The sequence below is a fragment of the Streptomyces shinuiensis genome (genome assembly GCF_043660855.1).
Lineage (GTDB): Bacteria > Actinomycetota > Actinomycetes > Streptomycetales > Streptomycetaceae > Streptomyces.
The window spans coordinates 1076537-1307222 of record NZ_JBIHML010000001.1; the positions used below are offsets into that span (position 1 = coordinate 1076537).

Annotated in this window: 190 protein-coding genes, 7 pseudogenes and 1 riboswitch (2 of these 198 cut by a window edge); of the genes and pseudogenes, 93 read left to right on the forward strand and 104 right to left on the reverse strand. The window is 72.8% G+C overall.

Annotated elements, in window-relative coordinates:
- Both adhE and ACGRHY_RS04795 read right to left on the reverse strand, forming a co-directional pair.
- On the reverse strand, positions 1–1906 hold the 5' portion of the coding sequence (gene adhE / locus ACGRHY_RS04790) for a bifunctional acetaldehyde-CoA/alcohol dehydrogenase (RefSeq protein ID WP_394634140.1). 806 nt of this gene lie to the left of the window's left edge; only the first 1906 of its 2712 coding nucleotides appear in the window; its start codon is at positions 1904–1906; its stop codon lies beyond the left edge, outside the window.
- Between the two features lie 152 nt (positions 1907–2058).
- Complete coding sequence (locus ACGRHY_RS04795; protein WP_394637926.1) at positions 2059–3072, reverse strand: carbohydrate kinase family protein; 1014 nt, start codon at positions 3070–3072, stop codon at positions 2059–2061.
- 59 nt (positions 3073–3131) lie between these two features.
- Between ACGRHY_RS04795 and ACGRHY_RS04800 the strand changes: the two genes are divergently transcribed.
- The 11 genes from ACGRHY_RS04800 to ACGRHY_RS04850 all read left to right on the forward strand — a co-directional run bounded on the left by ACGRHY_RS04800 (position 3132) and on the right by ACGRHY_RS04850 (position 12459).
- Entirely contained in the window at positions 3132–3710 is a 579-nt protein-coding gene (locus ACGRHY_RS04800) for a GNAT family N-acetyltransferase (RefSeq protein WP_394634141.1), read from the forward strand.
- A gap of 121 nt (positions 3711–3831) precedes the next feature.
- Positions 3832–3915, forward strand: coding sequence for a putative leader peptide (locus ACGRHY_RS04805; protein WP_369126574.1), 84 nt, complete (start codon positions 3832–3834; stop codon positions 3913–3915).
- 156 nt (positions 3916–4071) lie between these two features.
- Positions 4072–5769: a nitrite/sulfite reductase gene (locus ACGRHY_RS04810; RefSeq protein ID WP_394634142.1), complete on the forward strand. Its 1698-nt coding sequence runs from the start codon at positions 4072–4074 to the stop codon at positions 5767–5769.
- Between the two features lie 139 nt (positions 5770–5908).
- Positions 5909–6094 (forward strand): hypothetical protein, encoded by a 186-nt coding sequence (locus ACGRHY_RS04815; RefSeq protein ID WP_394634143.1) that lies wholly within the window; start codon positions 5909–5911, stop codon positions 6092–6094.
- Positions 6091–6813: a phosphoadenylyl-sulfate reductase gene (locus tag ACGRHY_RS04820; RefSeq protein ID WP_394634144.1), complete on the forward strand. Its 723-nt coding sequence runs from the start codon at positions 6091–6093 to the stop codon at positions 6811–6813. The genes ACGRHY_RS04815 and ACGRHY_RS04820 overlap by 4 nt, the downstream gene beginning before the upstream one ends.
- A 47-nt stretch (positions 6814–6860) precedes the next feature.
- Positions 6861–7448 (forward strand): adenylyl-sulfate kinase, encoded by a 588-nt coding sequence (cysC, locus tag ACGRHY_RS04825; protein WP_394634145.1) that lies wholly within the window; start codon positions 6861–6863, stop codon positions 7446–7448.
- Positions 7445–8413 (forward strand): sulfate adenylyltransferase subunit CysD, encoded by a 969-nt coding sequence (gene cysD, locus ACGRHY_RS04830; protein ID WP_394634146.1) that lies wholly within the window; start codon positions 7445–7447, stop codon positions 8411–8413. The genes cysC (ACGRHY_RS04825) and cysD (ACGRHY_RS04830) overlap by 4 nt, the downstream gene beginning before the upstream one ends.
- A gap of 3 nt (positions 8414–8416) precedes the next feature.
- Positions 8417–9814 (forward strand): sulfate adenylyltransferase subunit 1, encoded by a 1398-nt coding sequence (locus tag ACGRHY_RS04835; protein WP_394634147.1) that lies wholly within the window; start codon positions 8417–8419, stop codon positions 9812–9814.
- Positions 9802–10650, forward strand: coding sequence for an ABC transporter ATP-binding protein (locus ACGRHY_RS04840; protein WP_394634148.1), 849 nt, complete (start codon positions 9802–9804; stop codon positions 10648–10650). Before ACGRHY_RS04835 ends, ACGRHY_RS04840 begins: the two co-directional genes overlap by 13 nt.
- Complete coding sequence (locus ACGRHY_RS04845; protein ID WP_394634149.1) at positions 10637–11629, forward strand: ABC transporter permease; 993 nt, start codon at positions 10637–10639, stop codon at positions 11627–11629. The genes ACGRHY_RS04840 and ACGRHY_RS04845 overlap by 14 nt, the downstream gene beginning before the upstream one ends.
- On the forward strand, positions 11626–12459 hold the full coding sequence (locus tag ACGRHY_RS04850; protein WP_394634150.1) for a sirohydrochlorin chelatase: 834 nt from the start codon (positions 11626–11628) through the stop codon (positions 12457–12459). The genes ACGRHY_RS04845 and ACGRHY_RS04850 overlap by 4 nt, the downstream gene beginning before the upstream one ends.
- A gap of 22 nt (positions 12460–12481) precedes the next feature.
- On the opposite strand, the gene ACGRHY_RS04855 is transcribed toward ACGRHY_RS04850, so the two are convergent.
- Both ACGRHY_RS04855 and ACGRHY_RS04860 read right to left on the reverse strand, forming a co-directional pair.
- A complete protein-coding gene (locus ACGRHY_RS04855; protein ID WP_394634151.1) occupies positions 12482–12709 on the reverse strand; it encodes a hypothetical protein in 228 nt (75 codons plus the stop codon).
- Between the two features lie 44 nt (positions 12710–12753).
- Positions 12754–14034: a DUF5919 domain-containing protein gene (locus ACGRHY_RS04860; RefSeq protein ID WP_394634152.1), complete on the reverse strand. Its 1281-nt coding sequence runs from the start codon at positions 14032–14034 to the stop codon at positions 12754–12756.
- Between the two features lie 217 nt (positions 14035–14251).
- Between ACGRHY_RS04860 and glgX the strand changes: the two genes are divergently transcribed.
- The 3 genes from glgX to ACGRHY_RS04875 all read left to right on the forward strand — a co-directional run bounded on the left by glgX (position 14252) and on the right by ACGRHY_RS04875 (position 20297).
- Entirely contained in the window at positions 14252–16366 is a 2115-nt protein-coding gene (glgX, locus tag ACGRHY_RS04865) for a glycogen debranching protein GlgX (protein ID WP_394634153.1), read from the forward strand.
- A 117-nt stretch (positions 16367–16483) separates the two neighbouring features.
- Positions 16484–18994, forward strand: a complete 2511-nt coding sequence (treY, locus tag ACGRHY_RS04870; protein WP_394634154.1) for a malto-oligosyltrehalose synthase — start codon at positions 16484–16486, stop codon at positions 18992–18994.
- Between the two features lie 199 nt (positions 18995–19193).
- Complete coding sequence (locus ACGRHY_RS04875) at positions 19194–20297, forward strand: lytic polysaccharide monooxygenase (protein ID WP_394634155.1); 1104 nt, start codon at positions 19194–19196, stop codon at positions 20295–20297.
- Between the two features lie 40 nt (positions 20298–20337).
- Here ACGRHY_RS04875 and ACGRHY_RS04880 read toward each other — a convergent pair whose 3' ends face one another.
- Positions 20338–20880, reverse strand: a complete 543-nt coding sequence (locus ACGRHY_RS04880) for an FHA domain-containing protein (protein ID WP_394634156.1) — start codon at positions 20878–20880, stop codon at positions 20338–20340.
- A gap of 240 nt (positions 20881–21120) precedes the next feature.
- On the opposite strand from ACGRHY_RS04880, the gene treZ reads away from it, so the two are divergent.
- Positions 21121–22860 (forward strand): malto-oligosyltrehalose trehalohydrolase, encoded by a 1740-nt coding sequence (gene treZ / locus ACGRHY_RS04885; RefSeq protein ID WP_394634157.1) that lies wholly within the window; start codon positions 21121–21123, stop codon positions 22858–22860.
- Positions 22861–22882: 22 nt separating this feature from the next.
- Here the strand turns inward: treZ and msrB are convergent, their stop codons facing one another.
- The 4 genes from msrB to ACGRHY_RS04905 all read right to left on the reverse strand — a co-directional run bounded on the left by msrB (position 22883) and on the right by ACGRHY_RS04905 (position 26390).
- Positions 22883–23290 (reverse strand): peptide-methionine (R)-S-oxide reductase MsrB, encoded by a 408-nt coding sequence (gene msrB / locus ACGRHY_RS04890; protein WP_394634158.1) that lies wholly within the window; start codon positions 23288–23290, stop codon positions 22883–22885.
- Positions 23291–23300: 10 nt separating this feature from the next.
- Positions 23301–24731, reverse strand: a complete 1431-nt coding sequence (murC, locus tag ACGRHY_RS04895; RefSeq protein WP_394634159.1) for a UDP-N-acetylmuramate--L-alanine ligase — start codon at positions 24729–24731, stop codon at positions 23301–23303.
- 202 nt (positions 24732–24933) lie between these two features.
- Positions 24934–25413: an indole-3-glycerol phosphate synthase gene (locus ACGRHY_RS04900; RefSeq protein ID WP_394634160.1), complete on the reverse strand. Its 480-nt coding sequence runs from the start codon at positions 25411–25413 to the stop codon at positions 24934–24936.
- 140 nt (positions 25414–25553) lie between these two features.
- Positions 25554–26390 (reverse strand): pyrimidine reductase family protein, encoded by an 837-nt coding sequence (locus ACGRHY_RS04905; protein WP_394634161.1) that lies wholly within the window; start codon positions 26388–26390, stop codon positions 25554–25556.
- A gap of 57 nt (positions 26391–26447) precedes the next feature.
- On the opposite strand from ACGRHY_RS04905, the gene zapE reads away from it, so the two are divergent.
- The 3 genes from zapE to ACGRHY_RS04920 all read left to right on the forward strand — a co-directional run bounded on the left by zapE (position 26448) and on the right by ACGRHY_RS04920 (position 30483).
- Positions 26448–27551 (forward strand): cell division protein ZapE, encoded by a 1104-nt coding sequence (zapE, locus tag ACGRHY_RS04910; RefSeq protein WP_394634162.1) that lies wholly within the window; start codon positions 26448–26450, stop codon positions 27549–27551.
- Positions 27552–27738: 187 nt separating this feature from the next.
- Positions 27739–29130, forward strand: coding sequence for an alkaline phosphatase PhoX (locus ACGRHY_RS04915; protein ID WP_394634163.1), 1392 nt, complete (start codon positions 27739–27741; stop codon positions 29128–29130).
- 258 nt (positions 29131–29388) lie between these two features.
- On the forward strand, positions 29389–30483 hold the full coding sequence (locus tag ACGRHY_RS04920) for a polysaccharide deacetylase family protein (protein ID WP_394634164.1): 1095 nt from the start codon (positions 29389–29391) through the stop codon (positions 30481–30483).
- A gap of 33 nt (positions 30484–30516) precedes the next feature.
- Here ACGRHY_RS04920 and ACGRHY_RS04925 read toward each other — a convergent pair whose 3' ends face one another.
- On the reverse strand, positions 30517–30723 hold the full coding sequence (locus ACGRHY_RS04925) for a hypothetical protein (RefSeq protein WP_394634165.1): 207 nt from the start codon (positions 30721–30723) through the stop codon (positions 30517–30519).
- Between the two features lie 91 nt (positions 30724–30814).
- Here ACGRHY_RS04925 and ACGRHY_RS04930 point away from each other — a divergent pair, with 91 nt between their 5' ends.
- On the forward strand, positions 30815–31573 hold the full coding sequence (locus ACGRHY_RS04930) for a peptidyl-tRNA hydrolase (RefSeq protein WP_394634166.1): 759 nt from the start codon (positions 30815–30817) through the stop codon (positions 31571–31573).
- 4 nt (positions 31574–31577) lie between these two features.
- Here ACGRHY_RS04930 and ACGRHY_RS04935 read toward each other — a convergent pair whose 3' ends face one another.
- On the reverse strand, positions 31578–33257 hold the full coding sequence (locus tag ACGRHY_RS04935) for a BCCT family transporter (RefSeq protein WP_394634167.1): 1680 nt from the start codon (positions 33255–33257) through the stop codon (positions 31578–31580).
- A gap of 163 nt (positions 33258–33420) precedes the next feature.
- Between ACGRHY_RS04935 and ACGRHY_RS04940 the strand changes: the two are divergent.
- From ACGRHY_RS04940 to ACGRHY_RS04965, 6 genes and pseudogenes are all read left to right on the forward strand, one after another.
- A pseudogene (locus tag ACGRHY_RS04940) lies at positions 33421–34813 on the forward strand (MbnB/TglH/ChrH family RiPP precursor modification enzyme).
- 59 nt (positions 34814–34872) lie between these two features.
- Entirely contained in the window at positions 34873–35859 is a 987-nt protein-coding gene (locus ACGRHY_RS04945) for a serine/threonine-protein kinase (RefSeq protein WP_394634168.1), read from the forward strand.
- A 137-nt stretch (positions 35860–35996) separates the two neighbouring features.
- Positions 35997–37316 carry a serine/threonine-protein kinase gene (locus ACGRHY_RS04950; protein ID WP_394634169.1) on the forward strand — a complete coding sequence of 440 codons (1320 nt, stop codon included), beginning with the start codon at positions 35997–35999 and terminating at the stop codon, positions 37314–37316.
- Positions 37317–37452: 136 nt separating this feature from the next.
- Positions 37453–40725, forward strand: coding sequence for a DISARM system SNF2-like helicase DrmD (gene drmD / locus ACGRHY_RS04955; protein ID WP_394634170.1), 3273 nt, complete (start codon positions 37453–37455; stop codon positions 40723–40725).
- On the forward strand, positions 40722–45074 hold the full coding sequence (locus ACGRHY_RS04960) for an Eco57I restriction-modification methylase domain-containing protein (protein WP_394634171.1): 4353 nt from the start codon (positions 40722–40724) through the stop codon (positions 45072–45074). The genes drmD and ACGRHY_RS04960 overlap by 4 nt, the downstream gene beginning before the upstream one ends.
- A gap of 392 nt (positions 45075–45466) precedes the next feature.
- Positions 45467–46480, forward strand: coding sequence for an EcsC family protein (locus ACGRHY_RS04965; protein ID WP_394634172.1), 1014 nt, complete (start codon positions 45467–45469; stop codon positions 46478–46480).
- A gap of 394 nt (positions 46481–46874) precedes the next feature.
- Here the strand turns inward: ACGRHY_RS04965 and ACGRHY_RS04970 are convergent, their stop codons facing one another.
- From ACGRHY_RS04970 to ACGRHY_RS04985, 4 genes are all read right to left on the reverse strand, one after another.
- Complete coding sequence (locus ACGRHY_RS04970) at positions 46875–47054, reverse strand: DUF397 domain-containing protein (protein ID WP_394634173.1); 180 nt, start codon at positions 47052–47054, stop codon at positions 46875–46877.
- 11 nt (positions 47055–47065) lie between these two features.
- Positions 47066–47269 carry a DUF397 domain-containing protein gene (locus ACGRHY_RS04975; protein WP_394634174.1) on the reverse strand — a complete coding sequence of 68 codons (204 nt, stop codon included), beginning with the start codon at positions 47267–47269 and terminating at the stop codon, positions 47066–47068.
- Positions 47266–48117, reverse strand: a complete 852-nt coding sequence (locus tag ACGRHY_RS04980) for a helix-turn-helix domain-containing protein (protein WP_394634175.1) — start codon at positions 48115–48117, stop codon at positions 47266–47268. The genes ACGRHY_RS04975 and ACGRHY_RS04980 overlap by 4 nt, the downstream gene beginning before the upstream one ends.
- A 248-nt stretch (positions 48118–48365) precedes the next feature.
- Positions 48366–48848, reverse strand: coding sequence for a GNAT family N-acetyltransferase (locus ACGRHY_RS04985; protein ID WP_394634176.1), 483 nt, complete (start codon positions 48846–48848; stop codon positions 48366–48368).
- A 264-nt stretch (positions 48849–49112) separates the two neighbouring features.
- On the opposite strand from ACGRHY_RS04985, the gene ACGRHY_RS04990 reads away from it, so the two are divergent.
- On the forward strand, positions 49113–50285 hold the full coding sequence (locus tag ACGRHY_RS04990; RefSeq protein WP_394634177.1) for a hypothetical protein: 1173 nt from the start codon (positions 49113–49115) through the stop codon (positions 50283–50285).
- A 63-nt stretch (positions 50286–50348) separates the two neighbouring features.
- Here ACGRHY_RS04990 and ACGRHY_RS04995 read toward each other — a convergent pair whose 3' ends face one another.
- Positions 50349–50546: a DUF397 domain-containing protein gene (locus tag ACGRHY_RS04995; protein ID WP_394634178.1), complete on the reverse strand. Its 198-nt coding sequence runs from the start codon at positions 50544–50546 to the stop codon at positions 50349–50351.
- Positions 50547–50826: 280 nt separating this feature from the next.
- Here ACGRHY_RS04995 and ACGRHY_RS05000 point away from each other — a divergent pair, with 280 nt between their 5' ends.
- Positions 50827–54396 (forward strand): nSTAND1 domain-containing NTPase, encoded by a 3570-nt coding sequence (locus ACGRHY_RS05000; protein WP_394634179.1) that lies wholly within the window; start codon positions 50827–50829, stop codon positions 54394–54396.
- On the opposite strand, the gene ACGRHY_RS05005 is transcribed toward ACGRHY_RS05000, so the two are convergent.
- From ACGRHY_RS05005 to ACGRHY_RS05015, 3 genes are read right to left on the reverse strand one after another with little or no spacing between them, the layout of a single operon-like run.
- Positions 54397–54696 carry an NIPSNAP family protein gene (locus ACGRHY_RS05005; RefSeq protein WP_394634180.1) on the reverse strand — a complete coding sequence of 100 codons (300 nt, stop codon included), beginning with the start codon at positions 54694–54696 and terminating at the stop codon, positions 54397–54399.
- A 45-nt stretch (positions 54697–54741) separates the two neighbouring features.
- On the reverse strand, positions 54742–54951 hold the full coding sequence (locus tag ACGRHY_RS05010) for a DUF397 domain-containing protein (RefSeq protein ID WP_394634181.1): 210 nt from the start codon (positions 54949–54951) through the stop codon (positions 54742–54744).
- Complete coding sequence (locus ACGRHY_RS05015; protein WP_394634182.1) at positions 54948–55796, reverse strand: helix-turn-helix domain-containing protein; 849 nt, start codon at positions 55794–55796, stop codon at positions 54948–54950. The genes ACGRHY_RS05010 and ACGRHY_RS05015 overlap by 4 nt, the downstream gene beginning before the upstream one ends.
- A gap of 165 nt (positions 55797–55961) precedes the next feature.
- On the opposite strand from ACGRHY_RS05015, the gene ACGRHY_RS05020 reads away from it, so the two are divergent.
- From ACGRHY_RS05020 to ACGRHY_RS05035, 4 genes are all read left to right on the forward strand, one after another.
- On the forward strand, positions 55962–56579 hold the full coding sequence (locus ACGRHY_RS05020; RefSeq protein ID WP_394634183.1) for an ATP-binding protein: 618 nt from the start codon (positions 55962–55964) through the stop codon (positions 56577–56579).
- A gap of 100 nt (positions 56580–56679) precedes the next feature.
- Positions 56680–57423: an AlbA family DNA-binding domain-containing protein gene (locus tag ACGRHY_RS05025; protein WP_394634184.1), complete on the forward strand. Its 744-nt coding sequence runs from the start codon at positions 56680–56682 to the stop codon at positions 57421–57423.
- Positions 57371–59140: an ATP-binding protein gene (locus ACGRHY_RS05030; RefSeq protein ID WP_394634185.1), complete on the forward strand. Its 1770-nt coding sequence runs from the start codon at positions 57371–57373 to the stop codon at positions 59138–59140. The genes ACGRHY_RS05025 and ACGRHY_RS05030 overlap by 53 nt, the downstream gene beginning before the upstream one ends.
- A 4-nt stretch (positions 59141–59144) precedes the next feature.
- The gene (locus ACGRHY_RS05035) at positions 59145–59417 is read left to right on the forward strand and encodes a DUF6444 domain-containing protein (RefSeq protein WP_394634186.1); all 273 of its coding nucleotides are present in this window, start codon (positions 59145–59147) and stop codon (positions 59415–59417) included.
- A gap of 28 nt (positions 59418–59445) precedes the next feature.
- Here ACGRHY_RS05035 and ACGRHY_RS05040 read toward each other — a convergent pair whose 3' ends face one another.
- From ACGRHY_RS05040 to ACGRHY_RS05050, 3 genes are all read right to left on the reverse strand, one after another.
- A complete protein-coding gene (locus ACGRHY_RS05040) occupies positions 59446–61992 on the reverse strand; it encodes a GmrSD restriction endonuclease domain-containing protein (protein WP_394634187.1) in 2547 nt (848 codons plus the stop codon).
- Positions 61993–62116: 124 nt separating this feature from the next.
- Positions 62117–62956: a ParB N-terminal domain-containing protein gene (locus tag ACGRHY_RS05045; protein ID WP_394634188.1), complete on the reverse strand. Its 840-nt coding sequence runs from the start codon at positions 62954–62956 to the stop codon at positions 62117–62119.
- Between the two features lie 163 nt (positions 62957–63119).
- Positions 63120–65291, reverse strand: coding sequence for a UvrD-helicase domain-containing protein (locus tag ACGRHY_RS05050; protein ID WP_394634189.1), 2172 nt, complete (start codon positions 65289–65291; stop codon positions 63120–63122).
- Positions 65292–65479: 188 nt separating this feature from the next.
- On the opposite strand from ACGRHY_RS05050, the gene drmA reads away from it, so the two are divergent.
- The 3 genes from drmA to drmC are packed head-to-tail and all read left to right on the forward strand — an operon-like array spanning position 65480 to position 71978.
- Positions 65480–69325 (forward strand): DISARM system helicase DrmA, encoded by a 3846-nt coding sequence (drmA, locus tag ACGRHY_RS05055; protein WP_394634190.1) that lies wholly within the window; start codon positions 65480–65482, stop codon positions 69323–69325.
- A complete protein-coding gene (drmB, locus tag ACGRHY_RS05060) occupies positions 69322–71217 on the forward strand; it encodes a DrmB family protein (RefSeq protein WP_394634191.1) in 1896 nt (631 codons plus the stop codon). Before drmA ends, drmB begins: the two co-directional genes overlap by 4 nt.
- Positions 71214–71978 carry a DISARM system phospholipase D-like protein DrmC gene (gene drmC / locus ACGRHY_RS05065; protein WP_394634192.1) on the forward strand — a complete coding sequence of 255 codons (765 nt, stop codon included), beginning with the start codon at positions 71214–71216 and terminating at the stop codon, positions 71976–71978. The genes drmB and drmC overlap by 4 nt, the downstream gene beginning before the upstream one ends.
- Positions 71979–72035: 57 nt before the next feature.
- Here the strand turns inward: drmC and hemQ are convergent, their stop codons facing one another.
- Together hemQ and hemG are read right to left on the reverse strand one after the other, a co-directional pair.
- Positions 72036–72752 carry a hydrogen peroxide-dependent heme synthase gene (hemQ, locus tag ACGRHY_RS05070; protein ID WP_394634193.1) on the reverse strand — a complete coding sequence of 239 codons (717 nt, stop codon included), beginning with the start codon at positions 72750–72752 and terminating at the stop codon, positions 72036–72038.
- A 4-nt stretch (positions 72753–72756) separates the two neighbouring features.
- Complete coding sequence (gene hemG / locus ACGRHY_RS05075) at positions 72757–74169, reverse strand: protoporphyrinogen oxidase (RefSeq protein ID WP_394634194.1); 1413 nt, start codon at positions 74167–74169, stop codon at positions 72757–72759.
- Between the two features lie 200 nt (positions 74170–74369).
- Here hemG and ACGRHY_RS05080 point away from each other — a divergent pair, with 200 nt between their 5' ends.
- The gene (locus tag ACGRHY_RS05080) at positions 74370–75548 is read left to right on the forward strand and encodes a DUF4349 domain-containing protein (protein WP_394634195.1); all 1179 of its coding nucleotides are present in this window, start codon (positions 74370–74372) and stop codon (positions 75546–75548) included.
- A gap of 103 nt (positions 75549–75651) precedes the next feature.
- Here the strand turns inward: ACGRHY_RS05080 and hemE are convergent, their stop codons facing one another.
- Complete coding sequence (gene hemE, locus ACGRHY_RS05085) at positions 75652–76740, reverse strand: uroporphyrinogen decarboxylase (RefSeq protein WP_394634196.1); 1089 nt, start codon at positions 76738–76740, stop codon at positions 75652–75654.
- Between the two features lie 63 nt (positions 76741–76803).
- Here hemE and ACGRHY_RS05090 point away from each other — a divergent pair, with 63 nt between their 5' ends.
- From ACGRHY_RS05090 to ACGRHY_RS05120, 7 genes are all read left to right on the forward strand, one after another.
- On the forward strand, positions 76804–77439 hold the full coding sequence (locus ACGRHY_RS05090; RefSeq protein ID WP_394634197.1) for a DUF3000 domain-containing protein: 636 nt from the start codon (positions 76804–76806) through the stop codon (positions 77437–77439).
- A gap of 181 nt (positions 77440–77620) precedes the next feature.
- Complete coding sequence (locus ACGRHY_RS05095; RefSeq protein WP_394634198.1) at positions 77621–78283, forward strand: helix-turn-helix transcriptional regulator; 663 nt, start codon at positions 77621–77623, stop codon at positions 78281–78283.
- 167 nt (positions 78284–78450) lie between these two features.
- Complete coding sequence (locus ACGRHY_RS05100; RefSeq protein ID WP_394634199.1) at positions 78451–79722, forward strand: HRDC domain-containing protein; 1272 nt, start codon at positions 78451–78453, stop codon at positions 79720–79722.
- Positions 79723–79824: 102 nt separating this feature from the next.
- Positions 79825–80097, forward strand: a complete 273-nt coding sequence (locus ACGRHY_RS05105) for a hypothetical protein (RefSeq protein WP_394634200.1) — start codon at positions 79825–79827, stop codon at positions 80095–80097.
- A gap of 227 nt (positions 80098–80324) precedes the next feature.
- Entirely contained in the window at positions 80325–81539 is a 1215-nt protein-coding gene (locus tag ACGRHY_RS05110) for a thiolase family protein (protein WP_394634201.1), read from the forward strand.
- The gene (locus ACGRHY_RS05115; protein ID WP_394634202.1) at positions 81536–83665 is read left to right on the forward strand and encodes a 3-hydroxyacyl-CoA dehydrogenase NAD-binding domain-containing protein; all 2130 of its coding nucleotides are present in this window, start codon (positions 81536–81538) and stop codon (positions 83663–83665) included. The genes ACGRHY_RS05110 and ACGRHY_RS05115 overlap by 4 nt, the downstream gene beginning before the upstream one ends.
- Before the next feature lie 148 nt (positions 83666–83813).
- Positions 83814–84203: a PIN domain-containing protein gene (locus ACGRHY_RS05120; RefSeq protein WP_394634203.1), complete on the forward strand. Its 390-nt coding sequence runs from the start codon at positions 83814–83816 to the stop codon at positions 84201–84203.
- Between the two features lie 14 nt (positions 84204–84217).
- Here ACGRHY_RS05120 and ACGRHY_RS05125 read toward each other — a convergent pair whose 3' ends face one another.
- The 10 genes from ACGRHY_RS05125 to ACGRHY_RS05170 all read right to left on the reverse strand — a co-directional run bounded on the left by ACGRHY_RS05125 (position 84218) and on the right by ACGRHY_RS05170 (position 100001).
- Positions 84218–85834 (reverse strand): ArnT family glycosyltransferase, encoded by a 1617-nt coding sequence (locus tag ACGRHY_RS05125; protein ID WP_394634204.1) that lies wholly within the window; start codon positions 85832–85834, stop codon positions 84218–84220.
- 153 nt (positions 85835–85987) lie between these two features.
- The gene (gene dxs / locus ACGRHY_RS05130; RefSeq protein WP_394634205.1) at positions 85988–87937 is read right to left on the reverse strand and encodes a 1-deoxy-D-xylulose-5-phosphate synthase; all 1950 of its coding nucleotides are present in this window, start codon (positions 87935–87937) and stop codon (positions 85988–85990) included.
- 221 nt (positions 87938–88158) lie between these two features.
- On the reverse strand, positions 88159–89457 hold the full coding sequence (locus tag ACGRHY_RS05135; RefSeq protein ID WP_394634206.1) for a sugar ABC transporter permease: 1299 nt from the start codon (positions 89455–89457) through the stop codon (positions 88159–88161).
- The gene (locus ACGRHY_RS05140; protein ID WP_394634207.1) at positions 89454–90242 is read right to left on the reverse strand and encodes an ATP-binding cassette domain-containing protein; all 789 of its coding nucleotides are present in this window, start codon (positions 90240–90242) and stop codon (positions 89454–89456) included. Before ACGRHY_RS05140 ends, ACGRHY_RS05135 begins: the two co-directional genes overlap by 4 nt.
- A 101-nt stretch (positions 90243–90343) precedes the next feature.
- Positions 90344–91450, reverse strand: a complete 1107-nt coding sequence (locus ACGRHY_RS05145) for an ABC transporter substrate-binding protein (RefSeq protein WP_394634208.1) — start codon at positions 91448–91450, stop codon at positions 90344–90346.
- 280 nt (positions 91451–91730) lie between these two features.
- A complete protein-coding gene (locus tag ACGRHY_RS05150) occupies positions 91731–92951 on the reverse strand; it encodes an ROK family transcriptional regulator (protein ID WP_394634209.1) in 1221 nt (406 codons plus the stop codon).
- 276 nt (positions 92952–93227) lie between these two features.
- Entirely contained in the window at positions 93228–94196 is a 969-nt protein-coding gene (locus ACGRHY_RS05155) for a carbohydrate ABC transporter permease (RefSeq protein WP_394634210.1), read from the reverse strand.
- Between the two features lie 22 nt (positions 94197–94218).
- Positions 94219–95244 carry a carbohydrate ABC transporter permease gene (locus ACGRHY_RS05160; RefSeq protein ID WP_394634211.1) on the reverse strand — a complete coding sequence of 342 codons (1026 nt, stop codon included), beginning with the start codon at positions 95242–95244 and terminating at the stop codon, positions 94219–94221.
- Between the two features lie 105 nt (positions 95245–95349).
- On the reverse strand, positions 95350–96768 hold the full coding sequence (ngcE, locus tag ACGRHY_RS05165; RefSeq protein ID WP_394634212.1) for an N-acetylglucosamine/diacetylchitobiose ABC transporter substrate-binding protein: 1419 nt from the start codon (positions 96766–96768) through the stop codon (positions 95350–95352).
- Positions 96769–97166: 398 nt separating this feature from the next.
- On the reverse strand, positions 97167–100001 hold the full coding sequence (locus tag ACGRHY_RS05170) for an aconitate hydratase (protein ID WP_394634213.1): 2835 nt from the start codon (positions 99999–100001) through the stop codon (positions 97167–97169).
- Positions 100002–100355: 354 nt separating this feature from the next.
- Here ACGRHY_RS05170 and ACGRHY_RS05175 point away from each other — a divergent pair, with 354 nt between their 5' ends.
- Positions 100356–101885, forward strand: coding sequence for a helix-turn-helix domain-containing protein (locus ACGRHY_RS05175; protein WP_394634214.1), 1530 nt, complete (start codon positions 100356–100358; stop codon positions 101883–101885).
- Between the two features lie 741 nt (positions 101886–102626).
- Positions 102627–103448 (forward strand): hypothetical protein, encoded by an 822-nt coding sequence (locus ACGRHY_RS05180; protein ID WP_394634215.1) that lies wholly within the window; start codon positions 102627–102629, stop codon positions 103446–103448.
- A 91-nt stretch (positions 103449–103539) separates the two neighbouring features.
- Here ACGRHY_RS05180 and ACGRHY_RS05185 read toward each other — a convergent pair whose 3' ends face one another.
- Positions 103540–104082, reverse strand: a complete 543-nt coding sequence (locus ACGRHY_RS05185; RefSeq protein WP_394634216.1) for an RNA polymerase sigma factor — start codon at positions 104080–104082, stop codon at positions 103540–103542.
- Between the two features lie 1000 nt (positions 104083–105082).
- Positions 105083–106057 (reverse strand): lytic polysaccharide monooxygenase auxiliary activity family 9 protein, encoded by a 975-nt coding sequence (locus ACGRHY_RS05190; protein WP_394634217.1) that lies wholly within the window; start codon positions 106055–106057, stop codon positions 105083–105085.
- A 669-nt stretch (positions 106058–106726) separates the two neighbouring features.
- Between ACGRHY_RS05190 and ACGRHY_RS05195 the strand changes: the two genes are divergently transcribed.
- The 4 genes from ACGRHY_RS05195 (at position 106727) to ACGRHY_RS05210 (ending at position 113261) form a co-directional block, all read left to right on the forward strand.
- Complete coding sequence (locus ACGRHY_RS05195) at positions 106727–108898, forward strand: glycoside hydrolase family 6 protein (protein ID WP_394634218.1); 2172 nt, start codon at positions 106727–106729, stop codon at positions 108896–108898.
- 113 nt (positions 108899–109011) lie between these two features.
- Complete coding sequence (locus ACGRHY_RS05200) at positions 109012–111126, forward strand: cellulase family glycosylhydrolase (protein ID WP_394634219.1); 2115 nt, start codon at positions 109012–109014, stop codon at positions 111124–111126.
- 156 nt (positions 111127–111282) lie between these two features.
- Positions 111283–111960, forward strand: a complete 678-nt coding sequence (locus tag ACGRHY_RS05205; RefSeq protein ID WP_394634220.1) for a response regulator transcription factor — start codon at positions 111283–111285, stop codon at positions 111958–111960.
- A complete protein-coding gene (locus tag ACGRHY_RS05210) occupies positions 111957–113261 on the forward strand; it encodes a sensor histidine kinase (RefSeq protein ID WP_394634221.1) in 1305 nt (434 codons plus the stop codon). The genes ACGRHY_RS05205 and ACGRHY_RS05210 overlap by 4 nt, the downstream gene beginning before the upstream one ends.
- 21 nt (positions 113262–113282) lie before the next feature.
- Here the strand turns inward: ACGRHY_RS05210 and ACGRHY_RS05215 are convergent, their stop codons facing one another.
- From ACGRHY_RS05215 to ACGRHY_RS05235, 5 genes and pseudogenes are all read right to left on the reverse strand, one after another.
- Positions 113283–113492: a peptidoglycan-binding domain-containing protein gene (locus tag ACGRHY_RS05215; RefSeq protein WP_394634222.1), complete on the reverse strand. Its 210-nt coding sequence runs from the start codon at positions 113490–113492 to the stop codon at positions 113283–113285.
- Positions 113493–114289: 797 nt separating this feature from the next.
- Positions 114290–115294: an AraC family transcriptional regulator gene (locus tag ACGRHY_RS05220; protein ID WP_394634223.1), complete on the reverse strand. Its 1005-nt coding sequence runs from the start codon at positions 115292–115294 to the stop codon at positions 114290–114292.
- A gap of 23 nt (positions 115295–115317) precedes the next feature.
- Positions 115318–116145 carry an NmrA family NAD(P)-binding protein gene (locus ACGRHY_RS05225; RefSeq protein WP_394634224.1) on the reverse strand — a complete coding sequence of 276 codons (828 nt, stop codon included), beginning with the start codon at positions 116143–116145 and terminating at the stop codon, positions 115318–115320.
- Between the two features lie 216 nt (positions 116146–116361).
- On the reverse strand, positions 116362–116553 hold the full coding sequence (locus ACGRHY_RS05230) for a DUF397 domain-containing protein (RefSeq protein ID WP_394634225.1): 192 nt from the start codon (positions 116551–116553) through the stop codon (positions 116362–116364).
- Between the two features lie 17 nt (positions 116554–116570).
- Positions 116571–116693 (reverse strand): annotated as a pseudogene (locus ACGRHY_RS05235) (transcriptional regulator); the annotation flags it as partial.
- Between ACGRHY_RS05235 and ACGRHY_RS05240 the strand changes: the two are divergent.
- Both ACGRHY_RS05240 and ACGRHY_RS05245 read left to right on the forward strand, forming a co-directional pair.
- Positions 116670–116951: pseudogene (locus ACGRHY_RS05240) on the forward strand (ATP-binding cassette domain-containing protein); the annotation flags it as partial. The pseudogenes ACGRHY_RS05235 and ACGRHY_RS05240 overlap by 24 nt on opposite strands.
- A 60-nt stretch (positions 116952–117011) precedes the next feature.
- A pseudogene (locus ACGRHY_RS05245) lies at positions 117012–117374 on the forward strand (TetR/AcrR family transcriptional regulator); the annotation flags it as partial.
- A gap of 13 nt (positions 117375–117387) precedes the next feature.
- Here ACGRHY_RS05245 and ACGRHY_RS05250 read toward each other — a convergent pair.
- The 5 genes from ACGRHY_RS05250 to ACGRHY_RS05270 all read right to left on the reverse strand — a co-directional run bounded on the left by ACGRHY_RS05250 (position 117388) and on the right by ACGRHY_RS05270 (position 122227).
- The gene (locus ACGRHY_RS05250) at positions 117388–118989 is read right to left on the reverse strand and encodes a peptide chain release factor 3 (protein WP_394634226.1); all 1602 of its coding nucleotides are present in this window, start codon (positions 118987–118989) and stop codon (positions 117388–117390) included.
- On the reverse strand, positions 118986–119165 hold the full coding sequence (locus tag ACGRHY_RS05255; RefSeq protein ID WP_394634227.1) for a hypothetical protein: 180 nt from the start codon (positions 119163–119165) through the stop codon (positions 118986–118988). The genes ACGRHY_RS05250 and ACGRHY_RS05255 overlap by 4 nt, the downstream gene beginning before the upstream one ends.
- Positions 119166–119269: 104 nt before the next feature.
- A complete protein-coding gene (locus ACGRHY_RS05260) occupies positions 119270–120004 on the reverse strand; it encodes a spermidine synthase family protein (protein WP_394634228.1) in 735 nt (244 codons plus the stop codon).
- A gap of 20 nt (positions 120005–120024) precedes the next feature.
- Positions 120025–121710: a ribonuclease J gene (locus tag ACGRHY_RS05265; protein ID WP_394634229.1), complete on the reverse strand. Its 1686-nt coding sequence runs from the start codon at positions 121708–121710 to the stop codon at positions 120025–120027.
- A 133-nt stretch (positions 121711–121843) separates the two neighbouring features.
- Positions 121844–122227 carry a MerR family transcriptional regulator gene (locus ACGRHY_RS05270; RefSeq protein ID WP_394637927.1) on the reverse strand — a complete coding sequence of 128 codons (384 nt, stop codon included), beginning with the start codon at positions 122225–122227 and terminating at the stop codon, positions 121844–121846.
- Positions 122228–122589: 362 nt separating this feature from the next.
- On the opposite strand from ACGRHY_RS05270, the gene ACGRHY_RS05275 reads away from it, so the two are divergent.
- Complete coding sequence (locus ACGRHY_RS05275) at positions 122590–124092, forward strand: SulP family inorganic anion transporter (RefSeq protein ID WP_394634230.1); 1503 nt, start codon at positions 122590–122592, stop codon at positions 124090–124092.
- Between the two features lie 70 nt (positions 124093–124162).
- On the opposite strand, the gene ACGRHY_RS05280 is transcribed toward ACGRHY_RS05275, so the two are convergent.
- From ACGRHY_RS05280 to ACGRHY_RS05295, 4 genes are all read right to left on the reverse strand, one after another.
- Positions 124163–124726: a hypothetical protein gene (locus tag ACGRHY_RS05280; protein WP_394634231.1), complete on the reverse strand. Its 564-nt coding sequence runs from the start codon at positions 124724–124726 to the stop codon at positions 124163–124165.
- Positions 124727–124935: 209 nt separating this feature from the next.
- Positions 124936–125757 (reverse strand): hypothetical protein, encoded by an 822-nt coding sequence (locus ACGRHY_RS05285; protein ID WP_394634232.1) that lies wholly within the window; start codon positions 125755–125757, stop codon positions 124936–124938.
- 93 nt (positions 125758–125850) lie between these two features.
- Positions 125851–127395, reverse strand: coding sequence for a sensor histidine kinase (locus tag ACGRHY_RS05290; RefSeq protein WP_394634233.1), 1545 nt, complete (start codon positions 127393–127395; stop codon positions 125851–125853).
- A complete protein-coding gene (locus ACGRHY_RS05295) occupies positions 127392–128099 on the reverse strand; it encodes a response regulator transcription factor (RefSeq protein ID WP_394634234.1) in 708 nt (235 codons plus the stop codon). Before ACGRHY_RS05295 ends, ACGRHY_RS05290 begins: the two co-directional genes overlap by 4 nt.
- A 109-nt stretch (positions 128100–128208) precedes the next feature.
- Between ACGRHY_RS05295 and ACGRHY_RS05300 the strand changes: the two genes are divergently transcribed.
- The 6 genes and pseudogenes from ACGRHY_RS05300 to ACGRHY_RS05325 all read left to right on the forward strand — a co-directional run.
- Positions 128209–128781, forward strand: a complete 573-nt coding sequence (locus ACGRHY_RS05300; RefSeq protein WP_394634235.1) for a hypothetical protein — start codon at positions 128209–128211, stop codon at positions 128779–128781.
- A gap of 88 nt (positions 128782–128869) precedes the next feature.
- The gene (locus tag ACGRHY_RS05305; RefSeq protein WP_394634236.1) at positions 128870–129667 is read left to right on the forward strand and encodes an ArsR/SmtB family transcription factor; all 798 of its coding nucleotides are present in this window, start codon (positions 128870–128872) and stop codon (positions 129665–129667) included.
- Positions 129668–129710: 43 nt separating this feature from the next.
- On the forward strand, positions 129711–130520 hold the full coding sequence (locus ACGRHY_RS05310) for an isocitrate lyase/PEP mutase family protein (protein ID WP_394634237.1): 810 nt from the start codon (positions 129711–129713) through the stop codon (positions 130518–130520).
- 178 nt (positions 130521–130698) lie between these two features.
- On the forward strand, positions 130699–131151 hold the full coding sequence (locus ACGRHY_RS05315) for a SigE family RNA polymerase sigma factor (protein ID WP_394637928.1): 453 nt from the start codon (positions 130699–130701) through the stop codon (positions 131149–131151).
- A gap of 142 nt (positions 131152–131293) precedes the next feature.
- Positions 131294–131575 carry a hypothetical protein gene (locus ACGRHY_RS05320; RefSeq protein ID WP_394634238.1) on the forward strand — a complete coding sequence of 94 codons (282 nt, stop codon included), beginning with the start codon at positions 131294–131296 and terminating at the stop codon, positions 131573–131575.
- A 76-nt stretch (positions 131576–131651) separates the two neighbouring features.
- Positions 131652–132050: pseudogene (locus ACGRHY_RS05325) on the forward strand (RNA-guided endonuclease TnpB family protein); the annotation flags it as partial.
- Positions 132051–132140: 90 nt separating this feature from the next.
- Here the strand turns inward: ACGRHY_RS05325 and ACGRHY_RS05330 are convergent.
- The 10 genes from ACGRHY_RS05330 to ACGRHY_RS05375 form a co-directional block, all read right to left on the reverse strand.
- Complete coding sequence (locus tag ACGRHY_RS05330) at positions 132141–132995, reverse strand: ABC transporter permease (RefSeq protein WP_394634239.1); 855 nt, start codon at positions 132993–132995, stop codon at positions 132141–132143.
- Positions 132992–134008, reverse strand: a complete 1017-nt coding sequence (locus tag ACGRHY_RS05335) for an ATP-binding cassette domain-containing protein (RefSeq protein WP_394634240.1) — start codon at positions 134006–134008, stop codon at positions 132992–132994. The genes ACGRHY_RS05330 and ACGRHY_RS05335 overlap by 4 nt, the downstream gene beginning before the upstream one ends.
- A gap of 160 nt (positions 134009–134168) precedes the next feature.
- Complete coding sequence (locus ACGRHY_RS05340) at positions 134169–134864, reverse strand: pentapeptide repeat-containing protein (protein ID WP_394634241.1); 696 nt, start codon at positions 134862–134864, stop codon at positions 134169–134171.
- A 116-nt stretch (positions 134865–134980) separates the two neighbouring features.
- Complete coding sequence (gene argF / locus ACGRHY_RS05345; protein WP_394634242.1) at positions 134981–135985, reverse strand: ornithine carbamoyltransferase; 1005 nt, start codon at positions 135983–135985, stop codon at positions 134981–134983.
- Between the two features lie 113 nt (positions 135986–136098).
- The gene (locus tag ACGRHY_RS05350; protein ID WP_394634243.1) at positions 136099–137358 is read right to left on the reverse strand and encodes an arginine deiminase; all 1260 of its coding nucleotides are present in this window, start codon (positions 137356–137358) and stop codon (positions 136099–136101) included.
- 28 nt (positions 137359–137386) lie between these two features.
- The gene (gene mmuM / locus ACGRHY_RS05355; RefSeq protein WP_394634244.1) at positions 137387–138361 is read right to left on the reverse strand and encodes a homocysteine S-methyltransferase; all 975 of its coding nucleotides are present in this window, start codon (positions 138359–138361) and stop codon (positions 137387–137389) included.
- Positions 138362–138368: 7 nt separating this feature from the next.
- Positions 138369–139292, reverse strand: coding sequence for an LLM class F420-dependent oxidoreductase (locus tag ACGRHY_RS05360; protein ID WP_394634245.1), 924 nt, complete (start codon positions 139290–139292; stop codon positions 138369–138371).
- Positions 139293–139313: 21 nt separating this feature from the next.
- Positions 139314–139838, reverse strand: coding sequence for a DUF6099 family protein (locus ACGRHY_RS05365; protein ID WP_394634246.1), 525 nt, complete (start codon positions 139836–139838; stop codon positions 139314–139316).
- A 109-nt stretch (positions 139839–139947) separates the two neighbouring features.
- Positions 139948–140448 (reverse strand): nucleotide pyrophosphohydrolase, encoded by a 501-nt coding sequence (locus ACGRHY_RS05370; protein ID WP_394634247.1) that lies wholly within the window; start codon positions 140446–140448, stop codon positions 139948–139950.
- 117 nt (positions 140449–140565) lie between these two features.
- Complete coding sequence (locus ACGRHY_RS05375; RefSeq protein ID WP_394634248.1) at positions 140566–141078, reverse strand: hypothetical protein; 513 nt, start codon at positions 141076–141078, stop codon at positions 140566–140568.
- A gap of 66 nt (positions 141079–141144) precedes the next feature.
- On the opposite strand from ACGRHY_RS05375, the gene ACGRHY_RS05380 reads away from it, so the two are divergent.
- Together ACGRHY_RS05380 and ACGRHY_RS05385 are read left to right on the forward strand one after the other, a co-directional pair.
- On the forward strand, positions 141145–141951 hold the full coding sequence (locus tag ACGRHY_RS05380; protein WP_394634249.1) for an inositol monophosphatase family protein: 807 nt from the start codon (positions 141145–141147) through the stop codon (positions 141949–141951).
- An 82-nt stretch (positions 141952–142033) separates the two neighbouring features.
- Positions 142034–142423 (forward strand): hypothetical protein, encoded by a 390-nt coding sequence (locus ACGRHY_RS05385; protein ID WP_394634250.1) that lies wholly within the window; start codon positions 142034–142036, stop codon positions 142421–142423.
- Positions 142424–142499: 76 nt separating this feature from the next.
- Here ACGRHY_RS05385 and ACGRHY_RS05390 read toward each other — a convergent pair whose 3' ends face one another.
- Positions 142500–143522, reverse strand: coding sequence for a hemolysin family protein (locus tag ACGRHY_RS05390; RefSeq protein ID WP_394634251.1), 1023 nt, complete (start codon positions 143520–143522; stop codon positions 142500–142502).
- Positions 143519–144871 (reverse strand): hemolysin family protein, encoded by a 1353-nt coding sequence (locus ACGRHY_RS05395; protein WP_394634252.1) that lies wholly within the window; start codon positions 144869–144871, stop codon positions 143519–143521. The genes ACGRHY_RS05390 and ACGRHY_RS05395 overlap by 4 nt, the downstream gene beginning before the upstream one ends.
- A gap of 348 nt (positions 144872–145219) precedes the next feature.
- Between ACGRHY_RS05395 and ACGRHY_RS05400 the strand changes: the two genes are divergently transcribed.
- Complete coding sequence (locus tag ACGRHY_RS05400; protein WP_394634253.1) at positions 145220–145675, forward strand: tellurite resistance TerB family protein; 456 nt, start codon at positions 145220–145222, stop codon at positions 145673–145675.
- A 46-nt stretch (positions 145676–145721) separates the two neighbouring features.
- On the opposite strand, the gene ACGRHY_RS05405 is transcribed toward ACGRHY_RS05400, so the two are convergent.
- The 3 genes from ACGRHY_RS05405 to ACGRHY_RS05415 form a co-directional block, all read right to left on the reverse strand.
- Positions 145722–146369, reverse strand: a complete 648-nt coding sequence (locus ACGRHY_RS05405) for a hypothetical protein (protein ID WP_394634254.1) — start codon at positions 146367–146369, stop codon at positions 145722–145724.
- 173 nt (positions 146370–146542) lie between these two features.
- Positions 146543–146935 carry a DUF2267 domain-containing protein gene (locus ACGRHY_RS05410; RefSeq protein ID WP_394634255.1) on the reverse strand — a complete coding sequence of 131 codons (393 nt, stop codon included), beginning with the start codon at positions 146933–146935 and terminating at the stop codon, positions 146543–146545.
- Between the two features lie 30 nt (positions 146936–146965).
- On the reverse strand, positions 146966–148366 hold the full coding sequence (locus tag ACGRHY_RS05415) for a wax ester/triacylglycerol synthase domain-containing protein (RefSeq protein ID WP_394634256.1): 1401 nt from the start codon (positions 148364–148366) through the stop codon (positions 146966–146968).
- Between the two features lie 355 nt (positions 148367–148721).
- On the opposite strand from ACGRHY_RS05415, the gene ACGRHY_RS05420 reads away from it, so the two are divergent.
- From ACGRHY_RS05420 to ACGRHY_RS05430, 3 genes are read left to right on the forward strand one after another with little or no spacing between them, the layout of a single operon-like run.
- Entirely contained in the window at positions 148722–149963 is a 1242-nt protein-coding gene (locus ACGRHY_RS05420) for an aminotransferase class I/II-fold pyridoxal phosphate-dependent enzyme (protein WP_394634257.1), read from the forward strand.
- Positions 149960–151198: a GNAT family N-acetyltransferase gene (locus ACGRHY_RS05425; protein WP_394634258.1), complete on the forward strand. Its 1239-nt coding sequence runs from the start codon at positions 149960–149962 to the stop codon at positions 151196–151198. The genes ACGRHY_RS05420 and ACGRHY_RS05425 overlap by 4 nt, the downstream gene beginning before the upstream one ends.
- Entirely contained in the window at positions 151195–152241 is a 1047-nt protein-coding gene (locus ACGRHY_RS05430) for an NAD-dependent epimerase/dehydratase family protein (RefSeq protein WP_394634259.1), read from the forward strand. Before ACGRHY_RS05425 ends, ACGRHY_RS05430 begins: the two co-directional genes overlap by 4 nt.
- Before the next feature lie 601 nt (positions 152242–152842).
- Here ACGRHY_RS05430 and ACGRHY_RS05435 read toward each other — a convergent pair.
- The 3 genes and pseudogenes from ACGRHY_RS05435 to ACGRHY_RS05445 all read right to left on the reverse strand — a co-directional run.
- Positions 152843–154066 carry a beta-ketoacyl-[acyl-carrier-protein] synthase family protein gene (locus tag ACGRHY_RS05435; protein ID WP_394634260.1) on the reverse strand — a complete coding sequence of 408 codons (1224 nt, stop codon included), beginning with the start codon at positions 154064–154066 and terminating at the stop codon, positions 152843–152845.
- On the reverse strand, positions 154063–154320 hold the full coding sequence (locus ACGRHY_RS05440) for an acyl carrier protein (RefSeq protein ID WP_394634261.1): 258 nt from the start codon (positions 154318–154320) through the stop codon (positions 154063–154065). The genes ACGRHY_RS05435 and ACGRHY_RS05440 overlap by 4 nt, the downstream gene beginning before the upstream one ends.
- Before the next feature lie 277 nt (positions 154321–154597).
- Positions 154598–154959, reverse strand: a pseudogene (locus tag ACGRHY_RS05445) (alpha/beta fold hydrolase); the annotation flags it as partial.
- Between the two features lie 552 nt (positions 154960–155511).
- Here ACGRHY_RS05445 and ACGRHY_RS05450 point away from each other — a divergent pair.
- Complete coding sequence (locus ACGRHY_RS05450; RefSeq protein WP_394634262.1) at positions 155512–155883, forward strand: cupin domain-containing protein; 372 nt, start codon at positions 155512–155514, stop codon at positions 155881–155883.
- Here ACGRHY_RS05450 and ACGRHY_RS05455 read toward each other — a convergent pair.
- The 6 genes and pseudogenes from ACGRHY_RS05455 to ACGRHY_RS05480 all read right to left on the reverse strand — a co-directional run bounded on the left by ACGRHY_RS05455 (position 155769) and on the right by ACGRHY_RS05480 (position 162577).
- Positions 155769–158135 carry a SpoIIE family protein phosphatase gene (locus tag ACGRHY_RS05455; RefSeq protein ID WP_394634263.1) on the reverse strand — a complete coding sequence of 789 codons (2367 nt, stop codon included), beginning with the start codon at positions 158133–158135 and terminating at the stop codon, positions 155769–155771. The genes ACGRHY_RS05450 and ACGRHY_RS05455 overlap by 115 nt on opposite strands.
- 259 nt (positions 158136–158394) lie before the next feature.
- Positions 158395–160293 (reverse strand): molecular chaperone DnaK, encoded by a 1899-nt coding sequence (dnaK, locus tag ACGRHY_RS05460; protein ID WP_394634264.1) that lies wholly within the window; start codon positions 160291–160293, stop codon positions 158395–158397.
- A 169-nt stretch (positions 160294–160462) separates the two neighbouring features.
- A pseudogene (locus tag ACGRHY_RS05465) lies at positions 160463–160651 on the reverse strand (DUF397 domain-containing protein); the annotation flags it as partial.
- Entirely contained in the window at positions 160648–160902 is a 255-nt protein-coding gene (locus tag ACGRHY_RS05470; RefSeq protein ID WP_394634265.1) for a Scr1 family TA system antitoxin-like transcriptional regulator, read from the reverse strand. The pseudogene ACGRHY_RS05465 and the gene ACGRHY_RS05470, both read right to left, overlap by 4 nt.
- Before the next feature lie 54 nt (positions 160903–160956).
- Positions 160957–161484: a hypothetical protein gene (locus tag ACGRHY_RS05475; protein ID WP_394634266.1), complete on the reverse strand. Its 528-nt coding sequence runs from the start codon at positions 161482–161484 to the stop codon at positions 160957–160959.
- A gap of 25 nt (positions 161485–161509) precedes the next feature.
- A complete protein-coding gene (locus ACGRHY_RS05480) occupies positions 161510–162577 on the reverse strand; it encodes a DNA polymerase III subunit beta family protein (RefSeq protein WP_394634267.1) in 1068 nt (355 codons plus the stop codon).
- Between the two features lie 413 nt (positions 162578–162990).
- On the opposite strand from ACGRHY_RS05480, the gene rox reads away from it, so the two are divergent.
- The 6 genes from rox to ACGRHY_RS05510 all read left to right on the forward strand — a co-directional run bounded on the left by rox (position 162991) and on the right by ACGRHY_RS05510 (position 169138).
- Positions 162991–164436 carry a rifampin monooxygenase gene (rox, locus tag ACGRHY_RS05485; protein ID WP_394634268.1) on the forward strand — a complete coding sequence of 482 codons (1446 nt, stop codon included), beginning with the start codon at positions 162991–162993 and terminating at the stop codon, positions 164434–164436.
- Positions 164437–165205: 769 nt separating this feature from the next.
- A riboswitch (cobalamin riboswitch) is annotated at positions 165206–165390 on the forward strand.
- A gap of 30 nt (positions 165391–165420) precedes the next feature.
- Positions 165421–166131, forward strand: a complete 711-nt coding sequence (locus tag ACGRHY_RS05490) for an energy-coupling factor ABC transporter permease (protein WP_394637929.1) — start codon at positions 165421–165423, stop codon at positions 166129–166131.
- The gene (locus ACGRHY_RS05495; RefSeq protein WP_394634269.1) at positions 166131–166502 is read left to right on the forward strand and encodes an energy-coupling factor ABC transporter substrate-binding protein; all 372 of its coding nucleotides are present in this window, start codon (positions 166131–166133) and stop codon (positions 166500–166502) included. The genes ACGRHY_RS05490 and ACGRHY_RS05495 overlap by 1 nt, the downstream gene beginning before the upstream one ends.
- Before the next feature lie 5 nt (positions 166503–166507).
- The gene (gene cbiQ / locus ACGRHY_RS05500; protein WP_394634270.1) at positions 166508–167257 is read left to right on the forward strand and encodes a cobalt ECF transporter T component CbiQ; all 750 of its coding nucleotides are present in this window, start codon (positions 166508–166510) and stop codon (positions 167255–167257) included.
- The gene (locus ACGRHY_RS05505) at positions 167254–168138 is read left to right on the forward strand and encodes an energy-coupling factor ABC transporter ATP-binding protein (RefSeq protein ID WP_394634271.1); all 885 of its coding nucleotides are present in this window, start codon (positions 167254–167256) and stop codon (positions 168136–168138) included. Before cbiQ ends, ACGRHY_RS05505 begins: the two co-directional genes overlap by 4 nt.
- 394 nt (positions 168139–168532) lie before the next feature.
- On the forward strand, positions 168533–169138 hold the full coding sequence (locus ACGRHY_RS05510) for a response regulator transcription factor (RefSeq protein ID WP_394634272.1): 606 nt from the start codon (positions 168533–168535) through the stop codon (positions 169136–169138).
- Here the strand turns inward: ACGRHY_RS05510 and ACGRHY_RS05515 are convergent.
- The 8 genes from ACGRHY_RS05515 to ACGRHY_RS05550 form a co-directional block, all read right to left on the reverse strand.
- Entirely contained in the window at positions 169080–170606 is a 1527-nt protein-coding gene (locus ACGRHY_RS05515) for a SagB family peptide dehydrogenase (RefSeq protein WP_394634273.1), read from the reverse strand. The genes ACGRHY_RS05510 and ACGRHY_RS05515 overlap by 59 nt on opposite strands.
- Before the next feature lie 223 nt (positions 170607–170829).
- Positions 170830–172173, reverse strand: coding sequence for a sulfate adenylyltransferase subunit 1 (locus tag ACGRHY_RS05520; RefSeq protein WP_394634274.1), 1344 nt, complete (start codon positions 172171–172173; stop codon positions 170830–170832).
- 2 nt (positions 172174–172175) lie between these two features.
- Positions 172176–173117, reverse strand: a complete 942-nt coding sequence (gene cysD, locus ACGRHY_RS05525) for a sulfate adenylyltransferase subunit CysD (RefSeq protein ID WP_394634275.1) — start codon at positions 173115–173117, stop codon at positions 172176–172178.
- Complete coding sequence (gene cysC, locus ACGRHY_RS05530; RefSeq protein WP_394634276.1) at positions 173114–173722, reverse strand: adenylyl-sulfate kinase; 609 nt, start codon at positions 173720–173722, stop codon at positions 173114–173116. Before cysC (ACGRHY_RS05530) ends, cysD (ACGRHY_RS05525) begins: the two co-directional genes overlap by 4 nt.
- Positions 173707–175563 carry a M20/M25/M40 family metallo-hydrolase gene (locus ACGRHY_RS05535; protein ID WP_394634277.1) on the reverse strand — a complete coding sequence of 619 codons (1857 nt, stop codon included), beginning with the start codon at positions 175561–175563 and terminating at the stop codon, positions 173707–173709. The genes cysC (ACGRHY_RS05530) and ACGRHY_RS05535 overlap by 16 nt, the downstream gene beginning before the upstream one ends.
- 53 nt (positions 175564–175616) lie before the next feature.
- A complete protein-coding gene (locus ACGRHY_RS05540) occupies positions 175617–176387 on the reverse strand; it encodes an SDR family NAD(P)-dependent oxidoreductase (RefSeq protein WP_394634278.1) in 771 nt (256 codons plus the stop codon).
- Entirely contained in the window at positions 176384–177376 is a 993-nt protein-coding gene (locus ACGRHY_RS05545; RefSeq protein ID WP_394634279.1) for a sulfotransferase, read from the reverse strand. Before ACGRHY_RS05545 ends, ACGRHY_RS05540 begins: the two co-directional genes overlap by 4 nt.
- 35 nt (positions 177377–177411) lie before the next feature.
- Positions 177412–178302 (reverse strand): family 3 encapsulin nanocompartment shell protein, encoded by an 891-nt coding sequence (locus ACGRHY_RS05550; protein WP_394634280.1) that lies wholly within the window; start codon positions 178300–178302, stop codon positions 177412–177414.
- A gap of 260 nt (positions 178303–178562) precedes the next feature.
- Here ACGRHY_RS05550 and ACGRHY_RS05555 point away from each other — a divergent pair, with 260 nt between their 5' ends.
- The 8 genes from ACGRHY_RS05555 to ACGRHY_RS05590 all read left to right on the forward strand — a co-directional run bounded on the left by ACGRHY_RS05555 (position 178563) and on the right by ACGRHY_RS05590 (position 186491).
- Complete coding sequence (locus tag ACGRHY_RS05555) at positions 178563–179486, forward strand: LysR family transcriptional regulator (protein WP_394634281.1); 924 nt, start codon at positions 178563–178565, stop codon at positions 179484–179486.
- A gap of 144 nt (positions 179487–179630) precedes the next feature.
- Entirely contained in the window at positions 179631–179813 is a 183-nt protein-coding gene (locus ACGRHY_RS05560) for a lysine biosynthesis protein LysW (protein ID WP_394634282.1), read from the forward strand.
- A 33-nt stretch (positions 179814–179846) separates the two neighbouring features.
- Complete coding sequence (locus ACGRHY_RS05565; RefSeq protein WP_394634283.1) at positions 179847–180710, forward strand: RimK family alpha-L-glutamate ligase; 864 nt, start codon at positions 179847–179849, stop codon at positions 180708–180710.
- Entirely contained in the window at positions 180707–181732 is a 1026-nt protein-coding gene (gene argC / locus ACGRHY_RS05570) for an N-acetyl-gamma-glutamyl-phosphate reductase (RefSeq protein WP_394634284.1), read from the forward strand. Before ACGRHY_RS05565 ends, argC begins: the two co-directional genes overlap by 4 nt.
- Positions 181733–181776: 44 nt before the next feature.
- Positions 181777–182679 carry a transketolase gene (locus ACGRHY_RS05575; RefSeq protein ID WP_394634285.1) on the forward strand — a complete coding sequence of 301 codons (903 nt, stop codon included), beginning with the start codon at positions 181777–181779 and terminating at the stop codon, positions 182677–182679.
- Positions 182676–183662: a transketolase family protein gene (locus ACGRHY_RS05580; RefSeq protein ID WP_394634286.1), complete on the forward strand. Its 987-nt coding sequence runs from the start codon at positions 182676–182678 to the stop codon at positions 183660–183662. Before ACGRHY_RS05575 ends, ACGRHY_RS05580 begins: the two co-directional genes overlap by 4 nt.
- Positions 183659–185299 (forward strand): AMP-binding protein, encoded by a 1641-nt coding sequence (locus ACGRHY_RS05585; RefSeq protein WP_394634287.1) that lies wholly within the window; start codon positions 183659–183661, stop codon positions 185297–185299. Before ACGRHY_RS05580 ends, ACGRHY_RS05585 begins: the two co-directional genes overlap by 4 nt.
- Positions 185300–185345: 46 nt before the next feature.
- Positions 185346–186491: an acyl-CoA dehydrogenase family protein gene (locus ACGRHY_RS05590; protein ID WP_394634288.1), complete on the forward strand. Its 1146-nt coding sequence runs from the start codon at positions 185346–185348 to the stop codon at positions 186489–186491.
- A gap of 41 nt (positions 186492–186532) precedes the next feature.
- Here ACGRHY_RS05590 and ACGRHY_RS05595 read toward each other — a convergent pair whose 3' ends face one another.
- A complete protein-coding gene (locus ACGRHY_RS05595; protein ID WP_394634289.1) occupies positions 186533–187120 on the reverse strand; it encodes a CGNR zinc finger domain-containing protein in 588 nt (195 codons plus the stop codon).
- Between the two features lie 80 nt (positions 187121–187200).
- Here ACGRHY_RS05595 and ACGRHY_RS05600 point away from each other — a divergent pair, with 80 nt between their 5' ends.
- Complete coding sequence (locus ACGRHY_RS05600) at positions 187201–188658, forward strand: MFS transporter (RefSeq protein ID WP_394634290.1); 1458 nt, start codon at positions 187201–187203, stop codon at positions 188656–188658.
- A gap of 105 nt (positions 188659–188763) precedes the next feature.
- A complete protein-coding gene (locus tag ACGRHY_RS05605; protein ID WP_394634291.1) occupies positions 188764–189942 on the forward strand; it encodes an FAD-dependent monooxygenase in 1179 nt (392 codons plus the stop codon).
- A 124-nt stretch (positions 189943–190066) separates the two neighbouring features.
- Here ACGRHY_RS05605 and ACGRHY_RS05610 read toward each other — a convergent pair whose 3' ends face one another.
- The 15 genes from ACGRHY_RS05610 to ACGRHY_RS05680 all read right to left on the reverse strand — a co-directional run bounded on the left by ACGRHY_RS05610 (position 190067) and on the right by ACGRHY_RS05680 (position 209384).
- Positions 190067–190657 (reverse strand): YdeI/OmpD-associated family protein, encoded by a 591-nt coding sequence (locus ACGRHY_RS05610; protein ID WP_394634292.1) that lies wholly within the window; start codon positions 190655–190657, stop codon positions 190067–190069.
- 116 nt (positions 190658–190773) lie between these two features.
- Complete coding sequence (locus ACGRHY_RS05615; protein WP_394634293.1) at positions 190774–192672, reverse strand: NAD(P)-binding domain-containing protein; 1899 nt, start codon at positions 192670–192672, stop codon at positions 190774–190776.
- 65 nt (positions 192673–192737) lie between these two features.
- Complete coding sequence (locus ACGRHY_RS05620; RefSeq protein ID WP_394634294.1) at positions 192738–193208, reverse strand: type II toxin-antitoxin system RatA family toxin; 471 nt, start codon at positions 193206–193208, stop codon at positions 192738–192740.
- Positions 193205–194794 carry an aldehyde dehydrogenase family protein gene (locus tag ACGRHY_RS05625; RefSeq protein ID WP_394634295.1) on the reverse strand — a complete coding sequence of 530 codons (1590 nt, stop codon included), beginning with the start codon at positions 194792–194794 and terminating at the stop codon, positions 193205–193207. The genes ACGRHY_RS05620 and ACGRHY_RS05625 overlap by 4 nt, the downstream gene beginning before the upstream one ends.
- A gap of 286 nt (positions 194795–195080) precedes the next feature.
- Entirely contained in the window at positions 195081–197432 is a 2352-nt protein-coding gene (locus ACGRHY_RS05630; protein WP_394634296.1) for a non-ribosomal peptide synthetase, read from the reverse strand.
- 95 nt (positions 197433–197527) lie between these two features.
- A complete protein-coding gene (locus ACGRHY_RS05635) occupies positions 197528–198631 on the reverse strand; it encodes a 3-deoxy-7-phosphoheptulonate synthase (RefSeq protein ID WP_394634297.1) in 1104 nt (367 codons plus the stop codon).
- A 108-nt stretch (positions 198632–198739) separates the two neighbouring features.
- Positions 198740–199762: a ketoacyl-ACP synthase III family protein gene (locus ACGRHY_RS05640; RefSeq protein WP_394634298.1), complete on the reverse strand. Its 1023-nt coding sequence runs from the start codon at positions 199760–199762 to the stop codon at positions 198740–198742.
- An 86-nt stretch (positions 199763–199848) separates the two neighbouring features.
- Positions 199849–201807, reverse strand: a complete 1959-nt coding sequence (locus tag ACGRHY_RS05645; RefSeq protein WP_394634299.1) for a chorismate-binding protein — start codon at positions 201805–201807, stop codon at positions 199849–199851.
- Entirely contained in the window at positions 201804–202469 is a 666-nt protein-coding gene (locus ACGRHY_RS05650) for an isochorismatase family protein (protein ID WP_394634300.1), read from the reverse strand. The genes ACGRHY_RS05645 and ACGRHY_RS05650 overlap by 4 nt, the downstream gene beginning before the upstream one ends.
- Positions 202470–202590: 121 nt before the next feature.
- The gene (locus ACGRHY_RS05655; protein WP_394637930.1) at positions 202591–203361 is read right to left on the reverse strand and encodes a 2,3-dihydro-2,3-dihydroxybenzoate dehydrogenase; all 771 of its coding nucleotides are present in this window, start codon (positions 203359–203361) and stop codon (positions 202591–202593) included.
- Between the two features lie 65 nt (positions 203362–203426).
- Positions 203427–204962 carry an amidohydrolase family protein gene (locus ACGRHY_RS05660; protein ID WP_394634301.1) on the reverse strand — a complete coding sequence of 512 codons (1536 nt, stop codon included), beginning with the start codon at positions 204960–204962 and terminating at the stop codon, positions 203427–203429.
- Positions 204962–205276, reverse strand: coding sequence for a phosphopantetheine-binding protein (locus ACGRHY_RS05665; protein ID WP_394634302.1), 315 nt, complete (start codon positions 205274–205276; stop codon positions 204962–204964). The genes ACGRHY_RS05660 and ACGRHY_RS05665 overlap by 1 nt, the downstream gene beginning before the upstream one ends.
- Before the next feature lie 6 nt (positions 205277–205282).
- Positions 205283–206971 carry a (2,3-dihydroxybenzoyl)adenylate synthase gene (locus tag ACGRHY_RS05670; RefSeq protein WP_394637931.1) on the reverse strand — a complete coding sequence of 563 codons (1689 nt, stop codon included), beginning with the start codon at positions 206969–206971 and terminating at the stop codon, positions 205283–205285.
- Positions 206971–208041, reverse strand: a complete 1071-nt coding sequence (locus ACGRHY_RS05675) for a ketoacyl-ACP synthase III family protein (protein WP_394634303.1) — start codon at positions 208039–208041, stop codon at positions 206971–206973. The genes ACGRHY_RS05670 and ACGRHY_RS05675 overlap by 1 nt, the downstream gene beginning before the upstream one ends.
- Complete coding sequence (locus tag ACGRHY_RS05680) at positions 208038–209384, reverse strand: salicylate synthase (RefSeq protein ID WP_394634304.1); 1347 nt, start codon at positions 209382–209384, stop codon at positions 208038–208040. The genes ACGRHY_RS05675 and ACGRHY_RS05680 overlap by 4 nt, the downstream gene beginning before the upstream one ends.
- A gap of 213 nt (positions 209385–209597) precedes the next feature.
- On the opposite strand from ACGRHY_RS05680, the gene ACGRHY_RS05685 reads away from it, so the two are divergent.
- On the forward strand, positions 209598–210014 hold the full coding sequence (locus ACGRHY_RS05685) for a VOC family protein (protein WP_394634305.1): 417 nt from the start codon (positions 209598–209600) through the stop codon (positions 210012–210014).
- A gap of 317 nt (positions 210015–210331) precedes the next feature.
- Here the strand turns inward: ACGRHY_RS05685 and ACGRHY_RS05690 are convergent, their stop codons facing one another.
- Complete coding sequence (locus tag ACGRHY_RS05690; RefSeq protein ID WP_394634306.1) at positions 210332–211876, reverse strand: fused MFS/spermidine synthase; 1545 nt, start codon at positions 211874–211876, stop codon at positions 210332–210334.
- 681 nt (positions 211877–212557) lie between these two features.
- On the opposite strand from ACGRHY_RS05690, the gene ACGRHY_RS05695 reads away from it, so the two are divergent.
- The 10 genes from ACGRHY_RS05695 to ACGRHY_RS05740 all read left to right on the forward strand — a co-directional run bounded on the left by ACGRHY_RS05695 (position 212558) and on the right by ACGRHY_RS05740 (position 223843).
- A complete protein-coding gene (locus ACGRHY_RS05695) occupies positions 212558–213727 on the forward strand; it encodes an LLM class flavin-dependent oxidoreductase (protein ID WP_394634307.1) in 1170 nt (389 codons plus the stop codon).
- A gap of 156 nt (positions 213728–213883) precedes the next feature.
- On the forward strand, positions 213884–215170 hold the full coding sequence (locus ACGRHY_RS05700; RefSeq protein WP_394634308.1) for a PQQ-dependent sugar dehydrogenase: 1287 nt from the start codon (positions 213884–213886) through the stop codon (positions 215168–215170).
- 58 nt (positions 215171–215228) lie between these two features.
- The gene (locus tag ACGRHY_RS05705) at positions 215229–216392 is read left to right on the forward strand and encodes an inositol-3-phosphate synthase (protein WP_394634309.1); all 1164 of its coding nucleotides are present in this window, start codon (positions 215229–215231) and stop codon (positions 216390–216392) included.
- Positions 216389–217285 carry an SCO3242 family prenyltransferase gene (locus ACGRHY_RS05710; RefSeq protein WP_394634310.1) on the forward strand — a complete coding sequence of 299 codons (897 nt, stop codon included), beginning with the start codon at positions 216389–216391 and terminating at the stop codon, positions 217283–217285. The genes ACGRHY_RS05705 and ACGRHY_RS05710 overlap by 4 nt, the downstream gene beginning before the upstream one ends.
- Entirely contained in the window at positions 217282–218175 is an 894-nt protein-coding gene (locus ACGRHY_RS05715) for a sugar phosphate isomerase/epimerase family protein (RefSeq protein ID WP_394634311.1), read from the forward strand. Before ACGRHY_RS05710 ends, ACGRHY_RS05715 begins: the two co-directional genes overlap by 4 nt.
- 2 nt (positions 218176–218177) lie before the next feature.
- Positions 218178–218816: an EboA domain-containing protein gene (locus tag ACGRHY_RS05720; RefSeq protein WP_394634312.1), complete on the forward strand. Its 639-nt coding sequence runs from the start codon at positions 218178–218180 to the stop codon at positions 218814–218816.
- A complete protein-coding gene (locus tag ACGRHY_RS05725) occupies positions 218813–219673 on the forward strand; it encodes a TatD family hydrolase (protein WP_394634313.1) in 861 nt (286 codons plus the stop codon). Before ACGRHY_RS05720 ends, ACGRHY_RS05725 begins: the two co-directional genes overlap by 4 nt.
- Positions 219670–220773, forward strand: a complete 1104-nt coding sequence (gene eboE, locus ACGRHY_RS05730; RefSeq protein WP_394634314.1) for a metabolite traffic protein EboE — start codon at positions 219670–219672, stop codon at positions 220771–220773. Before ACGRHY_RS05725 ends, eboE begins: the two co-directional genes overlap by 4 nt.
- The gene (locus ACGRHY_RS05735; RefSeq protein ID WP_394634315.1) at positions 220770–222158 is read left to right on the forward strand and encodes an alkaline phosphatase family protein; all 1389 of its coding nucleotides are present in this window, start codon (positions 220770–220772) and stop codon (positions 222156–222158) included. Before eboE ends, ACGRHY_RS05735 begins: the two co-directional genes overlap by 4 nt.
- 110 nt (positions 222159–222268) lie before the next feature.
- Positions 222269–223843, forward strand: coding sequence for an MFS transporter (locus ACGRHY_RS05740; RefSeq protein WP_394634316.1), 1575 nt, complete (start codon positions 222269–222271; stop codon positions 223841–223843).
- 99 nt (positions 223844–223942) lie between these two features.
- Here ACGRHY_RS05740 and ACGRHY_RS05745 read toward each other — a convergent pair whose 3' ends face one another.
- From ACGRHY_RS05745 to ACGRHY_RS05760, 4 genes are all read right to left on the reverse strand, one after another.
- A complete protein-coding gene (locus ACGRHY_RS05745) occupies positions 223943–225556 on the reverse strand; it encodes an outer membrane protein assembly factor BamB family protein (protein ID WP_394634317.1) in 1614 nt (537 codons plus the stop codon).
- An 83-nt stretch (positions 225557–225639) separates the two neighbouring features.
- Positions 225640–226797 carry an epoxide hydrolase family protein gene (locus ACGRHY_RS05750; protein ID WP_394634318.1) on the reverse strand — a complete coding sequence of 386 codons (1158 nt, stop codon included), beginning with the start codon at positions 226795–226797 and terminating at the stop codon, positions 225640–225642.
- Positions 226798–226809: 12 nt separating this feature from the next.
- The gene (locus ACGRHY_RS05755; RefSeq protein WP_394634319.1) at positions 226810–228201 is read right to left on the reverse strand and encodes an FAD-dependent oxidoreductase; all 1392 of its coding nucleotides are present in this window, start codon (positions 228199–228201) and stop codon (positions 226810–226812) included.
- A gap of 43 nt (positions 228202–228244) precedes the next feature.
- Positions 228245–228658 carry an SgcJ/EcaC family oxidoreductase gene (locus ACGRHY_RS05760; protein ID WP_394634320.1) on the reverse strand — a complete coding sequence of 138 codons (414 nt, stop codon included), beginning with the start codon at positions 228656–228658 and terminating at the stop codon, positions 228245–228247.
- Between the two features lie 195 nt (positions 228659–228853).
- On the opposite strand from ACGRHY_RS05760, the gene ACGRHY_RS05765 reads away from it, so the two are divergent.
- Positions 228854–230029 carry an acyl-CoA dehydrogenase family protein gene (locus ACGRHY_RS05765; protein WP_394634321.1) on the forward strand — a complete coding sequence of 392 codons (1176 nt, stop codon included), beginning with the start codon at positions 228854–228856 and terminating at the stop codon, positions 230027–230029.
- Positions 230030–230066: 37 nt separating this feature from the next.
- Positions 230067–230686, forward strand: partial view of a cytochrome P450 family protein gene (locus ACGRHY_RS05770; protein ID WP_394634322.1) — the 5' portion only. Its footprint extends 619 nt past the window's final position; 620 of the gene's 1239 nt are visible here — the first part of the coding sequence; its start codon is at positions 230067–230069; its stop codon lies off the right edge, out of view.

A 230686-nucleotide genomic window follows, 5' to 3' on the forward strand; every position in this document is an offset into this window, starting at 1 on the left:
AGGTGGTCGGCACCGCGATCAGCTTCGCCCTCTCCCCCAGCGGGGGGAAGGTGAAGGCGCGCTTGCGGATGTCGGAGAACTTCTCCTTGGTGTCGGCGAAGGCGATCTCGGGGTGCTCGTACATCAGCCACATGACCTTGGCGGCGTCGATGGGCGAGCCGCCGCCGAGGGCGACGATGGTGTCGGGCTCGAACTCGCGCATCTTCGCGGCGCCGCGTTCGACGGTGGCCAGCTCCGGGTTGGGCTCGATGTCGTCGATGATCTGGAGGTTCACCGGCTCGCGGCGGGAGCGCAGGATGTCCTTGACGCGGGTGAGGTAGCCGAGGCGGTCCATGGTGCGGTCGGTGACGACGGTGACGCGCCGCATGCCGCGCATGTCGCCGAGGTAGCGCAGGGAGTGGCGCTCGAAGTAGATCTTCGGCGGGACCTTGAACCACTGCATGTTGGTGTTGCGCCGCCCGATGCGCTTGATGTTGAGCAGGTCGACGGCGGTGACGTTGCCGGAGACGGAGTTGTGGCCGTAGGAGCCGCAGCCCAGGGTCATCGAGGGCAGGAAGGAGTTGTAGACGTCGCCGATGCCGCCGAGGCTGGAGGGCGCGTTGGCGATGATGCGCACGGCCTTGACGCGGCGGCCGAACTCCTCGGTCAGCGCCTCGTCGTCGGCGTGGATCACCGCGCTGTGGCCCAGGCCGTCGAACTCGACCATCCGCGCGGCCAGTTCGATGCCCTGCTCGGTGGTCTGGGCGCGCAGCAGGGCCAGCACCGGGGAGAGCTTCTCGCGGCTGAGCGGCTCGGCGGGGCCGACACCTGTGATCTCGGCGAGGATGACGGAGGTGTCCTCGGGGACGGTGAAGCCCGCCTGCTCGGCGATCCAGTGCGGCGGCCGGCCGACGGCGTCGGCGTTGAGTCTGGCCTCGGCGCAGTTCGCGCCGCGGGCGGTGGTCCCGAAGAGGAACTTCTCCAGCTTCTCCTTCTCCTCGGGGGTGGCCAGGTGCGCGTGGAGCTTGCGGAACTCCGCGACGGCCCGCTCGTAGACCTCGGCGTCCAGGACGGCGGCCTGCTCGGAGGCGCAGATCATGCCGTTGTCGAAGGCCTTGGACAGGACGATGTCGTGCACCGCGCGGGGGACGTCGGCGGTGCGGTGGACGTAGGCGGGGACGTTGCCCGCGCCGACGCCGAGGGCCGGCTTGCCGCACGAGTAGGCGGCCCGGACCATGGCGTTGCCGCCGGTGGCCAGGATGGTGGAGACGTCCGGGTGGTTCATCAGCAGTCGGGTGGCCTCCATCGACGGCTCCTCGATCCACTGCACGCAGTGTTCGGGGGCGCCCGCGGCCACGGCCGCCTCCCGTACGATCCGGGCCGCCTCGGCGCTGCACCGCTGGGCCGAGGGGTGGAAGGCGAAGACGATCGGGTTGCGTGTCTTGAGCGCGATCAGCGCCTTGAAGATCGTGGTGGAGGTGGGGTTGGTCACCGGGGTCATGGCGCACACCACGCCGACGGGCTCGGCGATCTCGGTGATCCCGTTCAGTTCGTCGCGGCGGACGACGCCGACCGTCTTCAGCCCCTGCATCGAGTGGGTGACGTGCTCGCAGGCGAAGAGGTTCTTCATCGCCTTGTCCTCGAACACGCCCCGGCCGGTCTCGGCGACGGCCCGATCGGCCAGTTCGCAGTGGTTCGCCAGGGCCGCCAGGGAGGCCTTCCGCACGATGTGGTCGACCTGCTCCTGGGTGAAGGAGGCGTACTCCTCAAGGGACTTGACGGCGTGCGCGACCAGGGTGTCGACGGCGTGCCGGACGGTCTCGGCGTGCTCGCCGCTCCCGGTGCGCCCGGCGTCCGCCGGCGCGGCGGGGCGGCCGGCAGGACGGCCGGCGGGGCGGGCTGCGGGGCGTGCGGTGGCTTCTGCCATGGGGATCACCTCTGGGTGGGGGCCTCGGTGACTCCATTGCACGCCGCCCCGGGCCCCCGGCGCAGTCGCCGAAGGGGCCCCGCCCCGCCGCCGAAGGTCCCGCCCCGGCGGGGGGCGCGGGCCGAAGGTCCCGGTACCGGCCGGTAGGGCGCTCACCTGCGCGTACGAGGGTCCATCCGGTGTGCCCGGGGCGGGTCGGCGCCCCGGACCGCACAGGTGGCGGCGGCGACGGCCGCGCCGGTGGTGAGGGCCTGCTCCAGGACGTCCGCGGTCAGCCCGTCCAGGCGCCCGCCGAGGGCCCCGGCGGTGTGGAGGTGGTGGAGGAAGCCGCCCGTGAAGGCGTCGCCCGCGCCGACGGTGTCCACCACGTCGGTGGGAGGGGCGGGCACCCTCAGCCGTACGCGCTCCGCGCCGCCCGCGCCATCCAGCGAGGCGTACGCACCCGCCGCTCCGAGCGTGACGACCACCAGGGTCGCGCCGTGGCCGTGGAGTACGCCGGCCGCCTCCTCCACACCGGCGCCGGGCAGAAGGTGGCCGAGGTCGTCGTCGGACAGCCGCAGGATGTCGGCCGCGGCGCACCAGCGCGGCAGCCGCTCGCGGTAGACGACCGGTTCCACCAGCGGCGGCCGGACGTTGGGATCGACCGAGACGGTGGCCCGCCCGCGCGTCCTCTCCAGCAGCCGCTCCACCGCCTCCCCGCCCGGCGACCGCACCAGTGCCAGCGATCCGGTGTGCAGGCAGGCCACGGGGCCGGACGCGGCCCGTTCCAGCTCGCCGTCCGTCCACTGCCAGTCGGCGGTGCCCTCGGCGTGGAAGGAGTACTCGGCGCGGCCGGCGGCGTCGATGTCGGCGACGGCCAGGGTGCCGGGCTCGGCCGCCTCGACCGCGGCGCCGAGGTCCACGCCGGAGGCGGCCAGGTGCTCGCGGAAGAGTCGGCCGAAGACGTCCCGGGACAGCCTGCCCAGGAAGCGGGTGGGGGTGCCGAGCCGGGCGAGGGTCACGGCGGTGTTGGCGGGTCCGCCCCCGGGCAGGACCTCCAGCCCGATCGAGGGGGCGGACGGCCGCGTCCCGCCGCCCGGCGGCGGGACGGTGAAGGCGTCGGCGACGCACTCGCCGAGCACGGTGACGGGGGCGGCGGGGCCGGTTCGGCTTCCGGTCACGGGCATGGGTGTGGGCATGTGGGCATTCTGGTATGCGCCGCCGGCGGCGTGCTTCACTGCCCGGCATGAGCGCCACCACCGCCGTCACCACCTGGTCGCTGGAGCAGACCTCCCCGTCCGACCTCTCCCCCGCCCACATCCCGGATGGCGAGTCCGGCATCCGGATCGTCCGATCGGAGGTCCGCAGCCCGGAGTTCAGCCGCTTCCTCTACACCGCCGTCGGCGGGGACGTCGCCTGGACGGACCGGCTGGGGTGGACGTACGCGCGGTGGCGGGAGTTCCTGGAGCGGCCCGGCGTGGAGACGTGGGTGGCGTACGACCGCGGGACCCCGGCCGGGTACGTCGAACTGGAACCGCAGCCCGGGGGGACGGTGGAGATCACCTATTTCGGCCTGATCGCCGCCTTCCGCGGCCGGCGCATCGGCGGGCACCTGCTGTCGTACGGCACCGCGCGCGCCTGGGACCTGGCGGAGCGCTGGCCGGAGCGGGGGCCCACCCGGCGGGTGTGGCTGCACACCTGCAGCAAGGACGGCCCGCACGCGCTCGCGAACTACCGGCGGCGAGGCTTCCGCCTCTTCGACACCAGGACTGAGGACGAACCGGCCGTTCCCGCCCCGGGGCCCTGGCCGGGAGCGGGAACGTGAGCCCCGCCCGGGACCCCGCGGTCCCGTGACCGACACCACACTGTCTCGCGGATCGGGACACCTTTGTCCGAACTGTGGATATCGGTGGACTGCCGCGAGATGCTCATGCCACGCTTCTGCCATGTCTCGAGCTGGAATTGCCTTGGTGAGTCGGCGACACGTCGACCTCGGCCGCATGTCCAGCGCCATCTGTCCGACGGGCTGACAGTCCCAGCACCGCCGCACATCCGCCGCCCCCGTCGTCGCGGGCAGGCGCCCCCGATTCCCGCTTCCCGTCCGGGTTCGCGCACGTCAGCGCGCCCAGGCGGATCCGGTCCGCTTCCCGCGCAGCCGAGTCCAGCAGAAGGACGAACACACCGCCATGGCCGACACCCCCAAGCCAGCCAGCGCTGCCCCGACCCGCCGCAAGGCCGGCCGCCACCGCGGCGAAGGCCAGTGGGCCACCGGGCACTTCACCCCGCTGAACGCCAACGAGCAGTTCAAGAAGGACGACGACGGTCTCAATGTGCGGACACGCATTGAGACGATCTACGCCCACCGCGGGTTCGACTCCATCGACCCCGGCGACCTGCGCGGCCGGATGCGCTGGTGGGGCCTCTACACCCAGCGCAGACCCGGGATCGACGGGGGCAAGACCGCCGTCCTGGCTCCGGAGGAGCTGGACGACGAGTACTTCATGATGCGCGTGCGCATCGACGGCGGGCGGCTGACCACCGAGCAGCTGCGCGTCATCGGCGAGATCTCCCAGGAGTTCGCCCGCGGCACCGCCGATGTCACCGACCGGCAGAACATCCAGCTCCACTGGGTCCGCATCGAGGACGTCCCCGAGATCTGGCGCCGCCTGGAGGCCGTGGGCCTGTCCACCACCGAGGCCTGCGGCGACACGCCGCGCGCCTTCCTGGGCTCGCCGGTCGCCGGGATCGCCGATGACGAGATCGTCGACGGCACGCCCGCGCTGGAGGAGGCCAAGCGCCGCGTCGTCGGCAACCCGGCGTTCTCCAACCTCCCCCGCAAGTTCAAGGCGGCCATCTCCGGTTCCCCCCTGCTGGACGTGGCGCACGAGATCAACGACGTGTCGTTCGTCGGCGTACGCCACCCCGGGCTCGGCCCCGGCTTCGACCTGTGGGTGGGCGGCGGTCTGTCCACCAACCCCAAACTCGGCGTCAGGCTGGGCGCCTGGGTGCCGCTGGAGGACGTGGCGGACGTCCTGGAGGGCGTCGTCTCGATCTTCCGCGACTACGGCTACCGCCGGCTGCGCAACCGCGCCCGCCTGAAGTTCCTCGTCGCCGACTGGGGGGCGGAGAGGTTCCGCCAGGTGCTGGAGGACGAGTACCTGGAGCGGAAGCTGGCCGACGGCCCCGCCCCCGAGGCCCCCGCCCAGCGCTGGCGCGACCACATCGGCGTGCACCGCCAGAAGGACGGCCGCTTCTACGTCGGCTTCGCCCCCCGCGTCGGCCGCGTCGACGGCGCCACCCTCACCAAGATCGCCGAGCTGGCCGAGGGCCACGGCTCGGGCCGGGTCCGCACCACCGTCGAGCAGAAGATGATCATTCTCGACGTGGCCGAGGACCGGGTGGACTCCCTGGTGGAGAGCCTGGAGTCGCTGGACCTGACGGCGCGCCCGTCGGTCTTCCGGCGCGGCACCATGGCCTGCACCGGCATCGAGTTCTGCAAACTGGCCATCGTCGAGACCAAGGGCCGCGGCTCCACCCTCATCGACGAACTGGAGCGCCGCCTGCCGGACTTCGACGAGCCGGTCACCATCAACATCAACGGCTGCCCCAACGCCTGCGCCCGCATCCAGGTCGCCGACATCGGCCTCAAGGGCCAGCTCGTCACCGACGCGGACGGCAAGCAGGTGGAGGGCTATCAGGTCCACCTCGGCGGCGCGCTGGGGTTGGACCCCGGCTTCGGCCGCAAGGTGCGCGGCCTGAAGGTCACCGCCGCCGAACTGCCCGACTACGTCGAGCGCCTGCTGACCCGTTACCGCGAGGAGCGGCAGGACGGCGAGCGCTTCGCCCAGTGGGCGGCGCGGGCCGACGAGGGGGCCCTGAAGTGATCCCGCGGGCGCCTGTGCCGCGTGGGCGGAGAAGCGAACGAGGAGGCACCGTGAGCGACGCACACGCGGCCACCGGGCCGCACCTCGTCACGAACCCGCGCTGTCGCCGCGTGGGCGGAGAAGCGAACGAGGAGGCACCGTGAGCGAACGCGCTGCCCCGTTCTACTGCCCGTACTGCGGCGACGAGGACCTGCGGCCGTCCGAGGACGGCCACGGCGCGTGGGAGTGCGCCTCCTGCAACCGCGCCTTCAAACTCTCGTTCCTCGGGCTGCTGGCCGACGGCCTGCGGCGGTCCGGTTCCACCGAGGGAGACATGACACGATGAGCACCGCCGAGGACCGGTCCGGCCTGCGGGCGGACGCCGGCGAGCTGCGGCGACTCGCCGAGAAGGCGGGCCGCGAACTGGAGGACGCCCCGGCGCTGGAGGTCCTGCGCTGGGCGGCCGACGCCTTCGGCGCGCGCTTCTGCGTGACCTCCTCGATGGAGGACGCCGTCGTCGCGCACCTGGCCTCGCGTGTGGCGCCCGGTGTGGACGTGGTGTTCCTCGACACGGGCTATCACTTCCCGGAGACCATCGGCACCCGGGACGCGGTGGCGGCGGTGATGGACGTCAACGTCGTCACGCTCACCCCCCGGCAGACCGTGGCCGAGCAGGACGCCGAGTACGGGCCGCGCCTCCACGACCGCGACCCCGACCTGTGCTGCGCTCTGCGCAAGGTCGGGCCGCTGGAGGAGGGTCTGCGCGGGTACGACGCCTGGGCCACAGGGCTGCGCCGCGACGAGTCCCCGACCAGGGCGGGGACTCCGGTGGTGGGCTGGGACGAGAAGCGGGGCAAGATCAAGGTCTCGCCCATCGCACGCTGGACGCAGGACGACGTGGACGCCTACGTTGCCGATCACGGTGTCCTCACCAACCCTCTGCTGATGGACGGTTACCCCTCCATCGGGTGCGCGCCCTGCACCCGGCGGGTGCTGAAGGGCGAGAACGCCCGTTCCGGCCGCTGGGCCGGACGCGGCAAGACCGAGTGCGGACTGCATGGCTGATGGCGAACTTGAAGGCCGTAGGAGCCCAGACAGTTGAGGAGCGTCAGATGAGCGGGGCGACCGCCCCCGGCACGGACAGAACCGGCAGCACCGACGGCACCGGCATCGGGGCCACGGTCTGGCTGACCGGGTTGCCGAGCGCCGGCAAGACCACGATCGCCCGCGCCCTGGCGGGGCGGCTGCGCGACGGGGGGCACCGGGTGGAGGTGCTGGACGGTGACGAGATCAGGGAGTTCCTCTCCGCCGGCCTGGGCTTCTCCCGGGAGGACCGGCACACCAACGTGACCCGGATCGGATTCGTGGCGCAGAAGCTGGCCGCCAACGGCGTCGTCGTGCTGGTCCCGGTGATCGCGCCGTACGCCGACAGCCGCGAGGCGGTGCGCAAGCGCCACCAGGCGGAGGGCACGGCGTTTTTGGAGGTGCATGTGGCCACCCCGGTGGAGGTGTGCTCCGAGCGTGATGTGAAGGGGCTGTACGCCAGACAGGCCGCGGGGCAGCTCTCCGGGCTGACCGGGGTGGACGACCCCTACGAGGCGCCGGCCGCTCCCGATCTGCGGATCGAGGCGCACACCGAGCCGGTGGCCGACTCCGCCGCCCGGCTGCACGCCCTGCTCGCCGAGAGGGGACTGGCGTGACGACCTCGGCCGAACCGACCACCGGGCCCGCGGCCGCGCCGGACCGGACCGCCGACGCGGCCGGCACGTCCTTCGCGCTGAGTCATCTGGACGTTTTGGAGTCGGAGGCGGTGCATGTCTTCCGGGAGGTGGCGGGTGAGTTCGAGCGGCCGGTGATCTTGTTCTCCGGTGGCAAGGACTCCATCGTGATGCTGCATCTGGCGCTGAAGGCGTTCGCTCCGGCGCCGGTGCCGTTCGCGTTGCTGCACGTGGACACCGGCCACAACTTTCCCGAGGTGATCGACTACCGCGACCGGGTGGTGGCCGGGCACCGGCTGCGCCTGCACGTGGCCTCGGTGCAGGAGTTCATCGACCGCGGGGAGCTGCGCGAGCGGGCGGACGGCACCCGCAATCCGCTGCAGACCGTGCCGCTGCTGCACGCCATCGCGGCCAACCGCTTCGACGCGGTGTTCGGCGGCGGGCGGCGCGACGAGGAGAAGGCCCGGGCCAAGGAGCGGGTGTTCTCCCTGCGTGACGAGTTCGGCGGCTGGGATCCGCGCCGTCAGCGCCCGGAGCTGTGGCAGCTGTACAACGGCCGTCACGCCCCGGGTGAGCATGTGCGGGTCTTCCCGCTGTCGAACTGGACGGAGCTGGATGTGTGGCAGTACATCGGGCGGGAGGGGATCGAGCTGCCGGCCATCTACTACGCCCACACCCGTGCGGTCTTCCGCCGGGACGGGATGTGGCTGGCGCCGGGCGGGTGGGGCGGCCCGCGGGAGGGTGAGACGGTGCGGGAGCGCCGGGTGCGGTACCGCACCGTCGGTGACATGTCCTGTACCGGGGCGGTGGACTCCGACGCCGCCACCATCGAGGAGGTCATCGCGGAGATCGCGGCCTCCCGGCTGACCGAGCGGGGCGCGACCCGGGCCGACGACAAGCTGTCGGAGGCCGCCATGGAGGACCGCAAGCGCGAAGGGTACTTCTGAGCGATGACCACCACTTCCACCACCACCCCCGCAACCACCCCCGCAACCACCGCCGGGGCCGGGGCGGCCGGGCTGCTGCGGGAGACCTCGCTGCTGCGTTTCGCCACCGCCGGTTCGGTCGACGACGGCAAGTCCACCCTGGTCGGGCGGCTGCTGCACGACTCCAAATCGGTCCTGGCCGACCAGCTGGAGGCCGTCGAGCACGCCTCCCGCAACCGCGGCGCCGCCGGCCCGGACCTGGCGCTGCTGACCGACGGACTGCGCGCCGAACGCGAGCAGGGCATCACCATCGACGTGGCCTACCGCTACTTCGCCACCCCGCGCCGCCGGTTCATCCTGGCCGACACCCCCGGCCACGTGCAGTACACCCGCAACATGGTCACCGGCGCCTCCACCGCCGACCTGGCCCTGGTCCTGGTCGACGCCCGCAACGGCATCGTGGAACAGACCCGCCGCCACGCCGCGGTCGCCGCCCTGCTGCGGGTGCCGCACGTGACGCTGGTCGTCAACAAGATGGACCTGACCGGCTACGCCGAGCCCGTCTTCGCGGCCATCGCCGAGCAGTTCACCGCCTACGCCGCCTCGCTGGGCGTGCCGGAGGTCACCGCGATCCCGATCTCGGCGCTGGCCGGCGACAACGTGGTCACCCCCTCCGGGCACATGGACTGGTACAGCGGCCCCACCGTGCTCGAACACCTGGAGACCGTCGAGGTCGACCACGCCCCGGCCGCGGACGTGGCCCGCCTGCCCGTGCAGTACGTCATCCGCCCGCAGACCGCCGAGCACCCCGACTACCGCGGCTACGCCGGCCAGCTCGCCTCCGGCGTGCTGCGCGTGGGCCAGCCGGTGACGGTGCTGCCCTCCGGCCGCACCTCGGTGATCGAGGCCATCGACACGCTCGGCCGGCCGGCCCGGGCCGCCTGGGCACCGCAGTCGGTCACCGTCCGCCTGACCGACGACCTCGACGTCTCCCGCGGCGACCTGATCGCCCCGGCCGACGACGCCCCCACCCCCACCCGGGACATCACCGCCACCGTCTGCCACCTGCACGACACCCCGCTGCGGGCCGGCCGGCGGGTACTGCTCAAACACACCACCCGCACCGTCAAGGCGATCGTCCAGGAGATCGGCTCCCGGCTGACCCTGGACGACCTCTCCCCCCACCCCGAACCGGGCGAGCTGGCCGCCAACGACATCGGCCGGATCGTGGTCCGCACCGCCGAACCACTGCCACTGGACCCCTACACCCGCTCCCGCCGCACCGGCTCCTTCCTGCTCATCGACCCCGCCGACGGCGCCACCCTCACCGCCGGCATGTCCGGCGACGCCTTCACCGGAGCCGACGGGGCGGCGCACGCAGCCGGGAACGACACCCCACAGGAGGACGGATGGGACTTCTGAGCACTGCGGGCACCACCGTGCAGGACGCCTTCACCACCCCTGTCCCGGTGCCGTCCGCCGCCGGGGCCGGGGCCGGGCAGGCCTCCCCGTACGCGGTGCGGCTCGACCGTGTCTCGAAGTCCTTCGGCACCTCCCCCCACACCCGCCAGCAGGTACTGGACACCATCGACCTGACGGCGGCCCCCGGCGAGTTCGTCTGCCTGCTGGGCGCCTCCGGCTGCGGCAAGTCCACCCTCCTGAACCTGGTGGCCGGCCTGGACCACCCCACCTCCGGCCAGGTACGGGTACCGCACGGCCGGCCCGCCCTGATGTTCCAGGACCACGCCCTCTTCCCCTGGCTGAGCGCCGGCCGCAACATCGAACTCGCCCTGAAACTGGCCGGAACCCCCCGGACCGAACGACGCACCCGGGCCGAGGAACTGCTGCGGCTGGTCCGGCTGCCGGACGCGTACGGCAAACGGGTCCACCAGCTCTCCGGCGGAATGCGCCAGCGCGTGGCCCTGGCCCGCTCCCTGGCCCAGGGCAGCCGGGTACTGCTGATGGACGAACCCTTCGCCGCACTGGACGCCATCACCCGCGACCTGCTCCACGAGGAACTGACCCGCGTGTGGCGCGAACGGGAACTGACCGTGCTGTTCGTCACCCACAACGTACGCGAGGCGGTACGGCTCGGCCGGCGCGTCGTACTGCTGTCCTCCCGCCCCGGACGCGTGGCACACCAGTGGGACGTGGCCATCCCCCACCCCCGCCGCATCGAGGACACCGCCGTCACCTCCCTCGCCCGGGAGATCACCGGCCACCTGCACGAGGAGATCGTCCGCCATGCCCGCCACTGACACCGAGGACCCCCGGCGGCACCCCGGACACGAGCCCCCGGGGCACAGCACCGGCCGGGCCCCGGAACGGACCGCGGACGGCCCCGGCAACACCGGCGGCCCCAGCGGCACCGGCGACTCCGGCGACTCCGGCGACTCCGGCGAGATGGCGTCCGGCCTGGACGCCCTGGAGTCCCCCGCCTCCGCCACCGCCGCCACCTCACGCCGGATACTGGCCAAGGCCGCGCCGCCGCTGGCCGCCGCCGCCCTGGTCCTGGCCCTGTGGCAGACGGCCCACACCCTGACCTGGTCGGCGACCCTGCCCGCCCCCGCCGCCGTATGGGGCGAACTGGCCGGCACCTGGGCGGACGGCACCCTGCCCCCCGCCCTCGGCCACAGCCTGCTGCGCTGCCTGACCGGCTTCGCCGCCTCCGCCGCCCTCGGCGTCCCCCTGGGGCTGCTGCTCACCCGGGTCGCGCCGCTGCGCACGGTCGTGGGCCCCATCCTGTCCGCCGTGCAATCCCTGCCGGCCGCCGCCCTGGTACCGGTCGCGGTGATCGCCCTGGGCAACTCCGAGGGCGCGGTGTACACCGTGGTCCTCCTCGGCGCGGTCCCCTCCATCACCGCCGGCGTCACCGCCGCCGTCGACCGGATCCCCCCACTACTGCTGCGCGCCGGCCGCTCCATGGGCGCCGGCGGCCTGCCCGGCACCGTCCACATCCTCCTCCCCGCCGCACTGCCCGGCCTCGTCACCGCCCTGCGACAGGGCTGGACCTTCGGCTGGCGCGCCCTGATGACGGCCGAACTCATCACCGCCACCCCCCTGCCCGGCATCGGCCGGATCCTGGACGCGGGCCGGCAGGACGGTGAGCTGAGCCTGGTACTGGCCTCGGTGATGCTCATCCTGGCGGTCGGCGTGGCCGTGGAAACAACACTGTTCTCCCCCGTGGAACGCCGCGTCCTGCACAACCGCGGCCTGGCACCGACAACCGGACAATGAGCAACCCCGTGCGCATCCTCCGCGTCCCCGCCCGCAACGCCCCGGACGCCCGCGGCACCCGCGGCGCCCGTCCCGCCCTGCTGGTCACCGCGCACGGCAGCCGCGACCCGCGCCACGCGGCGACCGTGGCCGCGCTGTGCGCCCGGCTGCGCGGGCTGCGCCCCGGGCTGCGGGTCGAGGTGGGCCATCTGGACTTCAACGCCCCCTCGGTACCGCAGGTGCTCGCCCGTCTCCACGCCGACGGCGTACGGCGGGTGGTGGCGCTGCCCCTGCTGCTCACCCGCGCCTTCCACGCCAAGGCCGACATCCCCGCGGTGCTGGGCGAGGCGGCGGCGCGGCTGCCGCGGCTGGCGGTGCACCAGGCCGACGTCCTGGGTCCGGACCGGCTGCTGACGGCCGGCCTGGAGCGGCGGCTGCGCGAGGCCGGGCTGCGGCCCGGCGACGAACGCTCGACCGGTGTCGTCCTGGCCTCGGCGGGCTCCTCCGACCCGGAGGCGATCGCGGTGATCGCAGACATCGCGCGGGAGTGGCGGCACATCTCCGGTTGGTGTGCCGTGCGGCCCGCGTTCGCCTCCGCATCCCTTCCCCGCACCGCCGACGCGGTGCGGGAGCTGCGCGCCCGGGGGGCGCGGCGGGTGGCCGTCGCCCCGTACGTCGTCGCACCCGGCTTCCTCCCGGACCGTATCGCCGCCGGCGCCCGCGAGGCGGGCGCCGATCTGCTGGCGCCGGTGCTGGGCGACGCCCCGGAGCTGGCCCGCCTGATGGCACGGCGCTACGACGAGGCGCTGGTCCGGTGGGCCGGGCGCGTGAGCCTGCCCACCGGCGCGTGACGCGCCCCGAGCGCCCGCGGCCTCACAGCCGGGGGCGCATCCCCGGCTGTGAGGCCGCGGGCGGCTTTCCGCGCGGCACCGGCAGCACGGCGCGTCCCGGGGCGTTCTCCAGCAGGAAGGCGAGCGCGGCGTAGCGGGCCGGCGCGGCCGGGACGAGGCCGGTGACCCCGGCCGCGCTCTCCCGGACGGGGGACGCGTTGAGCTCGGCGATCCCGGTGACGGCGGATCGGACGGCCGGGAGCGTGACCACCGCCGCCGCCGTCGCCGGGCGAGCCGGGCGGGGTGAGGGCCGGATCAGGACACCGGCCGGGAGTCGGCCCACACCGACTCCATCTCCTCGCGGTAGAGGTGGAACAGCCCGCCCTCGGCGCCCTCCCCGTGCGGGCCGCCGCCGTGGACGCCCCCCGGGGCTCCGCCCTGGACGATGTCCCGGCCGCCGCCGCGCAGCACGAAGACCGGGGCCTCCATGCCCCGGGTACGGCGCAGGTAGGACTGGACCACCGCTACGCCGTCCGGCCCGTCGCCGTCGACGAGGTAGGCGGTGAAGCGCGGGGTCTCGTCGAAGACGTGGATCTGGAAGGCGTCGGCGTCCCGCAGCCGGGAGCGCACCCGCCGCATGTGGAGGATGTTCGTCTCCACCGAACGGCTCAGCTCGCCCTTCTTCAGTCCCAGCTCCCGCTCCCGGCGGCGCACCGCGCTGCTGGCCGGGTTGAGGAAGAGCAGCCGCACCCGGCAGCCGGACCCGGCCAGCCGCACCAGACGGCGCCCGGAGTAGTTCTGGACCAGCAGGTTCAGTCCTATGCCGATGGCGTCCAGCCGGCGCGCCCGGCCGAACAGGTCCTCGGCCGGGAGCTGGCGCTGCAGGCGCACCCGGTCCGGGTGGACGCCGACGACGTCGGCGAAGCGGTCGCCGACCAGCTCCTCCACCGCGTCCACCGGCAGCCGGTGGGCGGAGGGGATGTCGCGGCCGGCGCCCAGCAGGTCCAGCAGCCGGGCCGAGATCCGCTCGGCCTGGGCGAGGACGGCCGGGGACAGCGCGCGGTTGCGCGCCACCGCGCTGCGGGCGACCTCCAGCTCGTCCAGGGCCAGCTCCAGCTCACGCCGCCCGTCGAAGTAGGGCTCGAAGCAGGGCCAGTGCTGCACCACCAGCTCGCGAAGCTGCGGCAGGGTGAGGAAGGACAGCAGGGTGTCGTCGGCCGGGTCGAGCAGATACCCCTTGCGGCGGCTGACCTCGCGTACGGCCGCGGCGCGCTGGACCCACTCCTGCCCGGTCGGGCCGGCCGCCGCCACGACCCAGTCCTCGCCGTGCACCGGCTCGTAGATCGGCCGCAGCACCGCCGCGACCACGGCGCGCAGCCGCTGCTCGACGAGGTTGAGCCAGATGTAGGCCCGTCCCGCCCGCTGGGCGCGCAGCCGTACCTCGGCCCACTCCTCGGCGCCCCAGGCCAGATCGGCGCCGATCTCCATCGGCCGGGCCAGGGAGACCGTGCCGGGCGGCACCGCTCCGGGCGTTCCGGCGGCACCACTCTCGCCGCCCCCGCTCCCCGAGGGGAGCTCAAGCCCTCCCGAGCCCACCTGTGCACCGCCTTCCGGACCTGCTGTTCGATCAAGGAGCCTACTGCCCTCCCGGGAGGGGACGCAGCAGTATCCCGCCACCAAGTTCCTTTCTCCGTACGCTCATCCGGGGGAAGATGGATGCTGTGCCCATCCGGTGGCCGCCTCCCGCACCAGTACTGCGCAAGGATGCAGCGAAAACGGGTAACGGGTAGAGACCGCGACAGGAAGAGTCGACATGCAGGTCTGGCCTGGACGGGCTTATCCCCTCGGCGCCACGTACGACGGGGCCGGGACGAACTTCGCCGTGTTCTCGGAGGCGGCGGAGCGCATCGAACTGTGCCTGCTGCACGACGACGGGTCGGAGACGGCGATCGAGCTGCGCGAGTCCGACGCGTTCGTGCGGCACGCCTACCTGCCGGGCGTCATGCCCGGCCAGCGCTACGGCTTCCGCGCGCACGGGCCGTACGAGCCGGAGAAGGGAAGGCGCTGCAACAGCGCCAAGCTGCTGCTGGACCCCTACGCCAAGGCGATGAGCGGCGCCATCGACTGGGACGAGGCGGTATACGGCTACCACTTCGACGAACCCGAACGGCGCAACGACCTGGACTCCGCCCCGCACACCATGGCGTCGGTGGTGGTCAACCCCTACTTCGACTGGGGCGACGACCGGCCCCCGCGCACCGACTACCACCAGACGGTCATCTACGAGGCCCACGTCAAGGGCCTGACGATGCTCCATCCGGAGCTGCCCGAGGATCTGCGCGGCACCTACGCGGCGCTGGGCCACCCGGCGGTCATCGAGCACCTGACGAAGCTGGGGGTGACCGCGCTGGAACTGATGCCGGTCCACCAGTTCGTCACCGACCACCGGCTGGCCGACGCCGGGCTGGCGAACTACTGGGGCTACAACACCATCGGCTTCTTCGCCCCGCACAACGCCTACGCCTCCTGGGGCGACCGGGGCCAGCAGGTGCTGGAGTTCAAGCAGGCGGTCAAGGCGCTGCACCAGGCGGGCATCGAGGTGATCCTCGACGTGGTCTACAACCACACCGCCGAGGGCAACCACCTGGGGCCGACCCTGTCCTTCCGGGGCCTGGACAACGCCTCGTACTACCGGCTCACCGACGATCCCCGGTACTACATGGACACCACCGGCACCGGGAACTCGCTGCTGATGCGCTCCCCGCACGTCCTGCAGCTGATCATGGACTCGCTGCGCTACTGGGTCACCGAGATGCACGTGGACGGCTTCCGCTTCGATCTGGCGGCCACCCTGGCCCGCCAGTTCCACGAGGTGGACCGGCTGTCGTCGTTCTTCGACCTGGTGCAGCAGGACCCGGTGGTCAGCCAGGTGAAGCTGATCGCCGAGCCCTGGGACGTGGGCGAGGGCGGCTACCAGGTGGGGAACTTCCCGCCGCTGTGGACGGAGTGGAACGGCCGCTACCGCGACACCGTGCGGGACCTGTGGCGGGGCGAGCCGCGCACCCTGGCGGAGTTCGCCTCCCGGCTGACCGGCTCCTCCGACCTGTACCAGGACGACGGGCGCCGCCCGCTGGCCTCGATCAACTTCGTCACCTGCCACGACGGCTTCACCCTGCACGACCTGGTGTCGTACAACGACAAGCACAACGAGGCCAACGGCGAGGGCAACCGGGACGGCGAGAGCCACAACCGCTCGTGGAACTGCGGGGTGGAGGGGGCCGCGGACGACGAGGACGTCCAGGCCCTGCGGGGCCGGCAGATGCGCAACTTCATCGCCACCCTGCTGCTCTCCCAGGGCGTGCCGATGCTCGCCCACGGCGACGAGTTCGCCCGCACCCAGAAGGGCAACAACAACGCCTACTGCCAGGACAGCGAGCTGTCGTGGGTGCACTGGCCGAAGGCGGGCGGGAAGCACCAGCTGTGCGAGTTCGTGCAGGCCATGGTGGGGATGCGCCGCGACCACCCGGCCTTCCGGCGGAGGCGCTTCTTCCACGGGCGGCCGGTGGAGGGCACCCACGACGAGCTCTCCGACATCGCCTGGTTCACCCCCGAGGGCGAGGAGATGGCCCAGCGGGACTGGCAGGAGGCCCAGGCCAGGGCGCTGACGGTGTTCCTCAACGGCAACGCGATCTCCGAGCCCGGCGAGCGCGGCGAGCGGATCACCGACGACTCCTTCCTGCTGATGTTCAACGCCCAGCCCACCCCGCGCAGGTTCACCGTGCCGGTGGACCACGGGCGGGAGTGGCAGGTCGTGGTGGACACCTCGCGGGAGGACGGGGTCCCGCCGGGCACCGGCCCCACGGTGAAGGCGGGTTCCCGGATCACCCTGGTGGACCGCAGTCTGACGGTGCTCCAGCGCCCCGCCTGACCGCTTCCGCCCGGCCGGCCCGGCGCCCCGTGCGACCGGCCGGGCGCGCCTTCCCGGGCGGGGACGTCGCCCGACAGGCGGCGGGTTCGGCGGGCACCCGGAGGGAACATGCACCACATGTCCCCTCAGTCCCCTTCCGCGCCCCCCGCCCCTGCCTCGCAGCCGGCGCCGCTTCCGCCGGCCGTGCCGACCGCCACCTACCGGCTCCAGCTCCAGCCCGGCTTCCCGTTCTCCGCCGCCGAGAAGACCGTGCCGTACCTGGCCTCGCTCGGGATCTCGCATCTGCACCTGTCGCCGGTGCTGGAGGCCGCCCCCGGCTCCGCCCACGGCTACGACGTGACCGGGCACGCCCGGGTCCGCGAGGAGCTGGGCGGCGAGGAGGGGCTGCGGTCGCTGTCGCGCGCCGCGCGGGAGCACGGCATGGGCATCGTGGTGGACATCGTCCCCAACCACATGGGCGTCCCCGTCCCCGAACGGCTCAACGAGGCGCTGTGGGAGGTGTTGCGCGAGGGTCCGGCATCCCCTTACGCGCGCTGGTTCGACATCGACTGGGAGGCGGGCGGTGCCGGGGGCTCACCCGCCGGAGGCAGGGGGCGCGTGCTGCTGCCGGTGCTGGGCGGGCGGCTGGGCGACGAACTGGGGGCGCTGACGGTCAAGGGCGGCGTCCTGGCGTACCACGACCACCGCTTCCCGCTGCGCGAGGGCACCGAGCACCTGCCGCTGCCCGAGCTGCTGGACGCCCAGCACTACCGGCTGGCCTGGTGGCGGCTGGCCCGCACCGAGCTGAACTACCGGCGCTTCTTCACCATCGCCGATCTGATCGGGGTGCGCGCGGAGGACCCGGAGGTCTTCGCCGCCACCCACGCGTGCGTGCTGCGGCTGCTGCGCGAGGGCGTGGTCCACGGCCTGCGGGTCGACCACCCGGACGGGCTGGCCGACCCGGGCGCGTATCTGCTGCGGCTGGCGCGGGAGAGCGGCGGCGCCTGGACGGTGGTGGAGAAGATCCTCGGCCCCCGCGAGCGGCTGCCGGTGTCCTGGCCGGTGGCCGGGACCACCGGGTACGACGCGCTGCACCACGTCGACGGCCTCTTCGTCGACCCGGACGGGCTGGCGGAGCTGGCCGCCGTCTACCGGGGCTTCACCGGCGCCGCGCCGGACCTGGGCGGCGAGTGGGGGCCGACCGTGCGGCGGGCCGCCCGGGAGGTGGTCGCCCACGACCTGGCCGCCGAGGTCGGGCGGCTGACCCGCACCGCCGCCGCCGTGTGCGAGGCCGCACCCGGCCTGGCGCTGCGCGACCACGCGCCCTGGGCACTGCGCACCGCGATCGAGGAGGTGCTGGCGAGGGTGCCGGTGTACCGGCCGTACGTCACCGCGGGCGGCCCGGTGGGCGCGGAGGACCGGGCGATGCTGGAGGAGGCGGCCGGGGGCGCGCGGGCGGCGTTCGCGGTGCCCCAGGAGGCCGCGGCGGTGGACGTGGTGCGGGATCTGGCGCTGGGGCAGCTGGGGGGCGGCGAGGCCCAGCGGGACTTCTGCGCGCGGTTCGCGCAGGTCTGCGCGGCCCTGCGGGCCAAGTCGGAGGAGGACACCGCCTTCTACCGCCACGCGCCGCTGCTGTCGGCCGCCGAGGTGGGCGGGGACCCGGGGAACCCGCGGGTGGCGCCGGAGGAGTTCCACGCGTACTGCGCACGCCTCCAGCGCGACTGGCCGGCCACCGGCACCGTGCTGTCCACGCACGACACCAAACGCAGCGCGGACGTACGGGCGGCACTGGCGGTGCTGACCGAGTGCCCACGGCGGTGGGCGGAGCTGCTGGAGCGGGTGACGCGGGAGACGCTGCGCGCCTTCGGGGTGGAGGCCCCGGACCGGCATGTGGCGTGGGTGGCGTGGCAGACGGCGTACGGCATGGGCTTCCCCTGTCAGGAGCGGCTGGTGCCCGCGCTGCTGAAGGCCGTGCGGGAGGCGGGGCTGCGCACGACGTGGACGGAGCGGGACGCGGCGTACGAGGAGGCCGTCGAGCGCTTCGCGGTGTCGGGGCCGGGCGGGCCTGCGCTGTACACGGTGGCGGAGTTCGCGCGGGAGCTGGCACAGCCGGTGCGGGCCAACGTGCTCGGCGCGGCGCTGCTGCATCTGACCATGCCGGGCGTGCCGGACCTCTACATGGGCACCGAGCGGGTGTACACCGCGCTGGTCGATCCCGACAACCGGAGGCTGCCGGACTTCCCGCCCTTCCCACCGGGCGTGCCGCAGGAGACCTCCGAGGCGCGGCAGGAGGCAGCCGCCTGGCTGCCGGAGTCCCTGTCCCCGGAGAAGCGGGTCCTGACCGAGACGGCGCTGCGGCTGCGCCGGGAGCACCCGCAGTGGTTCGGCGCGGCGGCGTCGTACGAGCCGCTGCGGGCCGTGGGGCCGGCGGCCGGGCACTGCGTGGCGTACGCGCGCTCGGGTGCGGTGGTCTGCGTCGCGACCCGGCTCTCACTGCGGCTGGCCGGTGCGGGCGGCTGGCGGGAGACCGTCCTGGAGCTGCCGCCGGGGCGGTGGCGGGATCTGCTGGGCGGCCGGGAGGCGGAGGGGAGCGTGGCGACGGCGGAGCTGCTGGCCGGGTGGCCGGTGGCGCTGCTGGTGCGCGGCTGAGGGTGCCGGGGGTTCGCACGGACGGCGGTGTGCCGCCCCGCCCGGTAGGGAATTTCCGTCACGGTGTGAGCGGAGCATTTACACGCACCGGTACCCGCGCTACCTTCTCCAGAGGATGGGAGCGCTCCCATCGGTCGCAGCCCCACCCCCACACGTGCTTGAAGGGACCTCCGGCGCGATGACGACACGCTCAGACGGCATGTCCGCCATGAATGGCATGCTCACACCAAATACAAGCCGCCCCCGCAGAGGCGTCCTGCTGACGCTGCTGGCCGCACTGCCTGCCCTGTGCCTGGTGTTCTTCCTCCCCGCGGGCAAGGCCCAGGCACACGGCGCGCCCATGAACCCGGGCAGCCGCACCTACCTGTGCTGGGAGAACGCGCACACCTCCACCGGCGCGCTCCAGCCGGACAACCCCGCCTGCGCGGACGCCCTGGCCCAGGGCGGGTCCACCCCGTTCTACAACTGGTTCGCCGTGCTCCGCTCCGACGGCGCCGGACGCACCGAGGGCTTCATCCCCGACGGCGAACTGTGCAGCGGCGGCACCGGCGGCCCGTACGACTTCACCGCCTTCAACCAGGCGCGCTCCGACTGGCCGTACACCCGGCTGACCTCCGGCGCCCAGATGCCGTTCGCCTACAACGCGTGGGCCGCCCACCCGGGCACCTTCCACCTCTACGTCACCAAGGACGGCTACGACCCGAACCAGCCACTGGGCTGGGACGACCTGGAGGAGCAGCCCTTCGACTCGGTGACCGACCCGCAGCTCTCCGGCTCGGTCGGCACCATCGACGGCAAGTACACCTGGACCAGCGCCCTCCCGGCGAACAAGAGCGGCCGCCACATCATCTACATGGTCTGGTCGCGCTCGGACAGCAACGAGACCTTCTACAGCTGCTCCGACGTGGTCTTCGACGGCGGCAACGGCGAGGTGGTCTTCCCCGGTACGGACGGCGGCGAGGACCCGGGCGACCCCGGCGAGGAGCCCACCGACCCGGGCGCGGCCTCCTGCTCCGCCGTCATCCGCAAGGTCAACGACTGGGGCAGCGGCTACCAGGGCGAGGTGACCGTCACCAACACCGGCGACACCACCCTCCACGGCTGGACCGTCCACTTCGACCTGGCATCCGGCCAGCGGGTGGACAACATGTGGAACGCCTCGCCCACCTACGACGGCACCGGCGTCCACGCCCAGGGCCCGCTGTACGGCGAAAGCCTGGAACCGGACGGGTCGACGACCTTCGGCTACGTGGTGAACGGCGGAGCGGGCGACCCGTCCACGCCGCACTGCATGCCGCACTGAGCGCGGCACCCGCCCTCCACGGGCATCCGGTGAGGGCGGGTCAGCGGCCGCCGAGGCGGAAGCCGACCTGCCCGAACCGCACGTGGTCCCCCGGACGCACGCTCACCGATCCGGTCACCCGGCGGCCGTTGACCCAGGTGCCGTTGGACGAACCCAGATCGCGCAGCGTCCACCCCCGCGCCGAGCTGTGCAGCTGGGCGTGCGTCCGGGACACCGTCTCGTCGTTCAGCCGCAGCACCGAGCCGGGCGCGCGGCCGATGCTCATCGGATACGGGCCGGGCGCGGGCAGCATCAGCTCAGGCAGCCGGGCCGTCCGCCAGGCCCGCCGCAGCCGCCCCGGCAGCGCCGAGACCGCGCCGACGAACCTGATGAGAGCCGGCTCCGGTGGCGGAGGGCGCAGATCGTGCACCGCCGCCTCGATCTCGTCGGAGCGGCGGGCGGTGAGGATCAGATCCATCCGGTGCTCGAACGTCCGGTGCGACACCCGTCCCTCGGCCGCGCTGTCGCGCAGCACCTCCAGGGCGCGTTCCCGGTCCTCCTCCGACGGACGCGGCGGGACCGCCCGGGGCTCCACAGATGCCATGGCCCGTCATTCTCCGGACCCGTCCCGGAGCTGTCCAGCCCACTCCCTGGCGGGGCTTCGGGGAGCCCGGGCGGTCGCGGCGGCCACCGATGCGGGCAACACCCCGATGGCCGCCCACTTCGCCCGTGCCGGGCATCCGGTGGTGCGGCGCCGCGTCTGCACGGGTCGCGGAACAAGCTGAAACGCACCGAAACGGGCATGCTGGAGCCCTGAGGTGCCGTCGGCCGAAGGAGATCTCCGGTGTTGTTCGAGGTGTGGGCGCCATACGCGCGACGGGTCGCGCTGCACGCGGGGGGCGAGGAGCACCCCATGCACCGCGACCCGCGGCGCGAGGGGTGGTGGCGGGCCGAGGCGTCCGCCGGGCACGGGACCCGCTACGGCTTCTCCGTCGACGGCGGGCCCGCCCTGCCCGACCCCCGCGCCCGCCGGCTGCCCGGCGGCCCTGACGGGCTCGCCGCGGTGGTGGACCAGGAGGCGTACGTCTGGCGGCACGACTGGGAAGGGCGCGGCCCGGACGGCGCGGTCCTGTACGAGCTGCACATCGGCACCTTCACCGAGGCGGGCACCTTCGACGCGGCGGCCGGCCGGCTGGGTCATCTGGCCGACCTGGGCGTCACCCATGTCGGGCTGATGCCGGTCAGCCCCTTCCCCGGCGCCCACGGCTGGGGCTACGACGGGGTGGCGCCCTGGGCGGTGCACGAGCCGTACGGAGGTCCCGAGGGCCTCAAGCGGTTCGTGGACGCCGCGCACGGCCACGGGCTGGGCGTGGTCCTGGACGTGGTCCACAACCATCTGGGCCCGTCGGGCAACCGGCTGCCGGAGTTCGGCCCGTACTTCACCGAGCGCCACCACACCCCGTGGGGGGCCGCGGTCAACCTGGACGCGCCCGGATCGGACGAGGTGCGGGCGTACTTCACCGGCAGCGCGCTGGCCTTCCTGCGCGACTACCGGCTGGACGGGCTGCGGCTGGACGCGGTGCACGCACTGATCGACGAGCGGGCCGAGCACTTCCTGGCCGAGCTGTCGGCGGCCGTGGACGTCCTGTCGGCCGAGCTGGGCAGACCGCTGTTCCTGATCGCCGAGTCCGACCGCAACGACCCGCGCACCACCGCGCCGCGCGAGGCGCACGGGCTGGGCATGGACGCCCAGTGGGACGACGACATCCACCACGCCCTGCACACCGCCCTTACCGGTGAGTCGCAGGGCTACTACGCCGACTTCGCCCGCGCCCCGATGGCGGCCCTGGCCAAGTCACTGACCGGCGCGTTCTTCCACGACGGCACCTACTCCTCCTTCCGGGGCCGCCGCCACGGCCTGGCGGTGGACCGCACCGCCACCGAGGCGCACCGCTTCGTCGCCTACGCCCAGACGCACGACCAGATCGGCAACCGGGCGCAGGGCGACCGGCTGGCCTCCCACCTCTCCCCCGGCCTGGCGGCCTGCGCGGCGGCGCTGGTGCTGTGCGGGCCGTACACGCCGATGCTGTTCATGGGCGAGGAGTGGGGCGCGCGCACCCCCTGGCAGTACTTCACCGACCACCAGGACCCGGAGCTGGCCGAGGCGGTACGGCGGGGGCGGCGGCGGGAGTTCGCCGCGCACGGCTGGTCGGAGGCGGACGTGCCCGATCCGCAGGACCCGGCCACCCGGCTGCGCTCCTGCCTGGACTGGGACGAGCCGCACCGCGAGCCGCACGCCGGTCTGCTCGCCTGGCACCGCGCGCTCATCGCGCTGCGCCGCGCCCACGTCTCGCCCCGCACCCGGCTGGTGGACGTCCACGTCGCCCACGACGAGGAGCGGCGCTGGCTGTGCATGCGCCACGGCGGGCTGCATGTGGCGGTGAACCTGGCCGGGGAGGGCACCGCCGAGATCCCCCTGTCGGTGCACACCGCCGCCGAGCTGGCCTCCTGGGGCGAGTGCGAGGCCCCGGAGGGCGACGGCCTGCTGCGGCTGGGCCCGCACTCGGCGGCGGTGCTGCGGTGACGCTCCCCGCGCGGGGTCCCGGTCAGCCCTCCTCCGGCACCAGATTCAGGGAGACGGAGTTGATGCAGTAGCGCTCGTCCGTCGGGGTCGGGTAGCCCTCGCCGCGGAAGACGTGGCCCAGGTGGGAGCCGCAGCGCGCGCAGCGCACCTCGGTGCGGACCATGCCGTGGGAGTGGTCCTCCAGCAGTTCGACGGCCGAGGACCCGGCCGGGTCGAAGAAGCTGGGCCAGCCGCAGTGGGACTCGAACTTGGTGTCGGAGCGGAACAGCTCGGCCCCGCAGGCGCGGCACCGGTAGACACCGGTGGTCTTGGTGTGGTTGTACTCACCGGTGAAGGCCGGCTCGGTGCCCGCCTCGCGCAGCACGTGGTACTCGGCGGGGCTGAGCTCCTGCCGCCACTGCTCTTCGCTCTTGTCGATCTCGTAACCCATGGGTGCCTCCTCAGCCTCCTCGGTTCGCCGGGCGGGCGGCCAGCCGTTCCAGCACCGTCGCGCCGAGTTCGGTGACGTCGCCCGCTCCCATGGTGAGAACGAGATCACCGGGCTCGGCCATTCCGGCGATCAGGGCGGCGGCGGCCGGCTTGTCGGACTCGGGCCGCGCCTCGGCGCCCGCGGCCAGGGCGGCGTCGGTGATGACGGCGCTGGTGACGCCCGGGATCGGGTCCTCGCGGGCCGGGTAGATGTCCAGGACGACCGAGGCGTCGGCCAGCGCCAGGGCCTGTCCCATCTCCGCTCCCAGCTCGCGGGTGCGGCTGAACAGGTGCGGCTGGAAGAGGACCAGCACCCGGCCGCCCGCGGCGGCGCCCCGGATGGCCTCGATGTCGGCGGTCATCTCGGTGGGGTGGTGGGCGTAGGAGTCGATGACCCGCACCCCGCGCGCCTCGCCCTTGGGCTGGAGGCGGCGGTTGACGCCGGTGTAGGAGGCCAGCGCCGCGGCCAGGGCGCCGGCCGGGACGCCCAGCGCCGCTCCGGCGGCCAGGGCCGCGACGGCGTTGTGGGCGTAGTGGCGGCCGGGGACGGAGACGGTGAAGGTGTGCTGCGTACCGTCGAGGACGGCGGTGACCTCGCTGGTCAGCCCCTGCGGGAGGACCTTGAGGACGCGTACGTCGGCGTCGTCGGCCTCGCCGTAGGTGATGACCCGCGGACCCCGGGCGTCCTCGGCGGTGCGGGCGCGCAGTCGGGCGGTGAACTCGCGGGCACCCTGGTGGTCGGCGCCGACCACCAGGGTGCCGCCGGGGCGGACGCGGCCGGCGAAGGTGAGGAACGACTCGTGGATCTCCTCCATCGAGGCGTAGTTGGCGTGGTGGTCCAGCTCCACGTTGAGGACGATCGCCACCTCGGGGGCGTACTTGTGGAAGCTGCGGTCGCTCTCGTCGGCCTCGGCGACGAAGATCTCCCCGCCGCCGTGGCGGGCGTTGGTGCCGGGGCCGTCGAGGTCGCCGCCGATGGCGTACGAGGGGTCCAGGCCCATCGCGTCCAGGGCGACGGCGAGCATCGAGGTGGTGGTCGTCTTGCCGTGGGTGCCGGCGACGGCGATGGGACGCAGGCCGTCCATGAGGGCGGCCAGCGCGTCGGAGCGGTGCACCACGGGCACGCCGCGCTCGCGGGCGGCCGCCAGCTCGGGGTTGTCGTCGCGGATGGCGCTGGAGACGACGACGGCGGTGGCGTCGGCGGCGAGGTGGGCGGCGGCGTGGCCGATGTGGACGGTGGCCCCGAGGGCGCGCAGCGCCCCGGCGGTGGCGGACTCCCTGGCGTCGCTGCCGGCGACCTTCGCGCCGCGCTGGGCGAGGATCTTCGCGATACCGGACATCCCGGCTCCGCCGATGCCGATGAAGTGCGGTCGTTCCATCGCGGTCGGCAGGCCGGGCGCCATGCGGTGTCCTTTCGGGGGTGCTCCGGGCGGTGTGTCCGCCGGGGCGGTGTTCTCGGGCGTTCTCGGGCGTTCTCGGATATTCCGGGGTGTCCGTGCGGCGGTACGGCCGGGCCGGGCCGCGCACGCCGCCCGCAGGCACCCGGCCCCAGCCTATGCGAGCGGGCCGGGTGCCCGCGGGCGGCGTGCGGCGCCTTTGTCCGGCCTACTCGCCGTGGGCGAACAGCTTGAGCACGGGGACGCCGACCTTGTGGCGGGCGCGGGAGGCCCAGTCGCGGTGGAAGAACTCCTCCACCAGGTGCGGCGCGGTCAGCACGATCACCTCGTCGGCGCCCGTCTCCTCCACCACCGAGGTGAGCAGGTCCAGGGGGTGGTCCTGGACGATCTGGCCGACGGCCTCCGCCCCCGCCGCGCGCAGCGCGCCCAGCGAGTGCTCCAGCGCCCGCTCGGCCGGGGAGGCCGGGCTGCCGGCCGCCTCCTCCTCGTCCTGCCCGGTGGCCTCGCGGACGGCGTCGTCCAGCTCGCCGAGCGCCACGTCGTCCAGGGCGCGCAGCAGCCGGTCCTGGTCGCCGCGCGGCTGCATGAGCACGACGAACGAGACGGGCTCGTCACCGTGGAGCGTGGTGACGAGCTCGACGTCGGTGGGCACCAGCGGCTTCTCGATCATCAGTACGGACGTGAACACGGCAGGTGCCTCTCCTCCTGACGGGTCGGCGACCCGTACGACGACTGTCCGGCCCCACCCCGATGTGGGACTGCGCATTTCACTCTGCGTATCTCATTCTGTGCACGTCACACCTTGTTGGCGCAGACAAACAGATCCGGTCATTTGCGGGCCGCTCCGGGGCAGCGGCGGTAGCGCGAGAAGAGGAACCCGTCCTCCTCCAGCAGGGAGGTCAGCTCGTACTCCGCGGGGGTCTCGAAGCCGGGGCCGTCCAGGATCCGCGCGGCGCCCCCCGACGTGATCCGGGGGGAGACGGTCAGGCACAGCTCGTCCAGGACGCCGGCGGCCGCGAAGCGGCCCAGCAGGCGCGGCCCGCCCTCGGTGAGCAGCCGGGTGTGGCCGTGCCCGGCCAGCAGGCCCGGCACCCGCGCCGGGTCCACCTCCGCGCCCTCGCCCGCGTGCACCACCACCGCACCCGCCTCGCGCGCCGCGTCCTGGCGGCCGGCCGGGGCGGCGGCGCCGGTGAGCACCAGGGTGGGCACCGGCGGCTCGGTGAACAGCGGCAGGGAGAAGTCCAGGTCCAGACTCGCGCTGACGACCGCGATGGCAGGGGCCGGCCCCTGCCCGGCCGCCTCGCGGCGGGCGGCGAACGCCTCGCGGCGGCGGGCCGGCCGGTACCCCTCCCGGCGTACCGTCTCGGCGCCGACGACCACGGCGTCCGCCAGTGCGCGCAGCACCCCGAAGATCCGCATGTCGGCGTCCGAGGACAGCGGCTGGGAGCGTCCGCCGTGGTGGGCGGCGCCGTCGAGGGAGGCGACCATGTTGCCGCGCAGCCAGGGCCGCGCGGCCTGTCCGGCCCCACCGGCCGCGGCGGCGGGGTAGGCGTACGCGTCGGCGATCTCCTCGAGCGTCCAGGGCCGGACGGCGGACGGCGGCTCCTCCCGCCCGGGGGCCGTGGGTGCCGCGGGGTACTCGAAAGGGGGGAACAGACGTCGCATACGGCGCAGTGTGGCACGTGCCACTGGCGTGTTTCGCGCCCCGCCACGCCACGTACAGTGATAAGGGTGTCGTCCTCCCCCGCCCAGAAGCCCGCCCCGCTGTCCCTGTGCGACCGCGAGCCGCACGTCCCCGCCGACCGCCTGGTCGCGGAGATGGTGCCGCCGCCGCGCTTCGACTCGGTGCGCTTCGACAACTACATCCCCGACCCGTCCCAGCCCAGCCAGTTCGAGGCGGTGAAGGTGCTGGGCGAGTTCGCGGACGGGCTCGGCGGGGACCGGGCGGACGGCGGGGGCGGCGGCATCCGCCGCTGGTTCCGCCGCGGCGGGCGGCAGACGGCGCCGTCCGGGCCGCGCGGGGTGTACCTCGACGGCGGTTACGGCGTCGGCAAGACCCATCTGCTGGCCTCCCTGTGGCACGCCGCCGAGGCCCCGCCCGAGCGCAAGGCGTTCGGCACGTTCGTGGAGCTGACCAATCTGGTGGGCGCGCTCGGCTTCCAGCAGACGGTGGCCACGCTCGGCGGGCACCGGCTGCTGTGCATCGACGAGTTCGAGCTGGACGACCCGGGCGACACCGTGCTGGTCTCCACTCTGCTGAGCCGTCTGGTCGAGGAGGGCGTGGCGCTGGCGGCCACCTCCAACACCCTGCCCGGCAAGCTGGGCGAGGGCCGGTTCGCCGCCGCCGACTTCCTGCGGGAGATCCAGGGCCTGTCGGCGCACTTCCGCACGCTGCGCATCGACGGCGAGGACTACCGCCACCGCGGTCTGCCCGAGGCACCGCCGCCGGCCGGCGACGCCGAGGTGACCACCGCCGCGCACCGTACGCCCGGCGCTTGCCTGGACCACTTCCCCTCCCTCCTGGACCACCTCTCCCGGGTGCACCCCAGCCGCTACGGCGCGCTGTGCGACGGCGTGGAGGCGGTATGCCTCACGGATGTCCAGCCGGTGCCGGACCAATCCACCGCGCTGCGCCTGGTGGTCCTGGCCGACCGGCTCTACGACCGCGAGGTGCCGGTGCTCGCCTCCGGGGTGCCGTTCGACCACCTCTTCGGCGAGGACATGCTCAGGGGCGGCTACCGCAAGAAGTACTTCCGGGCGATATCCCGGCTGACCGCGCTCGCACGCGACGCGCGGCGCCTGACCGGGGAGGGCGACGGGGCCTGACGGGGGCCCCGACGGAAGCGGGGTCCGGCCGGGGGACCGGCTGCGCGGAGAGCGGCCGGATCCGTACGCCGGGAGGGTCGCGGCGCGCGCGTGCGGGCCCCACCGGGGCCGCGCCTGGTTTCCGCCGGGCGGACGGCGTGGTACACACAACCGGGTCATCAACCTGTCCGCCAGCAGGGAGTTGCCCATGTCAGCAACGCGACGCCAGATCCTGGGGAGTGCCGCCGTCGGGGCGGGGATCGCCTTCGCCGGATCGCTCCGCGAACTGTTCGCCGGTACGGACGCCGCCCATGCCGCCCCCGCGGCCGGCGGCCGGGGCGGGTACGGCCCCCTCGTGCCCGACCCCGACGGCCTGCTCGACCTGCCGAAAGGTTTCCGCTACCGGGTGCTGTCGCGTGAGGGTGAACCCATGCTCTCGGGCCAGGGGCCGGTCCCCGGCAACCACGACGGCATGACCGCCCTGCCCGGCCCGCGCCCCGGCCACGTGCAGCTGGTGCGCAACCACGAGAACCGCCACAACGCCCCCCGCCGCGTCCCCGCCGTGCGCGGGCTGACGTACGACCCGCAGGGCATGGGCGGCTGCACCGTGCTGGAGCTCTCCGGCGGCGACCGCGTACTGGGCGAGCGGGTGGGCATCGCGGGCACCGCGGTGAACTGCGCGGGCGGCCCCACCCCCTGGGGTACCTGGCTGACCTGCGAGGAGACCGAGGACAAGGCCGGCACCAACGGCTACACCAAGGACCACGGCTTCATCTTCGAGGTCGGCCTGCGTCCCGGTCACCGCACCGTCGCCGAACCGCTCACCGCGATGGGCCGCTTCCAGCACGAGGCCATCGCCGTCGACCCGCGCGAGGGCGTGGTCTACGAGACCGAGGACGCCTTCGACCACCCCTTCGGCCTGTTCTACCGCTTCCTGCCGCACCGGCCCCGCGGCGGCTTCGACTCGCTGCGCGCGGGCGGGAGACTGGAGGCCATGCGGGTGCCCGGCGTTCCGGACCTGTCGGCCGTGACCGGGCCGGGCACGTACTTCGACGGCGTCGAGTGGGTGCCGGTGCCCGATCCGCTGGCGAAGCAAACGCCCATCCGTCTCCAGGACTTCGGCCGCGGCGGCGCCACCCACGCGCAGAAGCTGGAGGGCTGCTACTGGGGCGGCCACCAGGGCGAGGGCGCGGTGTACTTCGTCTCCAGCTACGCGCGCAGCTTTGAGGGCTCGGCGGCCGACCACTTCGGCCAGGTGTGGCGGTACGAGCCGGGCCGCCGCCGGCTGACGCTGGCGGTGGTCTTCGGGCCGGACACCGGAGTGGACACCCCCGGCGAGTCGCCGGACAACATCTGCCTCGCCCCGGGCGGCGGTCTGATGGTCTGCGAGGACGGCGGCGGCGAACAGCACGTCTACGGCCTCACCCGCCACGGCGAGATCTACGCCCTGGCGCGCAACGCCCAGAACACCGGCACCGCGCAGGAGCCGGCGTACGGCGAGTTCGCGGGCGTCACCTTCTCGCCCGACCGCCGCACCATGTACGTCAACTGCTACGACCCGGGGACCACGTTCGCCGTCACCGGTCCGTGGCGCCACTGAGGCCGTACCGGGCGCCGGGGCCGTGCCGGCCGGGGGTCAGCCGGTGACCGCCTCCCGAGCCCTCGCCTCGTACGCGTGCAAGGACCTCGGCCTGCCGAAGGACGGGTGCACGCACCGGGCTACTGGCGCGCGACCCGAAGCCCGGCCCGGTGCGCGGTACAACGCCCCCGGCCGGGCGTCACCCGGGCCGGGGGCGGCGGTAGTCCGACAAGAGCAGCAGCCCGCGCGGCCGTCCCGGATCGTCGTTACGTTCCGATCATGACCGTCTCCGTGCGCCGCACCGCCCGTCCCCTGACCGCTCTCGCCCTGGTCGCCGCCGCGGCGGCGGGCTGCGCGGGCCCGGGTGGCGATGCCACCCGGGCCGGCGCCTCCCCGGCCGCGCCCTCTTCGCCGGCGGCTCCGGAGGGGGAATCCGGGGAGGACGGCTTCTCCGCCTCCCCGCGCTCCTCCGTCTCCCGCCCGGACGGCGACGACCAGGCCGTACCGCCGACCGACCGGTACGCCACCCTGCCCGCCTCCATCAGCGGCCGGGTGCCCGTCTTCCGGCACGGCCCGCGCGCCGAGGCCCCGCGGGCCGCCGGCGACGAGGGCGGGAAACCGGAGGAGCGCGGGGAGGCGGAGAAGCCGGAGGAGGAGAAGGCGGAAGAGCACGGCGAGAACCGGGAGAAGCAGGAGAAGAAGGCCGAGAAGAGCGGCGACAAGGGGGACAAGGTGGTGGCGCTGACCTTCGACGCCGCCCTGTCCGCCGAGGACCGCGAGCGCGCCGAGGACGGCAAGCGCCACGACAATCCCGGACTGATCGCCGCCCTGCGCCGCGAGAAGGCCCCCGCGACCGTCTTCATGTCGGGCCTGTGGGCGCAGACCTACAGGCACCAGGCGCGCTCCATCGGCCGCGACGACCTGTTCGAGGTCGGCAACCTCTCCCACTCCTACCGCGCCTTCACCCGCGACTGCCTCGACCTGCCCGCGCTCGCGCCCGGCGAACGGCTCGCGGACGTACGCAAGGGGCGGAAGGCGATCCGCGCGGCGGGGGTGAAGAACCTGACGCCCTACTTCCGCTTCCCCGGTGGCTGCTTCGACGACCGCTCCCGGCGGGCCGTCGCCCCGGCGAAGGTGACGGCGGTGGCCGGTGACGTGGCCGCGCCGGACGCCGGGGAGAAGGATCCCGGGAAGGTGGCCGAACGGGTGCTGAAGGACATCAGGCCGGGCTCGGTGGTGGTGCTGCACTGCGACCGCGAGAAGGCGCCGGCCACCGAGAAGGCCGTCCGCCGGATCGTCCCGGAGCTGAGGGAGCGCGGATACCGCATCGTGCACGTCTCGGAGATGATCGCCTCGGCCATGGGCCGGGACTGAGTCCCGCGGCCCGCCCCGAAGGTGTGGCCGGATTCAGCAGGAGCAGGCGACGCGCTCGGCCTCGTGCCACTCGCACACCGGGCACAGCGTCGCACCGCGCGTGCTCGCCGGGTACTCGGTCGGATCGCCGCACTGCACGCACATGGCCCGCTCCTCGCGCCCGGTGACGCCGACGCCCCCCGCGCCGCCACCGCGGACATCCGCCGTCTCGGGTGCGGTCCAGCCGGATACGAACTCCATGGGGCCGAGGGTACTCCCGGCTCCGCCCACCCGGGACCTCTTGTCCGGGGCGGGCGCGGGCGCCCTCCGCGGCGGCTGGCACACTGGGCCCGTGAGCACCTCCGACGCCCCCTCCGCCGACCCCGCCACCACCCGCGAGGCGTCCGGCCGGGACGCGGCCCCGCAGTACGTGATGCCGCTCGTCGTCCGGATCGAGCGGTCCGCTCCCCCCGGCCCGCCCGCGCGTACCGACGCGCTTCGGACGGCGGCGCGCGCGGTGCTGGTGATGCTGTCGGACGCGCGCGCGACGGACCCCGAAGGCGACTGGCACCAGGCGGTGCGCGACTGGCAGGACGGGCGCATCCGCAAGGTGGTGCGCCGGGCGCGCGGCGCGGAGTGGCGCCGGGCCTGCGCCCTGCCGGGCACCACGGTGACCGGCTGCGGCGAGCACCCGGCCGAGGTGCGGGTGTTCCCGCCCGTACCGCTGGACGGCTGGCCCGAGGACCTGGCCCGCCTGCAGGTCTCCGGCACCGAGCTGGAGGACCCCGTACCGCCCGCCGCGCCGGAGCCGGGCACGCCCGTGCTGTGGCTCAGTCCGGAACTGGAGATGTCCTCGGGCAAGGCGATGGCCCAGGCCGGGCACGGAGCCCAGCTCGCCTGGCTGGCGCTGGACGGCGCGGCGCGGGCCGCCTGGCGCGCGGCCGGCTTCCCGCTCGCGGTCCGCACCGCCCCGCGCGGGCGGTGGGAGCGGCTGACGCAGTCGGGCCTGCCGGTGGTGCGCGACGCCGGCTTCACCGAGATCGCCCCGGGCTCGGCCACGGTCGTGGCCGAGCACCCCGAGCTCCCGGCCCACCCGGCGACGCCCGGCTGAGGGGCTACCGCCCGCTTTCGGGGACCCCGCCCCCGGCGCCTCCGGCGCCCTCGGTGCCTTCGCCCCCTTCGCCGTCCCGCTTCCCCGCGCCCCACTCCCGCGTCCTGCGCTCCCGCTCCATCCGCCGCCGCAGCGCGGCGGGCGGGCCGGTGAGCTCGGGGAAGTCCGTCCGCAGCGCGCGGACCAGCGAGTACATCATCAGGAACGCCAGGACGAAGAACGGCAGACCGAGCACCGTGATCACCTCGGCGAGCGCGTCGAGGCCGCTCTTGCCGGTCGCCGCGATCAGTGTCCCCGCGACCACGCCCTCGGTGATCGCCCAGAACACCCGCTGCCGCGTCGGCCCGCCCTCCTCCCGCTGTCCGGCGCTGAGCATGTCCACCACCAGGGACGCCGAGTCCGAGGAGGTGGTGAAGAAGATGACCACGATCAGCACCGAGAGTGCCGAGGCGAGGGTGGTGAGCGGGTAGTTCTCCAGGAAGGTGAACAGCGCGCCGGGGATGTCGCCCTCCTCCACCACGTCCCGCACCAGCCCGCCCTGGCCGTTCAGCTCGATGTCGATGGCGGACATCCCGAAGACGCTGAACCACACGATGGTGAAGGCCGTGGGCAGCGCGAGGACGCCCAGGACGAACTCGCGGACCGTGCGGCCCTTGGAGATGCGGGCGATGAAGATGCCCACGAACGGCGACCAGGTGATCGTCCAGGCCCAGTAGAAGACCGTCCAGGTGCCCTGCCAGCCGGTGTCGGCGAAGGTGTCGTTCCAGAAGGCCAGCGACACCAGCGAGGACAGGTAGACGCCGACGTTCTCGATGACGCCCTTGGCCAGGAACAGCGTCGCCCCGGTGGCGAAGACGAAGAGCATCAGCCCGACGGCCATGACGATGTTGATGTTCGACAGCCGCCTGATGCCCTTGTCCAGGCCGTAGACTACCGAGGTGGTGGCGATGGCGGTGATCACGGTGATCAGCAGCACCTGGACCAGCGAGTTCTCCGGCAGGCCGAACAGCCGCGCCAGTCCGCTGTTGATCTGCATCGTCCCCAGGCCGATCGAGACCGCGACGCCGAAGAGCGTGCCCATAACCGCCGCGATGTCCACGATCCGGCCCGCGGTGCCGTACACCCGGTCCCCCAGCAGGGGGTGGAGGACGGAGCTGACCCGGAACGGCATCCCGCGCACGTAGACGAAGTAGGCGAACGTCAGCGACGGCAGGCAGAAGATCGACCAGGTGTGCAGGCCGAAGTGGTACAGCGAGTAGGCCATCGCCATCCGGGCGGCCTCGGTGCTCTGCGGCTCGACGCCCTGCTGGGGCGGCTCGGCGAAGTGGCTGATCGGCTCGGCCACGCCCCAGAACATCAGGATCGTGCCGATCCCGGCGGCGAACAGCATCGCGAACCAGGTCCGCCTGCTGTACTCCGGGCGGTCGTCCTGGGCGCCCAGGCGGATGTGGCCGTAGCGGCTGACGGCGATCCAGAACAGATAGACCAGGAAGGTCGTCACGCCCAGGATGTAGAACCAGCCCAGATTGGTGAGCAGCCAGTCCGAGGCCGCGGCGAAGATCCGGTCCACCTGCTCCGTCAGCGAGACCGCCGCCACCACGAACAGCACGGTGAGCCCGGCGGAGGTGAAGAAGATGACCGGATCGGTACGGAGCCCCAGTAGGCGCTGCAGCTTTTCCAGCATGTACCTCTCCCTGGAGGACTGGTCCGATTTTCGTCGTTCTCCGGTCCGATGCGGGCGCGACACACGGGCGGCGGCCGCGAACGGACCGGGGCGGGGCCCCGGCGAAAGCTCAGGTGAAGCTCTGAACTCCGCCGCGCGGGATTGGTGATCCCTCTGCCCGGAGATGACAACCCCACACGGGGAGGAGCCGTCGAGGGGGGCGGGCGTGGCACGACTGGGTACGGGGATCGGCTGGCGGCCGGGAATCGCGGACGCGATCGAGGCGCTGCCGGACGTCGGCTGGGTGGAGGTGGTCGCGGAGAACGTCTGCCCCGGCCACCTTCCGCCGGCGCTGGTACGGCTTCGCGAGCGCGGCACCACCGTGGTGCCGCACGGGGTGGGGCTCGGGCTCGGGGGCGCTCAGCGGCCCGCCCCCGCCCGGCTGGCGGCGCTGGCGCGCCGGGCCGAGGCGCTGGAGGCGCCGCTGGTCACCGAGCACATCGCGTTCGTCCGGGCCGGGGGGCCGGGGACCGGGGCGCCGGGAGCCGAGGGGCCGGTGATGGAGGCCGGGCACCTGCTGCCGGTGCCGCGCACCCGCGACGCGCTGGAGGTGCTCTGCGAGAACGTCATGATCGCCCAGGACGCGCTGCCCGTGCCGCTGGCACTGGAGAACATCGCGGCCCTGCTTCCCTGGCCCGGCGAGGAGCTGACCGAGGCGGAGTTCCTGAGCGAACTGGTGGACCGCACCGGCGTCGGCCTGCTGATCGACGTCGCCAACCTCCACACCAACCGCGTCAACCGCGGCGAGGACCCGCCGGCCGTCCTGGACGGCCTGCCGCTGGACGCGCTGGCGTACGTGCACGTGGCGGGCGGTGTGGAGCGCGACGGGGTGTGGCACGACAGCCACGCCCACCCGGTTCCGGAGCCGGTGCTGGAGCTGCTGGCCGAGCTGTGCGCGCGCACCGATCCGCCGGGGGTGCTGCTGGAGCGCGACGACGACTTCCCCCCGGATGAGGAGCTGGCCGCCGAGCTGGCGGCCGTACGGGGCGTGTTCGAGGGGACGGCGCGAGCCGCGGGAGGCACCGGTGCCTGACACCCGCCCCACCACCGGACCCGTCACCGGACCCGGCACCAGCGCTGGCACCGACCCCTGCACGTACACCGGCACCGACGCGGCCCGCCGCCGGCTCGCCGCCGCCCAGGCCGCCCTGCTGGGCGCGCTGGTCGCCGACGGCCCCGCGCCCGCCGGCTTCGACCCCGGGCGGCTGGAGGTCCAGCGCCGGGCGCTGATCTCCAAGCGGGCCTCGGTCGTCGCCGGGATCGCGCCCGAACTGCCGCGCGTCCTGGGCGAGCACTACCGTCCGGCGTTCGCCGCCTACGCCCGCGGCCGTCCCATGACCGACGGGTACCGCCCGGACGCCATGCGCTTCGTCGCGCACCTGCTGGAAGCCGACCCCTCCCTGTCCCGGCAGCAGCGGCGCCACCTGCGCCGCTGGTACCGCGAACGCTCCGGCCGGGCCCCTCGGGGGTGGGGCCCGGCCGGTCTCCTCCCCCGCCTCCGGCGGCGGGGTACGTAGCGGGCGGCCGGACCGGGCCCCGTGCGGACGCGGCCGGGGCGCGGTGGCACGATGCCGCTATGCGGGAAGCGCCGAGGACGGAACGGACACAGGGGCCGGCGGGTGCGAGGGAGTTCGCGCCGGGGGTGGTGCTGCTGGACCGCTACCGGCTGGACTCGGTCCTCGGCCGGGGCTCCATGGGGCAGGTGTGGCGGGGCCTGGACCTGCGTCTGGAGCGGCCCGTGGCGGTCAAGACCGTCGCCGCGGAGCTGCTGGCCGTACCCCGCAGCCGCGCGGAGGCACTGGCCCGGTTCCGCAGAGAGGCGCGGGCGGCAGCGCGCCTGGACCATCCCAACACCACCGCGGTCTTCGACGCCTCCGTCACCGGCCACACCTGCTGCCTGGTGATGGAACTGGTCGACGGCACCACCCTGGAATACCTCTTCGACCAGCAGGTCGACGGCCGGTTCGACGTGCCCTCGGCCGCCGCCGTCACCGCGCAGCTGTGCGCCGGGCTGTCCGCGGCCCACGCCGCCGGCCTGGTGCACCGCGACCTCAAGACGCAGAACGTCATGGTCCGGCGGGACGGCCTGGTGAAGATCCTGGACTTCGGGCTGGTGAAACTGCTCACCGACGCCGACCCGCGGCTGACCGCGACCGGCGAGGGCGTCGGCAACATCGTCTGCGCCTCGCCCGAACTCCTCTCCGGCCGGGCCCGGATCGACGGCCGCAGCGATCTGTACGCGGTGGGCTGCCTGCTCCACCACATGCTCACGGGCGAGGCGCTCTTCGCCACCGACCGGCCGGCGCTGCTGGCCTCCCGCCATCTGGGCTCGCCCCCGCCCCCGGTCGGCGACCGGGGCGTGGACGTCCCCGGCGACCTCCAGGAGCTGCTGACGGCCCTGCTGGCCAAGAGCCCGGAGGACCGGCCCGCCTCCGCCGCCGAGGTGTACGCGGCCCTCGCCCCTCATCTGCCGGGCCCGGAACCCCGGCTGGCCGTCCGCCGCGGTCTGCCCGAGGACCCGCGCCGCCCCTTCCTCGTGCCGCAGGGGCCGAGGCCCGTGTGATCCCGCGCGCCCCGTGTGGCCTCTTGTGGTCGGTGAGAGGATGGTGGTGCCGGCCGGGCGTCGTGTCGCCTCCGGCCGCGGGGGTGTGACGGGCGCCGTCGGCGCCGGAGCCGGGGACGGGTACGAGGACGGGCGCGATGCGGCGGAGCCTTGGGCGGTACGAGTTCACGCGCGAACTGGGCCGGGGAGGCATGGGGGTCGTCCGGGCGGCGTACGACCGCGACCGCGGCCGGGAGGTGGCCGTCAAGCTCCTCGACCCGCACGGGCGCGGCGCCGATCCCGCCGCGCTGGAGCGCCGGTTCCTGCGCGAGGCGCGCATAACCGGCCGCCTGGAGCATCCGGGCGTCCCCGCCGTCCACGACCACGGCAGCCACGAGGGCGAGCTCTATCTGGTGATGGACCTCGTCCCGGGGCGCGCCCTGGACGCCGTTCTCGCGAGCGAGGGACCGTTGCCCGTCGAGCGCGCCGCGGACATCGCGCGGCGCACCGCCGAGGTGCTCGCCTACGCCCACGGCCAGAACGTCGTGCACCGCGACCTGAAGCCGTCGAACCTGATGATCACTCCGGACGGCGGCGTCAAGGTCCTCGACTTCGGTGTAGCCGCCGCCCTGGAGCCGCAGCCCGGCGAGACGCGCTTCACCGCCGTGGGGGCCACTCCCGGCACGGTGCTCTACATGGCGCCCGAGCAGGCCATGGGCGAGACCGTCCCGGCCGGCGACCTCTACTCGCTGGGCTGTGTGCTGTACGAGATGCTCGCCGGGGCTCCGCCCTTCACCGGCAGCAGCCCCTTCCTGCTGTACCACCGGCACGCGAGCGAGCCGGTACCGCCGCTGGCCGACCGTCGCCCCGGCGTCCCGGTCGGGCTGCGGATGCTGGTGGAGGCCCTGCTGGCCAAGCGGCCGGAGGACCGGCCCTCCTCCGCGGCGGAGGTGGCCGCCGCGCTCGCCGCCTGGGCCCCGTCGCGGAGCCCCCGTCAGGACCCGCCACAGGACCCGCGGCGGGCACTACAGCAGGATCCGCCCCCGGCGGCCCCGGCGGCGGCCCCCGCCCACCCCCGGCTGGCCGAGATCGCCGCCCTGCGCCTCTCCGGCCGCCCCGCCCCGGCGCTGGAGGAGTACGGGGAGCTGATGGCCTCCTCCGATCTCGCGCGCGCCGATCTCCTGGCCGCCCGTGTCGGGGCCGCCCTGTGCTCGGCCGCGCTCGGCCGCACCCGCGCGGCCCTGGAGGAGCTGAGGTCGGCCCTGGCCGAGCAGCGCAGTCTGCTGGGGCCGGACGACCCGGCGGTGCTGGACACCCGGTACGAGATCGCCGTCCTGCTGGCCCGCACCGGCGAGCGCCGCGCGGCCGAGGAGCTGCTGCTGCGACTGGCCGACGAGGAGGAGCGGGTGTTCCCCGGCGAGGACGCCCGGTACGGCCGCGGCCGCGCCCTGCTGGACCGGCTGCGCCGTATGCCCTGATGCACATCGAGAACAAGGTAACTCTGTTGTCTATGTTCACAGTTGACGGCGTGTTACGCTCCGAACGCACCGTTCCGGTGGGGAGACAGGCGACTGTCCACGGACGGCAGCGGGAGACACCGAGGGGAACACGCCCATGACGCCAGCAGCCCAGCGCACCGCCGAGCGGACGGGAACGGGGGCGGGGACGGAGCGGCTCCCCGAGGAGGGCAATCTCGTCGAGGTGCGCGGCCAGTCATGGGTGGTCGCCCGCGTCGAGCCCTCCCCGGCCCCCGACGGCGACAGCGGCGGCAGCCGGAACGCGCCCCGCCGCTCCGCCACCCTGGTCCATCTCCAGTCCGTCGCCGACGGCCGCTTCGGCGACACCCTCTCGGTCATCTGGGAGGTCGAGCCCGGCCGCCGCGTGCTGCCCGCCGGCTCCCTGCCCGACGCTTCCGCCGGCTCCTACGACTCCCCCGGCCGCCTGGCCGCGTTCCTCGACGCGGTGCGCTGGTCGGCGGTCGCCTCCGCCGACGCCCGTACCCTCCAGGCCCCGTTCCGCTCCGGCGTCGCCGTCGAGCCGTACCAGCTGGAGCCGGTCTCCCGGGCCGTCGGGGCGCCCCGCGTCAACCTCCTGCTGGCCGACGACGTCGGCCTGGGCAAGACCATCGAGGCCGGTCTCGTCGTCCAGGAGCTGATGCTGCGCGGACGCGCCCGCCGCACGATGATCGTCTGCCCGGCCGGGCTGACCCTGAAGTGGCGCGACGAGATGGCCGAGAAGTTCGGTCTGGAGTTCACCATCGTCGACTCCGAGCACTGCGCCCGCCTGCGCCGCACCCACGGCACGGCCGCCAACCCCTTCCGCGTCCACCCGCTGACCATCGTCTCCCTGCCCTGGCTGCGCGGCCAGAAGGCCCAGCGCCTGCTGGACGAGGTCGTCGGCGCCCCCGGGCAGGGCGGCGACGGTGACCACAAGCGCTTCTTCGACCTGCTCGTGCTGGACGAGGCCCACCACGTCGCGCCCGCCGCCCCCAAGCAGGTCTACGCCGTCGACTCCCAGCAGACCAAGCTGGTGCGGCGGCTGGCCCCGCACTTCGAGCACCGGCTGTTCCTCTCCGCCACCCCGCACAACGGCTACCCCGAGTCCTACACCGCGCTGCTGGAGCTCATCGACGACCAGCGCTTCGCCCGCGGCGTGGAGCCGGACCGGGAGGCGCTGCGGGACACCGTGGTGCGGCGCCTGAAGTCCTCCGTCACCGACGCCGACGGCAACCCCCGCTTCCGTACCCGCCGGACCTTCGAGCTCCCGGTCGACTACACCCCGCAGGAGCGCGAGATCCACGGCCTGCTCGCGGAGTTCGCCGAGTTACGCCGCAAGAAGCTGGCGCCGAAGGCCCGCGGCGGGCGCCGCGCCGCCGACCTGGTGACGCTGCTGCTGAAGAAGCGCCTGTTCTCCTCCCCGGCCGCCTTCCTGCGCACCGTCCGGGTCTACCTCTCCCACCTCTCGGACACCGGCGGCCCCGCGCGCGGACGCACGGCGGCCACCGAAGTGCCCGAGTGGCTGGAGGAGTTCGCCGACCTCGTCGCCGACCTGGACGACACCGGCCTGGTCGACGCCGAGGACGACGCCCTGACCCGCTCCACCTCCCTCACCCCCGCCGAGGACGGCCGCGAACTCGGCCTGCTGCGGGAGATGGAGCGCTGGGCGCTGACCCACGAGGCCGCCCCCGACTCCAAGGCCGAGGCCCTCATCCGCACCCTCAACGCCGTCTGCCGCCCCGACGGCGGGCACTGGACGGGCGAGCGGATCGTGGTCTTCACCGAATACCGCGACACCCAGGAGTGGCTGCACGGCCTCCTCCGGCAGGAGCGGCTCACCGACGGCGGACGCGTCGAGCGCCTGCACGGCGGCCTGTCCGCCGAGGAGCGCGAGCGCATCCGCCTGGGCTTCCAGGCCGATCCCTCCCGCCCCGAGGGGAAGGTCCGCGTCCTGCTGGCCACCGACGCCGCGGGCGAGGGCATCGACCTGCAGAACCACTGCCACCGGCTGGTCAACTACGACATCCCCTTCAACCCCAACAAGCTGGAACAGCGAATAGGCCGAATAGACCGCTGGGGGCAGAAACAGGACCCCGAGATAACCCACTTCATAGGCTCCGGCTGGCAGCAGGCCCAGGCCGGCTCCTACGAGGCGGACCTCGAATTCCTCTCCCGCGTGGCCAAGAAGGTCGCGCGCATGGAGCACGACCTCGGCTCCGTCAACGCCGTCCTGGCCGACGCCGTCCAGCGCCGCATGACCGGCGACACCGCGCCCGTCGACATCGAGAACGCCAGGCCCCGGCCCGTCAAGGGCCGCCGCACCGGCGGCGAGGTCGCCCCCGAGCAGAACGTCACCGCCCAGGCCAGGCGGCTGGCCGACCAGTACGGCGAGACCGTCTCCGCCCTCGGCCTGACCCCGTCCAACGTCAAGCGCGTCGTGGACACCGCCCTGGCCCTGGACAACCAGCCGCCGCTGCTGCCCTCCCCTTTACGCTCCGGGGACTTCGAGCCCGGCGACCTGTTCGAGGTGCAGCCGCTGTCGGGAAGCTGGGAGCGGGCCACCCGCGGCCTGACCCACAAGCTGCGCGAGGACGAGCAGCGCCCCATCGCCTTCTCCCCCACCGTCGCCGCGCGGGCCGGTGACGACGTGGTCCTCGCCCACCTCAAGCACCCGCTGGTCGCCCTCTCCACCCGCCTGCTCACCGCCGCCGTGTGGAACGCCGACACCGTCGGCCTGCACCGCGTCACCGCCGTCGTGAGCGACGACCCGGCCGTCACCACCACCCTGGTCTCCGCCTACGCCCGCTACGTCCTGGTCGGCACCGACGGCACCCGCCTCCACGAGGAAGTCCTCTACGCGGGCGGCTGGTTCGGCGACACCGGGCGCTTCCGCCGCTGGGAGTCGGTGAACGAGCAGGGCCGGGTGCTGTCCCGCGCCCTGACCGAGGGTGCCGAGGCCGCCCCGCACCTGCGCGGTGAACTCACCGCCGCCTGGCCGAAGCTGCGCGATCCGCTCTACCGCTCCCTGGAGGCGCGCGCCTTCGAGCTGGGCCGCCGGCTGGAGGGCCGGCTCGCCGAGCGCCGGGCCGAGGAGGAGCGCCGCATCACCGCCACCCTCGACCGCTTCGAGAACACCCTGCGCGCCAAGCTGAAGGAGGAGGGCGACGGCGAGGGCGAACAGCTCGCCCTGCTCACCTCCCACGAGCTGTCCGGCCACGAGCGCCGCCAGTTCGAGGAGGACCGCCGCCGCTGGCGGGAGCGCCTGGAGGGCCTGCCCGCCGAGCGGACGCGCGAGCTGGCCGCCATCGCCGCCCGCTACCGCGAGCCCCGCTCCCACCTCTTCCCCGCCGCCGTCGTCTTCGTGATCCCCGCAAAGGAGGCCCGCCGATGAGCCCCCGCCGCCCGATGAGCAGTGGTGCCGCAGCCGCCAAGGCCAAGGCCGCCGACGGCCGGCGGCAGCACCAGGAGTGGCTGGACCTCACCGAGGTCTCCGGCCCCTTCCTGACCATGCCCGTCCTGCTGCGCGCCTGGCCCCAGCTCGACGCCCTGGAGAAGGATGAGCGCGCCCGGCTGCGCGCCCGCCACGCCGACTGGCAGACCGACCCCGGGGCGGGCCGCGACGAGTGGGTGGCCTACGTCCTGACCCGCCTGCTGGGCTGGAACGACGCCCTGACGCTGCGGGTGGGCGAGGACGAGCACCACGGCCTGGACCGCCTCACCCTGCGCGTGCCGGAGCACAACGCCGAGGTCCGCCCCGACTTCGCCCTCGTCGAGCCCGGCACCGACCTGGCCTGCGAGCCGAGCGTGGAGACCGCCGCCAAGCGCGTCCAGCTCCTCGGCGTCACCGTCCCCGCCGGCACCTCGCCCGCCGCCCGCGCCGCGGGCGGCGGCGAGTGGGCCGCCTCCCCCGCCGACCGCCTCGCCCGGCTCCTGCGCCACCACGGCGTCCCCCTCGGGCTGGTCACCGACGGCCGCTGGTGGTGCCTGGTGTGGGCCCCGGTCGGCGGCGTGACGACCACGGCCGTCTTCGACGCCATCGGCTGGAACGAGGCCGCCGAACGCACCATGGTGCGCGCCTTCTCCTCCCTGCTCAGCCGCCGCCGGTTCTTCGAGTACGAGGAGGCCGAGACCCTCGTCGGCCTGCTCAGGGCCGGCCTCGCGGCCGGCGAGGACGTCACCGAGGCTCTCGGCGTCCAGGTGCGGCAGGCCGTGGAACTGCTGGTGGACGCCATCGGACGCGCCGACGTCCGCGCCGTCGAGCACGGCGCCCCCGGCCTGCACGCCCAGGGCGTCGGCGCGGGCGAGGTCTACCGCGCCTCGGTCGCGGTGATGATGCGGATCGTCTTCCTCCTCTTCGCCGAGGAGCGCGGCCTGCTCCCCGCCGACAACGAGATATACGCCCGCTCCTACTCCGCCCGCTTCCTGCGCGACGAGCTCAAGGCGCGCGCGGACGAGGAGGGCGAGACGGCGCTGGAGCACACCACCTCCGCCTGGCACCGGCTCATAGCCCTGTTCCACGCCGTGCACGGCGGCGTCGACCACCCCGGCTCCGGCTTACACCTGCCCGCCTACGACGGCTCGATCTTCGACCCCGACAAGTACCCGTGGCTGGAGCGCACCGCCCCGCTGCTGCCCATCGACGACCGCACGGTGCTGCACATGCTCCAGGCCGTTCAGGAGGTCCGCGTCGGCAGGGGCAAGCAGCGCGAGGTCCGCACCCTCAGCTTCCGCGCCCTGGACGTCGAGCAGATCGGCTACGTCTACGAGGGCCTGCTCTCCTTCGACGGCCGCCGCGCCACCGAGCACATGGTCGGCCTCATCGGCCCGGAGGGCCTGGAGCACGAGGTGACGCTGCGGGAGCTGGAGTCCCTGGCGGCCAAGGCCGCCACCGCCTCGGGCACATCGGTCAAGGCGCTGGCGAAGGCCATCCACGACAAGTGGAAGGACCCCAGGCCCCCGGCCACGGTCGGCCAGTTGGAGAAGAAGCTCGCCCCACCCACTGCGGAGGCCGCGGCCGAGGCGCGGCGGAAGCTGAACGCCGTCACCAGGGACCCGGCCCTGACCGAGCGGCTGCTGCCCTTCACCGGCATCCTCCGCGAGGACCTGCGCGGCCTGCCCACCGTCATCCCCAACGGGGCGCTGTACGTCACCGAGTCCGCGATGCGGAAGAACACCGGAACCCACTACACCCCCCGCTTCCTGGCCGAGGAGGTCGTCCTCCACGCGCTGGAGCCGCTGGTGTACGAGCCGGGGCCGCTCCAGACGGCGGACACCGAGCAGTGGCGGCTGAAATCCTCTGACGAGATAAAGGCGTTGAAGGTCGCGGACATCGCGGTGGGCTCGGCGGCGTTCCTGGTCGCCGCCTGCCGCTACCTGGGCGACCGGCTGATCGAGGCCTGGGAGAACGAGGGCCGCACGGACGCGACGGCCTACCGGGCCGGCCGCGCCGTGGACGCGGTCACGGCCGCCGACGCCGAACAGGACCCGGTCGTCATCGAGGCCCGCCGCCAGGTCATCGAGCACTGCCTGTACGGGGTGGACATCAACCCCATGGCCGTGGAGATGGCCAAGCTGTCGCTGTGGCTGGTCTCCATGGACCCGACCCGCCCCTTCACGTTCCTGGACGACAGGTTGGTGTGCGGGGACTCACTGCTGGGCGTGCACACCATGGAACAGCTCCAGGCCGTGCACATGAAGCCCGGCAGCCAGGCCGACATCCTCGCCGAGAAGGCACGTGAGCTGGTCGACCGGATCACGCGGGAGCGTCTGGCGATCACCGCCATCAAGGGTGTCGACATCCCCGCGCTCCAGCGGAAGCGGGAGCGGCTGGAGGAGGTCAACCACCACTCGCGGCGACTGCGGCTGGTCGGCGACCTGATCGCCGGCGCGGCCCTGGCCACCTGCGCCTCGGGCCGCGTGCCCTGGTACGAGCAGGACGGCGGCAAACGCCTCCGCGACCTGTTCCCGCGCGCCGCGTGGATCGTCCAGCAGATCGTGGCGGACGGAGTCGAGGACGACTCGGACGTGGTGCGCGAGGCGCGCGCGACGGCGGAGGAGTGGCTGGCAGCGGAGCTGCCGGACGGCGCGCTGGAGCGGCGGCCGATTCACTGGCCGCTGGTCTTCCCGGAGGTGTTCTCGCTGCGGGGTGGGTTCGACGCAGTTGTCGGGAACCCGCCATTTGTCGCCGGTCGAGATCTCACATCAAATTTCGGCCAAGGGTATCGAGAGAATCTCGTAGAACATATCGCTAATGGAACACGGGGGAGCGCAGACCTTGTCGCCTACTTCGAACTAAGAATCCATCAAATGCTTAACCCTAAGGGGCAAACCGGAGTAATCGCCACTAACTCCCTGGCCCAGGGAAAATCGCGCGCCGTCGCTCTTGACCAGATTGTGGCATCAGGCGCCCGCATTAGAAGGGCCGTCAGGAGTGCTTCGTGGCCAGCAAAGTCTGCAGATGTCGAGTACTGTGCCATCTGGACAAGTATCGCACCCATAGAACGCGGATCCATGTTCACATTGGACGGAAAAGCCGCAAAATCAGGAATCACCGCTTCGCTTTACCCTGAATCCAGAGTGCCTCTTTGGGGGGAACCTCTGGCGCGCAATCGAAACCTGTCATTCGTCGGCTCAAAACCCCTTAGTGAAGGCTTTGTGATCGATGAACCAACCGCTAATACTTGGATATCAGAGGACTCGAAAAATCGCCGCGTGCTATTTCGGTACGTAAACGGCAAGGAGTTCAATGCTACACCAGGCCAGATCGGCGACCGTTGGATCGTGAACTTCGAAAACATGGAAGAGCACGAGGCCCGAAAATTCACAGCGCCGTTCTCTCACGTGGAGAATAAGGTGAAGCCGGACAGACAGAGAAGGAAGACTGACGGAACTTTCGCCGTCGGCGAAAAGTTCGCCAAACGCTACTGGGTGTATGAACGCAGAAGAGAGACGCTTTACAGAAACATCTCCTCCCTTTCGCAAGTCATCGCCATGGCCCAGACGAGCAAAACCCTTGCACCGGCGCTAGTCGCAAACGGGGCCATCTTCGATCAGAAGGTTGTAGTATTCGCGTCCAATGACGAAGGACTGTTCGCTTTTCTTTCATCCTCTGCCCATTATTGGTGGGCACTACTGAGTGGGGGAACACTCAGGTCAGATGCCAGTTACACTCCCAGTGAAATTTTCGAAAAACTCGTCACCCCTACGTTGACCCCCAGAATCCGCAAAGCAGGCACCACTCTCGATGAATACCGTCGGGATTTGATGCAGCGCCGCAACACCGGCCTCACCAGCACTTATAACCTAGTCCACAATCCCGATTGCCAAGACGAGGACATCGTTGAGCTCCGCCGCATCCACGAGGAGATCGACGAGGCCACCACCGAAGCGTACGGCTGGCACGACTTGCTGGACGACTCCGGGCAGACCCCGCCCGCTGATCCGACGCATGAGACGTTCCCGCTCGATCACGGCTTCCACGAGACCGACCAGGGCGTCCGCTACACCATCGGTCTGCTCGCTCGGACCGAGATCATCGACCGGCTGCGGCAGTTGAACCACCAGGCGTACGCCGACGAGGTCCACCTCGGCCTGCACAAGGGGATGACGGACGAGAAGGCGCGAAAAAAGCACCCCGACCTGCCCAAGCCCTCCCCCGAGGCCATCCGGAAGCGGAGGGAGCAACTGGGCGAGCGCGGTGGTTCGGATTTCGGTGAGGGCACCGAGGGTGCCCTGTTCTGAGCCACTGAGGTCGAACGTGTGATGTCGTGTCCTTGCTCAGGTGGGTCTCGGTGAGGCAGCCGCCAATGAACCCGGGACTCACCCACAGGTCTTCGGCGATCATCGAGCCGGCCTACCTCCAGGCGAACCGCTCGACCGCCGGAAGTCGTAATTCTTCATGGAATTGCGGCCGTTCGGCGATCAGTCCCCCTGTGGGTACCCTGTGCTCCGCTGATACCGCAGCGCAGCGGACCACGACCCGTCAGCCTCTACGACTTTACGAATCAGCCTCATAACCGCAGAGGGCCGGTGAATTCCACTTCGGACATCGGCCCCCGCACTGCGGCTTCACCCACGCATCGATCAGTAGGGGATCGTGGGCCCAGCGATCACAGTCGAATCGGAGAACCTCGATGATCCTCTACGCCAGCCCACCCAACGATGGCGCAGCCCCGATGAGCGATTACGAAAAGCAGGTGTGGAACGCGCTCAACGAGCACTGGGAGCGCCATGACAACCGTCGTGGTCTGCCGAACTGGGCGAGCACCGCCCTCGGTCGCACCGGTGAGGCCGCGGGAAACGCCATGAGACGGGTTACGGACGCCGTGCCGGAGGCGGTCACGGAACCGATACGTCGCGCAGGCGACGCGGTCGCCGACAAGGCCATGCGGCCGGTGCTCGCAGGCGCGGTGGCGTTGCTCGAACTGGTCAACGACTCGGCCCTGGAGCTCAACGACCCGAAGAACGTCGAGAAGCTCGCCCGCAAGCGAGGTCTCGAGATCGACAGTTTCACCGAACTGCGGCAGCAGGACCTCAAAGTCTGCGACCGGCTGCTGACCCGTAACACCCTCAAATGGCGGACCGCCGGCGCGGTCGAAGGCGGCGCCATGGGCCTGCTGGCCATGGTCCCCGTCGCCGGTATCCCCGTCGCGATGACGGCGGACATCCTCGTCGTCCAGGTCCTGAGCACGTCGATCGCAGCGCGCATCGCGTACTCCTACGGCTACGACGCCAAAGATCCCGATGAGCAGGAGTTCATCCAGCGCCTGGTACAGCGGTCCTTCATGACGCAGGCGGCCAAGGCCAGACCGTTGCGTGACGCCGCACGGGCGGCGGAAGCGGTCAAGGGACGCGTGAAGTGGTCGAACAAGCTCCGCCAGGACCACCGTCTCCTGGCTGCCCTCGAGAAGTTGATGCAGCAGTTGGGCCCGGCCGGCTCCAAGGTGCCGGTCAAAAACGTCGCCAAGGTCGTGCCGTTCGTGGGCGTCATCATCGGTGCCGGCATGAATTCCGCGGTCCTCGGCAGGGTGGCCACTGACGCCCAGCGGTACTGCCAGACCCGGTTCCTGTGCGACAAGTACGGGCTGCCGCTGCCGACCGCACTGGCGACCGACGGGGACGACGACCTCCAGGCCGACGCCACGTGAGTGATGCCGCTGGGACCACGACGCAGCCTCTGCGAGTCCCCACTCGCAGGCGAGCACCCGTACCCCGTCAGGTCGTGCTTCGCCGTCCTGATGAGACGTGCCGGTGAAGGTCCGCCGGGAGGTCCCGAGCTCCTTGGAGAGCTCGGGACCTTGGTGTCGGGGTACTGAGGGCGAACTCATGGAGTCGTAGGTGCCGGGGGACCATGGCCGGCTGCGATGGCACCGGACCATGCGCTGTCCACAAGGTGGTGGGCTGGCCGCCGCCCGCAGCAACCTCCCGGACGGCTGCCTCGCCGGAACCGGCCTGACCATCAGACGCACCTGAACAAGGACACGGCATCACGTGTTCGACTCAGTGGCAGCACCACAACGGGCTGGGGAGTCCTGGTCGGCACTATCCCGCCGCGAGGGCGACGAACGCCGCCCACTCGTCCCGGCCGATCCGGAGTATGGGCCCGTCGCCCGCAGCCTTGGAGTCCCGCACGTACACAGCCTCCGGCCCGGCGGCCACCTCCACGCAGTCCCCGCCGTCCGACCCGCTGTGACTGCTCTTGAACCAGTGCAGCCCATCCACGTCGCCACTCCCTACCTTATGAATGTCACGAACGCGGACCATTGGTCTTGGCCGGTCCGCAGCACCGGTCCGTCGGCCAGGCTCTTGGAGTCCCGTACGTATACGGCGTCGAGGTCAGTGGCCACCTCGACGCAGTCACCACCGCTTGTTCCGCTGTAGCTGCTCTTGAACCAAGCCAGTCCGGCGGGCTGGGCGACATAGCGTTCGATGCTCATAGCTCCCCTACCATGCGCTCGATGAGGCGTGAGGACTCCTCGGTGTTGAGGGCCTGCGTGCGCAGCATCCCATACCGCAGCCAGAACTCACTGACCTCGTCCTGATCCGACCTGACAGTCACAACATCTTGCGCCTCGACATAGACGTGGCGCCTGCGGTCGATGGACTCCAGCAACACCATGGGGCCGTTGAGCCCACTGTGGGCGCCCCGAACGGTCGGCATGATCTGAAGCTCGATGTTCCGCCTCTGGCAGCACGACAACAGGTGATCCAGTTGCTCACGCATCACAGCTTTGCTGCCCACAACTCGTCGGAGCGCCCCTTCCTCCACGATGAACACAAAGATCGTGAAGGGGTTCCTGCGAGTCAGCAGGGCCTGACGTGCGAGGCGGGCCGCAACACGTTGCTCGACGGTCTCCTCGTCCAGCGGAGGAAAGTGGGCTTCCAGCAGCGCCTGTGCGTAGGACTCGGTCTGCAACAACCCGGGAACCAGCAGGGGCTCGTACGAGAACCTGCTCAGTGCCTCGGTCTCCAGCAGCGCGGTGTTGCGGAAGAAGCGCGGCAGTTTGGCCCGTTCCACGTCGTCCTGGAGGACTTCCAAGGCGCCTCGCGCCCCCAGCGCGCGGTCCGCCGCGATCGTGAACGTGGCCTTCGCCGGCCGCCGTCCCTGCTCGACCGAGGCGACCTGCTCCAGCGAGTACCCGATGGCGTCCCCGAGTTTCTGCTGGCTCAACCCGGCCTGCTTGCGCAGGTGCTGGAGCAGTCGGCCGTAGGCCGACCACACCCCCGGTGGGTCGCCGCTGTCCTCCTTCACCCGTACCGCGCGACCGTTCCGCGTGTCCCGCACCGCCCTCACGCCCCTTCGTCCCCGAGTCCGTCCCGCTGGTCGGCTCCCCCGGCGGCTTCCGCCGTCCGTCACCGCCGGGGACATGTCCAACGCGGCCCGCGCGTGCCGGGGCACGGCCCGCGACCCGTACAGCACCCGTACAAGGGCCCGTTGTGCGGGTCGCCGACGCAGGCTCCGATCGGGGACAGGCCGGTCCGGCTCTGTGCTTGTGACGGTTGAGGCGATACACCAGCCCGAGTGCCGCCCGGTCAGCGCAGGGCCTTCTCCATCACGTGCTCTCTGGTGACGCCGTCGGGCAGCAGGTCCCCGAACTCTCCCGTGTCGGCGAAACCGTTGCGCCGGTAGAGGGCGATGGCGTGGTCGTTGCCCGGAATCACCGTGAGCCTGAGGACTGTGCCACCCGACTGCCGGGCCCAGGCCTCGACCGCTGCCGTCAGCCGGTCACCGATCCCATGGCCTCGCGCCTGCGGACCGACCCATACCGATCGCAGTTCCCGCACGCCGCCGTCCGCGGGAAGGCCACTGGCCATGCCGACGGCCCGGCCTTCCAGCAACGCGACGAGGTGGCGGGCACCGGGCGTCTCCAGGCGGGCGCGCCACTGCTCCTCTCCGCCCCTGTCCCAGTCCTCAAGCCGGCTCTTGAAGGCATGCGGCGCCTCGGCCAGCGAGGCACGGCGGACCTCCCGCCACAGCGGCCAGTCCTGCGTCGTGAGAACCCTCAGCGTCACCATGCCGGCGAGTCTGCCGAAACGCGCGCGGGGCGGTCCACGGCGCCTGCCGCCTTCCGGCTCACGGAATCGAGAGGGGGAAGGCGGAGGAACATGCGCCCGAGAGGCCCCCCGTCCAGGTGTCGCGGGGGCGGAACCGCCCAGCGTGGGGCCGCCCGTTCCGCCAACACCGTTGGCACGGACCGTCCTTGGCCGGAAAACGCCTGCGTCGCCCGATCGGGCCCAGGGAAAGGATCGGGTCGTCACTGAAAGCGGCAAGGGGGTTGCGTGGGGTTCGGGCAAGAGTGGAAAGAGCGCTTCGAGGAGAAGCTCGACGCCTACGGCAGGAAGCTCGGCGAGATCGACGAGAGAGTCGCGGCGGTCCGCACGTCGCTCGCCGAGGCGGCCGACAAGTCCGCGTCACCACAGTCGCAGGTATCGGACCAGGAGCTCTACAAGCTCCGGGAGGCCGTCTCCACCGGGACCATGGTCCTGCGGGAGGAGAACCGGGAACTGCGCCGACGGCAGGAAAGGATGCTCAGCGATCTGAAGGACCTGCGCCTGGAGATCACCGGCAGCCGCACCGGGGCGCATCCGCCGTCCGTCCCGGTTGCCCCTGATACCGGTGATTCCTGCGAGCCCGGAGGCGAAAAGAAAGAGGCGGAAGAGGATCCGCCGCCGGACCCGTCGATCGAGACCTCCGGAGTACAGGACAACCAGCGGCTGGAGAAGTGCGTGGAGCAGGGGCAGGAGCGGGACGGCGGGCGGCCGGAGAGCGGGGCGGGCGTACCGGCCGTTCCCGCCAGGACGACTCCCTCCGGAGGAGCCGGGAAGACACCGCAGGAGCACGTGAGGATGGTGAAGGAGGCCGCCGAGCAGGCTCTCCGGAACCGTTACCAGGACCCCTGTGGCCGTACCGACCGTACAGGGGCGTCTCCGGGAGCGGATGGCCCGCGGCTTCGCGGCGTCCACGGAGACGGCGGAGGCGGGTGCAGACAAGGACCGGGGCGGGAGGACGGCCGCGGGACGCCCCGCGCCCCACTGACCGAGCACGCGGAACTGCTGCTGAACGCCGCCGGGGTGTCGCGCGCCGAACTGGTCTGCCACCGCGACACCTGGGAGTTCCTGCTCGTCCAGACCGTCCGGCACCCGCGCTTCCGCGTTCCCGCGTCGGTCGAGGACATCGATAACGGAAACGTGCGGACACACCTGTCCGGGCCGTCGCTCATCGCCGCCCTGATCAGCCTCTGGAAGGCCCGCGAGGCGCCGAGCGAGGAGGTGGACGCGGACTGGGCGATGGCAGCCGTGCTCTACGACCGCATCCGCGCCCGGCTGACCCAGGCCGGCCCCGGCAACGATCGCAATACCGTCCGCATCGCCCTGAACGACGGGGCCGAGACGGAGAAAGCGGCCGACGACGACACCCCGGGGGCTGCGGGGAAGGAGCCGGACGCGACATAACCCAGCCCGCTCACACCGCTGCGGCCCGGACGTCGTCCGGGCCGCAGCGGTGCGGGACCGGGTTCAGCGCCCAGCCACGAGCGCGACGAACGCCGCCCATCCGTCCCGGCCGATCCGGAGTATGGGCCCGCTGCCCGCAGCCTTGGAGTCCCGTACGAACACGGCCTCCGGCCCGGCGGCCACCTCCACGCAGTCCCCGCCGCCCGATCCGCTGTAGCTGCTCTTGAACCAGACGCGTCCGTCAGGCCGGTCGGTGATCATAGCTCCCCTGCCACGCGCTCGATGAGACGTGCGGACTCCTCGGTACTGAGGGCCTGCGTCCGCAGCATGCCACGCGACATGTGCCGATGACCGGTTCCGTACTGCCTTGTTGAAACAGACTTGAGTGTCCCCCGATGATATTCGGGCGCCGCAACCGCCCGCTGCGTCCGCCTGCCACGGACGCAGCGGCGAGGACGGTTCGGAAGCCACACGAGCGATACGGGGGGGGCGCGCTGGTGCTGCGGAGACACGGAGACCGCCGACCCGGAGGCGGTGCGGCGTGAGGAACCGCATGCAGGTGGTGCTCCAGGTCATGCTGGCGCTGTTCGCCTGTTTACTCGGCATCGCCACGAACTACGCCACCAGCGCGGATGACGCACCCTGGGTGCTGGAGGTCATCCAGCGTGTCTCCGTACCGGCCATCGGGCTGCTGGTCGTGGCCATGGTGGTCGGCCAGATCGTCGTGTACCGGTTGGAGAATCCCGCGCCGCCACAGGTCGACTGGCCACACGACCGCACCCCGTATCCGGGCCTGGACGCCTATGAAGAGGATGAGGCGGCCGCCTATTTCGGCCGGGAGGCGCAGGCTGCCGAGCTGACCCGCAGGCTGCATGCCACCGCGACACGGCCCGCAGACCGGTTCCTCCTCCTGGTGGGGGCGTCCGGCAGCGGGAAGTCCTCACTGGTCCGGGCGGGGGTGACGCCCCGGCTGCACAGGCGGCGCTGGAAGATCGTCCCGGCGTTCTCGCCCGGCCCCAATCCGCTCGGCGCCCTGGCCGCCGCCTTTGCCGCCGCGGCTGGAGGGCAGGAGCAGACGAGCGCGGTCCTGCGGCGGCTTCGGCACGGACCGGACGCCCTGCGGGAAGAGCTGGCCCGGTTGCGCGGCACAGGCTTCCGGCGTGTGCTGCTCGTCGTCGACCAGTTCGAGGAACTCGTCACCCTCGCCGGAGAACGGGACCGGGACCAGTTCCTCGACGCACTGCGCACCTGTCTGGAGCGCGAGCCGTCGGTCCGGATACTCGCCACGCTCCGCGTGGACTTCCTGGGCCGGCTTCTCGGCACCGGGCACGCCGATCTCGTCCAACACCCCGTCGCCATCGGCACCTTGAGCAGGGCCCAGCTCGCCGAGGTGGTGGAGCGGCCCGGGACGCTGGTGAACCTCTCCTTCGCTCCTGGTGTGGTCGACACCATCGTGAACGAGACAGGGACGGACGACGCCCTGCCGCTGCTGGCCTATCTGCTCCAGGAGCTGTACTTCGCCTGCGGCCCCGGCGGAACGGTCACCGAGGAGGCGTACCGTCGGCTCGGTGGTGTCCCAGGGGCCTTGGCGCGGCAGGCGGACAGCGCCGTGGCGGCTCTCGGCACGGTCGACGGCATCGAGTCCGTCCTCCGTGTCCTGCTGAAGTTCGTCACCGTGGAAGGGCGGGAAGTCGCCCGCCGCCGTGTGCCGCTGTTTGAACTCACCGACAGGGAAAGAGGCGTGGTGGAGGCGTTCATCGACGCCCGGCTGCTGCGGTCCGATGTTCCCGGGGACACGGCGGCCCACCGGGAGCCGTACGCGCAGGTTACGCACGAGGCCCTGTTCCGCCAGTGGGCACCGCTGCGGCAGGAGGTCGAGGCCCGTGCAGAGCGGCTGCGCGAGCGCGCCGAGCTGGAGAGGTGGGCCGAGGACTGGGAGCGGTCCGGACGCAGCACCGACTACCTCCTCACCGGTGAGCGGCTGACCACCGCCCGGCGCCGCCTGGAAGCCCTGGACGAAGCCGGTCAGACACCGGCCCGGGTCCGTGCCCTCGTCGACGCTTCGCAGCGCCATGACCTCGCCTTCCTGAGCCGCGTCTCCGACAGCATCGGGCGGCAGGCCCTCCGCAGCGCGGAGAGTGAGCCCGAACGAGCCCTGCTGTTGTCCCTGGCAGCACTGGACGAATGCGTGCCGACCCCCACGGCCCGACGGGGGCTGATGGCCGCGCTGGCCACCAGCCATCAGCGGGTCCGGCTCGATGGACACACCGACACCGTCCGGGACATCGCCTGGTCGCCCGACGGGCGGTTGCTCGCCACGGCATCCCGGGACGGTACGGCCCGTATCTGGGACGCCGCTTCGGGACGGCCTCTACTCGTCCTGCCGTGCGACGGGGTGATGGTCGAATCGATCGCCTTCTCACCCGACTCGGCCCGCGTGGCCACCGCAGGCCGGGACCAGGTCGTACGGATCTGGAACGCGGCCACCGGTGAGCCGGAACTGCTGCTCAGCGGAGCCGGTGACGTCGGCAGACAGGTGGCCTGGTCACAGGACGGGCTGTACATCGCCGCCACCTTCAAGGACCGTATCGTGAAGGATCGTGTACTGCGCATCTGGGAGGTGTCCCGCGGTGGTCCGCCCCTGCGGGAGCTGCGCGGACACCGCGACGACATCTGGGGGGTGGCCTGGTCCCCGGACGGCAGCCGCCTCGCCACCGCCTCCCACGACCAGACGGTGATCGTGTGGGACTGGGAGGCCGGCTCGGCGGCTCTGACCCTGACCGGGCACACGGACTTCGTCGAAGGAGTCGCCTGGTCCCCGGACGGGCGCTCCCTGGCCACCGGTTCGGGCGATCACACCGTACGGATCTGGGACTCGGAAACGGGCGGACTCCGTCTCCTCGTGCGCGGGCACGGCGACTACGTGTGGAACCTGGCCTGGTCTCCGGACGGCCGGATGCTCGCCTCCGCCTCCTCCGACAGGACCGTGCGCATCGTCAGCACCTCGGACGCCGAGGTACTGGCGGTACTGCGCGGTCACACGGACACGGTGTGGGGTGTCGCCTGGTCACCGTCGGGCACCCGGCTGGCCACCGGCTCGACCGACGGCACCGGCTTGGTGTGGGACCTGCGGCCGCGCGGTGCGGAGACCGTGCTCGCCGAAGGGCACGACGGCCCGGTTAACCAGGCCGCCTGGTCCAACGACGGCAGTCGTATCGCCACCGCCTCCAGCGACGGCACCGTACGGATCTGGGACGCGGACTCCGGGGCGGCGGCCGGGCCGGTGACGCCGCTGGGCGAGCGGGTGTGGAGCGTGGCATGGGCGCCGCACGGCGACCGGCTCGCCCTGAGCACCGATGACGGGCTGTTCCGCATCGTTGACAGTAACTGCGGTGTGCAGTTCGAGCAGCGCGGCGAGGTCGTCGAAGGTTGCGCATGGTCCCCGGACGGCGGGCGGATCGCGATCGGCGGGCACGATGGCACCGTACGGGTGCTGTCCGCGCTCGACGGGACCGAGCTGGCCAAACTGGCCGAGCATCAGGACTGGGTGGGGCGCGTTGCCTGGGCGCCGGGCGGCCGCCTGCTCGCCAGCTGCTCCGACGACCGCACCTGCCGCCTCTGGGACACGGCCGAGAACCGTCAGCTCACCGTCTTGCGCGGGCACGACAATTACGTGGAGGACGCCGCGTGGTCCCCCGACGAGGGGCGGGTCGCCACGGCGTCGGGTGACTGGACGGCCGCCGTGTGGGACGCAGCCACCGGCCGTCGCATCGACATCCTGAAAGGGCACGAAGGCCGGGTCCGCGCGGTCGCCTGGTCTCCGGACGGCAGACACATCGCCACCGGGGCCGACGATCGGACGGTACGGGTGTGGTCCGCGGAAACCTTCGAAGAGATGGCGGTCGTCGGCGTCCACCAGCGCAAGGTGACATCTGTGGCCTGGTCCCACGATGGTGCGCGACTGTTGACCGGGTCCGCCGATGGAACGGCTCGGGTGTGGGAGGCGGAACCCGACTACGACGGCCTTGAGGCACGGGCGCGCAGCAGAGTCTTCCGCGTGCTCACGGAAGAGGAGCGACGGCACCACCTGCTGCCGCTCGACACACAGTGATCAATAGGACCGCTCGACCACGCGTTCCTCGGTGCGGGTGAGGTAGTCGTCCGGGTCGAGGCCCATGGCCTTGCGCCGGGGCGAGGCCCAGTACACGGCGTTGCGTTCCGCGAACGTCCCGGGGCCGTCGTAGGAGATCAGCCAGATGAACTGGTTGCGTTCCCGGTCGGCCCAGGCCCCGTCGATCGTGAAGCCCAACTCCAGACGCAGCGGGACGATCTCCTCCCGCCATCGCTCCACCCACTCGTCCAGCTTCCCGTCCCGGACGGTGTACGTGCGCAGTTGTGTGATCTTCGCCATGGCAGACATCCTCCCGGAGCGAGGACTGCGGCACCACATGATCGGTCAGCCGGTGGTGAACGCCAGGAAAGCGGCCCACCCGTCGCGGCCGACCCGTAGCACGGGCCCGTCGCCCGCAGCCTTGGAGTCCCGCACGTACACGGCCTCCGGCCCGGCGGCCACCTCCACGCAGTCCCCGCCGTTCGGGCCGCTGTGACTGCTCTTGGCCCAGGACAGCTCACCGGGCGTGTCCCCGCCCTGCCGTTCGATGCTCATGTCTCCCCTGCCGCCCGCTTGATGAGATCGGCCGAATCCTCGGCGTTGAGAGCCTGTGAGCGCAGCATCCCATACTGGAGCCAGAACTCGCTGACCGCGCGGCAGCCGGACCGGACGCTCAGCACGCCCTGCGACTCGATCACCACGAACCTCTGCCGTACGTCCGTCTCCAGCAGGACCATCGGGCCGCTGAGCCCGCTGTGGGCGGCCCTGCTGTTCGGCATCACCTGGATGTCCACGTGCCGCATGCGGGAGCACTCCAGCAGGTGGGCGAGCTGGGCCCGCATCACCTGCGGGCCGCCCACCATGCGGTGCAGCGCCACCTCCTCGATGACGAACGCGAAGACGGTGAGGGGCGTCCTGCGCGTCAGGATGGACTGTCGTGCCAGACGTGCCGCGACGCGCTGCTCGACGATCTCGTCGTCGAGCGGCGGGAAGTGGGTCTGGATCAGGGCGCCGGCGTACGCCTCCGTCTGGAGGAGTCCCGGAATCACGAGCTGGTCGTAGGAGAAGCGGCTGATCGCCTCCAGCTCCAGTGCCGCCACGTCCTGGAAGAACGCGGGCAACTGGGCGCGGTCCACGTCCTCCTGGAGGGTGTCCAGCGCACCGCCGGCCTTCAGCACCCGTTCCGCCGCGCCGGTGAGCGCGGCCTTCGCGGGCCGCCGTCCCTGCTCGACCGAGGCGACCTGCTCCAGCGAGTACCCGATGGCGTCCGCCAGGGACTGCTGGGTGAGGCCTTCGCGTTCACGGAAGAGGCGGACGAGTTTGCCGTAGGCGCTCCACGCACCGGGCCGGTCCCCGCCGCCGTCCCCGGCGGTCCTGGCGCGCTCGTTGTTCCTGCCCATCGTTGTCCCCCTGGTCCGTCGCGGGTGCACCTCCATGGCGAACCGCGCCGGTGCCGGACGGGTCACAGGCGACGGCCGTACAGCCGCCGTACAGGGGGTTCGCGCACGGGCGTGTACGGCGGTCCGACCTGGCCGTACGCCCTCGCGTGACGGGACGGTTACGGCATGCGACACCAGAGTTCCGCCACCGGGCGGTCCACCACACGCCCCACCGACCGTCCCGCCGGGCAGGCCGCCGAACAGGCCATCGGCGTACCGCGGTTCACCACCCGCCTCAGCGGCACGCGGCGGGGCGCGCGGCTGGCGCGCAGGCTCGCCGTGCAGCAGTTCGCCGAGTGGACCGGCCTGCCGCACGGCTGCGACGCCGCGCACGCCGTCGCCCTGGTGACGGCCGAGCTGGCGGCCAACGCAGTCACCCACGGCAGCCTCCCCGGCCGGGACTTCCGGCTGACGCTGCTCCTGCCGTCCGAACCCGCCGTACACGAGCCCGCCCCGCACGAACCGACCCCGTCCGAGCCGGCCGTGATGCGGATCGAGGTGACCGACACCCGGCCCGAGCGCCTCCCCCGCCACCCCGCGGCCGAACCGGGGCCACCCGACGAGGTGTCGGGGCGGGGGCTGCTCCTGGTCGCGGTGTACGCCCGGCGCTGGGGGTGCGAGGCGCGGGACGCGTTCACCAAGACCGTCTGGGCGGAGGTGCCGCTGTGTGCGGGGGGTCTCCCGAGCCCTGCCTCGGCGAAGCAGGCTCCGGCGACGGCAGGCGGCCAAGCGTACGAGGCGTAGGGAACCAGTCGGCAGCACGCTGGACGAAGACCCACCGGGTCGGCGGCACCGGGCACGCCCCGGAGGCGTCCGAAGCGGGGAAACCGGCACAATACGCGGTGTGAACGGACACGATGCGGATCTGGCCGACGTCCTCGGTACGCGCGAGACCGCCACCCTTGAGTTCAAGCGGACCGCCAAGAGGGAGGGCAAGCGCGGCGACGCCATCGGCAACGCCGTCTGCGCGATGGCCAACGACCTCACCTGCAAGGGCGGCGGGGACGTCCTCATCGGTGTCGCGGACGACGGGACCCCGGTCGACGACGTGGACGTCAGCGACCGGGCCCTGCTGGCCCTGACCGATCTCCGGGACGACGGCAGGATCCTGGACCGGCCATCCTTCACCGTACGGGCAGCGGTCTACCGGGGGAAACCCGTGGTGCACATCCATGTGGAGGCGTCGGCCGCGCTGCCCGTGCGTTTCGAGGGTGTGGTGTGGGTTCGGCCCGGTCCGACCACGCGTAAGGCGACCCGCGAGGACGAGCGGGTTCTCGCGGAGCGCCGACGGGCGGGAGACGGTCCCTTCGATACCAGGCCTGTACCGCGCGCCTCCCTCGACGATCTGGATCTCGAACTGTTCCGGCAGGCCTACCTGCCGTCCATGGTGGGCCCCGAGGTCATCGAGGAGAACGGACGCCCGGTGGAGTTGCAGCTCTCCTCCCCTGCACCTCACCACTCCAAAGGGGCGGCCGACCGTTCTGGGGCTGCTCACCGTCGGGCTCGATCCAAGCAGCCACATTCCGGGAGCGTATGTGCAGTTCATCCGGTACCAAGGGGTGGACTTCGACGCACCCGTCGCCGATGACCAGGAACTGCGTCAGAACTTTGTGGGTGTGGCGGCCAGGCTGGAACCCCTGCTGCGCAGCAACCTGCGCACACGTCTGGTGGAGGAGGGGTTCAGGGAGACGCCGCGACCCGACTATCCGCTGGAGGCTCTGCGGGAGGTGTCGATGAACGCCCTGATGCACCGCAACTACGAGACGTCCTACGCCCCCGTGCGCATCGCCTGGTTCGACGACCGGATCGAGGTGACCAATCCGGGAGGCCCCTACGGGCAGGTCCGGAACGACAACTTCGACCGTGTGACCGACTACCGCAACCCTTCGCTCGCCGCCGCTCTGAAGGGCCTGGGCTACGTCAACCGGTTCGGGCGGGGTATCGGGCGGGTGCAGGCATCACTGGCCCGCAACGGGAACCCTCCCGCCGAGTTCGAGATCGACGACGAGGCCCGGGTGATCGCCTGGGTCGACTCCAACGGCCGGCGCTACGACTACGTCTACGACAACCTGCACCGGTGCGTCGCCGAGGGCGGCACCGAGGGCCACATGCAGGTCCGCATCGCCTACGACGGGACCGACCCGGACACCGGCCACAAGGTCACCACACTGACCACCGCCGCCGGGCACGCCACCCGCCATGTGATCGATGACCGCTGCCGCACGGTCGCCATCACCGACCCGGCCGGCCACACCACCCGCTACACCTACGACGGGCGCGGCCATCTGGCCTCGGTCACCGACGCCCTGGGCCGGGCCACGTCCGTGCGCTGCGACGCGGCCGGGCTGCCGGTGGAGGCCGTCGGCCCCGACGCGGAGGTGCGCTGGCACCGGGACCGGCTGGGGCGGGTGAAGACCGAGCTGGTGAACGGCCGGGCCCTGTCCTTCTCCTACGACGCGCTGGGCCGCCGCACCCGCCGCACCACCCCCACCGGGGCGGTGTCCTCCCTCGCCTACGACGCGGCCGGCAACCGCACCGCCCTGACCACCTCCGGACGCACGCTGGACTTCGCCCACGACGCCGCCGGGCGCGAGACCGCCCGCCGCATCGGCGAGCACCTCACCCTGGCCCAGTGGTGGGACCGGGCCGGGCGCCTGACCGGCCAGGCCCTCACCGCCGGACCGGAGAACGCGGTCACCGTCCAGCAGCGCACGTACCACTACCGGCCGGACGGCCACCTCACCGCCGTCGACGACCTCCTGTCCGGCCACCACGCCTTCGACCTCGACCCGGCCGGCCGCGTCACCGCCGTCACCGCGGCCGACTGGAGCGAGACCTACGCCTACGACGCGGCCGGCAACCAGACCTCCGCCTCCTGGCCCGCCGGGCACGCCGACGCCACCGGCGAGCGCGCCTACACCGGCACCCGCCTCACCCGCGCCGGGCGCTTCCGCTACGAGTACGACGCAGCCGGCCGCACCGTCCTGCGGCAGCGCGTCCGCCTGTCGAAGAAGCCCGACACCTGGCGCTACCTGTACGACCCGCTGGGCCGCCGCATCGCCAAACAACGCCTGGTGGCGGACGAGGAGACCATCACCGAACAGGTGGACTTCACCTGGGACGCCCCGGTCCTCGCCGAGCAGCCGACCCGGACGAAGTTCTTGCTCGCCACAAAGACGATGGAACCGTGGCAGCTCATGCTGTCCATGATTTCGATGACCTGCCGACAAAAAGGTAAATGTTTTGGATGGTCGGTGAGCTGCGGTTATTTGGTGCGAGGCTGTCTTGCCGGGCAGGTAGATTGATCTTGTGACCGAAGTCCAGCAGCCGCAGCCCTCGCATGAGGAGTTGGCCGCGCTGGTCGCGGAGTTGAAGCTCTTGGTTTCCGCGCAGGCCGCGACGATCGCGGAGCTGGAGCGGCGGGTCGCGGCGGATTCGCATAACTCCTCCAGGCCGCCGTCGAGTGACGGGCTGTGCAAGAAGCCTGCGCCAAAGCCGCTGCGGCAGCGGTCGGGCCGCGAGCCGGGCCGGCCAAAGGAGATCCGGGCGGACGGCTGGAGCAGGCCGCCGATCCGGACGTGATAGTCGATCACCAATCGCAGATGCCGTGTCAGTCCCTCCGGGCCAGGTCCAGTGCCGCCGTGTGGATGAACCAGTCCAGTACCTCGCAAACCTCCTCGCTGTGCTCCGAGAGGACCCGCAGCGGGAAGGACGGGCGCAACTCCAGCTTCCCCTCGGAGAGTTCGATTCCGTCGATCTTGTTGAGGCGGCGCAGGAGTTCGCGGCGCTGCTCTGTGTCGTCGAAGGGACTGCGGCTCTTGAGGTACTGGAAGACGACCTCGACCGTTCCGCTCACGGGGTAGATCCCGAACGGCCACAGAAGGTGGGAACGTCGGCTCGTGCCGGTGTCCAGCACGGGGAAGCAGCTGGTCTCCTCGTGTCGGCCGTAGTTGACGTGGCCGCCCTGGCGGCGCCAGAAGTCCAGTACCGCCATGACTCCCCCGAACGACTCCGGGCAGTGCTCCTGCAACTGGTTGCGGAACCGTTCGGCCGCCGCGGGGTCCTCCTCACCGGGGAGCGGGTCGTGCGAGGCACGCTGCACCACGTCCTTGCCCAGCAGGGTGGCCAGCTCCGCGGCCGTCAGACGCTGTGCGCGGCGGGCGCGCCCGGAGGAGTCGAACCCGACGCCCTCGCTCTCCAGCAGTTCTCGCGGCGATCGCCGGTCACCGCCGTCCGCCCAGTGGAAGGAGGGGGAGACACTGCCGTCCACGGTGAGGACCCGGTAGGCACCGAGCACCGTCGGATTGGAACTCAGGTATGCGCCCACGGGGACCGGATGGCTGCCGATCAGCTCGGCGACGTCGCCGTAGGTCGTCCAGGTGCCGCTCGGCATCGCGACCAGGGCCGCTCGCAGTTCGGACCAGCCGGGCCACTCCTCCCCGGCCGGCTTGACCCCGCCGACCGGGCCGGGCCACAGCCGGACCGCCCGCTCGGTGAGACGGTCGGCGCGCTCCAGGATCTCCGCCCTGCCCCAGCGCTGCGCCGAGGCGATCTCCAGATTCATGCGCAGGGCGCTGGCCTCGAGGATCTGCTGCTTGCGGTTGAAGGGGTGGTTGGAGAGCTTCGCGTTGTCGCCGGTCAGGGTGAGGTTGCCGAGTGTGTGCACCAGCAGGTCGTGCAGCTCCTGGGAGCTCTGCCCAGGCTCGGTCTCGTCGGCGAGCAGTTCGAGCCATGCCGGGGCCGGACGCTGCGGGAGGACGTGTTCCACGCTGAGGGACGCCTTGGTGAAGTCGACCGGCTCGGTGGGGCGGTAGCTCTCCTCCAGGCGGCGGAGGATGTAGGCGCGCTGTGGGGGGCGGCCGCTCCAGTAGAAGGGCTTGCCGCGGATCGCCTCGCGCAGCTCCTCGTCGCTCGGCCACCTCCGGCGGCGGCCGGACAGGAACCGCCGGACGGCCTCGGCCGCCGGGCGGTCGGTCTCCAGCTCCTTCGGGGCGTCCATGAAGATGCGGTTGAGACCGGTGGTCGGGGTCTGGCAGATCAGGCGCCGCACCAGATAGGACTCGACGTACGACAGGGCCTGCGCCGCGTCGTCGGCTGTCGTGCGCCCGGCGTCGATCAGGTCCAGCAGATGGAGGGCGAGCGGGTAGTGGGTCTGCCCGCCCCAGTCCGCCAGGCGCTCCAGTACCGCGCGGAGCGGGGGCGACGGCTCGCGATGCGGTTCGATGATGCGGAGGAAACGCCGCCCCCGCTCGGCGAGTCCGCCGATCTCCTGCTGCAACGCGTCCTCGTCGCCGGCCAGCGGCTGGAGCCGTTTCTGCTGTTCCCGGTAGATCTCGCTCTGCTTGGTCTTGTGATGTCCGCGCACGACGAGGTCGAGCCAGACGAGGAGTTCGAGGTTCTTCGGGCCCAGGCTCTGCTGCATGGGCAGCCACAGTTCCTGGTAGACCCGCTCACCCCGCTTGGGCAGCAGCATGAACACGTAGTTGCGCAGCAGGTCGCTCTGGCTGAGTCCGACGCCCGTGTTGTTGATCGACTCGAAGATCCGGTAGACGTTGTCGCCGGACTCGGCGGTGATCTCCACGATGGAGAGCAGGTCCTTCAGGACGGTCTCGACGGTCGCGACCCACCGCTCGTCGCCGGCCTCCCGGCCCTCGGCGAGCGCGCCGCGGAAGAACCGGTAGGCCGCGCCGACGTTGTCGCTCCCCCCGGCCTCGGCCCGGGACTGGACGCAGGCGGTGTACGCCTCCCGGTCCGCCTGTGTGGGCAGCAGACGGTAGTGGTCGAGGCCCTCGTGGAACTCGTTGACGAGTATCTGGCGGTGCACCCTGTCCACTCCGCGTGCGTCACCGGTCTCCTTGAGATGGTCCCGCAGAGCGGTGAACGCCAGCATCAGCGTGGTCAGCCGCTGCTGACCGTCCACGACCAGCCACCGCTGCACACCGCCGGCCTGGAGCTGCCCGGGAGCCAGCACCACCGAACCGAGGAAGTGCGGTGCGGTGGGCTCGCCGGACCGGTGCTGCTCGGCGAGCTCGCAGACGTCCTCCCACAGCCGCTTCAGCTGCTCTCCGCCCCAGCTGTACGTGCGCTGGTAGAGCGGCACCTGGAACTGCTTGTCCCCCTGGACGAGTTTGAGGAAGGTGATCTCCTGGGCGCGCATGCGCTTCCTTTCCCCGCGGTGCACGGGTTCTGCAGGTCCGCCCGGCGGCTGGGTTCAGGGCCGACGGTCGTCCGAACCTAGCGCCGACCCTGTTGGAATGTGGCGGGTTCCGGCCACTTCCGTATCAGCCCTGCCCGTCCGCCGGCATGGGGCCCGCGTGCGTGGAGATCCTGGGCATCGTCTCGTTGGGAGACCTGCGCAGGAGCTTGATGTTCCGGCCCTCCACCCAGGCGTTCCAGGCCTTGAGGTAGTAGAGCAGGTGCTCGCGTGAGTCGTCGCGGCGACGGTGTGCTCTGCCCGCGGCCAGGTTGAGCATGGTGTTGCGCAGAGTCAGGCGCGGATCGCCCGGCTCCAGTCGCGCGCCGGTGACGACTCCGTCCTCCCAGGGGGACTGGTCGATGTCGGCCCGCGCCCGGGTGGTGACGTACCAGCCGATCGCCGCCGCCGTGACGGTGATACGGCATGCGCGGTTGAGGGCGATGCCGTGGTGGAGCGCGTCGCGGATACCGGGGTGCTCGCCGAGCGTGTCCAGGAGCTGGTCGTTGCTGGTGACGGAAGTACCGCCGCTCCAGGCGGAGTTCGGCGCATGCAGGTAGAGGTGGAGTCCGCGCAGGGCCGCGGCCAGGTGCGTCGCGTTGGCCTCACCCGCGAGCGCGAGGGCGTCCCGGCCGGTGCGCTTGCGCCCCGTGTCCATCACGGTGAACGCGGTGCGGGGTACGCCGTGTGTGACGGTCAGGGGCACCGTGATCCCGGCTTTGACGATCGCCGCGAGCCGGTGCTGGCCGTCGATGAGTGTGCCGTCCTCGTCGAAGGCGATGCCCTGGTGCGTCAGTTGCCACTCTCCGCGCTGGATCTGGCCGGCCAGTTGCTGGACCGTTTTCTTGCTGAGGGGCCGGTTGTTGGTGTTGCGCGTGAGCCATTCCGTCGCCAACTGGGGCGAGACGTCGAGCACTTCCATGTGCATGGCGCGTGCGCCTTTCTCCGGGAGCGGTTGGAGCCCGCAAGGGCGAGGCCCGACTCAGCCTGCGACATGAGTGTGAACTCTGTCAAATGACACATACGGCTGTCGGGGCGCCCTAGCGTTCTCGGGGGGCGCCGGAGTGCCCCCGCCGCGTCTCACCCGGCTCTCACCCGGCGACCGGGTCCAGCAGGCGGCTGCGCTCGCCGTTCCACGAGACCGCCAGCGCGTCCCGGGCCCTGGTGCAGGCCACGAACAGCAGGCAGTGCTCGGCCAGCAGGTCGGACCGGTGCTGGACGGGATCCACCTCGGCCGGCGTCACCTGCGGCGCGAAGGGCAGTACGCCCGCCGTCACGCCCACGACGGCCACGCACCGGAACTCCAGGCCCTTCATCGCGTGCATGGTGGCCACGCGCACACCGGACACCTGGGGCCCCGGGTCGTCCCTGACCGCGACCGCCGGGACGCGCTCCCGCCTCAGCCGCGCGACGACCGCGTCGACCGTGGTGTTGAACCGGGCACACACCGCGATCTCGGACGGCTTGACGCCGTCGGAGCCGGTCCAGGTCCGGATCTGCTCGACCAGGGCCCGCAGTTCCCCGTCCTGGTCGGCGTACCCGCGTGCGCTCGGGACGCGGCCGTGCAGCTGGGAACGGTAGCCCCGCAGCGAGTCGCGGCCGCCGTCATCGTCGTCGTCCTCGCCCAGCCGGCCCACGGGCCGCCCGTCGAGCAGGGACGCGGACCAGCGCAGGATCTCCTCCGTGCTGCGGTAGTTGACGCGCAGTCGCGACGCTCGCCCCCGCACGTCGATGCCCAGCGAGCGCAGCGAGACGCGGGAGTCGTAGATGCGCTGGTGGGGGTCGCCGACGAGGAACATGTCGTCGGCGCCGGGGGCCGCGCAGGCTCGCAGCACCCGCCACTGGGCCGGGTGGAGGTCCTGGGCCTCGTCCACGACGACGTGGCGGTAGCGCGGTCCGGTCCCGGCCAGGATGCGGGCGGCCCGGTCGCACAGCTGCGTGTACGTGGCCGCGTCGCGCGAGGCGATGTCCGCCGCGAACCGCTCCATGACGCGCCACAGCCGGGCCCGCTGCACCCGCCCCACCGGGGTGCCGCGCCCCCTGCGGCCGCAGCGCAGGTACTCCTCGGGCGCGCGCAGTCCCTGCGCCAGGACGACGTTGCGGTACTCCTGGGACAGAAAACGCTCCGTCCACGGCAGGTCCTCGCGTGCGGCGGCCCGGGCCCAGGCGCTCTTCTCGGCGGCGGCCGTCAGCGGTCTGGGCGAGCTGCCGCGCGCCTCCCGGACGGTCCGGGCGGCGAGCGCGTCCACCGTCGTGACGTCGACGCGTTCCAGCAGGCGGGCGTCGGTGTCGCCGAGCAGGAGCGCCAGGCTGTCGCGCAGGGAGGCCGCCATGGCGTTGGTGAAGGTGGTGAGCAGGATCCGGTCGCTCTCGCGGCCTTCGCGCAGCAGGTGCCGCACCCGGTGGAGGGCGACGACGGTCTTGCCGGTGCCGGGTCCGCCGGTGACCTGGGCGGGACCGTTGAAGCCGGGGTGGTAGGCGTGGCGGCGCTGGGCGGGGTGGAGGAAGACCCGCCAGCGGGTGAAATCCTCGGTCAGGATGCGTTCCAGCTCGCCGGGGCCGGTGACCTCCACTATGCGGTCGGGTGTGTTGAGGATCGCCTCGGCGAGGGTGACCCCGGGCCGCTCACCGGCCGTGCGCACGGTCTGCCCGCGCGGGACGATCAGCTGCTCCCAGACCTCCTCGGGGGAGTAGCCGTGCGCCAGGTACTCCAGCACCTCGTACTGGTCGGCGGGCATCATGGGCGGCGCCATGACCGCCAGGTCGTCGGCCGTGACGCAGACGCGGGCCAGGCGCAGGACCTGGTCGTCGACGCCGAGGTCGCGCAGCACCGTGTCGGAGTGCTCCTCGAAGAGGCGGACGGGGGTGTCGTCCGCCTTCGTCCCGAAGTACGTCTCCATCTGCTCCAGGGCGTCGACGTTGCGCACCTCCAGGCCTTTGGTGGCGCCGTTGACCGAGTAGACGCGCTTGCAGGCCCAGTTGATCGCCTCGTCGTGGTGGGCGACCCGCAGGAGGGTGAACAGTTCGCTTCCGTCGTCGGGGGCCAGGAGGACGCCCCGGTAGGCCCTGGTGACGCGTATCGTGCGGATCCGGGGGTCGCGCGCCCGCTCCAGCTTCTCCAGATGCATGCCCTTGCTGGCGTGAAGCTGGGGGACGGTCATGCTCCGGAACATCCGGATCGCGTCGTTGGCCTCCTTCTGGACGGGCCTCGGCAGTGAGACGAGGTCCGCGACGAAATCGCCGGAGAGGGCGAGTCGGGGCATGGGCGTCCTCGGGTCTCGGTCGGGCGGTGGCCGGGGTCAGCCTAGAGACTCGTCCGGCCTTGAGTACCGGCACTCCGTCCGATTAGTATGTGAACTCTGTCAATCAGAAATCTTCTTCGTGCCGTCTCCGGCCGGTCCGCCTCCGGCCCGCTCCTCGCCCCACGGCCCCGTCCGAAAGGACCCACCGCATGCCGGCCCAGCCCGCCCAGGCCGCTGTCCCGCACCCGCTCGACGAGGTGCCCCAGACCTTCCGCGACGGAGACTCGTGCACGGTGCGGGACGGGCTGGTCGCCTACATCCGCCGCGATCTCCTGGGCCCCTGGGACGGCGGGACGGAGACCCTCCCGGCCGGCTCCTCCGGGCCGCGCGACCGGTACCTGGTCGGCATGCTCGGGCCGCGGCCCCGGGACGTCACCACCGACCGGATCACGATCGCGGCCGCCCAGAGCGCGGACGGTGAGTCGGGGGACGAGCGGGAGGGCGACGACGGCGAACTCCAGGACCGGCTGACCCCGCAGGCCGCGGGCCACATCCGGGCATCGTCCATGGGGCTGGCCTTCACCGTTCCCGCCTCCGTCGGCACGCTCAGCGCCACCGTCCGCTGGGGCCGCTACACGCAGTCGGAGGAGAGCACCGACCGGGGCACCACCCGCAGGGTCTGGTCACGGGAGCAGATCGTGCGCCCGGTGGACATCGACGTGACCGGCGCCACCGACCGGGCCGCCCCGCTGGAGGGTGACGCCGTGATCCTCGACGTGCAGGTGCGGCGGGTGGCGCGGGACACCGCGCGGGCGGACACCGAGGAGCTGCGCGTCGTCGAACTGGCCCTGGTCAACAGGCTGGAGGACAGCCGCGAGGCCCGCGACGCCAACTGGCTCTTCCAGACCGGCATCGAGGTCACCGCCTTCCCCGACGACCAGGCGGCGGTCTTCCTCCCGGTCGACGACCCCCTCGACCCGGCGAACCGGGGCAACGTCCCCGAGGACCCCGAGGACCGGCGGCTGCGCCTCCTCTACCGCGACAGCCTCAGCCACGCCAAGGGCCGCAACGTCGCCGTGCACGCGCACGTGCGCGACGGCGAGCGCAACGCGCACCGCCTGACGACCGACTGGCTCCCGGAGTACGACGTCCGGGCCACCACCGCGCCGACCGCCGAGGGGCAGACGCTCCTGCGCGGGCTCGAACTCGGCATGGACGAACTCGCCGCTCTCGCGGTGCCCGCCCGCCGCACCGAACTCGCGGCCGCGCTCGCCCCGCTGGCCGACGGCTACGGCACCTGGCTCGAACAGCAGCGCGCCAGGGCCCGCTCCCTGCCCGACGACCTGCGCGCCTCGGCCGAGGTGGCCGTCGAGCAGGCGCTGGACGTCTGCGACCGCATAACGCTCGGCATCGACAGGCTCGTGGCCGACGAAACGGCCCTGGAGGCCTTCCGATTCGCCAACCGCGCCATGGCACTCCAGCGCCGCAACACCGCCGTCGCCGCCGCCCGCGCCGGCCGCGAGGACGACCACGGCTCCTGGCGGGAGGCGTACGACGGGATAGGCGCCAGGGGCAAGGAGGCCGCCAGCTGGCGGCCGTTCCAGCTCGCCTTCGTCCTGCTGAACCTCGACTCCCTGACCAGGATCGGGCACCCGCACCGCGGTACCGGCCGGGAAGCCCTCGTCGATCTGCTGTTCTTCCCGACCGGCGGCGGCAAGACCGAGGCGTACCTGGGCCTGGCCGCCTACACCTTCGCGCTGCGGCGCCTGCAGGGGACGATCGGCTCGGGAACGGAGGCACGCAGCGGCGAAGCGGGGGTCGGGGTCCTGATGCGCTACACCCTGCGCCTGCTGACAGCCCAGCAGTTCCAGCGTGCCGCCGCCCTGGTCAGCGCCTGCGAGGTGCTGCGCCGCGAGGAGTTCGCCCGGGACGCCCGCTGGGGGGCCACCCCGTTCCGCATCGGCCTGTGGGTGGGAACCTCCGTCTCGCCCAACTGGTTCGACGAGGCCAAGGAGCAGATCGCAGGCGCCAGGGAGAGCGCGAGCGACAAACACGCCCGGGTCCTGCAGGTCCTCACCTGCCCCTGGTGCGGCAGCGCGCTGACGGCCCGCTCCCACATGGAGTACGACGAGGCGCGGCGCCGTGTCCTGCTGTACTGCCCGCGCGGGGAGGGGGAGGACCGCTGCCCCTTCTCCCGGCGCGAGTCCCACGGGGAGGGCATCCCCGTCCTCACCGTCGACGAGGAGATCTACCGGCTCGCCCCGTCCCTGCTGATCGCCACGGTGGACAAGTTCGCCCAGCTGCCGTGGAACGGGTACGCGGGCCTGCTGTTCGGCAGGGTCACCGAGATCTGCCCCCGCCACGGCTACCGCCACGACGACCTCGACGCCAGGACCGGCTGCGGAAGCCGCCACAACGCCAGGGGCGGCCGGCCCGGCGTCACCGCGCAGCCCGTCACCCGGCTGCGGCCCCCGGACCTGATCGTCCAGGACGAGCTGCACCTGATCTCCGGCGCGCTCGGCACCACCGTCGGCCTCTTCGAAGCAGCCGTCGACCAGCTGTGCACCTGGAGCCTCACCGACGAGCGGGGACGGCGCCACGAGATCGGTCCCAAGATCGTCGCCTCCACGGCGACCACCAAACGGGCCGCCGACCAGGTGCGCGGCGTCTTCGGCCGCAAGGTCGCCGTCTTCCCGCCGCAGGTCCTCGACGCCGGCGACACGTTCTTCTCCCGGCAGGTCGGGCTGAGCCGCGAGCACCCCGGCCGCCGCTACCTGGGCGTGTGCGCCCACGGCACCCGGCTGAAGGCCGCCGAGATCCGGGTCGCCGAGATCCTGCTACTGGCCGGGCAGCAGCTCTTCGACGACCACGGCAGGCCCGCGGACCCCTACATGACGCTCGTCGGCTACTTCAACGCCACCCGCGAACTCGCCGGCATGCGCAGGTACATGGACGACGACATCACCACCCGCGTGCGCTCCAACGGCAGCCGCAGGGGCCGGGACACCCTGTCCGACCGCATTGTGAGCAGGACCGGCATGCTGAGCATCGAGGAGCTCACCTCCCGTATCTCCTCGGCCGACATCGGCGCGACCCTGAAGCGCCTGGAGATCGAGTTCGACCCCGAGCGCGACACCTCCGGGAGGCGGCGCGCCTTCCTGGACGAGTACCGGGCCGCGATACGGGAGAAGCGCGAGCCCCGCGCCGCCATGACGCCCACGGCCCGGCAGGCGGTCGACGTCGTGCTGGCCACCTCCATGCTCCAGGTCGGCGTCGACGTCTCCCGGTTCGGTCTGATGCTGGTCGTCGGCCAGCCCAAGAACACCGCCGAGTACATCCAGGCGTCCTCGCGCGTCGGCCGCGACGCCCGGCGCCCGGGTCTGGTGGTGACCCTCTACAACTGGTCCCGCCCGCGGGACCTGGCCCACTACGAGGACTTCGAGCACTACCACGCCACGTTCTACCGGCAGGTCGAGGCCCTGTCCGTCACCCCGTTCACCCGCCGCGCGCTCGACCGGGGCACCGCCGCCACCTACGTCGCCGCGCTGCGGCACGCGGCGTACGAGACCTCCCGCAACCTGGACGCCCACGACATCGACCTCGACGGGCCCCAGGCCCGGGACGTCGAGCGCCGGCTCCTGGAGCGGGCCGAGCGGGTGGGGGGCGAACGGGCCCGCGAGTACCTGGGCGAACGCCTGGACCGGCTGAAGGACGAGTGGCGCGGCACGCGCGACGGGAGCGGCGCAACCCTCGGCTACCGCAAGGAGAAGCGGAAGACGACCACCGTGAAGGGTCTGCTGAAACGGGCGGACGGCTCCCGGTGGACCGAGCTGACCGTCGGCATGTCGATGCGAGAGACGGAGAACGAGATCAACCTCCTGCTGCCCGGCGGCGGGGCCTTCCTGGAGGAGCCCTCGGCAGACGGCCCCGACTGGAGCTTCGGCGCGCCCGGCACCGAAGCCGGTCCGAGTGCCGACCGGGAGACGACGGCGACCGTGGACAGCGACGAGTACGGCCCCACGTCGGCCGGTACGGCAGGGAAGGCGCAGCGATGAGTACCCACTTCAACCGCAGGGTCGGCGCCGTCCGCCCCAGCCACCTGATGTTCACCGCCGGCATCGGCTCGCTGGTCGATCTGCCGAACTTCTCGGTCCTCATCAAGGGAACCGACTTCTGGAGCCACTCCGGCGCCGCCACCGACTACGACATCGACGAACCCCGGCTGCGTGCCGCCGTCAACCGGGCCCTCCAGCGCTACGGACGCGGCCGGATCGACGAGCTGCGCGCCGCCCCCTGGCTGGAGGGTGCGGACACCGACCCCAGGGGCTGGGCCGCCCAGGGCGTCGGGGTGCCCGTCACGCCGTTCCCCCAGTGGCTGCGCTGCACCGCCTGCAATGTGCTGGCCGCGGTCGACTCCGGCGAGTTCGCCTTCGTCAACTCCAACCCGCGCACACCCCACGAGGCGAAGTTCGTCCACGACTGCAGGCGCGGAAAGCCGCTCGCCGTGGCCGCCCGCTTCACCCTCGTCTGCACCGACGGCCACCTCGACGAGTTCCCGTACGCCCCGTACGTCCACCACGGGCAGGACTGCGGCAGGGCCCGGCGTCCGAAACTGCGCATGAAGGACCACGGCGGCAACCAGGCCGCCAACGTCACCATCGAGTGCGTCGCCTGCGGCGCCAAGCGCAACATCCGGGAGGCCATGGGCGAGCGCGGCCGCCGCCACCTGCCCCGGTGCCGCGGACGCCACCCCCACCTGGGCACGTACAAGGCGGACGGCTGCGACGAGGCCGCCGTCCTGATGGTGGCGGGCGCCTCCAACCAGTGGTTCCCCCTCACACTCAGTGCCCTGGCCCTCCCCCGGGCGCGGGGCGGTGACATCGACAAGCTCCTCGACGACCACTGGCCCGAGCTGCGGACCGTCGAGAACCGGGGGCAGCTCGACTTCATGGCGAACCTCCCCCAGTTCGGTTTCCTCAAGGAGTTCGACGCAGACGCCGTCCTCGCGGCGATCACGGCCCGCAAGCGGGGAGCCGACGGGCCGGCTCCCTCCGCGCCCGACGTCCAGGCCGATCTCTTCGGCCCCGAGTGGGACGCGCTCTCCGGCCCCGTTCCCCCGCCCGGCGACGACTTCGCCCTGCGTCAGGTCCCGGTCCCGCCGCCCCTGGGAGAACTCTTCTCCGACGTCCGCCAGGTCGAGCGGCTGCGCGAGGCACGCGCCATGATCGGGTTCACCCGGCTCGACGCCCCCGACCCCGAGTCACCGGAGATCGCCACCCGCGTGAGCCTGTCCCGCGGCGCGCAGAACTGGGTTCCGGCCGGCGAGGTGCGCGGCGAGGGCGTCTTCCTGCGCGTGCGGGACGACCTCATGGCCCAGTGGACGGCGCGCGTGGAGAAGTCACCGCAGATGGAGGCCCACCGGGAGGCGTACGCCCGGTTCCGCCGGAACCGGAAGTCGGATCGCATGACGAGTGACTTCGACCCCCACCAGGGCTGGCCCGGGGCCCGGTACATCGCCCTGCACACCCTTTCCCACCTGTTGATCCGCACCATCGCCCTGGAGTGCGGCTACAACTCGGCCTCGCTCGCCGAGCGGATCTACGCCGGAGACGAGCAACATCCGAGGACGGGCATCCTCGTCTACACCGCCGTCCCGGACTCCGAGGGCACCCTCGGCGGCCTGGTCTCCCTCGCCGAGGAGCGCGAGTTCGGCCGGATCGTCCGCCGCGCCCTGGCCGACGCCGGGCACTGCTCGGCCGATCCGCTCTGCTCCGAGCGCCTGCCGCACGACCCGGACGACTACCTCCACGGAGCCGCCTGCCATGTGTGCCTCTTCGTGTCCGAGACCACGTGCGAGCGTGCCAACAGGTTCCTGGACCGCCGCTTCCTCGTGCCGCTCTCCGAGGACAGGGAGCAGGTGCTGACACCGGCCGGTCTGCTGCCGTGAGCCGGCCCGGGTTCGAGGCGGCGGCCGAGGCCGCCGTCGCCGCTCTCGGCCTCTCCCGTGCCAAGGACCTCGTCGGCCTGCTGGCACAACGGCGCGCCAGGGAAAGGGCACTGACCGAGCTGGCGACTCCGGGAGTCGGTGAGGCCGTCGCGCGGCTGTACGACGCGATGGAGACGGAGTCGGTCCCCCACACCGAGGCGGCCGCCTACGTGCGGGGCTTTGTCGCCGCCATGGCGCGCGCCCGCGACGCGGTCCGGGTCCGCACCGTGTGGAGCGGCCCCTCGACGCCGGCCGTGCCGGTGCGGGCGACCGCCCGGGTGCTCGTCGAGGTCATCGAAGGCGCCCGGGAGGAGTTACTGGCCATGACGTACGCGGCCCGGCCGTACCCGGCCCTGACGCGGGCCCTGACGAAGGCCTCGGAAAGGGGCGTGGAGACGCACGTCGTGGTCGAGACGCTGGCCGGCGCACGCGGTCTCCTGGCAGGCCGTGAACCGGCCGACGCGTTCGCGTCCGTGCCCGGTGTACGCCTGTGGCACTGGGCACGCGATCCGGCCGAGCAGCCGCGCTCCCGCCAGCACGCCAAACTCGCGGTCGCCGACCGCCGCACCCTCTTCCTGGGCAGCGCCAACCTGACCGAGTCCGCGGCGCGGCGCAACATCGAGGCGGGAGTGCTGGTGAGGGGCGGTGACGCGCCGCGGCGGGCGGCGGAGCACATCGTGGAGTTGCAGCGCATGGGCGTGCTCAGACCTCTCCGCCCCTGACCGTCCCGCCTCACGTCCCGCCCGGCGAAGGGACGGGCGGGACGTGTGCCGGGGGCGCTACGCCAGCCCCGCCACCAGTTCGGCCAGGTCCTTGCGGCGACCGGTGTAGAAGGGGATCTCCTCGCGGACGTGGAGGCGGGCGCGGGAGGCGCGCAGGTGGCGCATCAGGTCGACGATGCGGTGCAGCTCGTCGGCCTCGAAGGCCAGCAGCCACTCGTAGTCGCCCAGCGCGAAGGAGGCGACGGTGTTGGCCCGCACGTCCGGGTAGCCGCGCGCCATCTTCCCGTGCTCGGCCAGCATCTCGCGGCGCTCCTCGTCCGGCAGGACGTACCAGTCGTAGGAGCGCACGAACGGGTAGACGCACACGTACGCGCGCGGCTCCTCGTCGGCGAGGAAGGCCGGGACGTGCGAGCGGTTGAACTCGGCGGGGCGGTGCAGCGCCATGTTGGACCACACCGGCTCCATCGCGCGGCCCAGCCTGGTGCGCCGGAAGAGGTTGTACGCCTCCTGGAGCGCGTCGGCGGTCTCCGCGTGCCACCAGATCATCACGTCGGCGTCGGCGCGCAGCCCGGAGACGTCGTAGGTGCCGCGCACGGTGACGTCCTTGGCGGCGAGCTGCTCGAACAGCTCGCGGACCTCGTCGGCGTGGCCGGCGCGGTCCTCCGGCAGCGCCTCGCGCAGGCGGAAGACGGACCACAGGGTGTAGCGGATGACCTCGTTGAGGTCCTTGGCCTTCTTGCCCGCGTTGGGCGTCTTGCGGGGTTCAGCAGTCATGGGTTCATTCTCCCCCTGTCCGCGGGGCGGCCGGTGGCCGGGCCCTCGATCCGGAGCGGAGCACCGCCTCGGCGGCGGTACGGGCGCTCGCGATGCACGCCGGGATACCCACACCGTCGTACGCCGCGCCGCAGACGGCCAGGCCCGGCAGGGCGGCGAGGTCGCGGCGTACGCGGGCGACGCGCTCCAGGTGGCCGACGGGGTACTGCGGCAGTCCGCCGCTCCAGCGGGTGACGGTGGAGGCGGCGGGTCGGGCTGTGAGCCCGATCGCGGTCCCCAGGTCCCGCAGGGACAGCTCCACCAGGTCGGCGTCGTCGCGGCCGAGCACCTCCTCCTCGCCGTAGCGGCCCAGTGAGGTGCGCAGGACGAACAGGTCGGGGTCCTGGTCGGCGTTCCAGTGCCACTTGTTGGTGGAGAAGGTGGACGCCTTGATCGCCCGCCCGTCGGCGGCGGGGACGAGAAAGCCCCGGCCCTCGGGCACACGGGCCAGGTCGCGGCGGCGGAAGGCCATGGTGACCAGGGCCATGGAGGCGTACTCGACCTGCTCCAGCTCGGCCGCGGCGGCCGGGGAGTGGCCGGCCAGCAGCCGTGCGGCGGCGGGGGCGGGTACGGCCAGGACCACGGCGTCCGCCTCCAGCGGGCGGCCCGCGGCGATCGCCGTCCAGCCGCTCCCGGTGCGGCGCAGATCGCTCACGGGGGCATCGGTGCGGATGTCGGCGCCCGCGGCGCGGCAGGTGCCGGCGACGGCGCCGGGCAGCCGTCCCATGCCACCCTCGATGCCCATGAAGACGGGCCCTTCCTGCCGGGCTGCCGCGGCGCGCTCCTGGACGCCGCGTACCGCGGCCAGCAGCGAGCGCTCCCGCCGGGCCGCGTCGAACAGCGCGGGCACGGAGGCGCGCATCGAGATCCGGTAGGCGTCGCCGGCGTACACCCCGCCCAGCAGCGGCTCCACGAGCCGGTCCACGACCTCGCGGCCGAGGCGGGCGGCGACGTACTCGCCGACGGCCACGTCCTCCCCCACCCCGGTGCGCGGCAGCTCGGCGTCCTCGGCGGCGCGGGCCAGGCCGTCGGGCGAGAGGATCCCGGCGAGGACGGCCGGGTCGGCGGGTACGCCCATGACGTGGCCGGTGGGCATCGGGCAGATCTCGCCGCGGGTCCAGATCGCCGCGGTGCCCGTGGCGGGCGGCCGGAGCGCGTCGCCGAGACCGGCGGCACGGGCGAGGTCGAGGCCCTCGGGGCGGCGGGCGAGCATCGACTCGGCGCCCAGGTCGACGGCGGCGTCCGCGATCCGGCCGGCGTACAGCTTGCCGCCGAGGCGGGGCGAGGACTCCAGGACGGTCACGCGCGCGCCGCCCTCCAGCAGGCGGTGGGCGGCGGCGAGCCCGGAGATGCCGCCGCCGATGACGATGACGTGCATGGCTCCACTCTCCCAGACCGCCGCCGGCTCCCGTGTGCCGCCCCGGCCGGGAGGGGCGCGGCCCGGCGGTGACACGGCTGCGGCCCGGCGGTGGCTTTCCCGAGTCCCGAACGTGACCGCTTCGCTACCGGGGAACGGCAACCGGTCCGCGCGGCCGCCCGTCCAACTCGCGACATCCACCGATGTGTTGGGGGGCATTGATGTTCACAGGCAGGTTCACGCCCGCGGTCGGCGGCGCGCCCGCGCGGCGCGGGGCGTCGGCCGCGGTTCTGCTGGCCGCGGCGCTGGCGGTCACCGGCTGCGGCGTGGCGGGGGACGGCGGCGGAAGCACCGCGGCCAAGGCCGACCGGGGCGTGGCAGCACCCGAGGCACCCGGTGCGGCCCGCCAGGAGGCGGGACAGCGGGCCGGTCAGGAGGCGGGGGCATACGAGCAGGGCGCCTCGCAGACGGACCGCGAGGCCGCCGGTGGCCGGAGGGCGGCCGACGACGCGCCCGACCTCGCCGCGACCCACGTCATCCGTACGGCGTCGCTCACCGTCACGGCCGAGAACGTGCCGGAGAAGCTGGCCCGGGCCCGCGCGGTGGTGGAGACCGCGGGCGGCTACGTGGCCGACGAGGACACCGGCAGCGACTCCGAAGGGCACGACCGCTCCCGTATGACGCTGCGGGTCCCGCCCGAGGAGTACCAGGGGGTGCTGGACGAGCTGGCCGGGCTCGGCAAGCAGGTCGAGCGGAAGGTCTCGGCCAAGGACGTCACCGATCAGGTGGTCGACGTCGAGAGCCGGATCAAGACGCAGAAGGCCAGCGTGGAGCGGGTGCGCAAGCTGATGGACGAGGCCGGGGCGCTGTCCGACGTGGTGACCCTGGAGGCCGAACTGAGCAGTCGGCAGGCGGATCTGGAGGCGCTCCAGTCGCGGCTGAAGTCCCTGGAGAGCCGCACCGGGATGGCCACGGTCACGCTGGTGCTGCGCGAGCCGGACGCGGAGCCGGTCGAGAGGGAGGAGGACGACACGCCGTCCTTCCTCGACGCCCTGGCGGGTGGCTGGCAGGCCTTCGTCTCGACGGTCCGCTGGATCACGGTCGTCCTGGGCGTGCTGCTGCCCTTCGCGGCGGCGGCGCTGCTGGTGACGGTGGTGTGGCGGCTGGTGCGCCCCTGGCTGCCGAGGCGTCCGGAGGGTGTGCTGCCGCGGCGCACCGGGCCGGCCGTGCCGCCTCCGGTGGCGGTTCCGGGGCCCGGTGCGGCACAGGACGCGGCGCCGGGCGGGGGTGCGGCGCGTGAGGAGGACGGCCGCGCGGAGGGTCCTGGAGGAGGTCCCGTGGAGGGCCGGAAGAAGCCCGGGACCACCCCGGAGGAGCCAAAGGCCCCGGAGAAGGAGTGAGGGAGTGAGGGAGACGCCGGCGGGCCGGGCCCCTCCCGGGGAGGGGCCCGGCCCGCCGGCGTCCCGCAGGATCCCGTGGCGCCCAGCGCCGTCCCGCTCCGCCTCAGCGCACCGTCTGCTCGTGCACGTACTCCACCAGGCGGGTGAGCGCGTCGGGGTCGGTGTCGGGCAGCACTCCGTGGCCGAGGTTGAAGATGTGCCCCGGCAGGCCGCGGGCGGTGTCCAGCACGCGCCGCGCCTGGGTCTCCACGGCCTCGCGCGGCGCGAAGAGCACCGCCGGGTCGAGGTTGCCCTGGACGGCCTTGCCCGGGCCGATCCGGCGGGCGGCCTCGTCCAGCGGCACCCGCCAGTCCGCGCCGACGACGTCCGGGCCCGCCTCGGACATCGCGCCCAGCAGTTCTCCGGTGCCGACGCCGAAGTGGATGCGGGGGACGCCGTAGTGGGCGACGGCGTCGAAGACCTTGGCCGAGGCCGGCAGCACCGAGGCGCGGTAGTCGGCGGGGGCCAGAGCCCCGGCCCAGGAGTCGAAGAGCTGGACGGCGCTCGCGCCCGCCTCGATCTGCGCCTTCAGGAAGGCGGTGGTGATGTCCGCGAGCCGGTCCAGCAGGTCGGCCCACAGCCCCGGGTCGCCGTACATCATCGCCTTGGTGTGCTCGTGGTTGCGGGACGGCCCGCCCTCCACGAGGTAGCTGGCGAGGGTGAAGGGCGCGCCGGCGAAGCCGATGAGCGGGGTGGCGCCCAGTTCGGCGGTGAGCATCCGGACGGCCTCGGTCACGTACTCCACGTCGCCCGGCTCCAGCGGGCGCAGCCGCTCCAGGTCGGCGCGGGAGCGGACGGGCCGCTCGACGACGGGGCCCACCCCCGGCCTGATGTCGAGGTCGAGGCCGATGGCCTTGAGGGGCACGACGATGTCGCTGAAGTAGATGGCCGCGTCCACCCCGTGGCGGCGGACGGGCTGGAGGGTGATCTCGGTGACGAGATCGGGGCGCATGCAGGAGTCGAGCATCCCGATGCCCTCGCGCACCTTCCGGTACTCCGGCAGGGAGCGTCCGGCCTGCCGCATGAACCACACCGGGGTGTGCGGCACGGGCTCGCGGCGGCACGCCCGCAGGAAGGCGGAGTCGGCGACCGCGGGGTCAGCGGATCCCGCGGCGGAGGGGGTCTGGGCTGCGCTTCGGTCGTCGGCGGTCACAACCAGAAGTCTCGCACGTGTCCCTACCCGTCCGGAGCACCCGTTCCGCCTACGCTGCCGCCCATGGCAGCGGCGCGAGCACACCAGGCGGACGGTACGGCGGGTCCCGGCGGTGAGGAGGCGCCGCGGGCCTTCCGGCAGGCCGTGGCGGCACTGTCGGGGGTGCGGCCGCGCCCGGAGGTGCGGCTCGGCCCCCTGCCGCCGCCGAGGAGGCTGGCGCCGTTCGCACACGCGGTGGAGGCGTCGGTCGAGGCCGAGGGCGAGGAGCTGGCCGACGGGCGGTTCGTGCTGCTGCACGATCCCGCCGGGCAGGAGGCGTGGCGGGGCTCCTTCCGTGTGGTGACCCTGGCCCGCGCCCGGCTGGAGCCGGAGATGTCGGGGGATCCGCTGCTGCCGGAGGTCACCTGGTCATGGCTGGCGGGGGCGCTGGAGGCGCGGTCGGCCGGGTACACCGCGGAGGGCGGCACGGTGACGCGGGCGGACTCCCACTCCTTCGGGGAGCTGGCGGACCGGGCGGTGCGCTCGGAGCTGGAGGTCCGTGCCTCGTGGACTCCGCGGGAGGGTCCGGGGGAGGCTGCGGCCGGACATCTGGCGGCCTGGTGCGATCTGCTGTGCCAGTGCGCGGGGCTGCCGCCGGAGGAGGGCGAGGGGGCGGCCGTCGTACCACTGCCGCAGCGCCGTGGCCCGCAGCCACTCTGATGGTTCCCCGGATCGAGCCCCTGTCCGATTTGCCGGAATTCTTCACTCACTCATTCGTGATCATTCCCTAAAGACGGACCGGCGGAGTGCCGAAGGATTCTGTGACCCCTCACGGGGCTCATCCCATCCCGACTTCCCCCATAGTCGGCTTCCGTCCGCTCTCCACTCCCCAGGAGGCCCGGTGTCCGTTCTTCTTGAGCACCCCACAAGCCTGGTCGCCTACCGCCCGAACAAGCCGACGGCCATGGTCGTCGTCGCCGACCCCCGGGTCCGTTCCACCGTCACCCGCCACCTGTGGGCGCTCGGTGTCCGGGACGTGATCGAGGCGTCTTCGATCGCGGAGGCCCGCCCCCGTGTCGCCAACCCGCGCGACATCTGCGTAGCCGAGGTCCACCTGCCCGACGGCTCCGGCCTGACCCTGCTGTCCGAGACCCGGGCGGCGGGCTGGCCCAACGGCCTCGCCCTCTCAGCCGCCGACGACATCGGCGCCGTGCGCAACGCCCTCGCGGGCGGCGTCAAGGGCTATGTCGTCACCGGCACCCGCGGCACCCCCGGCCACCCCGGGCGCCCCGGCACCGCACCCATCGGCGCCGCCGCCGCCCGCATGCACCGCCGCCCGCCGGGCGCCCCCGGCCACTCCAGTGGCTACCGCGAGCTCTCCGGCCGGGAGATCGAGGTGCTGCGGCTGGTGGCGGAGGGCCAGTCCAACAAGGCGATCGGCGTCTCCATGGGCCTGTCCGCCCTGACCGTCAAGAGCCACCTCGCCCGGATCGCCCGCAAGCTGGGCACCGGCGACCGCGCGGGCATGGTCGCGGTCGCCCTGCGCACCGGCATCATCCACTGACCCCGCTCCCCCGCGTCGCCCCCTCACCCCCACGCCCCCCTTACCGCTCCGACCCCACCCGCCCGCCCGGCCGGTTCCCGGCCGGGCGGGCGGGTGCGCGGCGTCCGCCGACGTGACGTTCCGTCGTCGGACGCCGCACATCACGTGCGCATGGATACCCTTGTCGCGTGACCGACGCCCAAGAGACCTCCATAAGCAACGCAGCTCGGCCTCCCGCACGGGAGGAAGGTCCGGCGCCGGTCCCCTTGCTGGAACCGCGCGAGGGCATCCCGCCCGTGACCGCCGCCCCCGAAGCGCTCGCCGAGGTCGTGGACGCCTTCGCCGCGGGCCGCGGTCCCGTGGCCGTCGACGCCGAGCGGGCGTCCGGATACCGCTACGGGCAGAGCGCCTACCTCGTCCAGCTGCGCCGCGCGGGCGCGGGGACCGCACTGGTCGACCCGGTCGGCTGCCCGGACCTGACCGCCCTCGGCGAGGCGATCTGGGACGCCGAGTGGGTGCTGCACGCCGCCACGCAGGATCTGCCCTGCCTGCGCGAGACGGGCATGCGCCCCGCACGGCTGTTCGACACCGAGCTGGCCGGACGGCTCGCGGGCTTCGCCCGCGTCGGCCTCGGCGCGATGGTCGAGAACGTCCTGGGCTACTCCCTGGAGAAGGGCCACTCCGCCGTGGACTGGTCCACCCGCCCGCTGCCCGAGCCCTGGCTGCGGTACGCGGCGCTGGACGTGGAGCTGCTGGTCGACCTGCGCGACGCCCTGGAGGAGGAGCTGGAGCGCCAGGGCAAGCTGGAGTGGGCGCGCCAGGAGTTCGCCGCCATAGCGGCGGCCCCGCCGGCCGCCCCCCGCAAGGACCCCTGGCGCCGCACCTCGGGCATGCACAAGGTGCGCAGGCGGCGGCAGATGGCGGCCGTGAGGGAGCTGTGGACGGCCCGCGACCAGGTGGCGCGGCGCCGCGACGTCTCACCGGGCAAGGTGCTCACCGACACGGCCATCGTGGAGGCCGCGCTGGCGCTGCCCGCCACCGTGCAGGCGCTGGCCGCGCTGCCGGGGTACGGACACCGGATGGGGCGCAGGCAGCTCGAGCAGTGGCTGGCAGCGGTCCAGCGCGCCCGCGCCCTGCCCGATTCGGAACTGCCGCGGCCCGCCCTGACATCGGCCGGGCCGCCGCCCCCGCGCGCCTGGGCCGACAAGGACCCGGCCGCCGCCGCCCGGCTCGCGGCGGCGCGGGCGGCGGTGACGGCGCGCGCGGAGGAGCTGAGCCTGCCCCAGGAGAACCTGCTCACCCCCGACACGGTGCGGCGGCTGTGCTGGGAGCCCCCGGGCGAGGCCTGCGAGTCCGCGGTCGCGCGGGCACTGCGCGACCTCGGCGCCCGGCAGTGGCAGGTCGAGCAGACGGCGCCGCTGCTGACGGCCGCCCTGTCGGCCGTCCCGTCCGACGTCTGACGGGGCCGGTTCCCCTCACCGCACGGCGGGGGACCGGGCTTTCACTCGCGCGCGGGTCCCACATAGGGTGACTCCCTGTTGACAACCCAGGGGGGATGAGGAATGTCCTATCCGAACTACCCGAACCAGCCGTACCCGCCGCAGCCGCAGCCGCCGAACCCGTCCAACACGCTCAGCATCGTCGGCATCGTGCTCGGCTGCGTCGCCTTCCTCTTCTGCCCGCCGCTCTTCGGCATCGCGGGGATCATCTGCGGCGCGGTCGCCAACTCCAAGGGGGAGCGGCTGGGCAAGACCGCCATCGGGGTCTCCGTCGCGGGCCTGGTCGGTGGCATGATCCTCGGCTTCGTCGCCTTCCAGGGCATGTACGGCGTCTGAGGTTCCGGGGCGCGTACGGCGTCCGAGGCCGGCCGCGCGCCCCTCTTCCGGTTTCCGGGCCCGCCCCTGCGGGGCGGGCTCGTGCCTCGCCGCCCGGCGGGCACACGGAAGTGTGACGTGCGACTCCCCGGGAGAGGGGCTGTCCACCTGAGAGTTACCGGCAAGTAGCATAAGCTCCGGGAAGCGCGCCGTACGGCGTACCACCGCACCCCTGGAGGAGAGCCAACGTGCCTCGTACCGCTAGGGACGTCGTCTTCGTCGACGGCGTCCGGACCCCGTTCGGCAAGGCGGGCCCGAAGGGCATCTACCACGAGACGCGCGCGGACGACCTGGTCGTCAAGTGCATCCGTGAACTGCTGCGCCGCAACCCGGATCTGCCACCGGAGCGCATCGACGAGGTCGCCATCGCCGCGACGACCCAGATCGGCGACCAGGGCCTGACCCTGGGCCGCACCGCCGGCATCCTGGCCGGGCTGCCGACGACGGTGCCGGGCTACTCCATCGACCGCATGTGCGCCGGCGCCATGACCGCCGTGACGACGACCTCCGGGTCGATCGCCTTCGGCGCCTACGACGTCGTGGTCGCCGGCGGTGTCGAGCACATGGGCCGCCACCCGATGGGCGAGGGCGTGGACCCCAACCCGCGCTTCGTCTCCGAGAAGCTGGTCGACCAGTCCGCCCTGTTCATGGGTATGACGGCGGAGAACCTCCACGACCGCTACCCGCACATCACCAAGCAGCGCGCCGACGAGTACGCCGTGCGCAGCCAGGAGAAGGCCGCCAAGGCGTACGCCGACGGCCGGATCCAGGCCGACCTGGTGCCGATCTCCGTGCGCCGCTCCAACGAGGAGGCCGGGGAAACCGGCTGGGGCCTGGCCACCGCCGACGAGCCGATGCGCCCGGGCACCACCCTGGAGCAGCTCGCGGGCCTGAAGACCCCCTTCCGTGCCCACGGCCGGGTCACCCCGGGCAACGCCGCCGGTCTCAACGACGGCGCCACCGCCTCCCTGCTCGCCGCCGAGGACGTGGCCCGCGAGCTGGGCCTGCCGGTCAAGATGCGCCTGGTCTCCTACGCCTTCGCCGGTGTGGAGCCGGAGGTCATGGGCGTCGGCCCGATCCCCTCCACCGAGAAGGCGCTGACCAAGGCCGGCCTGTCGATCGACGACATCGGCCTGTTCGAGATCAACGAGGCCTTCGCCGTCCAGGTGCTGGCCCTGCTGGACCACTACGGCATCGCCGACGACGACCCGCGCGTCAACCAGTACGGCGGCGCCATCGCGTTCGGCCACCCGCTGGCCTCCTCGGGTGTGCGTCTGATGACGCAGCTCGCGCGGCAGTTCGAGGAGCAGCCGCACGTCCGCTACGGCCTGACCACCATGTGCGTCGGCTTCGGCATGGGCGGCACCGTGATCTGGGAGAACCCCCACTGGGAGGGCAAGTGAGCAACACCGCCGAACTGCTGAAGGGCGCAGCCGAGCTCTTCCCCGACGAGGTCGTCACCACCGCCCATGTGCGCCACCTCGACCTCCCCCGGGGTGCGGGCCGCTTCGCGCTCATCACCCTGGACAACGGCCTGGACCACACCAAGCCCACCACGCTCGGCCCGCAGTCGCTGGTCAACCTCGACAAGGCGATCGACCAGGTCGAGGCCGAGGCGGCCAGGGGCGAGATCGTCGGCGCCGGCGTGACCGGCAAGCCGTTCATCTTCGCCGTCGGCGCCGACCTCAAGGGCGTGGAGGTCATCAGGCGCCACGAGGACGCGCTGGCCATCGGCAAGGGAGGCCACGACGTCTTCAAGCGGCTGTCCGCCCTGGCCGTGCCGACCTTCGCCTACTACAACGGCGCCTCGATGGGCGGCGGTGTCGAGGTGGGCCTGCACTGCTCCTACCGGACCGTCTCGCGGGCCGTCCCGGCCTTCTCCCTGCCCGAGGTCTTCCTCGGCCTGGTCCCCGGCTGGGGCGGCTGCACCCTGCTGCCGAACCTGATCGGCGCCGACCGCGCGGTCTCGGTGATCATCGAGAACTCGCTCAACCAGAACAAGCAGCTCAAGGGCGAGCAGGTCTTCGAGCTCGGCATCGCCGACGCGATCTTCGACGGCGCCGACTTCCTGGAGCAGTCCCTGATCTGGACCGCCTCGGTGCTCCGCGGCGAGCTCGAGGTCGAGCGCCCGGACGTCGACCGCGGCGAGGCATGGGACCAGGCCGTCGCCCGCGGACGTGGCATCGCCGACTCCAAGGTGCACGGCGCGGCCCCTGCCGCCTACCGCGCGCTGGACATCATCGCGGCGGCGAAGAACGGCGACCTGCGGCAGGGCTTCGACTCCGAGGACCGCGCCCTGGCCGACCTGATCATGGGCGACGAGCTGCGCAGCGGCCTGTACTCCTTCAACCTGGTCAACAAGCGCGCCAAGCGCCCGGCCGGCGCCCCGGACAAGAAGCTGGCCCGCCCGGTCACCAAGGTCGGCGTCGTCGGCGCCGGTCTGATGGCCTCGCAGCTCGCCCTGCTGTTCGCCCGCCGTCTGGAGGTGCCGGTCGTGCTGACCGACATCGACCAGGAGCGGGTGGACAGGGGCGTGGGCTACGTCCACGAGGAGATCGACAAGCTCCTGCTCAAGGGCCGCGTCAACCAGGACAAGGCCAACCGGCTCAAGGCCCTGGTCACCGGCTCGCTGGACAAGGCCGCCGCCTTCGGCGACGCCGACTTCGTCATCGAGGCCGTCTTCGAGGAGATGGGCGTCAAGCAGCAGGTGTTCGCCGAGGTCGAGGCGGTCGTGCCCGAGCACGCCATCCTGGCCACCAACACCTCCTCGCTGTCGGTCACCGAGATGGCGGGCAAGCTCAGGCACCCCGAGCGGGTCGTGGGCTTCCACTTCTTCAACCCCGTCGCCGTACTGCCGCTGCTGGAGATCGTCCGCGCCGAGCAGACCGACGACGCCTCGCTGGCGACGGCCTTCGCGGTCGCCAAGTCGCTGAAGAAGACGGCCGTACTGGTCAAGGACGCCCCGGCGTTCGTCGTCAACCGCATCCTGACCCGCTTCCTGGGCGAGGTGCTGCGCTCCATCGACGAGGGCACCCCCGTCGAGGTCGCCGACCGGGCACTGGCCCCGCTGGGCCTGCCCATGTCGCCGATCGTCCTGCTGGAGCTGGTCGGCCCGGCCGTCGCCCACCATGTGGCCGGCACCCTCAACGCCGCGTTCCCCGACCGCTTCGCCGTCTCGGAGAACCTGGGCCGCATCGTCGGGGCGGGCAAGCGCGGCCTGTACGTCTACGACTCCGGCAAGCCGGAGCTGGACCCGGAGGTCGCCGCCCTGTTCGAGACCGGTGACACGGTGCTGACCGAGGAGCAGGTCCGCGAGCGCGCGCTGAACGCGATCGCCGAGGAGATCCGCCTGATGCTCGACGAGGGCGTCGTCGCCGAGGCGCAGGACATCGACCTGTGCCTGATCACCGGCGCGGGCTGGCCCTTCCACCTGGGCGGCATCACGCCGTACCTGGACCGCGAGGGCGTCTCCGAGCGCGTGTCCGGCAAGCGGTTCCTGGAGCCGGGCGTGGCCGGCGTCCCGAACTGACGCACCGGGGCGGCTCACCGCCGCTTGCGCCGACGGCGCCCGTCCGCACCCCGAGTGCGGGCGGGCGCCGTCGCGTGCGCGCGGGATTCCGGCGTGCGCGCGGGTCTGCGGCGCGGTGGCCGGGTGGTGGCCGTGGCACCCTTGGGCCATGCCCGGACGCCTGTGCCCCCTGCTCGTCGTGGACGCCGCCAACGTCGTCGGCTCGGTGCCGGACGGCTGGTGGCGGGACCGGCGCGGCGCCGCCGAGCGGCTGCGGGACCGGCTCGCGGCGCGGGCGGCGGGCCCGGACGGAGACGGGGGAAACGGCGGGGAGGGCGAGGAGATCGTGCTCGTCGTGGAGGGCGCCGCCCGCGGGGTGGCCTCGATGCCCGGGGTGCGGGTGGTGGAGGCACCCGGCAGCGGGGACGACCGGATCGTGGAACTGGTGGCGGCCGAGGGCCGCGGCCGGCGCTGCACGGTGATCACCGCCGACCGCGGGCTGCGCGAGCGGGTGGCGGCGCTGGGCGCCCGGGCGGCCGGGCCGCGCTCGGTGCGCTGACCCCCTCCCGCGGCTCAGCGGGCGCCGGCCGCGCCGCGTCCCCCGTGCCCCTCGCGCTCCGGCCGCAGCACGTACACCACCGCCCCGTCCACCCGCTCCGCGCGCTCGTAGTGCGCCGCGAGCAGATAGCGCAGCGTCGGCATCCTGGAGGGAGCGTACGGCTTGCCGCGCGAGTCGTCGACGATCACCTTCGGCGGGTTCCCGGACAGCTCGGCGCGGAAGGTGTGCCAGCCGCCCTCGACGCCGTACCGCTGGCCCACCCGGTGCCCGTCCCGGCCGCCGCTGAAGTTGGTGAGCAGGCCGGCGGTGAGATAGCGGCTGGCCGGGCGGCGGTCGGCCAGCCAGTAGCCCTCCGGGTGCATGCCCCACAGCAGCACCTTCTCCTGCGGCCCGGCGTATCGCCGCGCGGCGTCGGCCACCTTCCGGGCGTGGTCCAGTTCCCCGCTGCCCGCGACCGCGCTCCAGCCCAGGAACAGCACGCACGACAGCGCCGCGCACAGCGCGGCCCGGCGCGCCCACCCACCGCCCAGCAGGTGCAGGGCGCCCGCCCCCAGCAGGGCCAGCGGCGGCAGCAGTTGCAGGTAGTAGTGGCCAAAGAAGTGGAAGCCGGAGACCACGGCGACCGCGGAGGCCGCCAGCCAGATCCACAGGTCCGCCGTCGGCTCCCGCCGCCGCGGCGGCGGGCGCCGCCTCAGCGCCGCCGCCAGTGGCACCAGCAGCCCCGCGAACCCCGCCGCCGCGATGGCGGTGTTGCCCAGGCCCCGGCCGAGCACGTGCAGCTCCGAACCGGTGAAGGAGGCGTACGCGCCCGATCCGGTGACCGTCCAGAACAGGAAGCGGGACCAGCCGCAGGCCGCGGCCACCGCCGCTACCGGCAGCACACAGCCCGCGCCCAGCCGGACCAGCGCGGCCCGCCGCGGATCGCCGGGCCGCACCGAACGCCACAACAGGAACAGCACCGGCAGCAGGGCCGTGCCGCCCGTCTGCTTGACCAGGAAGGCTCCGGCGACCGCGAGGCCCGCGGCCGTCCATCGCCTCCGGTCGGCGCACCAGAAGGCCGCCGCGGTGAACGGCAGCATGAAGACCTCGAAGTTCGCCGCCTGGGCGTCCTCGGGGTTGAGGCCCACCGAGGCCAGGACGAACAGCACGCCGGCGGCCCATGCGGCCCGCTCGCCCCAGCGTCGGCGCGCCAGGGAGGCCAGCAGTGCGGCGGTCGCAGCCACCGCCGCCACCGCCGCCACCTTCACCGGCCACAGCGAGGCGTCGCCGAAGAGAGCGAAGGCGCCCTGGTACAGCCAGGGCACCAGGGGCGGTTTGCGGTCCACGACGGTGTCGTAGAGCGCTCCGCCGTCCTCGAGCATCCGGGCCTGGGTGGCGAGGAAGCCCTCGTCGGGATTCCACAGCGGGCGCAGGAAGGACGGGAGGCGGGTGAGCGCGGCCAGCAGCACCAGCACGGGCAGCAGCCGGGGCCACAGCGGCCGCGGCCGGCCGGCGGGCACGGACGGCAGCCGGTGGACGAAACCGCCGGCCGGCCGACGGGCACCGGGCCCCTGACCCCGTGCGGCCTTGGGCGGTGCCGTGCGAGCGCTCGGCAGCCGCACGGACCGGGGTGGGTCAAAGGCGGTCGGCATGGGCTACAACCTATCCGTCCCCTCCGCCGCCCCGGCGGGCACCGGTGCGGCGTGCCGGGACGCTGCGGGAACGCCTTCGGGGCGGGCTCGGGAACCGGGCTCGCCGGTCCGCCCGGAGTGCCGGGCGGACCGGTCGGAGGGGAAGGGGCGCGGTCAGTCGCGGGCGGTCTCCGTGCCGAGGCCGTCCGCGCGCTCGGCGTCCTCGGTGCCGTAGCGGCCGCCGAGCTTGGCGACCAGACCGGTGACCTGGCGGGCGATGTCCGGCGCGGTCAGACCGATCTCGGCGAGCACCTCGCCGCGGGAGGCGTGGTCCAGGAACTTCGGGGGGATGCCGAAGTCACGCAGCGGCACGTCCACGCCCGCGTCGCGCAGCGCCTGCGCGATCGCCGAACCGACACCGCCCGCCCGGCTGTTGTCCTCCACGGTGACGACGACGCGGTGGCGGTCCGCCAGCGGCGGCAGCGCCTCGTCGACCGGCTTGACCCAGCGCGGGTCCACCACGGTGGTGGAGATGCCCTGCTTCTTCAGCAGGCCGGCGACCTCCAGGCACATCGGGGCCAGCGCGCCGACCGAGACCAGCAGCACGTCCGGCCGCTCGCCCTCCTCCGTCCGCGCCTCGCGCAGCACGTCCATGCCTCCGACCGTGGATACCGCGGGCACGGCCGGACCGACTGCGCCCTTGGAGAAGCGCACCACCGTCGGGGCGTCCTTCACCTCGACGGCCTCTCGGAGCTGGGCGCGGAGCTGGTCGGCGTCGCGCGGGGCGGCGATCCGCAGTCCGGGGACGACCTGGAGGATCGACATGTCCCACATGCCGTTGTGGGAGGCCCCGTCGGTGCCGGTGACCCCGGCCCGGTCCAGGACGAAGGTCACTCCGCAGTTGTGCAGGGCGACGTCCATCAGCACCTGGTCGAAGGCGCGGTTGAGGAAGGTGGCGTAGACGGCGAAGACCGGGTGCAGTCCGCCGGTGGCCAGTCCGGCCGCCGAGACGGCGCCGTGCTGCTCGGCGATGCCCACGTCGTAGACGCGGTCGGGGAAGGTCTCGGCGAACTTCCGCAGGCCGACCGGCTGGAGCATCGCGGCGGTGATGGCGACGACGTCCGCGCGCTCGCGGCCGAGCTTGACCATCTCGTCGCCGAACACCGAGGTCCAGTCGGCGCCGGAGGCCGCCACCGGCAGCCCGGTGTCGGGGTGGATGACGCCGACGGCGTGGAAGCGGTCGGCCTCGTGCTGGACGGCGGGCTGGTAGCCGCGGCCCTTCTCGGTCAGGCAGTGGACGATGACCGGGCCGCCGAAGCGCTTGGCGCGGGTCAGGGCGGACTCCAGGGCCGCTATGTCGTGGCCGTCGATGGGACCGAGGTACTTCAGGCCCAGGTCCTCGAACATGCCCTGCGGGGCGATGACGTCCTTGATGCCCTTCTTGGCACCGTGCAGGGTCTCGTACAGCGGCCTGCCGACGACCGGGGTGCGGTTGAGCAGGTCCTTGCTGCGGGCGAGGAAGCGCTCGTAGCCGTCGGTGGTGCGCAGGGTGGCCAGGTGGCTGGCCAGGCCGCCGATGGTGGGCGCGTAGGAGCGCTCGTTGTCGTTGACGACGATCACCAGGGGGCGGTCCTTGGCGGCGGCGATGTTGTTGAGCGCCTCCCAGGCCATGCCGCCGGTGAGCGCGCCGTCGCCGATGACCGCGGCCACGTGGTGGTCCTCGCGGCCCAGTACCTGGTTGGCCTTGGCCAGTCCGTCGGCCCAGCCCAGCACGGTGGAGGCGTGGGAGTTCTCGATGACGTCGTGCTCGGACTCGGCCCGCGAGGGGTAGCCGGAGATGCCGCCCCTGGCCCGCAGCCCGGAGAAGTCCTGCCGCCCGGTGAGCAGCTTGTGGACGTAGCTCTGGTGTCCGGTGTCGAAGAGGACCTTGTCCCTGGGCGACTCGAAGACCCTGTGCAGGGCGATGGTCAGCTCGACCACGCCCAGGTTGGGCCCGAGGTGACCGCCGGTCTTCGAGACCGCCTCGACGAGGAAGGTCCGGATCTCCCTGGCGAGCTGGTCGAGCTCTTCGGGGCTGAGCCGGTCGAGATCGCGCGGTCCCGTGATGCGGGTCAGCAGAGCCACCCGTGCCTCCTTGCTGGTCGAGCCGTACGGGCTTGTGCCGATCCGACGAGTCTAATGTTCCGGCCGCCCGGCCGTGCGGCGGCCACCGCGTTGCCGCCGTCCGGGTGTGTCGCGGGAAGACCGCGGACCCTTGCGCGGCCGGTGCGCACACGCCCGGTGCCGGGCCCCTCGGAGCGAGGGGCCCGGCACCGGGCGGAGCGGGAGGGCGGGCGGGTGCGCGGTCAGCTCCGGCCCGCCGAGCGCTGGGTGCGCCGGGACACCGAGTCGATGACGACCGCGGCCAGCAGCACCGCGCCCGTGATCATGTACTGGATGGCGGCGGCGATGCCCAGCAGGGCCATGCCGTTGGCGATCGAGCCGATCACCAGCATGCCCAGCAGCGCGGACCACACCGAGCCGCGCCCGCCGAAGAGGCTGGTGCCGCCGATGACGGCCGCGGCGATGGCCTCCATCAGCAGGTTGCCGCTGCCCGCGCCCTGGTTGGCGGCCAGGATTCGGGAGGCGATCATCAGTCCGCCGCAGGCGGCCATGGTGCCCGCGATGGAGAAGACCGAGATGCGCACCAGCTCGACGTTGATGCCGGCTCGGCGCGCCGCCTCGGTGTTGCCGCCGAGCGCGAAGACCTTGCGGCCGTAGGAGGTGCGCTTGAGGACGAAGTCCAGCGCCACCAGCACCGCCAGGAAGATCAGCAGCGCCAGCGGCATGCCCTGGTACTGGTTGAGCATGTAGGCGGCGCCGAAGGCCAGCAGGGCCAGCACCGCGGTGCGCACGGCGATCTCGCTCACCGGGCGGGCGGGGATGCCGGCCGCGGCGCGGCGCCGGGCGCCGGCGAACTGGACGGCGAAGAAGACGCCGACCGCGACCGCCGCGGTGCCGTAGGCGACCGCGATGTCGGTGAAGTAGTGGTTGGAGAGGGTGCCGACCAGGCCGTCGCGGTCCAGGTTGATGGTGCCGTCGGTGCCGAGCACCTTCAGCATCAGGCCGTTCCAGGCGAGCAGGCCCGCCAGGGTGACGACGAAGGCGGGGACGCCGATCTTCGCGAAGAAGTAGCCGTGGAAGGCTCCGACCGCCGCGCCGGTGATCAGCGCCAGGGCGACCGCCAGCCACTCGTTCATCCCGTTGTTGACGGCGAGTACGGCGAAGACGGCGGAGGCCAGACCGCTGACCGAGCCGACCGACAGGTCGATCTCGCCCAGCAGCAGCACGAAGACGATGCCGACGGAGATCAGGCCGGTGCCGACGACGTAGACCGACAGGTTGGAGAGGTTCTCGGCGGACAGGAAGGCCGAGTCCTGCATCTGGAAGATCGCCCAGATGAGGATCAGGCCGACGACGACCGGGACCGAGCCCAGTTCGCCGGTGCGCATCTTCCGCTTGAAGTCGGCCCAGTAACCCGCCAGGCCCTCCTCGCGCACGAGCAGCCGGGGGTCGGCGGCGGGCGTGGCGCCCGCGGCGGGAGCACCGTTGCCGGAGGCGGGGGCGGTGTCTTCGGAGTTCTTGGAAAGCTTGGTCTCACTCACGGTCGGCTCCCCGCGGTACGCGCCCTGCGGCGGGTCACGGCGTTCTCCGTGGCGCCGGTGATGGCGGAGATGATCTCTTCCTGGGATGTGCTCGCGACGTCGAAGACGCCGTTGTTGCGGCCGAGCCGGAGCACCGCCACCTTGTCGGCGACCGCCTTGACGTCCGCCATGTTGTGGCTGATGAGGACGACGGCCAGGCCGCGTTCGCGCAGCCTCTCGACCAGGTCGAGGACCTGGGCGGTCTGCTCGACGCCGAGGGCCGCGGTGGGCTCGTCGAGGATGACGAGTCCGGGCTCGCCCAGCATCGAGCGGGCGATCGCGACGACCTGCCGCTGGCCGCCGGAGAGGGAGGCGACGGGGATTCGGACGCTGGGGATGCGGATCGACAGGGTGTCGAGCAGTTCCCGGGCGCGGCGCTCCATCTCGATCTCGTCGAGGACGCCGGAGCGCAGGATCTCGCGCCCGAGGAACAGGTTGCCGACCACGTCGAGGTTGTCGCAGAGCGCGAGGTCCTGGTAGACGGTCGCGATGCCCAGCTCCTGGGCGTCGTGCGGCCGGTTGACCTCGACGGCTCCGCCCTGCCACTCGAAGACGCCCTCGTCGGCGGGGCCGACGCCGGCGATCGTCTTCACGAGGGTGGACTTCCCGGCGCCGTTGTCGCCCACCAGGGCGACCACCTCGCCTGCGTGGACCTCCAGATCGACGTCGGTGAGCGCCTGAACGGCACCGAAGCGCTTGGAGATTCCGCGCAACGCCAGTACAGGCGTAGCGGACACGTGAACCAACTCCTAGAACAGGACAGGACGGGGGTGGGGACCGGCCGGTGCCCGCGCCCGGCGGGGTGGAGGGGGCGCGGGCACCGGTGGGCAGGCGGGGTGCCGGACCGTTACTTCAGACCGGCCTTCTCGCACGCCTTGGCGTACTTGGCCGTGCAGATGTCCTCCACCGAGTAGAGGCCGTCCTCGACGACGGTGTCCTTGAGGTTGTCGACGGTCACCGCGATCGGCTCGATCAGGGTCGCGGGGACGTCCTTGGTGGTCGCGCTGTCGACGGTGGTCCCGGTCTCCGGCTTCTCGCCGCGGGCCAGGGCGACGGCCATCTCGGCGGCGGCGTAGGCCTCGGGCTGGAAGGGCTTGTAGACCGTCATGAACTGGTCGCCGGAGATGATGCGCTGGACGCCCGCCAGTTCGGCGTCCTGGCCGGTGACCGGCGGCAGCGGGTCGACGCCGGCGCTCTTGAGGGCGGTGATGATGCCGCCGGCCATGCCGTCGTTGGCGGAGTAGACGCCGACGATGTTCTCCTTGCCCAGGGAGGCGATGGCGCCGCTCATGTTCTTGTTGGCCTCTTCGGGCTTCCAGCCGGTGGTGTCGTAGGACTTGCCCACCTTGACCTTGCCGTCCAGGACGGACTTGGCGCCCTTCTTGAACATGGCCGCGTTGGGGTCGGTCGGCGACCCGTTCATCATGACGATCTGGCCGTCCTCGGCCTTGTCGCCGAGCCTCTCCAGCAGGGCAGTGCCCTGGACCTTGCCGACCTGCTCGTTGTCGAAGGAGGTGTAGGCGGAGATCGGGCCCTCGGCGAGGCGGTCGTAGGCGACGACCGGGATCCCGGCCCGGTCCGCCTTGTTGACGGAGCCGGCGATGGACTTGGCGTCCACCGCGTCCAGGATGATCGCGTCCACCTTCTTGGTGATCATCGAGTTCATCTGCTGCTGCTGCGTCGACGCGTCCTCCTTGGCGTTGACGTAGCTGACCTCGCAGTCGGAGCAGAGCTCCTTGATCCTCTTCTCTATGAGGGGCTTGTCGAAGTTCTCGTAACGGGCCGTCTGGTCCTCCGGCAGCAGCAGGCCGATGGTCAGCGGGCCGTCCTTCTTCTTGTCGTCGCCGCCCGAGCCTTCGCCTCCGGCTTCCTTGGCGCTCCCGCATGCGGCGAGAGAGACGGCCATGGCGGTCGCGGCCACGGCCACGGCGGCACGGCGCAGTTGCGTGTTCATACAGAACCTCCCTGACGAGGCCGCGTCACTGCGGCCGAGGTGGCAGGAAGTCAACTCGTAGTAACACCTGCCGTCAAGAAGTAAATTCTTAACGAGACAGCAACGATGCCATGTGTGAACAAGGTGAACACAGAGTGGCAACGAGAGCGCTCTCGCCCACATGACACGGACACGAAGGCACCTTTGGTCCCCGTCCGTCCCGTCCCTCTCTTCGCTTGTTTTCCGCGCCCCGCCCTGTCCCGCCCCGAACCCGGACTCCACCCCCGGACCCCGCCCCCGGTCAGGCTCCGGCGGAGGCTGTGACGGCCGGCACGCGCCCGGTCCCGTTCAGCGAGCCGTCCAGCAGCGTGGAGTCACCCATCTCGCTCAGCACCAGCGCCAGCGCGCCCAGCACCTCCGCGCGGCCGCCCAGGGCGCCGGGCACCACCGTCAGCTGCCGGGCCGCGCTGGGGATGGCGTACCGGGAGACCGAGTCGCGGATCGGACCGAGCACCAGCTCCCCGGCCTCGGCCAGATCGCCGCCGAGCACGACCCGGCTGGGGTTGAGCAGGTTGCACAGGTTGGCGACACCGCTGCCCACATGGCGCCCGACGTCGGCCACCACCCGGCGGCAGCCGAGATCGCCGGAGCGGGCGAGCCGGACCATCTCGGGCATGGTCAGGCCGGGCCCGTGACTGGAGTGCAGCAGCGGCAGGACGTAGCGGGCCGCGGTGAACGTCTCCAGGCAGCCGCGGTTGCCGCACCGGCACACCGGGCCGGACTCGTCCAGCGTGATGTGGCCGATCTCCCCCGCGGTGCCGCCCGGACCGCGGTAGATCTGGCCGTCGATCACCAGTCCCGCGCCGACGCCGCTGGCGACCTTGATGTACGCCAGGTCCCGCGCGCCTCGTCCGCTGCCCCACACCAACTCGCCCAGCGCGCCGAGGTTGGCGTCGTTGTCGACGTGGACCTCCACGCCGAGCCGGGAGGCCAGCTCCTCACGCGGGTTGGTCCCGGCCCAGCCCGGCAGGATGGTGCTGGAGCCCAGCACGCCGGTCTCGACGTCGATCGGGCCGGGGACGCCCAGGCCCATCCCGATGACCTTCTCGCGGCGGAAGCCGGTCACCTCGATCAGCCGCTCCACCAGCCGCTCGGCCCGGTCGAAGCCCTGGGAGGCGGAGGCGTCCACGTCGATGGGCTCGGACTCCTCGGCGAGCACCTGGTGGGCCAGGTTGCCGACGGCCACGCGCAGGTGGGAGTGGCCGAAGTCGACGCCGACCACGATCCCGGCATCCCCCGACAGCGAGACGCTGCGGGCCCGGCGCCCTCCGGCGGAGGTCGGGGTGACCTCGACCGTGCCGTTGTCCTTCAGCTCCCGGACGATGTTGGAGACCGTCGCGGCCGACAGCCCCGTGGTCCGCGCGATCTCCGCCTGGGTGAGCGAGCCCGCGATGCGCACGGCTCGTACCACCCGCTCCAGATTGGCCCGGTGCAGAGAGGACTGCGACCCCGGAGTCTCCACGACTCATCCACTCCCGCCTCGACGGGCGGCTCGACGACCTGCCCGTGGACCGCACCACGCCGACGGGGTGCGGCTTGTCTCCAATACGTGAACCATAAGGACAGCCTGAAGCGTTATCTCCCGTCAAGACCTTGAGCGGGGTGGGCGCTCAGATGTTATCCGCGCACGGAGGGCGACACTCCCGGTGCGGGGAGGTGCGGGGAGGTGCGGAGGGACGCGGAGAGGCGGCCACCGGTGCGCGGTGGCCGCCTCGGGTGCGGCAGGGGCGGCCCGGTCCTACTTCAGCGCGCCCGCGGTCAGTCCCGCCTGCACCTGGCGCTGGAAGACGACGTAGACGACGAGGATGGGCAGCACGGCCAGGGTCAGCCCGGCGAAGAGCCCGCCCCAGTTGCCGCGGTAGCCGGTCTGGGCCGCCAGGTTGGCCAGGCCCTGGGTGAGCACGTACTTGTCGGCGTCGCCGACGTGCACCACCTGGGGGATGAGGTACTGGTTCCACTGCCCCAGGAAGTTGAAGATCCCCACGCTTATCAGGCCGGGCTTGGCCATCGGCAGCATGACCTGGAAGAAGATCCGGCTGTGCGAGGCGCCGTCGATCTCCGCCGCCTCCGCGATCGAGGAGGGCAGGGTGCGGAGGAAGGCCGACATGAAGAAGACGGTGAACGGCAGCGAGTAGGCGATGTAGACCAGGATCAGGCCGTGGTAGGTGTCCAGCAGTGCGAAGTTCTTCATCACGAAGAACAGCGGCACCAGGGCGACGATGATCGGGAACGCCATGCCGCCGACGAACAGGAAGTAGACCAGCCGGTTGCCGGGGAATTCGTAGCGGGCCAGGACGTAGGCCACCATCGAGCCCAGCAGCATGGTGCCGGCCACCGAGCCGCCCACCACGATCACCGAGTTGATCGTGTACTGGCCGATGTTCGCCTCGTTCCAGGCGAAGGACCAGTTCTCCCAGTTCAGCTTCCCCGGAAGCGACCAGGGGTCCTCCAGGATGGCGCCGGAGGACTTGAGGGAGTTCATCACCGCCCACAGCAGGGGCCCGGCGGCCATCACGGCCCACAGCGCCAGGAAGGCGTGCGAGAAGGCGTTGAGGGTGCGTCCCTCCGTGCCGCCCCCGTCCCGCCCGGCGCCCTTGCCGGGCGCGTTCGCGGGCCGCTGCGGGCCGGCTGTGCCCTTGGTGAGGGCCGCGGCGGTCTCCTCCGGGTCCCCCGGCCTGAGGGAGGGCGACGGTTCGGCAGTGGTCATGGCTGGTTCTCCCGCTGGCCTGTCAGAACTCGATCCGGTCCTTGCTCCGCCCGAACGCCATCGCCGCCACGGAGAAGACCATGGTGACGATCAGCAGGGCGACGGCGACGGCGGTCGCGTAACCGGCCTGTCCGTCCTGGAACGCCTTGTTGTACAGGTAGACCGGCGCGACGATGGTCGAGTAGGCGGGGCCGCCCGCGTTCACCGTCAGGATGTGCACCACGGCGAAGGCGTCGAGCGCCATGATGCCCATGTAAACCCAGCCGGTCTGCACGGTGTCGCGCATCAGCGGCAGGGTGACGCGGAAGAACGTGGTCGCCCGGCCGGCGCCGTCCAGCAGCGTCGCCTCGTAGATCTCGCGGGGGATGGAGCCCATCGCGGCGGAGAAGAGGACCACGTAGAAGCCGACGTTCGCCCACACCATCACGACCACGACGCACCAGAAGGCCAGCCGGGGGTCGCCGAGCCAGCTCTGCTGCCACTCCCCCAGGCCGACGGCCGACAGTATGCCGTTGAGCAGGCCGCCGGCGGGGTTGAAGATGTACTTCCACAGCACCACGACGATCGCGATCGACAGCGCCTGCGGGAAGAAGTAGACGATCTTGTAGAAGTGTGAGCCGCGCACCCCCGCCACGGCCTCGCCACGCCGGTGCCGGCCGCCGACGTTGAGCATGAAGGCGAAGAACAGGCCCAGTCCGAGGGTGATGACGGGCAGGATCAGCAGCAGCAGGACGTTGTGCCACAGCGCCTTGCGGAAGATCTCGTCCTCCATCAGACGGCTGAAGTTGTCCAGCCCGACGAAGGCGAAGTCGCTGCTGAGGCCCGTCCAGTCGGTCAGCGAGTAGTAGAACGTCTGGAAGAAGGGCGACACGACCAGGACGCCGTAGAGCGCCAGGGGCACCGCGAGGAAGCCGGCGATGAACCGGTACTTCAGATAGGTCCGGTGGTGGGGGGAGACACGCCGCTCCCCGCGGCCTCCGCCGGCCCCTCCCGGCGGGGGCGCCGCTTCCCTGGAGGCCTCGGCAACCGCCGGGCTGTCACTGGCCATGCCGCCCTCGTCCCATCTGCGTCTTCCGGCTGTTCCGGTTCTTCCGGCCGGTCCACTCCTCCCGGGCCCCCGCCGGGAGCCGCCGGCCCCCGGCGGGGGGCCGGCTCACGCGTGCTTGTACTTCCTGACGGAGTCGTCCTTGGCCGTGCGGTCGGCGTACTCCTGGCACTTGTTCATGGCCTCCGCCGGCTTCATCCGGCCGGCCAGCAGCTCGGCGAGCACCGAGCCGATCTGCTCCTTGTGGAGGGTCTGGTACCAGTCGAAGATGCGCGGGTTGACCACGTTGTCCCCGGCGTCCTTGAGCGCCTGGCTGGAGGAGGCCAGTCCGGGGGACATCTCCATGCCGTCGGTGGCGCCGGCCACACAGGTCAGCGACTTCACCAGCCGGGAGAAGTTCTGCGCCGACTCCTTGCTCAGCATGATCCGCAGCAGTTCCATGCCGCCGGCGGGGTTGCCGGCCTGGGCGGGCACTATGAACGGCTCGCCGGCCTGCGCCCACAGGGTGCCGAAGGGCATCTTGTCGGAGTCGTCCAGTCCGGTGACCGCGCCGCAGGCCATGTCGAAGTCGGCGGGCGTGGTGTCGGCGGCCTCGTTCTCCACCCAGGAGCCGTTGGGGATGAAGATGCACTTGCCCTTGGTCCACTGCGTCTGGGACTGGATGTGGTCCAGGCCGGGGGTGCCACGCAGGATGTAGCCCTTGGCGGACAGCTCGTGGTAGGCCTCGAAGGCGCTCTTGACCGCGCCGTGCTTCCAGGCGTTCGGCTCCAGGTTGTCGATGGCGTCCAGGACCTCCCGGCCGCCGATCTTCCCGATGAACGGGTAGAGGGTGAAGGGGATGTAGTACGGGTGCTGGCCGGCGTACGTCCAGCCCGCGATGCCCTTCTTCTTGGCCTTGGCGCACAGGGCCAGCATCTCGTCCCAGGTCCTGGGGTACTCCCAGTCGTTGTCGGCCAGCAGCTTCTTGGAGTACCACTGGCCGTAGACGGTGTAGGCGTAGTTCAGGCGCCATACCTTCTCGTCGCCGTACTGGCCCATCTCGATGGTGCCCGGCAGGAGGGTGTCTCGGACCTTGGTGTCCGGGTCGTCGGCGGAAGGGGCGTCCAGCAGGGGACTCAGCTCGGCGAGCTGGTCCTTGGCGATCAGGGTGGCCGCGTCCATCTGCTCGGCGCCGGAGTTGTCGATGAGGTCGGGCGGGTTGCCGCCGACCATTCTGGGCTGGAGGACCGAGCGGATCTTCTGGGTGGCGGTGAGCTTGACCTTGCCGTAGCTCTTCTCGTAGATCTTCGCGGCGTCCTTGCCGTACTGGGTCCCGAAGCCGCCGTCGAAGATGACGAAGTCCAGGCCGGCTTCCTTGTCGACCCCCAGGGGGTTGTCCTTGGTCTTCTGGCCCTTGGCGACCTCGGTGCCGCTCCCGCCGTCGCTGCTGGCGCAGGCGGAGAGCGCGCTCATGGCGGGGACGGCGATCAGGCCGGCCGCGGTGGCCCGCTTGATCAGATCACGACGGTTGACATCGGTGGATCCCATGCTCAAGTCCTCGCCTTCTGTAAAGGACTCCGGCGGTGTGCCGGAACTCCCGGGCACCGCTTGTGAGTTGAAGCTGAGTTGTGCGGGATGTAACGCCGGTCGTGCGGAGCCGCGCCGGGCCTCGTCCGTGCCCGCCCTCCCCCGGAGCCACGACATTCGGGCCTTCGTCTTCTCATATGACCGCTCGGACGCCGACAGGTATAGTCCACTCTCCTTCCGGTGGGCAAGATCGGTGCGCGTTCGGGTGCCAGTCTTTCCCGAGTTGAGACCTCCGGGAAACGCGGCGGGGCCGTACCTCCCACCATGGGAGGTACGGCCCCGCCGTCGCCGCTTGAACGCCGCCGCCCGGTGGCCCGCCCGGTCACCCGGGCGGCGGTCAGCGGCCTCTCACTCGCGGATCACTTGCGGATCAGCGAGCGCAGCACGTACTGCATGATGCCGCCGTTGCGGTAGTAGTCCGCCTCGCCGGGGGTGTCGATGCGCACCGTGGCGTCGAACTCCACGCCGGTGTCGGTGGTCACCTTCACCGTGCCCGGGATGCCGCCCTCGTTCAGCGCGGTGACGCCGCTGACGGAGAAGGCCTCCTCACCCGTCAGGCCCAGCGACTCGGCCGACTGCCCCTCGGGGAACTGCAGCGGCAGCACGCCCATGCCGATCAGGTTCGAGCGGTGGATGCGCTCGTAGCTCTCGGCGATGACGGCCCTGACGCCCAGCAGCGCGGTGCCCTTGGCCGCCCAGTCGCGCGAGGAGCCCGAACCGTACTCCTTGCCCGCCAGGACGACCAGCGGGATGCCGGCGGCCTGGTAGTTCTGGGAGGCGTCGTAGATGAAGGAGACCGGCCCGCCGTCGGCGGTGAAGTCGCGGGTGTAGCCGCCCTCGGTGCCCGGCGCGATCTGGTTGCGCAGGCGGATGTTGGCGAAGGTGCCGCGGATCATGACCTCGTGGTTGCCGCGGCGCGAGCCGTAGGAGTTGAAGTCGCGGCGCTCCACACCGTGCTCGGTGAGGTACTTGCCGGCCGGGGTGTCCGCCTTGATGGCGCCGGCCGGGGAGATGTGGTCGGTGGTGACCGAGTCGCCCAGCTTGGCCAGGACGCGGGCGCCGGAGATGTCCTGCACCGGCTCCGGGTCCATGCCCATGCCCTCGAAGTACGGGGGCTTGCGGACGTAGGTGGACTGCGGGTCCCACTCGAAGGTGTCGCCGGTGGGCACCGGCAGCGCCTGCCACTGGGCGTCGCCCGCGAAGACGTCCTGGTAGGAGGTGGCGAACATGTCCTCGCCGATGGCGGAGGCGACGACGTCGTTGACCTCCTGCTCGGAGGGCCACACGTCCTTCAGGAAGACCGGGTCGCCGTCCTTGTCGGTGCCCAGTGGCTCACGGGTGATGTCGGCCTTCATCGAGCCCGCGATGGCGTACGCGACGACCAGCGGCGGGGACGCCAGGTAGTTCATCTTGACGTCGGGGTTGATGCGGCCCTCGAAGTTGCGGTTGCCCGAGAGCACCGAGGTCACGGCCAGGTCGCCCTCGTTGACGGCCCTGGAGACCTCCTCCGGCAGCGGTCCGGAGTTGCCGATGCAGGTGGTGCAGCCGTAGCCGACGAGGTTGAAGCCCAGCTTGTCCAGGTACGGGGTGAGGCCGGCGCGGTCGTAGTAGTCCATGACGACCTTGGAGCCCGGGGCCAGGGTGGTCTTGACCCACGGCTTGCGGGTCAGGCCCTTCTCCACGGCCTTCTTGGCCACCAGGGCGGCGGCGACCATGACGTACGGGTTGGAGGTGTTGGTGCAGGAGGTGATCGCGGCGACGGTGACGGCGCCGTGGTCCAGCTCGTACTCGGTTCCGTCGGGGGCGGTGACGGTCACCGGGTCGGACGGCGCGTCGTCGGCCGGGCCGTCGGCGTGCCACGGCGCGCCGGAGCCGTTCTCCTGGTGGCCGTAGGCCGGGGCGTCGGAGGCCGGGAAGGACTCGGCGCTCGCCTCGTCCACCGGGGAGGCCACGCCCTTGGGCCGCTCCTGCGCGGGGACGCCCGGCTTGCGGCTCTCGCCGCCGGTGACGCCGGCGGAGACGTAGTTGCGCACGTCCTTCTTGAACTGCTCTGCGGCCTCGGCCAGGACGATGCGGTCCTGCGGGCGCTTGGGGCCGGCGATGGAGGGCACGACGGTGGAGAGGTCGAGCTCCAGCTTCTCGGAGAAGTCCGGCTCGGCGGCCGGGTCCAGCCACAGGCCCTGCTCCTTGGCGTACGCCTCGACCAGCGCGATCTGCTGCTCGGAACGGCCGGTCAGGCGCAGGTAGTTCAGGGTCTCGCCGTCAATGGGGAAGATCGCGGCGGTGGAGCCGAACTCCGGCGACATGTTGCCGATGGTGGCGCGGTTGGCCAGCGAGGTGGCGGCCACCCCCTCGCCGTAGAACTCCACGAACTTGCCGACCACACCGTGCTCACGGAGCATCTCGGTGATGGTCAGCACCAGGTCGGTGGCGGTGGTGCCGGCGGGCAGCTCGCCGGTCAGCTTGAAGCCGACCACCCGCGGGATGAGCATGGAGACCGGCTGGCCCAGCATCGCGGCCTCGGCCTCGATGCCGCCGACGCCCCAGCCCAGCACGCCCAGGCCGTTGACCATGGTGGTGTGCGAGTCGGTGCCGACCAGGGTGTCGGGGTAGGCCTGGCCGTTCCGGACCATGACGGTGCGGGCCAGGTGCTCGATGTTCACCTGGTGGACGATGCCGGTGCCGGGGGGCACGACCTTGAACTCGTCGAAGGCGGTCTGGCCCCAGCGCAGGAACTGGTAGCGCTCGCGGTTGCGGCCGTACTCCAGCTCCACGTTCTGCGCGAAGGACTCCGGGGTGCCGAACTTGTCGGCGATGACGGAGTGGTCGATGACCAGCTCGGCCGGGGCGAGCGGGTTGATCTTCGACGGGTCGCCGCCGAGCTCCTTGACGGCCTCGCGCATGGTGGCCAGGTCCACCACGCAGGGCACACCGGTGAAGTCCTGCATGATCACGCGGGCCGGCGTGAACTGGATCTCCCGGCCGGGCTGGGCCTGGGAGTCCCAGCCGCCCAGGGCCCGGATGTGGTCGGCGGTGATGTTCGCGCCGTCCTCGGTGCGGAGGAGGTTCTCCAGGAGGACCTTCAGGCTGTACGGCAGCCGGGAGGAGCCCTCGACCTTGTCCAGCCGGAAGATCTCGTACGACTCGTCGCCCACCTGCAGCGTGCTGCGGGCGTCGAAGCTGTTCGCCGACACGACAGTCTCCTTCAAGTGCATGGGTTCGCGCGTACCACCGCGATCCTGCCGCCCCGGGCCCCGACCGCTTCGCTCAGGCTCACCTAAGTGGAGGGTCGCCCGGCGAAGCCTCGGTGGACGCGGCGGCGGTACGTCTCTCGGTAGATATCTCGATGTCGAGATAACTCTAGTGCATGGCCGCTCCACGGTCATGCCCCGCCTCGACCCGGGTACCCGCACACCCTGCCCCAAGCACCGGCGCGGACACGGGGCGAACATGCGCTTGCCTGATAAAAGGGTGAAAATGCGAAGAAAAACTGAGACACACCCACGCCCCGGAGGTTGACATCTCATATCTGAGATAACATCTGCCTCATGACCGACGACTACCTCATGCGCATCGGCAAGCTCATCCGCGACGCCCGCCAGCACCGCGGCTGGACTCAGGCCCAGCTGGCGGAGGCACTGGCCACCAGCCAGAGCGCGGTCAACCGCATCGAACGCGGCAATCAAAACATCAGCCTTGAGATGATCGCCCGTATCGGTGAAGCCCTGGACAGCGAGATCGTCTCGCTGGGCTACTCCGGCCCGATGCATCTGCGGGTCGTCGGGGGCCGCCGCCTGTCCGGCGCCATCGACGTCAAGACCAGCAAGAACGCCTGCGTAGCCCTGCTGTGCGCCTCCCTGCTGAACTCCGGCCGCACCGTGCTGCGCCGGGTCGCCCGGATCGAGGAGGTCTACCGGATCCTGGAGGTGCTCGGCTCCATCGGGGTGCGCACCCGCTGGGTCAACGACGGCGCCGACCTGGAGATCGTCCCGCCGGCCGAGCCGGACCTGGACGGCATCGACGCCGACGCCGCCCGCCGCACCCGCAGCATCATCATGTTCCTCGGCCCCCTGCTGCACCGCATGGACCACTTCCGCATCCCCTACGCGGGCGGCTGCGACCTGGGCACCCGCACCGTGCAGCCGCACATGAGCGCGCTGCGGCACTTCGGCCTGGAGGTCACCGCGACCGAGGGCACCTACCACTCGGTGGTGGACCGCTCCGTGCGCCCCACCCGCCCCATCGTGCTGACCGAGCGCGGGGACACCGTCACCGAGAACGCCCTGCTGGCCGCCGCCCGGCACGACGGCACCACCGTCATCCGCAACGCCTCCTCCAACTACATGGTCCAGGACCTGTGCTTCTTCCTGGAGCAGCTCGGCGTGCGGGTGGAGGGGGTGGGCACCACCACGCTGACCGTCCACGGCACCTCCCACATCGACCGCGACGTGGACTACTCGCCCTCCGAGGACCCGGTGGAGGCGATGAGCCTGCTGGCCGCGGCCGTGGTCACCGAGTCGGAGCTGACGGTGCGGCGGGTGCCGATCGAGTTCCTGGAGATCGAGCTGGCCGTGCTGGAGGAGATGGGGCTGGACCACGACCGCGGCGCGGAGTACCGCGCCGACAACGGCCGTACCCGCCTGGTCGACCTCACCGTGCGGCCCTCCAAGCTGGAGGCGCCGATCGACAAGATCCACCCGATGCCGTTCCCCGGCATCAACATCGACAACGTGCCCTTCTTCGCGGCCATCGCCGCCAGCGCCCAGGGCAAGACCCTCATCCACGACTGGGTCTACGACAACCGCGCCATCTACCTGACCGACCTCAACCGGCTCGGCGGTCGCCTCCAGCTCCTGGACCCCCACCGCGTCCTGGTCGAGGGCCCCACCCGCTGGCGCGCGGCCGAGATGATGTGCCCGCCCGCCCTGCGCCCGGCCGTGGTCGTGCTGCTGGCGATGATGGCGGCCGAGGGCACCTCGGTGCTGCGCAACGTCTACGTCATCAACCGCGGCTACGAGGACCTGGCCGAGCGGCTGAACTCGGTGGGCGCGCGCATCGACATCTTCCGGGACATCTGACGCACTGCACCGCCGACGCTGCCGCACTCTCCTCTGACCTGCACGAATACAGGCCAGAGGAGGGTGCGGCGGCCTCTGTGGGACTTTTCTGGGACATTCAATCCGAGCCCGGAATCCCGCGGGCCACTCCCCCGGTCAAGCCCGTCGAGCGCACCGGGCCGCGCAAGACCGCGCTGATGGTGGCGCTGCCCGAGTGCCCGCGCGGAGCAGGACCTGGCGGAGCAGGACATGGGAGTGTTCTCACAGTTTGCACCCAGGCCGAGTCCCTTCCTCCCTTCTCCGAATCCGCCGAGAGCCGGATGTTCACCCACACACCCCGCCGCACCGTCCTCGGCTCCGCGCTCGACACCGAGGTGATCACCGACTTCGCGGGCATGCGCGGTGTCGAGCTGCTCACCATCGGCGCGGACACCACGCCAGAACAGTTGGCCGGGAGATCTGCCGGACCTCCTCGGCCGGCGCGGTCCGGCGCACGAGGACGCGAACCGGTGAACCCTTCTGCCACACCAGCGGCGTGTCTCCGGTAGCTCATCGGGAGCCAAGGCGCTGCGTCTTTCCGGGTGGGTCCGTGGTGCGTATGCCCACGGACTCACCCCAGATATGCGCGTGAGAGGCATTTCCGGCGGTGTGGGCTGTGACATCGTCCACGCACAGTACGCAGCGAAACAACCCAGAGGCGAAACCGGATGGGGCTCTGCGGGGTGTCTCCGGTGCAAGGATTCGCCGAACGGGAGGAATTCCATGAGGAAGAAGACCAGGGTCATCGCCGGCGTGAGCGCGCTGACGGCAGGGGCGGTTATGGCCATGATCGCCCCGGGCACTGCCGCAGCGGCGGCGTCTCCGGCACTGTCGTTCAACTGCGAACGGATCGCGTGGAGTTCGGATGGCAACTACCACGATCGGGATGACATCGGGGCCTCGTCGATGGCCCTGGCGCTGCTGGCGGAACGCGGTCAGCAGGAACGGCTGGTGCACTGGGACTACAACTCGCATCTGGGCAGCTCCAACAAGAGCTGGGAGGAGGACATGACCGTCGCGACCGAGGGCACCGGCGGACAGTTCGGATACGACAGCAGCGTCTTCTACAACACTCAGGAGGGCCAGGTCGACGCTGTCCAGCACCTCGCAGGCGTCATCAATCAGTCGACCGCGGACAATCGACTGTGTCTCGTGGGTGCGGGGCCGATGGGCGTGGTGTATCGAGGGCTGCGCGCCTCGAACAAGTCGGCGCACCAGCACGTCACACTGATCAGCCACTCGGACTGGAACAACAATCACGACGACGACCGCAACTGGTTCAACCTCGCGGACATCCAGCGGGACTACCCCGATGCCCGCTACCACAGAATTCCTGACCAGAACGCGGGTCTCGGCACCGGCGGTGGCGAAGGCAAGTGGTCCTGGATGGCCGACTCGCCGGATTCCGGCCTGCGGTTCGTGCACAACGTGGTGAACAACATCATGAACAAGAAAGGTGACGTGTCCGACGCGGGGATGATGTACTTCCTCGTCACCGGTGACCAGTCGGGCAATGCCGATAAGCTCCGGAACTTCCTCCAGTAACCCCCGGCGCCGGTCCCGCCGCCTTCCGGCGGACGGGCCCGGATCGGCGCGGCCCCCGGACCCCGGCACAGGGACCGGGGGCCGTTGCACGTTATCCCGGTTCAGCACGACCGCCGCGATCCACCGCGCACAGACGCCGGGGAACCCGCCCCGTGCCCGGTTCGTCGTCCAGTCCGGTGCGCAGCGTCTGCCGGCCCCGCCGGAGCCGCGTCTTGACGGTGTTGGCGGACACGCCGAGGACTTCGGCGACCGCCGCGACGGGAAGATCCGCGAGATAGTGCAGGGCCAGCGCCTGGCGATAGTGCTCCGGCATCGCGGCGAGCATCTCGCGCACGGCGACGGACTCCGGCGCGACGGGCTCGGCATGGACCGGCGGGCACATCCGTACCACCGCATGGGCGGCGCGCGCCGCCTGCCTGCGCCGCGACGACGCCAGGTTGTGAGCGACCCGCCGTACCCAGGCATCCGGAGCGTCATAGCCCCGCAGTCTCATCCAGCGGACGAAAGCGCGGGAGAACGCCTCTTGGACGATCTCCTCCGCGTCGTACCGGTTGTCCGTGACCTTGTACAACTGGCCTACCAGTCTGCTGTAGTGCGCGCGGTAGAAGCTCTCGAACCGTCCGGCGTCCGGCATGGCACATCCTTCGAAGGGGACCAGGTGACACAACCGCGATCCGGCGTGAGGCTCCGGCGGTCCGCACATCGTCACGGCGGGTCCCGCCTCCGGCCGGGCAGCCGGAACACCCACGGGACGCACGACAGAGGGCGAACCCGGCGCGGTGTGCCTCAGGCGAAGGCGATGGGGCAGCCTGCATGGCTGCTTTCAGGTGGGTACGGGCGTTATGAGCGGGGCGTCCGCGGTCGCGGTGCGACCTCGGCCCACACCGTCCTGCCTCCCGGCGGCTCTGGTGCCGTGCCCCATCGGTCGGCCAGTGCCGCCACCAGCAGCGGCACATGCCAGATGGCGAACGGTGCAGCCGCGAGACATCGGACCGGCCGGGCGCCGTGCGCCGTGACAGACAGCGGCTCCGTCGGGGAGCGGCCCGGTGAGCCGGTGCATGACGGCGGGCGGCGCACAGGTGGTGTGCCGACCGTTGTCGAGGGAAGCATGAGCATCTCATCTCCGGGGCGCACGGTGCGCCGTGTATCGCGACGGGGCGATGTACACAGGCTGCGGGTTTCGCAGGAGGGACAGGGGGAGGGACGCAAGCCGCCTCCGGTGCGGCCTTGACGTACGTGGCGCCGGATACGGCCGGGCCGGGCCAGACCATCCGCTTCTTGGTACTGGCCCGCCCGGGCGGCTTCATACTCCCCCTCTCTCGCCTTCCCCCCGCGGTGGGCGATGTGTGACGCCGGGGCGAACCCGCAGGGCCCGCCCCGGACCACCGCCCTGCCGCCGGGGTGCGGCGGGTCACTCGGAACGCGCCCAGGTCCTCGATGGATTCCGGTCACCGGTGACCTGGACGCACAGGTGCGCGCGGCCCGTCGAAAAGGACGGGGCGCTTCCGCGGCGCATGAGGGCAACCCTGCTCTCCTCAGGGGGTGGCCGACAATGCGCACACCGTGCGGAAAGGGTCCCTTGCCGCGCAGTTAACGCTCACCTAACGTCCCGCCCGCGGGTACGGGCGATGAGGTCAGCTGCAGCTGATGTCGGTGAAGACCGGAGGCTCTGCACCACTGGTGCCGGTGAACCCCGAGGAAGCGGACTCACCTGGTTCGAGGCTGCTGTTCCAGTCCGCCGCGTGCACCATCACGGTCTGCCCTGCCTGCATGTAGGTGCCGTTCCAGCCGTCGCTGACCGTGGTGCCCTCGGGAACGGTCCACTGCACGGCCCAGTCGTGCATCTTGCGGTCGCCCTCGTTGGTGATCGTCACCGTCGCCTGGAATCCTCCGGGCCAGCTGTTGTCCAGCTCGATGGCCGCGCTGCAGTCGGCGGGCTCGGGCGGGGGCGGGGGCGGCGTCTCGTCGTCGCCGAGGAAGACATCGGAGCAGCCGTAGAAGGTCTCGGTGCTGTCCGATCGCTCCCAGACGGTGTAGATGACATGCTGCCCGGTCCGTCCCTCCGGGAGCGTTCCCTGAAGACGGTAGCCGCCGTCGGTCAGCGGCGGCTGCGGGTCGGCGGTGAGGAAGGGCGCGGCATCCAGGTCGTCCCAGCTCAGCGGCTTGGTGGGGTCGTATCCCTGCCGGGTGATGTAGAGGCGGAACGAGCCGGGGTGCGGAACCCAGGCGGCGAAGTTGAACTCGACGTCGCCGCCGGCCTCCAGCTCCTGCGCGGGCCAGTCGTCCCGGGCGAGGTCGAAGCCGGCGTACTTCTCGGAGCCTCCGCTGCACAGCTGGCCGTCCGGGATGTACCCACGCGTCCGGCCGGCGCCGTCGGACCGCAGCACGCCGTACCAGTCGAACAGCGGCTGGGTGCCGGAGATGCCGACGGCGGCCGCACACGCCGGATTCTGCGGGTCGATCTCGCCGCTGGGCGACAAGCCGTCGAGATAGCAGGCATAGGTGCGGCTCGCGGGATCGACGAGCGCACCGTGGGCCGATGCCGGGCGTCCCGGTACCAGCGTCATCAGAAGGGCGATGAGGGCCACCACGAGCGGGGCGGCCACCATACGTTGACGGTGTGTCATGAGGTTCCTAACCGGAGTATGCCGATGCTCGCAGCCACGTCCGGCCATGCGCGCACGGCACGACGGCAGGAACGTGGCAGAACCGGCCCCGCGGGCATGCGCGAGGCCCCTGTCCGGTGGGGAAGCGGAACAGCGCTCTCTTGGGAGCGCTCCCATCCACCTCATGGTGCAGCGCCCGCAGGAGCCGGTCAAGAGGGAACGGAAAACGGCAGTGCACCGCGCGCCGCGGAGCCGTCCTCCCGCGTCGACCCGGAGCGGCGACACACACATGGCACGACAACTTCACCCAACCACCCTTGACAAGCAAGGAAGTTGCTGGCTTCATGTGATCGCGCCGCCGCGATTCCGAAGCGCCGACCGGTTTGTGACACCGGGGGCTTTCCGGTCGGCGCCGGGTACCGTTCACGCCAACTTGGGAGCGCTCCCATTCCTGGTGGTGTCCGCTGCCAGTTCTGCCATCGAGGCCATCGCTGATTCCGTGACGGAAGAAGCCCGTGCCGGTCCCGGCCGGCCATGTGCGCCTCGAAGTCACCACGTCGTCAGCCCCGAGCAACCGCACTCGACACCCGTGCGACACCCATGCGCTCACCGACCGCTGCCTTTCGGCGGTCCGATGCGGCGCGACTTCACCAGGGAAGGGAACGCTGCACCATGGAATCCCGACCGTTCCGCGCCGTGCGCGCCGCAGCGGTGATGTCCGGCCTGGTGGCCGGTCTGCTGCTCCCGCTGCAGACGGCGCCGACCGCGGCGGCTGCCGAGCCGCACGTGGACAACCCCTTCGTGGAGGCCGATCTCTACCTCAACCCGGACTACACGGACCAGGTGGAGACGTCCATGGCACGCACCGCCGACGAGACTCTGCGGGCGCGGATGGGCGCGCTGCGTTTCCGGCCCACGGCCGTCTGGATGGACCGGATCGCGGCCATCCACGGCGGCGACGACAACAGCGACCGCCTCAGCCTGCGCGGTCACCTCGACCAGGCCCTGGCACAGGCTGAACCGGGGCGGCCCATCACCGCCACCTTTGTGATCTACAACCTTCCCGGGCGCGACTGTGCCGCTCTCGCGTCCAACGGCGAGCTTCCGCTCACCCAGGAGGGGCTGGCACGTTATCAGCACGAGTACATCGACGCGATCACCGGCGTCATGGGCGACCCGGCCTACGCCGGCGTGCGGATCGTCGCCATCATCGAACCGGACGGACTGCCCAACCTGGTCACCAATCAGCTGGACCCGCAGTGCGCGCAGGCCAAGAGCAGCGGCATCCAGGTGGAGGCGGTGCGCTACGCCCTCGACGCCTTGCACGCCCTCCCGAACGTCTACACCTACATGGACATCGCCCACTCGGGCTGGCTGGGCTGGGACGACAACCTGCGCAACACCGTCGATCTCTACACGGAGGTGGCTCAGGGCACCGAAGCGGGGCTCGCCTCGGTCGACGGTTTCGCCACCAATGTGGCCAACTACACCCCGTCCGAGGAGCCCTACCTCCCCGACCCGGAGCTCCGTCTGAACATCAGCGGACTGCCGGTGAGGAGTTCCTCCTTCTACGAGTGGAATCCCGTCTTCGACGAGACGGACTTCGCGGTGGCGCTGTGGGACGCGTTCCGTGCCCGGGGCTGGCCGGAGACCACCGGCATGCTCATCGACACCAGCCGGAACGGCTGGGGCGGCGAAGCCCGGCCCACCGGGCCCGGTGCCGGCGACGCCGTGGACACCTATGTGCGCGCATCCGCCGTCGACCGTCGCGGGCACCGAGGGCTGTGGTGCAATGTCGCGGGCGCCGGGCTCGGCCGGGCACCGCAGGCGGCGCCCGCGGGCCACCCCGAAGCCCACCTGGACGCCTTCGTCTGGGTGAAGCCTCCGGGCGAGTCCGACGGGGCGTCGCAGGAGGTCCCCAACGACGAGGGCAAGCATGCCGACCCGATGTGCGACCCCGAGCACATCACGGCCACGGCCGGCAAGGTCCCCACCGGAGCGCTGGCGGACGCTCCGCTGGCCGGACACTGGTTCCACGAACAGTTCGCGATGCTGATCCGCAACTCCTATCCCGCGGTGCCGGCGTCAGCGGACGGCACCGACACCCTCGCCCCGTCGGCACCCTCCGGCCTGCGAGGGCTGCTGACCCGGTCCGCAAGCGTCACCCTCGGCTGGGGTGCCGCCGTGGACGACGGAGTGGTGGCCGGCTACGACATCTACCGGGACGGCATCGAGGTCACGGCCGGTCCGGTCCCGGACACCACGTTCACGGACGCCGGACTGGAACCGGGGACCTCCTACACCTATGTGGTCCGCGCCAGGGACGAGGCCGGTAACGTGTCCGCCCCCTCCGCACCGTTCACGGTGACCACACAGCCGGACGGCGCGGCGACGGGTGACCTGGAGGTCCTGCACCGGGACAACGACGCCTCCCCGGGCAACAACGCGATCCGGCCGGGTCTGAGCGTCCGCAACACCTCGTCCGTCCCGGTCGATCTGTCCGACGTCACAGTGCGCTACTGGTTCACCCGCGACGGTTCGTCCCCGGTGTCCGTCTGGTGCGATCACGCGGTGATCGGATGCGGCTCCCTGACCTACTCCGTCGTCGAGACGGCGACCCCCCTTCAGGGTGCCGACGCCTTCATCGACATCGGATTCACCGGCGGGACGCTCTCGCCGGGGGCGGAGACGGGAGCGATCGAAGTGCGCGTCAGCAAGGCGGACTGGTCGGACTTCGACGAGACCGACGACCACAGCCACCGTTCCGGAAGCGGGTATCTGGCGGCCCCCACGGTGACCGCGTACCTCGACGGCTCCCGCGCCTGGGGCTCGGAGCCCTCCTGACCGGCGGCGGGAGAGGTGCGTCCGAGCCCCCCACCCTCTCCCGCCGTCCCACCCCCGCACACACCACGCCGTGGACCTTCCACGGCAGCAGCGCGAGAAGAGAGAGGACATCCATGTCCGCACCACCCACCACCCCGCCGCGGAGGCGGTCGCCGATGCGCGCGGTGGCCGCCGCGCTCCTGGGATTCGCGATGGCGGCGACCCCGGCCGTCACGGCCGCCGCCTCCGGGAGCGAGCCCGAAGGCGCCGCGGCAGCGGCCGTCCCGCAGGAGGACTGGTTGCACACCGAGGGCAACCAGATCGTCGACGAGGCCGGCAAGCCGGTCTGGCTGACGGGCGCCAACTGGTTCGGTTTCAACACCTCCGAGCGCGTGTTCCACGGGCTGTGGACCGCCAACATCGAGACCGTCACCCGTCAGATGGCCGAGCGCGGCATCAATATGGTCCGGGTACCGATCTCCACCCAGCTGCTGCTGGAGTGGAAGGCCGGCGGCCTGGCCCCGGCCACCGGCATCAACGACGCGGCCAACCCCGAGCTCGACGGCATGACCACGTTGGAGATCTTCGACTACTGGCTTGAGCTGTGCGAGCAGTACGGGCTCAAGGTCATGCTGGATGTGCACAGCGCCGAGGCGGACAACTCCGGCCATGTGTACCCCATGTGGTACAAGGGCTCCATCACCTCCGAGGACTTCTACGAGACCTGGGAGTGGGTGGCCGAGCGCTACAAGGACAACGACACCATCCTGGCGATGGACATCCAGAACGAGCCGCACGGAACCCAGGACCAGTCCCCGCGCGCGAAGTGGGACGACTCCACGGACCAGGACAACTGGAAGTACGCCTGCGAGACGGCGGGCCGGCGCATCCTCGCCGTCAACCCGAAGGTGCTGATCCTCTGCGAGGGCATCGAGATCTACCCGCGCGACGGCGCTGACTGGCAGTCCACGAACGAGGACGACTACCACTTCAACTGGTGGGGCGGCAACCTCCGCGGGGCCCGGGAGCATCCGGTGGACCTCGGCGCGCACCAGGACCAGCTCGTCTACTCCCCGCACGACTACGGCCCGTTGGTGTACAACCAGCCATGGTTCGAGGGCGAGTGGAACCGCGACACCCTCGAAAGGGACGTGTGGGACCCGAACTGGCTCTACCTGCACAAGGAGAACACCTCCCCGCTGCTCCTGGGCGAGTGGGGCGGCTTCCTGGACGGTGGTCCGAACCAGAAGTGGATGACGGCGCTGCGGTCCCTGATCACGGAGGAGCGGCTGCACCACACCTTCTGGTGCCTCAACCCGAACTCGGGTGACACCGGGGGGCTGCTGAACAGCGACTGGACGACGTGGGACGAGGAGAAGTACGAGTTCCTGAAGCCGGCCCTGTGGGAGCAGGACGGCAAGTTCGTCAGCCTCGACCACCAGGTGCCTCTCGGGGGTATGGACAGCACCACCGGCATCAGTCTGGCCGAGGCCTCCGGTGAACAGCCGGAGCCGGACACCGAGGCGCCCTCCGCACCCGACGGACTCACCGCCGATGTCTCGGCCTCCCGGGTGTCCCTGACCTGGCAGCCGGCCACCGACAACGTACGGGTCATCGACTACAGCGTGTACCGGGACGGCGTGGAGGTGGCGAGCGGCCTGCGGGACACCGGTTTCGTCGACCGCGGCCTCACCTCCGAGACCGCGTACGCCTACACCGTGCGGGCCCGCGACGCCGCGGGCAATGTCTCCGCCGCCTCCGCCCCGCTGACCGTCACCACAGCCCCGCCCGGAACTCCCAGCGGCGATCTGACGGTCCTGCACCGCAACAACGACGACCCCCGGGACAACGCGATACGGCCCCACCTGAAGATCGTCAACAACAGCGACCAGCAGGTCGACCTGGCCGATGTCACGATGCGCTACTGGTTCACCCGGGACGGCGACTCCTCCGTACAGGCATGGTGCGACTGGGCCGTTGCGGGATGCAGCAACCTCGAGCTGCGGGTGGTCGAACTCGCCGTGCCCGTGGACGGAGCGGACGCCTACGTCGAGATCGGGTTTACCCAGGGCAGCCTGGCGCCCGGCGCGGACACCGGGGACATCCAGATCCGGGCGAACAAGACCGACTGGTCGGTGTTCGACGAGACGGACGACTACAGCCACACCGTGTCAGCCTCCTACACCGAGGCGCCGGCGATCACCGCCTCCCTCGCCGGAGACGCCGCGTGGGGCACCGAGCCGAGCTGAGCCGCTCGCGGCAGCCGCTTGCCCCCGCCGCCCCGGCGGGGGCAAGCGCTCTGCGGTCGGGCACCGCTTCGCGACCGCAGAGCACCCGAGCCCTTCGGATACGTGAAGTACGCCTTCAGGGACGCATACCGCCATACCTCCTCTAGGGTTCCCGGCATGCCGACGGTTCTCGTTGTGGAAGATGACGACCTCGTCCGCGATGTACTCGTCCGCTCGTTGAGCGCCGAGGGATACAGCGTGACCGGGGTGGCCACCGCTATGGAGCTGATGCGCCGGATGGCGCCTCCGCTGCCGCACCTCGTCGTTCTGGACCTCGGTCTCCCCGACCTCGACGGCGTTCAGGTGCTGCGCATGCTGCGCGCGGTCAGCCGCGTACCGGTCGTCATCGTGACGGCCCGGGACGAGGAGGCCAGCATCATCCGCCTCCTGCGCGATGGTGCCGACGACTACCTCGTAAAGCCGTTCTCCGGAGAACAGCTGGCGGCGCGGGTGCAGGCGGTGCTGCGACGGTCGGGGCAGGCTCCACCCGACACCCTTCGGGTCGGGGACCTCGTCCTGGATCTGGCGCAGCGGTCGGTGACCATGGACGGCCGGCCGGTCGATCTCAACCGGCGCGAGTTCGATCTGCTGGCCTGCCTGGCACGGCGCGCGGGGTCCGTGGTCACGCGACGGGAGTTGCTGACCGAGGTCTGGCGCGGCTGCGATGTCTACGACCGCACCATCGACGTGCACACCTACTGGCTGCGGAGGAAGCTGGGGGAGAGCGCCACGGCACCGCGCTATCTGCACACGGTGCGCGGGGTGGGGCTGCGGCTCGCGGAGCCGGCGTCATGACGCTGCGCGCCTGGCACGCCCGCCTGTCCCTCGGCGTGGCGTTGCTGACCGCGCTCGCCTTCGCACTGCCGCTGGCGTTCCTCGCGGCCCAGCAGGCCGCCGACCGGGCACGGCAGCAGTCCGAGCGGCGTGCCGCCACGCTGGTGGCGGTACTCGGCACCACCCGGGATCCGGAAGCCGTGCGGGAGGCACGGCAACGGACCGGTGACGACGCGGCGTCCACCTGCGTGCGCCTGGGCGAGACCGTCGTCGGGACGTGCCAGGCACCCGTCACCGAAGCGGTGCGGGTGGCGGAGCACGGCAAGGCGGTCCGCGGCGGGCCCTACGGCGGAGAGGAAGTACTGCTGCTGCCGGTATCGCTGCCGGGGGGCACCACCGCCGTGATCGAGTCCGTCGTGCGTGCGGAGGAACGGTCGGCGGGAGTGATGACCGCCTGGGGCGTGCTCGCCGCCGCGGTCACCGTGCTGACCGTGCTGTCGGTGAGCGCCGCCGACCGGATCGCCCGGCGTCTCAACCAGGCGTACGCGGAACTCGCCCAGGCCACCCGGTCGGTGGGTGAGGGAGATTTCGCGGTCCATGTCGGCGCCGAGGGACCGCGGGAGGTCCGCCGAGTGGCCGAGGCCATGAACACCATGGCCGAGCGCATCGCGGAACTGATGCGTGCCGAAAGAGAGATGACCGCCGATCTGTCCCATCGGCTGAGGACGCCGCTGACCGCACTGCGCCTGGAAGCGGACCTGATGCCGCCCGCCCAGAGCGCTCGGCTGCGCTCCGGGCTGATCGCGCTCGACCGCGAGCTGACATCGGTGATCGAAGCCACCCGTACGCGGCGGTCTGCTCCTCAGCCCTCCGAGCAGGGATGTGACCTTGCGGCCGTGGTACACGACCGGATGGCCTTCTGGGGTGAGCTGGCCCGAGCCCAGGGCCGTACCTGTGAGGTGTCGGCCGCATGGACGCCCCGGGTCCATGGTCTGCGGCAGGATCTGGTCGCGGCACTGGACGCACTGGTCGGCAACGTGTTCCGGCATACACCGCCGGGTACCTGGTTCGCGGTGCGGACGGAACGCCCGGCGGGGGCGGTCCGGCTGGTCGTGGAGGACGCCGGGCCCGGTATCGAGGCGCCCCACTACGCGGTACAACGCGGCCGCAGCGAGGCAGGGTCCAGCGGGCTCGGCCTCGATATCGTCGGTCGTGCCGCAAAAGCGGCGGGCGGCAGCGTGACGCTGGACCGCGGAGACCGTGGAGGGGCGCGTATCACGGTGACGATCCCGGCACCGGGCGCCGCGGACCGGGCCCTGTGACGTGGAGGTGCGGCACCCGGCTCAGAGTCGGCCCTCGAGCAGGGCACGCGTGGTCGGCCCGTAGACGCCGGGCGGGTCGTCCTGCACGCCGTGCAGAGCCTGGTAGTTCTGCACGGCCGCCTCGGTCGGCTGGTCGAAAAGGCCCGTGACCGGAGTGGAGAGCAGGCCCGCTTCCCGGAGAAGCTGCTGCAGCCGCCGTACAGCACTCCCCCGGTCACCCAGGGCCAGCACGGGCGGAGCGGAGGCGGGCCCCCCGGAACCCTGATCCGCAACCGGACTCGGACTCGGCGTACCGGAGTCGGCCTCTCCCGGCGTCGCGGGACCCTCGGAGTCGGGAGCGGACGACACCGTGGCTTCCGGACGCGGACGGGCCGGCCCGTTCGCCTCCGGTTCCGGGGTCGGGGTGCCGTGAATCACCGGTGAGCCGGGAGGTCCCAGTGGCGTGTCGAGCAGTCGCACCAGAGACAGGCTGAGGACGGCCAGCAGTACGACTCCGGATCCGGCCAGCGCGCGCCCCCTCCAGGAACGCCGCGGAGCGGCGCGGTTCGTGCCCGGACCGGTGGCCGGCCCGCCGTCGGGGGAGGAAGCAGAGGGACCTCTCGTCACGTAGACATTGTGCGGTACGCCTGGCGTGACATGCCGCGAGAACATCGACCTGCTGCCTCACCCGTCTCCGCCGGGGACGGCGGCCGAGACGTGGCCCGTGGGTCCGCCGGGGCCGTTCGCGTGCCCCCGCCTCGTCCGCCCGTCGGGCACCGCGGGGCAGACGGAGGTATGCGGATGGCTTCACACTCTGCATGGAGCCGAAAGAGGGCCGTCGGCAGTGGGAGCCCCCTGGGGCTTCTCTGGGACTTCTCTGGGACTTCCGGCTGCGTCAGCGGGCATGAGCGTGAAACAGCCGAAAGGCCATCTGGGCAGGTCACGAGGCCGCGTGGTCTATTCCGCGACATCCGAGCCACCTCCGGGAGCGCCCCGCGCGCCCTTCCCGGCCCGCGCGGGCGCGGGCGCGGGCGCGGGCGCTGCGGAGGTCACGCCCGGGAACGGCTTCCGAGGACGACCGTCCGCCCGTCGGAGCCGGTGTCCGCGGCCTCGCCGGGCCGCTTTCCCCTGCGGAACTCCCTCGGGCTGACGCCGCGTTCCCGCTTGAACGCGGCGCTCAGGGCGAACGGGCCCGAGTACCCCACCCGCCGGGCGATGCCGGCGACGGACAGATCGGGGTCGCGCAGCAGTTCGGCGGCGAGCGTCAGCCGCCATCCGGTCAGATAGGACATCGGCGGCTGACCGACGAGTTCGGTGAAGCGGCGGGCCAGCGCCGCCCGGGAGATCCCGACGGAGGAGGCGAGCGAGGCGACCGTCCACGGCTCGCCGGGCCGCTCGTGCAGCAGCCTCAGGGCCTGCCCCACCACCGGGTCGCCCTGGGCCCGGAACCAGGGCGGCGCACCGGTGCCCGGCTCCGTGAGCCAGGAGCGCAGGACGTCGATGAGCAGCAGGTCGAGCAGCCGGTCCAGGACCACCTCCTGGCCGATGTCCTCCTTGTCCACCTCGTCGGCCAGCATGCCGATCAGCGGGGTGCGCGCGGCCGAGGCGGGCCGGACCAGCAGGGCCGGCAGGCCGGCGAGCAGCCTGCGCCCGACCTCGCCGGGCGCCTGGTAGGTGCCGCTGAGCATCACGGTCGCCCCCGTGCGGTGCGGTTGGCCCCAGGTGCGCACCCCCAGGGACATCGCCTCGGTGACGTCCTTCCCTTCGTTGGTACCGCAGCGCTGCCCGGGGCCGACCGTGATGCCCGGCGGTGTCGCCGGGTCGTCGGCGAGCGTGTACGGCTCGGGCCCGCGCAGGACCGCCACGTCCCCGGCCGCCAGCCGCGACGGCTCGCCGCCCTCGTACAGCACCCACGCCGAGCCGTGCAGCACGGTGACCAGCGACAGGGGCGCGCGGTCCTCGACGCGCAGCCCCCACGGTGGGTTGAACACCGACTTCAGAAGGAAGGCGCCTCTGGCCCGGGGACTCCCCAGCAGGCCGCCGATCGTGTCCACAGCACTCGTCTCCCGCCACCCGGTCAGGCGTCCCAGACCCCGGTGGCCGCGGCCTCCCCGACGTACTGCGAGAAGTCTCTGGGCTCCCGCCCGAGCACCTCCCGGACGCCGTGCACCACACTGGCGTTGCGGCCGTCGGTGATGAGGGTGAAGAGGTCCGCGAACTCCTCCGGCTCGCCCGCCTCCCGCAGCGCCGCACGGTATTCGTCGGCGCCGACCGGGACGTAGGCGATGGTCCGGCCGGTGGCCGCCGACAGCTCGCGGGCCACGTCGTGGAAGCTCAGCAGCCGGGGGCCGGACAGTTCGTAGGTCTCACCGATGTGCCGGTCGTCGGTGAGGGCGGCGACCACGACGTCGGCGATGTCGTCGGCGTCCACGAACGGCTCGACGGCGTCCCCGGTGGGCAGCGCCAGCTCGCCCGAGCGGACTGGGTCGAGGAAGAAGCCCTCGCTGAAGTTCTGGTCGAACCAGCCGGCCCGGACGACGGTCCAGTCGCAGCCGGACGCCTTGAGCGCTTCCTCACTGGCGACGGCGCCCTCCTCGCCCCGGCCGGAGAGCAGCACCAGACGGCGCGCCCCCCGCGCCACGGCGAAGGCCGCGAACCGCCCGACGGCCTCCTTCGCCCCCGGGAACGCGAGGTCGGGGTAGTAGGTCACGTAGGCGGCGCGGACCCCGTCCAGCGCGGCCGGCCAGGTGCTCTCGTCCTCCCAGACGAAGGGGATCCCACTGCTGCGGGAGCCGGCCCGCGCGGGGCGGCCGAGCGCCCGGAGGCGGTCGACGACCCGCCGTCCGGTCTTGCCGGTGCCGCCGATGACGAGGATGGGTGCGGTGTCCTGCCCTTGGGTGCTCATGGCTTCATTGAAGTCCCCGCGCGGCGGACGCTCCATGGCCCCCGGGCTCACGTTCATACGCGATCGTCTCGGCCCGCGGGTGCGGTGCGCGGGCACGGGCCGCCCCGGCGGGGTTCACGGGACGAGGGCCGCGGCTATGAGGACGGAGCCACACGGTGAGGGTGCGCCGTCCGCCGCGCCGTCGTCCCGCGGGGCGGACGGCCTACCCGAAGTCGCTCAGTGCTCCGACGCGAAGCGCACGAACCGGCTCCAGCCCTCGCCGCCGACCTTGAAGGCGGGGCGGGCCAGGTCCTTGGAGTCCCGTACGTGGACGGCCCGTTCGGCGATCGCGACCTCCACGCAGTCGTCGTCCTGGCTGCCGCTGTAGCTGGACTTGAACCAGTCGAGTTCCGTCGTACCGCTGCTCATAGCGCTCCGTAAGTTGTCAGTCGGCACTCGTAGGTGGACAGGCTCACCGCGTTCCGCTCCAGCCGTGCCCACTGCCGGAACCACGCGGCGAGCCCCACCTCGCCCCGCGTGAGGTGGCGGTCGGGCTCACGCACCGCGCCGGCTCCCGGCCGCACCAGTTGTCCGGTGGCGAACGGCAGCGCGCGGGCCTGGCCCGCGCCCTGATGACCTCCCCCGCCGTCCTGCTGGTGGACGAACCCACCTCCGCGCTGGACCGGGTGCGCTCGGCCGAGGCCGTACGGCTGATAGCCGAGCAGACCCGTGAGCGCGGCACGGCCACGGTCATGGTCACCCACGACACGGCGGTAATGGACGCTGCCGACCGGGTGTACGAGATGGTCGACGGCCGCCTGTCCTGACCGGGGCCGTGGGCCGGCGCGCACTCCCGGCCCCGTCCGCCACCCCGGAGTCCTCACCGCATGCCGAAGATCAACGCCTCCACCGTCGCCGAGCACCGCGCCCACCAGCGCGAGGCACTGGTGGGGGCGGCGATCGACATCCTGGTGAGCGAGGGCGCCGCCGCCGTCACCCCGGCGGCGGTCGGCGCCCGGGCAGGCCTGGCCCGCTCCAGCGTGTACCAGTACTCCGACTCCTCGGCGGCTCTGCTGGCGGCCATCACCGAGCAGGCCTTCCGGCGGTCGAACGAGGCGCTCGCCGGCGTCATGGCCGCGGCGAGCGGCCCGGTGGCGCGCGTGGAGGCGTTCTTCCGGGAGAGCCTCCGCCTGGGCGCCGAGGGCGCGCACCGGCCGGCCGCCGCCCTCCTGAGGGGCCGCCGCCTCCCCTCGGGCCCGTCTCTCAGGTATGGGCGGCGATGAGCGTCTCCAGTTGGGCTCGGGGGAACTCGCGGGCGAAGGAGTCGGCCTGCCAGCGGCTGGGGAAGAGCGCGAGGTGGGTCCTGTCCCGGCTGCGGATCAGGCCCTCCCCCGTCACCAGCCGGGTGCGGTTGAGGGCCTCCGCGCCGGCGGCGTCGGTGGCCCGGGCGACGTGGTAGGGCAGCGGCTCCAGTCGCACGGGGGCGGAGAACTCGTACTCCATGCGGTGGGCGACCACGTCGAACTGCATGGGCCCGACCGCGGCCAGCACCGGCGCCTGCTCCCCGCGCAGATCGGAGACGAGGACCTGGACCACGCCCTCCTCGTCCAGCTGCGCGATACCGCGGCGGAACTGCTTGGAGCGGCCGATGTCGGCGGGACGGACGACGGCGAAGTGCTCGGGGGCGAAGGTGGGCATGGGCGGGAAGGCGGCGGGCGGGCCGGTGTAGAGGGTGTCGCCCACCCGCAGGGCGGTGGCGTTGACCAGGCCGACCACGTCGCCGGGGTAGGCGACGTCGACCGAGGAGCGGTCCTGGCCGAAGACGCTGTGGGCGTACTTGGTGGCGAACGGCTTGCCCGAGGCGGCCCGGATGACGGTCGTGCCGCGCTCGAAGACCCCGGAGCACACCCGCATGAAGGCGATGCGGTCGCGGTGGGCGGGGTCCATGTTGGCCTGCACCTTGAACACCAGGCCGGCGAACGGCGCGTCGACGGGCCGACTGCCCCCTCCGTCCAGTTCGCGTGCTCCGGGCGGCGGGGCCAGGTCGACGACGGCGTCCAGCAGCAGCCGCACCCCGATGTTGGACACGGCCGCGCCGAAGAACACCGGCGTGGACTTGCCCGCCAGGAACGAGCCCTGGTCGTGCTCGGCGCCGTCGGCGCGCAGCAGTTCCAGTTCCTCGACCGCCCTGGCCCAGTCGCCCCCCTCCTCGGCGGCCGCCCGGTCTGCCGGGACCACCTCCTCGGCCGCCGCCCGGGCGCCGCCGGGGGCGCGGGTGTAGCGCAGCATCCGCTCCGGTTCGCGCACGTCGATCAGCCCCCGCAGACGGCCGGCGTCGCCGACCGGCCAGGTGACGGGGGTGGGCTTGAGGCGGAACTCGGACTCGATCTCGTCCAGCAGCTCCAGGGCGTCGCGGCCGGGCCGGTCCCACTTGTTGACGAACGTGATGACGGGGATGCCGCGGTGGCGGCAGACGTCGAACAGCTTGCGGGTCTGCTCCTCCAGGCCCTTGGCCGCGTCGATGAGCATCACCGCGCAGTCCACGGCGGCCAGCACCCGGTAGGTGTCCTCGGAGAAGTCCGCGTGGCCGGGGGTGTCCAGCAGGTTCAGCACCGCATCGCGGTGGGCGAACTGCAGCACCGCGGAGGTGACCGAGATGCCGCGGGTCTTCTCCATCTCCATCCAGTCCGACGCCACTCCGCGCCGGCCGGCCTTGCCGTGCACCGCGCCGGCCGAGGTGATCGCCCGCGCGTGCAGTGCCAGCGCCTCGGTCAGCGTCGACTTGCCCGCGTCCGGATGGCTGATCACCGCGAACGTCCGCCGCCGGGCCGCCTCACCGGCCGCCTGCCGGTCCGCGGCGCTCACCGCGCCGCCTCCGGGCGCGGACTCCCGCACCGCGCGTCCGCCTCGACCCTGTACCTGCGCAACCGTTCCACCAGTTCCTCGTGTGCCTCTCCGTCTTCGCCGGTCCCGGGCAGCGGCCGGCGGCCGTCCTCGCGGTGGCGGGCGGCGCGCGGAGACAGGCCCGTGTGCTCGCCCACGGCTCCAGCGTCTCACCTCGCCCGCCGGGCCACCGCACACAAACCTACCTTGACGTAAGGGTAGGTTTCCAAGGGCGGAACGGATTCCCGGCCTCCGCCCGCCGCTACGCCCCGGCGTCCTTCCCTGCCACGTAGACGGTGTTGGCCGACTCCTCCTCCGGCCGGTAGGGGTTGCCGAAGCGGACGACATGGGCCTCGGCGGTGGAGAAGACCCGCGCCAGTACGGCGGTGAAGTCCTCGTCCGGCGGATCGTCGGACCACAGGGCGAAGACGCCGCCGGGGTGGAGGTGTGCGGACAGGGCGCGCAGCCCGGCCTCCTCGTAGAACGGGGCGTGGCTCGGGTGCAGCACGTGGCGCGGCGAGTGGTCGACGTCCAGCAGGATCGCGTGGAGGCGGCCGCCCGGCCGCCGCGGGTCCAGCCCCCCGGTGCCCGCGGCCCGCTCGAAGAAGTCCCCCCGGACGAGCCGGCAGCGCCGGTCCGACACCAGCGCCTCGCCCAGCGGCACCAGCTTCTCCTCGTGCCAGCGGATGACGTCGGGGAGGGCGTCGACGACGACCAGCGAGCGCACCCGCGGGTCCTCCAGCACGGCCCGCGCGGTGTAGCCGAGGCCGAGCCCGCCCACGGCCACGTCCAGCCCTGCATCGGCGTGCGGGAGCGCGGCCAGGCCGAGGCGGGCCAGTTCGGTCTCGCCGGCCGTGAAGAGGCTGGACATGAGGAACTCGTCGCCGAGCTTGACCTCGTACACTTCCCGGCCGGTCACCGGGTCCAGGCGGCGGCGCAGACTGATGTCGCCCATCGGGGTGGGGCGCCAGTCGATCTCCTCGAAGCGCAGGCTCATGCGGTCGCCTTCCGGTCCGGTCAGGCGTCGATGACGACGGGGATGATCAGAGGCTTGCGGCGGTAGGCGCGGAAGGCCCAGGAGGCCACGGAGCGGGCGATGAGCTGTTCGAGCTGCTGCGCGTCCCCCACCCCCTCCTCGGCCGCCGAGGCCAGGGTCTTCTCGATCACCGGAATGGCCGAGGAGAACGTCTCGTCGTCGTGGACGAAGCCGCGGGCCAGGAAGTCCGGGGGCTCGGCCAGCGCCCCGGTGTCGGCGTCGACGATGGCGACGACCGTCACCACGCCCTCGGACGCGAGGGTGAGCCGGTCCTTCAGGGACGCCTCGGTGGCGCCGCCGACCTCCATGCCGTCGACGTAGACGTTGCCCGCGGGCACCTTGCCGGTGATGGAGGCGCGCCCGTCTACGAGGTCGACGACGACGCCGTCCTCGGCGACGACGACCCGGTCGGGGTCGACGCCGGTGCGGACGGCGAGGTCGGCGTTGGCCCTGAGGTGCTTGAACTCGCCGTGCACCGGCATGACGTTGCGGGGCCTGACGATGTTGTAGCAGTACACGAGTTCGCCGGCGCTGGCGTGGCCGGAGACGTGGACCTTGGCGTTGCCCTTGTGGACGACGTTGGCGCCCCAGCGGGTCAGCCCGTTGATCACCCGGTAGATGGCGGTCTCGTTGCCGGGGATGAGGGAGCTGGCCATCAGCACGGTGTCGCCCTTGCCGATGCGGATCATGTGGTCGCGGTTGGCCATGCGCGACAGCGCCGCCATCGGCTCGCCCTGGGACCCGGTGCACACCAGCGTGACCTTGTGGTCGGGCAGCTTCTCCAGCTCCTTCATCCCGACCACCAGGCCGGAGGGAACCTTCAGGTAGCCCAGCTCACGGGCGATGCCCATGTTGCGGACCATCGAGCGGCCCACGAAGGCGACCTTGCGGCCGTGGCTGTGGGCGGCGTCCAGGACCTGCTGGATGCGGTGCACATGGCTGGCGAAGCTGGAGACGATGACCCGCCGGGGCGCGGTGCGCATCACCTGTTCGATCGCCGGGTTCAGATCGGCCTCGGCGGTGGTGAACCCGGGGACCTCGGCGTTGGTGGAGTCGGTGAGGAAGAGGTCGACGCCCTCCTCGCCGAGCCGGGCGAAGGCACGCAGGTCGGTGATGCGGCCGTCCAGCGGGAACTGGTCCATCTTGAAGTCGCCGGTGTGCAGCACCAGGCCCGCACCGGTGCGGACGGCGACGGCCAGACTGTCGGGGATGGAGTGGTTGACCGCGACGAACTCGCAGTCGAAGGGACCGAAGCCCCGCCGGTCGCCCTCGCGCACCCGCGCCGTGCGCGGCTTGATGCCGTGCTCCTTGAGCTTGGCCTCCAGGAAGGCCAGCGTCAGTTTGGAGCCGACGAGGGGGATGTCCGCCCGCTCGCGCAGCAGGTAAGGCACACCGCCGATGTGATCCTCGTGGCCGTGGGTGAGCACCACGGCCACCACGTCGTCCAGGCGGTCGCGGATGGAGGTGAAGTCCGGCAGGATCACGTCCACGCCGGGCTGGTGCTCCTCGGGGAACAGGACGCCGCAGTCGACGATCAGCAGCTTGCCGCCGTACTCGAAGACGGTCATGTTGCGGCCGATCTCTCCCAGGCCGCCCAGGGCGACGACCCTCAGCCCTCCCTCGGGCAGCTTGGGGGCGGGCTTCAGCTCAGGGTGTGGATGGCTCATACCCTGACGCTATCGGAGGGCCGCGGAGCTGTCCCATCGCCCCTCCCACCAGCCGGTTCGCGTCGCACGGCGGAGGCGGGCCGAGGAAAGGCGGGACGGCGGCGGCCCGAAGGGGCCGCGGGCGGGACGGCGCTCAGTTCCGCGGGCCGAGCCTGCGGCGGAGGGTGGCGGCGAAGTCCTCGGCGGCCATGAGCTGGGCGCGCAGGGTCTCGCAGCGGGCGTCGGCGACCTTGCGGTAGGCGTCCAGGCGCTCCCGCAGCCGCTCCCGTTCCGCCTCCTCGGGCGGCTCGGCGGCCGAGAGCCGGTCGGTGATGGACAGCAGGTCCCGCATCTCCTCCAGGGAGAAGTCCAGCGGCTTCATCCGGCGGATGACCATCAGGCGGTCGATGTCGGGGGCGGTGTAGAGCCGGAAGCCCCCCTTGGTACGGGCGGAGGGGACGACGAGGCCGACCTCCTCGTAGTGCCGGATGGTGCGCAGCGACAGTCCCGTCCGGTCGGCCACCTCACCGATCTGCATCCGCTGCTCGTCCGCCACTGCCGATTCCCCTCCGATGCCCGAACATTTTTCGGATTCGTAAATCCCAACCCTACCGCGTGATATGAATCACAAGATCCTGCGCGGTGTTCACCTGCGATTCACAGGGACACGGTCGCAATCATCCCTCACGTCAGGGTAGGGTTCCTCTCCGGGCGGAACACCGCTCCCCGATCCCGCCGGGCAATGATGCCCGACCGGCGGCCCCCGTGTCCGCCGGTCCCGGTTGCGCCCCCCGTCATGGACGACGGCCGCGGCCGACCGGTCCCTCCCGCTCCCACCCGGAGTCGCGCACGCTGCGCGCGCACGCCCGACGCCTGCGCGCCCGATACGGAAACGGATGCATGTCCGCTGACACCTCCGCAGCCTGGCGGCTGCGCCCCTCCCGCCCCGACTGGCTCACCTCGGCGAAGGTCTTCCGCACCGAGGTCCTGGCCGGCCTGGTGGTCGCCCTGGCCCTGATCCCCGAGGCGATCTCCTTCTCCATCATCGCCGGGGTGGATCCGGCCGTCGGCCTGTTCGCCTCCTTCACCATGGCCGTGGTGATCTCGGTCGTGGGTGGCCGCAAGGCGATGATCTCGGCCGCCACCGGCGCCATCGCCCTGGTGATCGCCCCCCTCAACCGCGAGCACGGCCTGGGCTACCTGGTCGCCGCCGTCATCCTGGGCGGTCTGATGCAGATCGCGCTCGGCGCGCTCGGGGTGGCCAAGCTGATGCGGTTCGTGCCGCGCTCGGTGATGGTCGGTTTCGTCAACGCGCTCGCCATCCTGATCTTCATGGCGCAGGTGCCGGAGATCACCGACGTGCCCTGGGCGGTCTACCCGCTGGTGATCGGCGGACTGGCCCTGATGGTGTTCTTCCCGAAGGTCACCAAGGCGGTGCCCGCCCCGCTGGTGTCCATCGTCGTCCTGACCGTCATCACCATCGCCGCCGGCATCGCGGTGCCCACCGTCGGCGACAAGGGCGAACTGCCCTCGGCGCTGCCCGTCCCCGGCCTGCCCGACATCCCCCTCACCACCGACGCGCTGGTCACCATCGCTCCCTACGCGTTCGCCCTCGCCCTGGTGGGGCTGATGGAGTCGCTGATGACGGCCAAGCTGGTCGACGACATCACCGACACCCACTCCAACAAGACCCGCGAGTCCATCGGCCAGGGAGTCGCCAACGTCATCACCGGCCTCTTCGGCGGTATGGGCGGCTGCGCGATGATCGGCCAGACCATGATCAACGTCAAGACCTCCGGCGCCCGCACCCGGCTGTCGACCTTCCTCGCCGGTGTCTTCCTGCTGATCCTGGTGGTCACCTTCGGCCCCGTCGTCTCCACCATCCCGATGGCCGCCCTGGTCGCGGTGATGATCCTGGTCTCCTTCGCCACCTTCGACTGGCACTCCGTCCAGCCGAGGACGCTCAAGCGGCTGCCCGTCGGCGAGACCGCCGTGATGGCCGTCACCGTCGCCGTGGTCGTCGCCACCCACAACCTCGCCATCGGCGTCGTCGTCGGCGTCATCACCGCCATGGTGATCTTCGCCCGCCGCGTCGCCCACCTCGCCGAGGTCTCCGGTGTCGTGGACCCCGACGGCAGGCAGGCCGTCTACGCGGTCACCGGCGAGCTGTTCTTCGCCTCCTCCAACGATCTGGTCTACCAGTTCGACTACGCCGGCGACCCCGACGACGTCGTCATCGACCTGTCCGACGCCCACATCTGGGACGCCTCCTCGGTGGCCGCCCTGGACGCGATCGAGACCAAGTACGCCGCCCGCGGCAAGAAGGTCACCATCGTCGGCCTCAACAAGGCCAGCGCCGAGATGCACGGCAAACTCGCCGGGCAACTCGCCGACAGCCACTGACCGGCGGAAACACCCCTCGGATCCCACCGGCCGCCCGGGCCCCGCGCCGACCCGGGCGGCCGGTGACCTGTCAGCCGCGGCCGGTGGTGACCCGTACCACCGTGAGGTCGAACGCGAAGGCGGTGGAGCAGGACAGCGGCACCGTCCGGCCGAGCACCTCCACGGTGACCGACGCGTCGAGCGGCGTGTTGGTGCCCCTGGTGATCACGTAGTGGCCGACCGGGTCCTCGACGGCCTCGTGCACGCGGGTGGGCTCCCCCGCGGCCGTGTAGGCGCCGGTGACGGTCGCGCCGCCGGCCGGTTCCCCTGAGTCGTCCAGCCTCCTGACCGGGATGTCGGCGGTGATCGCGCCGCCGGAGAACAGCGTGGTGTCCCCCGGGCCGTGGCCGCCGCCGTACTCCCCCTCCGGCGTCTCCACGACCACGCCGGTGTGCGTGCCGTACGCGGAGTTCTGGTACAGGTCCACCGCGACGAAGACGTCCCCGGAGCGCCCGGAGCAGTTCACCGCGTAGCCCCTCTCGACCGTCCGGGCCGGTCCGGAGCCGCCCTCCGCGGACTCGGCGGCCTGCGCCGCCGCGGGAAAGACGGTCAGTGTGCCGGCAGCGGCCAGGCAGGCCAGCGCCGCTCGTGTCATGGTCCTCAACTCGCTTCTCCCCTCGGGCCCTCGGCGGGCCCCGCTTCCGGCGCCGTCCGGCAGGTGCCGGTGCCGGTGCACAGAAGACACCCGAGGTGTCCGTTCGGTTGCGGCGGAAATCTGCGGCGCACCGGAAAACCCCGGCCCCCGGCGCGGAAGCGCCGGGGGCCGGGGGCCGGGGTGGTGCGGGCGGACGGGCGACGGGTGCGTCAGCCGAGCTTCTCCGTCTGGGCCTCGATGACGGCGGCCGGGAGGTCGAAGTCCTCACCGCTGCCGGCGGCTGCGATGTTGAAGGAGGAGAAGACGGCCAGGGTGGCGCCCTGCCGCACCACGGCCAGCTTGAACGGGACCTTCTCGCCGTCCTGCTCGCTGGTCACCGTCCAGGCGGCGGCCTCCTCGCCGCCGGCGATCTTCTCCTCCTTGACGCCGGTCACCTTCTGCTCGTCGCCCTTGACGCCTCCGGTGAACCCGCCGGAGCAGGATTCGGCGGCGGTGCGCAGGTCGGCGAAGGTCTTCTCCGCTCCTCCGTCCTCGTAGGAGGCGAGGGTGACCATCGTCGTCGTGGCGTCGAGGGCGCCCATGATCGCGTCCTCGAAGTTCTCCAGGTCCTCTTCGGTGAGCTCACCGGAGCCCTCCGTGCCGCCGTCGGCCGGCTTCTCGGGCTCCTGGGTGACCATGCGCCGGGTGGTCGCCGCCGGGCCGCCGAGCGGCACGCCGAGCTGGGCGTGGGCCAGGGGTGCGCACTCGTCCTTGTCGGAGGAGACGTCCTTGGCGGAGACGCTGTCCCCGGGGCCCAGCTCATCGACCTTGTGGCCCTCGACGTCGCCGCCGGCGAGGATGAGCTTCTCCAGCTCGGCGGAGGTCTTCGACCCGGCGGCCGGCCCGGCGGAGGACGACTTGTCGGACTTACCGGCCTCGGCCTTCTCCTCGTCGCTCCCGCCGGAGTCCGAACCGCCGCAGGCGGTGGCCAGCAGGGCCAGGCAGGCCGCGGAGGCGGCGAGGGCGGTACGGCGTACGGCGGTGGATCGCATCGTGTGCTCTTTCCTCTCCGTTGACGGCCCAATGCCGCCCCCCGGAGGGCATGTTCAGCACCGGCCCGCCACAGGTCCTGTGATCCGCCAACTCTAGGAGTCCGCGCCGCGGCGGAGACGGGAAGCCCCGGACCGGCGTTCGATCGTGACTGTGATGTGATCACCCCGGGCCCGGCCCGTGAAGTCCGGGTCCGCACCGCCTCCACCGCCGCCCCTCCCGGAGGGCCGCCGGGAACGGGGACGGAAGCGGCAGGGTAGGCGGCCGGGAAGACGGAGCCAGGACCGGCGCCGCCGCCCGTGGGAGGCGCGCTCGCCGCCCGGGGAGCGCTCGGGCGCCAGTTCCAGCTCCATCCGCACCCGTGCCCCGCCCAGCGGCGCGCGGCCGACCTCCAGCCCGCCGCGTCCGGTGTCGGCGGCGCGGTGGGCTATGTCCAGGCCCAGGCCGGTGGAGCCGCCGACGCTCGCGCCCCGGGCGAGCGCCTGCTCGGGGTCGGGGATGCCGGTGCCGGCGTCGTCCACGGTCACCACCACCGCGTGCGCCGTGCGGTGCACCCCCACCGCCAGGGCCGTGCCCTCCGGGGTGTGCCGGAAGACGTTGCCGACCAGGGCGTCGACGGCTGCGGCCAGGTCCTCCTCCGACAGCAGTACGGGGGTGGGCTCGTCCGTCACGGTCACCGCGCAGTCCCGGCCCTGCTGCGCGGCCAGGACCGACCAGAAGTCGGTGCGCGCCGACACCACGCGCGCCGCCTCGCACGAGGCCCCCGACCCCGGTGGGGCCGGGGCAGCCAGGGCGGCCGACAGGGGCGTGCGGGCCGCCTTGATGATGGAGTCGAGTTCCTCCTCCAGGTGGGTGACGGCCGTCTCCAGCCGGTCGGCGTCCTCCCGCCGCAGGCCGGAGGCGACGCGCTCGGACTCCAGGTGCAGCGCCGTCAGCGGTGTCCTGAGGCGGTGCGAGAGGTCGGCCACCAACTCGCGCTCCATCGCCAGCAGTTCGACGACACGGTCGGCCATGGTGTTGAACGCGGCGCCGGCCTCCTGCAGTTCAGGAGGCCCTTTCGGCTCCAGCCTCCTGTCCAGGTTCCCCTCGCCCAGGGCGTTGGCGGCGCGCGAGAGGTCCCGCGAGGCGCGCACCACCCGCGCGGCCAGTCGGTCGGCGACCAGCACCGACCCCACCACCAGGGCCAGCGCCAGCGCCGACATCACCATCCAGGAGGTGCCCACGCCGCGCTCGAACTCGGTGCGCGGCACGAAGGACTCGACCACCGCCACCCGGTCCCTGGCCAGCACCACCGGCTGCAGGTGGACCCAGCCCTCCTCGGTGTCCCGGGCGAAGGTCCGCTGCTGCCGGGCCGCCCGCCGCCACGCGTCGGCGGGCGCGTAGGCGGTGCCCACCAGCCGTCCTCCGGGCAGATGGACACCCAGCCGGCCGGTGTCGTCGACCTCGGCCACGGCCTGCTGGACCTCGTCCGGGCGGGTGGTCAGGGCCAGTACGGGGGCCAGCGCCGCCGCCCGCTGCTCGGCCACCGTGATCGCCCGGGACCTCACCTCGGACTTGACCAGCAGGGCCAGGGGGATCAGGAAGGACAGCGCGACCATGGAGGTGACGGCCAGCGCGACGCCGGCCAGCGTCCGTCTCATCGCGGCGTCACCAGCTTGATGCCCACGCCCCGCACGGTGTGCAGATAGCGCGGCCGGCTCGCCCGCTCGCCGAGCTTGCGGCGCAGGGAGGACACGTGCACGTCCAGGGTCTGTTCCTCGACATAGGACTTACGCCACACGTCGGCCAGGACGCGGCGGCGCGGCACCACCCGGTCCGCGCGCTCGGCGAGATAGGCCAGCAGATCGAACTCCCGCCGTGTCAGGCGCAGTTCGCTGCCGTCGAGGAAGACCGACCGCGCCTGCCGGTCGATGGCCAGGCCGCCCACGCGTACCGCGCCGTCCCGGGGCGCCGCCTCCGGGGCGGCGGGGCGCTCCGCCGCGGCGGAGGAGCGGCGCAGCACCGCCCCGAGCCGGGCCGCCAGCTGGCCGCCGGAGAAGGGCTTGACCAGGTAGTCGTCGGCGCCGGCATTGAGCAGCCGGATGATCTCGGCCTCGTCGTCACGCGCGGTGGCCACCAGCACCGGTACCTGCGAGATGCTGCGCAGCATGCGCAGGACGTCGACGCCGTCGAGGTCGGGCAGCCCCAGGTCGAGCACCACCGCGTCCGGCGGCTGCCGCGTCACCTCCCGCAGGGCCTCGAAGCCGTAGGGGGAGCTGCGCACCACGTGGTCGTGCCGGGACAGGACGTCTATGAGCCTGGCCCGTATCACGGGGTCGTCCTCGACCAGAAGTACCGATGCCATGGCCAGGGACGGTAACGGGTGCCGCCGCCGCGTCCGCAACCGCCGCCCGGCCAGAGGGCTTCGCGGGACCTCGCACAGGCCGCCGCGGGCGGTCGGGCAGTATGGGCCGGTGCCCCGCTACCTGCGCTACGTACTGCTGTGGCTGTCGTGCACGTCCCTCAGCGTGACGACGGTGAGCCTCACCGTCCAGTTCGTGGTCGGGACGACCCGGCCCACACCGCCCGTCGCCCGTGACACCCCGGGGACGGTCGTCTCCTCCCCGACGGCGAGCGCCGGGCCGAGCAGGTCCCCCACGCCCAGCCCCACCCCCTCGCCCACCCCGCGCGCCTCCTCCCCCGCTCCCGCGCCGAAGCCGACGGTCTCCCCCACCGCACGTCCCGCCACCCGCCCCGCCCCCTCCCCCTCCGCGAACACCGGTGGCGGCGAGGAGGGCTGCCACACGGCCGGCGCCGAGGTGCGCACCTTCCAGACCACGGGGGGCCGGGCGTCCATACGGTTCGGCGGCAGCGGCGCCTGCCTGGTCTCGGCGCTGCCCGCCGGCGGCTTCACCGCGGCGACGCAGCGCGGCGGGCCGCGGGAGCTGACCGTGGTCTTCACCGGCGACTCCTTCCGCTCGCAGATCGAGGTCACCTCGCCCACACCCTCCGGCTACAAAGTGGCGATCAGGGAGTCGACCGTCTGAAGGCGGCCGGAGCGCGGTCCGGCCAGGGCCTTGTACGGCCGGGTCGTTTCGGTGCCCGCCGAAACGACCGGCCCGCATGATGGACGCCATGGACTCCCCCGACCGCGCCCGCCCATCCCCTTCCGCACGGCGCCCCGGGCACGCCGGCTCCGGCCTCGCCCGGCTCGCCGGGCTGCTCGCCGACGACACCAGGGCCCTGTTCTGCCTGGCGCTGCTGGACGGGCGGGCGTGGACGGCGGGCGAGCTGGCCCGGCTGGCCGAGGTCGCGCCGTCCACTGCCGGCGGGCACCTGGACAGACTGGTGGCCGGGGGGCTGCTGGCCCAGGAGCGGCGGGGCCGGCACCGCTATGTGCGGCTGGCCGGCCCGTCGTCCGCACGCCTGGTCGAGGAACTGGCCGCGCACGCCGGACCGCCGCCCGCCGCGCGCTCCCTGCGGGAGGCCTCCGCGAACACGGCGATGGCCCGGGCCCGCACCTGCTACGACCATCTGGCCGGACACCTGGGGGTCGCGGTCACGGACGCCCTGCTGGAGCGGGGGCTGCTGCGGCAGGAGGCCGGGTTCGCGGTGACCGGGGCCGGGCTGCGGTGGTTCGGCGGGCTCGGCATCGACCTGAAGGCCCGCCCGTACGGCCGCCGCCCGGCGGCCCGCGCCTGCCTGGACTGGACCGAGCGCCGCCCCCACCTGGCCGGTGCGGCCGGGGCCGCGCTGTGCCGGCACGCCCTGGAGGCCGGCTGGTGCGAGCGGATCGGCACCCGTCGGGCGCTGCGCGTGACCGATGCCGGTCGGCACGCCCTGCGCGAACTGCTGGGCCTCACCGGCGCCGACCTCGACGGCGAGCCCGCGGGGACGGCCGGGCCGGCGGAGACGACGGAGGCCACGGTATGAGGACCGCCACCGGGCCCGGCGCCGCGGGAGAGGGGAGCCGTACGTGGTGAGCGCGTCCGCCGCGTCCGCCGTCTTCCGTGAGCTGCACCGCCGCGGGCGGCCGCTGCTGCTGCCCTGCGCCTGGGACCACGCCTCGGCCGCCGCCCTGGCCGCGCACGGCTTCCCCGCCGTCGGGACCAGCAGCCTGGGGGTGGCCGCCGCGGCCGGGCTGCCCGACGCCACGGGGGCCGCACGGGGGCGGACCCTGGCGCTGGGGCGGCGGCTGGCCCGGCTGCCGGTGCCCGTCAGCGTGGACGTCGAGGGCGGGTTCTCGGCCGACCCCGCGCAGGTCGCCCGTCTGGTGCGGGAGCTGGCCGAGGCGGGGGTGGCCGGGGTGAACCTGGAGGACGGGCTGCCCGGCGGGAGCCTGGCCGACCCGGCCCACCACGCGGAGAAGATCACGGCCGTCAAGGAGGCCGCCCCGGCGCTGTTCGTCAACGCCCGCACCGACACCCACTGGCTGGCCGCCGACCCCACCACGGCCGCCGCGTCCCGCCGGGCCCGCGCCTACCGGGAGGCCGGGGCGGACGGCGTCTTCGTGCCCGGCCTCACCGACGAGGACGGCATCCGGGCGCTGGCGGGCGAGCTGGACGCCCCGCTGAACGTCCTGTACTCCCCCGGTGGCCCCACCCGCGAGCGGCTGGCCGAACTGGGCGCGGCCCGGATCAGCCTGGGATCGCTGCTGTTCCGCGCCGCCCTCCAGCGCGCCGTGGAACTGGCCGCCGCCCTCACCGACCCGGCCGCCCCGCCCCCGCCGCTGCCCACCTACGACGAGACCTGCGCCCTGGCCGGCCCCTGGGCGGACAGGGCCTGAGGCGCCCCCTTCCCGAGCTCGCCACGGAGACTCCGCGGAGGCCGCTGTGACAGAACCTCTCCCCCGAAGCGTCCTGCGGGGTGACGGCGGAGACGGGCGGTGAGAGGGACACCGTGGTGGAGAGACCGGCGCAGCGGCTGGAGGAGTTCCGGGGGGCGCGGGCAGCTCCGGCAGTCGGCTGTTCCGTACCGCGCTGTTGCTGACCGGAGGTGACTGGCACCAGGCCGAGGATCTGACGCAGACCGCGCTCGGCAGGGCGTTCGCATCCTGGCGGCGGGTGCGGCGCGCGGAAGACCCCGACGCCCATGTCCGTACGATCATGGCCCGCGCCCACATCTCCCAGCGGCGGCTGCGGCGCAGCGGCGAGCGGCCTGTCGAGGCCGTGCCCGAAGCGGCCGCCTCCGGCGGTTCCGATCCCGCGCTGCGGGTGACTCTGCTGCGGGTGCCCGGCGAGCTGCCCCACAAGGACCGGGCGGTACTGGTGCTGCGCTACTGGGAGGACCGCAGCGTCGAACAGACCGCCACCGAGCTGGGCGTGAGCGCCGGCTCGGTCCGCAACCGCGGTATGCGGGCCCTGACGCGGTTGCGCGAGGCGCTGGGCGGCGAGCTCGATTCGCTGGCGAACGGATGAGCACCGACGCCGCTCGCCCCTCCCGCGCTCTTCCATCCCGATCCATGAGCTGTGTGTCCATGCCCGTGCGGAGAAAGCCGGTGATTTCCCGTGGAACCCGATGAGCGCCGGCTGTCGGCCGTGATGAAGGAAGCCGTGGGCGGTGTGCGGCCGCCCCTGCCGCCGCTGGTCGACGGCGCGACGGTCCGCGGCCTTCGCGCGGCGGGTCGCACAGGCGGCCTCCCTGTGCGCGGCGGCCGCCGCGCTGACCGCGGGCGTCTCGGTGTTCGGGACGTACCTGCCGACCATGGGGGGCGGCGCCGTGGTCCAGGCGCTGCCCGAGGCGCCGGACGTCGTGGAGGCGGCGGAGGCCCTGACGCCGTACAGGGATCTCACCCTGCGCCCCGCGCCCGGTGACACCGACCGGATGGGACGCCTTCCCTGAACACGGCCGGGGTGGGCGACCCCGGCCCCACCGCAGAGAGAGATCCGCTTCTCGTCTTCCATGCTGAAACAACGCCATGGCGACACCGCGAGGGCATCGGGAGGGTGCCGGGCACGCCCGGTACGCCTGCCGGCTGCGCGTGTCGTCCACCGCCCGCACCGCCCTGCTCGCCGAGTGGGACCCGTGCCGCTGGATCTGGAACGAGTGCGTCGCCAAGTCCCGGCAGATACACGCCCGCAACCGCGCGCGCCCCGAGGACAGGCTGACGTGCGGCCCGGCTCAGCCGGACAGGATGCTGACCGAGGCCCGCGCCAAGCTGTCCTGGCTGCGCGAGGGCGCGTCCGTGCCGCAGCAGCAGACCATCCGCGACTTCGCCAGGTCCCGCTCGAAGGCGCTGAAGGACATCGAGGAGCGCCTGCCGATCCGGCAGCGCGCGGGCATGCCCAGGGTGAAGAAGAAGCGCCAGGCTCTACCGATCTGGTGTCGAGGGCGCAAGACCTCCGGGAGCGCTGCTCCCGGAGGCGGCCTGAGCCAGGAATCCCCGCCCTTCTGGGAGGGGAGGATGTCAATTGCGGTTGTACAGGCGCATGGTGGCCGTTCCGAAGACGGTCGCCAGCGCCGCGCCCCACCCCAGCGACCAGGCGATCTCGGTGGCGGGCCAGCCGCCCGCCATCAGCCCGCGCACCGCCGAGGCCAGATGGGTCACGGGGCTGTTGTTGACGAAGGCCTGGAGCCAGCCGGGCATGGTGGACGGGTCGACGAAGACGTTGCTGAGGAACGTCAGCGGGAAGATCACCATCATGCTGACGCCCATCACCGACTTCTCGGTACGCAGCATCAGGCCGAACATCGTCCAGATCCACGAGAAGGCGAACGCGAAGACGATCAGCAGCGCCACCCCCGCCACCACTCCGGCCACGCCGCCGGCCGGGCGGAAGCCCAGCACCAGGCCGAGGGCCAGCATCACCGCGCAGGCGATGGTGTAGCGCAGCATGTCGCCGAGCAGATAGCCGACCATCGCCGAGGGGCGCCAGATCGGCAGGGTGCGGAACCGGTCGAAGACGCCCTTGGCGATGTCGATGTTGACCGCCACACCGGTGTACATGGTGATCATCACAATGTTCATCACCAGGATGCCCGGCAGCAGGAACTGCACGTACTGGTCGGTCGACCCGGCCAGCGCGCCCCCGAAGAGGTAGGTGAACATCAGCACCATCATGACCGGGAAGACGGTGACGTCGAAGAGCTGCTCGGGCACGTGCTTGATCTTCAGCACCGCCCGCCAGCCGAAGGCGGCGGAGGCGGCCCAGGCGCTGGGGCGGGGCGGGCGCTCCCCGGACACCAGCAGGCCGGCCAGGGGCTCTGCTGCCTCGGGGGCCGGCTCGCCGGTGCGCTGTCCGCGGGTCGTGGCGGTGCTCATGCCGGGATCTCCTCTTCCTCGTTCGCAGGGGCGCCGGTACGGGCGGCGGGGCGGTCGGTGAGGGCGAGGAAGACCTCGTCCAGACTGGGCTGGCCCAGCGAGAAGGTGTCGACGGTGATGCCGGAGCGGGCCAGTTCCGCCAGCGCCCGGGAGGCCTGCTCGGCCGCGCCCGTGCCGCCGCCGTGCAGGCCGACACGGGCGGTCAGGGCCACCGGGTCGGGGTCGAGCTGGATCCGCGCATCCAGGACGCGGGCGAGCAGCCGCTCGGCCTCGGGCCGCCGCTCGGCGTCCCGCAGCCGCAGATGCACCGCGCCGGCGCCCACCGAGGCCTTCAGCTCGCCCTTGGTGCCCTCGGCGATGACCTTTCCGTGGTCGATGACGGCGATGCGGGAGGCGAGCTGGTCGGCCTCGTCGAGGTACTGGGTGGTCAGCAGCACCGTGGTGCCCCGGGAGACCACCGCCCGCACGATGTCCCACACCTGGTTGCGGCTGCGCGGGTCCAGGCCGGTCGTCGGCTCGTCCAGGAAGAGCAGGTCGGGGGTGTTGAGGATGGACGCGGCGATGTCGATGCGGCGCCGCATGCCGCCCGAGTAGTTCTTGACCTGCTTGCCCGCCGCCTCGGCGAGCCCGAAGGCCTCCAGCAGCTGCTCGGCCCGCCGCCGGGCGGCGGGCTTGCGGTGGCCCAGCAGCCTGCCCAGCAGGACCAGGTTCTCCGCCCCGGTCAGGTCCTCGTCCACCGACGCGTACTGCCCGGTCAGGCTCACCCGGGCGCGTACGGCGTCGGCCTCGTGCAGCACGTCGTGCCCGAAGACCCGGGCCCGGCCGCCGTCGGGGCGCAGCAGGGTGGCGAGCATTTTGACCGTGGTGGTCTTGCCCGCCCCGTTGGGGCCGAGGACCCCGTAGACCGTGCCCGCCGGGACGGCGAGGTCCACGCCGTCCACCGCGCGGGTCTCCCCGAACACCTTGACCAGTCCGGATGTCTCGATCGCCAGGCCGGATGCGCTCTCGCCCATGTTCCGTCGTCCTCGTCGCTCGCCGGTTGTGCGTTCTCCCTCGGCCATCGGACCGGCCGGGGAGGCCGGACTCATCGCTTCCCGGGGATCTCCCCCGCCGGATCTCCCGGGTCTCCCCGGTTCGCGTGGTCGTAACGGATGTGCGGGCACAGTGCGCTCCTCAGTCGTCGCGGACCTCGATGCCCAGCGCCCGGGCGAGCGCGGGGGCTAGGTCCAGCAGTTGCGCCGGGCTGACGATCGCGCCCCTGAGCGAGTCGTGGCCCGCCGTGATGCCCAGCCCGGCCGCGTCGCGCAGATCGACCCGCGCGAGCCTCGCCTTCTCCAGCCGCACCCCGTCCAGGACCGAGCCGGGGAACGCGACGCTCTCCAGAGCCGCCTCGCCGAAGTCCACGTCGCGCAGCAGGCAGTCCACGAAACGGACGTCGCGCAGGCGCGCGGCGCGGAGGTTGACCGAGTCGAGCTTGCAGTTGAAGAACGTCACACGGCGCATTCGCGCCTCGAACGCCTCCACCCCGGCCAGGGCGCCGGAGACGGCCTCGGCGTCCGTCCAGTCGGTCTCGGCCAGGTCGACGCCCACCCATCGCACGGTGTGCAGCCACACGTCGTTGAAGCGCGCCCGCCGGTAGCGCCCGCCCTCGAATTCGACCGAGGTGAACGCGGACTCCACGAAGCCGGCGCCGCCGGCGTCCGCGCCCTGGAAGCCGTCCCCGTCGAAGTGGACGGTGTCGTAGGTGCGCTCCCGCTCCAGCCACCCGCCGCCGTCGAACGGCTGGAGGTACTCCGCGTAGGGCAGATCGGCCAGCTCGCGCGGGGCGGGCGGGGCGGGTGTGGTTCGCGGGGTTCGCTGGGCGGGCATGGGGGCCTTCCGGTCCGGACGGTGGGTGTCGTCCCGAACCCTAGGCGCGGCCTCTGACAACGCCCGTGCCCCCCGCGAGGGCGGCGGCCCCCACGCCCCCGCGGGGGTGGCAGCGCCTACGCCCCCACGAGGGTGGCGACCATGACCGCCTTGATGGTGTGCATGCGGTTCTCCGCCTCGTCGAAGACGACCGAGTGCTCCGACTCGAACACCTCGTCCGTCACCTCCAGCGACTCCAGGCCGTACCGCTGGTGGATCTCCCGGCCCACGGCCGTGCCCAGGTCGTGGAAGGCGGGCAGGCAGTGCAGGAAGCGGACGCGCGGGTTACCGGTGGCGCGCAGGACGTCCATGGTGACGGCGTACGGCCGCAGCAGCTCGATGCGCTCCTCCCAGACCTCCTTGGGCTCGCCCATCGACACCCACACGTCGGTGGCGACGAAGTCCGCGCCGGCCACGCCCTCCTCGACCTTCTCGGTGAGGGTGAGGCGCGCGCCGGTGGTCTGCGCCAGGGAGCGGGCGGCGGCGACCACGGGCTCCTCGGGCCACAGGCCGCGCGGCGCCGCGATGCGCACGTCCATGCCGAGCAGGGCACCGGTGACCAGGTAGGAGTTGCCCATGTTGTTGCGGGCGTCGCCGAGGTAGGCGTAGGCGGTCTCCGTCAGCGGCCTGTCGCAGTGCTCGGTCATGGTGAGCACGTCGGCGAGCATCTGGGTGGGGTGCCAGTCGTCGGTGAGCCCGTTGTAGACGGGTACGCCGGCGTGGGCGGCCAGCTCCTCCACCGCCTCCTGGCTGCTGCCCCGGTACTCGATCGCGTCGTACATCCGCCCCAGCACCCGGGCGGTGTCCCGCACCGACTCCTTGTGGCCGATCTGGGAGCCGGACGGATCAAGGTAGGTGGTGTGGGCGCCCTGCTGGGCGGCGGCGGCCTCGAAGGCGCAGCGGGTGCGGGTGGAGGTCTTCTCGAAGATCAGCGCGATGCCGCGCCCGCGCAGCCGCTGCTCCTCGGCGCCCGCCCGCCGGGCCGCCTTCAGCCCGGCGGCCAGCTCGACCAGGTGGCGGAACTCCTCGGGGGTGAAGTCCAGCTCCTTGAGGAAGTGGCGGCCCGTGAGATCGATCGCCATGGGGGCTCCTAGGGGCAGTCGCGTCGGATACGGCGGGAAGACCGGAAGTCTATACGACCCTTCGCATCTCTATGCAGAAAGGGGGGGGTGCCCCGTCCCGGCCGCATCCGCGCCTACACAGCGTCGCGCTCGACCGGGCAGCTCATGCAGCGCGGCCCGCCCCGGCCCCGGCCCAGCTCGCTGCCGGGGATCGTAATGACCTCGATGCCGCGCTTGCGCAGGTGCGTGTTGGTGGTGACGTTGCGCTCGTAGGCAATCACCACGCCCGGCTCGACGGCCAGCACGTTGCAGCCGTCGTCCCACTGCTCGCGCTCGGCGGCGTGCACGTCCTGGGTCGCGGTGAGCACCCGGATGCCGTCCAGGCCCAGGGCCGCGGCGATGGCGCGGTGCATGTGCTCGGGCGGGTGGTCGGTGACCTTCAGCTCCGACTCGGCCGCGCCGGGCTCGATGGTGTAGGAGCGGAGCATGCCCAGACCCGCGTACTGGGTGAAGGTGTCGCCGTCGACCATCGTCATCACCGTGTCCAGGTGCATCAGGGCGCGCTTCTTGGGCATGTCCAGGGCCACGATGGTGCGGGCCGAGCCCGCCGCGAACAGGCCCTGGGCGAGCATCTCCACCGCCTGCGGGGTGGTGCGCTCGCTCATCCCGATGAGCACCGCGCCGTTGCCGATGACCAGCACGTCCCCGCCCTCGATGGTGGAGGGATAGGCGCCCTGTCCCTCGGACCAGACGTGGAAGCCGCCACCCTCCGGTGCGCCGGTCTCCGGGGAGCCGGAGGACGGGACGAACAGCGGATGGTGGTGGTAGATCGCCTCGAAGTGGATCGTCTCGCGCTGCCGGGCGGGCCAGCGCATGGCGTTGATGGACACCCCGTCGTAGATCCAGGCGGAGGTGTCGCGGGTGAACAGGTGGTTGGGCAGCGGGGCGACCAGGAAGTCGTCCGGATCCATCACGTGGAAGCGCACCGAGACCGGCTCGGGGTGCCGCTCCAGGTACTCCCGCTTGGTCATCCCGCCCACCAGCGCCTCGGCCAGCTCCGCCCCGGACATCTCGTCGAAGACGGCCCGCAGGTGGTCGGCGGCCAGCGGCCCGTACCCCTTCTCGTGGAAGGTGCGGTCCAGGACGAACGTCCGGGCCGCGGGGATCTCCAGGGACTCCGCCAGCAGGTCGCCGAACAGGTGGACCTCCACGCCCCGGTCGCGCAGGATGTCGGCGAAGCCGTCGTGCTCCTGGCGGGCCCGCCGCACCCACAGCACGTCGTCGAAGAGCAGGTCGTCCCGGTTGGTCGGGGTGAGCCGTTTCAGTTCCAGGTCGGGGCGGTGCAGGATGACGCGGCGCAGCCGCCCGGTCTCGGAGTCGACGTGGAATCCCATGCAACCATCCTCACCCCGAGCCGGGCGGCTACTCCTCCGGTTCCGTCTCCCGTCCCGTTCCCGCTCCGAGTTCCGCCGCCAGGGCGGCGATCCGCTCCGGGCCCACCCGGCAGCAGCCGCCGACCAGCCGGGCGCCGTCGCGTACCCATGTGCGGGCGGCGGCCGGGTCGAAGGCGGCCTCGCCCGTCCAGGCTCCGCGCGCCGCGTCCCAGCCCTCGCCGCTGTTGGGGTAGACGACCACCGGCTTGCCCGTGGCCCGCGCCGCCAGGCGTACGGCGGGCGCGGCGTCGCGCGGATCGCAGCAGTTGACGCCGACCGCGATCACCTGGTCGTTCCCCGCGGCGACGGCGAAGGCGTCCGCCAGCGGCTGGCCGGCCCGGGTGCACCGGCCGACGACGGTGTACGACAGCCACACCGGCACCCCGCAGCCGGCCGCCGCGCGCAGCAGGGCCTCGGCCTCGTCGGCGTCGGGCACCGTCTCCAGGGCCAGGGCGTCCGGGGCGGCCGCCGCCAGCGCCTCGATCCGGGGCCGGTGGAAGCGCTCCAGTTCGGCGGCCGTCAGCCCGTACCGGCCGCGGTACTCGCCGCCGTCGGCGAGCACCGCGCCGTACGGGCCGACGGAGGCGGCCACCCACACCGGCCCGCGGGCCGCGCCCGCAGCGGTGCGGGCCAGGGCCACGCTGCGGCGCAGCAGGGCGTCGGTCTCCTCGCGGCCCAGTCCGCGCCGGGCGAAGCCGGGGTGGGAGGCCTGGTAGCTGCCGGTGATGAGCACCCGCGCCCCCGCCCGCACGTAGGCGGTGTGGGCCGCTTCCACCCGGGCGGGGTCGTCGGCGAGCAGCCGGGCCGACCACAGCTCGTCGGACAGGTCGCAGCCCTGGGCCCGGAGCTGGTTGGACAGCCCGCCGTCGAGGACGAGAGGGCCGCGCGCCAGCGCGTCCGCGAGCGGAAGCGCCGGGACGGACGCGGGCGTGGACCCGGGCGGCGGCGCGGGTGGTGTGCTCATGCCGGGCTCACCCCAGCCGGCTCTGCACCTGGGAGGAGATCAGCTCCAGGTGGTCCAGGTCGTGCAGGTCCAGGATCTGGAGGTAGATCCGGGAGGAGCCCGCCCCGGCGTAGCGGCCGATCTTGTCGACCACCTCCGCCGGGGAGCCGGCCAGTCCGTTCTCCTTCAGCTCGTCCACCTCGCGGCCGATGGCCGCCGCGCGCCGCGCCACCTCGGCGTCGTCCCGGCCCACACAGGCGACCAGGGCGTTGGAGCAGATCAGGTCGTCCGCGGCGCGGCCGTGCTCCTCGGCGGCGGCCCGCGCCCGGCCGAACTGCCGCTCGCTGTCCTCGACGGAGACGAAGGGGACGTTGAACTCGTCGGCGAAGCGCGCGGCCAGCGCCGGGGTCCGCCTGGCTCCCATGCCTCCGATGAGTACGGGCACCTTGGCCTGCGCGGGCTTGGGCAGCGCGGGCGAGTCGGCGAGCTGGTAGTGGGCGCCGTCGTAGGAGAACGTCTTGCCCGGCTCGGTGGCCCACAGCCCGGTGACGATCTCCAGCTGCTCCTCCAGCCGGGAGAACTTCTCCCTGGGGAACGGGATGCCGTACGCGGTGTGCTCGGCCTCGAACCACCCTGCACCCAGGCCGAGTTCGACACGCCCGCCCGACATGGCGTCGACCTGCGCCACCTGGATGGCCAGGACGCCCGGCAGCCGGAAGGTGGCCGCGGTCATCAAGGTGCCCAGCCGGATGCGCCTGGTCTCGCGGGCGAGGCCCGCCAGGGTGATCCAGGCGTCCGTCGGGCCGGGGAGCCCGTCGGCGTCGCCCATCTTCAGGTAGTGGTCGGAGCGGAAGAAGGCGTCGAAGCCCAGGTCCTCGGTGGCCCTGGCGACCGTGAGGAGGGTGTCGTAGGAGGCACCCTGCTGGGGTTCGGTGAAGATGCGCAGATCCATGCCCTCCATCCTCCACCTTCACTACGCCTCCCCCCGCACCGGCGGGCCGTCCCCGCCCACCGGCGCGGCGCACCCGCCCACCGGTGGGGCCCGGCGGAAGGGCCGGGGCCTGAGGGCGAGCCGTCTGAGGATCGCCGTCACCCTGTCACCGCACTCGTCGGCCGCGTCGATGCCCTCGATGCACCTCCAGTAGAGCCCTTCCTCCTCCGCGTCGACCGCCACCCTCACCAGCGCGCCCCCGGCCTCGCCCAGCAGACCGCCCAGTTCGTGCAGGGCCGAGAGGGGGTCGCTCATCTCCGTCAGGCGGGCGGCACGTGCCCCGTCGGACCGCTGCCCGGGGCCGCGCAGCGAACCGCAGGCGCGTCCGCTCGCCTCGCGCAGTCCACCGGCCTGGGCCCGCACCTCGGGCGGGCCCGCCATGGCCAGGTGGACTCCTACCGCTTCCGCGAGCGCCTGCGCCTGCCACGCCTCGGTAACGACGTCAGCCGCTTCCTCACTGTGTGCGAGCGCTCGCCGCGTGATCTCAATGAGTGGTACCGCATCCATCCACCTTTTCCCTCCGCAATCATTCGCTACCCAGCGTGATACCCATGACCGCACTTGGCTAGGGGGTTCGGGAAAACTGTGGAAAAACTCGACACTGTGGAGAACGTCTTCACTCCGAAGAGTGACGATTGGCCTCTCCTCGCGCACCACCGGAGCCGTCCGTCTCACCGGCTCCCCGGCCGGCCCCTCCGTCACTCTCCGCGACGGGGAAGCGTCGTTCGTTCCGCTCGATCTTCGCCTCCAGCGCGGCCAGCAGGTCGATCCCCAGCACCTCGCAGAGTTGCAGCAGATAGGCGAGGACGTCGGCGGTCTCGTCCGCGACCCGTCCCGCCGTGCCCGGGTCCTCCATCACCCGTGCCGACTCCTCGGGCGTCAGCCACTGGAAGATCTCGGCCAGTTCGGCGGCCTCCACACCCAGCGCCGTCACCAGGTTCTTCGGCGTGTGGTACGACTCCCATCGCCGCGCCGCCGCGAACTCGGCCAGTCTGCGCTGGAGTTCGCCCGCCCTGCCCTCGGGCCGCCCGTACGGCACCGGGTGGTGTCCCGTCTCCCGGCCGCCTTCGGCGCCCCCGCCGTCCCCGCCGCTTCCGTGCACCTGTCCGTCGTTCATCCGCCCAGGTCTACCAGCCGGGCCACGGACGCCTCCCCCACCGGCCCACCGCCCCGCCGGCGGCCGGACCGACAGGGCGGCAGACCCGCCGGTCGGCGGTGCCGACGGGCCTGGCGCTCAGCACGTACGTACCGGTGCGGCCGCTCGGGCGCACCGCCCGGCGCCCAGCGGGCCGTCCGCGGATCGGGACCCGGGCCCGTCGGCGATCCGGCGGGCCCGCCCGCGCAGCCACTCCAGTACCCGGCGGTGGTCGGCCGCCTCGCAGGCGCCGAGCTGCACGGCGACCGTGCCGCCGTGCACCGCCCCCACGGCGACGGCCCCGGCCCGGTACGCCGGGACCCGGGCGCCTCCCCCGCCTCCGGCGGCGGCCCCGGCGGGGCGGCCGCCGGAGGTGGAGGGTCCGAAAACGTTGATCGCGCCCTCCACCGTGGCTCCCGCCACCGGGAGGGGCAGGCGATCACGCGCGTCCGGGAAGACCGGGAAGACGGTGTACGCGGCCGCGGGCGGCGCGGTACGCGCTGTCCGCCGCGGCGGCACCCCGGCGGCGGGACGGGCGGCCGGTCGGCGCCACTCCTCCGGGCGGGCCTCCCGGTCGAGCGGCCCCTCGGGGCGCCACACCAGCGTGTCCACCACCGGCTCCCGCACCACTCGTCCGTCGCCGCGGATGGGAGGCGGGTCCGCGGAAACACTGGGGGAATGCGCACCGAACCTGTTGTGGGACCCGACCGTGAGCCGCTCGCCCGTCTGCTCGGCGCCGCCGAGGCGGCCGTCGACGCCGGGGTCGGATGGCTCGCGGAGGCGGGGGACGAGTGGTCGAGGCGGAGGTTCAAGGCGTCGGGCGAGGAGGTCACGGACGCCGACGCCGAGGTGGAGCGGCGCGTCACCCGTGTGCTGCGGGAGCACGCGCCCGGCATCCCGGTCGTCGGCGAGGAGACCGACCGGGAGGAGGGGGGTTCGGTACCGTCCCGCTGCTGGCTGCTGGACCCGATCGACGGCACGATGAACTTCACCCGCGGCGCCCCGCTGTACGCCGTCTCCCTGGGGCTGGTGGACGGCGGTGAGCCCGCGCTGGGCGTGCTCCACGCCCCCGCCCTGGGCCGCCGCTGGAGCACGGGCCCGGGCGCGGCGGGTGGAGGCGTCCGGGAGCCGTCCGGCGCGCGGGAGCTGTCCCGGGCGGTGGTCGGCGTCACGGGCGCCGGGGGCGTCGGCTCCCCGTCCGGAAGGCTGCTGGCCGCTCTGCTGGGCGGGGCCTACCGGGTGCGGATGCAGGGCTGCATGAGCCTGGACCTGATCGGCGTGGCCGAGGGCTGGCTGGACGCCTGCGTGTGCGTCGGCGCCAAGCCGTGGGACGTGGCCGCCGGGGTGGCGCTGCTGCGCGGCCGCGGGTGGACGGTGCTGGACGGGGACGGGCGGCCGTACGCCTTCGACGCTCCGGTCCTGGTGGCGGGGAACGGGCCGCTGGCCCGGGAGCTGGCCGCCCTGTGCCGGGCGCGGATCAGGTAGCCGGGTCCGCGCCCGGTGACGGTGCGGTACGGATGCGGGCGTTCCCGTGGCGGAGCGCACGGCGAGCCCCTACCGTACGCGCATGCGCCACCCCGCTGAGCTGTACTACGCGCCCAGTCTGCCGCCCGACGAGGTACGGGCACTGCTCCGCCGCGACCAACTCCTCCTGCGGACCTGCCAGGCCGCGCTGGGCCGCGTCGGCGGGGACGTCCTGGGGCTGTCGGTGGAGCCGCGCCCGGGCGAGGTCGTCATCCACGCGGCGGTGGCCAGGGAGACGCCCGAGGTGGCCGAGGACCTGTGCGACATCGCCTCCGAACTGGAGATCCTGCTGATGGGCGGGCCCGACGACCGATCCGACATCACCGTCCAGGTCCATGTCGGGCCGCCCTGCCCCACCGACTGGCCCGGTTACGGCCACGCGGTGATCCACATGGCGAAGACCGAGGAGCCGTGGGAGGCGGAGGACGGCTGACGGCGGCCGGTGCGGGTGCTGCCGCGCGCGGCTCGCGCGGCAGCACCCGCACCCCCCTGCGCCCCGCTTCCACGCGTCAGTGCGCGGCCGGGGCCGGGCCGACCAGCTTCTCCAGGACGTCCTCCATGGTGACGAAGCCCAGCGGCTCGCCGCGGTCGCCGGTGACGGCGGCGAGGTGGGTGCCGCCGGCGCGCATGGTGGTGAGGACGTCGTCCAGCGGGGTGCCGGCCCCGACGCGTACGACGGTGCGCAGCGCCTCGGGAGGGAAGGGCCGGTCACGGTGCACGACGCCGATGGCGTCCTTGACGTGCAGATATCCCAGCACCGCGCCGCCCGGTCCGGTGACCGGAAGCCGGGAGAAGCCGACCGTGGTGGCGGTGTGCTCCAGCTGGTCGGGGGTGACGGTGTGGCCGACGGTGTGCATCTCGGCCAGGGGCACCAGCACCTCGGACGCCGGGCGGCTGCCCAGTTCCAGGGCCTCGCGCAGCCGCTCGTGACCACCCGGTTCGATCAGTCCGGCCTCGCTGGCCTCCCGCGCCATGCGGGTGAGTTCGGCGTCGGTGAAGATCGAGGCGACCTCGTCCCTGGGCTCGACCCTGAGCAGGCGCAGCAGGGCGTTGGCGAAGGCGTTGATGCCGAAGATCACCGGCCGCAGGGCCCGGGTGAGGGCGACCAGCGGAGGCCCGAGCAGCAGGGCGGTGGACACGGGGGCGGCCAGGGCGATGTTCTTGGGCACCATCTCACCGATGAGCATGTGCAGATAGGTCGCCAGGGACAGCGCGATGACGAAGGCGATCGGGTGCACCAGGGCGCCGGGGACGCCGACGGCCTCGAAGGGCGGTTCCAGCAGGTGGGCGATCGCCGGTTCGGCGACCGCGCCCAGCACCAGGGAGGAGGCGGTGATGCCCAGCTGGGCGGTGGCCATCATCGCCGACAGGTGCTCCAGGCCCCACAGGGTGGTGCGGGCCCGCCTGACGCCCTTCTCGGCGTGCGGCTCGATCTGGCTGCGCCGCACCGAGATCAGGGCGAACTCCGCGCCCACGAAGAAGGCGTTCACCAGGATCATCAGGGCGCCGATGGTCAGTTGCAGAGCGGTCATCGGGCGTCCTCCCGGTGGGCGCGGCCGGTCGCCCCGGCGGAGGCGGTCTGCGCGGGGGCGGTGATGCGTATGCGGTCGGCGCGGTGGTGGTCGACGTCGAGGACGCGCAGCTCCCAGCCGTCGATCTCGACGGTGTCGCCGGGGGCGGGGATGCGCTCCAGGCGGGCGGCGATCAGGCCGGCTGCGGTCTCGTAGGGGCCCTCGGGGGCGGCCAGTCCGATCGCGGCCAGCACGTCCAGGCGGGCACCGCCGTCGGCCTCCCAGCGCGCCCGTCCCCCGGGCGCGGGGGCGGCGGGGCGCAGATCGGGCTCCTCCAGCGGATCATGCTCGTCGCGGACCTCGCCGACGACCTCCTCGACGATGTCCTCCACGGAGGCGACCCCGGCGGTGCCGCCGTACTCGTCGATGACGACGGCGATGGTGCGGCGGGCGCGCAGGCGCTCCAGCAGCCGGTCCACCGGCAGGGTCTCGGGGACCAGCAGCGGTTCGCCGGTCAGTTCGGTGACGGGGGTGGCGGGGCGCCGTCCGGCCGGGAGGGCCAGGACGTCGCGGATGTGGACGGTGCCGATCACCTCGTCCAGGGTTTCGCGGTAGACGGGGAAGACCGACAGTCCGGTGGCCAGGGTGAGGTTCTCGGCGTCGGCGGCGGTGGCGTGCGCCTCCAGCGCGCGGACGTCCACGCGTGGCGTCATCACGTTCTCCGCGCTCAGCTCGCTCAGGTGGAGGGTGCGTACGAACAGCTCGGCGGAGTCCTCCTCGATCGCGCCCTCCCGGGCGGAGCGGCGGGCCAGGGAGACCAGTTCGTCCGGGCTGCGGGCGGAGGCCAGCTCCTCGGTGGGTTCCAGGCCGAAGCGGCGCACGAAGCCGTTCGCGGTGCTGTTCAGATGGCGGATGAAGGGACCGAAGACCGCGGTGAAGCCTCGCTGCGGGCCGGCGACGACGCGGGCGACCGCCAGCGGACTGGAGATGGCCCAGTTCTTGGGCACCAGCTCGCCGACCACCATCAGCACTACCGTGGAGACGGCCACGCCCAGCACGGTGGCCACCGAGGAGGCGGCGGAGCCGAGTCCGGCGTCGCGCAGCGGTCCGCGCAGCAGCGCGGCCAGGGACGGCTCGGCGAGCATGCCGATGACCAGCGAGGTGACGGTGATGCCGAGCTGGGCGCCGGAGAGCTGGAGGGTGAGCTGCCGGACGGCCTTGAGCGCGCCCTCGGCGCCGCGCTCCCCCTGGCGGGCGGCGCGTTCCAGCTCGCCGCGCTCGACGGTGGTCAGGGAGAACTCGGCGGCCACGAAGACCGCGCAGGCCAGGACGAGGGCCAGGGCCGCCAGCAGGAGCAGGACTTCGGTCACCGTGCCACCCCCGCTCCCGGAATCGTCACGGAGCGGCCGCGGGTGGCACGGCTGGTACTGGGAGGTTCGCCCATGGCGGGTGTGCTGTCCTTCTGTGTCGGTTCGGGTCCGGGTACCTCGGGCCGGGCCGAGGCCTCCCGGTGAAGTGTAAAGGATTGGCAAAGCCGCGCCACGGGGGCCGGGGTCCCGCCCCTCTCCGGGGCACCCCCGCCGCAGCGCGACACCCCCCTGATTCTACGATTCTGTAGAAATCTTGGGAACGAGGACGCGGGGGCGGAGCCGCGCCCTTACGATTTCCGTCCGGCCGCGTCGGCGCGGCCCGGCCTCCTCCCGACACCCGGAGTGTTCATGCCCTTGTGGAACCGCCTCGCGGAGTCCGCCCGGACGGTGCGGGACCGGCTGGCGGCGAAGAGGAACGAGCTGACGGGCGGCGCGTTCCGCGACGCGAGCATGGCGATGTGCGCGCTGGTCGCCGCGGCGGACGGGACGGTCGACCCGGCCGAACGCCGCCGCGTCGCCCAGCTGATCGAGCACGACGAGGTGCTGCGGAGCTTCCCCGCCGGCGAACTGCGTGACCGCTTCGAGGGCTGGCTGGACCGGCTCACCACCGACTTCGACCTCAACCGGGCCGAGGCCCTGCATGAGGTCGCCAAAGCCGCGCGCAGGCCCTCCGAGGCCCGCGCCGTCGTCCGTATCGGCATAGCCGTCGGCGGGGCCGACGGCTACTTCGACGCGGCCGAGCTGGTGGTGGTCCGCGAGGTCTGCCACCTGCTCGACCTGCCGCTCCACGAGTTCGGGCTCTGAGCGGCCCGCCGCACCGTCCGGGCGGCCGGCGCCGGGCCCGCCCCGGTCACCGGGAACGGACGCGCGTTCCCGTCCCCCGGTGCGGGGAGGCCGCGGCGGGACGGGGCTCCGGCGACCAGGGCGGGAGCTGGTGGGGCCACCGCACGTAGGTGAGCGGTGACGTGCCCGACCGGGGGACGACCACGCCGACGGGCCACACCCGCAGCGCGTAGCTCCCGGTGTGGTCGGCGGTGGTGAGCCGGAACGACAGCCCCTCGGCGAGCCGTTCGGCCGCGGCCTCCTGCGACTCCTCGTCCACGCACCACCGCCGCAGCTCGGCGGGTACGTCGGCGCTCCGCCCGGGCCGCTCCGGCACGCGGCCGAGCGTGCCCTCCGCCGCCCAGCGGGCCGTCACCGGGTCGGGGTCGAGCCCGTCGGCGATCCGGCGGGCCTGCCGGCGCAGCCACCGCAGCGCGAGACCTCCGCTGGGGCCGGTGTACCTGCCCAGCAGCACGGCGACGGGGGCACCGTTCACCGGCCCCTCGGCGGTGACGTCGGCCCGGTAGGCGCGCACGCGCCCGTCCCACCGGCCCGGGCGGAGCACGGCCCGCGCCGGACCGGGCACGGCCGGGCGCGCGCCGGGCCACGGCAGATGCCGCACGGGCCCGGCGGGGCGGTCGGAGTGAACGGAGGAAGTCGCGGGTTCGTTCGTCACGCCCCCACGGTGGACCCGATAGCTCAGAGTGACAAGTCGTTACGCAGAGCGAATGCGGTTGTTGTGTGCGCCGGGAGGTGGCGCGGCGCGCCCCGCGCGCCGTCGCACCGCGACTCCGCCGCCTCTCACCCCCGCGACCCGGGCACGGCGCCGAGGCCCGCAGCCCGGTGGGCTCAGTCGCTCAGCTCCGGCTTGCCGAACAGCACGGCGTAGCCGGAGGGAAGCTGGCTCAGGACCTGGTTGAGCTCGCCCCCGGAGATCGCCCCGGCGGTGGTGGACAGCACGGCGCTGGCGTCCCACTGCGCGGTCCTGGGCCGCGACCCGGTCCGCTCACCCACCCGGCGGCAGAACTCCTCCACGCCGTACGTCTCGGGCCGGTCCGGGCTGCTCTCCATCAGGAAGTCCCCCAGCGGGCCGGGCAGCTGGGCGGCCAGATCCTCGGTCTCCCCCGCGGTGATGCGGGAGGCGAGCACCTCCAGCACGGCCGTGGTCACCTCCTCGGCCTCCCGCCGGTTCTCGTACTCCCCCAGCTCGCGGACCCGGGCGAGGAACTCGTCGTACCTCATCGGCCACCCCTCCTCATCGGTCGGCGGATGTCACCTCGGCGGCCCGTTCCGCGTTCCACGGATCGCGCCGGCGAATCGCCCGGTGCGGAACATTCCCGCGGGCCCGGGCCGCATGGGACCGCCCGGGGCACCGGGCCCGGGCCCGACCGGACGGGCGAGGCGGGTCAGTTCGCGGGTGAGGGCGCCGGCCAGCGGCCGGGCCCCGCCGGGGAGGGTGTGGGTGACCGCGGTGAGGGTGTACGCGCCCGCGTAGTCGGTCAGGGCCAGGCAGACGGTCCCGGGGGCCAGGACGGGTGGCAGGGGGACGATCCGCTCCAGCGGCCGCCCGGCCAGGGACCACGGACCGCGCGGCCAGCCGAAGGCCAGGCAGGTCACGGGGCAGAAGCCCGGCGAGCAGCTCAGCGAGGCCAGCAGGCGCACCGCCCAGGGGCCCAGCCGTGCGGCGGCGCCGACCGCGCGGCGGACGGTGTCCGCGCCGCCGTGGAGAGGGCCGAAGGCGGTCAGCGCGCCCCGGCAGGCCGCCAGCCGCTCCCCGGGTCCGGCGGCGGTCACGGGGAGCGGCACCCGCACCGCCGAGACGGCGGTGCCGAGCATCCGTTCCTCCCGCGGGGTGCGCAGGTCGACCGGGAAGGAGCCGTACAGCGGACGCGGTGCGCCGGGCCAGACCGCCGGGTCGCCGTGGACGGTGCGCAGGGCGCCCGCGGCGGCGGCCAGCAGTACCTCGTTGAGGGTGGCGCCCAGGCCGGGCAGGGCGCGGCGGGCGGCCCGTACCGCGTCCGCGTCCACCTCCGCCCAGGCCAGGTCCGGGCACGGACGGCGGCCGGGTGGCAGCGGCAGGGCCCGGCCCGGGCCGAGTGCCGCGGGCGGGCGCGGCGGGCGACGGTCCGTTCCGGCGGCCCCGAGCGTCTCCACCGCCCGCACACCCGTGCCCCTGCGGACGCCGCGCCCCGGGGCGCCGTCGAACAGGCGGCTGAGCAGGATCTCCAGGGACCGGCCGTCCAGCAGGGCGTGGTGGGCGGTCAGTACGACGGCGAACCGCTCCCGGCCCGCGCCCCGTACCAGTGTCAGCCGCCAGGGCGGCAGGCCGGCGGGCAGGGCGCGGGTGACGAGCCGGCCGAGCAGGGCGGTGAACGCGGCGCCATCACCGCTGCCGGTGCTGTCGGCGGTGTTGACGACGGTGACGTGGCGGCGGACGTCGAACCGGTCGAGCGGCAGCCAGCGGTGCCCGCGCAGCCGGGCAGGCGGCGCGGGGGGCAGCAGCACCCGCCGCAGCCGGGGAAGGGCGCCCCAGCGCTCCCCGACCCGGACGCGCAGCGCGTCCGCCCCCGGCGGTCCGCCGGTGAACAGCGCCGCCATTCCGACCGTTTCGGGAACTCCGCGGGCACCGCAGTGGACTTCCTCCACCGGCGACAGGGCGATGCTTGTCTCCATACGTCTTCTCGCTCACTCGTCGAGAACTCGCGCAAACCTTCGACGGCTCACCCGGAAAACACACGAGTCACCTGTCCGCGCCTTTTCTGATCCTGTGTCAGTATTCTGGCGGAACGCCCGGCGAGAAAAGGACCGACGCCCGTCCGGCCCCGGACGGCGCAGCGATCGGAGCAGCGATCGGACCGGTGAACGCGCGGCCGGAAGAGTCCCGCGGAAGCCGCCCGCCGCCGCACCGGACCCGGTCCACGGACCCACCGGAGGGAATTCGGAGCCTTTTCCCGTGGAATCCCGGACGCCGGTCGCACAAGGACACGAACACGAACACCCATCGGAAAACCGACGCAACCTTCTCGACGTGAACTCCTCGGGGAACAGCATGGCGGATGTCTTCGGAAAAGAACGGTCGGCTCTCCAGCGCCTGGCGGCGCAGAGCGCCTCCCGGCCCTACTACCGCCCTCTCTCCTCCCGTGGTGCGGAGGCCGGGATCGACGGCCGCACGGTGGTCATGGCCGGGTGCAACGACTACCTGGGGCTGTCGGCCGACCCCCGGGTGACCGAGGCCGCCGCCCGCGCGCTGCGCCGCTACGGCGTCTCCTGCTCCGGCTCGCGCGTACTCAACGGCACGCTCGCGCTCCACGAGGAACTGGAGGGCCGACTGGCCGCGTTCGTCGGCGGCGAGGCGGCGCTGGTGACCACCACCGGCTTCCAGGCCAACCTCGCGCTCGCCGCCCTGCTGGACGAGCGCGACGCCGTCTTCGCCGACATGTCCAACCACGCCTCGCTGGTGGACGCCGTCCGGCTCGGCGGCGCCGCCCACCACCGCTACCGCCACCGCGACCTCGGCCATCTCGGCCGTCTGCTGGCCGCCTCCGGCCCCGGCTCCGGCAAACTGGTCGTCACCGACGGCATGTTCTCCATGGAGGGCGATCTGTGCCCGCTGCCGGGCATCATGGAGCTGGTCCGGCGCCACGGCGCCCGGCTGGTGGTGGACGGCGCCCACGACATCGGCCTGCTGGGCGCCGGCGGACGCGGCGTGACCGAGCACTTCGGGCTGACCGGCGAGGTGGACCTGGTCACCGGGACGCTGTCGAAGTGCTTCGGCTCCGTCGGCGGGATACTCGTCGGCCCGGCCCCCGTCGTCGAACACCTGCGCCACAGCGCCCGCTCCGTCCTCTTCTCGGCCGCGATGCCGCCGCCCTCGGCGGCCGCCGCCCTGGCCTCGCTCGGCATCATCGAGTCCGAACCCGAGCGCCGGCGGCGGGTGCTCGGCCACGCCCGGCGGCTGCTCGCGGGGCTGCGGTCGCTGGGCTGGGACACCGGTGACTCGACCACCCCGGTGGTGCCGGTGTACGTGGGCGACTCGCGGCTGTGCCTGCGGGTGTGGCGGGAACTGCTGGACGCCGGGGTGTTCACCAACGCCGTGGTGGAGCCGGCCGTGGCCCGGAACCGGGCGCTGATCCGGGTGACCCCCCAGGCGATCCACACCGACGACCACATCACCCGCGTCCTGGACGCCTTCGCCCGGGTACGGCGCGGGCTGGGCCCGCTCCTGCCGGCGCCGGGCGGGCCGGGGCGGCCCGAGGCGGTGGTGGCGTGACCGCCTCCCCCGCACGCCCCGCGCACACCGCGGCCGCTTCTCCCACCGCCTCCGCGCCCCTGACCGTCGGCCCGGTGCGCGGGCGCGCGGACACCGCCGCCTTCACCGCTCTGCCCCGCACCCTGCACCGCGGCGACCCGTACTGGGTGCCACCCGCCAGGGGCGGGCTGCGGGCCCCGACCGACCGGCGGCGCAACCCGTTCTTCGAGGTCGGGGCGGCCGAGCTGTTCCTCGCCCGCCGGGGCCGGAAGGCGGTCGGACGGATCGCCGCCGCGGTCGACTCCCGCTACCAGGCCCTCCACGAGGCGCGCGGCGGCCTGTTCGGCCTCTTCGAGTGCGCCGACGACCCCGGCGCGGCCTCCGCCCTCTTCGACGCGGCCGCCCGCTGGCTGCGTGCACGCGGCCTGGAGACGATGCTCGGCCCGCTGGGCTTCTCCGTGCACGACGAGTGCGGGGTCCTCGTCGAGGGCTTCGACGGCCCGCCCACCGTGATGATGCCGTACAACCCCGCCCACTACCCCGCCCTGTACGCCGCCTGCGGGCTGGCCAAGGCCAAGGACCTGCTGTCCTGGCGCGTCCCGATGCCGCCCGGCGGCGAGCCGCCCGAGGCCGCCGCCCGCGCGGCACGGTGGGCCGCGGACACGCCGGACGTGCGGCTGCGGCCGCTGGACCCCTGCCGCCGGGACGCCGACCTGGCCGCCGTCCGCGACATCTACGCCGACGCCTGGTCCGGCAACTACGCCTTTGTCCCCATGACCGGCCGCGAGTTCTCCCACGCGATGGACCGGCTGCGCCCGCTGGTGCGGCCGGAGCTGGTGTGGTTCGCCGAGGTGCGCGGCGAACCGGTCGCCTTCACCTTCTGGCTGCCCGACGCCAACCAGGCGCTGCGCGCCGCCCGCGGCATGCCCCTGGGGCGGCTCCTGGGACGGCTGCACATGCCCCGGGCCGTACGGCGCATCGACCGGGTCCGGGTGATCCTCACCGGCGTCCGGGCGGCCCACCGCGCCCGCGGGCTGACCGCCGCCCTGCTCGCCGAGGCCCAGCGCTCGGCCTTCCGCCTGGGCTACGCCGAGAGCGAGTTCTCCTGGCTCCTGGAGGACAACCGCGACGCCAACCGCTACGCCGAGGCCTTCGGCGGCGTCCTCCACCGCAGGCACCGCCTCTACCGGCGCGACCTCGCCCCGCGCCCGGCCGCCCCGGCCGTGCCCGCGCACGCCCCCGGAGCCCGCCGGTGAGATACCTGGTCACCGGCGCCACCGGCTTCATCGGCACCCACCTGGTGCGCCGGCTGCTGGACGGGGGCCACACCGTCGCCGCGCTGGTACGGGATCCCGCCCGGGCCCGGCTCCCGGCACCGGTGGAGCGGCTGGACGGCGACCTCGCGGACGGCCGCGGCCTGCACCGGGCCGCCGCCTGGGGCGCCGACCGCGTGATCCACCTGGCCGGCACCGTCAGGGCCGCCCGCCCGGGCGGCTACGCCTCCGTCAACGCCGGCGGCACCCGCCGCCTGTGCCGGGCCCTGGCCGCCCTGCCGCGCCCGCCCCGCCTGGTCCACTGCTCCTCCCTGGCCGCCGCCGGGCCCTCCCCGCCCGGCCGGCCGCGCCGCGAGGACGATCCGCCCGCGCCGGTGTCGGCGTACGGCCGCAGCAAGCTCGCCGGCGAGGAGGCGCTGCGCGCCGTGGCCGACACCGTGCCCGGCACCGTCGTCCGCCCGCCGATCGTCTACGGCCCCGGCGACGCCGACTTCCTGCCCGCGCTGCTCGCCGCGGTGCGCGGCGGCGTACTGCCCGTGTGCGGCTTCGGCCCGCACCGCTGCTCGCTGATCCACGTCGACGACCTGTGCCGCCTCCTGCTCGCCGCGGCCGACCGCGGCGAGACCGTCGGTCCCCGTACGGGCGCCCGCGGGATCTACCACGCCGGTGACGGCGCCGGGCACCGCTGGCAGGACCTCGCGGCGGCCGTGGCGGCGGTGACCGGCCGCCGCCCGCCCGCCACCGTCCCGCTCCCCCTCCCGGTGGCATACGCCGCCGCCCGGTGCGCCGAGGCGGCGGCGCGGGTACGGGGCCGGCCGTCGGTGCTCTGCCGCGACAAGGTGCGCGAACTGGCCCGCCCCGCCTGGGTCTGCGGCCACGAACGGGCCGCCCGCGACCTCGGCTTCACCCCCGGGACCGTCTGGCCCGCGGGCCTCGCCGACGCCCTGCCCCCCGCGCCCGGCCCCATTCCCCGCGCCGCCTCCGCCCACGCACCGGTACCCGCCTCCGGGAGGAACCGGCCATGACGACCCAGCCCCGCACCGGCCGGCCCCGCACCGGCCGAGCCGAACGCCTGCGGGCCTCCCCGCCTCTGTTCCGCCCCTCGTTCCTGAACAGCTTCACCCGCGTCCGCCCGGCCGTGCCCGCCGTTCTGTACGGCCCCCGGCCGTCCTGTTCGCCGCCCTGGCCGCACCCCGCCTCGGCCGGCCGGTCCTGGCCGGCCACGTCCTGCTCGGCTACGTGCTGTGGACGCTGACGGAGTACTGGGTACTCCGGACCCTCTTCCACCCGGCCCTGGACGGCGGCGCGGCCAACGCCCTGGCCGCCGGGTTCACCGCCGGATACGTCCTCTACGACGAGCCGCGCTTCCTCCTGCACCGCCCCGGCCCGCCCACCGCGCTCGGACGCCGCCCGCGCGGGCACCACCTGCGCCACCACTTCCAGGACGACAGCCGCGGCTTCAGGGTGAGCTGCCCCCACCGGGACCACGTCTTCGGCACCGCGCCGGAGCGTACGGCGGCGGGCGGGACAACGGGAGGCGCGGCGGCGCGCCGAGCGCGCCGGGCCCGCACCCGGCGGCGGACGCGGGCCCGGCGCGGAAACCGGAACGGGGCGCGGGGCGCGGGCTCAGACGGCCCGGAGCACCACGGACACGTTGTGGCCGCCGAACCCGAAGGAGTTGCTGACGGCCGCGCCGACGCGCTGTTCGCGCACCGTCTTGGTCACCAGGTCGATGTCGAACTCCGGCGCGGGCGCGTCGGTGTTGGCCGTCGGCGGCACGGCGGACCGCTCGATGCTCAGGACCGTGAGTACCGCCTCCACCGCGCCCGCGGCGCCCAGCGAGTGCCCCAGGACGCCCTTGGCCGACGTCACGCTCGGGCCGTGGCCGAAGACCCTGGCGGTCATGCTCGCCTCCGCCGCGTCGCCCAGCGGGGTGGAGGTGGCGTGCGCATTGACGTGGTCGACGTCCCGCGGCTCCAGGCCCGCGTCCGCCAGCGCCGCGGTCACCGCCAGCTCTGCGAACCGGCCCTCGGGGTGCGGCGCGGTGGGGTGGAGCGCGTCGGTGCTGGTGCCGCAGCCGGCCAGCAGGGCGCGCGGGCGCACACCGCGCGCCCGAGCGTCCACCGCCCGCTCCAGCACCAGGACGGCGGCGGCCTCGGCCATGACGAACCCGTCGCTGTCCGCCGCGAACGGCCGCGACGCCGCCGCCGGATCGCCGGTGCGCGACGACAGCGCCCCCGCCCGCTGGAACCCGGACACCACCAGGGGCGTGACCGCGGCCTCCGTACCGCCCGCCAGGACGACGTCGCACAGACCGGCGACCAGCCAGTCCCGGGCCACCGCCAGCGCGCTGGCCCCCGAGGCGCAGGCGGTGGAGACCGCCAGACTCGGACCGCGCGCCCCCAGGGCGAGCGCGACCTCACCGGCCGCCATGTTCGGCAGCAGCCTCGGGATGACCACCGGCGACACCGCCTCGGGGCCCTCCCGCCGCATCCGGTCGAACTCCGCCTCCCAGGTGCCGGCGCCGCCCAGACTGCACCCGATGGCCGTGCCCATCCGGGCCCCGTCCCAGGAGGACGGGGCCAGCCGCGCGTCCCGCAGCGCCTCGTCGGCCGCCGCCAGCGCGATCCGGGTGAAGCGGTCCTGTCGCCACAACTGCCGCCGGCGTGCCCGGTCGGCGACCTCCACCTCGGGGACGCGGCAACTGAAGTCGACCGGCAGACCGGCCAGTTCACCGTCCCGGGACGCCGTGGGACCGGCGGCGCAGACCCGGCGCCAGGTCTCCTCCACCCCGGCCCCGGCCGGGGTGACCGCCCCCAGACCGGTCACCGCGATGTCAGGGCGGGTCACCGCGGAGCCACCGCCGTACCCGCGCCCCAGGCGGCCTCGACCGCGTCGGCGATCTCCCCCAGCGTCGTGTCCAGGGTGATCTGGTCGTCCGCGAACGGCACGCCGGTGCTCTCCCGCAGGGTCAGGGCGAACTCGACCCGCCCCAGCGAATCCAGGTCGATATCCTCCAGCGTGACGCCGGGCGACAGCTCGCCCTCGGTGAACTGGAACTTGCCGACCAGGATGTCCGCAACGACGCCGTATGCCTTGCCCATCGGGCCTCCTCGCGCGCTCAACTCGGACCGGCCGGAGCCGGCCCCCTTCCGCGCCCCATCCTTGTGGTTCGGCACGGCCGGGCCGGGAGTGGAACGGCCCGGAGGGCGCATTTCACCCGTACGAGGCAGCGGAAACCCCGGCTGCGCGACACCGCCGCCACAACCGGACCGCCACAACCGGACCGCCGCGCCGAAGGGGCCGCGTTCCGGACCCTGGCCGGCTCCAGGCCCCGGTGACGAAGGCCCGCGCCCGTCAGCCACCCGGCTCCGTACCTCCCGGACCGATCAGCACCGTCCGTCCGGCGTTCCGCGGATACCTGGTCAGGTACAGCAGCGCGAGGTTCGTACCTGCCGAGTGCGCCAGCAGATCCAGCCGGGCGATTCCGAGGTGTACGCGCAGGGCCTCGACATCGTCGACGAGTCGGTCGCAGCGGTAGGAGGAGGAGTCCTCGGGCACGGCGGACCGGCCGGCGCCGCGAAGATCCAGCGTCACCAGTAGGCGGTACGCGGACAGGCCGCCGAGGTCGCCGAGGTAGACGGAGTCCTGCATCGGGCCTCCCGGCAGGCAGACGACCGGATCGCCGTCCCCTCCACCCGGTAGGCGAGGCAGGTTCCGTCGGGCGCGCAGAAGAAGGGCATGGCGGGATCCTGTCAGTGGCTCTCCGGCGGGACAACGGGATTCCGCGGCGCGGGAGACCACGTCGCAGGGAAAACCGATTCCCCCCGGCGAGCCCGTTGCGGGACCGGTTCGGACACCGGCCTCTACCGGGGCCTTGCCGGCCTCGCCCATCCATGGGCACCGACACGGAGGACTGCACGCCGACCGCCGTTCCGCCGGGGCGGGTGACGTTGTCGGACCGCCGCACACAACGCGGTTGGCCGGTCGACCTCGCGCCCCACCGGCTCGCGTCCCTTCCCGTCACCCGGGCCCGGCACACACGGGTCACCGGCTCGCCGCCCGACGCCGAACCCTGTCCCCTGCGTGAGGGGCCGGTGCCCGCGTACCGCCTCCACGCAGACGGTGACGACGGCGTCGACGGGGACGGCACGGGCGTCGAGTGGGACGAGCACCGGAGCTGCCGGGCCTCGGTGCGCCGCCGCAGCCATCCGGTATTACAAGCCGCTTGGCACACTTTTCTTGGGGATGGCGGAGAACCGGCGCGCCCGACGCGGGTGTTAGCGTCCGGGCGCATGGACGACAACGTGTACACGGGCAACGCCGGGCCGGACGCGGCGCTGGACCGGGGCTGGCTGCTGGGCCACTTCAAGGGAGCGGGCGACCTCCGGCACAGCGCGGCCCTGGAGATCAAGTGGGGCGTCCACCCGCGCGGCGAGCGGAGGCGGAAGTGGGTGCGCGGCGAGGAGCGAACGACCTTCCAGGTCCTGATCGGCGGCCGTTTCCGCGTCGAGTTCCCCGGCCGCGGTGTCGTCCTGGCCGAGCAGGGCGACTACGTCGTGTGGAGCCGGGGCGTGGACCACTCCTGGGTCGCCGAGGAGGACTCGACGCTGCTGACGGTCCGCTGGCCGTCCGTCCCCGGATACGCGCTGCCGCAGCGGGAGTGAGACCGGGAAACCGTCCGGCCGGCGGGGCTGCCGGCGGGCGGTCGGCGGGCGGTTATGACCAGCGCCGCGCTGTCGTCCTCGCTGGGGGCGGCGTCGTCCGAGAACCGGTCGACGGAGGCGACCACCTCGTCGAGGAGTTCCCGGGCGCCCGCGCCGTCGTCGCGGCCGGCGCGGGCCAGGGCGGCGGCGAGACCGTCCTCGCCGAAGAACCGGCCGTCGGCCGAGCGGGCCTCGGTGAAGCCGTCGGTGACCAGGAACAGGGTCTCGTCCGGCCGCAGGGTCAGCCGCTCCGTGCGGACGGCCGGACCGGGGGCGACGCCCAGCAGCATGCCCCCGGCCGTGATCTCCTCCACCCGCCTGCCACCGCGCCGCACCAGGGGCGGGACGTGTCCGGCCCGGACGAGCTCGACCTCCAGCCCGTCCCTCCCCGGTGTCATCCGGCCGTAGACGAGGGTGACGAAGACGCTGCCGTGCCGGACGCCCTCCAGCAGGGCGGTGTTGACCTCCGCGACGGTCCGGGCGGGATCGTCGACGAGCCGGGCGACGGCGCGGGCGGTGTGGCGGACCAGTCCGGTGACGGTGGCGGCAAGCGCCCCGCGCCCGCACACGTCGCCGATCATGAAGGCCCAGCGGCCGCCGCCCAGCGGGAAGACGTCGTAGAAGTCGCCGCCGATGTCCAGCCCCTCGCCGGCCGGCCGGTAGCAGGTGGCGACCTCGGCGCCGGGGACGGCGGGCGGCTCGGGCAGCAGCAGGCCTGCCTGGAGGTCGCGGGCCAGCTCGACGCGCTCGGTGTACTGGCGCGCGTTGTGGGCGATGACGGCCGTGCGGCGGGCGATTTCCTCGGCGAGGGCCACCGTGCGCCCCCGGAGGGGGCGGTCCTCGGTGAACAGCAGGGTCAGCACGGCGAAGGGATCCCCTCGCCAGCTCAGCGGTACACACACGTAGCCGGTGGCGCCCAGCTCCCGCCAGGGGCCCGGGGACGGGGGGACGCGGCGGGTGACCTCCGTCACCCCGGTGGCCAGCACCCGGGCGACGGTCTCGCCGTCCGGGCGGAGCGCGGTCCGTCCGGACGCCTCCGGCCACCGCCCGCCGTGGTCCTCGGCGGCGAACGCGGCGACCCGCGTCAGCCGTTCGCCGTCGAGTACGTCCACCGCGCTCATCGGCGCCAGCGCCGGGACGCTCAGTTCGGCCAGCCGGTGCAGGCTGTCGTGGAAGTTCAGGTCTCGGCCGATGCGGGTGCTGGCCTCCAGGACGAAGGCGAGGTCCTGCCGGGCGGCCCGCTCCTTGGCCTCGGCCCGCCCGCGGGCCTGCTTGGTCTGGTGGCGCTCCACCGCCAGGGCGGCGGTACGGGCGAAGGTGGCGGCCAGGGCCAGATCGGCCTCGCGGGGCATGAGGGGAACCCGGTGGTACATCGCGAAGGTGCCCAGCAGCCGTCCGTCCGTCCCGGTGATCGGGGTGGACCAGCAGGCGGCCAGCCCCGCCCGCAGAGCCGGCTCGCGGAACTTCTCCCAGTACGGGTGGGAGGCGATGTCGGCGACGACGACCGTCTCGCGGCGGTGGGCCGCGGTGCCGCACGAACCGGCGCCCTCCCCCGTGGCGATGCCGTCGATGGCTCGGTTGTAGAAGTCCGGCAGGCTCGGCGCGGCGCCGTGGCGCAGACGGCGGCCGTCGTCGTCGGCGAGGAGCACCGAGACCAGAACCCCGGGGTTGAGTTCCTCGATGGCGGCGGTCATGCCGCGCAGGACGTCTCCTATGGGCGCGTCCAGGGCGATCTGCTCCAGCAGGGCGCGCTGCTCGGCGGCGAGCTGCCGGGCGTGCCGGACGGCGGTGGTGTCCACGCCCAGGACGGTGACGCCGGCCACCTGACCGCCGGGCTCCCGGCGCGGTTCGTAGGTGAAGTCGTAGTACGCCTCGTTCATCGCCTCCGGCGGGCCCAGCAGGACCCGGGCGTCCCGGGCCGTGTAGGGGCGGCCGGTGCGGTAGACGCCGTCCAGCAGATCGATGATCCCCTGCTCGGTGAGCTCGGGAGCGAACTCGGCCAGGGGTACACCGGTGGCCTCCTCGCGGCCCAGGGCCCGGAAGAAGACGGGGTTGGCCGTCTCCACGACGTGGCGCGGACCCGACAGTTCGGCGAAGACGGCGTCGGAGGCCCGGAACAGCCCGCGCGTCTCGTCGTCGCCCGGCGGGCCGGAGTGCGGGCCGCCCACCGGCGCCGCGACGGACCCGAACGGTACGGCGGTCGTCTGCGTCACCTGTCCCTTCATCGGCGTTCCCCACTTCACTGCGAGCCCCGGCCCACTCGTCCCGGCCGGGGGCCCTGCGGGCCTTTCCGGCCCGGGCCCGGCCCGAGGCCCGGCAACCTCGAACGGGCGGTACCTCGATACTCCGGCACGGGGTGCGTTAAGTCCAGCGGGTGCCGGAGGCCCTCGGCCGCCCGCACCGCGCGCCCGCACCCTTCCGGGCGGACCGGCGGATTCGGTCCACCCCGGCCTCGGGCGCGGTGCGGCCGGGCTACGCGGCCTTGCCCCTGTCGTCCCGGTCCTCGTCGATGATCTCGGCGTCCACCACGTCGTCGTTCGCGCCGCCGGCCCCGGCGCCTTCCGCGCCGGGTTCGGCACCGGCTCCGGCGCCGCCCGCGGCCTGCTGGCCCTGGGCGTCGGCGTACAGGGCCTGGCCCAGCTTCTGGCTGGTGGCCGCGACCTTCTCGGAGGCCTCGCGGATGGCAGCTGTGTTGTCGCCCTCGGCGGACCCGCCCCTGAGCTTCTCCTTCAGGTCCGCCACCGACGCCTCGACCTCGCTCTTCACCTCACCGGGCACCTTGTCGGCGTTGTCCGCCAGGAACTTCTCGGTGGTGTACACCAGCTGCTCGGCCTGGTTGCGGGTCTCGGCCGCCTCCCGGCGCCGGTGGTCCTCCTCCGCGTACTGCTCGGCCTCCCGCATCATCCGCTCGATGTCGTCCTTGGGCAGCGCCGAACCGCCGGTGACGGTCATCCGCTGCTCCTTGCCCGTGCCCAGGTCCTTGGCGGACACGTGCATGATGCCGTTGGCGTCGATGTCGAAGGTGACCTCGATCTGCGGCACCCCGCGCGGCGCCGGCGGCAGACCGGTCAGCTCGAACATCCCCAGCTTCTTGTTGTACGCCGCGATCTCCCGCTCGCCCTGGTACACCTGGATCTGCACGCTGGGCTGGTTGTCCTCGGCGGTGGTGAAGATCTCCGAGCGCTTGGTCGGAATCGTGGTGTTGCGCTCGATCAGCTTGGTCATGATGCCGCCCTTGGTCTCGATCCCCAGGGACAGCGGGGTGACGTCCAGCAGCAGGACGTCCTTGACCTCGCCCTTGAGCACACCGGCCTGCAGCGAGGCGCCGATGGCCACCACCTCGTCCGGGTTGACGCCCTTGTTCGCCTCCTTGCCGGTGAGATCGCGGACCAGGTCCGTCACCGCGGGCATCCGCGTGGACCCTCCGACCAGGACGACGTGGTCGATGTCGGAGACCTCGGCCCGGGCGTCCTTCACGGCCTGGTGGAAGGGCCCCTTGCAGCGCTCCAGCAGGTCGGCGGTCAGCTCCTGGAACCGGGCCCGGGTCAGCTTCTCGTCCAGGTGCAGCGGCCCCTCGGCCGACGCGGTGACATACGGCAGGCTGATGGCGGTCTCCGTGGTGGAGGACAGCTCGATCTTCGCCTTCTCCGCCGCCTCGCGCAGCCGCTGGACGGCCATCTTGTCCTTGGCCAGGTCCACGCCGTAGGCGTTCTTGAACCGCTTGACCAGGTGGTCGACGATCCGCTGGTCCCAGTCGTCGCCGCCCAGATGCGTGTCGCCGTTGGTGGCCTTCACCTCCACCACGCCCTCGCCGATCTCCAGCAGCGAGACGTCGAAGGTGCCGCCGCCGAGGTCGAAGACCAGGACCGTCTGGTCGTCCTTCTCCAGCCCGTAGGCCAGGGCGGCGGCCGTGGGCTCGTTGATGATCCGCAGAACGTTCAGGCCCGCTACCTCGCCGGCCTCCTTCGTCGCCGTGCGCTGGGCGTCGTTGAAGTAGGCGGGGACGGTGACCACCGCGTCGGTGACCTTCTCGCCCAGGTACGCCTCGGCGTCCCGCTTCAGCTTCTGCAGCACCCGCGCGGAGATCTCCTGGGCGGCGTACCGCCTGCCGTCCACGTCCCCCGTGGCGGGGAAGTGCCAGCCCTCCTCGCCCATGTGCCGTTTGACCGAGCGGACGGTGCGCTCCACGTTCGTCACCGCCTGCCGCTTGGCGACCTCGCCCACCAGCACCTCGCCGTTCCTGGCGAACGCCACCACCGACGGCGTGGTCCTGGCGCCCTCGGCGTTGGCGACGACCGTGGGCTCGCCGGCCTCCAGCACGGACACCACGGAGTTGGTGGTGCCCAGATCGATGCCTACCGCTCGTGCCACTTGTGGTCCCTCCTCTCGCCACCGCCGCCCACCGGCGCGCGGTGCGGGAACCGGGCGTCTCATGCCTGTACTTCCTACATAAAACTTGAGTCGCTTCATGTCAAGCACAGCCCGGCGCGGCCGGTTCGCCCGTCGCGTTGGAGCTTCTTCCGCCGGGGCGCGTCCCGCGCCGCTCGCCCGCCAGGTGTCGCACGAACCGGTTCCAGCCCTCGCGGCCGACCGCGAGGACCTGGCGGCTTACGTCCTCGGAGTCCCGCACGTGCACGGCCTGCTCGGTGTCGGCGACCTCCACACAACCGTCTCCCCGCGCGCTGCTGTAGCTGGACTTGAACCAGTCGAGTTCAGTCGTCCTGCTCATAGCGCTCCTCGCATCCGCTCGAGCAGACCCACGGACTCCTTCGGGGAAAGGGCCTGCGAACGCAGGCTCGCGTAGCGCATGTGCAGCCTGCCGGCCTCCTTCGGATCGGCGATCAAGCGGCCGTTCTCCCGCCCCTCGGAATGTCCGCGCCGACGTCCGCCCGGTGTCTCCAGCAGCATGCCGGGGCCCTGCCTGGAGGGCGAACCCGTTGCCGTTCCGGCAAGCCCCGATCCCGGCGGTGGTGCCGGCACAGCCGGTCGCCCGCGCCCGGTGGATCCCGGGGGGAGGGACTCATCGCCCGTGCCTCATGCGGTGGGGCCCGGGGCGGAGGACCGCTTGGTGGTGTCCCGCCGGGTGATGGCCTCGGCCACCTGCTCGACGGCGGTGCGCAGGAAGTCGCCGTAGGCGTCCCGGGGGAGGACGGGGGCGTGCCCGCGGGCCGCGTCGATGTGTTCGGCGGCGGCCTCGAACGAACCGAGCCGGCGGTAGTCGTCGGCGAGGTTGAGGTGCAGGGACGGGTAGAAGGCGGCGATGCGCAGTCCGGCGTGGTGTTCCTGAAGGCGCTGCTCGGTCACGGCGTCGGCGGCGTCCAGTGCCCGGACGTCCCAGGCCAGCGCCCGGGCGGGGTCCTCATGGAGGTCCGCCAGGTGGTGCGCGAGGGTGCAGCGGTGCAGCGGGTCGCCGGTGGGGCCGATCGCGGACCACAGGTCCAGGAGTTTTTGGCGGGCGGCCTGCGCCTGACCGGTCTGTCCTTCGGCGACGGCGGCGCCGATGGCCTCCATCGTCGGGTCGGGGGCGGCGGGGACGGCGGATGTGGTGGAGGTGGTGGTCATCGGAAGGGCTCCTCGTGGTTGTCGGTCAGGCGCGGTGGTCGGGACTGACGGGCATGGCCCAGGTGGTGAGGTCGCCGCGGTCGGCGGAGCGGACCGTGACGGGCTGGTCGTGTCCGCGCAGGTCGAGCATCACGTCGGGGCCGATGGCGGTGCTGACGGCCGGGTAGAGGGTGGTCAGCTCGAACGAGATCCGCGCCTCCCGTCCCGTCACGGTGGCCGGGAGCGGGGCGCCAGGGTGTCCGCCGGCCGCCGGAAGGGACAGGCCGTGCAGAGCCACGTGCAACTCGATCCGCTCGCCCGGGTGTTCCTCCAGGGCCCGCAGCAGCGCGTCCTTCGCCACCGTCACGCGGGTGGTGGCCTCCGGCAGCGACGCGAGCATCAGGTGGTGGTCGGGGAACTCCTCCGTCAGCACCCGGCAGTGCCGGTCCTCCCGTCCCGCCATGCGCAGCCGGACGCCGTACGGCGTCGCCTCGATCCGCACCAGCGGGCTTCGGCGCATCTCCCCTGCCGCGGACCGCAGTTCACCGCCGTCGACCGTGGCGGCCCAGGCCGTGGCCGCCGGTTCGGCGGGGACGAGCGTCCGGGTCGAGAGCCGGTACCGGTCGGTCGCGGTCAGTGCTACCGCCTCGGCGGTCGCCTCGACGCGCAGTCCGCCCAGCACCGGCAGCTCCGGATCGCACGCGGTCGCGGTCAGGACCTGCTCGACCGCGTCGGCCAGTACGGGCCCCTTCAGCGCGGCGACCGGCCGGCTCGGCGCGCCGTGGAGCGACGACTTGAGCTCGGCGGCTTCCCCGCGTACCGCCGCCGCGTCCCCGAGGACCTTCGCGACGTGCTCGTCGATCAGCCGGGACGCCTCGCCGGGCCCGGCGTCGAGCACCGCCTCGGCGGTGGTCAGCGGCATGGCGATCCGGCGGAGCCGGCGCAGGGTGGCGGCCCGTGGCACCTGGTCGGCGCCGTAGTAGCGGTAGCCCGAGACCGGGTCGGTCTCGGCGGGCGGCAGCAGCCCGGAGTCGGCGTAGAACCGCAGCGCGCTGGGGGTCAGACCGGTGCGCCGGGCGAAGACCCCGATGGGCATCAGCTCGGAATTCGACACCCCGTCATCGTCGGGCTTCAACCAGGTCGAAGGTCAACACCGGCGGTGTGGGGCGGCGATCTCACGGGCCGTGGCCCGGGACGGGGGATCACGCCGGGGCTCAGGTGCCGACGACGAGGTTGCTCGCACGCGGGGAGCGCACCAGCGCGGAGGAAGGCGGACGGGCCGACCTCGCTGGGAGGGGCGTGCGCCTGCGACGGATGGCCGGGGAAGGAGAGGATCTACTCCTCGCCACCCTCAACGTATAGCGCACCGGGGGCCTTGCGGCAAGGCCCGGGTCGTGCCGCAGAATCATCGCCCTGGGCCGGAAAACTCGCAAAAGGCGGTTTTCACAGGTTGTGTGCGCTGTCGTGTGCTTGTGGGAGGCATGGAGCGGCCGGCCCGGGACCGATCTCTTCACATGGGGGACTTCCGTGATCGACGTGATCATCGCCGGCGCCGGACCCACCGGTCTGATGCTGGCCTGCGAGCTGCGGCTGCACGGCGTGCGCGTGGTGGTACTGGAGAAGGAGGCGGAGCCGACCAGGGTCGTCCGCGCGCTCGGCCTGCATGTGCGCAGCATCGAGGTGATGGACCAGCGCGGTCTGCTGGACCGGTTCCTCCTGCACGGCAGGCAGTACCCGGTCGGCGGCTTCTTCGCCGGCATCCCCAAGCCCTCGCCCGAACGGCTGGACACCGCGCACCCTTACGTCCTGGGCATCCCGCAGCCGGTCACCGACCGCCTGCTGGCAGAGCGCGCCGCCGAGCTGGGCGCCGAGATCCGGCGCGGCTGCGAGGTGACCGGTCTGGAACAGGACGAGGACGGGGTGACCGTCGAGCTGGCGGACGGTACGCGGCTGCGCTCGCGGTACGCCGTCGGCTGCGACGGCGGCCGCAGTACGGTGCGCAGGCTGCTCGGCGTCGGCTTCCCCGGCGAGCCCGCCGGGGTCGAGACGCTGCTGGGCGAGATGGAGGCGACCGAGGACCCGGCGGTGATCGCGTCCGTGGTGGCCGACGTGCGCGGGACCCAGCTGCGGTTCGGCGTCGGGCCCGTCGAGGAGGGCGTCTACCGGGTCGTCGTGCCGGCCGGGGGACTGGCCGAGGACCGCACCGTCCCGCCGACCCTGGAGGAGGTCAGGAGGCAGCTGCGGGCGGTCGCCGGCACCGACTTCGGTGTGCACTCGCCGCGCTGGCTCTCCCGTTTCGGCGACGCCACCCGGCAGGCCGAGCGCTACCGGGCCGGCCGGGTGCTGCTGGCCGGCGACGCCGCCCACATCCACCCGCCGGTCGGCGGGCAGGGCCTCAACCTCGGCATCCAGGACGCCTTCAACCTCGGCTGGAAACTGGCCGCCGAGGTCGCCGGCCGGGCGCCCGAGGGACTGCTGGACAGCTACCACACCGAGCGGCACCCGGTGGCCGCCGGCGTACTGGACAACACCCGCGCGCAGATGGCTCTGATGTCCACCGAGCCCGGCCCGCGGTCGGTGCGCCGGCTGGTGTCGGAGCTGATGGACTTCGAGGAGGTCAACCGGCATCTGACCGAGAAGATCACCGCGATCTCGGTCCGCTACGACTTCGGCGGGGGCCACGAACTGCTCGGCCGGCGGCTGCCGGACGTGAAGCTGGGGCGGGGCCGCCGCCTGTACGAGCTGATGCACGGCGGACGCGGGCTGCTGCTGGACGGGACCGGCCGGCTGTCGGTGTCGGGCTGGGCGGACCGCGTCGACCATGTCACCGACATCGGCGGGGATATCGGCGGGGGTCTGGACGTACCCGCGGTGCTGCTGCGACCGGACGGCCACGTGGCGTGGGTGGGCGAGGAGCAGTCCGGGCTGCTCGACCACCTGTCCAGGTGGTTCGGCCCCGCCACCACCGGCTGAGGCCGGGGCCAGGGTCGGGGCGGGAACCCGCCCCGACCGGAACCTCGGGCGTCGGCGTGCCGGGGTCGGCCCCTGTCCCCGGTCCGCGTCCCGGGCACCGCGCGCGGGGCGAGGAGGAACGACGGGGTCATCAGTGCGGCGGCCGCCACCGGCACCCGGCCGGCGCCCGCGACGCCCGCAACGCCGGTGACGCCGGTGACGCCGCCGCCGAGAGCGCCCGCCACCCCGGTGCCGAGGTAGAGGGCGCAGATGTTCAGGGCGAGGGCGGTCATCGCCGCACGGGGCCCGCCGCGCCCATGACGCTCCTCTGGACCGGCGGGCTCGGACCCCACGCGAACACCGCCCGGAAGGCGATGACCGCGCCCGGCGCGACCGGGTCGCCGACGCCACCGAACCCCAGGGCCGCGGCCAGCGCCGGCGCGGCGGTGTCCGCCGACGACCAGGCGGAGACTGCGCCGCGGGCCCAGCGCGTCGGCCGCGCGGCCGGCCAGTACGGCGCCGAGCAGGCCGGCGACGCCGACGGTCAGGAGCATCACCGACAGCAGCCCGACGGAAAACCCCGGCGACGCGGCGGATGCCTCCCCCGTCGGCGTCCCGCGCCGGCGGGACGCCGTGTCGATCGCGTCACAGCCGGCGGGGCGGCCGGACTCCTCAGCCCGGATTCCCGCTCCGAGAACGCCCGGTGTAACGGCCCACCACCGGCCGGCCGCACGCGGCGAGGGGGCCCGTACGCGGAAAAGGCCTGCTTGCCAACGCTTCCGCACGCGCACTACTGTCGCCACGCCTTGGTGAACGGGAAATCCGGTGCGATACCGGTGCGGCCCTCGCCACTGTGATCGGGAAGTCCGGCTCCAGCCCTCGCGGGCGGCCACTGGGTCCTTCGGGACCCGGGAAGGCGGAGCCCGGGCGGTGGTACCCGTCAGCCAGGAGACCGGCCAAGGCGCGTCAACCATCCACGAGGTGCTGGAGAGGGTCTGTCCGGTCATGCACATAGCCGAGGGCTTCCTGCCCCCCGCGCACGCGGTCGCCTGGAGCGTCGCGTCCGCACCTTTCATCTTCCACGGAGTCCGCTGTCTCACCCGTGAGGTCAGGGAGCATCCCGAGAGCACTCTGCTCCTGGGTGCCTCCGGGGCCTTCACGTTCGTCCTGTCGGCTCTGAAGCTTCCCTCGGTGACGGGGAGTTGCTCGCACCCCACCGGCACGGGGCTGGGCGCCATCCTGTTCCGGCCGCCGATGATGGCGGTGCTGGGCACCATCACACTCCTCTTCCAGGCACTGCTGCTCGCGCACGGCGGTCTGACCACGCTGGGCGCCAACGCCTTCTCGATGGCGATCGTCGGCCCCTGGACCGGATACGCCCTCTACCGGCTGCTGCGGCGGTACGGCGCGCCACTGATGGCGGCCGTCTTCCTCGGCGCCTTCGCCGCCGACCTGTCCACCTACTGCGTCACCAGCGCGCAGCTTGCGCTGGCGTTCCCCGACCCGGGCAGCGGATTCTGGGGCGCGCTCGGCAAGTTCGGCTCCATCTTCGCCCTCACCCAGATCCCCCTCGCGGTGAGCGAGGGGCTCCTGACGGTGTTCGTGATGCGGCTGCTGGTGCAGTCCAGCCGGGGCGAGCTGACCCGGCTGGGAGTGCTGGTGTCCGGCAGGCGGTCCGGGGCGGAGAAGGCAGCCGGCAGCGGGGCGGTGGCGTGATGAGGAGGAACACGAGGATCAACGCCCTGCTGCTGCTCGCCGTGGCCGCGCTCGCGGTCCTGCCCCCGGCACTCGGCCTCGGCGACCACAAGGAGGAGCCGTTCGCCGGTGCCGACGGCGAGGCGGAGACGACGATCACCGAGATCGAGCCGGACTACGAGCCGTGGTTCTCCCCGCTGTACGAGCCGCCGTCCGGTGAGGTCGAGTCGGCGCTGTTCGCCCTGCAGGCCGCGCTGGGCGCGGGCGTCCTCGCCTACTACTTCGGCCTGCGCCGCGGGCGCCGCCAGGGCGAGCGGCGGGCCGCGGCGCGGCCGGAGGAAGCCGGGAACGCCGCGGGGACCGCCGGGGACTCCGGGGCCCGGGGGGCCTGAGTCCCGTGCTGCCGATCGACGCGGCGGCGCACAGCAGCCGCTGGCGCCGCCGCCACCCCGTGGACAAGGCCGTGCTCGGGTTCGGCCTCACCGTGCTGGCGCTCTGCCTGCCGCCCTGGCCGGGTGCGGCCCTGGTGGCCCTCACCGCGCTCGCCGTGCTGCTGGGCCCGGCGGGCGTGCCCGGCCGCAGGCTGTGGCGCGCCTGCCGGGTGCCCCTGGGCTTCTGCGTGACCGGCGCGGCCACGCTGCTCGTCCAGGTCGCCGGCCCGGAGGGTTTCCTGTCCCTCGCCGACGGCGGCCCGGCCCGCGCCGGGGAGCTGCTGCTGCGCACCTCGGCGGCCTCTCTGGGCGTGCTGCTGTTCGCCTTCACCACCCCGATGTCCGATCTGCTGCCCCACCTGGTGAGGGCCGGCGTACCCGCGCCGGTCGTGGACGTCGCCCTGGTGACGTACCGGATGAGCTTCCTGCTGCTGGATTCCGTGCGCCGGGTCCGCGAGGCACAGGCCGCCCGGCTCGGGCACACCACCCGGGCCGCCGCCTGGCGTTCCCTGGGCGGGCTCGGCGCCACCGCGTTCGTGCGCGCCTTCGGCCGGGCCGCCCGGCTCCAGGACGGCCTCGCCGGACGGGGCTACGACGGCGCCCTGCGGGTGCTGGTGCCCGAGGCGGGCGTCTCCGGGCGCTTCACGTCCGGCAGCATCGCGCTCCTGGGTGCCGTGACCGCCCTCACCTTCTTCCTGGAAGGACCGCTGACGTGAGCGAGTCGGCACTCGTGGCCCTGCGGGAGGTGTCCTTCTCCTACGAGGACGGGCCGCCTGTGCTCAGCGGCCTCGACTTCGAGGTGCGCCGGGGGCGCACGCTCGCCCTGCTGGGCCGCAACGGCAGCGGCAAGACCACGCTGATGCGGCTGCTGAGCGGCGGACTGCGTCCGGACACCGGTGAGTTGACCCTCCGGGGCCGGCCCGTCGCCTACGACCGCAGGGGACTGACCCGGCTGCGGACGACCGTCCAACTGGTCGTGCAGGACCCGGACGACCAGCTCTTCGCCGCGTCCGTCGCCCAGGACGTCTCCTTCGGGCCGCTGAACCTCGGGCTGCCGGACGCCGAGGTGCGCGTGCGGGTCGACGAAGCGCTGGCCGCCCTGGACATCGGCCACCTGGCCGACCGTCCCACCCATCTGCTCTCCTACGGCCAGCGCAAGCGGACCGCGATCGCGGGGGCGGTCGCGATGCGGCCGGAGGTCCTGGTGCTGGACGAGCCGACTGCGGGACTCGATCCGGACGGCCGGGAGCGGCTGCTCGCCACTCTGGGCGGGCTGTGCGAGGGCGGGACGACGGTGGTGATGGCCACGCACGACGTCGACCTCGCCCTGCTCTGGGCCGACGACGCGGCGCTGCTCACCCCGGACGGAGTGCGCACCGGACCGGCCGCCACGATGCTGGCCCGCACCGGCCTCCTGCACCGGGCGGGGCTGCGGCTGCCCTGGGGCGTCGCGGTGGCGCGGCTGCTGCGGGCGCGGGGCCTGCCCACCGCCGCCACCGCGCCCCGCACCCCGGAGGAGCTGGCCGCGCTCTTCGTCCCGGGCACGGAACCGGAGGCGCCGAGCCGGGGGGCGGGGGAAGCGTACGGACGGGAGTGACCCGCGCGAAGCGGTGCCGGTCCGGCCGGCCGTAGCACCGGAGGAAGACGGGTCACGTCCCGGCGGCCGTCCTCGCGGATCCTCCGCCGGCGAGCGAGGGCAGCCCACGCCCCGGGACCGTCGACCGGCTGGCGGCCGTCCGACGCCGGACACGCCCGGCCGGGCGCGGTCGTGCCGCCGCGGCCGCCGGTGCGGACACCGGACGGTGTCCGCACCGGCGGCGGTGCTCTACCTTGGGCTCCGGGTTCCCGGGCGTGCTCAGGGTTCCGCCTCCGCGTCCCGGAAGGAGGTGAACCGGCGGAAGGCCGCGAACGCCGGACCCGCCAACCGCCCGGTCCGCACATAGCATTCACAGGGGAGTGAGTCGATCACCACGAGGACGTCGGGGGAAACAGTGGTCAGGGTTCTGCTTGCCGAGGACATGCTGATACTCCGCCGTGCCCTGGTCTCGCTGCTCGAACTCGAACCGGACATCGAAGTGGTGGCCGAGACCGACAACGGCGACCAAGTGCTCCCCCTGGCGCGCGAGTACCGTCCGGACGTCGCGGTCCTCGACATCGACATGCCGGGGATCGACGGCATCAGGGCCGCGGCGCTGCTCCACCGGGAGCTGCCCGCGTGCCGCACGGTCATCCTGACCACACTCGGACAGCCCGGGAACCTGCGCCGCGCGATGGAGGCGAAGGTCTCGGGGTTCCTGCTCAAGGACACCGACCCCGCCCGGCTCTCCGCGGCGGTCCGTGAGGTGGCCGCCGGAGGCAGGGTGGTGGACCCGGAGCTGGCACTCACCGCCCTCCAGACCGGCGACAGTCCGCTCAGCGAACGGGAGACCGAGGTCCTGCGGCTGGCCTCGCAGGGCGAGGACGTTCCGGAGATCGCCCGCGCGCTGTTCCTGTCCGCGGGCACCGTGCGCAACTACCTGACGACCGCGGTGACCAAGCTCAGCGCCCGGAACCGGATGGACGCCGTGCGGATCGCCAGGGACGCGGGCTGGCTCTGACCTCGTCCCCCGCGCCGCCGGCCGCGGGCTCCGGCAGGGCGGACAGCACGAACTCGCCCACACCCGGCTCCGCTCGCCAGTCGAGGCCGAACGCGCGGGCGGCGGTCTCGGTGTCCCCGAAGGCCAGGGCGCACGCTCCGAGGCCCATGGCCGTGGCCACCAGGTACAGGGTCTGCTGCAGTGCGCCGACCTCCTTGAGCAGGGCGGTGTAGGCCGTGCCCCGGTAGAACGCGGCCATCCGGTGGAAGCGCGCCGTCATGCTGATCAGTACCGGGGGCTCATGGCTCAGTCCGGCGTTCGTCCCGGCCTCGCCGAGCAGGTCGTCGACCAGATCCGGAGCCGTGTCCAGCGGGGTCAGCAGATGCCCGTGCGGAGCGTAGTGGTAGACCCCCCGCTTCAGATCGCCGCCGCCGGCGATCGTGAGGTACAGCTCCAGCGGGTAGCGCGAGCCGGCGCTCGGGTACGGCCGCCGGCCGGACGGGCCGACGCCGGCCGACCGGTGCAACAGCTCTCCCAGCTCCTCCAGGGACGGCGGGCATCCGCCGTCCACGCGCAGGGAACACCGGGCCGCCAGCACCTCGCTCAGGCCGGGCTCCCCCTCACGGGCCGGGCCGGGCACGGGCAGTGCGATGACGTCGCCGCGCACGTCCCGGACGCCGCGCGCACCGCGGTCGACCGCGCGGACCTCGGTCCGCCCGACCGGTTCGTCGTGCGACCCCGGTCTGCTGCGCTGGTGGAGCATCAGCTCGTACGGCGACCAGTGCGCCAGCGGGGCCTCCCGGTCCTCGGCGAAGACGAGTGAGGTGCCGCCCGGCCGCGGGATCCCCGGCACCAGCATGCCGGCCGCGGCCAGGTATCCCACCACCAGGCGTGTCTCCTCCAGCGGCCGGCCGAGCAGCCGGGCCGCCTCCCGTACCGCCGTCGGCCGCATGTGGCAGCCGACGAGCCCCCCGGCCTGCGGTGTGTGCAGCAGCACCCGGTGCGCGGACAGCGGCGACTCCACCACGCCCCCCTCGGGCCCGGTGCGCAGGACGGCGAACCGGGACAGCCGGTGCACGGTGTCCGCCCCGGGCCTGCCGGGAGTGAACCGGGACCGTCGGGCCGTGGGCACGACGGTCATCTGGCGGGTCCCGTCGGTCAGCGTGAGCGTACGCACCACCACGTGCTGCAGCGCGGCCAGCGCGTCCCTGAGCGCGGCGTGCTGAGGCCGGTCCCCGTCCTCCGGTCCGGTGCCGTCGGTGAAGCCGGGCAGCACGTTGTCCAGCGACACCGGACCGTAGGTCATGCGCTCGAGCGCGCGGGCGACCACGGGCGCGCCGGCCGGCAGCCGGACGTCCCCCCAGGGGGTGCCGACCAGCCAGGTGTCCGGGCTGCCCGGGCCCTCCGGGCCGGGCCGGAGCCCGGAGTCCTCGCGCAGCGACCACAGCTGCATCAGGCCCGGCTGTGGAGGGACGGAAGGCGGTTTCACGGTGTGGACCCCAGACGACGGTGTGACGGTGTCACAGGGAGAGCGGAACCGGGTTCAGGTCCTTCAGGTCCCCGTGGGGGGCGGGGCCGGCCCGAAGGCCCGGGCCGGCCGGCTCCTCCCGGGCGCGGGGGGCACCCGGACGCCGGGGCCGGTGCGGTGCGCCGCCGGTCCACCGCCGCCCCCTCGTCCCCCCGCCGGCCGCGGGCTGCCGTTCGGTGACGGTTCATTCGGCGGTCACGGCCTCCTCGTCGTCCGGCATGTCGGCCATGCCCGCGGTCAGCGTGTCACCGTCGCCGGGGTCGATGAGCAGGAAGGAGCCGGTGCGCCGCAGCTCGGCGTAGCCGTCCAGGGCGACCGGCTCGGCGGTGCGCACCACGATCCGGCCGATGTCGTTGGCCTCCAGCACGCCGGGGCCCGCCCGTTCGGTGAGGTCGTGGAGGTCGAGCCGGGAGCCGACCTTCACGACCAGCGCCCTGACGGTGCGGGTGGTGTGCCTGAGCAGCACGTGCTGTCCGGCGCGCAGCGGTCGTTCGCTCAGATGGCAGACGGTCGCCTGCAGCCGCCGGCCGGCCCGGGGCGCGGCGGCGGCCGGGACCAGCAGGTCGCCGCGGGAGACGTCGAGGTCGTCGGTCAGGCGGACGGTGACCGACTGCGGTGCCCGGGCGGCCCGGGCCGGCCGGCCGAGCGTGTCGATGGCCTCGATCACCGAGGTGCGACCCGATGGCAGGACGACGACACGGTCCCCGACCCGGAGCAGTCCGGAGGTGATCTGGCCGGCGTAACCGCGGTAGTCGGGGTGGTCGGTGCTGTTGGACCGGATGACGTACTGCACGGGAAGGCGGGCCGGCTCGGTGCACGGATCGACGCCCGCCGGCACCGTCTCCAGGTGTTCGAGCACGGTGGGCCCGGCGTACCAGTCCATGCCGTCGGACGGGTGCACCACGTTGTCCCCGGCGAGCGCGGAGACCGGGATGGCGGTCGTCCGGGACACGCCCAGCGAGGCGGCGCACGCTGCGAACTCGGCGGCGATGCTCTCGAAGACCCGCTCCGAACGGCCGACCAGGTCCATCTTGTTGACGACGAGCGTCACCTGGGGGATGCGCAGCAGGGCGGCGACCGCGAGGTGGCGGCGGGTCTGTTCCACGATGCCGTTGCGGGCGTCGACCAGGACCAGGGCCAGGTCGGCGGTGGAGGCGCCGGTGACCATGTTGCGGGTGTACTGCACGTGGCCGGGGGTGTCGGCCAGGATGAACCGGCGGCGCGGGGTGGCGAAGTAGCGGTAGGCCACGTCGATGGTGATGCCCTGCTCGCGTTCGGCGCGCAGTCCGTCGGTCAGCAGCGCCAGGTCCGGGCCGGCGGCGCCGCGGTTGCGGGAGGCGTGCTCGACGGCCTCCAGCTGGTCGGCCAGGACCGATTTGGAGTCGTGCAGCAGCCGCCCGACCAGGGTGGACTTGCCGTCGTCGACCGAACCGGCGGTGGCGAGGCGCAGGGTTCCGGTGGGGGGCAGCGGATCGGTGGCGGCCGTGCGAGGGAGGCCACCGGTGGATGATACGGCGGTGATGTCCATGGTCAGAAGTAGCCCTCTCGCTTGCGGTCCTCCATGGCGGCCTCCGACAGCTTGTCGTCGGCCCGGGTCGCGCCCCGCTCGGTCAGCCGGGAGGCCGCGATCTCCGCGATGACCTCCTCGATGGTGGCGGCGTCGGAGTCCACCGCCCCGGTACAGGACATGTCACCGACGGTGCGGTACCGCACCCGGCGCTCCCGCACCGTCTCACCCTCCCGCGGGCCGCCCCACCCGCCCGGCGCCAGCCACATCCCGTCCCGGCGGAAGACCGCACGGGTGTGGGCGTAGTAGATGGCCGGCAGCTCGATCCCCTCCCGCCCGATGTACTGCCACACATCCAGCTCCGTCCAGTTCGACAGCGGGAAGACCCGCACATGCTCACCCGGGGCGTGACGGCCGTTGTACAGCTGCCACAGCTCCGGGCGCTGACGGCGCGGATCCCAGCCGCCGAACTCGTCACGCAGGGAGAACACCCGCTCCTTGGCCCGGGCCTTCTCCTCGTCGCGCCGCCCGCCGCCGAACACCGCGTCGAAGCGGTTGGCCGCGATGGCGTGCAGCAGCGGCACGGTCTGCAGCGGATTGCGGGTGCCGTCCGCCCGCTCGCGCAGCTCCCCGCGGTCGATGAACTCCTGCACCGAGGCCACGTGCAGGCGCAGCCGGTGCCCGGCCACCACCCGGTCGCGGTAGTCGATCACCTCGGGAAAGTTGTGGCCGGTGTCCACGTGCAGCAACGCGAACGGCACCGGCGCCGGAGCGAACGCCTTCAGCGCCAGATGCAGCATCACGATGGAGTCCTTGCCACCGGAGAACAAGATCACCGGCCGCTCGAACTCACCCGCCACCTCCCGGAAGACATGCACCGCCTCCGACTCCAAAACGTCCAGATGCGAGAGGACGTGCGGGCCGGCGGCGGGTACGGCGGCCGCTTCGGTGATGAGGGCGGTCATGCCAGTCCCCTCTCGGCGAGCAGGGCGTGCAGCCGGGCGGCGGAGTCGGCCACCGGCTCGGTGTGCGAGTCGATCCGCAGGTCGGGGGCGGCCGGCGCCTCGTAGGGGTCGTCCACCCCGGTCAGGCCGCTGATCTCACCGGCCTCGCGGCGGGCGTACAGCCCTTTGACGTCGCGCCGTGCGCAGATCTCCACCGGGGCGGCGATGTGGACCTCCAGGAATTCGGTACGGCTCTCGCGGTGCCATGAGCGCACCAGGTCGCGGGAGGCGGCGTACGGGGCGATGACCGGGACCAGGACCGTGACTCCGTTGCGGGCCAGGACCTGGGCGACGCGGCCGATCCGCTCCACGTTGCGGTGCCGGTCCTCGCGGGAGTAGCCGAGACCGGCCGAAAGGGTGCGGCGCACCTCGTCGCCGTCGAGCACCTCCACCCGGCGGCCGCGCCGCCGCAGCAGTCCGGCGGTGGCCCGGGCCACGGTGGTCTTTCCGGAACTGGGCAGTCCGGTCAGCCACACCGTCGCCCCGGGACAGCAGGTGCACAGCGGGCCGGGTGGGGCGAGGCCGGTGTCCGGGGTGATCGTCTGCGAGGTCACATCGTGCTCCATTCTCGGACCGCGGTGGTCAGCAGGCGCTGGGCCTGCCGGAATTCGGTCGCGTCAATGCGCTCGGCGGAAGTGTGGTCGAGGCTCGAGTCACCGGGGCCGTAGGCGACCATGGGGACGTCGCGCCAGGTGGTGGCAAGCGTGTTCATGTCACTGCTGCCCTTCTTCATCAGATAGCGGGGCCTTGTCCCCTCCTCCCCGAAGGCCCGCTGGAAGGCCTTGACCAGCGGGCTGGTGCGCGGCGTGGCCAGCCCGGGGGTGGCTCGCAGCACCTCCAGCCGGACCGGGTCCGAGACCCTCGCCCGGAGCACGTCCAGGAGTGCGTCCACCGCGTGGCCCGGGGGCAGCCGCACGTCCACCACGGCCTCCCCGGCCTGCACGTCGCCCTGGTTGAGGGCGCGTACGCCCAGGGTCGCGGTGAGGGCCTCGGGGGCGGTCCGGGCGACCTCGGAACGTATCGCGGCCAGTACGTCGACCAGTCGGTCGCCGGCCGTCCTGACGCCCTCGCCCGCGGTGTGCCCGACGTGTTCACGGGTGTGGAGGCGGATCTTGACCAGACCGTAGTAGCCGAGGGTGAGCGCGGCCGCGCCGCTGGGCTCCCCCACGATCACCGCGTCGGCCGGGTAGGCGTCGCGGACGTGGAAGGCCCCGGCGCCGGTGATCTCCTCCTCCACCGCGCCGACCACCCGCAGTTCGACGCCCTCGGGCGGTTCGAGGGCGGCCAGGGTCTGCAGGAAGGTCACCAGACTCGCCTTGGCGTCGACCGAGCCCCGGCCCGAGAGCACCTCTCCGTTCCAGCCGACCGGCCATCGGTACGGCACGGTGTCCAGGTGGCCGAGCATCAGCAGCCGCCGGTCCCCCGATCCCTTGGTGGCCACCAGGTTTCCCACTGTGTCGATCTGGGCCTTGATCCCGTTGTCCTCGCACCACTCGGCCAGGAACTCGGCGAACTCGCGCTCGTCCCGGGAGACGGAGGGCACCTGGACCGCCCGGGACAGCAGGTCCAGGTCGCCGGCCGGCGGGGTGGCGGTCCAGAACCGGGTGGCGCCGACCGCGGACACCGTGTGCGGTCCGGTGATCGCCGTGTCGGACGTGCCGCGCATGGCGATCTCGGCGGCCCTGACCTTCTGCCTCATCCGGCCCCGGGCGTACTGTCCGCCCTCGCCCTCGGTGAGGTGCCGCAGGGTGCTGGTGGGGTCGCCGGGATCGGCGAGCAGCCCGGCCGTCCCGGTGACCAGGCGCAGATGGTCGGCGTCCAGGGCCCGGGCCAGCTCCGCGGCGAGCACGTCGGCGTCGACGTTGAGCGGAGTGCCGCCCTCGGCGTCGGCGACCGGCGGTGAGAGGCAGACCACGTCGAAGGCGTCGAGCAGCGCGTTGAGCCGGGGCACGTCCACCGCCGCGACGCTGCCCGCCCGGTGGTCGCGGACCAGCCGGGTGCGGTCGCCCTCCTTCACCCGCAGCGGCCCGTTGGCGGTGGCCGTCACCAGGCCTGCGCCCCGCGCCACGGAGGTGAAGACCGACAGGCCCCGCCGGGTGAGCTCCTCCTCCACCAGCGGCAGGGTCACCTCCTCGTACGCGGCGACGATGTGCCGCATCTCCTCCGGCGGGCAGTAGCGGATCTCGTCACCGTTCCGGGAGACCAGGGTCCGGATCTCCCGCCCGGTGCGCCGGTAGTGCTCGGCGATACCGGACGCTCCCCCGGCGACGACGAGCAGCCGGGCACCGCGTCCGCCCAGGTCGAGCAGTTCGTCGAAGACGCGGCTGTGCGACAGGGTGGCGCTGCCCAGCTTGACCACGTAGAGCGCGGCCTCGCACGAGCTGGCGACTTCTCCCAGGGCTTGCATGTGCGGAACTCCTTCGGCTGTGAGTGCGGGCGGCATCCGTCGGCCGGCGGGCCTCATCCGACACCGCGGGTGTTGCCGCCGTCCGCCACCAGCACGCTCCCGGTGACGAACGCGGACTGCTCGCTGGCGAGGAAGGCCACCAGGGCGCCCAGGTCCTCGGCCCGGCCGATCCGGCCGAGTGGAAGGCCGGCCGCGACCTCGGCCAGGCGCTCCTCGACCTGGTCGCCGTACTGCACGTCGAGGATCGGGGTGCGGTGGAAGCCCGGTGCCAGCACGTTGACGGTCACTCCGGACGGGCCGAAGGCGTCGACCAGTCCCCTGACGAAGCCGAGGACGCCGAGTCTGGCCACCGAGGACAGTCCGCTGCCCGTATGCGGCTGGCGTATCGACTCGGAAGTGATCATGACGATCCGGCCCCAGCCGACCCGCTTCAGATGGGGCGCGGCGGCCAGTGACAGCGAGATGTGGGGCAGCAGGTTGTCGTTGACCGCCTCGCGGTACTGGGCGACCTCGAAGTCCTGCACGGACCCGAAGGGCACACCGCCGGAGTTGGTGACCACGACGTGCAGGGCGCCGAACGCCTCGGCGGTGCGCTCCACCCACCCGGCGGCGGCGTCCTCGTCGCGCAGGTCCACCACGTGGCTCAGCACCCGGCCCGGGCCGCAGGCGTCCACTTCCCGGTGCGCGGCGGCCAGCCGCTCGGGATCGCGCCCGCAGATCGACACGTCGGCGCCCTCCCCGGCGAGCACCCGGGCCACCGCGAGGCCGATGCCGCTGCTGGAGGCCGCCACCATCGCGGCCCGGCCGGCCAGTCCCAGGTTCACCGGAGCCCACCCGGCCTCAGCGGCGCGGCCGCCCCGTACGGTTCGCCGCCCCGGACAGCGGTCCGCGAGGGTGCGGCGGGGTAGCCGTAGCGGCTCAGGAGGGGCAGGGCCGGCACGGTGGCCGCCGCGATGTCGGCGGCGGACAGCGCGGTGCGCCACCGGTCGTCGGGGCGGATCCGCGTCGCTCCGCGCCGCAGCCGGTCCGGATTGCCGGTGACGGTGTGGTTGACGCCGAGCGGGATGCGGCCGGATCCGTCGACCGGCGACTCGTCCTCCAGTCCGGCGAAGCGCAGCACCTCGGCCACCGTCTCCCGGGGCCGGGCGCACAGGTCCTCGTGCCGGACGCGGAGGTAGCGGTCGCCGGCGGCCCGGCCGACGCGTTCGGAGGCGAGGTTGAAGGCCGTCCAGTACCCGCTGCTGCGGGCCGGTGACATCGGATCGATGTACGCCTTCGCACCTCGGTAGGACAAGGCGGTGGCCCGGGGGTCGCGCACCATGTGCAGCACCCGGACGTCGAGGTCGGCGCGGCCGAGCAGGGCCGCAGCCTCCGCCGGGCACTTGGAGCCGTCCACCACCAGCCGCTCGCCGCCGAGGGCGGCGACCCGGTGGTAGACGGCGGCCGAGCGGTCGAGCAGCTCGGTCAGGCCGGGGGCCGCGGACCGCTCACCGCGCACCTCGGCGAGCCGGGCCCGGGTGTGCCGGGTGCGGACCAGTGACCGCTGGAGGTCCACCGTCCGGTGCGCGGTGGCCTCGGCGGTCCGGGCGGGTGGCGCCGCGAGCACCTCCGACCACAGCGAGCACCGGGTCAGGGGCTGCCCACAGCCGCAGGTGGAGTTGGTGCCGGCGCCGAGGACGCCGTTGCGCCACAGGAAGTGCAGCTCCCCGACGTGCCGTACACCGGGGAGCTCGTTGAGGACGTTCCCGAGCAGGGTGCTGCCGCTGCGCATCCATCCGGTGATGTAGAGGACGCGGGCAGGAGGGCCGGTCATGGTCGGAATCCCTTCGTCGTCTGCCGACCGCCGTGTCAGTCGCGGGTCAGCAGCAGGAAGTGCTGGGGCAGGTGGACGGCGAGTCCGACCCGGCTGGTCGCCTCGATGACGTCGGACGCGTCCGGGCCCGCCCCGCGGCGCAGCGCCAGCGAGGCGACTCCGGGCACCAGCAGGGTGGCGGCGGCACGGAAGTCGCCGAGGAGGACCCGGCCACGCGGGATCATGCGGGTGCGGGAGACGGTGATGCCCGCCGCCCCCAGCCGGCCGAGCACTCCGGCGCGGACCAGTTCCCAGTAGGTGAAGGGGTGGACGACGATGCCGTCGCAGGAGCCCCCGGTCTCCTCCACCTCGGCGGCCGCTTCGGTGATGGACGCGTACACGTCGTCGCCGAGGCCGCCCCGGCGCGCACCGGGCAGGTCGAGCAGACCGGTGATCGCCTTGTCGTCACTGCCGTGCAGCAGGGTCTGGTTCTCCACCACCGACAGGCGGACCAGTACCCGGTAGTCGACGAAGGAGGCCAGCAGCGCCGGTTCGTCCAGCAGCCCGGCGGGCAGCGGCACCCGCACCGTCAGATCGGTGAGCTCGGCGTGCTCCACCCTGGGGACGAAGGAACCCTCCGGGGTGGTGGCGTACGAGGTGCCGGAGGTGGCCGTGCCCGCGGCCGGCTCGTAGACGTAGGGCACCGGCGCGTCGGCGACCGACGCCGTCTTCAGCAGGTGCCGCACGGCGTACCGGGGCCGGGTGGCGAACAGCGGGAACACGGCCGGGAGATGGGCGCGGAACGGCACCACGCAGTCCTCTCCGGCGCCGGCCCCGCGCGCCGACCAGGCGAACTCCTCACCCGGGCTGCGCTCGGCGAGGTCCGGATCGGCGAGCTGTATACGGACCCCCTGCTGTACTGCGGGATCGATGGTGGCTGCCAGCATGGCGTCTCCCTCGGTTTTCAATGCGGCGGATTTTTCTGGTATTGACGTTAGACACCTCCCGGGTAATGCGGCCGGGAATCCAACATCAACTATTTATGACTGGAATAAGACGCGTTGATCCCCCGGCGTCTGAAAATTTCATCCGCCGGGCGTGAAGATCTCATACGCATCCTGTGAGCGACATCGTGGCAGCCGGTATCGAGCCGGCCCTAGGCTGACCGCAGCTTCTCGAAGAGTCTTACGAGAGAACGGGGTAGAAAATGCGTCGCGACGTGCAGATAAATCGCCTGAGAGCCTTGGTGGCCGTGGTCGACCACGGCGGCTTCCGGCGGGCAGCCGAAGCCCTGCACATCACCCAGCCCGCGGTGAGCCAGCAGATACGCCAACTGGGCAGCTTCATCAGGGGGCCGGTCTTCGCCTCCACCGGGCGGCAGATGCGGCTCAGCCCGCAGGGCGAGGAACTGCTGGGCTATGCACGTCGCATGGTGGCGCTGAACGACGAGATGGTCGGCCGGTTCGTGCCCGAGGCCGGCCAGGTCCTGCTGTCGGTGGGGGTGGCCAGCCAGCTCGCCGAGGTGCTGCCCGAGTTCCTCCGGCTGGTCAACCGGGGCCTGCCGCAGGTCCAGCTGAGGGTCAGGACCGGGGCGAGCGAGGCACTGGCGCAGCAGCTCAGCACCGGCCAGCTCGACGCGGCCCTGCTGCTCCAGGCCAAAGCCCCCGAAGCGGGCACGGAGGGCGTGGAGCTCGGCCGGATGCGCATGGCCTGGTTCGGCCGCCCGGCCACCGGCGAGCGCAAGACCCTGCCGCTGGCGCTCTTCCCCGCCCCCTGCACCCTGCGCGAACTGGCCTGCGCGGTCCTCGACGACGCGGGCGTCGCCTGGCGGATCGCCTACGAGGGGCCCGAGCTGATCGGTCTGCGCTCGGCCGCCAAGGCGGGCCTGGGCATGACCTGCCTGGTCGCCAACGGCGACGAGCTGTGGGGCCTGTCCCCGGCCATGCGCCCCGGGCTCCCGCCGCCGCCGGCGCCTCTGCCGGTGACCTTCGCGCTGGCCTCCGGCGGCGTCCCGGGGGAGTTCACCCGGGTCGCGGAGAAGGCCTTCCGGCAGGCCCTGCAGGGCTACCCGCTGGACACCGCCGGCTCCGGCCTCCCCGAGGCGGCCGCCCTGAGCGCCTCGGCCGCCTGACCGCGCACGCCCCCGCATTTCACCCCGCATAAGCAGCCGGACTCGATTCCATTCGAGCCGTTCATTGAACCCGGCCAACCGGAATGATTCCCAGGGATACAGTCGGCCTTGTTTCACCGGAATTCACTGACGAAAGGAAACGCCATGTCGAATACTCTCACCGCCACCGCATGCCTCGAATGCGACGCCGAGGTCCCATGGGAGAACGGCGCCCGGGTCGGCGAAATACTCGAGTGCCCGGAGTGCCGGATCGAGCTGGAGATCGAATCGGTCGAGCCGCCCCGGACCGTGCTCGCGCCCGAGGTCGAAGAGGACTGGGGCGAGTAACGGGCCGGCTTCGAGAGAGAGGAGAACCACCAGATGAGTTCCGCGGCCATGCGGCTCGGTGTCCTCGCATCGCGGGTCCGCTTCGAGGAGAAGGCCATCCTGACGGCTCTGGAGAGGCGCGGTTTCGCGTGCGAACAGATCGACCCCCGGTCGCTGTCGGTCCGGGCGGGCGCCCCCTGGACCGGCCCGCGGACCGTGCTGAACCGGGAGGTGGGCCACTACAGGGCGCTGTACGCGGCGGCCGCGCTGGAGTCGGCGGGCGTGTCGGTGCTCAACGGCGCCGCCGCCACGGCCGTCTGCGGTGACAAGTGGCAGACCTCGGCGGCCCTGGTCGCCCGGGGGCTGCCGACTCCCGAGACCGCCCTCGCGCTGACCCCGGACGCGGCGCTCGGCGCCCTGGACCGGCTCGGCTACCCCGCGGTGATCAAACCGCTGGTCGGCTCCTGGGGGCGTCTGGTGACCAGGGTGGGCGACCCCGAGACGGCGGCCGCCGTCCTGGAACACCTGGCCGCCCTGCCTTCCCCGCAGTCGCACATCGTCTACGTACAGAGCGAAGTACCCAAGGTCGACCGCGACATCCGGGTGCTCGTGGTGGACGGGCAGGCCGTCGGGGCGACGTACCGCAGGAGCCGGGAGTGGCGTACCAACGTCGCCCGCGGCGCGGTCAGCGAACGCTGCCCGCTCGAGCCCGGCCTCACCGAGCTCGCCGTGGCGGCGGCCGAGACCGTCGGCGCGCACATCGCGGGAGTGGACCTGCTCCAGGACCCGGACGGCCGGCTGACCGTACTGGAGGTCAACGACCGGGTGGAGTTCCGGGGGCTGCAACAGGCCCACGGGACGGAGACCGACGTGGCGGACGCCATCGCCGCCCTGATGACGAAGGCGGCGAAGACATGATCCAGGCAGCCGTTGTGGGAGCGGCCGGCTACATCGGCGGAGAGCTGCTCCGCCTGCTGGTCGGCCACCCGCAGGTGGAGATCGTCCACGCCGTCTCCCGCACCCTGCGGGGGCGGCCCGTCGACAGCGTCCACCCCAATCTGCGCGGCCGCACCCGGCTGACCTTCTCCTCGGCGGACCAGCTCGACCGCTGCGACGTGCTGTTCCTCGCCACACCGCACCGCGAGACCATGCAGCGGATGCCGGAGTTCCTCACCCGGGCGGGCGTCGTCATCGACCTGTCCGGCGACTTCCGGCTGCGGGACGCCCACACCTACGAGAACTACTACGGCTCCCCCCACGAGGCCCCCGAACTGCTCGGCACCTTCACCCAGGGGACGCCCGAGTTCCACCGGGAGAGCCTGCGCACCGCCGACCGGATCTCCGTGCCCGGCTGCATGGCCACGGCCGGCATTCTCTCCCTGGTCCCGCTCGCCGAGGCCGGACTGATCCGGGACGACATCACCGTGGACGCCAGGACCGGGTCCAGTGGCTCCGGCGCCAAGGCGGGCTCGGAGAACCTGCACGCCGAACGCAGCGGCGCACTGAGGGTGTTCGCACCCACCCGGCACCGGCACGAGGCGGAGATGGCCCAGGCGACCGGGCACACCGTGCGGATGACGGCGACCGGCGTCGAGGCGGTCCGCGGCGTGCAGTTGCTGTGCCGGGCGAACCTGGCCGACGGGGTGGACGAGCGCGCCGTCCGTTCCGCCTACCGCTCCCGGTTCGCCGACGAGCCCTTCGTCAGGATCGTCGCCGCACGGCGCGGAATGCACCGCTTCCCCGACGCGAAGATCCTCTCCGGCTCCAACTTCTGCGATGTCGGCTTCGCCCTGGACCGGGGCTCCTCCACCGTCACCGTCATCGCCGCTCTGGACAACCTCGTCAAGGGCGGCGCCGGCAACGCCGTGCAGTGCATGAACGTGCGCTTCGGCGAACCGGAGGAGTGCGGCCTGGAGTTCACCGGTCTCCATCCCAACTGACCCGTACCGCGACGTCGTACACCACCTGCCGAAAGGACCAGGCAATGAGCAGCACACCCCTGCTGAGCCGCACTCCGGCCCCAGCCGGTGCGGCAGCAGGCCGCACCGGCTCCGCCGGCCCGCTCGGGGACACGGAGCTCTCCGAGGCCACCGCCCGGATCAGGGAGCACATCGTGGCCATGTGCGCGAGCCGCGAGGGCGGCCACCTGGGCGGCTCGATGTCCCTGGCCGAGATCCTGTCCGTCCTCTACTTCCGGGTGCTGCGCCACGACTCCCGCTTCCCCGGTCTGCCCGAGCGCGACGTGCTGCTGCTCAGCAAGGGACACGGCGGCATCGCCCTGTTCGCGGCGCTCTGCGAGGCCGGCTACTTCCCGGCCGAGGAGCTGACCGGGTACGCCGAGCCGGGCAGCCACTTCACGGCCCACCCGCATCCCGGGATCCCCGGCGTGGAGATGCCCTCCGGCTCCCTCGGCCACGGTCTGGCCCTCGGGGTCGGCTACGCCCTGGCGCACCGCCTCGACCGCTCCGACCGGCGCTGCTTCGTCGTGATGGGGGACGGCGAGCTCCAGGAGGGTTCCGTGTGGGAGGCCGCATCGGTCGCCTCCGCGCAGCGGCTCGGCGGCCTCACCGCGATCGTGGACCGCAACGGCCTGCAGATCAGCGGCGAGACCGAGTCGGTGGGCGCCCTCGAACCGCTGGCCGATCGCTGGCGCGCCTTCGGCTGGCGGGTCCTGGAGACCGACGGCCACGACACCGAGGCGCTCACCGCCGCTCTGACCCTGCCCCCGGAACCGCACCGGCCCACCGTCGTCATCGCACACACCGTCAAGGGCAAGGGTGTCGCCCAGGTCGAGGGGCAGGCCCGCAGCCACTACGTCCGGCTGAACCGGCGCCAGCAGCTCAACCTCCTCAAGGCGCTCCGCGCCGCCGCGGGAGGCCTGCGATGACCACGGCCCCCGCCCCCGCCCGGCCCGCCGCCGACGCCCCGGCCCGGTCGGCGCGCGACGTCTACCGCGACACCGTCGCCGAACTGCTGCCCGCCGAGGACCGGCTCGTCGTACTGGACAGCGACACCGGTCTGTTCGGCGGGGTGGATTTCGGCACCGGCGCCGACCGCTACCTGAACCTCGGCATCGCCGAGCACACCCTGATGGGCGCGGCCGCCGGTCTCGCCCGCGAGGGCCGGATCCCGCTCGTCAGCACCATGGCGGCGTTCGCCTCGTCCCGCGCCCTGGAGGCCGTGAAGCTCGACATAGCCCTGAGCAACCTGCCGGTGCTGATCGCCGCCACCCACTCGGGTGTGTCGGCCGGCCACCTCGGCCCCACCCACCACGCGCTGGAGGACCTGGCGGCGATGCGGGCGCTGCCGCACATGACCGTCCTGGTGCCCGGCGACGCCGCCCAGACCGAACACCTGCTGCGGCAGGCGCTCGCCCTGGGCGGGCCGGTCTACCTCCGGCTCGGCCGGGGCGCCACGCCCGGTCTTCCGGCCGGCGGGCCCCCGCGACTCGGCAAGGCCCAGATCCTGCGCACCGGAACGGACATCACCCTGGCCGCCTGCGGTCCCTACCCGGTCCTCGCCGCGCTGGAGGCCGCCGGCTCCCTCGCACGGGACGGCATCTCGGCCGGGGTGCTGAACCTGCACACCGTCAAGCCGCTGGACACCCCGGCGCTGCTCGACGCCCTGGGGGACCAACAGGCGGTGGTCACGGTCGAGGAGCACTGGGGGTCCGGGGGGTTCGGCTCCGCGGTCGCCGAGGAGCTCAGCGCGCTGCGGCCGGTCCGGGTGCACCGGATCGCGATGCCGGACGCCTTCGTCCCGGTGTCCGGCAGCCAGCGCTACCTGCTCGAACAGGGCGGTGTCAGCGCACAGTCCATCGCCGACCGCGCCCGCCGGGCGCTCGCGGAGACGGAAGGGAGCGGCCGGTGAGCACGGTCAAGCCCCTCGCCCGGCCCGGACCGGACGAATACCGCGCGGCCGGCTGGTGGCGTGACGAGACCATCCTGCACGACCTGCGCCGCTGGGCCGCCCTGCACCCCGACAAGACCGCCCTGATCTGCTACTCCGGTGCGCGGGCCGAGTCCGTGGGCTACGGCGAGCTCGCCCGCCGCGTGGACAGGCTGGCCGTCGGGCTGCTCCGGCTCGGGGTGCGGCGCGGTGACGTGGTGACTTTGCAGCTTCCCAACTCCTGGGAACTGGTGGCACTCTGCCTGGCCGCCGCCCGGATCGGAGCGGTCGCCGGCCCCGTGGTGCCGAACATGCGCCGCCGCGAGGTGGAGTTCATGACCCGGCTCACCGCGAGCCCGGTCTACATCGGCGCCGCCGAACTGCGGGGCTTCTCCTACGCCCGGATGAGCGAGGAGGTCGCGCGCGCCGTCCCCACCCTGCGCCACCGGGTGCTGCTCGGCGGGAGCGGTGACGGGAGCGGCGGCGCCCTGGACTTCACGGACGACCTCTACGCCCCCGAGCCCGACCCGGAGCTGCTCGCCGCGCTGGACGGCCTCGAAGCCGGCCCCGACGACGCCGCGCAGATCATGTTCACCTCCGGCACCACCGGGGAGCCCAAGGGCGTCGTGCACAGCCACAACACCCTGTACTCGATGAACAGGGCGCAGGCCGACGTCCTGGGCCTCACCGCCCACGAGGTCACGGCGATGGGCTCGCCCACCACCCACCAGGCCGGATTCACCTGGAACTTCGTGATGCCGCTGCTGCTCGGCGCCACCGCGGTCCAGGTGGACCGGTGGGACCCGCAGCAGATGCTGCGCGTCGTCCAGGAGCAGCGGGTGACCTTCTTCATGGGCGCGCCCACCTTCCTGTCCGACCTGATCGACGCCCAGCGGGAGGACCCCCACGACCTGTCCTCGCTGCGGAGCTTCGCCACCGGCAGCGCGCCGATCGCCCCGCTGCTCGTGGAGGACGCCGACGCGGTGCTCGGCTGCCGGGTGTACGCGCTGTGGGGCATGACCGAGAACGGCTGCGTCACCGTCACCCGCCCCGAGCAGCCGCCGCTGCGCGCCGCGGAGAGCGACGGCACCCCGGTCCCCGGCATGGAGGTGCGGATCACCGACCGGCACGGCGGCCCGGTACGGCCCGGCGAGACGGGTCTGCTCCAGGTCCGCGGCTCCGCGCAGTGCGTGGGCTACTTCCGGCGCCAGGAGGTGTACCGGGCCTCGGTGACCGCCGACGGCTGGTTCGACACCGGGGATCTGGCCCGGGACGACGGCCACGGCGGCATACGCATCGCCGGCCGGGTGAAGGACGTGATCGTACGCGGCGCCGAGAACATCCCGGTGGTGGAGGTCGAAGCCGCGCTGCTGCGGCACCACGCGGTCAAGGACGTCGCGGTGGTCGGCTACCCGGACCAGCGGCTGGGCGAGCGCGCCTGCGCCTTCCTGGTCACCACCGGTCCGGCCCTCGGCCTGCCCGAGCTGCGCGACCACCTGGCGGGCCTCGGCATGGCACGGACGTACTGGCCGGAACGGGTGGAACAGGTGCCGGCGCTGCCGCGCACCCCCTCCGGAAAGATCCAGAAGTTCGCCCTGCGCGACCGGCTGCGGACCTGAGAACCCGGACGCCCGGGAAGAGCCCGAGAAAAGGAAGCACACCTCCATGGACTTCACCTTCACTCCATCGCAGAACGAACTGGTCAAGCGGGTGGGCGAGTTCGCCGCCGACAAGATCGCCCCGCACCGGAAGGAGCAGGACAGCGGCGCCACCTACCGTCCGGGACTGATCCCGGACATGGCGGCCGCGGACCTGTTCGCCCTGCGGATCCCCGTGCGGTACGGCGGCCTCGGCCTCGACGCCGTCAGCGCGGGCATCGCCCTGGAGCAGCTGGCGGCAGCCGACCTCTCGGTGTGCTTCCCGGTGCTCAACTCCGCCCTCATCGGCGGCGTGCTCGCCGACAACGGGACTCCCGAGCAGTCGGCCCGCTGGCTGCCGCCGCTGGCCCGCGGCGAGCACGTGGTCGCCCTCGCGCTGACCGAACCGGCCCACGGCACGGACGCGGCGGGCATCCAGCTGCAGGCCCGGGCCGACGGCGACGGCTGGGTGCTCACCGGCGAGAAGACCTCGATCATGATCGCCGCGCATGCCACCCATGCGCTGGTGTTCGCCCGCACCGGCGGCGAGGGACCCGGCGGCATCAGCGCCTTCTACACCCCGCTGGACGGCGAGCGGATTCGCCGGGAGCGGCTGACCGATCTCGGCTGCCGGGCCGGCGGCCGGGGCCGGCTGGTCTTCGACGGTCACCGGGTCGGCCCCGGCGACCTGGTCGGCGCCCCGGGCGGCGGCTTCGCGGCGGTGATGCGCGGCTTCGGGGTGTCCCGGGCGCTGATCGCGCTGATGGCGATCGCGGTCGGCAACGCCGCGCTGGAGGAGGCGTACGCGCACGCCACCCGGCGGACCGCCTTCGGCCGGCCCCTCGGCCGGTTCCAGTCGGTGTCGTTCCCGCTCGTGGAGCACACCACCCTGCTGCACGCGGCACGCCTGGTCGCCTACGAGGCGCTGTGCCGGGCGGATCGGGGCGAGGACCCCCGCATCCCGTCGAACATGGCCAAGTGGTGGGCGCCCAAGGCGGCGGTGGAGGCCGTCCACCAGGCGCTGCTGACCATGGGGCACCTCGGCTGGAGCGAGGACGGCCCCATCGCCCAGCGGCTGCGCGACGTCATCGGCCTCCAGCTCGCGGACGGCACGGCCGCGGCCACCAAGCTCACCGTGGCGCGTCTGGTCCTCGGAAGGGAGTACGCCCCGTGACGGACGCCGTTCCCGGGCCGCGGTCCCCCGCGGCCCGGCGGTCAGCGGCTCGCGGCGGCCTTCAGCCCCTGCCGGTAGGTGTGCATCTTGGCGCGGGTTCCGCACACCGCCATGGAGCACCAACGGCCGGACCGGTTCCGCGCACGGTCGTAGAAGACCCACTCGCAGCGGTGGTCGTGGCAGGCCTTCAGCCGCGTCCAGGTGCCTTCCCGGGCCGCCTCGACGACGATGCCGAGGATCTGGCCGATCATGCCTTCCACTCCACCGCGGCCGGGGCGCAGCCCGGGCAGGCCGGACTCGTCGAAGGCCAGCACCAGAGGGCAGTCGGCGGCGATGCGCTCGACGGTGGCGCGGGCCTCCGGGTCGGGCGCGCCGGCGTTGTGCTCCCGCGCCAGGGCGCGCAGCGCCTCCCGCAGTTCGACCGCGCGCGCCCGGCCGGCCTCGGTGACCCCGGCTTCGCCGACGGCCAGACCGAACCGTTCCATCCAGCGCGCGAGCCCTCGGGTCGTGGCGAACGCGTCCGGACCGAACTCGACATTGACGCTGTTGACGAAGGCCTGCACCAGGGCGATCCGGCCCGGGGCCGTCTCACGATCGCCCGGCTGCCGTATCCGAGCCTGTCCTGTCATTCCTCCGACCCTACCGGCCGTTCCCGCGGCCGGCGCCCCCTTCCGCCGCTTACGGCGGCGGTCACCACGAAAGGAAATCCATGACCGGCAACACCGGCGGGCGACCGCCTCTCCTCCTACTGTGCTCCGCACAGTTCATGCTCGCCCTCGACTTCGCCATCGTGAATGTCGCGCTCGGCAACATGCAGCGCGACCTCGGCTTCACCGACAGCGGACTGCAGTGGGTCGTGGGGGCCTACGCGCTGTTCTTCGGAGGTTTCCTGCTGCTCGGCGGCCGGGCCGGTGACGTCGTCGGCCGCAAGCGGCTCTTCGTGTCCGGTCTCTCGGTCTTCACCCTCGCCTCGCTGGTCGGCGGCCTCGCCACGGACCCCTTCGTCCTGGTCGCCGCGCGGGCGCTGCAGGGCCTGTCGGCCGCGGCCGTCTCCCCCGCCGTACTGGCGCTGATCGCCGCCGGCTTCCCGGAGGGCAAGGAGCGCGTGAAGGCGATGGGCGTCTTCGGCGCGGTCTCCTCGGCCGGCTTCTCCGGCGGTGTGGCGGCCGGCGGCCTGCTCACCGAGTACATCAGCTGGCGCGCGGTGATGCTGGTGAACCTCCCCGTCGGAATCGTCCTGCTGGCCCTCGCCGCCCGGCGGCTCGTCGCGGACCACCACACCACTCGCTCGGCACGGCTCGACCTGCCCGGAGCGGTCCTGGTCACCTCCGCGATGTGCGCCTTCAGCTACGGCCTGACCGCCGCCTCCGACACCGGCTGGGGCTCCACGAACGTGCTGGCCTCGCTGGCGGCCGGTACCGTGCTGCTGATCGTCTTCCTGGTGGTGCAGACCCGGGTCTCCGCACCGCTCGTGCCGCTGTCGATCTTCCGCAACCGCGGGGTGTCCTCCGGAAACGGCATCGCCTTCCTGTCGGGCGGCGTGATGTCGGTCTCGACCTTCTTCATCACCATGTACCTGCAGCAGGTGCTCGGCTACTCCGCGGTCAAGACCGGGCTCGCCTTCTTCCCGCAGGCGTTCGTGGTCTTCCTGGCCAGCGTCCCGGTGGTCCGGCTCACCGGGAAGCTGGGCGCGCGCAACGTGCTGATCGGCGGCGGCCTGCTGCTGGTCGCCGGCTCGGTGCTGCTGGCGCAGGTCACTTCCGGGAGCTCCTACCTGCTCGTGGTGCTGCCCGGCGGTGTGCTGCTCGGCCTCGGTGTGACGGTCATGATGATCACCACCGCCGTCGCGGCCACCAGTGGTGTGGCCGGACCGCAGATGGGCCTGGCCTCGGGCCTGTACAACTCCAGCCGCCAGTTGGGGGTCGGTCTCTGCCTGGCCCTGGGCGTCGTGCTCGCCGGCATGGCGCAGGGCGCGGTACGGGCCATCCCGATCGGCGGCTTCCAGGCGGCCTTCTGGTTCACCGCGGCACTCTCCGCCGGCATCGTCGCCGTGTCGGCCATCGGCCTGCGGCACATGGCCGGCGCTCCGGCGGCGGGCCCGAAGGCCGCCGCGCCCCGGCCGGCGGACACCGGGGCGGCTGCCGGCGCTCCGGCGGCGGCCAAGTAGTCCATCGGCGGCTTCGCCGCCCTCCGACAGCGGCCGGTCCTCACCCCTGGAGGGCCGGCCGCGGCGGCGTCCGGACTCGGACGCGGAGAGGAACGGGAACGAATCATGATCCACACACTCGTCGCGGGCGGCGGCATAGGCGGCCTCGCGGTCGCACTGGGCCAGGCCCGCAGCGGACACCGGGTGACCGTACTGGAGAGCCGGCCCGAGTTCACCGAGATCGGTGCCGGAATCCAGCTCGCGCCCAACGCCTTCCACGCCCTGGAGGCCCTGGGCGTGCGCGACGGCGTGGCCGACCGGGCCGACTTCATCGACGAACTGCGCTTCATGGACGGTGTCTCGGGGCACCGCGTCGCGGCCATGCCGCTGACCGGCGCCTACCGGACCCGGTTCGGCAACCCCTACGCCGTGGTGCACCGCGCGGATCTGCACCGGGCGCTGCTCGACGGCTGCCGCCGGGCCGACGTGGAGCTGCTCGGCGGACAGCGGGTGACCGGCTACCGGCAGTCCGGCGGACAGGTGGCGGCGGTCACCGCCTCCGGGGAGCGCTTCTCGGCGCAGATGCTCATCGGTGCCGACGGCCTGCGCTCCGCCGTGCGCGGGGAGCTGGTCGGTGACGGCCCGCCGCGCGTCTCGGGGCACACCATCTACCGCTCCGTCATCCCGATGTCCGAGGTCCCCGAGCACCTGCGGTCCCGGGCCGTGGTCCTGTGGGCGGGCCCCGGGTGGCACTTCGTGCACTATCCGATCGGTGGCGGTGCGTTCCTCAACCTCGCCGCCACCCGTGACGACGGCGCCCGCCACGAGGTCGCCGGGGAACCCGCCACCCCCGCCCACGTCATGGACGAGTTCCGCGGACTGGACGCCTCGGCACGCCGGCTGCTGGAGCTGGGCCGCGACTGGCGCGTCTGGGTGCTGTGCGACCGGAACCCGGTCGAGACCTGGGTGGACGGCCGCGTGGCCCTGGCGGGGGATGCCGCGCACCCGATGCTCCAGTACGCCGCCCAGGGGGCCTGCATGGCCCTGGAGGACGCGGTGGTGCTCGGTTCGCTGCTGCGCTGCGACCCCGGCGACGTACCCCAGCGCCTGGAGAAGTACAACGCCGTGCGCCGGGAGCGCACCGCACGGACGACACTGACCGCACGGTGGATGGGCACCGAGCTGTACCACCCGGCCGGGGCCCGCGCCCTGGCGCGCAACGCCCTCCTGGCCCGGCACTCCCCGGACGAACTGCACGACGCGGTGGCGTGGCTGCACGGCGCCGTCGACTGGGACGGAGCCTGACCGGCCCCGGACGCGAGCCGCGCGGCTCGCGTCCGGGGCCGGCCGGTACCGCCACGGGCCGCGGTGCCCGGGAACGGGTGAGCCCCGGCCGTTCACACGGCCGGGGCTGCGGCGGTCCGGGGCGTCACGGCTTCCTGCGTGGCCCGTGCGGCGGCTCTCCCGCCGCGAGGCGCTCGACGTAGACGGCGATCCTGCGCGCCCGGGTCTCGGGCTTCACCGCCTTCTGGATGTTGAGCAGGATCTGGTACCTGCTGCTCCTGCTGAGCTTGTCGAAGGCCTCCGCCGCGGCCGGCGACGCGTCGAGGGCCGCCTGCAGGTCAGGTGTGACCTCCGCGGTGCTCTGGGGGGCGTAGGCCGCGGCCCAGCGCCCGTCGGCCTTGGCCAGCTCGACCTGCTCGAGCCCGGCCGGCCGCATCCGGCCGGCCGCGGTGAGGTTCTCCACCTTGGCGCAATTGATCTTCGACCACGGGCTGCGGCGCCTGCGCGGGGAGAAGCGCTGGGCCCACCAGCCGTCCGGCACGTTCCCGGAGAACGCCTTGCCGTCGATCCAGCCGTAGCACAGGGCGACGTCCAGTGCTTCGGACCTGGTGATCGAGGGAACGTCTGTGCCCTTCTTGGGCAGGGCGACCCAGATCTCGTCGGCGTCCCGGTGGTTCTTCTCCATCCAGTCGGCGAACTCCTCGACCGTCGCGCAGGTCAGAATGTTGTCCGTCATCACTCAACTCACTCTCGCCCATCCCACAAAGTAGTGCTCCACGCGGAGGCCCACACCGTCGTGCGTCATCCCCGCGTGAGGTGGGGATGACGCACGGCGGTGTGGGCCGCGGTTCCTCATGCCGCGGCGTCCACCCGGACCGCTTCCACCGCGCGTGCCCCGGAGCCCTCCCCGGCCCGGCCGGGCCGGGAGCCGGCCTGTCGCTCGGCGGCTGCCCTGACGCGCTCCAGCGTCATGCGCATGCCGTCGCGCAGCTCCCGGGTGTGCGTCTCGTGGCCGCCGAGCAGCATCTGGGCGAAGGACCGGGTTCGTTTGCGCTGTCCATCGCTCTGCCCGGAGACGTCCCACACCTCGGTGACCGAGGTGCCCTCGCCGTCCGGTTCCAGGCGGTAGCCCCAGCGCACACCGTTGGTGGTGGTGCGGAAGGCGAAGGAGCGGCCCCGCTCCGCCTCCTCGACCTCGTTGGAGGTGACCCACACGACCCAGCCACGACGGTTGATCCCGATGAACCGGGCCCCGGCCCCGCGCTTGCCGCCGCGCCAGAAGCAGCGCCGGCACTCGGGGCTCCACTCGCCCATCCGCGTCACGTCGCTGATCAGGTCCCACACCGCCTCGGGGCCGGCCTCGATCCGGATCGAGACCTCCTCCGGCCGGCGGCCGGCGCGTGCGGGGGCCACAGCGGCCCCGGTGCCCGGCTTCGCGAGTCTGGCTCCCTCGCGCCGCGCCTGGCGCAGCTCGGCCAGGTAGGGGTAGTGGTCCACCTGCATGGTGTGGCGCTTGGACGACACGTAGCGCTCGGTGAGCTTCTTCTTGTACCGGGCGATCTCCCGGTGCATCTTCTCCGTCGACGGCAGCGCGGCCCTGCCCTCCAGCAGGTCCGCCACCCAGTGTGACTGGGCCTCGGCCAGCACGGTGGTGGCGCCCAGGGGCTGGAAGAGGCCGATGAAGTACAGGCCGGGGTTGCGGGGGTCGACCACGCGGTGGAACAGGGAGACGTCGTTGTCGGTGGGCGCGATCACGGATTCGTCCAGGAACGGGAAGCTGACCCGGTAGCCGGTGCTGTAGACGACCGCGTCGACGACCTCGCTGCTGCCGTCGGTGAAGTGCACCGTGTCACCGTCGAAGTGGCTGATGCTCGGCTTCACCACGATCCCGCCGTGGCCGAGCCGGGGCAGCAGCGACTCGGAGACGGTCGGGTGGGTGTTGAACAGCTTGTGGTCCGGCTTCGGCAGCCCGAAGTCGGTTACCTTGCCGATCGTCAGGCGCAGCAGGGCCGCCATGATCCACCGCTGCACCTCCCGGGGCAGCACCCTGGTCAGGAAGGGGCTGATGAGGTCGTCGCCGGCCCGGCCGAACATGAACTTGGGGAAGACGTATCCGCCGCGGCGCATGGACAGGAAGGTCCGCTCGGAGACGGTGGAGGCCTCCACCGCGATGTCGGAGGCCGAGTTGCCGAAGCCCAGCACGACCACCCTCTTGCCGGCGTACTCGTCGGGCACCTTGTAGTGGTGGGAGTGGATCTGGGTGCCCGTGAAGGCGTCCGCTCCGGGGAAGGCGGGTTCGGGCAGACGCGGGTCCCAGTGGTGGCCGTTGGCCACCAGCACCGAGCCGTAGTGGCGGGTGGTCTCCTCCCCGGTGTCGCGGTGGCGCGCCGTCACGTTCCAGCCGCCGCCGTCGGCCGGTTCCACGCGGACGACCTTCGTCCGGAAGGCGATCGCGTCCCGGAAGCCGAAGTGGTCGACGTAGTCGTCGAGGTACCGGGCGATCTGGCGGTGGTCGGGGTAGTGGGGGTAGTCCTCGGGCATGGGGTAGCTGCGGTACTGCGAGATCTTCCGGGAGGTGTTGATGTGCAGCGACCGGTAGGACGAGGACATGCCGTTGTCGTTCAGGTAGCGCCAGTTGCCCCCGACCTGGGAGCCGGCCTCGTAGCAGTCGAAGCCGATACCGCGCTCGTGCAGTACCTGGCAGGCGGCGAGACCCGACCAGCCGGCGCCTATGATACAGACGTTGTCCATGTGCCTTTTCTCCTTGTGGGTTGCTTTCCGGCGGCGGGGCGCGGGCTTCCCGTCCGGACCACCGCTCACGCCGTGGCCAGGTCCCGCAGGTGGCGCCCGCCGGCCGTGATCCGCACCGGTCCGGCGACGGCGGACATGATCCGGTGGGCGACGCGGACCAGCACACGGCCGACGGCCGAGTCGATCGCGCCTGCCAGGTGGGGGACGCTCGTGCTGTAGCGCACCTCGAACGCGATCTCGCAGCCGTCGGGCAGGTCCACGGCCGTCCAGGCGCCCTCCAGATGCTGGAACTGCCCTTCCACCTGCTCGAACTCGATGCGGTACGGCTTCGGCCCGCCGGTCTGCGACCGGCTGCGCTGCACCCATGTCGCCGTACCGCCGCGGAAGGCGAGCACCCATCGGCGCAGCCCGTCGCCGGCGTCGGAGACGGAGACGATGTCGTCGGCGTACGAGGCGAAGGCGAGGTCGTCGCCCAGAAGCCTGATCACGTCGGCGGCCGGTGCCGCCACCGTGGCTTTCAGCGTGCGGGATGTCATGAGCCCTGCTCCTTGTCTGCCGACGGGCGGACGATGCTGACGGCCTGGAGGCGGGTGGTGCGCAGCATGGGGTGGCTCGCCTCCCCGAAGGCACCGCCGGTGAGGCCGGGCCCGCCCTGGTTGGGCAGGAAGGGGACGAAGCCGCTGTGCGAGTCGTTGATCTTCAGGTTGCCGCCGTTGCCGACTCCTTCGAGGAACCGCCGGATCATCGAGTCGTCCGTCGACCAGCAGGAGTTGCGCAGGCCGTAGGCGTTGGTGTTCACGAAGTCCAGGACCTGTTCGAGGAGCGCGTCGTCCGGGGTGCCGGCCTCGGGCACGATGATCGGCAGCAGCGGGAAGAAGGTCTCGTCGCGGACCACCGACAGTTCCCTGGCGCCCTGGATCCCGTCGACCCTGACGATGCTCGGCTCGACGAAGAAACCGGTGTCCGAGGGGGTTCCGTCCACTTCGAGGCGGCGTCCGCCGTGGACGAGTTCCGCGCCCTTGGCGAGCGCCTCGTTCAGGCAGCCGAAGAACCAGTCGGCCCCGAGGACGGGGGTGAGCACCACGTCCTCTTCGTGCGGATATCCGGGCCGGATCTTCCGCGTCGCCACGACCAGCCGCTCGATGAGCTCGTCCGCGATCGCGGGGTGTGCGATCACCTGGTTGGGCACGTTGCAGATCTGGCCGGAGTTCAGGAAGAACTGGCTGATGCTCTCCACCGCCGCGTCCAGGTCGGCGTCGTGCCACACCACGCAGCAGTCGTTGCCCGCGAGTTCCAGGATCGGCTTCTTGCCCGCCGCTATGCAGTCGCGCTCGAATTCGAGGCCCTTTCTGCTGCCGCCGAAGTAGAGGACGTCGTCGACGTGTTCGCTGGCCAGCCAGGTGTCCAGCATGGGCGGTCCGCACAGGGCGTTGAGCGTGCCCGGCGGCGCGCCCGCCTCCTCCAGCACGGGCGCCACGATTTCCCGCATCGCGTACATGCAGCTGAGCGCGACGCCCCTGGGTGCCCGGACCACCATGGTGTTGCCGGCCAGGAGGGCGGTGAGACCGTTGAGCGCGTTGACGGCCGCGGCGTTCTGCGGAGGGTTGATGCAGACGACCCCGTCGGGTATCCGGCGCAGGATCATCTCGCGCTCGCCGTCGTGGCGTCGGAACTCCATCTGGTCGGCGCAGAACCCGAGTGTCTCCCGGCTCCAGCTGGTGAACGGGATTCCGGTGACCATTCCCTCGGCCGCGGACCGCGGCGTGCCCTCGGCCACGAGGATCTCGACGAGCCGGTCGCGGTGCTCCAGAAGGCGCTGCGCGATGAGGTGGCCGATCTCGATCCGGTCGGCGAGCGGCACACGGCGCCACCGGGGGGCGGCCTCCGCCGCGGCCCGGAGGGCCTGGGCCGCCATGTCGTCGTCGGCGACGACGCAGGCCCCGGCGACGCGGTCCCCGGCCCCGGACGGATCGCGGATTCCGAGATCGAGGTCGCGTTTGAGTTCCAGGCCGGGGAAAGTGTCCTCGACAAGAGTTCGAACGGTGACCGTGTGAACGAGCTGCGCGTTGTCACCCATGACATCCCGGCCGCCGATGTAGGCCGGATACACCCCGAACTTCATAAAACCCCCTTCAGCTGATTCGGATACCGCTGGCACAGCGGAAAAGCTATTCAGCCGCCTCTTCCCTTTCAACGGGCCTGCGGAGCGGGCTCCTTATCGAAGTGATACGGCGGCGGCCCGGGCCCGGCGGGAAACGGCGGACGCCGGCTTCCGGGGCCCGGTCGTGGCCCTGGAAGCCGGCGCCGCGCCCGCCCGGGCCGGCGGACGGCGTCCCCGCAACGGAGCGGGGCCGCCGCCGGGTGCGCCGGGGCCGTGCATGCCGGTGGCGCGTGCGGCGCCGGTCAGGTCAGGACCGGGCCGCGGCGGCGCTCCGGCTCACCAGCCCGGCCATCTTCGCCACGGTCGGCTCGTCGAAGAGGTCGACGATCTCGATGTCCACCGCGTACCGCTTGCGGACCAGTTCGGTCAGGGTGGCCGCGCGCAGCGAATCCCCGCCCAGTTCGAAGAAGTTGTCGTGCACCCCCACCCCGTCGAGTTCCAGGATCTCCATCCACAGCTCGTGCAGCGACTCCTCGACCTCCCCGCTGGGCACCTGGTACGGGGTGTCCATCTCCGGACGGGAGCGCGGCGGCTCGGGCAGCGCGGCGCGGTCGATCTTCCCGTTGGTGCTGGTGGGGAGCCCGCCGATGACATAGGCGGCCGGCACCATGAAGGACGGCAGCCGCTGGGCCAGGCCCCGGCGGATGTCTCGCACCGAGGGGGCGGGGTCGAGGCCGGGTTCGATGTAAGCGGTCAGCCGCACGTCTCCCCTGCCGTCCTGGCGGGCGAGCACCGCGGCCTGCCGGACCCCCGGCAGTTTGGTGAGCACCACCTCGATCTCACCGAGGTGGACCCGGTTTCCGCGCACCTTGACCTGGTTGTCGGTGCGGCCGACGATCTCGATGCTGCCGTCGGGCCAGTACCTGGCCAGGTCGCCGGTGCGGTACATGACAGGGTGTTGGGCGGGGTCGACGGGGTTGGCGATCCACTTCTCGGCGGTGGCCTCCGGTCGGTTGAGATAGCCGGCCGAGAGGCTGACGCCGGCGATGCACAGCTCGCCGACCAGGCCCGGCGGCAGCGGCCGCAGGTCCTCGTCGAGGACGTAGATGGTGACGTTGGTGGTGGGCCTGCCGATCGGCGGCAGCCGGCGGGCCCGGCCCTGCTCGCCGAGCCGCTCACCGAGTTCGGTGATGTCGCAGCTGGCGACGACGGTGGCCTCCGCGGAGCCGTACAGGTTGATCAGCCGGAACGGCAGTCCGGCCGGGGGCCAGGACTGGATGCGCTCACCGCAGACCCGGATGTTCTCCAGCGGCGTGTCCTCGGGCCACTCAAGGCGCCACAGCCGCTCGGCCATCGGCTTCATGAGCAGGGTGGTGGTGATCCCCTCGCGCAGGAACCACTCCTGGAGGCGGTACTCGGAGGAGACCACCGACACGTCGGGGATGTGCACGGTGCCGCCGCGGGCGAGCACCGGGAAGCACTCGACCTCGATCATCCCGTAGCCGGGGGCGGCCAGCCAGGTGCCCTGGGACTCGCTGGTCATCCCGCACAGTTCGGCCATGCTGTGGATCAGGTTGCGGGCGGCGCCGAAGCGGACCATGACCGCCTTGGGGGCTCCGGTGGATCCGGAGGTGTAGCAGATGTGGATCAGGTCGTCCGCGCCGACCGGCTCGCTGACCTCGGTGGCCGGCTCGGTCCGCCAGTCATCGGTGTCCAGCGCGATCACCGGGGCGATGCCGCCGATCTTCGGCTCGTGCTCGGCGAGGGTCAGCACGACCGCGGCCGAGGCGTCCTCGGTCATGTAGCGGATGCGGTCGGCGGGGAAGTCGCTGTCGAGCAGGATCGCCGCACAGGCCAGCTTGAAGCAGGCCAGCTGGGCTATCAGGCTCTCCGCGCCGCGCGGGAAGCAGACTCCCACCCGGTTGCCGGGGCGTACGCCGCGGGCGGTGAGCCGGTGGGCGAGCTGGTTGGCGCGCCCGTCGAGTTCACGGTACGTCAGCCGGGCGCCGGGGAGGGTCACCGCCACCGCGTCGGGGGTGCACCGCGCGGACTCGGTGACCAGTTCGTGGAAGTAGGGCGGCGGCACCGGCCCCGCGGTGTCGTTCCGCTCCACCAGGATCCGGCGGCTCTCGTCCTCGGTGAGCAGGGGGATGTCCCGGACGGGGACGTCGGGGTCGCCGGCCAGCGCGGCGACCACCCGTTCCAGGTGGCTGGCGTACTGATCGGCCGCCGCCTCGTCGAACTCGCCTCCGTCCATGGCCAGTTCGAAGCCCGCGCCGGATGCCGAGAGAGTCAGGGCGGCGAGCGCCCGGGAGGCGGAGGCGGCGGTGTCGACCGCCGCGTGCGCCGGACGCCCGGTGGTCTGCGCGGCCGCGACGGACGCCTCGGGCACGGCCCGCAGCAGCTCCCCCACGGTGGTTCCGCGCTCCACGCGTATCGCGAGCGGTTCGACGGCGTCCGGCTGCCGCCGGCGGCCTATCAGCAGATCGGTCTCTCCGGTGTAGCGGTGGACGAGGGCCGCCAGGGCGGCCGTCGCGTACTCCTCGGGCCGTTCGGCGGCGGCCTCGGGGACGGCGACGTCCCGCCGTCGCAGTGCCCCGGACCGCGCGCCGTCCAGGACGCGCGCCAGCGGCAGGGACGAACTCGTGGTTACAGCCACGGCATTGGTTCCTCTCGGGTTCTGTTCGGCCGCTCGGCCGAACGCTGTTCGGGATCTCGCCGGGCGTCGCCCGGGGTGTGCGGACGGCCGGGCGCCTAGCGGGACGCGGGCCGGGCCGCGCGGCGTGCGGAGACCGCGGCGGCCAGTTCCTCCACCATGCGGACGGTGGTCTGCCATCCCACACAGGCGTCGGTGATGCTCTGTCCGTAGACGAGGCCGCCGCTCCTGCCGAGTTCGAGGTCCTGCCGCCCGGGGACGAGGAAGCTCTCGATCATGGCGCCGGCGATCCCCTCCTCGCCGGCGGCGATCCGCCGGGCGATGTCGCCGACGACGGCCGGCTGCAGCTCGTGGTCCTTGTTGCTGTTGCCGTGGCTGGCGTCGACGATCAGCTGCTGCGGCAGTCCGGCGGCGGCCAGCTGCGCCAGTGCGGCGGCGACGGGCCCGGGACCGTAGTTGGGCCCCTCGGAGCCGCCGCGCAGCACCACGTGCCCGCCGGGGTTCCCCTCGGTGGTCACCACGGTCGCCCGGCCGTCGCCTCCGATGCCGGGGTACACGTGCGGGTGCGAGGCGGAGACGATGGCGTCCACGGCGTCCCGGACGCCGCCGCCGGTGGTGTTCTTGAACCCGATCGGCATGGCGAGGCCGCTGGTCAGCTGGCGGTGCACCTGGCTCTGCACCGTGCGGGCCCCGATCGCGCCCCAGGAGACCGCGTCGGCCAGGTAGTGCGGGACGATCGGGTCGAGGAACTCACAGGCCACCGGCAGTCCCGCGCCGGCCACCTGGGCCATGAGGCCCCGGGCCAGCCGCACACCGCTGGGCAGATCGTGCGAACCGTCGAGGCGGGGATCGCTGAGCAGTCCCTTCCAGCCGACCCGGGTGCGGGGCTTCTCCACGTACACCCGCATGACCAGGAGCAGTTCGTCCCGGGTCTCGGCGGCCAGCGCGGAAAGCCGCTCGGCGTAGCCGAGCGCGGCTTCGGGGTCGTGCACGGAGCAGGGGCCGGCGATGACGATCAGGCGGTCGTCGACGCCGGTGAGCACCCGTGCGATGTCGCGGCGGGCTCGGGCGGTGGTCTTGCGGGCGAGAGCGGACAGCGGTATCTGCGCACGCAGTGTGTCGGGGGTGGGCAGCTGGGCGGAGCCGTGGGTCAGGGTGGACGTGGTGTCCGGGGCGGCGTACGCGGTGTCGGTCAGGCTCATCTGTGCAGTCCCTTTCCTGGGCGGGTGGTGTGGGTCGGGGTGTGCGGCCGGGCTCCCGCGCGGCCGGGGGGACGTACGGGGCCGGCGGCCGGGCGGCGTGCGGACCGGTCAGATCCCGTCGGCGGTGAGGACCGCGGCCGAGAAGGTGAAGCCCATGCCGGTGCCGAGCACGAGGATCCGGTCCCCGCGGCCGAGCAGGTCGTGCCTGAGCAGGTGGTCGAGGCCGTACATCTGGTCGCAGGGCCCCAGGTGGCCGATGGTCAGGCCGAGTTCGTGGAGGGTGTTGCGGGGGGTGAGGCCGAGCGGGCGCACGAAGCTCTCCCGGTACAGGGCCCGGCCGACGAATGGGGTCAGGAACCAGTCGACCTCGTCGGTGGCGACACCGGCCTCGTCCAGGGCGCGGCCGACCACGCTCCGGGTGCACGCGGCGGTCCGGGTGTGCACGTCCTTCAGCGACACCTCGCCGGCGGCGAGGAACTCGCGGGTCCTGCGGCGCATGTCCGGCTGCCCGGCGGGGGCGGTGCGGAAGGGCTCGGAGCCCCGGGAGAGCCCCTCGAGGACGGTGTCGGTCCGGCTGACCAGCGAGCGCAGCCGCAGCCGCCCGGTGTCACGGGTGACCACCCCGGCCGCCGCGCCGTCCCCGAAGACCATTCCGGGCGAGGTGTACCAGCGGTCGGCGGGGGGAGCGAAGCGGTCCGCCAGAGTGATCAGGGCGGACGGGACGTCCGGGCGGGCGGTCAGCGTGGCGGCCGCCACGTCGAGCGCGGCCAGTGTCCCGTTCGACCAGGCGTTGACGGTCATCGGCATGCTGTCGAGGCTCGGGCCGAGCAGTTCCCGGGCGATCCAGCAGGCGGCCGGCCACATCTCGATGCCCTGGAAGTGGCCGTGGCTGTGCAGCAGGACGGTGTCGTCGCCGATCCGCGCTCCCTTCTCCTCCGCCTCCTTGACGGCCTGACGGCCCGCGGTCACCGCCATCCGGGGCGGCGCCTCCTCGGATCTCGCGTAGCTGACCATCCCGGTGCTCGCGGCCGCCTCGGCCGAATACGAGCCGTCGGCGACCGCCGCGGCCACCGGCTCGGACACACCGAGGGTTCCTCCGGTGCCGGCGATCCAGATGTTTTCGAAGCGCATCGGACGGTTCCTTCCTGAGTGGAGTGGTGGAGCGCCGGCCCTGCGGACTGGGCGGCAGAATCCGGCCGGATTCGGCCCTGTTACCGCTAAAAACGGTATGCAGGTATCAGCGCCGGGGCAACGGACGGCCGATTAGGGCCTGTTACCTCTCCGAGCAGGTCCGCGAGCAGCTCGCCGAGCAGCTCGGGGCCGCGCCGGGTCAGCACCGAGGCGGGGTGGAACTGCACTGAGGCGAAGCCCGGGCCCCGCAGGGCGTGCACCTCACCGTCCTCCTCGCGGAACACCCGGACCGGGCCGCCGCGGGCCTGGCAGGCGATCAGGTCCTGTGTGCTGCGGGCTGCGAAGGTGTTGTAGAAGCCCACCGGTTCGCTGCGGCCGAAGCAGTCGATCGTGCGCTGCACCCCCTGGTTGGGCACCGGGTGCCGGACCAGCGGGAGCCCGAGCAGCGTGCTGAGCACCTGGTGCCCGAGGCAGACGGACAGGAACGGAATGCCGCTCTCCAGGAGTTCCCCGGTCACCCGGCGCAGCCGGCCGATCTTGGGATCGGCGGTGTCCCTCGGGTCCCCCGGGCCGGGCCCGACTATGACCAGGTCGTACGCGTCGAGCAGGAACGGTTCGTCGTGCCGGCGCACCTCGATGTGGAGCCCCTGCGCCTGGAGGATGTGACGCGCCATGGCCGTGAAGGTGTCCTCGGCGTCGATCACCAGGACCTTGCGGGCGGCGAGTGCGGCCACCGGCCGGAACCGCTCGTAGGGCCGCCGGAACCAGAATCCCGCCAGCGGCCGGTTGCGCGCCGCCAGCGCCGCACGGACCCCCGGATGCGCGGTGATCGGTTCCGTTCTCCCGGACGACGCGACGGCTTTGCCGGCCGGGGCCCGCAGCGCCTCGATCAGTCCGGCGGCCTTCACCCGGGTCTCCGCCGCCTCGGCCGCCGGGTCGGAGTCGCGGACCAGGGTGGCACCCACCGGGATCCGCACCCGCCCCGCCGTGTCGATCTCGGCCGTACGGATGAGGATGGCGGAGTCCATCCGGCGGGCGCCCGCCTCGTCCCGGCCGATCAGGGCCGCGACCCCGGCATAGTGGCCCCGCCCCTCCGGTTCGTGGCGGCTGATGACCTCGCAGGCGCTTTCCAGGGGGCCGCCGGTGACGGTCGGGGCGAACAGCGTCTCGCGCAGGATCTCCCGCACGTCCAGGGAGCTGTGCCCCTCGATGAGGTACTCGGTGTGGGCGAGCCGGCCCATCTCCTTCAGGCCCGGCCCGGTCACCCGGCCGCCGCGGTCGCAGACCCGGCCCATCATCTTGAGTTCCTCGTCGAGGACCATGTACAGCTCGTTGGCCTCCTTGGGGTCGTCGAGGAAGGCCAGCACCTCCTGCGGGTCCGGGCCGTCCGGCGGGTAGCGGTAGGTGCCGCTGATGGGATTCATGACCACCCGGCCCGCGTCCAGGCTCACATGGCGCTCCGGCGAGGCGCCCACGAAGGTGCGGTCCCCCGTGTACACGACGAAGGACCAGTGGCTGCCCGGATCGCGTCCCGCCAGCCGGCGGAAGAAGGACAGCGCCGTGTGCGCGGACCAGCCGGCGATCCGTGCCGTGAAGGAGCGCTTGATGACGAAGTTGGCCCCGGCGCCCCGCCCGATCTCCTCGGCGAGGATCCGGCGGACCCGGGCCGCGTACTCCTCGTCGTCGGCGTCGAACCGGCCCTCGTCCATGTCGATGGGGGTTCGGGGCAGCCGGCCGAGGACCTCCTCCAGCGGCAGCACCGCCTGGTCGTCCACGGTCAGGGTGAGCAGCGGCGCCCCGTCGTCGGGGCAGGCGAAGCCGCGCTCACGGATCTGCCGGTAGGGCAGCAGGGCCAGCACCTCGTGACGGGCCCCGGTCGCCGTGTCCGCGGCCGGCAGCGGGATGTCCGCGATCAGCTCGCGTTCGGCGACCCGGCCGATCAGCAGGTCGATCCGGTCGGGGCCGGTGGATCCGGGCCTGTGCAGCAGGGCGAACGGCGGCGGGTCGGCGCCCAGCACCCGCTCCAGGAGCCGCAGGCCCGTCACGGCCGGCCCCCGTCCATCGCGTCGAGCACGGCCCTGGTGGACAGCGTGACCGAGCAGCGGGTGGCGACGTAGTCGAGCGTCTCCCGGTGCCGCCTGGCGGAGAAGTCGGCGATCGCATCGCTCACCACGAAGGTCTGGATGTCGTGCGAGAAACCCTCGTGCGCGGTCATCAGGATGCCGACGTGGGCGTACACCCCGCAGATCACGAGCTGGTCGCGGCCGGCCCGGCGCAGCAGGCCGAGCAGATCGGTGCGGCAGAAGGCGCTGGGCCGCCATTTGGTGAGCACCCGGTCGCCGGGGGTGGGGGCGATCCGGCCGGGGATGGCGCGGTGCGCTTCGTCCGCGCTCATCCCGGCCCCCCAGAAGTCCTTGAGCAGCCCGCGCTGCTCGTCGGTCATCCCGCCGGGCTGGGCGCTGTAGAACACGGGCGCACCGGCCGCGGCGAACCGCCGCCGCAGCGCTTCGGCGTTGTCCATCAGGTCGTTGAGCGGCTGCTGCCCGCCCTCGTCCGGTCCGCCGTGGCCGAACGGGCTGAGGAAGTAGTTCTGAAGATCGTGCAGGAGCAGCGCCGCGCGCGCGGGATCCACCGTCCAGGGAGCGGTGCTGCGCGGTAGTTCGTCCTCGGTCGGCATGGAATACGACTCGATGAGAGGGATCGTCATTTCGACTCCAGAGCGGATTGTGAGGTGATGCGGTGTGCGGGAGGTGCGGGGTGACGGACACGGCCCTCCGCCGGGGGGCACGGGGCGGCGCGCCGGGCGGCGGCGCCCGGCGCGCACGCGCTCAGGCTCCGAGCGCGGCGCCGCCGTCCACCACGAGGTCGTGCAGGGTGATGTGCGAGGCCTGCTCGGAGAGCAGGAAGAGCACCGCGTGGGCGATGTCCTCGGGCTGGGCGAGCCGGCCCAGCGGGATGCCCACCCGGTAGGTGGCCGGCGAGCCCTCGACGGAGGGTCTCGCGGCGTCGCCCCCCGAGTGCATCGAGGTGAGCATCGGGGTCTCGGTGGAACCGGGGGCGACGATGTTGCAGCGGATGCCGTACCGGGCCAGCTCCAGGCCCAGGGTCCGGGTGAAGCTGGTCGCCGCGGCCTTCGACGCCGCGTAGGCCGCCATGTTCCAGCGCGGGACGCCCGCCGCGTTCGAGGCGACGGTCACCACCGCCCCGGACCGCCGCCGTACCATCCGGTCGGCGACCGCCCTGCTGACGTGGAAGACCCCGGTGGCGTTGACCGCGAAGGTGAGGTCCCAGTCCTCGTCGCTGAACCCGGTGACCTCCCCGGTCCTCAGCACCCCGGCGGCGTTCACCAGGTGGTCCAGGGGGCCGAGTTCGGATTCGGCGCGGTCCACCGCCGCGTCCACCTCGGCGCTGGAACGCACATCCGCGCCCAGCGCGAGCACGTTCCCCCTCCCCTGGTCGAGTTCCTTCACCAGCGGCTCCAGGGCATCCCGGTCGGCGTCGAGCAGCGCGACCTTGGCGCCGGCCGCGGTCAGCGCCCTGGCCACCGCCGCTCCGATGCCGCCCGCCGCCCCGGTGACCAGGGCGGTCCTGCCGCGCATGGCCGCGCCGGCACCGGCCTCGCCGTCGCCGCGGACCGCTCCGGTGTCGGCGGCCGTCATCCCGTTCATCGCCGTTCCTCCCGTCCCGCGCCGCGTGACGCGACCGCCCGGCGGCGCCGGGCGGTCGCCTCGGTGCGCTGTCTGAGCCGCGACGCGACCGCGTCGGCGTCCACGCCCAGGCAGCGCACCGTGAAGGAGGACAGGGCGTCCAGGTACTCCGCCTCCAGGGTGTCCTCGTCCGGCCCCGTGGAGCGGCCGCCCTCCAGCAGAACCCGGCCGCCGACGATCACGGTGTCCACGTCCATGGACCCGCCGAGCGAGAGGAAGCCCTCCAGCGGCCGCGGGTTGAGCAGGTAGCGCCAGTCGTCGGCGGGGACCAGCAGCAGGTCGGCCTGCTTCCCCGGTTCCAGGCTGCCGATCCGCTCTCCCAGGCCCAGGCCCCGTGCGGGCAGCCGGGTGGCCATCGCCAGGGCGTCGGTGGGCAGCACCTCGGTGGGGTCGGCGTACATCTCGTTGTAGAGCTGCCACACCGCCCGCATGGCCTCCGGCATTCCGCCGAGCGGCACGGCCGCGCCGTCGGTGGACACCGACACGTCCAGGCCCGCCCGCCGGAACTCCGGGATCATCCGGGTCTCGGAGACGGTGGACTCGCCGGCCTGCCCGTACTTGGCGGGCGAGTGGCTGATGTGCGCACCGGCTCCGATCAGCAGCGCCCTCTCCCCGGCGTCCGCGAAGCCGCAGTGCACCGCCATGAACCGGTTCGAGAGCAGCCCGGCCTCGGCGAACCGCCGTACCGGGGTGGCCCCGTAGTAGGCGAGCATCACATCGGCCTCGTTGCGCAGCGCGCCCACATGGGTGGCGAACGGAACGTCGTGGCGCGCCGCCAGGTCCGCCAGGCCCAGGGCCAGCTCATCGCTCATGTTGGTGCCGTAGACCGCGGTCGGCCAGGCCCGTGCGAGGCCGTCGGGATCCTTGGCGCAGTCGTCGAGGAGTTCCTCGATGCGCTGGAGTTCGAGGTCGGTGTCACGTGTGCGCCTGAAGCGGCTGTCCCCGGGAGCGCAGACCGTGTCGGCGGCCCAGGTGCTCACGGTGCAGCGCATCCCCAGCTCCCGGGCGGCCTGGACCAGGGCCTGGGGCTTGTTGAGGGAGCCGACATCGCCCAGTGCGGTGACGCCGGAGCGCAGTTGGGTCCACATCGAGTAGCGGGCGATGGCGCGGGCCTCGTCGAAGGTGAGCCGGTCGATGTGGGCGTGGAAGGCGTCGAAGACCACGGAGATCTGCGGTACGTCGCCGCCCAGCGCCATGAACACCGGTTTGTCGTCCCGGTCGGAGGCCGAACGCAGCGCTCCCTTGAAGGGGAAGCGCATCGCGAACATCTCGTGCCAGTGCGCGTTGACGAAGCCGGGCAAAATCATCCGGTCCGTCGCGTCGATGGTCCGCAGGCCGGCCCGGTGCCGCGGCTCGATCGCCGCCTCGACCCGGGCGAGCGGACCGGCTGCGACGATCACCCCGTCCTCGGCGAGCACCGCGCCGTCCGGGACGACCCGGTCGGTGGCGTCCGCGGGGTAGAGGACACCTCCGCGGACCAGCAGGGCGCCCATCACTCCACCCCCGGGGCGCGTGCGGCCCAGGCCGCGGTCAGGTGCCGGTGCCAGGCGTCGAGTGTGGGGGAGCCTGCGAGTTCGGCGAAGTCGGCGGTGATCCCCTGTCTGCGCCAGCGGGTGACCAGGCGCATCATCTCCAGGGAGCCGAGTCCGAGGTGGACCAGGTGCGCGTCATCGGGGACGGCCTCGGGCGACAGGCCGATCGCCGCCGCGACCTCCTGCCGCAGTTCCTCCGCGGAGAGCGGGCGGGTGCGCTGCCTGGTGCGTGCCCCGGTACGTGCACTGGTGCGTGAAGGCGGGCTCGTGGTCATGACGATTCACCTCGTCGGTGTCGGCAAAGCGGTGCGGGAGGGCCTCTCCGGCCCGGAGCGCTCCCAGTCACGCGGGCGCGTCGGGTCGGCGGCGGCCGCGGAGAGGACCTTCTTGTCGATCTTCCCCAGCGGTGTGAGCGGCAGGTCCGGGACGTACTCGACCCGGTCCGGCAGCTTGAAGTCGGCCAGTCCCCGCTGCTGCAGGGAGGCCTTGAGCTCGGCGAGGGGCGGCTGCCCGTCCGGTCCGCCGCGGTGGACGAGGAAGACGTAGATCCGCTCGCCCAGGTACTCGTCCGGTACCGGTACCACGGCCGCGGCGGCGACACCGGGAACGGTCTGCAGATGGGCTTCGACCTCACCGGCCGCGATCTTGTCGCCACCGCGGATGACGACGTCCTTGATCCTCCCCTCGATCACGAGCCGGCCTTCCGGCGTGACGCGGGCGAGGTCCCCGGTGCGGTAGAAGCCGTCCTCGGTGAAGGCCCTGGCGTTGTGCTCGGGGGCCCGGTAGTAGCCGCGCAGGGTGTAGGGGCCGCGGGTCAGCAGCTCCCCGGTGCCGCCGGGCGGAACCGGCGCCCCGCGCTCGTCCACGATCCGCACCTCGTCGGCGTCCGACACCGGACGGCCCTGGGTGTGCAGTACGGAGTGGACGTCGTCGTCCGGCCGGGACATGGTGAGCAGCCCCTCGGCCATGCCGAACACCTGCTGCAGCCGGCAGCCGAGTTCCGGGGTGATCCGTGCGGCCAGTTCCGGTTCGAGCCGGGCACCTCCGATCTGCAGGATCGCCAGGCTGGACAGGTCCGCGTCCGACCACTCGCGCTCCTCCAGCCAGAGCCGGGCCACGGTGGGCACCACGGAGGTCACCGTGACCCGTTCCCGTTCGATCAGCCGGAAGCAGTCGTCGGCGGTGGGGTCGGGGGCGAGTACCACGGTGCCGCCCGAGGACAGCGTGCCGATCACGCCGGGGCAGCCCCAGGTGAAGTTGAACTCCACCGGGAGAGCGGCCAGATACACGGTCTCGGTGTTCAGGCCGACCAGCCGCGCCACGGTACGGGTCTGGTACGCGTAGTCGTCGTGGGTGCGCGGGATGAGCTTGGGCAGGGCGGTGGTGCCTCCCGACAGCAGGAAGAAGGCCACGTCGGACGGGTCGTTCGCAGGCAGCGGCCGCGGATCGGCGTCGACCCGGCTCAGGGGCACGACACCGTCGCCGCCCTCGCCGTCGTCCAGGACGAACAGCTTTCCGAGCGCGGGGAGTTCCGCGGCGAGCTGCCGGGCGAGCGCGGTGTGGTCGAAGCCGCGGAAGATTCCGGGCCCCACGTATCCGCTCGCCCCCGACAGCTCGCACAGGTGCCGTATCTCCTGGGCCCGGTGCGAGGTGAGCGAGAACACCGGTTTGGCGCCGGCCCGGAACAGGGCGAAGGCGACCTCCACGAATTCCGGGATGTTGGGCAGCTGGAGCACGACCCGGTCACCCGGCCCCACTCCCTGCCGGACGAAGCCGGCGGCCCTGCGCTCCACCCTGTCCGCCAGCTCGGCGTAGCTGATCCGCTCCTCGCCGGCGACCAGCGCCGTGGCGGAGCCGTACTCCTTCGCCCAGGCGCGGGGCAGCGTGCCCAGATCGGTCCCGCGCCACACCCCGGTACGGCGGTAGCGCTCGGACGTCTCGGCCGGCCACGGCGTGCAACCCTCGAGCATCACTGGTCCTCCTCTTCTCGTGTGCCGCCGTACCGGCGGTCGGCGGTGATCTCCACGACCGCGCAGGCGACTTCCATTCCGGGGCCCGCCGCGAGCAGCAGCACCCGGTCCCCCGGCACGACCTCGCCCCGTGTCCACAGGTGCTCCAGGCCGAGAAACGGGTCGGCCGCCCCCACGTGTCCGACCCCGCGGGTGAACTCCCAGGTCCCGGCGGACGCCTCGACGTCCAGCGGGTCGAGGTAGATGCTGTGCAGCGCGCCGTCGGCGTATCCGGTGTGGCAGATCCTGGCGACCTTCCCCAGATCGGTGCCGGACTCCTCCAGGACGCGGTCGACCGTGTCGGCGACCACCTCGCCGAAGTGGACCGTCGGCCCGGCCGCCCCCTGCTCCCACCGGCGGCGCATATGGGCGCTGCGCTCCTCGAAGTCCAGTGGGCGGCCCACGGTGACGCCGGGTGGGAAGAGCCGCTCGCCGGCCCGGTGCAGTTCCTCCATCGACGGGGCTGAGGCCGAACCGATGGACAGCAGCCGGGCGAATCCGTCCCGCCTCGACACCACGACGGAGGCACCGCCGTCCGCGAGCAGGAACAGCTTCGAGGCGTTCCAGCGGTCCACCAGCGGGACGGAGAAGTTGTCGCCGGAGGTGATCAGTACGGCGTCCCGCGAGGCGTCCGCGACCAGCCGGTGGGCGGCGATCTCCAGGGCTGCCAGCATGCCGACGCATCCGGGCCCGATCTGGGCGGCGGTGACCGGGCGGTCCAGGGTGTGCCGCAGGACGTAGTGCGGTGCCGACCAGCCGTCGGGCCCCTGGTGGTAGGTGGCGCAGTGCAGCAGCGCCCCGAAGTCGTCGGCGGTCAGGCCCGCGGCGGCGCTGCCGCGCAGCGCGGCCTCGGCGGCCCGTACCGCCATGTCGGGCGCGGGTACGTCTCCGGCGATCCGCACCGCCCGCATGCCGGACGCCTTCCGGTCGGCCGGGGCGTACCAGCCCTGCGCCACCGCCTCCTCGGTGCTCACCGGATCCGGCAGCCAACTGCCCATGCCGGCCAGGTGGATGTCGGCGGCGGGCCTCATCGCGCCGCCTCCGCGGTGGCCGGCACCAGGTACCGGGCCACACTGTCGAGCTTCTCGCAGGTCTCCTCGAACTCGCGCTCGGGTGTCGAGTGTCCGACGATGCCGGCGCCGGCCCGCAGCCAGGTGCGCCCGTCCTTGCGGTAGGCGCTGCGCAGCACCAGGGCCGCGTCCATGGCCCCGGCGTGGTCCACGGTGAGCACCGCCCCGCTGTACAGGCCGCGGGGTTCGGTCTCGTGCCGGCGTATCGAGTCGTATGCCGCCTCCTTGGGCACGCCGGAGGCGGTGACGGCGGGGAAGACGGCACCGAAGGCGTCCCAGGCCTCCCGGCCCGGGGCCAGCTTTCCGGCGACCCTGGAGGCGAGGTGCTGCACGCTGCCGCGCTCCCGGACGGCCATGAACTCCGGCACCTCCACGGACCCCTCGACACACACGTCGAGCAGTTCGTCCGCCCCGGTCTTGACCGAGATGGCGTGCTCGTAGACCTCCTTCGGAGAGCCGAACAGATCGGCCCGCAGGCTCTCGTTCACCAGCGCGTCCGGGGTGAGGGCGCGGGTGCCGGCCAGCGGCTGGCTGACCACCCGCCCGTCCTCGGAGACCTGCACGACGATCTCCGGGCTGAAACCGATCGCCTCGGTGCCGCCGAGGTTGAGCATGAAGGAACGAGCCGGGTTGTTGCCCCGGCGGCCCGCCACGTACGTCCCCGTCAGGTCGACCTCGCCCGGAACCTCGACGACCCTGGACAGGATCACCTTGTGCAGCTCGCCGGCGTTGATCTCGTCGACCGCCCGCCGCACCGCCTCGCGGTAGTGCGTGCCGTCCGTGGCGTACACGTCCAGCGGCCGAGGCCGGTCGAGCGTCTCCGGGACGGGGGCGGCCACGGTCTCCACCAGGGCGTCGAGCGCGGCCTGGTCGGCGGCGCGCAGCAGGGCGTGCCCCGCGCCGAAGCGGACCTCGGCCCGGGGCACGACGAGGTGCATCAGCCGTCCGTCACCGGCGTGCTCGCGGACACCGTCCTTGGCGTACGACAGCTCGAAGGCGGCCCAGCCGTAGGCCCGCCAGTACGGGACCTCGATCTGGTCCAGCAGTTCGGAGACCAGCCGCAGCGGCTGGTCCCTCCACGGCAGCACGACCTCGGGAAGCCCCTCCTGCCCGAGCCGGGCGCCGTCGCGGTCCAGGGTCAGCTCGGCGCGCACGCCACCCGCATAGGACCAGTTCCCCCCGTTCTCGTAGACCACGTACGACTCGTACAGCCCGGAGTCGGCGAGCCGGGCCGCGCACGTCAGCGGATCCTCGGTCAGCGTCAACTGGGTCTCGTAGTAGTGGCGCGAGGCGGTGATGTTCATCTGGGTGTCCCTCCGTGAGGCTGATACCTTCAAAAAGGTTACGGAGGTAACCTCCCGCGGTCCGCACCTCTCCGATCACCTCTGCTGATCGGCTTGCCAAGTCCGCATATCCGGCCGACACGGGGCTTTAGGACAGGAACTGACCTATTCGCGGCCTACTGTTGTCCCAACGCCGCAGCCCGAACGACGGCGCCGTTCAACGAAGGAGCGCAGATGCTGAAAGGCCTCACCACCGTCAGGTTCCACACCGCCGACCTGGCGGGTGCGAAGCGGTGGTACACCGAACTACTGGGCATCGAGCCCTACTTCGACCGGGCCGAGTACGCCGAGTTCCGGGTCGGCGACTACCAGCACGAGCTGGGGCTGCTGGACAGCAGGTACGTGCGGGACCTGGGGTCGCACGGCCGGTCGGCCCCCGACCCTTCCGGCACCGTCGTCTACTGGCATGTCGACAGCATCCGGACCGCCCTGGACCGGTTGCTGACCATGGGGGCCAAGGAGCACGAGCCTCTGCGCGAGTTCGGCGAGGGCTTCGTCGGCGCCTCGGTCGTCGACCCCTTCGGCAACATCCTGGGCATCATGGAGAACCAGCACTACCTGGACGTCCTGAACACTCGCGGGGAAGCCTGAGCGCACCGGTCCCGGAGTCCGAACGCCGGGGCCCGCCACCGGCCCCAGGCGCGGTGACCGCGCTCTTCCGGCCGCCGGGAAGCACTCCCACCGACGGAGCACGCGGCCATGACGGCCCCTCGGGCCGGGGGTCGGGCTCCGCTCCCGGCCGCGGGCGGTACGGCTCGGTCAGAGCCAGCTCGTCATCGGTCGGGTCGTCATGCGCCGTCCCACGGCCTGCGGTGGTGCCCGGCCGCACCGGCGCGTGCCGGGCCACGGGCGCACAGGCGCGGGGCGGCTCGTTCAGGCGCGCCGGCAGGGCCTGGACGCGCTTGCTGTCACCGGCCGTTCCGCGGGCCGTAGGGCCGGAGGAGCTGGTCGACGGGTGCGTGGTCGTCGGTGAGCAGCCGGGTGTCGCCGATCCAGGAGGCTAGGTCGTCGCCGGCGGCGACCTTCCAGCCGGTTCGCCGGGCGTCCAGTCCTTCCTGGGCCGCACGCAGGTCGACCGGCCGGTCGGAGGCGAGCACCACCAGGTTGCCGCCCTCGGGAGCGGCTGCCGGGTCGAGACCGATGTCGGCGGGTTCGCCGAGGAGGGCGACGTGCTCGAAGACCTCGCCGAGGGTGGCCGCTTCGGCGCGTGCGAAGGCCAGGTCACCGTGATCGATGAGGTTGGCGACGTACAGACCGTCCTCGTCGAGCACCCGCCGTACGTCGGTCATCGCCTCCACCGTGGTGAGGTGCCACGGTACGCTGACGCCCCCGAAGGCATCGCCGACGACGAGGTCACGGCTGCCGGTGTCCAGCCGCCGCAGGCCGAGCCTGCCGTCCTCCACGCGTACGTCGACGCCGGCTTCGGACCTCAGACCGAGTTGGTCGCGGTCGATGCGCACGACCCCGCCGTCGATCTCCGATACGACGCTGCGCGTCCCGGGCCGCGTGGCCGCGAGGTAACGGGGAAAGGTGAGCCCTCCGCCGCCCAGGTGGTGGGCGGCGAGTGGCCCACCTCCGGGAAAGGCGGCATCGACCACCGACGCGATGGCCCGCACGTACGCGAACTCCAGGAAGGCCGGGTCCTCGATGTCGACGTAGGAGTGCCGCAGGCCGTCCAGAACGAGTGTGCGGCCGCTGTCCCGGTCGGGGTCGGCGACGACCCGTGCGCAGTGGTACCTGGTCTCCGCGTCGCAGCCACCGGGCGCGACCGTGGTCGCCAGGCCGCCCGCGACGACCACGAGCGCCAGGGCGGGTGCGCCGCTCCACCCGCGCGCTCGCCACTCGACCAGCGCCGAGCCGGCCACCAGCAGTGTCCCGAGGCCGATCAGGATGCCGCTGACCGGCAGGCGCGACACGAGGACGAAGCCGGTCAGGACGGTGCCGAAGATGGCGCCGGCGGTGCCGACGCCGGACAGTCTGCCGACGACCGTTCCCGTCTCGGCGAGGCTGGTGAGACGCAGCTTGGTCACGATCGGCGTCACCGCGGAGAGCAGCGCGCCCGGCACGAGGATGGTCAGTGACGCGATCGGCAACAGCGCCGCCGGCGCCCACTCCGCCGTGCTGCGCAGCATGGCGGGGGTGAGCGCCACGACCGCTCCCGACACCCCGAGCGAGGGGCCCGGCAGCCGGCGCGGATCGACCCGGTCGGCGACGCGCCCGCCCAGCCAGGAGCCGAGGGCGATCGCGGTGAGGGCGATACCGATCACCATGGTGCTGGTCTCGAGGGTGAGGCCGAGGTAAGGAGCCAGCAGCCGCAGAGCGACGATCTCGACCACCAGGACCGCGGCCGAGGACCCGAACACGAGCACGGCGGCGGCACGGGAACCCAGGCCTTGGCCGCGAGGCACACCCCTGGCCACGGGCGGGGAAGACGGTTCGGTCACGGGCGACATCCTCACATGCGACGCATCGGCCGGACGGGTACGGCAAGCCCTCGTCCCCGCGGGGCCGCCCGGGCCACGCGGCACGGTGGCCGCCCCGTTCACCGCCCCGCTCCTGTTCGCGCGATACGGCCGGCAGGTGTCCACCACCGCGGTGAAACGAGCATCCGCGCGGAGGGGCAGGCGTCCACCATACGCGCAGTGGCCGATCTCGTGCCCGGTGTGCTCGCCGGGGAGCCGCTCGCTCACCACCTGGCACGACGGCGGCGTCAAGCGCGACCCGGCGCACGTGTCGGACGCGGCGGACGCGTTCCTGGCCGCGGCGACCGGCCGGAGGGGCTCACCGGCCGGCGCTGGCTCCCGGGCGCGGGGCGGGGCGGCCGCCCGCGCAGGCGGGACGCCCGGGGCAGGAGCGGCACCGCGGAGGTCCTGCCGCGTCCCGATGCCGGTGAACCCGCCCTGCGCATGCGGGCCTCCGGCGTACGCTCCGCCCCGGGGCAGCCGCTGGAGCCGGCGGGGCAGGCGGGGTCGTCCGGCCGGCGGGCGGCTCGCCGTGAGGCTGGAGACCGGCGAGCGGCCCCCGCGGGCGCCCCGGCGTCTGGGCAATATGGAAGATGGCCGGAGTCCGTCGCGCGGATAAATTGAGGCACGTCCAGAGCGGGCCTTACTGCGAGCAGAGGGGGCATTGGCGGCATGAGCCATATCGGCGACGACTCGGAAATCGTCAAGTTCATCTACTGGGACAACCTCACTTACGCACCGCCGGGATCACGCGACCCGGAGAAGTGGGACCCCCGGCTCGGGGCAGACATCTACGAGACTTATCTCGACCACTGTGTCGAGGCGGAGCGTCTCGGCTACGCCGGCCTCAGCATGCCGGAGCATTTCGGGCCGTCGTCGCTGGTCACCCACCCGAACATCATGCTGGCCGCGCTCGCGGCCAGGACCACCAGGGCACGGATCCTCTCGGGCGTGAACCTCGCTCTGCTGCACAATCCGCTGCACCTGGCCGAGCAGTTCGCCATGATCGACGTACTCTCGGGCGGTCGGCTCGAGGTGGGGCTCGGCCGGCGCGGTGACCGTGCCGCCTTCGAGCACGCGGCCGATCTGGTCGACGGTGTCCTCAACGAGATCGACCACCCGGTGGACAAGGCGGACCTGACACCGGCGCTGGCGCCCTTCGCGCAGGACGTCGAGACCGCCAGGGTCACCGTGTGGCCCAGGCCCGTCCAGCAGCGGGTGCCCCTGTGGGTGGCCGCGGAGACGGACGGTTCCCTCGCCACCGCGGCACGCCGTGGGTGGAACGTCTTCACCGGGCTGAACCTGGACCCGTCCGCCGGTGGTATGACGAAGGTCGACACCGGCGAAATGGTCGCGCGCCTGCACCGGTATTTCGAGATCGGCCGGGAACACGGGCATGAATTGTCCATGGCGAACGTAGCGGCGAGCTGCTTCACCGTCATCGCGGACACCGACATGGAAGCCGCGGAAATCATGCGCGACGGTTTCGCCTCGCATGTCGAGGCAGCCGGAGGGCACCTGGCCCGGCTGGCCGGCGCCGGTCCCGCCGAAGGCGCGCTGGAAACGCTGGCGAAGGAGGGCGACACCGGCGTACAGGGCGTGTTCGAGGCACCGGCGGATTCCTATCTCAGGAATCCTTTCGCCCTCGTCGGATCGGTCGAGACGGTCAGGGCGAAGCTGGACGCCCTGCTGTCGGCAGGCTTCAGGCGGTTCGTGCTGCTGTGCGGCGGAGTCGGCAACACCCACGAGATCGGCTGGCAGTCCGCGACCGCCATGGCCCACGACGTGGCGCCCGATCTCTTCTCCGCCGCGAAGTCCGGCCCGGACGAGGTCGCCGCCTGACGCGTGTCCCGGCCCGCGGACTCCGCCCGCTCCCCCGGTGTCGGAGCGCGCCGGGCCGGGGCGGTTTCCCGGGAGGCCGGGCCGGTTCCGGTATCTCCGCAAGACCTGTGATCCCGCATCGACCATCGTCCGGGCACGCCCTCTGGAGGAGCCTTCGTGTCTGTACCGACCACAGTGGCCGACGGGCTGGACTTCCCGACCAGCCTGGCCTTCGACAACGACCACGGTGTGTATCTGGCCGAGTCGGGGCTGCCGTTCGGCGGCGCCGAACCGGGGGGCCGGGTCTGGCGTCTCGGGCAGGACGGCGCCGACCACCGGCTCGTCGCCGACCGGCTGGCCCCGCCGGTGACCGGGCTGCTCTGGCACCGGGGCTCCCTGTACGTGTCCGAGGGCGGTGCCGGGCGGATCCTGCGGATCGGTCCCGACGGGCGGCGCACCGTCGTCGTCGACGGGCTGCCCGGCCCCGGCAACTACCACGTCGACATGGCGGTGGCGGGCCCCGACGACAAGCTGTACTTCGCCCAGGGTTCCATGTCGAACCTGGGGATCATCGGCCTGGACGCCTACGAACTGGGCTGGCTGGGCCGGCTCCCGCACTCGTACGACGTTCCCGGACTCGACATCGAGCTGACCGGCGTCAACGTCACCACCCGCGACCCGCTGTCCAGCGAACCCGGCGCACAGGCCGTCACCGGCGCGTTCGTGCCGTTCGGCACCGCCACCCGCCCGGGGCAGCGGATCGAGGCCGGACTGCCCTGCACCGCGGCTGTCATGCGCTGCGATCTCGACGGCGGCAACCTGGAACTGGTGGCCTGGGGCATCCGCAACGCCTTCGGGCTCGGCTTCCTGCCCGACGGCCGGCTGCTCGCGGTGGACCAGGGAGCGGACGACCGGGGCAGTCGCCCCATCGGCAACGCGCCCGACCTGCTGCTCGACGTACGCGAGGGGGCCTGGTACGGCTGGCCGGACTTCGTCGGCGGGATTCCCGTGACCGATCCCGGGTTCAAGCCCGAGCGCGGCCCCCAGCCGACGTTCCTGCTCGCCGACCACGACCGGCTGCCGCCCCCGGAGCGGCCCGTGCTCGACTTCGAGGCACATGTCGCTGCGACCAAGTTCGCCGTCGTCCCGCCGGGTTCGCCGTTCGCCGGGCAGCTGGTGGTCACGCTGTTCGGGGACGAGGCCCCGATGACGCTGCCGCCGGGCGGGCCGCAGCTCGGCCGGCACCTGCTGATGGTCGACCCCGACGGCTGGTCCACCCACGGTCTGGCGTCCGAGCCCGAGCTGCACCGGCCGATCGACGTCGGGTTCGCGTCCGGCGATCCGGCCCTGTTCGTCCTCGACTTCGGCGAGTTCGAGATGACCGACCACGGTGTCGAGGCCAGGGCCGGGTCCGGCCGGCTGCTGCGCTGGGAGGGATGGGACCGGCCCGGCGCGACCGGCTGAGCCGGGCCGCGCGCCGCGGGACGTCATCTCTCACCCGGTTGTGAAAGGAAGTCGCACGATGGAAGGCAGAAGTGGTCTGTGGCTGATCGGCGGCAGGGGTTCGGTGGCCACCACCGCCGTCTGCGGACTCGCCGCGCTCGGCGCGGGGCTGGTCCCGTCCACCGGCTCCGTCAGTGAGCGCCTGGACCTGGATCCGGCCGTTTTCCCCGGCTGGTCCGAGCTGGTGGTGGGCGGCCACGACATCGTCCGGACCCCGCTGCGCAAGCGGGCCGAGGAGCTCGCCGCCGCCGGTGTGCTGCCGGCCCGGCTGCCGGCGGCGCTGGCCGACGCGCTCGACGCGGCCGACCGCGACATCCGGCCGGGTCACGACCCCGCCGCCGGGCCCGACCGCCAGGTGGACGCCATCGAGCACCTGGCCTCCGACATCACGGAGTTCCGCCGCGCCCACGGCCTGGACCGGGTCGTGGTCGTCAACGTCTCCAGTACGGAGCCCCCCGTCCACTCGCTGCCCGAGCACGCGGATCTCGACGTCCTCAACAGCGCGCTCGCCTCCCCCGGACAGCGGGTGCTCCCGCCCAGCGCCCTGGCGGCCTACGCGGCCTTCCTCGCCGGCTGCCCCTACGTCGACTTCACGCCTTCGCCCAGTCTGCGCATACCCGCCGTGGTCGAACTGGCGCACCGCCGGAACCTGCCCTACGCGGGCAGCGACGGCAAGACCGGCGAGACCCTCCTGCGCAGCGCGCTGGCACCGATGTTCGTCGCGCGCGGACTGCATGTCCGCTCGTGGGCGGGCACCAACCTGCTCGGCGGGGGCGACGGCGCGAACCTCGCCCGGGAGGGCCGTGCGGCGGGGAAGCTGGCCTCCAAGTCCCGCGGGCTGGAGGCGCTGCTGGGCGGCAAGGCCGACGCGCCCCTGCACATCGACTACGTGCCCGACCTGGGCGAGCGCAAGGTGGCCTGGGACCACATCTCCTTCGAGGGTTTCCTGGGCGCGCAGATGAGTCTGCAACTCACCTGGCAGGGCCACGATTCGGCATTGGCGGCGCCCCTGGTCCTCGACCTGGCCCGGCTGGTGGCGGGCGCGCACGCGGCCGGTGAGTCCGGCCCCCTGGGGGCACTCGCCTTCTTCTTCAAGGACCCGGCCGGCAGCGACGAGCACCGGCTCGCCCAGCAGGAGCAGGACCTGGTGGCATGGGTGCGGCGCCTCGCGGTGTCCCGGTGAGGGCTCGGGCGTCCCGGCGCCGGCTGGGCGACTGGCTCGAACTGGTCCGCGCGCCCGCGGCTCTCACCGTGCTCGGCGACACGGTGGCCGGGGCGGCCGCCACCGGGCGGCCGCTGCGCGGACGGCGGCTGGCACTGCCGCTCGCCTCCGCCACGCTGTACTGGTCGGGCATGGCCCTCAACGACTGGGCCGACCGCTCCGTGGACGCGGACGAACGCCCCGAGCGTCCGATTCCGTCGGGACGGATCGCACCGGGGGCGGCCCTCGCCGTGGCCGCCGCGCTCAGCGGGGGCGGGCTCGCCCTGGCCGCCTTCGCCGGCGGCTCCGACGCCCTGCGCGCCGCGGCCGCGCTGACCACGGCGATCTGGGCGTACGACACCGTACTGAAGCGGACACGGGCCGCGCCGCTCGGCATGGCGGTCTGTCGCGGTCTCGACGTGCTGCTCGGCGCCGGGGGCGGGGCGTCCGCCCGCACCCCGGCGCTGGCCCTGGCGGCCCACACCTTCGGGGTGACCGCGCTGTCCCGGGGAGAGGTTCACGGCGGGCGCCGGGCCGAGGTCCGGCTGGCCCTCACCACCACCCTGCTGTCCGCGGCCCTGACCTGCGGCGGGCGAGCGCCCTCCGGGCGGCACCGGACGGCGGCCGTGCTGTGCTCCCTCGTCTACGGGGCCACCACCGCCACCGCTCAGCTCGCGGCGGCAACCGCGCGGCCCACCTCCGTCGGCCTGGTCGAGCCCGCCGCCGTCCGGGCCGCCACGGTGGCCGGCATCCACGGCATGGTGCCCCTCCAGTCCGGGCTGGCCGCGCGGTCCGGCTCGCCCGGGGCCGCCGCGCTGGTGCTGGGCGTCCTGCCACTGGTCCGGAGGCTGTCCACCGTACGGAGTCCGACATGAGTTCTTTCGATCTGGGTTACGGCACCAACGGGTTCTCCAACCACCGGCTGCACGACGCGGTGCGGGTCATCGCCGATCTGGGGTACACCGCGGTCGGCCTCACCCTCGACCATCACCACCTCGACCCGTTCGCCCCGGGCCTGGCACGGGCCACCGGGCGGCTGGCGACGCTGCTCTCGTCGCTGGGGCTGCGCTGCGTGGTGGAGACGGGCGCGCGCTATCTGCTCGATCCGACCCGCAAGCACCATCCGACCCTGGTCTCGGAACCGGCCGGGCAGCGGATCGACTTCCTGCTCCGCTCCGTGCGGATCGCCCAGTCGCTCGGCGCCGAGTGCGTGTCCTTCTGGTCGGGTGTGGGCGAGGCGGGGGTGTCCGGGGAGACCAACCGGGACCGGCTGCTCAGGCATCTGGACCCGGTGCTCGACGAGGCGTCGGGACGGGGGGTCCGGCTCGCTCTGGAGCCCGAACCCGGCATGGTCGTCGAGCGGCTCGACCAGGCGTTGGAGGTGCGCCGGGCACTCGGCGAACCCGAACCGCTGGGCATCACCCTGGACGTGGGGCACTGCGTCGCCGTGGAACCGGCGAGCACTACGGAGTGCGTCCGGCGGGCCGGGCGGCTGCTGTTCAACGTCCAGCTGGACGACATGCTGCCGGGAGTGCACGAGCACCTCGAATTCGGAGAGGGGCGGCTCGACCTCGCCGGCACGCTGGCCGCGCTCGACGGGATCGGGTACCGAGGCGTCGCCGCCGTCGAGCTCCCGCGGCACAGTCACGCCGCGCCCCGGGTCGCGTCGAGGGCCCTGGCGGCGCTCCGCCGGGCCCGGGGCGGGGCGGCCGGTCAGCCGGCGCGCGCCTGCGCGCCGACGCCGTCCGCGATCGGGGACCGATAGCAATGGCGCCCACGGCCCCGGGGCAGGACGACAGGCTCGCGGCCGCGGAACGGCGCGTCCGGGACCGGCCCTCCGCCATCCACGAGGAGTACCCGCTGGTCGGATGGCATCCCGTCCGGCACGGTACCGACCCCGACGCCCTCGTCCTGGGCACCGATGACGACCGGGCCCGCGCCCGGCTGCTCGCGGTCCTGGCCGAGGTACTGCCGGCAGGAGAGCTGGAGCGCGAGACCGAACGGCTCTACCGGCACGGGGACGACGCCGAACGGCGGGGGGTGCTGCGCTCCCTGTCCGTGCTGCCCGCCACATCGGCCCGGCTCGGTCTCGCGCTGGTCGCGGACGGCCTGCGCAGCAACGACCCGCGGCTGGTCGCGGCGGCGATGGGTCCGTTCGCCGCCATGCACCTGGAGCAGCCGGCCTGGCGGCAGGGCGTGCTGAAGTGCCTGTTCGTCGGGGTACCGCTGGCGGCGGTGGCGGACCTCGGCAGGCGGGCCGACGCCGAGTTGCTCCGGATGGCCCGCGACCTGGCCGAGGAGCGCCGGGCCGCCGGGCGGGAGATCGGCCCCGACCTGTGCGTGCTGCTCGGCATCGACGTACCGCCCACCCCGGTGCAGTCGCGAGGAGAGGACGACGTCCGATGAGGATCTTCGATCCGCACATCCACATGACCTCCCGTACCACGGACGACTACGAGAACATGCACGCTGCCGGTGTCCGGGCCGTGGTCGAGCCCGCCTTCTGGCTCGGCCAGCCGCGCACCGGCGTGACGTCCTTCACGGACTACTTCGACAGCCTGATCGGCTGGGAGCGGTTCCGGGCCGCACAGTTCGGCATCAGCCACAACTGCACGATCGCTCTGAACCCGAAGGAGGCCAACGATCCCCGCTGCGCGGAGGTGCTGGACGTGCTGCCGCGCTACCTCGGCAAGAACGGGGTGGTGGCGGTCGGGGAGATCGGCTACGACTCGATGACCGCGGCCGAGGACGAGGCCTTCACTCGTCAGCTTGCACTCGCGGTCGAGCGGTCCCTCCCGGTCCTGGTGCACACCCCGCACCGGGACAAGCGGGCCGGCACCCGCCGCAGCCTGGACGTGGTCCGCGAGTCCGGCATCGACCCGGGGGCCGTGCTGGTGGACCATCTCAACGAGGTCACGGTGCGGATGGTCGCCGACTCCGGCTGCTGGATGGGCTTCTCCATCTACCCCGAGACCAAGATGGACGAACACCGCATGGTCGCCGTACTCATGGAATACGGCACGGACCGGATCCTGGTCAACTCGGCGGCGGACTGGGGCCGGTCGGACCCGCTCAAGACCCGGCGGGTCGGCCTGGCGATGCTGGCGGCCGGGTTCGGCGACGCCGAGGTCGACCGGGTGCTGTGGCAGAACCCGGTCGAGTTCTACGGGCGCGGCGGACGCCTGATCCTCGGCGAGGACCGCGAAGCCGGCGCCGGACCGGCCCTGTACGAGGGCAATTCGGTGCTGCGGGGCCAGTCGTGAGCCGGCTGTGCTACTGCACCAACGTCCATCCCGCGGAGGACCTGGCCGGAGTGCTCCGCCAGCTCGACACCCACGCGGTCCCGGTACGCGAACGGCTCGGGCGCGACCGCCTCGGCCTCGGGCTGTGGCTGGCCGCCGAGGCCGCCGCGGAACTGGCCGCGGACCCGGCCGCGCTGCGCCGGCTGCGCGCCGAACTGGACGCCCGCGGCCTGTCGGTGCTGACCCTGAACGCGTTCCCCTACGGCGGCTTCCACCAGCGGGTCGTCAAGCACACCGTGTACCGCCCGGACTGGGCCGATCCGGCCCGCGCCCGCTACACCGCCGACTGCGCGTACGTGCTGGCCGGACTGCTGCCGGACGACGCCGGCGGCGGCAGCCTGTCCACGCTGCCGCTCGGCTGGCGCAGCCCGTGGCCGCCCGCCGCCGACCGGGCCGCCGAGTCGGCGCTGACGTGGACCGCCGGCGAGCTGCGGAAGGCTTCCGCGCAAGCCGGGCGTCCGCTGCGGCTCGCGGTGGAGCCGGAGCCGGGCTGTGTCCTGGACACCGTCGCGGACGCCGTGCGCTGGCTCGCGCCCCGGGTGGACCCCGAGGTCATCGGTGTCTGCCTGGACACCGCCCATCTCGCCGTCTCCTTCGCCGACCCGGAGCAGACGGTCGCCGCCATCGAGCGGGCCGGTCTCGCGGTCGTCAAGATCCAGGCGTCGTCGGCCCTGCATGTCGACGATCCCCGCGCTCCGGAGGCCCGCCGGCTGCTCGCCGAGTACGCCGAGCCCCGCTACCTCCACCAGGTCAGGGAGTGGGGCGGCCAGGGCCGGGTGCGCGCGGCCGACGACCTCCCGGAGGCTCTGGAGGGGCTTCCCGGTGAGGGGGCCTGGCGGGTGCACTTCCACATCCCGCTGCACGCGGAACCCGCGCCTCCGCTGAGAGGCACCACCGATGTACTGCGCCGGGCCGTGGCGGCCGTACGGGACCGGACCGTGGTCGAGGTGGAGACGTACACCTGGCAGGTGCTGCCCGGAGGCGCCGACCCCGTCGACGGTATCGCCGCCGAACTCCGCTGGGCCGAGCGGGAGCTGCTGGACGAAGGGCGAGCGACATGAAGCCGGTGGTCGTCCTGAACGTGGTCGGCCTGACGCCGCGCCTGCTGCCGGCCATGCCGAACCTCTCCCGGCTCGCCGCACGGGGCGGGTCCGCCCCGCTGCGCACCGTCCTGCCCGCCGTCACGTGCACGGTCCAGTCCACCCTGCTCACCGGGCGGCTGCCCGTCGACCACGGCATCGTCGGCAACGGCTGGTACTTCCGCGAACTCGGCGAGATCCACCTGTGGCGGCAGCACAACCGTCTGGTCGGGGGCCCGAAGGTGTGGGAGACCGCCCGCGCCCGGCATCCCGGCTACCGCGTCGCGAACGTCTGCTGGTGGTACGCCATGGGTGCCTCCACCGACATGCTGGTGACGCCGCGCCCGGTCTACCACGCCGACGGGCGCAAGTCACCCGACTGCTACACGCGGCCGCCGGCCCTGCACGACCGGCTCACCGCGGAACTCGGCCCCTTCCCGCTGTTCCGGTACTGGGGTCCGACCGCGGGGCTGGCCTCCAGCCGGTGGATCGCCGCGGCCACCCGCCGCATCCTGCGCACCGAGCGCCCCGACCTGGTACTGGCCTACGTGCCGCACCTGGACTACGACCTCCAGCGCTTCGGCCCGGACTCCCCGCAGGCGACGGCCGCCGCCCGGGCCGTCGACGCCGAGCTCGCGCCGCTGCTGGACGAGGCCGCCCGGGACGGCGCGACCGTGATCGCGCTCAGCGAGTACGGCATCACCGCGGTCGACCACCCCGTGGACATCAACCGGGCGCTGCGCCGCGCCGGCTGGCTGGAGGTGTACACACAGGCCGGAATGGAGTACCTCGACCCCTGGGCCTCGCGGGCCTTCGCGGTCGCCGACCACCAGACCGCGCATGTCTACGTCGCCGACGAGGCCGATGTGCCCAAGGTGCACGACCTGCTCACCCGGCTGCCCGGCGTGGCCGAGGTGCTGGGCCGGGAGGAGCAGGCCCGGTACGGGCTCGACCACCCCCGCTCCGGCGAACTGGTGGCCGTGGCCGCGCCGGACGCGTGGTTCACGTACTACTACTGGCTGGACGACGCCCGTGCCCCCGACTTCGCCCGCTCGGTCGAGATCCACCGCAAGCCGGGCTACGACCCGGCCGAACTGTTCTTCGATCCGGCGGACCGGTTCGTCAAGGCCAAGGCGGCGCTTGGCCTGGCCCGCAAGAAACTCGGCCTGCGCTACACCATGAACGCGGTGCCGCTGGAACCTTCCTGTGTCCGAGGCTCGCACGGGCGGCTCCCGGACTCGCCCTCCGACGGCCCCGTCGTGCTGTGCTCCGACCCCGACTGGCGACCCGCCCTCACGTCCGCCGGCGCCCTGCGCGCGGTCGACCTTCCGGACCTGCTGCTGGGTCTCCAGGGCCTGCGGGGCTGATCGGCCCTTCGCCCGGACGTGTCCCGGACGCCGAAAGCGCGTGCCCGGCCCGACGCCACGGTTACCAGGGCATCCCGGTGTCACCACGCCGGCCATTGGAAGGGACCTCCATGAGCACCACCGCACCATCGGGCGGACCGGCCCCGCGCGCCGGCAGGCGGCAGTGGATCGGACTGGCCGTGCTGGCCCTGCCGACCCTGCTGGTCTCGATCGACGTGTACGTCATGCTGCTCGCGCTGCCCGCGCTGTCCACCGCGCTCGGCGCGAACAGTGTTCAGCAGCTGTGGATCACCGACATCTATCCCTTCGTACTCGCCAGTCTGCTCATCACCATGGGCACGCTCGGCGACCGGATCGGCCGGCGCAGACTGCTGCTCGTCGGCGCCGCGGCCTTCGGCATCGCGTCCGTGGGCGCCGCCTACGCCACCGGCCCGGGCACACTGATCGCGGCGCGCGCCCTCATGGGCGTCGCCGGGGCCACGCTCGCCCCGTCCACCCTCTCCCTGATCTCCACCATGTTCCCGGACCCCCGGCAGCGCGGTACGGCGATCGGGATATGGGGCGCGTGCTTCTCCGTCGGTGCCGTCGTCGGCCCGCTGGTCGGCGGTCTCATGCTGGCCCGCTTCTGGTGGGGCTCGGCCTTCCTCCTCGGAGTGCCCGCCCTGGTGCTCCTGCTGGTCCTCGGGCCGGTACTGCTGCCGGAGTACCGCAACCCGGAGGCCGGCCGCCTCGACCTCGTCAGTGTGACGCAGTCGGTCGCCGCCGTCTTCCCGGTCGTCTGGGGCATGAAGGAGCTCGCCACGGAAGGCTGGGACACCCTGCCGATCGTCGCCGTCCTGGCCGGCATCGGCTCCGGCGTCGTGTTCGCCCGCCGCCAGCGGACCCTGTCCGACCCGCTGCTCGACCTCGGTCTGTTCTCCCGGCGCCGCTTCTCCGCGGCGCTGGTCAGTCTGTTCCTCGGCACCATGCTCACCGGCGCGGTGATGTACTTCGTCACCCAGTCGCTGCAACTGCTCTACGGGCGCGACCCCTTGAGCGCCGGCGTGCTGATGCTGCCGGCGATCGTCACCAACACCGTCGGCTTCGTCCTGGCCCCGAGGCTCGGGCAGCGGTTCCGGCCCGCCCACCTCATCGGCTCCGGCCTGCTCGTGTGCGTCCTCGGCATGGCACTGATCACCCAGGTCCGGGCCGATGCCGGTCCGGCGCTGCTGATCACCGGCTTCGCCGTGGTCTACCTGGGCGCGGGACCCATGGTGACCCTCGGCATCGGCTTGGTGATCGGCTCCGCACCACAGGAGAAGGCCGGTTCCGCCGCGGCCCTGAACGAGACCAGCGGCCAGCTCGGCTTCGCTCTGGGCATCGCGGTTCTCGGCAGCATCGGCACCGCGGTCTACCGGGCCGCGCTCGCCCTGCCGGCGGGGCTGCCCGCGCGGGCTGCGACGGCGGCCGGGGATTCGCTCGCGAGCGCCGAGGAGGCCGCACGCGCGCTGCCCGGCCGGACGGCCGAGGCCCTCCTCGACCCCGCCCGCGCGGCCTTCACCGCGGAACTCCACCTCGTGGCCACCGTCGCGGGTGCCCTGCTGCTCGTCACGGCCGGCCTGGTGACCGCCTTGCTCCGGCACGTCCCTCCCACCGGCCGCCGGCAACCCGCCGAGGACGGCTCCGGCGGCGTCCCCACGGCCTGACGCCCCGTACGGCGCAGCCCCGGACCATGTCACGGTCCGGGGCTGCGCCGCGGGCTCGTTCGGGCTGTCCCTACGCCGGGGCGGCCCGAACGAGAGGGCCTAGTCGTTCGGACGGTCGCCGCCCAGGGAGTAGGCGACGAGCGCGGGCCTCGCGTCCTTGTCGTCCCCGGCGACACCGGCGCCCACCAGCAGCATGTCGCCGCTGACGGCCGGGAACGAGTTGATGCCGGCCGGCGCGGTGCCGGTCCACAGGGTCTTGCCGGTACGGATGTCGAAGGCGAAGATCCGGCCGTCGTACGTGCTGCTGAACACCACGTCGTTGGTCACCGTCGCCGCGCCGAGGGGCATCTGCGGCAGATCGCGCTTCCAGCGCACCTCACCGGTCCGCGTGTCGAGCGCCGCGAGCCCGCCACGGCCGCCGTCGGTGCCCGGATAGGACATGCCGCCGGTGGCGCTCATCTCGGCCGGGAGGTCGACCCAGGGCACGAAGACCAGTCCTTCCGCGGCGGCCATCGGTGTCTCGACCCCGCCGAGGACGCCCGGGTAGATGGTGACCGGCTCGTCCGGCAGCGGGCCCTCGTCGTTGAGATGGATGCCGACCGACCGGGTCCACAGCGGTGTGCCGTCGTCGGCGCGGTAGGCGAAGACCTTGCCCATCTTGCCCGCCACGATCACGATCTCGGTCCGCCGCCCGTCGATCGGCACGGTGGTGATGATGGGCGAGATCTGAAGGTCGTAGTCGCGTATGTCGTGCGGCAGAGCCTGGCGGTACCAGAGCAGTTCCCCGGTACGGCCGTCCAGGGCCACCAGGGAGTTGGTGTAGAGGTTCGGGCCCGGCCGGCTGCTGCCGTTGGGGTACTCGGGAGTGCCGGGCATCGGCGCCGGGTTACCGACGGCCAGGAAGACCCGGCCCCGCTTGTCGACGGCCGGCGGGAACCAGAGGCCACCGCCTGAGTTGATCTCCGGGTGACCCCACAGGTCGCCGTCCTTGACGGTGTTGAAGCTCCATCTCGGTTTGCCGGTGGCCATGTCGAGGGCCCAGACGGTCCCCATCGTTCCGGGCACGTACTCCCCGAACGTCGACGGTACGGTGCTGACCAGGACGGTGCGCCCGTAGACCTGGGGGGCGACGTCGACCCCGCCCTTCCCGGCGTCGATCAGGTGCCTCGACCACACGGTCCGCCCGGTGCGGGCGTCCAGGGCGAAGGCACCGGTGAAGGTGGTGCCCAGGAGCAGCCCCTTGCTGTACGCGACGCCGTTCGGACCGACGCTGGGATCGTCGAACTCACGCTTCCAGCGGAGTCGGCCCGTCTCCTTGTCCACCGCGTGGACGTTGGAGTTGAGGTCGATGAAGTACACCGTCCCGCCCACCACGATCGGGTTGGAGGCCATCAGGCCGGCGAAGGTGGGCTTGCCGGTGAGCGGCAGCCGCCATTTCACCTCAAGATCGCGGACGGTCTCGGAGTTGATCGGAGTCCGGGTGGTGGCCCGGGTGTTGGAGAGGTCGCCGTTGGCGATCAGCCAGTCGGCCGTTCGCTCGTGGCCGCGCACCAGCGGCTCCGGCGCCACCGCCACGCTGGTGCCGGCCGGGCTGTTGCAGCCTGCCCCGACGAGCACCCCCAGCAGGGTCAGCCCCGTCAGGCCGATCCGGCCCGCCCTGATTCGTCTGCCGCGGCGGGTCCCGCGGGCGTTTGCGATTGCTGTGGCTGTCAAACCGGCCTCATTTCCGCCCGGCACCGGTCCGCCGATCCGGGCTGCTCGAAGTGCTGTGTTTCCCGGGGAGAGGCGCCGCGGTGTCAGCGCCGCGTACGCGCGAACGCCCGGACGTCGCCGACGAACAGCTCCGGCTGCTCCAGGGCAGCGAAGTGCCCGCCCCGGTCGAATTCGGACCAGCGGGTGAGGGTCGGGAGGATCCGCTCCGCCCAGCGGCGGACCGGCCGCACGGCGTCGTGGGGGAAAACGGCCACCCCGACGGGCATGGCCAGCGGCCACGGGCCGGCCCAGGTCCGCAGGAAATCGGCGTCCAACCGGTTGGACTCGTAGTAGAGCTGGGCACTGGGACCGGCGGAGGCGGTGAACCAGTAGATCGAGGCGTTGGTCAGCAACCAGTCCCGGCTCACCGGGATCTCCACCGCCGACTCGGCCGCCGTCCATTCCTTGAACTTCTCGGCGATCCAGGCTAGCTGGCCGACCGGCGAGTCGGTCAGACCGTACGCCAGGGTCTGCGGCCGGGTGGACTGGATCTTCCGCCACCCGGCGCCGTCCTGCTCGAACGCGGCCGCGAACTCCAGGCGGGCACGGTCCCGGGAGTCCAGGCGGTCGAGTTCGGCCGGATCCTCCGGCGGCAGGGTGACGAACATGTTGAGGTGGACGCCCGCGACGTGCTCGGGATCGGCCAGGGCCGTGCGCAGCGAGACCGGCATCCCCCAGTCGCCGCCCTGGACGAGGTACCGCCGGTAGCCGAGCCGGTGCATCAGCTCGGCCCAGGCCCGGCCGATCCGGGCGGTGTCCCACCCGGCCTCCCGCGGGCGGCCCGAGAAGCCGTAGCCGGGCAGCGAGGGAATGACCAGGTGGAACGCGTCGGCGGGATCCGCGCCGTGACTGCGCGGATCGGTCAGCGGCCCGATCACGTCCAGGAACTCGGCCACCGAACCGGGCCAGCCGTGCGTGACGATCAGCGGCATGGCGTTCGGCTCGGGTGAGCGGATGTGCAGGAAGTGGATGTCGACACCGTCGATCTCGGTGCGGAACTGCGGGAAGGAGTTGAGGTGTTCCTCGACCCGGTGCCACTTGAAGCCGGTACGCCAGTACTCGGCGAGTTCCCGCAGCCAGGAGACCGGGACCCCGCGCTGCCAGCCCGCGCCGGGCGGCTCGTCCGGCCAGCGGGTGGCGGCGAGTCTGCGCTCCAGGTCCTCCACGGCCTCCTGACCGACAGCGATACGGAAGGGACGCATGGCAAGTGCCTCTCAGCTGGGCCGTCGTGCGACGTGGGTCGGCGTGGGTCCGGTGGCGGCCGCGCCCGCCGGTGGGCGGAACGAGTGCCGCAGTACGCGGAGCAGTGCCCTGGGCCGCATCAGCGACGCGGGGGGGTCGATCAGCCCGGCCGCGCGGATGAAGGCGTTGGTGAGTTCGGCGTCGTGGGTGGCGGCGCGCTGCAGCCGGCCGACATAGGCGTTGGCCAGGCGGACCCGGGGCGTTCGGCGGCCCTCGACGCCGCGGTAGCCGAGATCGGCGCCGGCCGCGAACTCCCAGGGCGCGTCGACGACGGCGGCGACCTCCTGGAAGAAGCGCCGGAAGTCCGGTGGCGCACCGAACCTCAACTGGCTCCGCAGAGCCAGCGTTTCGAGCGCCGCGACCGACATCCCCTGTCCGTAGACCGGATTGAAGCTGCACACGGCGTCCCCCATGACCAGGAAGTTCCCGGGAAAACGGGTCAGCCGCTCGTAGTGGCGCCGTACGCTGGCGGGGAACTTGAACGTCCCCGAGTCGAGGGTCGGCGTGGCCCGGCGGACGGCGTCGTAGATGTCCGGCACCGGCAGCGACCGGGTGAACGCGAGGAACCCGTCGAGATCCGCCGGCGGATGGTCGCCGAGGATGCCGGTGAGCGACAGCTGCACCTGGCCGTCGTCACCGGGCATCCGGTAGAAGAACGCCCCCCGCGGATGCGACGGGGTCGCCACCGGGATGATCGCGAGCTCCTTGCCGAACGGATCGGTGTCGAGCGCGAAGTGGCGCGTGGTGTAGGCCAGGTCGACCCTGATCCTGGACTCCTGGGGGCGCTGGTAGCCGAGTTCCTCCAGCCAGACCGGGGTGCGCGAGCCGCGTCCGGTGATGTCGACGACCAGATCGGCCGGCAGCACCTCGGGAGAGCCGCCGCCCCGGCGCTGCACCCGGGCTCCCACGACCCGACGCCGGTCGGCACCGGTCTCCACACCGAGGATGTCGTGGCGCTCCAGGAAGGTGACCCCGGGCATGTCCTGGACCCGGCGACGGACGTGGTACTCCAGCACCGGCCGCGTCGCGGGCACCGACAGCAGTCCGGAGTGGCCGGCGGCGAGCCGGTGGCCGTTGAAGTACCAGCGGATGGCGCTGCCGAAGTCACCCGGCCGGACACCGGCCGTGCGCAGTTCCTCGGTCAGGCCGGGGAAGAGTTCCTCGAAGACCTGCTGGCCGCGGGCCACCAGACCGTGCGCATGGCGTCCGTGCGGGGCACCGCGCCGCGCCCCGGTGACACCGTCCAGTTCGTCCCGGTCGACGACCAGGACCTCGGCGTACGCCTCGGCCAGTACGGTGGCGGCCAGCAACCCCGCCATGCTGCCGCCGAGCACGATCGCGCGCTCCCCTATCTGACGGCCCATCGCCGGCACCTCCTTCTCCCGTGCGCTGTCCCACCTGGCCGGGTCACGCGGCGGCTATGGGCGTGTTCTGGTAGGAGGCGACGCGCCAGTCGTCCCCCTCCTTCACCAGGACCCAGGTCGCGCGGATCGCGCGTTCGGCCGTCGGCTCGACGTCACCGGGGGCCAGCACCCCGCCCTGGGTGACGAGCGCGGCCACGTCGGCGGCCAGCGGGCGGACCGACAGCGGTTCGCCGGTCACCCGGGTCCCCTTGAACGGGCCGGAGAAGGCGTTGCGCATGAAGGACCGGATTTCCTCGCGGCTGGTCAGGAAGACGTCACCGGGCAGGATCAGGGTCGCGTTCTCGGTGAAGATCTCGGCGAACCGGTCGGCGTCGTGCTCGGCCCAGGCCTCCATGACGTGTTTCGGGATGGCCCGCAGCGCGGTGGTGTCGCCGGTGTTCCACGGGGTGGAAGCCATGGTTGCTCCTTCGGCAGGCAGGTCGGTTCCGGACGACGGTCAGGCTCACACGCGTCCGTGGAGGGCTGCATCTTCCCGATTGCGCGGCGCGGGCCGCGCGCCGCAACCAGGGAGATGCGGGTGACCCGCACGGATGCCAGCCTCGACGGAGCCGATCACCCGGCCCGCCCGCCTCACCACGGAGGAGACCCGCCCATGGCGAACGAGATCCCGTCCAGGGAAGGACTGATCGACCGCGCCGCCGGTCTGGTGCCGCTGCTCCAGAAGAACGCGCTCCGGGGGGAGGAGAACCGGCGCCTGCCGGAGGAGACCCTGGACGCGCTGACCGAGTCCGGGCTGCTGAACATGCGGGTGCCCACCCGCTACGGCGGCTACGAATCCGACATGCGCACGGTGGTCGACGTGATCGCCGAGCTGGGCCGCGGCGACGGATCGACCGCCTGGGTCACGTCGGTCTTCGCCATCAGCACCTGGATGGCCGGCCTGTTCCCGGACGAGGTCCAGGACGAGATCTTCGCCGAGCCCGGCGTGCGGGTGTCCGGCATCCTGAGTCCGACCGCCACCGCCGAGCCGGCCAGGGGCGGCGTGGTCATCAACGGCAAGTGGTCATTCAACTCCGGTGCGCTGCACAGCTCGTGGAACACCAACGCGGCGGTGCTCCTCACCCCGGAGGGGCCTCAGCCGATCATGGTGGCGATCCCGATGGCGGACCTGGAGATCGTCGACGACTGGCACACGATGGGCCTGCGCGGCTCCGGCAGCGTCACCACGGTGGCCCGTGACCTGTTCGTCCCCGAGCCGCGCGTGCTGCCCATGGGCCCGGTCCTGCAGGGGCAGCACCGCTCTCGGGCGAACGCGGACTCGCCGGTCTTCCGGGCACCGTTCATGGCCACCGCGTGCGCCACGGTGGCCGCGCCCGCCGTCGGGCTGGCCCGGGCCGCAAAGGAGAGCTTCTTCGAGCGGCTGCCGGGGCGGAAGATCACCTACACCACCTACGACAGCCAGGCCGAGGCTCCCGTGACCCACCTCCAGGTCGCCGAGGCCGCCGCCAAGGCCGACGAGGCGGAGTTCCACGCCCGGCGCGCGGCCGAGCTGGTCGACGGCAATGCGGCCGGCGCCAAGCCGTGGACGCTGGAGGAGCGTGCCCGCGTCCGGCTCGACCTGGGCGCTGCCTGCCAGCGCGCCAAGGAGACGGTGGACATCCTCAACAGCGCCAGCGGCGGTTCCTCGGTCTTCAGCACGGTGCCGATCCAGCGCATCCAGCGCGACGTCCAGACGCTCAACCTGCACGCGATCCTGCACCCGAACACCAACTACGAGCTGTACGGGCGGATCGCCTGCGGGCTCGAGCCGAACACCCTCTACGTGTAGTCATCGCGGGACCCCGCCCTCATATCCGGAGGCCGTTGTGACACATCACCCCCCGACCGTCATCGACCGTACCGGCGCCGACATCCACGCCGAGCTCGCCGCGCTTCGCCGTCAGGGCCCCGTTTCCCGGATCGAGCTCCCCGGGGCGGTGCGGGCCTGGTCGGTGACCGGCTACGAGGCCGCCCTGCGGGTCCTCGGGGACCCGCGGTTCTCGAAGGACCCGCGCAAGCACTGGCCCGCGTTCCGCGACGGGGAGATAGGCGCCGACTTCCCGCTCATCGGATGGGTGCTGATGGACAACCTGACCACCGCGCACGGCAGCGACCACAGCAGGCTGCGGCGGCTGACGGCCAAGGCGTTCACGCCGCGCCGGGTCGAGGCCATGAGCCCGATGGTCGAGCGGGCGGCGTCGGAACTGCTGGACGAACTGGCCGGTGCGGCACCGGGCGAACCCGTGGACCTGAAGAAGCGCTTCGCCCATCCGCTCCCGGCCCGGGTCATCTCCGACCTCTTCGGGGTACCGCCCGAGGAGCGCGCCGCCCTGCTGCACGGCGGGGAGGTGAACGTCGACACGACCACCAGCCCCGAGGAGGCGGCGGCCAACGTCGAGCGCTGGCACCAGCAGATGCACGCGTTCGTGGAACGCAAGCGCGCCAC

Bases quoted from the DNA above. Each gene is read 5' to 3' on its own strand.
- ACGRHY_RS05545 (WP_394634279.1), bottom strand. From the start codon at position 177,376: ATGACCGGCCCTCCTGCCCGCGTCCTCTACATCACCGGATGGATGCGC.
- ACGRHY_RS05650 (WP_394634300.1), bottom strand. From the start codon at position 202,469: ATGACGATCCCTCTCATCGAGTCGTATTCCATGCCGACCGAGGACGAA.
- ACGRHY_RS05340 (WP_394634241.1), bottom strand. From the start codon at position 134,864: ATGCCCGCCCAGCGAACCCCGCGAACCACACCCGCCCCGCCCGCCCCG.
- ACGRHY_RS05210 (WP_394634221.1), top strand. From the start codon at position 111,957: ATGACGCTGCGCGCCTGGCACGCCCGCCTGTCCCTCGGCGTGGCGTTG.
- drmA (WP_394634190.1), top strand. From the start codon at position 65,480: ATGCCGGCCCAGCCCGCCCAGGCCGCTGTCCCGCACCCGCTCGACGAG.
- ACGRHY_RS05440 (WP_394634261.1), bottom strand. From the start codon at position 154,320: ATGGGCAAGGCATACGGCGTCGTTGCGGACATCCTGGTCGGCAAGTTC.
- ACGRHY_RS05720 (WP_394634312.1), top strand. From the start codon at position 218,178: ATGGCGCCCACGGCCCCGGGGCAGGACGACAGGCTCGCGGCCGCGGAA.
- ACGRHY_RS05230 (WP_394634225.1), bottom strand. From the start codon at position 116,553: ATGAGCAGCGGTACGACGGAACTCGACTGGTTCAAGTCCAGCTACAGC.
- ACGRHY_RS05015 (WP_394634182.1), bottom strand. From the start codon at position 55,796: ATGGGCAGGAACAACGAGCGCGCCAGGACCGCCGGGGACGGCGGCGGG.
- ACGRHY_RS05565 (WP_394634283.1), top strand. From the start codon at position 179,847: ATGAGTTCCGCGGCCATGCGGCTCGGTGTCCTCGCATCGCGGGTCCGC.
- ACGRHY_RS05175 (WP_394634214.1), top strand. From the start codon at position 100,356: ATGACCGACGACTACCTCATGCGCATCGGCAAGCTCATCCGCGACGCC.
- ACGRHY_RS05155 (WP_394634210.1), bottom strand. From the start codon at position 94,196: ATGACCACTGCCGAACCGTCGCCCTCCCTCAGGCCGGGGGACCCGGAG.
- argC (WP_394634284.1), top strand. From the start codon at position 180,707: ATGATCCAGGCAGCCGTTGTGGGAGCGGCCGGCTACATCGGCGGAGAG.
- ACGRHY_RS05735 (WP_394634315.1), top strand. From the start codon at position 220,770: ATGAAGCCGGTGGTCGTCCTGAACGTGGTCGGCCTGACGCCGCGCCTG.
- ACGRHY_RS04985 (WP_394634176.1), bottom strand. From the start codon at position 48,848: ATGGTGACGCTGAGGGTTCTCACGACGCAGGACTGGCCGCTGTGGCGG.
- ACGRHY_RS05590 (WP_394634288.1), top strand. From the start codon at position 185,346: ATGGACTTCACCTTCACTCCATCGCAGAACGAACTGGTCAAGCGGGTG.
- cysC (WP_394634145.1), top strand. From the start codon at position 6,861: ATGAGCGGGGCGACCGCCCCCGGCACGGACAGAACCGGCAGCACCGAC.
- ACGRHY_RS05675 (WP_394634303.1), bottom strand. From the start codon at position 208,041: ATGAGGCCCGCCGCCGACATCCACCTGGCCGGCATGGGCAGTTGGCTG.
- ACGRHY_RS05350 (WP_394634243.1), bottom strand. From the start codon at position 137,358: ATGGGATTCCACGTCGACTCCGAGACCGGGCGGCTGCGCCGCGTCATC.
- ACGRHY_RS05560 (WP_394634282.1), top strand. From the start codon at position 179,631: ATGTCGAATACTCTCACCGCCACCGCATGCCTCGAATGCGACGCCGAG.
- ACGRHY_RS05370 (WP_394634247.1), bottom strand. From the start codon at position 140,448: ATGAACGACGGACAGGTGCACGGAAGCGGCGGGGACGGCGGGGGCGCC.
- ACGRHY_RS05185 (WP_394634216.1), bottom strand. From the start codon at position 104,082: ATGCCGGACGCCGGACGGTTCGAGAGCTTCTACCGCGCGCACTACAGC.
- hemG (WP_394634194.1), bottom strand. From the start codon at position 74,169: ATGCACGTCATCGTCATCGGCGGCGGCATCTCCGGGCTCGCCGCCGCC.
- ACGRHY_RS05450 (WP_394634262.1), top strand. From the start codon at position 155,512: ATGGACGACAACGTGTACACGGGCAACGCCGGGCCGGACGCGGCGCTG.
- ACGRHY_RS05410 (WP_394634255.1), bottom strand. From the start codon at position 146,935: ATGAGGTACGACGAGTTCCTCGCCCGGGTCCGCGAGCTGGGGGAGTAC.
- ACGRHY_RS05225 (WP_394634224.1), bottom strand. From the start codon at position 116,145: ATGAGCACCCAAGGGCAGGACACCGCACCCATCCTCGTCATCGGCGGC.
- ACGRHY_RS05750 (WP_394634318.1), bottom strand. From the start codon at position 226,797: ATGCGTCCCTTCCGTATCGCTGTCGGTCAGGAGGCCGTGGAGGACCTG.
- ACGRHY_RS04820 (WP_394634144.1), top strand. From the start codon at position 6,091: ATGAGCACCGCCGAGGACCGGTCCGGCCTGCGGGCGGACGCCGGCGAG.
- ACGRHY_RS04925 (WP_394634165.1), bottom strand. From the start codon at position 30,723: ATGGAGTTCGTATCCGGCTGGACCGCACCCGAGACGGCGGATGTCCGC.
- ACGRHY_RS04840 (WP_394634148.1), top strand. From the start codon at position 9,802: ATGGGACTTCTGAGCACTGCGGGCACCACCGTGCAGGACGCCTTCACC.
- ACGRHY_RS04935 (WP_394634167.1), bottom strand. From the start codon at position 33,257: ATGCTGGAAAAGCTGCAGCGCCTACTGGGGCTCCGTACCGATCCGGTC.
- ACGRHY_RS04810 (WP_394634142.1), top strand. From the start codon at position 4,072: ATGGCCGACACCCCCAAGCCAGCCAGCGCTGCCCCGACCCGCCGCAAG.
- msrB (WP_394634158.1), bottom strand. From the start codon at position 23,290: ATGGGTTACGAGATCGACAAGAGCGAAGAGCAGTGGCGGCAGGAGCTC.
- ACGRHY_RS05195 (WP_394634218.1), top strand. From the start codon at position 106,727: ATGGAATCCCGACCGTTCCGCGCCGTGCGCGCCGCAGCGGTGATGTCC.
- ACGRHY_RS05005 (WP_394634180.1), bottom strand. From the start codon at position 54,696: ATGGCGAAGATCACACAACTGCGCACGTACACCGTCCGGGACGGGAAG.
- ACGRHY_RS05180 (WP_394634215.1), top strand. From the start codon at position 102,627: ATGAGGAAGAAGACCAGGGTCATCGCCGGCGTGAGCGCGCTGACGGCA.
- drmB (WP_394634191.1), top strand. From the start codon at position 69,322: ATGAGTACCCACTTCAACCGCAGGGTCGGCGCCGTCCGCCCCAGCCAC.
- ACGRHY_RS04950 (WP_394634169.1), top strand. From the start codon at position 35,997: ATGCGGCGGAGCCTTGGGCGGTACGAGTTCACGCGCGAACTGGGCCGG.
- ACGRHY_RS05200 (WP_394634219.1), top strand. From the start codon at position 109,012: ATGTCCGCACCACCCACCACCCCGCCGCGGAGGCGGTCGCCGATGCGC.
- ACGRHY_RS05620 (WP_394634294.1), bottom strand. From the start codon at position 193,208: ATGACATCCCGCACGCTGAAAGCCACGGTGGCGGCACCGGCCGCCGAC.
- ACGRHY_RS05725 (WP_394634313.1), top strand. From the start codon at position 218,813: ATGAGGATCTTCGATCCGCACATCCACATGACCTCCCGTACCACGGAC.
- hemQ (WP_394634193.1), bottom strand. From the start codon at position 72,752: ATGACTGCTGAACCCCGCAAGACGCCCAACGCGGGCAAGAAGGCCAAG.
- ACGRHY_RS05765 (WP_394634321.1), top strand. From the start codon at position 228,854: ATGGCGAACGAGATCCCGTCCAGGGAAGGACTGATCGACCGCGCCGCC.
- ACGRHY_RS04850 (WP_394634150.1), top strand. From the start codon at position 11,626: ATGAGCAACCCCGTGCGCATCCTCCGCGTCCCCGCCCGCAACGCCCCG.
- ACGRHY_RS05290 (WP_394634233.1), bottom strand. From the start codon at position 127,395: ATGAGACGGACGCTGGCCGGCGTCGCGCTGGCCGTCACCTCCATGGTC.
- ACGRHY_RS05555 (WP_394634281.1), top strand. From the start codon at position 178,563: ATGCGTCGCGACGTGCAGATAAATCGCCTGAGAGCCTTGGTGGCCGTG.
- ACGRHY_RS05615 (WP_394634293.1), bottom strand. From the start codon at position 192,672: ATGGACAACGTCTGTATCATAGGCGCCGGCTGGTCGGGTCTCGCCGCC.
- ACGRHY_RS05305 (WP_394634236.1), top strand. From the start codon at position 128,870: ATGGACTCCCCCGACCGCGCCCGCCCATCCCCTTCCGCACGGCGCCCC.
- ACGRHY_RS05090 (WP_394634197.1), top strand. From the start codon at position 76,804: ATGGCAGCGGCGCGAGCACACCAGGCGGACGGTACGGCGGGTCCCGGC.
- ACGRHY_RS05685 (WP_394634305.1), top strand. From the start codon at position 209,598: ATGCTGAAAGGCCTCACCACCGTCAGGTTCCACACCGCCGACCTGGCG.
- ACGRHY_RS05045 (WP_394634188.1), bottom strand. From the start codon at position 62,956: ATGCACATGGAAGTGCTCGACGTCTCGCCCCAGTTGGCGACGGAATGG.
- ACGRHY_RS05520 (WP_394634274.1), bottom strand. From the start codon at position 172,173: ATGGACATCACCGCCGTATCATCCACCGGTGGCCTCCCTCGCACGGCC.
- ACGRHY_RS05495 (WP_394634269.1), top strand. From the start codon at position 166,131: ATGAGGAGGAACACGAGGATCAACGCCCTGCTGCTGCTCGCCGTGGCC.
- ACGRHY_RS05125 (WP_394634204.1), bottom strand. From the start codon at position 85,834: ATGCCGACCGCCTTTGACCCACCCCGGTCCGTGCGGCTGCCGAGCGCT.
- ACGRHY_RS05330 (WP_394634239.1), bottom strand. From the start codon at position 132,995: ATGAGCACCGCCACGACCCGCGGACAGCGCACCGGCGAGCCGGCCCCC.
- ACGRHY_RS05295 (WP_394634234.1), bottom strand. From the start codon at position 128,099: ATGGCATCGGTACTTCTGGTCGAGGACGACCCCGTGATACGGGCCAGG.
- ACGRHY_RS05625 (WP_394634295.1), bottom strand. From the start codon at position 194,794: ATGAAGTTCGGGGTGTATCCGGCCTACATCGGCGGCCGGGATGTCATG.
- ACGRHY_RS05740 (WP_394634316.1), top strand. From the start codon at position 222,269: ATGAGCACCACCGCACCATCGGGCGGACCGGCCCCGCGCGCCGGCAGG.
- ACGRHY_RS04945 (WP_394634168.1), top strand. From the start codon at position 34,873: ATGCGGGAAGCGCCGAGGACGGAACGGACACAGGGGCCGGCGGGTGCG.
- ACGRHY_RS05265 (WP_394634229.1), bottom strand. From the start codon at position 121,710: ATGAGCCATCCACACCCTGAGCTGAAGCCCGCCCCCAAGCTGCCCGAG.
- ACGRHY_RS05190 (WP_394634217.1), bottom strand. From the start codon at position 106,057: ATGGTGGCCGCCCCGCTCGTGGTGGCCCTCATCGCCCTTCTGATGACG.
- ACGRHY_RS04905 (WP_394634161.1), bottom strand. From the start codon at position 26,390: ATGCGACGTCTGTTCCCCCCTTTCGAGTACCCCGCGGCACCCACGGCC.
- ACGRHY_RS05335 (WP_394634240.1), bottom strand. From the start codon at position 134,008: ATGGGCGAGAGCGCATCCGGCCTGGCGATCGAGACATCCGGACTGGTC.
- ACGRHY_RS05205 (WP_394634220.1), top strand. From the start codon at position 111,283: ATGCCGACGGTTCTCGTTGTGGAAGATGACGACCTCGTCCGCGATGTA.
- ACGRHY_RS05280 (WP_394634231.1), bottom strand. From the start codon at position 124,726: ATGACACGAGCGGCGCTGGCCTGCCTGGCCGCTGCCGGCACACTGACC.
- ACGRHY_RS05600 (WP_394634290.1), top strand. From the start codon at position 187,201: ATGACCGGCAACACCGGCGGGCGACCGCCTCTCCTCCTACTGTGCTCC.
- ACGRHY_RS05695 (WP_394634307.1), top strand. From the start codon at position 212,558: ATGAGCCATATCGGCGACGACTCGGAAATCGTCAAGTTCATCTACTGG.
- ACGRHY_RS05080 (WP_394634195.1), top strand. From the start codon at position 74,370: ATGTTCACAGGCAGGTTCACGCCCGCGGTCGGCGGCGCGCCCGCGCGG.
- ACGRHY_RS05020 (WP_394634183.1), top strand. From the start codon at position 55,962: ATGCGACACCAGAGTTCCGCCACCGGGCGGTCCACCACACGCCCCACC.
- ACGRHY_RS05575 (WP_394634285.1), top strand. From the start codon at position 181,777: ATGAGCAGCACACCCCTGCTGAGCCGCACTCCGGCCCCAGCCGGTGCG.
- ACGRHY_RS05490 (WP_394637929.1), top strand. From the start codon at position 165,421: ATGCACATAGCCGAGGGCTTCCTGCCCCCCGCGCACGCGGTCGCCTGG.
- ACGRHY_RS04920 (WP_394634164.1), top strand. From the start codon at position 29,389: ATGACCGTCTCCGTGCGCCGCACCGCCCGTCCCCTGACCGCTCTCGCC.
- ACGRHY_RS05360 (WP_394634245.1), bottom strand. From the start codon at position 139,292: ATGGATCTGCGCATCTTCACCGAACCCCAGCAGGGTGCCTCCTACGAC.
- glgX (WP_394634153.1), top strand. From the start codon at position 14,252: ATGCAGGTCTGGCCTGGACGGGCTTATCCCCTCGGCGCCACGTACGAC.
- ACGRHY_RS04960 (WP_394634171.1), top strand. From the start codon at position 40,722: ATGAGCCCCCGCCGCCCGATGAGCAGTGGTGCCGCAGCCGCCAAGGCC.
- ACGRHY_RS04965 (WP_394634172.1), top strand. From the start codon at position 45,467: ATGATCCTCTACGCCAGCCCACCCAACGATGGCGCAGCCCCGATGAGC.
- ACGRHY_RS05550 (WP_394634280.1), bottom strand. From the start codon at position 178,302: ATGCTGGCAGCCACCATCGATCCCGCAGTACAGCAGGGGGTCCGTATA.
- cysC (WP_394634276.1), bottom strand. From the start codon at position 173,722: ATGGAGCACGATGTGACCTCGCAGACGATCACCCCGGACACCGGCCTC.
- ACGRHY_RS04880 (WP_394634156.1), bottom strand. From the start codon at position 20,880: ATGGCATCTGTGGAGCCCCGGGCGGTCCCGCCGCGTCCGTCGGAGGAG.
- ACGRHY_RS05390 (WP_394634251.1), bottom strand. From the start codon at position 143,522: ATGACCGCTCTGCAACTGACCATCGGCGCCCTGATGATCCTGGTGAAC.
- ACGRHY_RS04795 (WP_394637926.1), bottom strand. From the start codon at position 3,072: ATGCCCGTGACCGGAAGCCGAACCGGCCCCGCCGCCCCCGTCACCGTG.
- ACGRHY_RS05040 (WP_394634187.1), bottom strand. From the start codon at position 61,992: ATGCGCGCCCAGGAGATCACCTTCCTCAAACTCGTCCAGGGGGACAAG.
- ACGRHY_RS04975 (WP_394634174.1), bottom strand. From the start codon at position 47,269: ATGAGCATCGAACGCTATGTCGCCCAGCCCGCCGGACTGGCTTGGTTC.
- drmD (WP_394634170.1), top strand. From the start codon at position 37,453: ATGACGCCAGCAGCCCAGCGCACCGCCGAGCGGACGGGAACGGGGGCG.
- cysD (WP_394634275.1), bottom strand. From the start codon at position 173,117: ATGACCGCCCTCATCACCGAAGCGGCCGCCGTACCCGCCGCCGGCCCG.
- treY (WP_394634154.1), top strand. From the start codon at position 16,484: ATGTCCCCTCAGTCCCCTTCCGCGCCCCCCGCCCCTGCCTCGCAGCCG.
- ACGRHY_RS05665 (WP_394634302.1), bottom strand. From the start codon at position 205,276: ATGACCACGAGCCCGCCTTCACGCACCAGTGCACGTACCGGGGCACGC.
- ngcE (WP_394634212.1), bottom strand. From the start codon at position 96,768: ATGGGATCCACCGATGTCAACCGTCGTGATCTGATCAAGCGGGCCACC.
- ACGRHY_RS05400 (WP_394634253.1), top strand. From the start codon at position 145,220: ATGCCCTTGTGGAACCGCCTCGCGGAGTCCGCCCGGACGGTGCGGGAC.
- ACGRHY_RS05670 (WP_394637931.1), bottom strand. From the start codon at position 206,971: ATGCTCGAGGGTTGCACGCCGTGGCCGGCCGAGACGTCCGAGCGCTAC.
- ACGRHY_RS04915 (WP_394634163.1), top strand. From the start codon at position 27,739: ATGTCAGCAACGCGACGCCAGATCCTGGGGAGTGCCGCCGTCGGGGCG.
- ACGRHY_RS05705 (WP_394634309.1), top strand. From the start codon at position 215,229: ATGGAAGGCAGAAGTGGTCTGTGGCTGATCGGCGGCAGGGGTTCGGTG.
- ACGRHY_RS05270 (WP_394637927.1), bottom strand. From the start codon at position 122,227: ATGCAGATCGGTGAGGTGGCCGACCGGACGGGACTGTCGCTGCGCACC.
- ACGRHY_RS05660 (WP_394634301.1), bottom strand. From the start codon at position 204,962: ATGGGCGCCCTGCTGGTCCGCGGAGGTGTCCTCTACCCCGCGGACGCC.
- argF (WP_394634242.1), bottom strand. From the start codon at position 135,985: ATGGCGATCGATCTCACGGGCCGCCACTTCCTCAAGGAGCTGGACTTC.
- ACGRHY_RS05010 (WP_394634181.1), bottom strand. From the start codon at position 54,951: ATGAGCATCGAACGGCAGGGCGGGGACACGCCCGGTGAGCTGTCCTGG.
- ACGRHY_RS05050 (WP_394634189.1), bottom strand. From the start codon at position 65,291: ATGCCCCGACTCGCCCTCTCCGGCGATTTCGTCGCGGACCTCGTCTCA.
- ACGRHY_RS05275 (WP_394634230.1), top strand. From the start codon at position 122,590: ATGTCCGCTGACACCTCCGCAGCCTGGCGGCTGCGCCCCTCCCGCCCC.
- mmuM (WP_394634244.1), bottom strand. From the start codon at position 138,361: ATGAGCACACCACCCGCGCCGCCGCCCGGGTCCACGCCCGCGTCCGTC.
- ACGRHY_RS05755 (WP_394634319.1), bottom strand. From the start codon at position 228,201: ATGGGCCGTCAGATAGGGGAGCGCGCGATCGTGCTCGGCGGCAGCATG.
- ACGRHY_RS04995 (WP_394634178.1), bottom strand. From the start codon at position 50,546: ATGATCACCGACCGGCCTGACGGACGCGTCTGGTTCAAGAGCAGCTAC.
- ACGRHY_RS05715 (WP_394634311.1), top strand. From the start codon at position 217,282: ATGAGTTCTTTCGATCTGGGTTACGGCACCAACGGGTTCTCCAACCAC.
- ACGRHY_RS05680 (WP_394634304.1), bottom strand. From the start codon at position 209,384: ATGAACATCACCGCCTCGCGCCACTACTACGAGACCCAGTTGACGCTG.
- ACGRHY_RS05145 (WP_394634208.1), bottom strand. From the start codon at position 91,450: ATGAACACGCAACTGCGCCGTGCCGCCGTGGCCGTGGCCGCGACCGCC.
- ACGRHY_RS04805 (WP_369126574.1), top strand. From the start codon at position 3,832: ATGTCTCGAGCTGGAATTGCCTTGGTGAGTCGGCGACACGTCGACCTC.
- ACGRHY_RS05690 (WP_394634306.1), bottom strand. From the start codon at position 211,876: ATGTCGCCCGTGACCGAACCGTCTTCCCCGCCCGTGGCCAGGGGTGTG.
- ACGRHY_RS04875 (WP_394634155.1), top strand. From the start codon at position 19,194: ATGTCCGCCATGAATGGCATGCTCACACCAAATACAAGCCGCCCCCGC.
- ACGRHY_RS05595 (WP_394634289.1), bottom strand. From the start codon at position 187,120: ATGACAGGACAGGCTCGGATACGGCAGCCGGGCGATCGTGAGACGGCC.
- ACGRHY_RS05535 (WP_394634277.1), bottom strand. From the start codon at position 175,563: ATGCAAGCCCTGGGAGAAGTCGCCAGCTCGTGCGAGGCCGCGCTCTAC.
- ACGRHY_RS05285 (WP_394634232.1), bottom strand. From the start codon at position 125,757: ATGCGATCCACCGCCGTACGCCGTACCGCCCTCGCCGCCTCCGCGGCC.
- ACGRHY_RS05635 (WP_394634297.1), bottom strand. From the start codon at position 198,631: ATGAGCCTGACCGACACCGCGTACGCCGCCCCGGACACCACGTCCACC.
- ACGRHY_RS04845 (WP_394634149.1), top strand. From the start codon at position 10,637: ATGCCCGCCACTGACACCGAGGACCCCCGGCGGCACCCCGGACACGAG.
- ACGRHY_RS05380 (WP_394634249.1), top strand. From the start codon at position 141,145: ATGCGCACCGAACCTGTTGTGGGACCCGACCGTGAGCCGCTCGCCCGT.
- ACGRHY_RS05610 (WP_394634292.1), bottom strand. From the start codon at position 190,657: ATGACGGACAACATTCTGACCTGCGCGACGGTCGAGGAGTTCGCCGAC.
- ACGRHY_RS04835 (WP_394634147.1), top strand. From the start codon at position 8,417: ATGACCACCACTTCCACCACCACCCCCGCAACCACCCCCGCAACCACC.
- ACGRHY_RS05365 (WP_394634246.1), bottom strand. From the start codon at position 139,838: ATGGATGCGGTACCACTCATTGAGATCACGCGGCGAGCGCTCGCACAC.
- ACGRHY_RS05415 (WP_394634256.1), bottom strand. From the start codon at position 148,366: ATGGAGACAAGCATCGCCCTGTCGCCGGTGGAGGAAGTCCACTGCGGT.
- ACGRHY_RS05105 (WP_394634200.1), top strand. From the start codon at position 79,825: ATGTCCTATCCGAACTACCCGAACCAGCCGTACCCGCCGCAGCCGCAG.
- ACGRHY_RS05120 (WP_394634203.1), top strand. From the start codon at position 83,814: ATGCCCGGACGCCTGTGCCCCCTGCTCGTCGTGGACGCCGCCAACGTC.
- ACGRHY_RS05605 (WP_394634291.1), top strand. From the start codon at position 188,764: ATGATCCACACACTCGTCGCGGGCGGCGGCATAGGCGGCCTCGCGGTC.
- ACGRHY_RS05655 (WP_394637930.1), bottom strand. From the start codon at position 203,361: ATGCGCGGCAGGACCGCCCTGGTCACCGGGGCGGCGGGCGGCATCGGA.
- ACGRHY_RS05160 (WP_394634211.1), bottom strand. From the start codon at position 95,244: ATGGCCAGTGACAGCCCGGCGGTTGCCGAGGCCTCCAGGGAAGCGGCG.
- ACGRHY_RS05260 (WP_394634228.1), bottom strand. From the start codon at position 120,004: ATGAGCCTGCGCTTCGAGGAGATCGACTGGCGCCCCACCCCGATGGGC.
- ACGRHY_RS05385 (WP_394634250.1), top strand. From the start codon at position 142,034: ATGCGCCACCCCGCTGAGCTGTACTACGCGCCCAGTCTGCCGCCCGAC.
- ACGRHY_RS04800 (WP_394634141.1), top strand. From the start codon at position 3,132: ATGAGCGCCACCACCGCCGTCACCACCTGGTCGCTGGAGCAGACCTCC.
- ACGRHY_RS05475 (WP_394634266.1), bottom strand. From the start codon at position 161,484: ATGACCACCACCTCCACCACATCCGCCGTCCCCGCCGCCCCCGACCCG.
- murC (WP_394634159.1), bottom strand. From the start codon at position 24,731: ATGGCGCCCGGCCTGCCGACCGCGATGGAACGACCGCACTTCATCGGC.
- ACGRHY_RS05760 (WP_394634320.1), bottom strand. From the start codon at position 228,658: ATGGCTTCCACCCCGTGGAACACCGGCGACACCACCGCGCTGCGGGCC.
- ACGRHY_RS05580 (WP_394634286.1), top strand. From the start codon at position 182,676: ATGACCACGGCCCCCGCCCCCGCCCGGCCCGCCGCCGACGCCCCGGCC.
- ACGRHY_RS05640 (WP_394634298.1), bottom strand. From the start codon at position 199,762: ATGCGCTTCGAAAACATCTGGATCGCCGGCACCGGAGGAACCCTCGGT.